The sequence below is a fragment of the Paenibacillus sp. J2TS4 genome, from assembly GCF_018403245.1.
In the GTDB taxonomy this organism is placed as follows: domain Bacteria; phylum Bacillota; class Bacilli; order Paenibacillales; family NBRC-103111; genus Paenibacillus_L.
Genome location: NZ_BOSH01000006.1, coordinates 1 through 230686, shown reverse-complemented (window position 1 = coordinate 230686; position 230686 = coordinate 1). Strand labels below are relative to the sequence as shown.

205 protein-coding genes, 1 tRNA gene and 1 pseudogene (1 of these 207 cut by a window edge) are annotated in these 230686 nt (G+C 48.6%); 81 read left to right on the top strand and 126 right to left on the bottom strand.

Translation table 11 applies throughout. From position 1 onward, the window contains the following. A protein-coding gene (locus KJS69_RS15125; protein ID WP_213584612.1) for a UxaA family hydrolase crosses the window boundary here: on the bottom strand, window positions 1-68 show its 5' end (the start). The gene continues 265 nt to the left of window position 1, outside the view; the window shows 68 of its 333 coding nt (coding positions 1-68); its start codon is at window positions 66-68; its stop codon lies off the left edge, out of view. A gap of 270 nt (window positions 69-338) precedes the next feature. Between KJS69_RS15125 and KJS69_RS15120 the strand changes: the two genes are divergently transcribed. Continuing rightward, on the top strand, window positions 339-1352 hold the full coding sequence (locus KJS69_RS15120; RefSeq protein WP_213584611.1) for a LacI family DNA-binding transcriptional regulator: 1014 nt from the start codon (window positions 339-341) through the stop codon (window positions 1350-1352). Between the two features lie 139 nt (window positions 1353-1491). Here the strand turns inward: KJS69_RS15120 and KJS69_RS15115 are convergent, their stop codons facing one another. The 6 genes from KJS69_RS15115 to xylA all read right to left on the bottom strand — a co-directional run bounded on the left by KJS69_RS15115 (window position 1492) and on the right by xylA (window position 9827). Next, the gene (locus KJS69_RS15115) at window positions 1492-2547 is read right to left on the bottom strand and encodes a CotH kinase family protein (protein WP_213584610.1); all 1056 of its coding nucleotides are present in this window, start codon (window positions 2545-2547) and stop codon (window positions 1492-1494) included. 1183 nt (window positions 2548-3730) lie between these two features. Beyond that, complete coding sequence (locus KJS69_RS15110; RefSeq protein ID WP_213584609.1) at window positions 3731-4837, bottom strand: Gfo/Idh/MocA family protein; 1107 nt, start codon at window positions 4835-4837, stop codon at window positions 3731-3733. Window positions 4838-4871: 34 nt separating this feature from the next. Further along, complete coding sequence (locus tag KJS69_RS15105) at window positions 4872-5516, bottom strand: ThuA domain-containing protein (RefSeq protein ID WP_213584608.1); 645 nt, start codon at window positions 5514-5516, stop codon at window positions 4872-4874. 17 nt (window positions 5517-5533) lie between these two features. Then, on the bottom strand, window positions 5534-6694 hold the full coding sequence (locus tag KJS69_RS15100) for a Gfo/Idh/MocA family protein (protein ID WP_213584755.1): 1161 nt from the start codon (window positions 6692-6694) through the stop codon (window positions 5534-5536). 256 nt (window positions 6695-6950) lie between these two features. After that, window positions 6951-8453 (bottom strand): xylulokinase, encoded by a 1503-nt coding sequence (gene xylB / locus KJS69_RS15095; protein WP_213584607.1) that lies wholly within the window; start codon window positions 8451-8453, stop codon window positions 6951-6953. Window positions 8454-8513: 60 nt separating this feature from the next. Continuing rightward, on the bottom strand, window positions 8514-9827 hold the full coding sequence (xylA, locus tag KJS69_RS15090; RefSeq protein WP_213584606.1) for a xylose isomerase: 1314 nt from the start codon (window positions 9825-9827) through the stop codon (window positions 8514-8516). 218 nt (window positions 9828-10045) lie between these two features. Between xylA and KJS69_RS15085 the strand changes: the two genes are divergently transcribed. The 3 genes from KJS69_RS15085 (at window position 10046) to KJS69_RS15075 (ending at window position 12630) form a co-directional block, all read left to right on the top strand. Beyond that, window positions 10046-11242, top strand: a complete 1197-nt coding sequence (locus KJS69_RS15085; protein WP_213584605.1) for an ROK family transcriptional regulator — start codon at window positions 10046-10048, stop codon at window positions 11240-11242. A gap of 57 nt (window positions 11243-11299) precedes the next feature. Beyond that, entirely contained in the window at window positions 11300-11617 is a 318-nt protein-coding gene (locus KJS69_RS15080) for a cupin domain-containing protein (protein ID WP_213584604.1), read from the top strand. A gap of 560 nt (window positions 11618-12177) precedes the next feature. Continuing rightward, window positions 12178-12630 (top strand): peroxiredoxin, encoded by a 453-nt coding sequence (locus tag KJS69_RS15075; RefSeq protein WP_213584603.1) that lies wholly within the window; start codon window positions 12178-12180, stop codon window positions 12628-12630. 72 nt (window positions 12631-12702) lie between these two features. On the opposite strand, the gene pfkA is transcribed toward KJS69_RS15075, so the two are convergent. The 4 genes from pfkA to KJS69_RS15055 all read right to left on the bottom strand — a co-directional run bounded on the left by pfkA (window position 12703) and on the right by KJS69_RS15055 (window position 15935). After that, complete coding sequence (gene pfkA / locus KJS69_RS15070; protein WP_213584602.1) at window positions 12703-13668, bottom strand: 6-phosphofructokinase; 966 nt, start codon at window positions 13666-13668, stop codon at window positions 12703-12705. A gap of 177 nt (window positions 13669-13845) precedes the next feature. Beyond that, on the bottom strand, window positions 13846-14871 hold the full coding sequence (locus tag KJS69_RS15065; RefSeq protein WP_213584754.1) for a tetraprenyl-beta-curcumene synthase family protein: 1026 nt from the start codon (window positions 14869-14871) through the stop codon (window positions 13846-13848). A 37-nt stretch (window positions 14872-14908) separates the two neighbouring features. Further along, window positions 14909-15514 (bottom strand): hypothetical protein, encoded by a 606-nt coding sequence (locus KJS69_RS15060; RefSeq protein WP_213584601.1) that lies wholly within the window; start codon window positions 15512-15514, stop codon window positions 14909-14911. Window positions 15515-15617: 103 nt separating this feature from the next. Then, window positions 15618-15935 carry a hypothetical protein gene (locus KJS69_RS15055; RefSeq protein WP_213584600.1) on the bottom strand — a complete coding sequence of 106 codons (318 nt, stop codon included), beginning with the start codon at window positions 15933-15935 and terminating at the stop codon, window positions 15618-15620. A 218-nt stretch (window positions 15936-16153) separates the two neighbouring features. Here KJS69_RS15055 and KJS69_RS15050 point away from each other — a divergent pair, with 218 nt between their 5' ends. Then, window positions 16154-17503 (top strand): multi antimicrobial extrusion protein MatE, encoded by a 1350-nt coding sequence (locus tag KJS69_RS15050; protein ID WP_213584599.1) that lies wholly within the window; start codon window positions 16154-16156, stop codon window positions 17501-17503. 187 nt (window positions 17504-17690) lie between these two features. After that, a complete protein-coding gene (locus KJS69_RS15045; RefSeq protein ID WP_213584598.1) occupies window positions 17691-18518 on the top strand; it encodes an alpha/beta hydrolase in 828 nt (275 codons plus the stop codon). A 631-nt stretch (window positions 18519-19149) separates the two neighbouring features. Here the strand turns inward: KJS69_RS15045 and KJS69_RS15040 are convergent. Beyond that, window positions 19150-19347, bottom strand: a complete 198-nt coding sequence (locus tag KJS69_RS15040) for a cold shock domain-containing protein (RefSeq protein ID WP_144931937.1) — start codon at window positions 19345-19347, stop codon at window positions 19150-19152. 320 nt (window positions 19348-19667) lie between these two features. On the opposite strand from KJS69_RS15040, the gene KJS69_RS15035 reads away from it, so the two are divergent. After that, on the top strand, window positions 19668-19886 hold the full coding sequence (locus tag KJS69_RS15035; protein ID WP_213584753.1) for a hypothetical protein: 219 nt from the start codon (window positions 19668-19670) through the stop codon (window positions 19884-19886). A 521-nt stretch (window positions 19887-20407) separates the two neighbouring features. Beyond that, entirely contained in the window at window positions 20408-21091 is a 684-nt protein-coding gene (locus KJS69_RS15030; protein WP_213584597.1) for a TerC family protein, read from the top strand. 274 nt (window positions 21092-21365) lie between these two features. Here the strand turns inward: KJS69_RS15030 and KJS69_RS15025 are convergent, their stop codons facing one another. Beyond that, window positions 21366-23039 (bottom strand): thiamine pyrophosphate-binding protein, encoded by a 1674-nt coding sequence (locus KJS69_RS15025; protein WP_213584596.1) that lies wholly within the window; start codon window positions 23037-23039, stop codon window positions 21366-21368. A 530-nt stretch (window positions 23040-23569) separates the two neighbouring features. Between KJS69_RS15025 and pepF the strand changes: the two genes are divergently transcribed. The 4 genes from pepF (at window position 23570) to KJS69_RS15005 (ending at window position 30663) form a co-directional block, all read left to right on the top strand. Further along, window positions 23570-25360, top strand: a complete 1791-nt coding sequence (gene pepF, locus KJS69_RS15020; protein WP_213584595.1) for an oligoendopeptidase F — start codon at window positions 23570-23572, stop codon at window positions 25358-25360. A 372-nt stretch (window positions 25361-25732) separates the two neighbouring features. After that, entirely contained in the window at window positions 25733-26458 is a 726-nt protein-coding gene (locus tag KJS69_RS15015) for an ABC transporter ATP-binding protein (protein ID WP_213584594.1), read from the top strand. Then, window positions 26451-28127 (top strand): putative ABC transporter permease subunit, encoded by a 1677-nt coding sequence (locus tag KJS69_RS15010; RefSeq protein WP_213584593.1) that lies wholly within the window; start codon window positions 26451-26453, stop codon window positions 28125-28127. The genes KJS69_RS15015 and KJS69_RS15010 overlap by 8 nt, the downstream gene beginning before the upstream one ends. Window positions 28128-28323: 196 nt before the next feature. Further along, on the top strand, window positions 28324-30663 hold the full coding sequence (locus KJS69_RS15005) for a beta-propeller domain-containing protein (protein ID WP_213584592.1): 2340 nt from the start codon (window positions 28324-28326) through the stop codon (window positions 30661-30663). A gap of 106 nt (window positions 30664-30769) precedes the next feature. Here KJS69_RS15005 and KJS69_RS15000 read toward each other — a convergent pair whose 3' ends face one another. The 3 genes from KJS69_RS15000 to KJS69_RS14990 all read right to left on the bottom strand — a co-directional run bounded on the left by KJS69_RS15000 (window position 30770) and on the right by KJS69_RS14990 (window position 36376). Further along, the gene (locus KJS69_RS15000) at window positions 30770-33835 is read right to left on the bottom strand and encodes a CBM96 family carbohydrate-binding protein (protein WP_213584591.1); all 3066 of its coding nucleotides are present in this window, start codon (window positions 33833-33835) and stop codon (window positions 30770-30772) included. A 559-nt stretch (window positions 33836-34394) separates the two neighbouring features. After that, entirely contained in the window at window positions 34395-35030 is a 636-nt protein-coding gene (locus tag KJS69_RS14995; RefSeq protein ID WP_213584590.1) for a fumarylacetoacetate hydrolase family protein, read from the bottom strand. Beyond that, a complete protein-coding gene (locus tag KJS69_RS14990; RefSeq protein WP_213584589.1) occupies window positions 35030-36376 on the bottom strand; it encodes a CapA family protein in 1347 nt (448 codons plus the stop codon). Before KJS69_RS14990 ends, KJS69_RS14995 begins: the two co-directional genes overlap by 1 nt. Window positions 36377-36617: 241 nt before the next feature. Here KJS69_RS14990 and KJS69_RS14985 point away from each other — a divergent pair, with 241 nt between their 5' ends. From KJS69_RS14985 to KJS69_RS14940, 10 genes are all read left to right on the top strand, one after another. After that, window positions 36618-38750, top strand: coding sequence for a BglG family transcription antiterminator (locus tag KJS69_RS14985; RefSeq protein ID WP_213584588.1), 2133 nt, complete (start codon window positions 36618-36620; stop codon window positions 38748-38750). A gap of 23 nt (window positions 38751-38773) precedes the next feature. Further along, window positions 38774-39217: a PTS sugar transporter subunit IIA gene (locus KJS69_RS14980; protein WP_213584587.1), complete on the top strand. Its 444-nt coding sequence runs from the start codon at window positions 38774-38776 to the stop codon at window positions 39215-39217. 72 nt (window positions 39218-39289) lie between these two features. Next, window positions 39290-39556 (top strand): PTS sugar transporter subunit IIB, encoded by a 267-nt coding sequence (locus KJS69_RS14975; protein WP_213584586.1) that lies wholly within the window; start codon window positions 39290-39292, stop codon window positions 39554-39556. A 25-nt stretch (window positions 39557-39581) separates the two neighbouring features. Beyond that, window positions 39582-40877 carry a PTS ascorbate transporter subunit IIC gene (locus KJS69_RS14970; RefSeq protein ID WP_213584585.1) on the top strand — a complete coding sequence of 432 codons (1296 nt, stop codon included), beginning with the start codon at window positions 39582-39584 and terminating at the stop codon, window positions 40875-40877. A gap of 106 nt (window positions 40878-40983) precedes the next feature. Further along, window positions 40984-41976, top strand: coding sequence for a phosphotriesterase family protein (locus tag KJS69_RS14965; RefSeq protein WP_213584584.1), 993 nt, complete (start codon window positions 40984-40986; stop codon window positions 41974-41976). Window positions 41977-41989: 13 nt separating this feature from the next. Continuing rightward, complete coding sequence (locus KJS69_RS14960; protein ID WP_213584583.1) at window positions 41990-42736, top strand: creatininase family protein; 747 nt, start codon at window positions 41990-41992, stop codon at window positions 42734-42736. Window positions 42737-42741: 5 nt separating this feature from the next. Beyond that, window positions 42742-43476: an SIS domain-containing protein gene (locus tag KJS69_RS14955; RefSeq protein WP_213584582.1), complete on the top strand. Its 735-nt coding sequence runs from the start codon at window positions 42742-42744 to the stop codon at window positions 43474-43476. A gap of 63 nt (window positions 43477-43539) precedes the next feature. Then, the gene (locus KJS69_RS14950; RefSeq protein ID WP_213584581.1) at window positions 43540-43809 is read left to right on the top strand and encodes an HPr family phosphocarrier protein; all 270 of its coding nucleotides are present in this window, start codon (window positions 43540-43542) and stop codon (window positions 43807-43809) included. After that, window positions 43809-45551 (top strand): phosphoenolpyruvate--protein phosphotransferase, encoded by a 1743-nt coding sequence (gene ptsP / locus KJS69_RS14945; RefSeq protein WP_213584580.1) that lies wholly within the window; start codon window positions 43809-43811, stop codon window positions 45549-45551. The genes KJS69_RS14950 and ptsP overlap by 1 nt, the downstream gene beginning before the upstream one ends. A gap of 322 nt (window positions 45552-45873) precedes the next feature. Beyond that, window positions 45874-47748: a leucine-rich repeat domain-containing protein gene (locus KJS69_RS14940; RefSeq protein WP_213584579.1), complete on the top strand. Its 1875-nt coding sequence runs from the start codon at window positions 45874-45876 to the stop codon at window positions 47746-47748. Window positions 47749-48086: 338 nt separating this feature from the next. Here KJS69_RS14940 and KJS69_RS14935 read toward each other — a convergent pair whose 3' ends face one another. From KJS69_RS14935 to KJS69_RS14910, 6 genes and pseudogenes are all read right to left on the bottom strand, one after another. Beyond that, window positions 48087-48758: an ABC transporter permease gene (locus tag KJS69_RS14935; RefSeq protein WP_213584578.1), complete on the bottom strand. Its 672-nt coding sequence runs from the start codon at window positions 48756-48758 to the stop codon at window positions 48087-48089. Window positions 48759-48770: 12 nt separating this feature from the next. Next, on the bottom strand, window positions 48771-49628 hold the full coding sequence (locus tag KJS69_RS14930) for a DUF4097 family beta strand repeat-containing protein (RefSeq protein ID WP_213584577.1): 858 nt from the start codon (window positions 49626-49628) through the stop codon (window positions 48771-48773). 11 nt (window positions 49629-49639) lie between these two features. Next, the gene (locus KJS69_RS14925) at window positions 49640-50317 is read right to left on the bottom strand and encodes an ABC transporter permease (RefSeq protein WP_213584576.1); all 678 of its coding nucleotides are present in this window, start codon (window positions 50315-50317) and stop codon (window positions 49640-49642) included. Between the two features lie 56 nt (window positions 50318-50373). Continuing rightward, window positions 50374-51039 (bottom strand): annotated as a pseudogene (locus KJS69_RS14920) (ABC transporter ATP-binding protein); the annotation flags it as partial. A 34-nt stretch (window positions 51040-51073) separates the two neighbouring features. Next, window positions 51074-51262 carry a hypothetical protein gene (locus tag KJS69_RS14915; RefSeq protein ID WP_213584574.1) on the bottom strand — a complete coding sequence of 63 codons (189 nt, stop codon included), beginning with the start codon at window positions 51260-51262 and terminating at the stop codon, window positions 51074-51076. Between the two features lie 155 nt (window positions 51263-51417). Further along, window positions 51418-53229, bottom strand: a complete 1812-nt coding sequence (locus tag KJS69_RS14910; protein ID WP_213584573.1) for a helix-turn-helix transcriptional regulator — start codon at window positions 53227-53229, stop codon at window positions 51418-51420. Window positions 53230-53773: 544 nt separating this feature from the next. Between KJS69_RS14910 and KJS69_RS14905 the strand changes: the two genes are divergently transcribed. Genes KJS69_RS14905 through KJS69_RS14895 form a run of 3 tightly spaced genes read left to right on the top strand, consistent with a single transcriptional unit; the run spans window position 53774 to window position 56355 of the window. Next, entirely contained in the window at window positions 53774-54550 is a 777-nt protein-coding gene (locus KJS69_RS14905; protein ID WP_213584572.1) for an ABC transporter permease, read from the top strand. Next, window positions 54547-55338: an ABC transporter permease gene (locus tag KJS69_RS14900; protein WP_213584571.1), complete on the top strand. Its 792-nt coding sequence runs from the start codon at window positions 54547-54549 to the stop codon at window positions 55336-55338. The genes KJS69_RS14905 and KJS69_RS14900 overlap by 4 nt, the downstream gene beginning before the upstream one ends. Window positions 55339-55383: 45 nt before the next feature. Then, window positions 55384-56355 carry an ABC transporter ATP-binding protein gene (locus KJS69_RS14895; protein ID WP_213584570.1) on the top strand — a complete coding sequence of 324 codons (972 nt, stop codon included), beginning with the start codon at window positions 55384-55386 and terminating at the stop codon, window positions 56353-56355. A gap of 83 nt (window positions 56356-56438) precedes the next feature. Here KJS69_RS14895 and KJS69_RS14890 read toward each other — a convergent pair whose 3' ends face one another. After that, window positions 56439-57488 (bottom strand): spore coat protein, encoded by a 1050-nt coding sequence (locus KJS69_RS14890; RefSeq protein WP_213584569.1) that lies wholly within the window; start codon window positions 57486-57488, stop codon window positions 56439-56441. A 155-nt stretch (window positions 57489-57643) separates the two neighbouring features. Between KJS69_RS14890 and KJS69_RS14885 the strand changes: the two genes are divergently transcribed. Beyond that, a complete protein-coding gene (locus tag KJS69_RS14885) occupies window positions 57644-58858 on the top strand; it encodes an MFS transporter (RefSeq protein WP_213584568.1) in 1215 nt (404 codons plus the stop codon). Window positions 58859-59401: 543 nt separating this feature from the next. Here the strand turns inward: KJS69_RS14885 and KJS69_RS14880 are convergent. Continuing rightward, complete coding sequence (locus tag KJS69_RS14880) at window positions 59402-60037, bottom strand: O-methyltransferase (RefSeq protein WP_213584567.1); 636 nt, start codon at window positions 60035-60037, stop codon at window positions 59402-59404. Between the two features lie 128 nt (window positions 60038-60165). Between KJS69_RS14880 and KJS69_RS14875 the strand changes: the two genes are divergently transcribed. From KJS69_RS14875 to KJS69_RS14840, 8 genes are all read left to right on the top strand, one after another. Continuing rightward, window positions 60166-61305 (top strand): THUMP domain-containing class I SAM-dependent RNA methyltransferase, encoded by a 1140-nt coding sequence (locus KJS69_RS14875; protein WP_374706645.1) that lies wholly within the window; start codon window positions 60166-60168, stop codon window positions 61303-61305. Window positions 61306-61515: 210 nt separating this feature from the next. Continuing rightward, complete coding sequence (locus KJS69_RS14870) at window positions 61516-63654, top strand: DNA topoisomerase 3 (RefSeq protein ID WP_213584566.1); 2139 nt, start codon at window positions 61516-61518, stop codon at window positions 63652-63654. Between the two features lie 160 nt (window positions 63655-63814). Beyond that, window positions 63815-64489, top strand: a complete 675-nt coding sequence (locus KJS69_RS14865) for a response regulator transcription factor (RefSeq protein ID WP_213584565.1) — start codon at window positions 63815-63817, stop codon at window positions 64487-64489. Then, window positions 64486-65850 (top strand): HAMP domain-containing sensor histidine kinase, encoded by a 1365-nt coding sequence (locus KJS69_RS14860; protein WP_249730536.1) that lies wholly within the window; start codon window positions 64486-64488, stop codon window positions 65848-65850. Before KJS69_RS14865 ends, KJS69_RS14860 begins: the two co-directional genes overlap by 4 nt. Window positions 65851-65920: 70 nt before the next feature. Continuing rightward, the gene (locus KJS69_RS14855) at window positions 65921-66835 is read left to right on the top strand and encodes an ABC transporter ATP-binding protein (protein WP_213584564.1); all 915 of its coding nucleotides are present in this window, start codon (window positions 65921-65923) and stop codon (window positions 66833-66835) included. After that, entirely contained in the window at window positions 66832-67545 is a 714-nt protein-coding gene (locus KJS69_RS14850; protein WP_213584563.1) for an ABC transporter permease, read from the top strand. Before KJS69_RS14855 ends, KJS69_RS14850 begins: the two co-directional genes overlap by 4 nt. Window position 67546: 1 nt before the next feature. Next, window positions 67547-68281, top strand: coding sequence for an ABC transporter permease (locus tag KJS69_RS14845; protein WP_213584562.1), 735 nt, complete (start codon window positions 67547-67549; stop codon window positions 68279-68281). Between the two features lie 653 nt (window positions 68282-68934). Beyond that, complete coding sequence (locus tag KJS69_RS14840; protein WP_213584561.1) at window positions 68935-70152, top strand: DUF418 domain-containing protein; 1218 nt, start codon at window positions 68935-68937, stop codon at window positions 70150-70152. On the opposite strand, the gene KJS69_RS14835 is transcribed toward KJS69_RS14840, so the two are convergent. The 5 genes from KJS69_RS14835 to KJS69_RS14815 form a co-directional block, all read right to left on the bottom strand. Then, the gene (locus KJS69_RS14835) at window positions 70142-71581 is read right to left on the bottom strand and encodes a sensor histidine kinase (RefSeq protein WP_249730535.1); all 1440 of its coding nucleotides are present in this window, start codon (window positions 71579-71581) and stop codon (window positions 70142-70144) included. The two genes, KJS69_RS14840 and KJS69_RS14835, sit on opposite strands and share 11 nt — an antisense overlap. Continuing rightward, entirely contained in the window at window positions 71578-72267 is a 690-nt protein-coding gene (locus KJS69_RS14830) for a response regulator transcription factor (RefSeq protein WP_213584560.1), read from the bottom strand. The genes KJS69_RS14835 and KJS69_RS14830 overlap by 4 nt, the downstream gene beginning before the upstream one ends. A 64-nt stretch (window positions 72268-72331) precedes the next feature. Next, window positions 72332-73150, bottom strand: coding sequence for a DUF2935 domain-containing protein (locus tag KJS69_RS14825; protein WP_213584559.1), 819 nt, complete (start codon window positions 73148-73150; stop codon window positions 72332-72334). Window positions 73151-73434: 284 nt separating this feature from the next. Continuing rightward, window positions 73435-73956 carry a signal peptidase I gene (gene lepB / locus KJS69_RS14820; protein WP_213584558.1) on the bottom strand — a complete coding sequence of 174 codons (522 nt, stop codon included), beginning with the start codon at window positions 73954-73956 and terminating at the stop codon, window positions 73435-73437. Between the two features lie 101 nt (window positions 73957-74057). After that, window positions 74058-74360, bottom strand: a complete 303-nt coding sequence (locus KJS69_RS14815) for a HesB/IscA family protein (protein WP_213584557.1) — start codon at window positions 74358-74360, stop codon at window positions 74058-74060. A gap of 168 nt (window positions 74361-74528) precedes the next feature. Between KJS69_RS14815 and ytvI (KJS69_RS14810) the strand changes: the two genes are divergently transcribed. Next, window positions 74529-75617 carry a sporulation integral membrane protein YtvI gene (gene ytvI / locus KJS69_RS14810; RefSeq protein WP_213584556.1) on the top strand — a complete coding sequence of 363 codons (1089 nt, stop codon included), beginning with the start codon at window positions 74529-74531 and terminating at the stop codon, window positions 75615-75617. A gap of 96 nt (window positions 75618-75713) precedes the next feature. Here the strand turns inward: ytvI (KJS69_RS14810) and KJS69_RS14805 are convergent, their stop codons facing one another. Further along, window positions 75714-75959: a C2 domain-containing protein gene (locus KJS69_RS14805; protein ID WP_213584555.1), complete on the bottom strand. Its 246-nt coding sequence runs from the start codon at window positions 75957-75959 to the stop codon at window positions 75714-75716. A 240-nt stretch (window positions 75960-76199) separates the two neighbouring features. On the opposite strand from KJS69_RS14805, the gene KJS69_RS14800 reads away from it, so the two are divergent. From KJS69_RS14800 to KJS69_RS14790, 3 genes are all read left to right on the top strand, one after another. Next, complete coding sequence (locus KJS69_RS14800; RefSeq protein WP_213584554.1) at window positions 76200-76697, top strand: MarR family winged helix-turn-helix transcriptional regulator; 498 nt, start codon at window positions 76200-76202, stop codon at window positions 76695-76697. A 61-nt stretch (window positions 76698-76758) separates the two neighbouring features. Further along, on the top strand, window positions 76759-77181 hold the full coding sequence (locus KJS69_RS14795; protein WP_213584553.1) for a DUF3054 domain-containing protein: 423 nt from the start codon (window positions 76759-76761) through the stop codon (window positions 77179-77181). Window positions 77182-77297: 116 nt separating this feature from the next. Next, the gene (locus tag KJS69_RS14790; protein ID WP_213584552.1) at window positions 77298-77636 is read left to right on the top strand and encodes a L,D-transpeptidase; all 339 of its coding nucleotides are present in this window, start codon (window positions 77298-77300) and stop codon (window positions 77634-77636) included. Window positions 77637-77650: 14 nt separating this feature from the next. Here KJS69_RS14790 and KJS69_RS14785 read toward each other — a convergent pair whose 3' ends face one another. The 8 genes from KJS69_RS14785 to selD form a co-directional block, all read right to left on the bottom strand. Beyond that, entirely contained in the window at window positions 77651-78853 is a 1203-nt protein-coding gene (locus KJS69_RS14785) for a M14 family metallopeptidase (protein ID WP_213584551.1), read from the bottom strand. Window positions 78854-78935: 82 nt separating this feature from the next. Further along, a complete protein-coding gene (gene racE / locus KJS69_RS14780) occupies window positions 78936-79751 on the bottom strand; it encodes a glutamate racemase (protein WP_213584550.1) in 816 nt (271 codons plus the stop codon). Window positions 79752-79897: 146 nt separating this feature from the next. After that, on the bottom strand, window positions 79898-80923 hold the full coding sequence (locus KJS69_RS14775; protein ID WP_249730534.1) for a delta-lactam-biosynthetic de-N-acetylase: 1026 nt from the start codon (window positions 80921-80923) through the stop codon (window positions 79898-79900). Window positions 80924-80955: 32 nt separating this feature from the next. After that, on the bottom strand, window positions 80956-81390 hold the full coding sequence (locus KJS69_RS14770; RefSeq protein ID WP_213584549.1) for a disulfide oxidoreductase: 435 nt from the start codon (window positions 81388-81390) through the stop codon (window positions 80956-80958). Between the two features lie 228 nt (window positions 81391-81618). Further along, window positions 81619-81975 carry a YtxH domain-containing protein gene (locus KJS69_RS14765; protein ID WP_213584548.1) on the bottom strand — a complete coding sequence of 119 codons (357 nt, stop codon included), beginning with the start codon at window positions 81973-81975 and terminating at the stop codon, window positions 81619-81621. 15 nt (window positions 81976-81990) lie between these two features. Then, window positions 81991-82434, bottom strand: coding sequence for a DUF948 domain-containing protein (locus KJS69_RS14760; protein ID WP_213584547.1), 444 nt, complete (start codon window positions 82432-82434; stop codon window positions 81991-81993). A 167-nt stretch (window positions 82435-82601) separates the two neighbouring features. Continuing rightward, on the bottom strand, window positions 82602-83669 hold the full coding sequence (mnmH, locus tag KJS69_RS14755) for a tRNA 2-selenouridine(34) synthase MnmH (protein WP_213584546.1): 1068 nt from the start codon (window positions 83667-83669) through the stop codon (window positions 82602-82604). A 34-nt stretch (window positions 83670-83703) separates the two neighbouring features. Then, window positions 83704-84753, bottom strand: a complete 1050-nt coding sequence (selD, locus tag KJS69_RS14750) for a selenide, water dikinase SelD (RefSeq protein ID WP_213584545.1) — start codon at window positions 84751-84753, stop codon at window positions 83704-83706. 258 nt (window positions 84754-85011) lie between these two features. On the opposite strand from selD, the gene KJS69_RS14745 reads away from it, so the two are divergent. Together KJS69_RS14745 and KJS69_RS14740 are read left to right on the top strand one after the other, a co-directional pair. After that, window positions 85012-85680: a bifunctional 4-hydroxy-2-oxoglutarate aldolase/2-dehydro-3-deoxy-phosphogluconate aldolase gene (locus tag KJS69_RS14745; RefSeq protein WP_213584544.1), complete on the top strand. Its 669-nt coding sequence runs from the start codon at window positions 85012-85014 to the stop codon at window positions 85678-85680. Continuing rightward, window positions 85680-86459, top strand: coding sequence for an MBL fold metallo-hydrolase (locus tag KJS69_RS14740; RefSeq protein WP_213584748.1), 780 nt, complete (start codon window positions 85680-85682; stop codon window positions 86457-86459). Before KJS69_RS14745 ends, KJS69_RS14740 begins: the two co-directional genes overlap by 1 nt. Window positions 86460-86584: 125 nt before the next feature. On the opposite strand, the gene KJS69_RS14735 is transcribed toward KJS69_RS14740, so the two are convergent. The 4 genes from KJS69_RS14735 to KJS69_RS14720 form a co-directional block, all read right to left on the bottom strand. Next, window positions 86585-87241: a helix-turn-helix transcriptional regulator gene (locus tag KJS69_RS14735; RefSeq protein ID WP_213584543.1), complete on the bottom strand. Its 657-nt coding sequence runs from the start codon at window positions 87239-87241 to the stop codon at window positions 86585-86587. A gap of 107 nt (window positions 87242-87348) precedes the next feature. Then, the gene (locus tag KJS69_RS14730; RefSeq protein ID WP_213584542.1) at window positions 87349-87774 is read right to left on the bottom strand and encodes a DUF86 domain-containing protein; all 426 of its coding nucleotides are present in this window, start codon (window positions 87772-87774) and stop codon (window positions 87349-87351) included. Window positions 87775-88245: 471 nt separating this feature from the next. After that, entirely contained in the window at window positions 88246-88920 is a 675-nt protein-coding gene (locus tag KJS69_RS14725; protein WP_374706641.1) for a tetratricopeptide repeat protein, read from the bottom strand. A 120-nt stretch (window positions 88921-89040) separates the two neighbouring features. Then, window positions 89041-90327: an enolase C-terminal domain-like protein gene (locus tag KJS69_RS14720; RefSeq protein WP_213584540.1), complete on the bottom strand. Its 1287-nt coding sequence runs from the start codon at window positions 90325-90327 to the stop codon at window positions 89041-89043. Window positions 90328-90584: 257 nt separating this feature from the next. On the opposite strand from KJS69_RS14720, the gene KJS69_RS14715 reads away from it, so the two are divergent. After that, window positions 90585-90872 (top strand): hypothetical protein, encoded by a 288-nt coding sequence (locus tag KJS69_RS14715; protein WP_213584539.1) that lies wholly within the window; start codon window positions 90585-90587, stop codon window positions 90870-90872. Between the two features lie 728 nt (window positions 90873-91600). Further along, window positions 91601-92446, top strand: coding sequence for a transposase (locus KJS69_RS14710; protein ID WP_213584538.1), 846 nt, complete (start codon window positions 91601-91603; stop codon window positions 92444-92446). Window positions 92447-92812: 366 nt separating this feature from the next. On the opposite strand, the gene KJS69_RS14705 is transcribed toward KJS69_RS14710, so the two are convergent. Beyond that, the gene (locus tag KJS69_RS14705) at window positions 92813-93871 is read right to left on the bottom strand and encodes a Gfo/Idh/MocA family protein (protein ID WP_213584537.1); all 1059 of its coding nucleotides are present in this window, start codon (window positions 93869-93871) and stop codon (window positions 92813-92815) included. A 164-nt stretch (window positions 93872-94035) separates the two neighbouring features. Beyond that, entirely contained in the window at window positions 94036-94875 is an 840-nt protein-coding gene (gene hisJ, locus KJS69_RS14700) for a histidinol-phosphatase HisJ (protein WP_213584536.1), read from the bottom strand. Window positions 94876-95133: 258 nt separating this feature from the next. Here hisJ and KJS69_RS14695 point away from each other — a divergent pair, with 258 nt between their 5' ends. Beyond that, complete coding sequence (locus KJS69_RS14695; protein WP_213584535.1) at window positions 95134-95406, top strand: hypothetical protein; 273 nt, start codon at window positions 95134-95136, stop codon at window positions 95404-95406. 27 nt (window positions 95407-95433) lie between these two features. Here KJS69_RS14695 and KJS69_RS14690 read toward each other — a convergent pair whose 3' ends face one another. The 5 genes from KJS69_RS14690 to KJS69_RS14670 all read right to left on the bottom strand — a co-directional run bounded on the left by KJS69_RS14690 (window position 95434) and on the right by KJS69_RS14670 (window position 97214). Then, entirely contained in the window at window positions 95434-95904 is a 471-nt protein-coding gene (locus tag KJS69_RS14690; RefSeq protein WP_213584534.1) for a spore germination protein GerPE, read from the bottom strand. Window positions 95905-95908: 4 nt separating this feature from the next. Continuing rightward, the gene (locus tag KJS69_RS14685) at window positions 95909-96082 is read right to left on the bottom strand and encodes a spore gernimation protein GerPD (protein ID WP_374706644.1); all 174 of its coding nucleotides are present in this window, start codon (window positions 96080-96082) and stop codon (window positions 95909-95911) included. Window positions 96083-96084: 2 nt separating this feature from the next. Then, entirely contained in the window at window positions 96085-96681 is a 597-nt protein-coding gene (gene gerPC / locus KJS69_RS14680) for a spore germination protein GerPC (protein WP_213584532.1), read from the bottom strand. 105 nt (window positions 96682-96786) lie between these two features. Beyond that, window positions 96787-96990 carry a spore germination protein GerPB gene (locus tag KJS69_RS14675; RefSeq protein ID WP_213584531.1) on the bottom strand — a complete coding sequence of 68 codons (204 nt, stop codon included), beginning with the start codon at window positions 96988-96990 and terminating at the stop codon, window positions 96787-96789. Continuing rightward, a complete protein-coding gene (locus KJS69_RS14670; protein WP_213584530.1) occupies window positions 96990-97214 on the bottom strand; it encodes a spore germination protein in 225 nt (74 codons plus the stop codon). The genes KJS69_RS14675 and KJS69_RS14670 overlap by 1 nt, the downstream gene beginning before the upstream one ends. A 206-nt stretch (window positions 97215-97420) precedes the next feature. On the opposite strand from KJS69_RS14670, the gene KJS69_RS14665 reads away from it, so the two are divergent. Together KJS69_RS14665 and KJS69_RS14660 are read left to right on the top strand one after the other, a co-directional pair. Continuing rightward, complete coding sequence (locus KJS69_RS14665) at window positions 97421-97867, top strand: Hsp20/alpha crystallin family protein (protein WP_213584529.1); 447 nt, start codon at window positions 97421-97423, stop codon at window positions 97865-97867. A 122-nt stretch (window positions 97868-97989) separates the two neighbouring features. After that, entirely contained in the window at window positions 97990-98166 is a 177-nt protein-coding gene (locus KJS69_RS14660) for a hypothetical protein (RefSeq protein ID WP_213584528.1), read from the top strand. Window positions 98167-98184: 18 nt separating this feature from the next. Here KJS69_RS14660 and KJS69_RS14655 read toward each other — a convergent pair whose 3' ends face one another. The 6 genes from KJS69_RS14655 to KJS69_RS14630 all read right to left on the bottom strand — a co-directional run bounded on the left by KJS69_RS14655 (window position 98185) and on the right by KJS69_RS14630 (window position 104505). Then, complete coding sequence (locus KJS69_RS14655; RefSeq protein WP_213584527.1) at window positions 98185-98406, bottom strand: DUF2905 domain-containing protein; 222 nt, start codon at window positions 98404-98406, stop codon at window positions 98185-98187. A 136-nt stretch (window positions 98407-98542) separates the two neighbouring features. Further along, on the bottom strand, window positions 98543-99556 hold the full coding sequence (locus KJS69_RS14650) for a Gfo/Idh/MocA family protein (protein ID WP_213584526.1): 1014 nt from the start codon (window positions 99554-99556) through the stop codon (window positions 98543-98545). Between the two features lie 88 nt (window positions 99557-99644). After that, complete coding sequence (locus tag KJS69_RS14645; RefSeq protein WP_213584525.1) at window positions 99645-102080, bottom strand: heavy metal translocating P-type ATPase; 2436 nt, start codon at window positions 102078-102080, stop codon at window positions 99645-99647. Window positions 102081-102291: 211 nt separating this feature from the next. Then, window positions 102292-102492, bottom strand: a complete 201-nt coding sequence (locus tag KJS69_RS14640) for a copper ion binding protein (RefSeq protein WP_213584524.1) — start codon at window positions 102490-102492, stop codon at window positions 102292-102294. Between the two features lie 34 nt (window positions 102493-102526). Then, entirely contained in the window at window positions 102527-102853 is a 327-nt protein-coding gene (locus tag KJS69_RS14635; RefSeq protein ID WP_213584523.1) for a metal-sensitive transcriptional regulator, read from the bottom strand. 125 nt (window positions 102854-102978) lie between these two features. Then, window positions 102979-104505 carry a glycine betaine uptake BCCT transporter gene (locus tag KJS69_RS14630; RefSeq protein ID WP_213584522.1) on the bottom strand — a complete coding sequence of 509 codons (1527 nt, stop codon included), beginning with the start codon at window positions 104503-104505 and terminating at the stop codon, window positions 102979-102981. A gap of 272 nt (window positions 104506-104777) precedes the next feature. Here KJS69_RS14630 and KJS69_RS14625 point away from each other — a divergent pair. The 4 genes from KJS69_RS14625 (at window position 104778) to KJS69_RS14610 (ending at window position 108840) form a co-directional block, all read left to right on the top strand. Next, a tRNA-Ala gene (locus KJS69_RS14625) sits at window positions 104778-104850 on the top strand. Between the two features lie 523 nt (window positions 104851-105373). Then, the gene (locus KJS69_RS14620) at window positions 105374-106078 is read left to right on the top strand and encodes an ABC transporter ATP-binding protein (RefSeq protein WP_213584521.1); all 705 of its coding nucleotides are present in this window, start codon (window positions 105374-105376) and stop codon (window positions 106076-106078) included. A gap of 2 nt (window positions 106079-106080) precedes the next feature. Next, complete coding sequence (locus KJS69_RS14615; protein ID WP_213584520.1) at window positions 106081-108402, top strand: ABC transporter permease; 2322 nt, start codon at window positions 106081-106083, stop codon at window positions 108400-108402. A 69-nt stretch (window positions 108403-108471) separates the two neighbouring features. Beyond that, the gene (locus KJS69_RS14610) at window positions 108472-108840 is read left to right on the top strand and encodes a DUF4180 domain-containing protein (protein WP_213584519.1); all 369 of its coding nucleotides are present in this window, start codon (window positions 108472-108474) and stop codon (window positions 108838-108840) included. 402 nt (window positions 108841-109242) lie between these two features. On the opposite strand, the gene KJS69_RS14605 is transcribed toward KJS69_RS14610, so the two are convergent. From KJS69_RS14605 to KJS69_RS14560, 10 genes are all read right to left on the bottom strand, one after another. After that, complete coding sequence (locus KJS69_RS14605; protein WP_213584518.1) at window positions 109243-109671, bottom strand: exosporium protein C; 429 nt, start codon at window positions 109669-109671, stop codon at window positions 109243-109245. A gap of 269 nt (window positions 109672-109940) precedes the next feature. After that, entirely contained in the window at window positions 109941-110621 is a 681-nt protein-coding gene (locus KJS69_RS14600) for a DUF4956 domain-containing protein (RefSeq protein WP_213584517.1), read from the bottom strand. Window positions 110622-110648: 27 nt separating this feature from the next. Then, window positions 110649-111380, bottom strand: coding sequence for a polyphosphate polymerase domain-containing protein (locus KJS69_RS14595; RefSeq protein WP_249730533.1), 732 nt, complete (start codon window positions 111378-111380; stop codon window positions 110649-110651). Window positions 111381-111408: 28 nt separating this feature from the next. Continuing rightward, window positions 111409-112998 (bottom strand): CotH kinase family protein, encoded by a 1590-nt coding sequence (locus KJS69_RS14590; RefSeq protein ID WP_213584516.1) that lies wholly within the window; start codon window positions 112996-112998, stop codon window positions 111409-111411. Continuing rightward, on the bottom strand, window positions 112991-114793 hold the full coding sequence (locus KJS69_RS14585) for a CotH kinase family protein (RefSeq protein ID WP_249730532.1): 1803 nt from the start codon (window positions 114791-114793) through the stop codon (window positions 112991-112993). The genes KJS69_RS14590 and KJS69_RS14585 overlap by 8 nt, the downstream gene beginning before the upstream one ends. Continuing rightward, window positions 114780-116195 carry an exopolysaccharide Pel transporter PelG gene (gene pelG, locus KJS69_RS14580; RefSeq protein ID WP_213584515.1) on the bottom strand — a complete coding sequence of 472 codons (1416 nt, stop codon included), beginning with the start codon at window positions 116193-116195 and terminating at the stop codon, window positions 114780-114782. The genes KJS69_RS14585 and pelG overlap by 14 nt, the downstream gene beginning before the upstream one ends. 5 nt (window positions 116196-116200) lie before the next feature. Continuing rightward, entirely contained in the window at window positions 116201-117610 is a 1410-nt protein-coding gene (gene pelF, locus KJS69_RS14575; protein ID WP_213584514.1) for a GT4 family glycosyltransferase PelF, read from the bottom strand. Beyond that, complete coding sequence (locus KJS69_RS14570) at window positions 117607-119442, bottom strand: DUF2194 domain-containing protein (protein WP_213584513.1); 1836 nt, start codon at window positions 119440-119442, stop codon at window positions 117607-117609. The genes pelF and KJS69_RS14570 overlap by 4 nt, the downstream gene beginning before the upstream one ends. A gap of 12 nt (window positions 119443-119454) precedes the next feature. Continuing rightward, entirely contained in the window at window positions 119455-120354 is a 900-nt protein-coding gene (locus KJS69_RS14565) for a hypothetical protein (RefSeq protein WP_213584512.1), read from the bottom strand. Next, window positions 120347-122518, bottom strand: coding sequence for an NAD-dependent epimerase/dehydratase family protein (locus KJS69_RS14560; RefSeq protein WP_213584511.1), 2172 nt, complete (start codon window positions 122516-122518; stop codon window positions 120347-120349). The genes KJS69_RS14565 and KJS69_RS14560 overlap by 8 nt, the downstream gene beginning before the upstream one ends. A 207-nt stretch (window positions 122519-122725) precedes the next feature. On the opposite strand from KJS69_RS14560, the gene KJS69_RS14555 reads away from it, so the two are divergent. After that, window positions 122726-123760: a hypothetical protein gene (locus tag KJS69_RS14555; protein WP_213584510.1), complete on the top strand. Its 1035-nt coding sequence runs from the start codon at window positions 122726-122728 to the stop codon at window positions 123758-123760. Between the two features lie 57 nt (window positions 123761-123817). On the opposite strand, the gene KJS69_RS14550 is transcribed toward KJS69_RS14555, so the two are convergent. Beyond that, window positions 123818-124954 (bottom strand): response regulator, encoded by a 1137-nt coding sequence (locus tag KJS69_RS14550; RefSeq protein WP_213584509.1) that lies wholly within the window; start codon window positions 124952-124954, stop codon window positions 123818-123820. Between the two features lie 796 nt (window positions 124955-125750). Between KJS69_RS14550 and KJS69_RS30120 the strand changes: the two genes are divergently transcribed. Further along, window positions 125751-126728, top strand: coding sequence for a DUF1697 domain-containing protein (locus tag KJS69_RS30120; RefSeq protein WP_213584508.1), 978 nt, complete (start codon window positions 125751-125753; stop codon window positions 126726-126728). Window positions 126729-127016: 288 nt separating this feature from the next. On the opposite strand, the gene KJS69_RS14540 is transcribed toward KJS69_RS30120, so the two are convergent. Both KJS69_RS14540 and KJS69_RS14535 read right to left on the bottom strand, forming a co-directional pair. Next, a complete protein-coding gene (locus tag KJS69_RS14540; protein WP_213584507.1) occupies window positions 127017-128213 on the bottom strand; it encodes an oxalate decarboxylase family bicupin in 1197 nt (398 codons plus the stop codon). A 145-nt stretch (window positions 128214-128358) separates the two neighbouring features. Next, window positions 128359-129957, bottom strand: a complete 1599-nt coding sequence (locus KJS69_RS14535) for a catalase (RefSeq protein WP_213584506.1) — start codon at window positions 129955-129957, stop codon at window positions 128359-128361. Between the two features lie 458 nt (window positions 129958-130415). Between KJS69_RS14535 and KJS69_RS14530 the strand changes: the two genes are divergently transcribed. The 5 genes from KJS69_RS14530 (at window position 130416) to pstB (KJS69_RS14510) (ending at window position 136351) form a co-directional block, all read left to right on the top strand. Continuing rightward, entirely contained in the window at window positions 130416-132407 is a 1992-nt protein-coding gene (locus KJS69_RS14530; RefSeq protein ID WP_213584505.1) for a methyl-accepting chemotaxis protein, read from the top strand. 197 nt (window positions 132408-132604) lie between these two features. Continuing rightward, entirely contained in the window at window positions 132605-133594 is a 990-nt protein-coding gene (locus KJS69_RS14525; RefSeq protein WP_213584504.1) for a phosphate ABC transporter substrate-binding protein, read from the top strand. A gap of 144 nt (window positions 133595-133738) precedes the next feature. After that, window positions 133739-134659 (top strand): phosphate ABC transporter permease subunit PstC, encoded by a 921-nt coding sequence (gene pstC / locus KJS69_RS14520; protein ID WP_213584503.1) that lies wholly within the window; start codon window positions 133739-133741, stop codon window positions 134657-134659. Then, a complete protein-coding gene (gene pstA / locus KJS69_RS14515; protein ID WP_213584502.1) occupies window positions 134649-135536 on the top strand; it encodes a phosphate ABC transporter permease PstA in 888 nt (295 codons plus the stop codon). The genes pstC and pstA overlap by 11 nt, the downstream gene beginning before the upstream one ends. 11 nt (window positions 135537-135547) lie before the next feature. Next, complete coding sequence (pstB, locus tag KJS69_RS14510) at window positions 135548-136351, top strand: phosphate ABC transporter ATP-binding protein PstB (protein ID WP_213584501.1); 804 nt, start codon at window positions 135548-135550, stop codon at window positions 136349-136351. 282 nt (window positions 136352-136633) lie between these two features. Here the strand turns inward: pstB (KJS69_RS14510) and nrdR are convergent, their stop codons facing one another. After that, a complete protein-coding gene (nrdR, locus tag KJS69_RS14505; protein WP_213584500.1) occupies window positions 136634-137113 on the bottom strand; it encodes a transcriptional regulator NrdR in 480 nt (159 codons plus the stop codon). A gap of 119 nt (window positions 137114-137232) precedes the next feature. Here nrdR and KJS69_RS14500 point away from each other — a divergent pair, with 119 nt between their 5' ends. Beyond that, window positions 137233-137457 (top strand): alpha/beta-type small acid-soluble spore protein, encoded by a 225-nt coding sequence (locus tag KJS69_RS14500; protein WP_213584499.1) that lies wholly within the window; start codon window positions 137233-137235, stop codon window positions 137455-137457. Between the two features lie 90 nt (window positions 137458-137547). Here the strand turns inward: KJS69_RS14500 and KJS69_RS14495 are convergent, their stop codons facing one another. The 5 genes from KJS69_RS14495 to polA all read right to left on the bottom strand — a co-directional run bounded on the left by KJS69_RS14495 (window position 137548) and on the right by polA (window position 143506). Continuing rightward, window positions 137548-138120, bottom strand: a complete 573-nt coding sequence (locus KJS69_RS14495) for a lytic transglycosylase domain-containing protein (RefSeq protein ID WP_213584498.1) — start codon at window positions 138118-138120, stop codon at window positions 137548-137550. Continuing rightward, window positions 138120-138713 carry a dephospho-CoA kinase gene (gene coaE / locus KJS69_RS14490; RefSeq protein WP_213584497.1) on the bottom strand — a complete coding sequence of 198 codons (594 nt, stop codon included), beginning with the start codon at window positions 138711-138713 and terminating at the stop codon, window positions 138120-138122. Before coaE ends, KJS69_RS14495 begins: the two co-directional genes overlap by 1 nt. A gap of 49 nt (window positions 138714-138762) precedes the next feature. Then, a complete protein-coding gene (gene ytaF / locus KJS69_RS14485; RefSeq protein ID WP_213584496.1) occupies window positions 138763-139449 on the bottom strand; it encodes a sporulation membrane protein YtaF in 687 nt (228 codons plus the stop codon). Window positions 139450-139801: 352 nt separating this feature from the next. Continuing rightward, on the bottom strand, window positions 139802-140671 hold the full coding sequence (gene mutM / locus KJS69_RS14480; RefSeq protein ID WP_213584495.1) for a DNA-formamidopyrimidine glycosylase: 870 nt from the start codon (window positions 140669-140671) through the stop codon (window positions 139802-139804). A 189-nt stretch (window positions 140672-140860) separates the two neighbouring features. After that, window positions 140861-143506, bottom strand: coding sequence for a DNA polymerase I (gene polA / locus KJS69_RS14475; protein WP_213584494.1), 2646 nt, complete (start codon window positions 143504-143506; stop codon window positions 140861-140863). A gap of 139 nt (window positions 143507-143645) precedes the next feature. On the opposite strand from polA, the gene KJS69_RS14470 reads away from it, so the two are divergent. Beyond that, on the top strand, window positions 143646-144392 hold the full coding sequence (locus KJS69_RS14470; RefSeq protein WP_213584493.1) for an HAD family hydrolase: 747 nt from the start codon (window positions 143646-143648) through the stop codon (window positions 144390-144392). 21 nt (window positions 144393-144413) lie between these two features. Here the strand turns inward: KJS69_RS14470 and phoU are convergent, their stop codons facing one another. Continuing rightward, window positions 144414-145073: a phosphate signaling complex protein PhoU gene (gene phoU / locus KJS69_RS14465; RefSeq protein WP_213584492.1), complete on the bottom strand. Its 660-nt coding sequence runs from the start codon at window positions 145071-145073 to the stop codon at window positions 144414-144416. Between the two features lie 30 nt (window positions 145074-145103). Then, window positions 145104-145865, bottom strand: coding sequence for a phosphate ABC transporter ATP-binding protein PstB (pstB, locus tag KJS69_RS14460; protein ID WP_213584491.1), 762 nt, complete (start codon window positions 145863-145865; stop codon window positions 145104-145106). 424 nt (window positions 145866-146289) lie between these two features. Here pstB (KJS69_RS14460) and KJS69_RS14455 point away from each other — a divergent pair, with 424 nt between their 5' ends. The 4 genes from KJS69_RS14455 to cydS all read left to right on the top strand — a co-directional run bounded on the left by KJS69_RS14455 (window position 146290) and on the right by cydS (window position 150515). Then, window positions 146290-147675 (top strand): LysM peptidoglycan-binding domain-containing protein, encoded by a 1386-nt coding sequence (locus KJS69_RS14455; RefSeq protein ID WP_213584490.1) that lies wholly within the window; start codon window positions 146290-146292, stop codon window positions 147673-147675. A gap of 361 nt (window positions 147676-148036) precedes the next feature. Beyond that, window positions 148037-149383: a cytochrome ubiquinol oxidase subunit I gene (locus KJS69_RS14450; RefSeq protein ID WP_213584489.1), complete on the top strand. Its 1347-nt coding sequence runs from the start codon at window positions 148037-148039 to the stop codon at window positions 149381-149383. After that, window positions 149380-150405: a cytochrome d ubiquinol oxidase subunit II gene (locus tag KJS69_RS14445; protein WP_213584488.1), complete on the top strand. Its 1026-nt coding sequence runs from the start codon at window positions 149380-149382 to the stop codon at window positions 150403-150405. The genes KJS69_RS14450 and KJS69_RS14445 overlap by 4 nt, the downstream gene beginning before the upstream one ends. A 5-nt stretch (window positions 150406-150410) precedes the next feature. Then, window positions 150411-150515: a cytochrome bd oxidase small subunit CydS family protein gene (gene cydS / locus KJS69_RS30280; RefSeq protein WP_374706640.1), complete on the top strand. Its 105-nt coding sequence runs from the start codon at window positions 150411-150413 to the stop codon at window positions 150513-150515. A gap of 53 nt (window positions 150516-150568) precedes the next feature. On the opposite strand, the gene KJS69_RS14440 is transcribed toward cydS, so the two are convergent. Both KJS69_RS14440 and KJS69_RS14435 read right to left on the bottom strand, forming a co-directional pair. Further along, entirely contained in the window at window positions 150569-151414 is an 846-nt protein-coding gene (locus tag KJS69_RS14440) for a sugar phosphate isomerase/epimerase family protein (protein ID WP_213584487.1), read from the bottom strand. Between the two features lie 99 nt (window positions 151415-151513). Then, the gene (locus KJS69_RS14435; protein ID WP_213584486.1) at window positions 151514-152590 is read right to left on the bottom strand and encodes a Gfo/Idh/MocA family protein; all 1077 of its coding nucleotides are present in this window, start codon (window positions 152588-152590) and stop codon (window positions 151514-151516) included. 114 nt (window positions 152591-152704) lie between these two features. On the opposite strand from KJS69_RS14435, the gene KJS69_RS14430 reads away from it, so the two are divergent. After that, window positions 152705-153568 carry an AraC family transcriptional regulator gene (locus KJS69_RS14430; RefSeq protein WP_213584485.1) on the top strand — a complete coding sequence of 288 codons (864 nt, stop codon included), beginning with the start codon at window positions 152705-152707 and terminating at the stop codon, window positions 153566-153568. Between the two features lie 130 nt (window positions 153569-153698). On the opposite strand, the gene KJS69_RS14425 is transcribed toward KJS69_RS14430, so the two are convergent. The 11 genes from KJS69_RS14425 to KJS69_RS14375 form a co-directional block, all read right to left on the bottom strand. Continuing rightward, entirely contained in the window at window positions 153699-154781 is a 1083-nt protein-coding gene (locus KJS69_RS14425; protein ID WP_213584484.1) for a Gfo/Idh/MocA family protein, read from the bottom strand. A 459-nt stretch (window positions 154782-155240) separates the two neighbouring features. Then, window positions 155241-156212, bottom strand: a complete 972-nt coding sequence (locus KJS69_RS14420) for a Gfo/Idh/MocA family protein (RefSeq protein ID WP_213584483.1) — start codon at window positions 156210-156212, stop codon at window positions 155241-155243. Window positions 156213-156496: 284 nt separating this feature from the next. Next, entirely contained in the window at window positions 156497-157216 is a 720-nt protein-coding gene (locus KJS69_RS14415) for a response regulator transcription factor (protein WP_213584482.1), read from the bottom strand. A gap of 80 nt (window positions 157217-157296) precedes the next feature. After that, complete coding sequence (gene pnpS, locus KJS69_RS14410; RefSeq protein ID WP_213584481.1) at window positions 157297-159105, bottom strand: two-component system histidine kinase PnpS; 1809 nt, start codon at window positions 159103-159105, stop codon at window positions 157297-157299. Between the two features lie 27 nt (window positions 159106-159132). Further along, a complete protein-coding gene (locus tag KJS69_RS14405) occupies window positions 159133-159282 on the bottom strand; it encodes a hypothetical protein (protein WP_213584480.1) in 150 nt (49 codons plus the stop codon). Between the two features lie 171 nt (window positions 159283-159453). Beyond that, window positions 159454-160995, bottom strand: a complete 1542-nt coding sequence (locus tag KJS69_RS14400; RefSeq protein WP_213584479.1) for a fumarate hydratase — start codon at window positions 160993-160995, stop codon at window positions 159454-159456. Between the two features lie 723 nt (window positions 160996-161718). Beyond that, complete coding sequence (locus KJS69_RS14395; protein ID WP_213584478.1) at window positions 161719-162684, bottom strand: ABC transporter ATP-binding protein; 966 nt, start codon at window positions 162682-162684, stop codon at window positions 161719-161721. After that, a complete protein-coding gene (locus KJS69_RS14390; RefSeq protein WP_213584477.1) occupies window positions 162677-163663 on the bottom strand; it encodes an ABC transporter ATP-binding protein in 987 nt (328 codons plus the stop codon). The genes KJS69_RS14395 and KJS69_RS14390 overlap by 8 nt, the downstream gene beginning before the upstream one ends. Before the next feature lie 13 nt (window positions 163664-163676). Then, on the bottom strand, window positions 163677-164606 hold the full coding sequence (gene opp4C, locus KJS69_RS14385; RefSeq protein WP_213584476.1) for an oligopeptide ABC transporter permease: 930 nt from the start codon (window positions 164604-164606) through the stop codon (window positions 163677-163679). Between the two features lie 16 nt (window positions 164607-164622). After that, window positions 164623-165576, bottom strand: a complete 954-nt coding sequence (locus KJS69_RS14380; RefSeq protein ID WP_213584475.1) for an ABC transporter permease — start codon at window positions 165574-165576, stop codon at window positions 164623-164625. 78 nt (window positions 165577-165654) lie between these two features. Further along, a complete protein-coding gene (locus KJS69_RS14375) occupies window positions 165655-167394 on the bottom strand; it encodes an ABC transporter substrate-binding protein (protein ID WP_213584474.1) in 1740 nt (579 codons plus the stop codon). A 908-nt stretch (window positions 167395-168302) separates the two neighbouring features. Here KJS69_RS14375 and KJS69_RS14370 point away from each other — a divergent pair. Further along, on the top strand, window positions 168303-169403 hold the full coding sequence (locus KJS69_RS14370; RefSeq protein ID WP_249730531.1) for a polysaccharide deacetylase family protein: 1101 nt from the start codon (window positions 168303-168305) through the stop codon (window positions 169401-169403). 36 nt (window positions 169404-169439) lie between these two features. Further along, window positions 169440-170027: a 5'-deoxynucleotidase gene (yfbR, locus tag KJS69_RS14365; RefSeq protein ID WP_213584472.1), complete on the top strand. Its 588-nt coding sequence runs from the start codon at window positions 169440-169442 to the stop codon at window positions 170025-170027. A 29-nt stretch (window positions 170028-170056) separates the two neighbouring features. Here yfbR and KJS69_RS14360 read toward each other — a convergent pair whose 3' ends face one another. From KJS69_RS14360 to KJS69_RS14310, 11 genes are all read right to left on the bottom strand, one after another. Further along, entirely contained in the window at window positions 170057-170470 is a 414-nt protein-coding gene (locus KJS69_RS14360; protein WP_213584471.1) for a hypothetical protein, read from the bottom strand. Between the two features lie 192 nt (window positions 170471-170662). After that, window positions 170663-171607, bottom strand: a complete 945-nt coding sequence (mdh, locus tag KJS69_RS14355; protein ID WP_213584470.1) for a malate dehydrogenase — start codon at window positions 171605-171607, stop codon at window positions 170663-170665. A 167-nt stretch (window positions 171608-171774) separates the two neighbouring features. Further along, on the bottom strand, window positions 171775-173073 hold the full coding sequence (icd, locus tag KJS69_RS14350; protein WP_213584469.1) for an NADP-dependent isocitrate dehydrogenase: 1299 nt from the start codon (window positions 173071-173073) through the stop codon (window positions 171775-171777). Window positions 173074-173317: 244 nt separating this feature from the next. Beyond that, window positions 173318-174433 (bottom strand): citrate synthase, encoded by a 1116-nt coding sequence (citZ, locus tag KJS69_RS14345; protein WP_213584468.1) that lies wholly within the window; start codon window positions 174431-174433, stop codon window positions 173318-173320. A 240-nt stretch (window positions 174434-174673) separates the two neighbouring features. Next, entirely contained in the window at window positions 174674-175069 is a 396-nt protein-coding gene (locus KJS69_RS14340) for an FxsA family protein (protein WP_213584467.1), read from the bottom strand. A 14-nt stretch (window positions 175070-175083) separates the two neighbouring features. Next, window positions 175084-175551: an acyl-CoA thioesterase gene (locus tag KJS69_RS14335; protein ID WP_213584466.1), complete on the bottom strand. Its 468-nt coding sequence runs from the start codon at window positions 175549-175551 to the stop codon at window positions 175084-175086. Window positions 175552-175719: 168 nt separating this feature from the next. Then, a complete protein-coding gene (gene pyk, locus KJS69_RS14330; RefSeq protein WP_213584465.1) occupies window positions 175720-177474 on the bottom strand; it encodes a pyruvate kinase in 1755 nt (584 codons plus the stop codon). A gap of 114 nt (window positions 177475-177588) precedes the next feature. Then, complete coding sequence (locus KJS69_RS14325) at window positions 177589-178554, bottom strand: acetyl-CoA carboxylase carboxyltransferase subunit alpha (protein WP_213584464.1); 966 nt, start codon at window positions 178552-178554, stop codon at window positions 177589-177591. After that, window positions 178544-179413 (bottom strand): acetyl-CoA carboxylase, carboxyltransferase subunit beta, encoded by an 870-nt coding sequence (gene accD / locus KJS69_RS14320; protein ID WP_213584463.1) that lies wholly within the window; start codon window positions 179411-179413, stop codon window positions 178544-178546. The genes KJS69_RS14325 and accD overlap by 11 nt, the downstream gene beginning before the upstream one ends. A 36-nt stretch (window positions 179414-179449) precedes the next feature. Then, window positions 179450-179638 carry a glutamate decarboxylase gene (locus tag KJS69_RS14315; RefSeq protein ID WP_213584462.1) on the bottom strand — a complete coding sequence of 63 codons (189 nt, stop codon included), beginning with the start codon at window positions 179636-179638 and terminating at the stop codon, window positions 179450-179452. A 420-nt stretch (window positions 179639-180058) separates the two neighbouring features. Next, a complete protein-coding gene (locus KJS69_RS14310) occupies window positions 180059-183907 on the bottom strand; it encodes a DNA polymerase III subunit alpha (protein WP_213584461.1) in 3849 nt (1282 codons plus the stop codon). A 526-nt stretch (window positions 183908-184433) separates the two neighbouring features. Here KJS69_RS14310 and KJS69_RS14305 point away from each other — a divergent pair. The 3 genes from KJS69_RS14305 to KJS69_RS14295 are packed head-to-tail and all read left to right on the top strand — an operon-like array spanning window position 184434 to window position 185598. Continuing rightward, entirely contained in the window at window positions 184434-184766 is a 333-nt protein-coding gene (locus KJS69_RS14305; RefSeq protein ID WP_213584460.1) for a YtrH family sporulation protein, read from the top strand. Next, complete coding sequence (locus KJS69_RS14300; protein ID WP_213584459.1) at window positions 184763-185248, top strand: sporulation membrane protein YtrI; 486 nt, start codon at window positions 184763-184765, stop codon at window positions 185246-185248. Before KJS69_RS14305 ends, KJS69_RS14300 begins: the two co-directional genes overlap by 4 nt. A 59-nt stretch (window positions 185249-185307) precedes the next feature. Further along, window positions 185308-185598: a YtpI family protein gene (locus KJS69_RS14295; protein WP_249730530.1), complete on the top strand. Its 291-nt coding sequence runs from the start codon at window positions 185308-185310 to the stop codon at window positions 185596-185598. 4 nt (window positions 185599-185602) lie between these two features. Here KJS69_RS14295 and KJS69_RS14290 read toward each other — a convergent pair whose 3' ends face one another. The 4 genes from KJS69_RS14290 to KJS69_RS14275 form a co-directional block, all read right to left on the bottom strand. Beyond that, window positions 185603-186943, bottom strand: a complete 1341-nt coding sequence (locus tag KJS69_RS14290) for a DRTGG domain-containing protein (protein WP_249730529.1) — start codon at window positions 186941-186943, stop codon at window positions 185603-185605. A 176-nt stretch (window positions 186944-187119) separates the two neighbouring features. Next, the gene (locus tag KJS69_RS14285; RefSeq protein WP_213584457.1) at window positions 187120-187398 is read right to left on the bottom strand and encodes a hypothetical protein; all 279 of its coding nucleotides are present in this window, start codon (window positions 187396-187398) and stop codon (window positions 187120-187122) included. A 63-nt stretch (window positions 187399-187461) separates the two neighbouring features. Continuing rightward, window positions 187462-187797: a YlbF/YmcA family competence regulator gene (locus tag KJS69_RS14280; protein WP_213584456.1), complete on the bottom strand. Its 336-nt coding sequence runs from the start codon at window positions 187795-187797 to the stop codon at window positions 187462-187464. Window positions 187798-188073: 276 nt separating this feature from the next. Next, complete coding sequence (locus KJS69_RS14275) at window positions 188074-189240, bottom strand: DUF445 family protein (protein WP_213584455.1); 1167 nt, start codon at window positions 189238-189240, stop codon at window positions 188074-188076. A 116-nt stretch (window positions 189241-189356) separates the two neighbouring features. On the opposite strand from KJS69_RS14275, the gene KJS69_RS14270 reads away from it, so the two are divergent. The 5 genes from KJS69_RS14270 to KJS69_RS14250 are packed head-to-tail and all read left to right on the top strand — an operon-like array spanning window position 189357 to window position 195725. Further along, window positions 189357-190721: a YheC/YheD family endospore coat-associated protein gene (locus KJS69_RS14270; RefSeq protein ID WP_213584454.1), complete on the top strand. Its 1365-nt coding sequence runs from the start codon at window positions 189357-189359 to the stop codon at window positions 190719-190721. A gap of 12 nt (window positions 190722-190733) precedes the next feature. Next, window positions 190734-191924: a YheC/YheD family endospore coat-associated protein gene (locus tag KJS69_RS14265; RefSeq protein ID WP_213584453.1), complete on the top strand. Its 1191-nt coding sequence runs from the start codon at window positions 190734-190736 to the stop codon at window positions 191922-191924. Between the two features lie 60 nt (window positions 191925-191984). After that, on the top strand, window positions 191985-193355 hold the full coding sequence (locus tag KJS69_RS14260) for a YheC/YheD family endospore coat-associated protein (RefSeq protein ID WP_213584452.1): 1371 nt from the start codon (window positions 191985-191987) through the stop codon (window positions 193353-193355). Further along, the gene (locus KJS69_RS14255; protein ID WP_213584451.1) at window positions 193356-194492 is read left to right on the top strand and encodes a YheC/YheD family endospore coat-associated protein; all 1137 of its coding nucleotides are present in this window, start codon (window positions 193356-193358) and stop codon (window positions 194490-194492) included. 6 nt (window positions 194493-194498) lie between these two features. Further along, window positions 194499-195725 carry a YheC/YheD family endospore coat-associated protein gene (locus KJS69_RS14250; RefSeq protein ID WP_213584450.1) on the top strand — a complete coding sequence of 409 codons (1227 nt, stop codon included), beginning with the start codon at window positions 194499-194501 and terminating at the stop codon, window positions 195723-195725. A gap of 63 nt (window positions 195726-195788) precedes the next feature. Here KJS69_RS14250 and KJS69_RS14245 read toward each other — a convergent pair whose 3' ends face one another. Further along, a complete protein-coding gene (locus tag KJS69_RS14245) occupies window positions 195789-196454 on the bottom strand; it encodes an HAD family hydrolase (RefSeq protein WP_213584744.1) in 666 nt (221 codons plus the stop codon). Window positions 196455-196577: 123 nt separating this feature from the next. After that, window positions 196578-197864, bottom strand: a complete 1287-nt coding sequence (gene murC / locus KJS69_RS14240; protein ID WP_213584449.1) for a UDP-N-acetylmuramate--L-alanine ligase — start codon at window positions 197862-197864, stop codon at window positions 196578-196580. Between the two features lie 377 nt (window positions 197865-198241). On the opposite strand from murC, the gene KJS69_RS14235 reads away from it, so the two are divergent. The 3 genes from KJS69_RS14235 to KJS69_RS14225 are packed head-to-tail and all read left to right on the top strand — an operon-like array spanning window position 198242 to window position 199346. After that, entirely contained in the window at window positions 198242-198445 is a 204-nt protein-coding gene (locus tag KJS69_RS14235; RefSeq protein ID WP_213584448.1) for a spore coat associated protein CotJA, read from the top strand. 19 nt (window positions 198446-198464) lie between these two features. Next, complete coding sequence (locus KJS69_RS14230; protein ID WP_213584447.1) at window positions 198465-198728, top strand: spore coat protein CotJB; 264 nt, start codon at window positions 198465-198467, stop codon at window positions 198726-198728. A gap of 48 nt (window positions 198729-198776) precedes the next feature. Next, complete coding sequence (locus KJS69_RS14225) at window positions 198777-199346, top strand: manganese catalase family protein (RefSeq protein ID WP_213584446.1); 570 nt, start codon at window positions 198777-198779, stop codon at window positions 199344-199346. 143 nt (window positions 199347-199489) lie between these two features. Here the strand turns inward: KJS69_RS14225 and ytvI (KJS69_RS14220) are convergent, their stop codons facing one another. The 7 genes from ytvI (KJS69_RS14220) to KJS69_RS14190 all read right to left on the bottom strand — a co-directional run bounded on the left by ytvI (KJS69_RS14220) (window position 199490) and on the right by KJS69_RS14190 (window position 208905). After that, entirely contained in the window at window positions 199490-200524 is a 1035-nt protein-coding gene (gene ytvI, locus KJS69_RS14220; protein ID WP_213584445.1) for a sporulation integral membrane protein YtvI, read from the bottom strand. A gap of 23 nt (window positions 200525-200547) precedes the next feature. Further along, the gene (locus KJS69_RS14215; RefSeq protein WP_213584444.1) at window positions 200548-201879 is read right to left on the bottom strand and encodes a hemolysin family protein; all 1332 of its coding nucleotides are present in this window, start codon (window positions 201877-201879) and stop codon (window positions 200548-200550) included. 205 nt (window positions 201880-202084) lie between these two features. After that, window positions 202085-203188 (bottom strand): radical SAM/CxCxxxxC motif protein YfkAB, encoded by a 1104-nt coding sequence (gene yfkAB / locus KJS69_RS14210; RefSeq protein WP_213584443.1) that lies wholly within the window; start codon window positions 203186-203188, stop codon window positions 202085-202087. A gap of 116 nt (window positions 203189-203304) precedes the next feature. Beyond that, on the bottom strand, window positions 203305-205572 hold the full coding sequence (locus tag KJS69_RS14205) for an MMPL family transporter (protein ID WP_249730528.1): 2268 nt from the start codon (window positions 205570-205572) through the stop codon (window positions 203305-203307). Window positions 205573-205743: 171 nt separating this feature from the next. Beyond that, the gene (locus KJS69_RS14200; protein ID WP_213584442.1) at window positions 205744-206562 is read right to left on the bottom strand and encodes an undecaprenyl-diphosphate phosphatase; all 819 of its coding nucleotides are present in this window, start codon (window positions 206560-206562) and stop codon (window positions 205744-205746) included. 79 nt (window positions 206563-206641) lie between these two features. Beyond that, on the bottom strand, window positions 206642-208087 hold the full coding sequence (locus KJS69_RS14195) for a bifunctional metallophosphatase/5'-nucleotidase (RefSeq protein ID WP_249730527.1): 1446 nt from the start codon (window positions 208085-208087) through the stop codon (window positions 206642-206644). A 308-nt stretch (window positions 208088-208395) separates the two neighbouring features. Then, on the bottom strand, window positions 208396-208905 hold the full coding sequence (locus tag KJS69_RS14190) for an LptM family lipoprotein (RefSeq protein WP_213584441.1): 510 nt from the start codon (window positions 208903-208905) through the stop codon (window positions 208396-208398). A 591-nt stretch (window positions 208906-209496) separates the two neighbouring features. Between KJS69_RS14190 and KJS69_RS30275 the strand changes: the two genes are divergently transcribed. Together KJS69_RS30275 and KJS69_RS14185 are read left to right on the top strand one after the other, a co-directional pair. After that, window positions 209497-209646, top strand: a complete 150-nt coding sequence (locus tag KJS69_RS30275; protein ID WP_374706639.1) for a DUF6199 family natural product biosynthesis protein — start codon at window positions 209497-209499, stop codon at window positions 209644-209646. A 292-nt stretch (window positions 209647-209938) separates the two neighbouring features. Continuing rightward, window positions 209939-210097 (top strand): hypothetical protein, encoded by a 159-nt coding sequence (locus KJS69_RS14185; RefSeq protein WP_213584440.1) that lies wholly within the window; start codon window positions 209939-209941, stop codon window positions 210095-210097. A gap of 306 nt (window positions 210098-210403) precedes the next feature. On the opposite strand, the gene sufB is transcribed toward KJS69_RS14185, so the two are convergent. The 5 genes from sufB to sufC all read right to left on the bottom strand — a co-directional run bounded on the left by sufB (window position 210404) and on the right by sufC (window position 215686). Next, window positions 210404-211801, bottom strand: a complete 1398-nt coding sequence (sufB, locus tag KJS69_RS14180) for a Fe-S cluster assembly protein SufB (RefSeq protein WP_213584439.1) — start codon at window positions 211799-211801, stop codon at window positions 210404-210406. A gap of 34 nt (window positions 211802-211835) precedes the next feature. Then, entirely contained in the window at window positions 211836-212261 is a 426-nt protein-coding gene (sufU, locus tag KJS69_RS14175) for a Fe-S cluster assembly sulfur transfer protein SufU (protein WP_213584438.1), read from the bottom strand. Next, a complete protein-coding gene (locus KJS69_RS14170; RefSeq protein ID WP_213584437.1) occupies window positions 212248-213474 on the bottom strand; it encodes a cysteine desulfurase in 1227 nt (408 codons plus the stop codon). The genes sufU and KJS69_RS14170 overlap by 14 nt, the downstream gene beginning before the upstream one ends. After that, the gene (gene sufD, locus KJS69_RS14165) at window positions 213474-214769 is read right to left on the bottom strand and encodes a Fe-S cluster assembly protein SufD (RefSeq protein ID WP_213584436.1); all 1296 of its coding nucleotides are present in this window, start codon (window positions 214767-214769) and stop codon (window positions 213474-213476) included. The genes KJS69_RS14170 and sufD overlap by 1 nt, the downstream gene beginning before the upstream one ends. 128 nt (window positions 214770-214897) lie before the next feature. Next, entirely contained in the window at window positions 214898-215686 is a 789-nt protein-coding gene (gene sufC, locus KJS69_RS14160; RefSeq protein ID WP_213584435.1) for a Fe-S cluster assembly ATPase SufC, read from the bottom strand. A 495-nt stretch (window positions 215687-216181) separates the two neighbouring features. On the opposite strand from sufC, the gene mtnK reads away from it, so the two are divergent. Together mtnK and mtnA are read left to right on the top strand one after the other, a co-directional pair. Continuing rightward, complete coding sequence (gene mtnK, locus KJS69_RS14155) at window positions 216182-217384, top strand: S-methyl-5-thioribose kinase (protein ID WP_213584434.1); 1203 nt, start codon at window positions 216182-216184, stop codon at window positions 217382-217384. A 93-nt stretch (window positions 217385-217477) separates the two neighbouring features. Then, window positions 217478-218587 (top strand): S-methyl-5-thioribose-1-phosphate isomerase, encoded by a 1110-nt coding sequence (mtnA, locus tag KJS69_RS14150; protein WP_213584433.1) that lies wholly within the window; start codon window positions 217478-217480, stop codon window positions 218585-218587. A 762-nt stretch (window positions 218588-219349) separates the two neighbouring features. Here the strand turns inward: mtnA and KJS69_RS14145 are convergent. Beyond that, window positions 219350-219982, bottom strand: a complete 633-nt coding sequence (locus KJS69_RS14145) for an SGNH/GDSL hydrolase family protein (RefSeq protein WP_213584432.1) — start codon at window positions 219980-219982, stop codon at window positions 219350-219352. 298 nt (window positions 219983-220280) lie between these two features. Between KJS69_RS14145 and KJS69_RS14140 the strand changes: the two genes are divergently transcribed. Further along, complete coding sequence (locus KJS69_RS14140; RefSeq protein ID WP_213584431.1) at window positions 220281-220454, top strand: hypothetical protein; 174 nt, start codon at window positions 220281-220283, stop codon at window positions 220452-220454. A gap of 87 nt (window positions 220455-220541) precedes the next feature. On the opposite strand, the gene KJS69_RS14135 is transcribed toward KJS69_RS14140, so the two are convergent. The 7 genes from KJS69_RS14135 to KJS69_RS14105 form a co-directional block, all read right to left on the bottom strand. Then, window positions 220542-221663, bottom strand: coding sequence for a glycoside hydrolase family 88 protein (locus KJS69_RS14135; RefSeq protein WP_213584430.1), 1122 nt, complete (start codon window positions 221661-221663; stop codon window positions 220542-220544). A 56-nt stretch (window positions 221664-221719) separates the two neighbouring features. Continuing rightward, complete coding sequence (locus KJS69_RS14130; protein WP_213584429.1) at window positions 221720-222598, bottom strand: carbohydrate ABC transporter permease; 879 nt, start codon at window positions 222596-222598, stop codon at window positions 221720-221722. A 12-nt stretch (window positions 222599-222610) separates the two neighbouring features. Then, on the bottom strand, window positions 222611-223570 hold the full coding sequence (locus KJS69_RS14125; protein WP_213584428.1) for an ABC transporter permease: 960 nt from the start codon (window positions 223568-223570) through the stop codon (window positions 222611-222613). 111 nt (window positions 223571-223681) lie between these two features. After that, window positions 223682-225292 carry an extracellular solute-binding protein gene (locus KJS69_RS14120; RefSeq protein WP_213584427.1) on the bottom strand — a complete coding sequence of 537 codons (1611 nt, stop codon included), beginning with the start codon at window positions 225290-225292 and terminating at the stop codon, window positions 223682-223684. 180 nt (window positions 225293-225472) lie between these two features. Further along, entirely contained in the window at window positions 225473-227806 is a 2334-nt protein-coding gene (locus KJS69_RS14115; RefSeq protein ID WP_213584426.1) for a helix-turn-helix domain-containing protein, read from the bottom strand. Between the two features lie 360 nt (window positions 227807-228166). Next, window positions 228167-229333 (bottom strand): N-acetylglucosamine-6-phosphate deacetylase, encoded by a 1167-nt coding sequence (locus KJS69_RS14110; protein ID WP_213584425.1) that lies wholly within the window; start codon window positions 229331-229333, stop codon window positions 228167-228169. Continuing rightward, window positions 229330-230109, bottom strand: coding sequence for a glucosamine-6-phosphate deaminase (locus tag KJS69_RS14105; protein WP_213584424.1), 780 nt, complete (start codon window positions 230107-230109; stop codon window positions 229330-229332). Before KJS69_RS14105 ends, KJS69_RS14110 begins: the two co-directional genes overlap by 4 nt. Window positions 230110-230686 lie beyond the last annotated feature (577 nt).

Below are 230686 nucleotides of genomic sequence, written 5' to 3'. Positions count from 1 at the left end.
GCGGTAGCCACATGATCCTTGGCATCCATCATCAGTGCCTCTGCCCCGGCTTGAATAGGAGCTGCCATTACATTCACCATCCCCAAATTATAAATGTTATCGATAACTCTAACATAACAACTCCTTCTCTGGCTGTCAATTGTTTTTATTTTGCCCGTCATTTGTTTTTTTAAGAACAAAAGCCTCCCGAATTTACGCTTTATCGCAAAAGACGGAAGCCTTCTTCAAAAGGAAGCTAGGTCCACCATGAATAGGAGATTTTCAGCACAATAATGACCTGCGGCTCCCCAATGTGGTAAACTATTATTAAAAATTTTATATAACGAAGGACGATATGTGTGGTAACCATTTATGATATTGCCAAAAAGGCGAACGTGTCCGCCATGACGGTATCGAGAGTTATCAATAACTCTGGCCGTATTAGCGAGAAGACGCGAATAAAAGTGAAAAAAATAATGGAGGAAATGAATTACGTCCCGAATTCGATGGCCCGAAGCCTCGTCCTGCAGGAAACGAAAATTTTATCTCTTCTGATCACCGATATTACGAATCCTTTCTTTACGACACTCGCCCGCGGAGCAGAGGATGCAGCGATGCGGCGGGGATATAAGCTGCTTTTTGGCAACAGTGACGAAAATTTGCAGAAGGAAAAGGAATATGTCGACATGATGTTGACCGCGAGGGTGGACGGAGTTCTATTCGCTCCGACCGGCGATGCTTCGCTAGAGCATCTCTCCATTCTTCGTACCCATAACATTCCTTTGGTTTTGCTCGACCGGGAAGTGCCCGGCTTCGAAACCGATATGGTGCTTGGAGACAGCAGAGCAGGAGCGAGACAGCTCGTCGAGCATTTGATCTCACTCGGACACAAGCGGATCGCTCTACTGAACGGGCCTCTGCATGTCTCCACCGCCCGCCATAGACTGGCAGGCTACAAGGAAGCCCTCAAGCTGAACGATCTGGCCTATGATGATCGCCTCGTAGTGGAACTAGACTATAAGCCGGCTGCGGAGAACCTGGCCATGGACTCTCTTCTTCAGCAAACCGATCCCCCTACAGCGATCTTCGCAGCGAACAATTTTCTTGCGATCGGAGCCATACGTTCCTTGCGAGCCAAAGGAATTTCTGTGCCGAAGCAAATTTCGGTCGTCTGCTTCGATGATTTTGGCGAAAGCCTGAGTCTTGACCCATTCCTGACCGTGGCTTCCCAACCGGCCTACCAGTTCGGAGCTCTCGGCATTCAACTGCTCATCGAACGAATTCAGGATAAGTCCGAGGGAGACTACCGCAAAATCGTGCTGCCCCCAGAGCTCATTATCCGCTCTTCCGCACAGGCTCTGAACATCATGTAACCCGCCGTCAGAAGAATGGCTTCTCTATCGGAGAAGCCTGATTGGGCATGCCGGGAAACTCTGTTATTCCCGGTGGTTATATCATTAGCGGATGGTCGCGGCTTCGATTCAGGAGCTGATTGTTCACACTATCGTCCCGCTATAATTTTCTCATTTCCTGTAGAACGACCTTTCTCCTTTGTTCAATATACTTAAGGATAAACCGGCGTTCGGAACGGAACTGGGCGGCGGAATATTTTCGAGTTCGGTCCGTCTCCACATTCTTGCTGATGCCGCCATGCAGCCGACGGATGAGCGGGGACAGCTTCCTCGTCGTAAACACATTTTTTAATATCAGACGAAGAATAGCTTTATACTTTTGACGAAACGGCTCTATCGCCAGCAGTTTTTTAGTTAATGTGTTTTTTCCGGTAACCGGAACGGGTCGGCTGCCAAAATATTTGCCATAGCTGTCCCGTCCCCATGTCCCTTCGTAATCCCAGGGGATGATTCTGTAGCGGCGGTGTTTTTTATGCCAATATAGAGCGTAGTTTTGATTAAACCCGTCGTAATTTCCTGTAAGCACTGCTCCGGCCAGCCATCTTAAATAATTATCAATATCGAGATGAGTGGCTAAATAGCTCTGTAAACGGTCCGGACCTAAAGCGTTAACATTAGAAATGAACGATTCCAATCGCCTTCGTTCGGTCTCGCTGCCGATCATTAAACGGTATCCGTCAAAGAGCGAAGGCTTCTTTCGCTTCGTTTCGGGACTGATAAGCCCGAAATTGGCATCGTCGTTAGTAGCGTAAACTAGGGATTGGATCGGGATACGCCTTTTTCTAAAAAATAACCGGTCCACCGCCTCAATTTCCAGGTAGACTCCTCGTGGTTCATGGTTCACTTCGAGGAGCGAAAATTTGGTTTGTGGGCTCGGCACGCCGATTCGTTCAAAGAAACGAAAAGAAAGAGCGTTGCGAATCATGGAGGGATCATCGTACTCGGCATTACAATGAACCGTTCGTCCCTGAATTGTCATTTCGTATGATTTTTTCGGATAGCTGCGTGTATGTCCACCTCGAACCCGTATTTTGGCGGGTATCCACTGGCCCTTCTTTTTATAGAGGGCGTTCACAAATTGATCGCTCCATACGTCTTTATGAAGCAGTTTCCACTGGCCCTGCGTTATTTTCAGCTGCCTTCTCGGTATAGTCATGAATAGCTTCACCTTCTTCCGAATACATGCCATTAACATTCCTACATGCGCCCACCAAATCCCGATACATAAGTGGCACTATAAAAAATTGTCCTTCCGTTCCGAAGGAAAGTGCCTGAAATATAGCCGAACGCCGTAGAAGATGAATATAAAATAACCCCGCAAAGTGACGTCTAGCCTTCGAAGCGTATTCCTATTACTTTACGGGGAGCCCCGGAATTTATAAATAAATGTTAAAAAAGCCTATCCTTTCAGATAGGCCTTTCATTACATTATTCGGCTGAGGAGTTCAATGACACGGCCTTTGCCCAGCAGAGATGGCTGCAGCGCCTGTCGGCATTATCATCCGCTAGCAGATTTCGCCTTCATCGGCAATTCCTGCAGAGTCCTAGCGTTTGCCACGAGTGCCGCGGGTACAGTGAGTGCCACGGGTGCCGCGAGTGCCGCGAGTGCCACGGGTGCCGCGAGTGCCGCGGGTACAGTGAGTGCCACGGGTGCCGCGAGTGCCGCGGGTACAGTGAGTGCCACGGGTGCCGCGAGTGCCGCGGGTACAGTGAGTGCCACGGGTGCCGCGAGTGCCGCAAGTGCCACGGGTGCCGCGAGTGCCGCGGGTACAGTGAGTGCCACGGGTGCCGCGAGTGCCGCGGGTACAGTGAGTGCCACGGGTGCCGCGAGTGCCGCAAGTGCCACGAGTGCCGCAAGTGCCGCGGGTGCCGCGAGTGCCGCAAGTGCCGCGAGATTTTTTACTGATTTCTACCAGAGACTCTTCCATGTTCGAGATTATATTTTCCATGCGAAATAACCTCCTTTCTCTTAATGCTATAATCTATGAGGGAGAAGATAGTTTTGATTGGGGAAAATGATTAACTCTCAAAAAATAGTAAAATATCATATCGTGACGCCTCACCGTACATACGGGCCCTCTTAGGCGCCACGTTGCTGCAGAACGTAGGTCACAACCGAAAGCAGAATAGCCAAAAAACAGCAGCCGATTCAGAAACCATTCCGAATCAACCGCCGTTCTCTGGCAGGCGATACTCTATTAAATGCACTATTTATTAATGGATAGAATCGCTCTGAATTCTTCCTTGTCGGCTCTTTCCAGCAGTTCATATAAAAGCGACTCCACGCTGGTCGGCTCGATTTCGGCGCAAGTCTTGACAGATCCCGCAGCTAAATCAGCTCACTCGTCCAATGTGTCGGCTCGTAATCCGAGAGGCAGCGGAGCCGGCTGCTCACAAGTGCTCTTCATTTCATAGTGCCTCCCCTCTTTAGCCGCATCGTGAATACCGTGCATCGCTTCCAGCACATGATAAGCTAATTCGCCGTTGGCCCGGTGCGTCCTTCCGCTGCGCAGAGCGTAGGCCATATCCAACACACCTAGGCCTCGGCTATTGTCCGTATAGCCATGCGTGAGAGGAACCTCGCTCCATTCCTTCGCTTCCTTCCCGCGGATCCTGACAGGGCCGGCATACGTATTCGGATTGGGAACGCTCAGTGTACCTTCACTGCCGTAAATTTCAATCCTGGGAAGGGCTGATCCTCCAACGATATCAAAGCTTGTAATCATCGTCGCAGTGGCCCCGGAAGCAAAGTCGAGGATGCCCGTCACATGGGTCGGGGTCTGTACTTGAATAACCTGGCCAAATTTTGGCTCGCTTGTTATCGTTCTTTCGGCGAAGGTGATATTCGCCGACCCGGTTACGCGCCTAATCGGCCCGAGAAGATGAACGAGGGCGGTTAAATAATACGGGCCCATATCGAACATCGGACCGCCGCCGGGCAAGTAATAAAATTCCGGGTCCGGGTGCCACGATTCATGGCCACCGCTCATCATAAAGGCGGAGGCGGCCACCGGACGGCCGATCCAACCGTCGTCGATCAGCTTGCGGCTGGTTTGAATACCGCCTCCGAGGAAAGTGTCCGGAGCGCAGCCGACCAGGAGATTTTTTTGCTTGGCTTTATCCAGGATTCTCCGCGCGTCTCCCCTTGTAACGGCTAGCGGTTTTTCAACATACACATGCTTGCCTGCTTCCAGTGCCGCCAGGCAAATCTCCGCGTGAGCCTGGGGCACCGTCAAATTAATAACGATTTGAATGTCCGGATCGCCCAATAGCTGCTTTACCGTGCAGGCAACCGGAATCTGGAATTCCTTCGCCTTGGCTTGCGCTCTTGCCAAATCGAGATCCGCACAGGCCTTTACCTCCAGTAAGTCGTATGTCTGGAGATTGGTAAAATAAATTCCGCTTATTTTGCCACAACCAATAATGCCCACTTTAACTTTGCTCATCTCTGCCGCTCCTCTCTCAAAAGAATTGTCCCCATCAGAACGGGCTCCCAACTGATGATCTCGCTGCCCAAATCATTCCTTGCCGCATCATCCGGAGAACCGGAGGCATCGCAACAATATCGGCCTGATGACCGAGGGAGCAGTAGAATACACTGCCTTCGCCGTAGGTTTTGGTCCAGGCGACCGGCATTTCTACGTCACCGAATCGGGTCGTAGCCAGCACATGAATGGCCGGATCAATATGCATATAATACTGCTCGGAGCAAACCTGAAAATCTTCGATTCCTGCCATAATCGGATGCTTCGATTCCTTTATAAAGACGTCATAGTGAACTCCATCTCCTCCAGGATGGGCCACCCATTGACCGCCGACCATATATTGGTACTGGGTTTCATTGCGAAAGGAATCGCCCATTCCTCCGTGACAGCCGGCAATTCCAGTGCCGCTCTTGACCGCTTCAAGCAGAGGCTTGAGCTGCTCCTTCGAGATTTGCCCCATCGTCCATACCGGAACGATGAGATCCTGGCAAGCAAGCTTCTCCGCATCCAAGAAGCTGTCAAGCGTATCGGATACTTCCACCTGGAAGCTTTCCTCCCTCAATTGCTGCGCCAGCAGCTCAGCAACTTCCGCCGGCTGATGGCCTTCCCAGCCTCCTTGAACGATCAATGCCTGTTTCATTCTATCGCCTCCCTTGTTTAAACTTCCTCGATCCGGAACCAGCGCCGATCCGCAATCGATCGTTCTACAGCCTCCAGCACCTCCTGGCACCGCACCCCATCCTCAAAATTAGGCACAGGCTGGCGATCCTCGCGAATCGCATCCAGCAGTTCCACCACTTCATGAATGAAGGTATGCTCAAAGCCAATCGTATGACCCGGGGGCCACCAGGCCCCCATATAAGCATGGGCCGGATCCGTCGCCAGCACCCTGCGGAAACCTTGAACATCATCAGCATCGTCCGTAAAGTAGACCTGAAGCTCGTTCATCCGTTCAAAGTCAAACTTGACGCTTCCCAGACTGCCGTTAATTTCAAACGCATTCGTGCAGCGATGCCCCGGTGCCATGCGGGTCGCCTCGAAGCTTCCCAACGCGCCGTCAGCAAATCGGGCGAGAAAGAGGGTCGCGTCATCTACATCGACCTTTCCTTTGGGCGCATCCTTACTGCCCCGAGCACTTAGGCCCTCCATCGAATCTGGCAGCGGACGTTCCGTAATAAAAGTTTCACTCATGCCGATAACTTCCGCCAGTTCGCCTACCAAGTAACGGGCGAGATCGATCAGATGCGCTCCCAGGTCGCCATGCGTACCGGACCCGGCTACTTCCTTCTGCAGCCTCCAGACGAGCGGAAACTGGGGATCGACAATCCAGTCCTGCAAAAACCAGGCGCGAAAATGATAGATTCGTCCGAGACGGCCCTCGCTCACGAGCTTCTTCGCCAACTGAACGGCTGGAGCAAAACGGTAGTTGAAGCCGATCATATGCTTGACTCCCGCACGGTTAGCCTCCGCCAGCATGGCTCTGGCTTCCTCCAGCGTCACAGAAAGCGGCTTCTCGCAAAAAAGGTGTTTCCCCGCCCTCGCGGCAGCAATGGCAATATCTTTATGTACATTACTCGGCGCATTGATGTCGACTAAATCGATGTCGTCCCGGTCGATTAAGCTTCGCCAGTCCGTTTCGTAGCTTTCCCAGCCGAACTGGTCGGCGGCCTGCTTCACAGCGTGCAAATCCCGACCGCAAATAGCTTTCATAACCGGCACCGCCGTCTGCGGGAAGAACATAGGGAGATCCCGGTAAGCGTGGCTGTGTGCCTTGCCCATAAATTTATAGCCTATCATTCCTACGCGAACATGGTTCATCTCTTCCAACTCCCTTAAATTGATAGGATGGGCGGCAGCTCCGCCCCTGCTTCCATTCAACAAGTCGGTATAAGGACATGGCATCTGATTGGCGTCCCTCCTGCGGGACTACAAGAACGACAAGGCTGACAATGATGACAAAGAGGATTACACGATATGCAAGGAGAACTCAAGGCTTGTATTTGTATGAAAAGGGACTGCCCCGTGCCGTCGATGCAATACGCACCGGACAGGTGTCATTCTCCTTGTTAGAAGCTTAGGAGCCGCTTCTGAATGGGAGAAGCTCTTCACTTAGCTGTCGGGTCGCCCCGTATACTTTGCGGTAGATGCTATACAACTTCGCATATCTTTCCCTGGCCTCTGCGGAGGGAACGAAGCTCCTCGTGCGGCGGATGAATCGGGCGGCGCACTCTTCCAGCGATGCGTACCAGCCGCAGCCATAGGCGGCCAGCATAGCCGCCCCCATGCCCGGCCCTTGCTCGTTGTCCAGCTTGACGACCTCAGCGGCGAAAATATCGGCCTGCAGTTGGAGCCAGACGTCGCTTTTCGCGCCGCCCCCGATCGACACGATCGTATCGACACGTCTGCCCGCCGCCCGCAGCAGCTCGACCGATTCATGGAGAGAGAAGGTGATTCCTTCCAGAACGGCCCGCACCAAATCCGCTTTCGTATGGGAGCCGTCCATTCCGATGAAGCTGCCCCGTATGGCCGAATCCGCATGAGGCGTCCGCTCCCCGGACAAATACGGGGTAAATAACAGCCCGTTAGCGCCGGGAGGAACGTGGGAAGCTTGCTCCATCAACTCCTCAAAGCTGTCATTTGAGGCAAAATTTCTTTTAAACCAGCTTAAGCTGTAACCGGCCGCCAGCGTAACGCCCATCGCATAATAGGCATTCTCCTGTGCATGATTAAAAAAATGCAGCTTTCCATGGAAGTCGGCATGCGAACTCGGCTCGTAGCCTAAAATGACGCCGGAAGTGCCAATACTGCATAATATTTCTCCAGGCGCCAATATTCCAGCGCCAAGCGCTCCGCAAGCATTGTCCGCGCCTCCGGCGAACACTTGGGTCGCGGGAAGCAAGCCGGTCGATGCAGCGATCTCCGGCAGCAGATTTCCGATATACGCGTGCGATTCGACCAGCGGAGGGCAGAAGCCTTCCGGAAGGTCAAACATCCGGCAGATCGTCTCACTCCAGCGCCTGCCGCCAACATCGAGCAGCAGCGTCCCCGCCGCATCGGAATAATCGATGTGGAGCTGCCCGGTTAACCGGTATCGCAAGTAGTCTTTGGGTAGCACAAACCGGGAGGAGCGGCGGAACGATTCCGGCTCGTTCTCGCGCACCCACAGCACCTTCGGCAGGGTGAAGCCTTCCAACGCCGGATTTCTGGCAATCGCCAGCAATGTGTTGCCCAGCTTTGCCTCGATTTCCCTGCACTCGGCTGTCGTTCTCGTATCGTTCCACAGAATAGCCGGACGGACCGGCCTATTCTCGTCGTCTAACAACACGAGGCCATGCATTTGTCCGGAGAAGCTGATTCCGGCGATCTCTGCAGGAGCGATCTCCGCCTGCTGCACCAAAGCTTGCAAACCTAGGACGGTTTGCCGCACCCATTCCTCCGGGTCCTGCTCATTATACCCGGATTGGGGCTGCAGCAGCGGATATTCGCGCGACACTTCGCCGCGCACCTTTCCTTCCCGGCTTACCAGTATACATTTGACCGAGCTCGTCCCCAAGTCTATGCCGATAACATAGTTCATCCTTATCGCACTCCCGAAAAAGCAAGATTTTTCACAGCTCCGCTCTCCATTTATACGGACTTATACGGAAAAAATGATTTCATTAATAGCAGCCTTTAACGCTTCCTGTCTGCCGGACTCGTTCCGTATAGGACGATTCTCCAGCGCATACTGCTCGAGGGTGTGAAGAGTCGCCTGACCCGATACGATTTGCTGTCCAATCCCCTCTGTAAAGCTCCGGTATCTCCGCTCGATAAACTCATCCAGCAATCTTTCCTCAATCAACTTGGCCGCCGCTTTGAGCCCTCTGGCAAAGCTATCCATTCCGGCAATATGCGCGTAAAATAAATCCTCCGGCTCGAATGATCCCCTTCTTACCTTCGCGTCAAAGTTAATTCCGCCCCGGCCCAGCCCGCCATTCTTCAATAGCTCCACCATCGTCAGCGTCGTCGAATACAGATCGGTCGGAAACTCGTCGGTATCCCAGCCAAGCAGTAAATCTCCCTGGTTCGCATCCAGGGAACCAAGCATCCCGTACATACGGGCGACACGAATTTCGTGCTCGAATGTGTGCCCCGCCAGAGTAGCATGATTGGCTTCCAAATTCAGCTTGAAATGCCCTGCCAATCCATACTGCTGCAAGAAAGCGATGGTCGTGGCTGCATCGAAATCATACTGATGCTTGGTCGGCTCCTTCGGCTTCGGTTCGATTAGAAATTGAGCGTCGAATCCGATTTCCTGGGCGTAATCAACCGCCATTCGGTACAGATTGGCCAGATTGTCCATTTCCAGCTGCATATTCGTATTCAGCAGCGTTTCATAGCCCTCCCGGCCGCCCCAGAATACATAGTTCTCGGCCCCGAGCTCCTTCCCGATCTCCAGGCTTTTCTTCAATTGGGCCCCCGCATAAGCATAAACATCGGCATTACAGGCCGTTCCTGCTCCGTGAACAAATCTCGGATGATGGAACATGTTAGCAGTGTTCCACAGCAGCTTGACCCCGCTTGCTTTCATCGATTGCTTAATCATGTCTACTATCGTATCCAGATTTCGGTTCGTTTCCTGAAGCGTCTCTCCTTCGGGAGCAATATCCCGATCATGGAAGCAAAAATAACGGACTCCGAGCTTGTCCAGGAACTCGAACAATGCCTCCACCCTCGCTTTGGCCAGATCCATTCCTGAGTAACGCTCCCACGGCCTCATCGCCGTCCCCTCTCCGAACGGATCAGCACCAGTACCCGTCAAGGTATGCCAATAAGCAACCGAGAAGCGAAGATGCTCCTCCATCGTTTGGCCGGCAATGATCGCCTTAGGGTCATAATGCTTGTAGGCTAGAGGGTTGGCTGAACTGCGGCCTTCATGCTTAATGCTGCCGATATGGCTGAACCAGTCCATACAAAAAACCTCCTTGTAAGCGTATGCTTTTCCAATCATAACAATGAACAACAATAGTCCTCTAACATTTCACATTGGGCTGTCTAAAGTCATCTTATCAGGTTTTCGAAAGTTTGTACATCCATTATACTAAGTTTACTTATATATTTCATTTGTGCTTTTTCTCTTTCATTGATAAATTGGTTTTAGTAGACTGGGTCATTCATTTGGAGGAATTTATGAAACGAACAGGGGATCAGCATTTAGTTAAGGAAATCAATAGGAGCATTGTACTGGAGACCATTCGCCGTCATTCTCCGTTATCCCGGGCGCAAACCTCAGCGTTGACCGGGCTTCATAAAGGTACGGTATCCAGCTTGGTCAACGAGTTGATCGAGAGCGGGCTCGTCGTCGAAATCGGTCCCGGTCCTTCCAGCGGCGGGCGCAAGCCGGTTCTAATATTATTCAATAAAACGGCAGGCTATGCAGTGGGGGTGGATCTGGGAGTCAACTACATTCTGACGGTGTTGACCGATCTGGAAGGAAATATCGTAGAGGAGCAAAGCGTTCGGATCGCCGATCGTTCCAAGGACGCCGTGCTGACACTGCTTAAACAATCCATTCACGACATGATTCATCAAGCCCCTCCCAGTCCATACGGTGTCATCGGAATCGGGATTGGCTTTCCGGGAATAGTCGATGATAAAGGAAGCGTGCGAATGGCACCCAATTTGCAATGGAGCGAAACCGACCTGTATTCGCTGCTTACGGAGGAGTTCGAACGTCCAGTCACGATTGATAACGAAGCCAATGCGGGAGCTATGGGAGAAAAGCGGTTCGGGGCCGGCCGTACATTTTCGGATGTCGTCTATGTAAGTATTGGAATCGGAATCGGGATCGGCATTGTGATCAACGGGGAATTGTACAGAGGCTCTTCGGGATTCTCCGGAGAGATGGGTCACATGACTGTGGAGGCCAACGGCAGACCGTGCAGATGCGGCAACCAAGGATGCTGGGAGCTCTATGCCTCGGAGAATGCTCTGCTTGAGCAGGCGAAAGCTTTAGCCTTGTCCGGACTATCCGGGAAGGATTGCGATCAGGCCCTCGATCTAGACTCGCTTGTGCAAGCCGCCGGGCAGCAGAATCCGGAAGTGATTCGACTGTTCGGACAGATTGGTGAATCCATCGGGATAGGATTATCCAACATTGTAAATACGTTCAACCCCGAACTGGTCATTATCGGCAACCGGATGACCATTGCCCAGCCATGGATCAAGCCGTCGATGCTGGATACTTTTAACGAACGAGTACTGCCCGTTCACCGTCATCGGACAGCGATCGAATTTTCATGCCTCGGCACTCATTCAGCTGTATTGGGTGCATCGCATTTTGCCGTCTCGGATTTTTTTGCCCGGTTGAATGTCAAGGTGAACTAATCGGCGTTTTTTGGAAAGGGAGCATAGAAGATTACTATAAAGAAGGAGGAGACATCTATGTCTAATATAGGGATTTGGGAAGCGGCAGAACCAGGTGTCCGAAGAAAAATATTAAATGCGCAAAAGGGCCTGATGATGATGGAGGTTCATTTCGAAGCTGGAGCGGAAGGCTATGAACACAGTCACCCTCATGAACAAATGTCCTACTGCTTGCAAGGCTCCTTCGAATTCCGCATTGATGGTCGGAAGCATATCGTGTCGGCCGGAGAAACGATTTATATCCCGGGCAACGCCCGCCATGGCGTGACGGCTTTGGAGCCTTCAGCTTTGCTGGACGCCTTCACTCCGATTAGAGAAGATTTGATAAAAATTTAGGTGCAAATATGCACCCCCATTCTACCGTTTTAGCCATTTTTGCGATTAAGATGTAAAAATGCGCTCTATTTTCTACGTTTTGAGCAAATTGGACGATTTCGTCAAATTAAAGGGTACTTTTGCACTTGAATCTCTATTTCCGGGAAAAAGGTTGATTTAAGAGGCACATTTGCACTCCAATTTCTATGTAGCAGCTGCTGCTGGATTAGAAACACTATCTCCCATGGGACAACGCTGGATCTAGGGACACTATCGCCCAAATAAGGCTGCCCAGTTTCGTTAGAACGATTGGGCACTCCCCGGCACGATTTCCCTGCGATTATATATCGAATCCCAGGTGGGATGTCGAGCAAAGTGATGCGCCCAGCATGGGCGCTATCTAAATGTATCGCTAATGTATCCATCACTACCGACAGTCTACAGTGTGTCGCTAATGTATTGCTATCTACAATGAATCGACTCCCTCGCTTTGTTCGCCAGCCACCCCACCTTCGCGACTTTCATTCGGACCCTCTCATCGTTTACAATAGATTGGAACTATACACAAGGAGGGACCGGTCATGCTTTCCGTTGGACAATCCGCTCCCATTTTTATCGCAGAAAGCACCCAAGGGATTATCGCGCTTAATGAATACGTAGGCAAGCGGCCTGTCGTCCTCATCTTTTATCCCGTGGATGAAACTCCTGGCTGCACAGCACAGCTGTGCGCCGTCCGCGATGCCAAGGAAGACTACGCCCAATATGACGCCTTTGTGGCCGGGATCAATCCGGCTTCTCTGGCCAAGCATAGCAAGTTTGCCGATCATCATAACTTTGATTTTCCGTTGGTTCATGATGAGGGCGGTAAAATCAATGAAATGTACGGCGTCGGTAAAATGCTCCTCGGTCTGCTGCCGCAAAAACGAACCGTTTATGTCATTGGCCTGGACGGCAAAATCGCCTACGCGAAACGGGGATTGCCTCCCACCGAGGAGATCCTGCAGGCTATCTCGTCCTCACAGCGGGTGGAATAAGGGAGCCTCGGGCCAAAGGGTCTGCTGCGAGAAGAAGAGGCGCTGCTCATGCGGCGCCTCTTCTTCTTCCTTCTATTGAGATAAACGTAGAGCCAGATTATACAGCTCCATATCAAAATCTTTCTTTGTGTTGACGACCACGTTAATGTCGGTGGCGACAAGGTCGCCGCGGATCACTCCGCAAGCTTTGCCGGAATCCCCGGCCAGCAAGCGGTGAACGGCAAAATCCCCCAGCCTTCCCGCCAGAATCCGATCGTTATGGGTCGGGGTGCCCCCCCTTTGGATATGGCCAAGCACGGTCACGCGAACTTCAATGTCGTTCAGCTTCCCGATGGTCTGCGCAATATCCTCTCCCTTGCCGACGCCTTCCGCCGTCAGAATAATGCTATGCCGCTTTCCATTATCGAAGTTGTCCCGCATCCGTTCGGCCACTTCCTTCAAATCAAACGGCACCTCGGGTACGAGAATTGTCTCCGCTCCGCTGGCCAGTCCGGCATACAGTGCGATGTCCCCGCAACGGCGTCCCATCACTTCAACGACCGAGGACCTTTCATGTGAGGTCATCGTATCCCTCAGCTTGTTAATAGCGTCTACTACAATGCTGACCGCGGTATCAAAGCCAATCGTAAAGTCGGTAAAAGCAATATCATTATCGATCGTCCCCGGCAGCCCCATCGTCCGAATTCCTAATTGGGATAACTTGTTAGCCCCTTGATACGAGCCGTCGCCGCCAATAACGACCAGGCTGTCGATCCCTCTTTTGCGCAGGTTCTCCGCAGCGATCCGTTGACCTTCTTCCGTCTGGAACTCTTTGCAGCGGGCGGTTTGCAGAATAGTTCCTCCGCGTTGAATAATATCCCCCACACTGCGCAAATCCATCTGACGGATATCGTCCGTAATCAATCCCTGAAATCCTCTCTGAACAGCATAGACATCCAGGTTATGAAAAAGTGCGCTTCTAACTACCGAACGAACGGCAGCATTCATTCCTTGGGAATCGCCGCCGCTCGTCAGTACTGCAATTGATTTAACTGTCATCAGTTCTTTCCCCCTAAGTAGCAAGTAAGCTAAACCCATTATAAAAAAAAATGGCCCCATAATGGAATACTTTCTGTAAAAAGAATGGATTCCGTTATTATCCATCGTTCGGAGAGCCACCCCGAAACCACAAGAATTCAAGACTGGGGCTGCTAATTGTATTGCAGCAGCCGCCAATTACGAATTAGCGCGAATCCATATGCTGTTAGCCCAGAAGAACAATCGGGTCATCGGGCTGTTCTTCATCAGCTGGCGGGAAATCCGTTTCACTTCATTCTGCTTGCTCACCTTCGGATCGGATAAATACAAGGCGATCAGCCCTTCAATAATCATCCGGTGAAACGCCGGGGCTTCGAGTACTGCTACCCGGTCGCGGGCACGGAGCACAATCTCGGCAATCCGGTCGACCGATTGATCCATTGTCTCGTAATAGCTGCAGAAATTAAGATCCCCGCCGACCCGGTCTTCTTCCTGATCTATTAAATAATCAAGCAAAATGTGGAGACTACAGACGTACGGGAAATAAGCCTTGCGAATATCCGCTACCCGTTCCTTCGTCAGCTGTGTATCCTTCGCGGCAAGAAACAGCATGAATACCCCCAGGGTAGAGCCGGTGGCGGCGGCAAATTCATTCCATCGCAGCTGACTATAGTTCCCTGCATGCTGATCCCACCATCGGAGAAGCTCGGCCTCTCGCAGATCATGGCGAATATGTTTATACACCTGCAGGTCACAATACAGAGAAACCAACTCTCTGATTTCCTTCTCAACCAGCTTATAGGAAGGCAGCTTGCGGATATTCGCTTGACAGGTCTGTACCAGACTCTGCAGATATCCTCCGTCTTCCTTTTCCTGTCGGAATTCGTAATAATCATGAAGCGGGGCTTCGGGATCGACAGCATCCAGCATCGATTGATGAAGCCGGCGAAAATCCTGGGGATCCAGCGACGTGCTCCGATCGCATAAATTGTCCAGATAGTCGCTGATCGTTTGGAATGCGACAATCAGCGGAATAAGAATATGGCGGGAAGGCAAGTTAGCCGCAGCGTAGACAGCTCCCCCCTGGCAATGGAACTGCTTGGTGGTCATGCTGTCGATCGCTTGCTGCCTCAGCTCGTCATCCGGAATCTGATCAGCTACTTCCCTCCATTGCTTCAATTCGTTCTTTACTCCAGGCAGAACATAGCGGTAGACCCGGTGCATCAGACGCAGAGGATTACGTGGAAACAGTCGGGCGGCATCACGATGAATACTCAATGAGCGAACCCCCACAATATTGTTGGTAGCTGTATTCGAGCAGAAGGACAATCTCCAGCCGCTGGATGGTCTGCATTAGCCGAATGACCGGTTGATCGTTGGAACCGCTTGTCGACTCTACCAGATCGGTAAAACGATAAGGGTCCCATTCTCCATGACTGGCGAGAGCAGACAGCCCGGAAAAATGCGAAGATGAGGCAAAGCCCCCTTCCCGACCGGAGAAGATACCTTTAACCCGATCGTGAATCTGGCTGTGAACCGGATGAACGCCAGTTCGACGAAACCAGTATTTCGCGTTCCCGTAATCTCCCTCCATTCGATGCATGATACCGTGCCAGAAACTGCCCGTTTCGTTATCGATTTGTTGTGACAATTCGTGGGATTCATACAAATCCTCATTCCATAAATACAGCCCGGATTTAACCGCAAGACCGTATGGAAGTTTAGCGGAATCCACCGATCCTAGTTGTTCCGGGTTTACCGAAGCAATTCTGGCGTTCAATTCCTGCTGCCACGTACCTTTCGGGTGAAGGGACGGCTCGTGCTTCCACAATGCCTGAACTATTTCAGGCACAAACCTGTCTATCATAGGTACCTCCTATTGCTTCATCCGTCATTTCATTTCGAATTCGATCCTGTTTTAAAACGGCCTGAGCTCTTACTCTTATTACGAACTCCTATCGGAGTTCCTGTTAATGATGCTCTCTCGCGGATATTTCCTGATTGACCCGATACCACAGATGCAGATCATTGATCCTGCTCGCCAGTTCGGCGATTTCCGAGTTCAGCCTGCAGGAAACAGTGAAATTGTCCTCTATATTCAACCTCTCCTGCTTCTCTATTATCCTCATCTCGATCTCTTTGATCCGATCGGGAATTCTTCCCCGGATTTGTTCCCATTGAAAAAGGATTTCGGACCGATCCTCCTCCGAGTAACTCGCCCATTCCTGAGGCAAGTCCGGTACATGGATACCCAAACGCACGTCATATATAAATTCCGGTCTCCACAAACCCCTATCCCCTTTTTAACGGTAATATCATTTAATTAAATGTATCATTTCTGGCGCCTAACCGCCAGTCTTTACGCCGGGTTGAGGGGAGATATCTTGAATCCGGCTCTATTTTTATCTCTCAATTTCCTGAGCATGTGATATACTAGAATTAATTTTGACGAATTATTGAACATCCTAACAACAACTTGTGTTCCTTCCAAAGGAGTATCATCATCATGAATATCCAAGTCGATCCGCGAACTTCAGCCGGTTCAACCAGCCAGGTCCGGCTGTCCAAGCTGTTCGCTTTTTTTATTCCGCTTGGAGTGTCGGCCAGTTTAGTGACGATTTCCCATGTCATTATCAATAGTACACTGGCCAGAGCAGCCCAGCCGGAAGCAGTCATCGCCAGCTATGCAATCGCTTTAAGCCTGCTGGGCATTACCGAGAAACCGGCGGCCCTCTTGCGTCAAACTTGCTCGGCGCTTGTGCGTGACCGTGTCTCCTTTCGCGCTATGAGTGCGATTGCCCTGTATGTTTTTGCTTGCGTCTTTGTGCTGGGACTTATCATCTCTTATACCGGCATTGGCCGCTATGTGTTCCTTTACTTTTTCGGAGTATCCGAAAGCGGACTCGAGGATACGATTAGCGCCTATCGTATTATGATGTTCGTAAGTATTTTCTCAGGCATCCGCTGCCTGTATCACGGCATAATTATTTTCAATAAGCGAACTACGTGGCTGACCATCGGCATGATTATTCGACTGATCGGAATGTATGCCCTGGCCCAATATTTCATTATGACTAATCAGGTGAACAGTGGTTCTGTAGGAGCGCTTATCTTCCTGCTTGGAATGATAATTGAAGCCGCCATCAGTGTCTGGGAAGGGCGGAAATTACTCAAAAGAGTCATTCCGGAGAAGCTCGAAGACCATCCGATCACGAATAAAGGTCAAATATTTCAATTTTACCGTCCGCTGCTCTACTATTCTCTGCTTGCCGTAGTCGTTGGTCCGGCTATTAATGCCATGCTCGGCAAAACGACCAACATGGAACTGGCCATCGCTTCCTATGCGATTGCTTTCAGTGTCGCCCAATTGGCACAAAGTTTTTTTTCTTACATTCATCAAATCGTTCTCAATTTCTATCGAACGGACCGTCGTCAGGTCATTCGTTTTACGTTGATGCTTTCCTTCATCCCTTCTTTATTAGTGGGCATGCTGGCCTATACTCCGATCGGTCCCTGGTTCATGGAGTCTCAGATGGGGATCAGCGAAGAGCTTATGCAAGCCAGCTTGGGGGCACTGCGTGTCTTCATGATCATGAATCTGATCTTTCCCTGGCTGGATTTCTTCAACGGGATCGTAATGCTGCGAGGGCAGACCAAAATTATGGTCTGGTCGCAAGGCTCTAACGTGGCCATTACTATTATCACCCTGATCGTCTGTATTCTTGCCGCACCAGGATGGAATGGAACCATCGGGGCCTTAGCTCAATCCCTTGGCTTTATGGCGGAGCTTATCGTCGTTTTGTTCATACTAAAAATGCTGTCCAAAGAGCCGGAGCGCCCTTTGGCTCGAGGATAACCAGGGTATGGATGGATGAAGATTGAAAGGAAAGAAGAATCGCAGAACAATAGAATGACGGAATTATTGATAAATGATAATTAATGATAATGTGATATTAATATTAATTAGTGACGGTGATTAATGCTAAAGGATGGATAATCTGATAGGATAGTTCCGTACATATTTCTAAAGGAGTGAACTGGCCTTGCTGCCTGCACCTGTTACTTTTCATTCAAGCGCTTTAAATCGGAGACTGACCTTCTACATCTTCCTGCCGCCGGGTTATGACCAGTCGGACAAACGGTATCCGGTCATTTATCTTCTCCACGGCCGATACGATAGCGAAATCTCTTGGCCCTACCGAGGCCATGCTTATTCCACAGCTGAACGGATGATGAGATCCGGGGATTTGACCGAGTCCATCCTTGTTATGCCTAGTGATGGGGGCTACTCCACAGGAACGTACTACTTGGACTGGCATGATGGAAGCGGCCGATTCGGACAATATTTCGTCGATGACCTCATTCCATATATCGACAGTCAATACCGGACCTTGCCCCGTCGCGAAGCTCGAGTGATTGGCGGCCTTTCTATGGGGGGCTTTGGCTCCCTGCTGCTTGCGCTGCGCAATCCTCATTTGTTCGGGGCCGCGGGAAGCATGTCCGGAGCGCTTGGCATGTTTCCGGAATCGGCTAATCTTCATCTGGCGCCGGACTGGAAGCCGGAAGAGCTTGTCCGCATTGTAGGACCGTTGGACGACGATTATGCCCGGCATCACAATTTAGCGTTCCTGGCATCCAAAGTGCTGCGGGAAGGCCCGCATCCCGAAATTTATTTCGATTGCGGCACCGAGGACTTTTTATACAAGTCTAACCTCTGGTTTAAGGAACAGCTGGAATCGCTGAATTATCCATTCACTTATCAGGAATTCAACGGAAGTCATACTTGGGAATATTGGAGCGAGCATCTGGAGGATGTCTTAAAGTTTATGAATAGCTATTTAAGCCGCACGAGCAGTCTTCACCTCGAGTAACGACTGCTAAAAACGGTGGGACATGGACGGTACGAATGATCCCTAATTATGTCTATGTCCCACCCAATCTCCTCTCGTATTCATTTGCACATACTTATATCCTATCAGCGATCTTCTACCTCATTGTACTTCCCCCACTTCTCCCGTCCCCTTTTAACCGCTATCCCCTTCACTCAGGAACACGAAAAAGAGAGGAACCGCAAAAGAACCTCCTGCCGCTAATTTAGGCTGATCTTCCAGATAGTCATTATAAGCCCTTAGAGAGCTTGTATTGGAACATCGTGCTTAGTCTTTATCTCCGCATGTGCTATGTGCTTGCCTTTTAAACGGATTTAATGTATTCTTGTGATCTTTTTTGCAGTAATCCTTTCTAGAATAATGCTCCTGTATATACTTGGGCTAGATCGAGTTAACCCATGTCTAAAACAACACCTTCTGAGCCAATGGGATAACGCTCAAAAGGACACACTAAATGAAATGTACCTTCAGCCGCGTGATTGGGCATTTCGTATATGCATGCACTGTAGCCCATTAATCTTTGCCTCCGTACACGCGAAAAAGCAGCCCTTCTGAACAGAAGAGCTGCTTTCATACTCGCTAGCACATTATTTATAAGTGGTGTTCCCTAATCTTATAATTTAATGACGTTAGCTGCTTGAGGACCACGGTTGCCTTCCGTAATGTCAAATTCAACCTCTTGGCCTTCGTCCAAAGTTTTAAAACCTTCGCCTTGGATTGCAGAGAAGTGTACGAAAACGTCGTCGCCGTTCTCTACTTGAATAAAACCATAACCTTTTTCTGCGTTAAACCATTTCACTGTACCTTTCAAGTAAACAACCTCCTAAAATGTCGCCATTTATGGCGAATGTACCTTATTATAGCACTTGGCAAATTCAATTTCAAGTCACCTTTTCCCCAGTTTCAATAAATTATTTTCCTTACAGCTCACAATCTCCCGGACAAGTCGGGATCCCGACATCCCCTTGTCAGCGCTGAAACCAAGAGACACAATCCACAAAATAAGTTACAATACAGGAAGGCTGAATATTGTATCCCATGGCAGGGAAAATTTATCCCATCCAAAGCGAAATTTGATATTACATAAAAAGTGAGGAATTAACTTTGAAAAACAATCGGATCAAGAAACATATGATTTACAAAAGAGACAATTGGAATATGATGTCGGTTGAAGTCAATGGCAAACAGTTGATTGTTCGTGAAATTTCGGATCAATGGGGGGAAGATTGTCGTACTTTTTTGAGCCGTCCGGAGATGATGCACTGGGTAGAGGATCGTTTTTCTGCAGATCGCTTTGAGGGGAGCCCCGAAGAACGCGAAGCTATTCTGGACGCTTTTAGAGAAGTTTAAATAAATTTAGATGTCCATCAAGGATGAGCGACCGCGAGGAGAAACTTATAAATTCTATATGTGGTAAAATAGGCTTGACAAAATTTACCCTCTCATGCCATACTTATTGAAGTAATATATATCGTCCCAAAGGGGAGTAGCTAGTAATCAATAAAGTCGTCAATTCGGGATTCGTCCCCGGCTTTATTGGCAACATTACGTTGTTAGCAAGACCTTTGCCGATAAGGTAGAGGTCTTTTCTGTTTTTCCAAGACCTTTACCGAATCCGGTGAAGGTCTTTTTTTATCCTATATGCTGTTCTCTTGTCCCTTTCCGGGACACCCTAATCAGGGAACGTCTAAGTTTCCGGAGCTTGGCGTTCCTGATGCTCTACTATTTGATCTTTTTCTGCACCCCTCAAAGGGTCAGGAATGCAAGCCGAAGGAGGAGTCTAGAAAATCCACCCACCCAGAAATTAACGGAGCTGAAAGTGATGGTTACCGTTCGTTATGTGGTTATACTTTCTTAAAGGAGTGATACCTATGGATTTCCTATCCATCACGTTCCTCATCGCACTAATCAACATTATTATTATTGATCTGGTACTGGCCGGAGACAATGCGATCGTCATCGGCTTGGCCGCGCGTAACGTTCCCAAAGAAATGCAAAAAAAAGTAATCATTATTGGAACGCTCGGCGCCGTCATTATTCGCGCCTCCGCTACTCTGGCCGTGACCTGGCTTTTGAAGTTTCCGGGACTGTTGCTGGTTGGTGGTATTCTGCTTATCTGGATCGCCTACAAGCTTTTGGTCGATAACAAGGATCATGAATTAAAGGCAAAAACCAGCATTTGGGGAGCCATCTCCACTATTCTGATCGCAGATACGGTGATGGGATTGGATAACGTGCTCGCTATCGCTGGCGCAGCACATGGAAATTATTTACTTGTTATTATTGGACTGTTGATTAGTGTCCCTATCATGATTTGGGGCAGCACCCTATTCCTGAGACTGATGACCCGCTTCCCGTGGATTATCTACATCGGCTCTGGAGTGCTCGCATTCACTGCAGCGAAAATGATTACCGACGAGCCTTTCGTCCACAACTTGCTGTTTGTTTCCCCCATTGCCAAATGGGCTTTCGTTGTCATCGTCATCGTCGTTGTGCTTATGTTGGGGCTGCGTAAAAACCGGACTCAAAACTCGCCCAGCCCAGCCGGACATTAACGATAACGGCTTATTCCTCTAAGACGAAGCTTGACCGCTATCCCTGACAGATAGTGGCCAAGCTTTATTTTTGTGTAAAATGCTTTATTTCTTCTATCTTATTCCATCCCCCTCATAAAGTTCCTCCCAATTTATAAATCATGCGATTATTGACCAAAAGTCCCGTAGTAACGGTTCCTGCCATTAGGAACCAGCAGTAACGGGCCAGCCAGTAAAGAGCCAGCATAACAAGCCTGTAAGGCTATTGGTATTTATCCTAAGTGGGGCCCTAAACTTACATGGACGTATGGGGAACCATCATGTCATCGCACACCACTTCGATCAGCGAAGGGTGCTTGCGGGCCATTGCCTCCTTTAGCGCTGCCCTTAAGCCGTTTCTGTCTTCTACCCGGCAGCCATATCCTCCGCATGCCGCAGCTATTCCGGCAAAGTCCGGATTGCGGATAGCGCTGCCCATTAGGCTCAGCCCTTCCACCTGCATTCGATTCCGTTCCATCGCATAAGCCCCATTGTTCATAACGATCAGCACAATTGGAAGGGCTAATTCTGCCGCGGTTTGGAATTCCATCAGCGTCTGAACAGAACCTCCATCTCCGGCAATAGCCACTACCTGGCGTTCCGGATGGCAGAGCTGTGCGGCAATAGCGGCAGGCAGAGCGAAGCCCAGCGTTCTCCAACGTCCGGAGATCAGCACCCGCTGTTGTTCTCTGGCTTGATAGATCCTGTTAAACCACAGCGTATGATCTCCGGTATCGACCGTTAGAATGGCATCGGTGCTAACCTGCCCGGACAGAATGGACATGACCGCCTGAGGAGGAAGCGGGCTTCCCTCCAGGGCGGCCTCCTGCTCCATGCGCTGCTTCCAGGCTTCCCGCAGCTTGGCAGTCCGCTCCCGCCATTCTGTCCGGTCGGGCTGCCGGCCGAGCCTCTCCGCCAGCTCGCTTACCCCGGACGCGAGATCGGCGACGATGCCTTGCGCGAGCGGATGGCCCGCTCCGATCTGCGCGGGAGCGATATCGATTTGCAGGATGGGCGCTTGTGCCGGGACATAGTCCTCCGGCCACCAAGTTGCCCCCAGCATCAGCACTCTATCGCTTTCCGCCAGAAGCACGCTGGAGGGCTCGCTCCCCGCTTGGCCCAATCCGCCCAAGTACAGCGGATGGTCGTTCGGTACAAGCGGACGCGCGGGTAGCGTCGTGATGATGGGAGCGTCCAGCTTTTCAGCGAGCCGAACCACCTCGTGCGCCGCTTTATCCGCTCCCCGGCCGACATAGACGACTGGGCGCAATGCCGCATCCAGCTTCTCCGCCGCTTCCTCCCACAGCTCGCAAGGAGTCCGAACTTGCTGATGAAGGTGGGCGGAATAGGGAACGATGTTTCCTTTGACCTTCTTCGGAAACATGTCCTTCGGGATCGCAAGATGCGCTACTTTGCCATGCAGGGCCGCTTGAACGAGCAACCTTTGCAGCAATGGCGGCAGCGCGTCCGGGTGACAGAGCAGCTCGCTCTGCTCTGTAATCGCCTGAATCAGCAGCTGCTGGTTGATTTCTTGTTTGGCTCCCGTCCCGAGCTCGTCCGTGGCCACCTGGCCGGTTAGAGCGAGTACTCCTGCACGATCCGCAGCAGCATCCGCCAGGCCGTTCAGCAAGTTGGCGATTCCCGGACCGCTTGTGGCAAGACAGACTCCCAGTCTCCCTGTTAGCTTCGCTTCGGCCGAAGCCATCAGGGCCGCCGCTCCTTCATGACGACAAGCAATATATTGGATATCCTCTTGTGCCGACAACTCATCCAATAAATAAAAGGTGGAATCGCCAATAACTCCATAAATCCGGCGAACCCCCCACTCTTTCAATTGCTTGACGATAAACTGGGAGACCGTCATCGTTCTCAGTTCAGGTTGTCCGGCCAAGACAGGCTTGCTTAGCTTCTCTTCTATAACTGCATTCATGAAATTCTCTCCTTATCTAGCAATGATACGTTAGTTTGAGCTTTTGGAGCGCCTCTCATTCCGGTTTTACCTGCGAGCAGGATTTTCCCTCTTCTTTGCAGAACATAATAAAATGCACACTACACTGTTATGAGGTGAAATGAATTGCTCGACTCCAAGACCGTCCTCACCTTTGTTATTGTTTCGTTCTGTTTAGCGGGAGTTCTCATTTTGAAGAGAGATTCCATCCCCGACAGAATAAGAAAATTTCTCGCCTTGACCACTCTGGTTCTAATCTGCTTTTCTTTCTTTCTGATCGTGTACATGTTTTTTACTGCAGGCTCTCAGTAGAAACAGTAACCACGATTTGAAAAATGTTTTATAATAATGAAGGTGCCGGTTCATACTAGAGGAAAAATAATAGGAGGAGTTCAAAGATGCGGACGATTCCTGTTGCCATATCCTTCTGTATGCTTTTTGTAACCATCGGTTTCCCGATGGCCTCGGCACGAGAAGCCGCAACACCATCTCATTCATTAAGGAGGGCTCCTATGAATCAAGTAGCTAAGCGTTCGGAGGTAGCACAGGAGAATACTTGGAAACTGGAAGACCTGTTCCCAGATCAGAAAGCTTGGGATAAAGAATACGATGAAGTTAAGCAGTTGATTAAAGACGTCGCTCCATTTCGGGGCAATCTGAACGATCCGTCTGCAATGAAGCGGTGTTTTGAGCTCGAAGACCAAATTTCCCTACATATCGAAAGACTTTATGTGTATTCCAATATGAAGCACCATGAAGATATGGCAGAACCGGCTTATCAGGCACTTGCGGAGAAAGCAAGAAAGCTGAGCGTAGAAGTGAATGAAGCTCTATCTTTTATAACCCCGGAAATATTATCGTTGTCTGAGGCAGAGATTAATGCTCTCATTCGTCACCCGGAGCTCAGCTTCTACAAACGGACGCTCGAAGAGATGCTCCGTCAAAAAGCACACATCCTGTCCCAATCTGAAGAAGCCCTCTTGGCCCAGGTCGGCAGCATTTCCAGATCATCCGAAACGATCTTCGGCATGTTGAACAATGCGGACATGAAATTTCCGAAGATTGCAAATGAAGACGGTGAAGAGATCGAGCTGACTCACGGAAGATATATCCAGTTTATGGAAAGTAAAGATCGCACGGTCCGAAAGAATGCCTTTGATGCGATGTACTCCACCTATCGGAAAAACAAAAACACGTTCGGAGCCACTTTAAGCTCCAACATCGGCAAGAACGTTTTCTACTCGAAAGTGAGGAAGTACCCTTCCGTTCTGGAAGCGGCTTTGTTCGGGGATAACATCCCGAAGGAAGTCTATACGAATTTGATCGATACGGTGCACGACTCCCTGCCGCTTCTTCACCGTTATATGAAGCTGCGCAAAGATCTGCTGAAGGTGGACGAATTGCACATGTATGATTTGTTCGCTCCGCTTGTAGAAGAGTTTAAGTGGGAAATTCCGTATGAGGAAGCTCAACAAATGGTGCTCGACAGTCTGAAGCCGCTTGGAGACAATTACTTGACCGTTCTGAAGCAAGGATTCGCCGATCGCTGGATCGATATTTACGAGAATGAAGGCAAGCGAAGCGGAGCCTACAGCTGGGGAGCCTACGGCACTCATCCCTATGTGCTGTTAAACCATAAAGATAACTTGAACAGCATGTTCACACTCACTCATGAAATGGGCCATGCGATGCATTCCTACCTATCGGACGAAAATCAGAAGTACCGCTATGCCCAGTACCCGATTTTCTTGGCGGAAGTGGCCTCCACCTTGAACGAAGCTTTGCTGATGGATTATTTATTGAAAAAGACGACCGATCCTAAAGCTAAGATGTTCCTGCTCACCTATTACGCCGATCAATTCCGGACCACCCTGTTCCGGCAAACCATGTTTGCCGAGTTCGAAATGATCATCCACGAGAAAACAGAGCAGGGAGAATCACTTACTCATCAGGACTTCAGTCAAATCTACTATGATTTGAACAAGAAATACCACGGAACCGGAATGGTCGTGGATCAGGATATAGAGATGGAATGGGCGCGTATCCCTCATTTCTACAGCAGCTTCTATGTATACAAATATTCAACCGGATTCTCTGCGGCGACCAGCTTCGCCAAGCAAATATTGGAGGAGGGGCAACCGGCGCTCGAACGCTACCTCGGATTCCTTCAAAGCGGCAGCAGCGACTATCCGATTAACATTCTGCAGCGGGCCGGTGTGGATATGTCCTCGCCGGAGCCGATCAAGCAAGCTATGAGCGTCTTTCAAGACGTCATCGAACAGATGGAACAGCTGGCCAAGTAAGCGGCCATGGGATTGAAACCTCCCCATGCCCGCCTCAACGCGTGCCGGTAGGCGCCTTCAGAAGCGTCCGGAGCTATTTCCGGGCGCTTTTTCAACTATAGATTCGCATTTCGCATATAAGACCATCTTATTCCGCCTTGCACAGCAAACCATCCTCACCTATTCCCAAATGTTTCCTAACACTTATTTCATTCCTATGAAACTAACCAACTGAGTTAATCGTATTATGAATAGAGAATGGGGGTAACCGTGACCGAAGCTTTAAGTGAACCCTGTTATGGTACGGTCTCTATATCGTAATTATGTGAGCAGCCGACGGGGTACCCTACCCGTTATAAGCCCCTTATTATAATTCACCGGAGGGAAATGCGGATGATTGAATTAGCCAATGTTACCAAAATTTACAACGGAGTCCACAAAGCGGTCGATAATCTGACATTAACGATCCCGCAAGGAGAAATCTTCGGATTCCTCGGTCCTAACGGCGCGGGCAAAACGACAACGATTAAAATGATTACCGGCATTATCAGTCCCGATCAGGGCACCATCCATATTAATGGAGTAGATGCCGCCAAGCATTCCTTAGAAGCCAAGAAACAGTTCGGCTACGTTCCGGATAGTCCCGACCTGTTCTTAAGACTGAAAGGCCTTGAATATTTGAACTTCATGGCCGATATGTACGATGTGCCCAAAGAAGTACGCAAGCCGCGGATCGATGAATTGGCCCGCCGCTTCAATCTGGAATCCGTTCTATCCGATCCGATTCAAAGCTACTCTCACGGGATGAGACAAAAAATCGTCATCATGGGCGTATTGATTCACAATCCGTCCGTCTGGATTCTCGATGAGCCCTTAACTGGACTGGACCCCAAATCCTCCTATACCTTGAAGGAAATGATGAGGGAGCATACCAATGCAGGCAAAACCGTCTTCTTCTCGACTCATGTGCTGGAGGTTGCGGAGAAATTATGCGATCGGGTGGCCATCATCGACAAGGGAGTGATCCGCTTCTGTGGAACCTTCAAGGAAATGCAGGATCATTTCAAATCTAACGATTCATTGGAGAAAATTTTCCTGGAGATGACCGGACATGAATAAAACGTTATCGCTGACAAAAATTCTTCTCAAAAACGGAAGCGGAACCTGGGGAAGTAAAAATAGCAGCAAAAAAAGAAGAATTCCTATCGGAGTCCTCGTTCCGATTTTGATCGCCATCGGTCTGATTCCGGTTTTTTCAATCTTTTACTTCTTCATTTCATCCGTTTACGACGGACTCGCTCCTATCGGACAAGAAGGGCTCATTCTTGCATTGGGGCTGACGACCGTCAGTCTGGTCGTGTTCTTTTTCGGGATTTTCTATGTCATTAACGTGTTCTTCTTTGCCCAAGACTTGGAGCATTTGCTCCCACTGCCCGTGAAGCCATCACAAATATTGACGGCCAAATTTTCGGTAGCACTCGTTTACGAATATTTAACAGAATTGTTTATTTTGATGCCCATCCTGATTACCTACGGGATTAAGAGCGGAGCAGGAATATTATATTATGTCTATTCAGCCGTCATTTTCCTGACACTGCCTGTCTTACCTCTGCTTCTGGCTTCGTTTATAAGCATGCTGATCATGCGATTTACGAATGTTTCCAAGCATAGAGATCGTTATCGTATGATCGGGGGAGCCGCTGCCATTTTCCTGGGCATCGGGTTTAACTTCTTCTTTCAGCGGTTTGCCAAAAATAAGCTCGATCCCGAGCAGCTGCAGCAGATTGTTGCGGAGGGCAACAATTCCATTATCCAGACGATCACAACGCTCTTCCCTAACGCCAAGCTGGGGGCTTTTGCCCTAATTAACGAAGCGTCCTTAATCGGGTTCGGCTATCTGCTATTCTTTCTGGCTATTTCGGCTATCGCCTATTGGCTATTCATGCTTCTCGGCAACTGGATCTATTTCAAATCTGTGATGGGGATGTCCGAATCGTCCTCCAGGAGACAAAAAGTAAGTGACGAGAAATTCGACAAAATGACTCAGCAAAGCTCGGTTCTTAAAGCCTACACGGTCAAGGAGCTGAAGGTTCTGTTTCGCACCCCGGCCTACTTCACCAACTGCGTCATTATCTCTTTCCTGTGGCCACTGCTGCTCGTCATCCCTCTCGTCGCTCAATCCGGCAGTCTGGAAGGGATTAAACAACTTAGCCCGTATTTGTTCAATGAGAATACAGCAGGCTTGGTGCTTGTTTGCGCCTTCGGCTTCTTTCTCTTCACCGCCGGAATCAATCCGACAGCGGCTACAGCCATTTCACGAGAAGGCCAGGGAGTGTTCATAAATAAATATTTGCCGGTTCCGTTTTCCAAAATCGTTATGGCCAAAGTGCTTTCCGGATTTGTGCTAAATTTCGTATCTGTTTTGCTCGCCGTCATGATAGCTTATTTCTTGCTTGCACTTCCGCTCTATTATGCTATTCTGCTTCTGGCCCTAGGTGTCCCAGCCGTTCTGTTCGGGGCCTTCATCGGAATTATAATCGACATTCACTTTCCGAAGCTTAACTGGGATAACGAGCAAAAAGCGGTCAAGCAGAATATGAATTCCCTGTTCAGTACATTGCTCTGCTTCTTAACGGCCGCATTAATCGTAGTTGCTGTATTCTTCTTTAACCCGTCGATGCCCGTCGTTTTCTTCGGACTGCTGCTCGGCTTTGGATTGATCAACTTTTTGTTATACCGATTAGTTAAAGCGAAAAGCACAAATTGGTTTAATAAAATCGAGGTATGAAGAAAAATTCGATGACTTATATTGCTTAAGCAAAAGACGCCCCTTATCCCATATGGAAAGGGGCGTTTCATGTATAGACCTATTTCTGTCCACTCATTTTCATATGGGTAGTTTTTTATTTTAAATTCTGTTGCAACATTTTACCAGTTGAGCCCGTCTAGGGGGATAAACGGGATTTATGGGAGGTCAATGGATTATGCAAAAATCATGGTGGATGCCGGCTTTACTTATCGTTATGATGGTCAGTCTGGTTTCTTCTTCATTCCAAACTTCCACTGCAATGGGCAGCGAATATCCGGTCGTGATGAACGGAGAAACGGTTGTTTTTGAAACCGCTCCCTATCAGGTGGGAAGCACGATGATGGTCCCCTTGCGGGAATGGGCCGAAGCGCTTGGGGCTTCCGTGCAATGGGATTCTTCGGCCCATACGGCGACTGCGGCTCTTGAAGGGCAGGAATGGAAAGTAACCCTTCACAGCTCGACCACATACCGCAACGGTGCCCCAATGGAGCTGGAGCAGCCGGCGACGTTGCAAGACGGAAGAATGATGGTGCCTCTACGGGCAATGAGTGAAGCACTAGGCTATATAGTGAAGTGGGATTCTGCACAAAAACAGGTTCTCGTGGATAGCGAGAATCATTTTCTTCCACAGGTCGGCTCCTATGAAAAGCTTAAATCTTTGCTTGCCTCTACAGTAGAAATGAACATGTCCGGAGGAACCCTCCAGTTGGCCGAAAGCGCCGTTGCTATGGATTCAATTTCGAAAGCAAAGGAAGCATCGAGCGCTGATTTCTCTGCAACCAACATTCAGGTGCAGGGCGTTGATGAAGGAGATCTTGTCAAAACAGACGGAAACTATATTTATCAGGTGAACGGGGGCCGAATCATCATCGCTGCCGCAACCCCTGCCGACGACCTGCATATCGTTGCAACCCTGGATGTCCAGGACGTTGTTCAGCCAACTGAAATTTATGTGGACGACAGCTTCTTGATTGTCGTCGGCTCTGCTCCTTACAGGATTCAGCCTCAGCCGCTGAATGAGGGAAAAGTCCAGATTCAGGACCTTGCTATGCCGAGACTCTCCTCGCATACGACTAAAGCGGTCATCTACAGCTTGGAGAACCGGGAGAAACCAACTTTCGTTCGCGAAGTTGAACTCGAAGGAGGTTACGTTGCCTCTCGGAAGATCGGAGAAAGCTTCTATTTAGTTACTAACCAATATATCGATGTTTATGCAATCATGAATGAACGCAAACCGATTCCGGCTCCTTTCTATCGTGATACCGCCCAATCCGAAGAACCCATCCAGATCGGATACGAGCAGATTAAATATTTTCCGGACTTCTCCGGGTCCAGTTACTTGCACGTAGCCGGATTCCGCCTGAATGAGGAGAAGGAGCCGGTGAACGTCTCGACTTATTTGGGAGCGGGCGAGCAAGTTTATGCTTCCCGAGAGCATCTGTATGTGACGCTGACTCAATATGAGGAAGAGAAGCCGTCCGACGCTCCTGACACTAAGAAAAAGGCCATTTCCAGTCTTCCCGTCCGCCCTTTAAAATCAACCAGCCAAGTATATAAATTCAGGCTGGATGAGGGCAAAGTGCGATATGCCGCCGATGGAACCGTCCCCGGAACGCCCATCAATCAATTTGCCATGGATGAACACAACGGAGTCTTCCGGATCGCAACCACGACAGGAGACATGTGGCGGACGGATGAGTACACGTCCAAAAACAACCTGTATGTGCTGGATGAGACGATGAGCATTACCGGGCAAATAGAAGGGATTGCTCCGGGAGAACGAATTTATTCCGTTCGTTTTATGGGGGATAAGGGATACATGGTTACCTTCAAAACGGTCGATCCGCTGTTTGCCCTGGATCTGTCCGATCCGACCTCGCCCCAAGTGCTTGGAGCTCTTAAAATTCCGGGCTACAGCGACTATTTGCACCCTTATGATGAAAATCATTTGATCGGCTTCGGTAAAGAAGCTGTCGAGGTCACTCAGAAAGATAGCTCCGGCCGAGCGATTGGCCAGCCGCAAGCGTACTATCAAGGAATGAAAGTGGCTCTGTTCGACGTAAGCGATATGACTCAACCGATAGAATTATTCAGCGAAACGATCGGAGATCGCGGCACCGAATCCGAGCTGCTGTACAACCACCGGGCACTGCTGTTCTCCAAGGAGAAAAATCTGCTCGCCTTTCCGGTAACCGTGGCTGAAATAAGCGAAGCAAACCGAAAGAAGATGGACCCGTTTTCGCATGGCGATTTTACTTTCCAGGGAGCTTATGTCTACTCGCTCGACCCGGATAACGGCTTTCAGCTGCGGGGCAAGGTCACCCACCTGACCGAAGAAGACCGGGCCAAGGCAGGGCAGTCCTGGTACGACAGCCGCAAGAACGTTCAGCGCATCCTATATATAGGGGATACTCTGTATACACTGTCCCCTTCGGAAATCCGAGCGAGCGACCTGAATACGCTCGAACCGATTCAGAACGTTGCAATTCCCGAAGAGTCTGGCTCGGGATACTGAGCATAACCAAGCCAAAGCTGCCGGTTCATTGGATCCTTTCTTCCTAAGCGAGAGAGGATCCATAACCGGCAGCTCTGTGGTTGGTCAGTCTATGTCCTTATTTCTATCATCCAAGATGAATATAGGGAGAATGATGAGAATGCTCCTTGCTGTTGATTCGGGCCCATGAACCAGAGGCGGTTTCCTCGACCAGCAGGAAAGAAATTTCACTCACTGGACCGAGTGCCGAAATACAACCGGTCACATCCAGCTCATACCAACCGCTAGAGCTCACTGGAACCGATCCGCAGCTGATCGCATTTCCTGCGAACGGAACGGAATTCCACGTTATTGTATTCTCGTTCCATTCCTCGCCCGAGAAAACATAGATAGAAAGTGGCACGGAAGGCGTCTTAACTTTGTCCACATACCAGTGGAGCATGGCTGTGACGAAGGAAGCCGCTTCTTCCGGGAGAACGGCTTTCATATAGCCGATTCGCTCATGCTTCCGCTTCTCACTTGGCGGATGTTCGCCCACCTCGATCCATTTGGCCTGCCCGAAATTTTTAGCGGACTGTGGACCGCTCCTGACGTAGGCATCCTCCGTAATGGGAACGAGGTTCCCAACGGGGGCCTGCCGCTTCATCTCTATAGAGTATACTCGCGCCGTGCCGTCCTCAGCCGTCACCCGAACCGTAATTTCGCTCTTCCCCTCGGGCACGGAAATGACTTGGGACGCTCCCCCGCTTTGCACTGGCTCGCCATTCACGGTCACTTGGGCCCTTTCATCCATGGTCAGCGGGGTCACCGTCACCTCGTATACGTTCTCGGTTACACTGACCGAATAAGCCTTGAGATCCGGATGAAAGATGGGCTCAAGCGTCTCCTCACCGATGAACAGCCCGTCTAAATAGGCATTCGTTGAATATAACTCCGCCGTATGCGGCTGATCATAGGCTTTGGCCCAGTAATAGCCCGGGGCCATCACCCTTCTGGGCTCGAAGCCAGTCTGCTGACCGACAGGAATGGATTCAGAGAGGGCGCTTCCTTCCCCGCTCGGTCCAGTGGAAAAATCGACATACCTTCCGCCGGCATAAGTAAAGCGTCCGTGGACAGAAGCGGCTAACCCTTCTCCTGTCTCATAATCAGCCATGCGCAGCGAAACCCGGACATTCGTTCCGGTATGTTCAACCGACATTCCGGCAACCACCATCGGCCGAAGCGAAGTGCTTCCGGTCGTCGCCTCTATTTCGGGGGAAGACGGTCCGACATTGCCCTGCAAATCTACGGCAGCGACCTTGTAGTAATAGGTCGTGTCGGGCAGCAGCCCTTCATCGGTGTAGCGAAGTGAACGGGACGTCCCGGCCAAATTAGCGGGACCGGCCACAAATCCACTTTCCGTGCTGCGATAAATGTTATAGTGGCCGACCTCCAAGTTATCGTAGGCCATACCATAACGCAGGTCGATCCGCTCATAATTAAATACAGAAGCTGTGGGCGGACCGGACAAGGCGGTAGGCGCTTCGTCATCGGCCGGAGGCTCCCAGTAGACCCTTTCCCGGCTCCAATCGGAAGGCAGTCCGCGAACGGAATCATAATGATGCATGGCCATGCCGGCAAAAGGCGGGCTGTCAGCATAAGCCGCGTACACTTTGGCCAGCTCTCGCTCCATATAATCTCTGCCTTCTTCTCGGAAGGTGATCGTCTCCGGATCGCCTCCGTTGGCTATGTCCAATGTTTCTACAGCGATGACGACCGAATTCGGTTTGCCGATGGACTCGGCGTATGCTATTTCACTCGCCGCTTGCTCGATAATCCCGACCGAGCCGTCTGCGGTATCGCGATAATTCATAATCGCAATATAATCGCTTATGTCTTGAATATGCTCGGATAACCATTTAGTAGATCCGTTCCAAGTAATGTCGCGAGCGTGCTCGGATGAGTCGTACCATCTCGGAATCGCCGGACCGAACGAAAGATTGACGCCGGCCGTATCCCTGCGCTCGATCATTTTGGCCAGAACGTCCAAATATTGAACCTGAACCGACGGATAATCGGATTTGAACAGGGGCATGATGTACGGTTCAATATCGACATTTACACCGTCGAATCTTTCAGAGGCTTCGGAGGTTAATTGATAGTTTATTATTTTTTCCATCAGACGCACCGCGCGGTCGTGGTAACCCTCCAGAGCCCCCATATATGGCGGCGCAGTGCCTCCAGCGATACACGCATGGACCTGGTATCCGTTCTCATGAGCCCATCTCATAAATTCCCTAACCTTCGCCGGATCATCCTCGAGAATATCGATTCCGCCGTAACCGTCTACCGCCAAATACAGAGTCGTCACAGGGTCCGAACCGAACGTTTCCGTATCCTTGGCCATGGAATCAAGCACCAGACGGGAGCCCGGATTTAATAGAAGATTATAGGCCGCCGGCTCCCATATCCAGATCGCCCGATCCTGGTTAGTTACCGTCACCTCCTCGCGGCCGCCATTCCCCGATTGGACGTAGGTGGTCATGCTCCGGCCCGTATTTCCCAGCGAATCCTTCGCTCTCGCCTCGATACTTAGCATCCGATCTCCCAGCCCGGAAGCGTCCCAAAGATACTTATATTCCGTCTCATGGCCAGCCGCCCGCCTCCACTCGCCTCCGTTAATTCTTATCTCCACGCTCTTGATCGGATTGCGGCCTTCCGCGGCGATCTTAATCGGCACCTTCCCACTCACCACTCCCCCATCCTCGGGACTAACGATTTTTACCTGTGGAATATTCGCTGATGCATTGTCGACCTTCAATGTCATGAAATCCGACCAGACGCCGTATCTGGAAGCTGCATCTGACGCCTTGACAGCGATGCTGAACTCCCCGTCCATGGAGGTCGTATCCAGAACATAGGACCAGGAGCCGGAATCATCTCCATCCGGGTCATCCATTAGTACATCCGCCACCAGGCTTCCGTTAACTAGAACCTGTACGTCATAGGCATCATGATACGTTCCGAACAAAGTAACCCGGCCTGCCGGGATCTGTTCTCCATCTTGATGAGAATCAATGGATACAGCCGCTTCGGCCGATGCGTGTGATGGCAGCAGAGCCGTTCCCAGCATGATGCCTATACATAATAGAACGAGCAAGCCCAACCTTCCATCAGCACGCCATGCCATTCTCCGTTGCCATAGTAATATCATCCTCATTCCCCTTTCCTAATTGAGCATACAGAATAGTCTGTATCTGTCAGTCCCAACATCCCCATCCCAGCAGCCGAGCCTCAACGCGCGACGGGAAAAACGCACATTAGATCGAGGACGGACCGCTTAGTATAGACATCTCCTGCACGCCGTTTTTGCTACACCAAACCGCAGCATCCGTTATTTCACACGACCTGTTTGCCCTCCATCCCGCAATGTTCTGTTTACTGTCTTTGCCTGCACTTTGGAACATTGGCAAGCGTTTTCATAATTTGGCTGCTTCATCCCTCCTTCGCTCCTTTCTATTTAATAGAATAAAGAAGAAAAAGATGAGGCGAAATCTTCTATTTTTTCAATTCTATACAAAATTACTGGTAGTCAAAGAAATTGATAAAATCGATAGCAAGGAATAGCCTCTGTTTTACGCTTAACACCACTCGTGGTTTCCCTGGTTATCCTGAACAAAAAACCGCCCTCGAAAGGACGGCTTGATGCAGGTGCAAACTATTTAAAGAATTTACTCTATGCCAATCACTTCGTCGCTTCGTATCCGAATCCATCAGGACGTGGGGATAGAAATCCGAATGTCGCCCGCCGGCTCTTCTCCCCATAGAAGCTGCAGCCGATCTCCATCTGCAACCGCTCCGACTCCGGCGGGAGTTCCGGTAAAGATCAGATCGCCGGGCCCGATTCCATAGTGCGCCGCACAGAAATCGATAATACTTTGCAGATCGAATATCATATCACCGGGCTGTCCGACTTGAACCGTTTCCCCGTTTTTCAACAGGCGGAACGTCTCCTGTGCGATCTGCCCGGCTCCAGCGAACGGACGGAATGGTCCGAGCGGCGCCGATTGCAGAAACCCTTTGGCCGGAAGCCAGGGCTGCCCCTTCTGCTTGATGACCGATTGCACATCCCGCAATGTGAAATCAATCCCGAGCGCCATTCGGTCGATCAGGTCATCTGCATGGATGCCCGGCTCATACTGACGCCCGATATGAATAACCAGCTCCGCCTCGTAATGAATTTCGCCACGGCCGCCTGGCAGCACGATGGTCCTCCCGTCCATAGCTACGAGAGAATGGGTGGGCTTCATGAACAGCATCGGCTTATCGGGAACGGCATTCCCTAATTCGGCGGCGTGCTGGCGATAGTTTCTTCCTACGCAGTACACATTTTTAATAGACTGGAACATTAGTTGTCTCTTCCTTTCGTCCGGCTTTCCGAATTTATTAATGGACTGGACTCGCCTACCTGCGGAGACTCCGCTGCCTTTATCCGAATGTGTCCGTCCGGCTGAACAATGGCCTCTCTTGAAATAGAGGTCAACCGTTCAAACAGCCGCTTGCCGGCATCCTCCTCCATAACAACCGGCTTCGCCCATTGCGTAAAAATCGGCACCGCCTTCAAATCGCACCCTTCCGTCGTACAGGTAGCCTCGAGAATGACGGTTTCCAACGTCTTGGCTTCATCATTAGTCGTAAAAATAAAGTTGCCCAAACTATAGGCGATCCATTTACCTTTATACTGCTCAAAGCCTTGCAGCACATGCGGATGTCCCCCAATAATCAGGTCCGCTCCGGCATCGATATAGCGATAGGCCAAATCGATTTGCTCTGAATTGGGATGATCATGCCGTTCTTTCCCCCAATGGGCGATAACGACGACCAGATCCGCCTGCTCCTTCGCTTGGGCCACCTCTTTGACAGGACGGGTATAATCATAGGTATCCGCCAGTCCCGGCGTTTGAAGACCCGCTTTCCATGAAGTATCTGGAACAACCTTAGTGAATCCTAAAAAGGCGATCTTGAGCCCATTCTTCTCCACAATAACCGGCTGGAAGGCTTCATCCGCATTCCTTCCGGCTCCAACCCTCATAATTTGTTGATCGTCCAGATAATCAAGCGTATCCAGCAACCCTTCCACTCCATGATCCATCGTATGATTGTTAGCCAGATTGACCAGATCAAAGCCGGCTTCCTTGAATGCGGGCAGCACCTTCGGCGACGACCGATAGACATAAGTTTTGTCCTTCTCCGGAGTTCCTCTGTCGGTAATCGGCGTTTCCAGATTGGCAATCGTTAGATCCGACCGCTGCAGAACAGTCTTCACATCCTGATAAGGATAATCGTAACCATGAGCGGCAAGCAAATTGTTAACGGTGCTTCCCAGCAGCACATCTCCGACAAAGGATAAAGTTACCCGCTTCTCTGCTTCATCATCGGGCTCGGCAGCCGATGGAGGAGTGGATTCGTTCCGGTCTCCGGGAGACGGTTCAGGAGCCGGGGACTCCTTGGGAGAGGGTGCCTGGGACGGATCCGGTTCTGAAGCAGGCTCGGGGGAAGAGGACGGCGACACCTGGATCACTTCTCCCCCTCCATCCGGTCCGGTGGCCGATTCGGACGATTGACGTTCCATCCATATGTAAATTCCAATAATAGTTACGATCATCAGGAAAAAAGTAATGACTATTGCCCTCATCATGGCTTGATACATTTTTTTACGCTGCTGCATTCTTCTCGCAGTCCTTGAATGATTCATTATATCTCCTCTACCTACTTTCATTAAACCTGCCCTTATATTATAGCAGAAAAATCCATTGATAAGGATGAAATAACCCCTCTACGATTACTTTGCGGCCTGCCCCTCTACAGGGTCGTCGCCGCTTTCCGCATCATCCGTATAATTTTGCAAAAACATGGGGACAATGATTGCGCTGTTTCAACCAAGTGGCCTTAAGTATAATGAGAAGCAAGAAGAATAATACGCTTTCGGACAGGGGGTGGCCATTATTCTGGATGAACGAAGTACTTCCATTCTCGCCTATTTGCAGGAAACGGACAATTACGTCCCGATCCAGGAGCTGATGGACAACTTTCACATCTCCAAACGGACGGTTTACTACGATATGGACAAAATTAATCACTGGCTGTCCAGCCATCATCTCGCTCCTGTCGAATACGTTCGTGGAGCCGGTTTCCTGCTGCCCACCGAATCCCGTGCAAAGCTCCCTGTCTTGGCGCAATCCGTTCAACCTTCGCAATATTACCTGTCCCGTAACGAGCGGAAAGCGTTGCTCGGAATTCATCTGATCAATCGAACAGAGCCGATGTTTCTTCAAGATATGGAAAGATTGCTTGACGTTAGCCGTGGAACCGCCCATGCCGAATTGACAGGGCTGCGGGAAGAATTAGCCCGTTATGGCTTATCGGTTAAATTCAATCGCAAGCAAGGATATACCATCCAAGGCAACGAGAAAGACCAGCGGACGGCGTTGTTCCATTACTTGTCCGATCTGCTTGCCCATATCAGTTGGAAAGATTTCGTCCCCCAGATTCAAGGCCTGATCAATGCCAACCTGTATCGCGCCCAGTTTCCGGCTTTTCGCCAGGAGCCTCTATCCTCTATCTATGACATTATCACATCCGGAGAAAGAACGATTGGGATGGAACTGACCGATGAGACAATTTTTCATCTGGCCGCCCGTCTAATCATGTGCTCTAACCGGCTTATTCAAGGCAAACAGGTGGAGATGGATGAAGACGAAATGGCCGCTTTGAGCCAAACTCTTCAATATAAAGCCGCCACCCAAATTTCGCAGGAGCTTGGACGTCTGTATGAAGTCACTTTCCCGGAAGCGGAGGTTTGCTATATTACGGTGCTCCTGCTGACGGCCAAGGTTAACAAGCTGGAGCAAAAATCGAATGATGAAGAGACCCGCCGGATTCGCCAGGCGACCAGCGAAATGGTCGATACCTTTGAGCAGCTTGGCTGCGTCTATTTTCTACAGCGGGAGGAACTGGAGAACCAGTTATTCCTGCATGTGAAATCAGCGTTTTACCGAATCAAGTACGGTCTCCAAATCGAGAATCCTCTGGCGAGCACCATTATCGATAAATACCGGGAAGTGTTCGAGCTCACCCGTCAGTCGGTCGAGCCGTTGGAGAAGCTGTTAGGCCAGCCCATTGACGACCAGGAAATAGCCTATCTGTCGATGCACTTCGGCGGATGGCTGCGCAGAGAACAGGTGGAGCCGGCGCGGCGCAAATCGGCAGTGATCGTATGTGTCAACGGAGTCTCGGTCTCCCGGATGCTGCAGATCCAGCTAAAGCGGTTATTCCCGGCCATCGATTTCGTCGAGGTACTTTCGTTAAGGGAATACGAGAAGTATACGGGATGGGTCGATTTTATATTTTCAACCGTTCCGTTAACAGGAAGCAAAGTTCCGGTTTTTATCGTAAGCGGAATTTTGACAGACCAGGAAAAATCCCAATTGCTTCATCAGATCGATCCGCTGCTAGGCGGCAGGAGAAGGAGAGAAGGAACCGGTCCTTCCGCACAATCCATTGTCGAGCTGGTCAAAAAACATACGCCTGTGGCGAATGAAGCTGCCCTGCTGGAAGATATCCAGCGATATTTGACAGCAATGCGATACCAGCCGCTGCAGGATAGCAAGCCGACATTGCAGCAACTGCTCCCTTCTTCGCGGATTGTCATCCGGGAAGAGCAAACCGACTGGCGTACCGCGATCTCCCTGGCCGCCGCCCCGCTGCTGGAGGAGGGCACCATCGTCCATGGATATATTCGGGCGATGATCGACAAAGTAATGGAATACGGACCTTACATTGTCATTGCCCCCGGCTTGGCGATCGCCCACGCCAAACCCGAAGACGGCGTCGTCCGCACCTCGATGTCCCTCCTCTCTATCCGGGAAGGAGCGGCTTTCGGCGACGATCCCAAACACATTGTCCGCCTCTTGTTCGTCATTGCCAGTCAAGACGGAGAATCTCATCTGAAAGCTCTTACCCAATTGACGGACATGCTGAGAGAGGAGGCGAACCGGACCCGGCTGGAGCAAACGAATGACAAGGACGAAATCATTCAGATGATTCGTCAATATTCTACTACTTCATAGGACAGACTAAGGAGGATTTTACCATGCGTTTTATGGATTCTGGCCTCATTTCACTGGATGCTGCTGCAACAAGTGCCGAGGAAGCGATTCGAGCGGCAGGACAACTGCTCGTGGACAGTGGAGCCGCAGAAAGCAGCTATATTGAAGCCATGCTGGCATCTTATCGGGATAAAGGACCGTATTTCGTCCTCGCCCCCCATATCGCTCTGCCTCATGCCAAAGCGGAAGACGGGGTTAACGAAGCTTCGGTTTCCTTCGTCAGACTGCAGCAGCCTGTAGCATTCGGCCATGCCAGCAACGACCCGGTGGAGCTCGTCTTCGCGCTCGGTTCCTCATCCAGCAGCGATCATATTATGCTCTTGCGCAAATTAACGACTTTGCTTAATAACCCGGCCAATGTAGAAGCTTTAAAACAAGCTCAAACTCCTCAAGATGTGGAGGCAGTCATCGCTAACGCAGAACAATGAGCCGTAGAGAAATCAACCCCTTATATACTTAAGCAACAACCAAAAACTTAATTTTTTCAGGAGGGAATTGCAATGGAAAAAGTTTTATGTGTATGCGGATTAGGGCAAGGAACGAGTCTCATTCTAAGAATGAACGTGGAGAATGTATTAAAAGAAATGGGGGTGCAAGCAGACGTAGAGCACACGGACGTGTCCAGCGCTGCGAGCATGCCGGCTGATTACATTGTCACCAGCAATGAATTGGCTCAAAGCCTGCAGGGACATCCGGGCAAAATAGTAATCGTCAACAATTATTTTGACTTGAATGAAATTAAGGAAAGCTTAAAAGAATCTATGTAACCCATCCGATTAGGAGGAATGTTCAATGGAAGCCATTTTTTGGATAGCCACTAATATTTTTGGAACCCCCGCCATCCTGCTCGGCTTTATCGTCTTGGTCGGCCTGCTTCTCCAGAAGAAATCGACCAGCCAGGTCATCAGTGGAACCTTTAAGGCGGTTATCGGTTTTCTAATCATTGGTGCCGGTTCAGGTGTCATTGTCAATGCCTTGAATGTATTCGAACCGATGTGGAAGGAAGTGTTCGGGCTGGAGGCCGAATCGCTTGGCCAATTCCTCGGTCAGGAATCATTTAACGCCAAGTTCGGCAGCGCCGTAACTTTGGCCATGCTTGTTGGATTCCTTATCAACGTACTGCTGGCCCGCTTTACGAAATTTAAATATATTTATTTAACCGGTCACATGATGTTCTGGACGGCAACTATTTTTGCAGGAATCGTTGTCCATACATCCGGCGATGTTTCCCAATGGAAGCTTGTCCTCTTCCTTGCTATCATCCTTGGCTTGTATTGGACGTTTCAACCCGCCATCACTCAACCGTTCATGCGGAAAGTTACCGGAAATGACAACATTGCGCTCGGACATACTTCGGCTTCCGTCGCTTTGCTCGGGGCTCTGTTCGGTAAATGGTTCGGCAATAAAAACAACGATTCCGAAAAAATCAAAGTGCCCAAAGGACTGGAATTTCTCCGTGATTCCAACGTCATTACCGCTCTCAGCATGGGCATCCTGTTTCTGGTGGGAGCCTTTGTCATCGTGATGAAGCAGACTCCCGGAGCAGAGGAGCTCGTCGCTCAGGCCGGGGAACAGAACTTTATTATGTATTCCATCATCCAATCCCTCACCTTCGCCGGGGGCATCGCCATTGTGCTTATGGGAGTGCGGATGTTCATCGGGGAGCTCGTTCCGGCTTTTAACGGGATCGCCACCAAAATCGTTCCTGGAGCGAAACCCGCATTGGACGCACCGGTTACATTTCCCTATGCCCCCAATGCGGTTATTCTCGGGTTTATCGGAGCTTTTGCCGGAGCCTTGATCTGGTTGGTCGTGCTGGGAAGCACCGTTGCTTATATTTTCGTCCCGACGATGATCGTTCTGTTCTTCCACGGTGCTACGGCAGGAGTATTCGGGAATGCGACAGGCGGAGTTCGCGGCGCGCTCCTGGGTGGTTTTCTGACAGCAACCGTTGTCGCCTGGGGACAATTCATTATGGTTCGCTACCTTATTTCGTCAACGGTTCCGGATACCGCGATGTGGGCGGCAGACTCCGATATGTTTATTATCGGACCGATCATTCGTTTTCTGGCCCAGCTGCTGTTCTAGATTTCAGCCCATGCGGGCTTCACGACTCTCCGCAATCAACGTTTAATCGACGGGTAAATATTTACAAGACCGTACTATTCACCAATGGGTTAGGAGGCACACCAACATGAGCTTTATCCGAACGCTTGATGCAGACATTCCACCAGAACAGCTTGGCTTTACTTATTCCCACGAGCATATCGTCTGCCGCCCGGCTTATTGGGCGGAACGAGGCGAGGATGACTTGCTGCTGGACGATCCGGAGAAATCAAAGCTGGACGTTCTGGATTTCAAAAATAACGGCGGACAGACCATCGTAGATGCCACGGCCATCGATTATGGCCGTGATGTCCCGGCAGTACACCAAATAATGCAGGAAACCGGCGTCCGGATTATCGGCACTGCCGGTTTCAATAAAAGCTTCCTCTGGGACGCCAGAGTGAAGGACGAGCTTAAGCCGATCATCGGCGATTATAATACTTACTATGAATGGATTGAGGCGAAAAGCATTAACGAGCTGACGGATTTCGTCATCCGCGAGGTGGAGGAAGGTCTGGAAGGAACACCTTTCAAGGCCGGACAGGTTAAATTCGGCACCGGCTACAACCGTATTACTCCTCTGGAAGAAAAGACACTGCGCGCTGTCGCCCGTGCTCACCACGAAACGAAGGCCCCCGTACATTCTCATACCGAGGTCGGGACGATGGGGCTCGAGCAAATTGAGCTGCTGCGCAGCGAAAAGATCGATCTAAGCTTTCTCAGTCTGGGGCATATGGATCGCAATCCAGACCCGTATTACCATGAGCAGATCGCCAGCACGGGCGCTTATCTATCCTTTGACGGGATCGGCAAAATCAAATACGCGCCGGAAAGCACACGGATTCATCTTATTCTGGAGCTCGTTCGCAAAGGCTACGAGGATCAAATTCTAGTCAGCGGAGACACGGCCCGTAAAACGTATTACAAGCATTATGATCACGGCCTCGGGCTGGAATATATTATCGCTAAATGGGTCCCGCGCTTTATCGACGAAGCTAATCGCTCCGGCTTTGACGGCCATAAGCTGGTGGAGAAATTTTTTGTCACCAATCCGGCCAAATGCTTTGCTTTCAAGCTGTAAAGGAGGCGGGAAAATGATATTTCAAGACGAGAATGCATTCGACGTCGCTGCCAAAATCAAGCAGAAGTCATGCGCAATCCTGCCGATCGGAGCGGTGGAGGCGCACGGCCCCCATCTCCCCCTCGGGACGGATAATTTGCTGGCCGAGCGGCTGGCCCGCCGCCTCGCGGAACGGACGGACAGCTTTGTTCTGCCGACTCTTCCTTACGGGCAGGTATGGAGCCTGCAAAACTTCCCCGGCAGCATTAACGTCTCTAACGAGGCCTTGATTCAAATGCTGTATGATATTGGGGAAAGCCTGGCCCGCCAGGGCTTCTCCCTCTTCGTAATGCTGAACGGGCATCTTGGCAATGCGGTGGCGCTGAAGGAGACGGCCCGCTTGCTATACCGGGATTATCCCGAATTGAAGGTGTATTACTTCTTCTATCCGGGCTCCAAGGAAGCGATCGAGAAGGTGCGGGAAACTCCGTCCTCGCATGCTTCCTATTTCCATGCCTGCGAGCTGGAAACCTCCTATATGCTGTATTTAGCGGAGGAATATGTCGATATGACGAAGGCCATTTCGGACATTCCCAGCATCGATCTAGAGGCCGACTGCACTCCAACCCCTTGGGAAGAGTTTACATCAACAGCCGTACTCGGGGATGCTACGCTCGCAACGAAAGACAAAGGAGAGCAGATCATTGAGGCCACTTTGCATGCTATGACGTCTATGATTGAACAAGCCAAACAAAGGTTAATAGCCAGGAAGGAGCAGTGATCCCCATGCTTCATACTTATTTCAAACATATCCATGAAATGCTGAATACTGTTGAAAGCCGGGAAGCGGAGTCCATCGATCTGGCCGCCGGGAAGACGGCGGAAGCCATCATGCAAGGCGGAATCATCCATCTGTTCGGCTGCGGACATTCGCACATATTGACAGAGGAAGTGTTCTACCGGGCCGGAGGTCTCGTTCCGATCCGTCCTATCTTCGTAGAGAAGCTGATGCTTCACGAAGGAGCCGTTCAATCGTCGGAGCTGGAACGGCAGAACGGGTTGGCCGAGAGCTTCATGAACGATCAGGACATTCGCCCCGGCGAGGTCATGTTCGTCCTATCCACGTCGGGACGCAACCCGGTTCCCGTTGACGTCGCCCGCATCGCCAAAGACAAAGGCGCGTATACGATAGGCATCACTTCGCTGGAATATTCGCAAAGCCAGCCGTCCCGTCATACGAGCGGCAATCATTTATACAATTCTGTCGATCTGGCTATTAACAATTATGCGGTTAAAGGCGATGCGGTGCTGACCCATCCGGGCCTGCCGATTCCTTTTACCCCGACCTCGACCGTTATTGGAGCGGCTATTCTGAATGGAATTCTCGCACAGGCCATTGTCAAGATGATAGAACGGGGCTTCGAGCCTCCCGTATTTTTGAGCGGGAATATCGATGGCGCAGATGCTCACAACAACGGCTTGATCGAACGTTACCGGGAAAGAATCCCCCTTCTTTCCTGATCTGCATCCGGATTCACCGACTTTCTAAACAGATACGTTTTCACCGATAGGAGGACGATAATAATGATGGCCAGACAATTGACCATACAGAACGAACAGGGGTTTCATGTCCGCCCTGCTCAAATTTTCGTGGACAAGGCTTCGGAGTTCGAAGCGACGATCAAAATTAAAAATGCCAACGGTGACGAAGCCGACGCCAAAAGCATGCTGGAGCTGATGACCTTGGGCCTGGCCAAAGGCGCCGAGATTACGATCGAGGCCGATGGACCGGACCAACAGGAAGCGATAGACCGCCTGGCGGAGCTGATCGAAAGCAAGTTCGGTGAAGACTGATGGCGGAACAATCGATTCGAGGAATCGGCGTCTCGGAAGGGATCCGCATAGCTAAAGCTTTTGTGCTGCGGGAGCAGTCGCCGCGGACGCCTGTTCGCGAAACCGTCACTGCCGAGGAAATGGAAGCGGAGCTGGCCCGGCTGAGGCAGGCCAAAGAACGCAGCGAGACGGAGCTGAACGAGCTGGCGGAGCAAGCGAAGCGGACGCTGGGCGAGAAGCAGGCCGGCATCCTCGTCGGCCAAGCGCGGATGCTGTCCGACCCCGCCTTCTACCCGCCTATTGAGAAGCGTGTCCAGGAGGAGCTGCACAGCGCCGAGCATGCCGTCCAAACGATGACGGAGCATTTTGCCGGGCGGTTCGAGAAGCTGGACAACGAATATATGCGGGAACGCGCGGCGGACATTCGCGATCTCGGCAAGCGGCTGCTCATGCACCTGCAGGGTGAGGAGCAGAGAAGTCTGGCGAGCTTGCGCGAGGAAGTGATCGTCGTCGCCGACGATCTGGCGCCGTCGGATACGGTGCAGCTCGACAAACGATATGTGCAAGCGCTGGTTACCCGAATGGGCGGGAAAACTTCTCACACGTCCATTCTGTCGCGTTCGCTTGGCATAGCCGCCGTTGTCGGAGCAGGCGATGCGGTCGACGCTATCGTCGACGGCGAGCTGCTGATCGTCGACGGCAGCGAAGGCCTCTGCATCCGGCAGCCGCAGCCAGAGACGATCGAGGCGTACCAGATCCGCCAGCGCCGTCAACAGAGCGAGCTGGACGAGCTGGAGCGGTTCCGCTCCCGTCCGGCGGAGACGAAGGACGGGGTCCGCGTAGAGATGGCGGCGAACATCGGCACCGTTCAGGAGGCTGCTGCCGCTGCCGAGCTGAAGGCCGAGGGCGTCGGCTTGTACCGGACCGAGTTCCTGTACATGAACTCGGGACAGATGCCGGACGAGGAGACGCAATTCGCGGCCTATCGCGCGGTGGCGGAGCAGATGAACGGCCAGCCGGTCGTCATCCGGACGCTGGACATCGGCGGAGACAAGGAGCTTCCTTATCTGGCTCTGCCGAAGGAAGCGAATCCTTTTCTCGGCTACCGCGCGATCCGCATCGGCCTTGACCGCCAAGAGCTGCTGCGCACCCAGCTGAGGGCGATATTGCGCGCCAGCCATTATGGCGATGTCAAAATCATGTTTCCGATGATTTCCAGCCTGGAGGAATGGCGGCAGGCCAAAGCAATATGCAATGAAGCGCGCAGCGAGCTGATACAGGAAGGAAAGCCTGTCTCCGACTCCGTCGAGCTCGGGATCATGGTCGAGATCCCTTCTGCCGCTCTGCTGGCCGGCTCGTTCGCCAAAGAGGTCGACTTCTTCAGCATCGGGACGAACGATCTCGTCCAGTATACGCTGGCGGTAGACCGGATGAACGAGAAGGTGGCCTACCTGTACGACTACTTCCACCCTGCTGTCTTGCAGCTGATTAAGCGGGTCATAGACGCCGCTCATCGCGAGGGCAAATGGGCAGGAATGTGCGGCGGTATGGCTGGTGACCCGCTGGCCGCCCCGCTGCTCGTCGGGCTCGGTCTCGACGAATGGAGCATGGATGCCGGCTCCATCGTCAAGGTTAAGGAGGCGCTCTCTCGGCTCGACAGTCACGATTGCCGCGCTTTGACCGATCGCTTGTTACAGCTCGGTACAACCGCAGAAGTACGCCGGGAGCTGCTCCACTATATGGACAACCTGCGAGATGCTTAGCTTCCGGCTAAACGGCAAGCCCGGCTTATTTACCCCGTCATGGCAATCCATCTAAAGTGAACCTTGGCAACGGTTGAAAAAAACCTCTGCCTCCAGTTTTCTGTCCGACTACAGAAGATTGGGGGCTTTTTTTAATACTTGAAACGAATTACTCCTACTTAACGTAAAAATAGTTGTGGAGCGCAACTATTGCGGGATAAAGTTGATTTATATTCAGGCAACTAATAAAATAAGCCTGTTTGTCCTCTGGATAAGAAGCTCGGTTTGGTGATGGAATTTGCTTTAGTTGAATTTGGTTGAAAGATATTAGGTGGGGTGGCCGGTGGAATTTATTAAATTGAATTGTCCGAATTGTCAAGGGAAAATTGAATACAAAGAAGGGAAAACATTCAAATGTCCTTATTGTGAAACCGAATTATTGTTGAAGGAGAATAATGTCTATTTTGTTGATCAAACGATTAATAATTATTATGGGACGGCTCCTGCCAATACAACTGCACGTCCGAATACAAATTTAAGGCCGCTTCTAATTTTGCCGCTTGTTCTTATTTGTTCATTCCTTGGATATTTTATATTAAGCAGCAATCAATCAGAAGTCGGAAGCAGTGTAAAATTGACCGTTCGAACCATGCCAGAAAGCGAAGTCCTCCTGTTCTTTTTAAAAGATATTTTTAATAAAGGCGAAGCGATGCCTACAGAAAAAGAAATCGCAAGTATCCGTTATTTGTCTGCTCACCGAGATAATAATGAATGGCATTTGGCTTACAGCTTTGATGATCCATTCACGAATGGGCAAGCTGAAATTTCCAACTATGTGATTATGGATAAGCTATTAAATACACAAAGAATCGAACAAAAAGACTTTGAGGCATTTAGCGGACTGACTGTGTTGAATCTGATGGGTGAATACGAAATTTCAAGAAGTCAGGATGTTAGTTTTCGACATATGCAAGGTTTAAAAAGTTATACGGGCGGCTTTAACGAATCCTTTGGATCGATTGCCCGTTATTTTAGCGATAATGCGAAAATTACAGACCTTTCCGTACAAATTCGAAGTAATGAAGAAATGGCTTTGTTATTAGAGTTTCCGAATCTGCAATCCCTTGAAATTTCGTATATCAATGATTCGGTTACGGATTTTCATCTACTGAGTCAACTGCCATTAAAATCATTGTCTTTAATACTTGTCAATGATTTCAAGTGGTTGTCTTCATTAACTGGTTTGGAGTCATTAGCAATTGACAATAGTGAAGCGACAGATTTCAGTGCGTTTTATGCATTGAGTCAATTACAAGAGTTGAAGCTTACGTCGGTAAGAAATTTAAAAACGCTTGATTTTATACAAAGCATGCCGAACTTGCAATCGCTTGATCTTGAATACATTGACATTGCAAATATAGAACGCCTTAGAAATAAGTCATCATTGACGAAGCTGCGTTTATCTTCTCTCTATAAATTGGAATCTATTGATGTCGTGAACAGTTTGACTTCGCTGACTGACTTGTCAATAACGGGTTACAGCGGCACTGCATCACCAATCACAGCGCCAAATTTAAAGCAAGCGGAATTGCCAGACTCCTTCTTGCCAAAGTTAGAGGCGCCCGCTTTAAAATCTTTAACGGTTTACATACGCGGATCGGTTAATGATTTGGATGGGGCAGAATTAGTGAAATACCCGCAGCTGGAACAACTAACAGTGATGGAGTCTGGAAACTTTATAGGGATTAGTTTTTTAAATCGTCTGCCAAATCTGCAAACATTAAATTTGAATGAGACGGCTTTTTACGATGAAACGACGGAATTATTCAATTTGCGGCATGTAAAAACGATAAATTGTTATGAATGCCGGTTCCAATTCAATGATCAGAATCCTTTTGCCAATAACGTGCTGGAGCATTTAACTTTGGATCAACCCTCTTTTCGAATAGGTAATGGTGACTGGTTGCATGAAATCGATAGGGTGACGCCTTACTTTGCTAATTTGCCGGCCTTACGTTCATTTACACTGCAGGACAGTTCACTTCAATCGTTAGATTTCATGAAGCATTGGCAACAAATTGAGGTGCTCCATTTGGAAAATAATGCTATTTTTAATGTGGAGCCTCTAGTAAGCCTGCCAAATTTAAAGAAGTTATTCATTTTGGGGAATCAAGTGCAAAACAAGTCTATTCTTGATGGGGGAATCTTGATTTATTAAGGTGGCGAGCCTATCCAAAACAAAACGCTTGAGGCTTGCTGATTCATCAAAACGGCTTGGATGTACACATAATAGTTACTAGGTTAGAAAGTCCGAGCTGCAAGTGTTGGAAATCGACGGCATGGAGGTCGGCAGCCTGTATCACAAACTAAAGTCCACAGGCCGCGGAAAAGCTTCGGAGACGACTTCCACTGGAACTGAGCTTTGCCCAGCTTGCGGCAAGAGAGTTAAAGTGACGGATAAAGAATGTCCTTCCTGCGGCTTGACCTTGTCCGATGAAGACTAGCTTTGACTCGTTTGACCCTGATCATGCCGGCAACTCGGCTTCACTCTGCTTTTTACAGATCGCTTTTATGGAAATGAATCCACGCATAGACAAAGACAGGAGCAGTCAACAGAAACCAGATCATATTCGATACAAAGAAGCTTGTATTAGGAAGAATCGGCAGGTCGGTTATTCCGGTGCCCGTCATCGCAATTCCAATAATAATAGGAATAGTATAGCTTCGGGACCAAAGAGCGGCGGCAAACGAAATACTGGTGAAAATTAGAGCGCCTGTCGCTTTTATTAGGATCAGATAGAGGCAATGCTTCACTCCCGCCGGATCATTGAACCCGGAACCTCCGGTCAGAACCCCGGAGGCGGACAGGCTTGCCGCTATCCAAACGGCCATGACGGTTAATGCGTAGAGTAACGAAGTCATATATTTGGACAATAAAATCCCAGAGCGGCTTATAGGGCGAATAAAAAGCAGCTTTGCCGTTCCCCACGAAAATTCTCCACTGACGATTTGCGAGGTCATTACGATCAGGATTAAATAGAACACCTGCGTGGAATGTCCAAGCAAGCTTCCCGCCGCATCCCAGTAATTTCTAGAAATCATGCCCAGACCATAAAACATACAACCTATTACCCAAACCGCACAGAAAACGATGCCCAGCAAGAAGCGACTGTTTTTTCTACCATACAGCTTCATGTTTTCGTTCTGAATCAGACGATATAAATTCATGCTTGCTTCTCCCTACAGCTTATTTGCTACAATTTTCCCCGTATCGCTCTTTATCCGCAGCCGGGGAGTATCCGGCCGGGCGTCTCCGTAATATCCCTGGATGGAACGAATGCCCCATGTTCTCCAATCCTCATGCGTCCCTTCGTATCGACCGATGCCTAGATCCGTTGTCACATAACCATTGGATATTAGACTTATGTTCAATGATTCCGGGAGCATGCCAACTCCAACCTGAATGCTGCCCCTAGTCGTTTGGACTATATTGTTCCCGTCCATTTCGTCCCACTGCCCTATCACAATATCTCCAGCGTTGCTGCGGATATCCGCAGCCGATGCATGAAGCGAATCTATCGTTATCGGTCCAAGCTCCGTATGTACGAATAATTCATGGCCCTGAAAGCCCGAAAGCCACACTTTCCCCAGAGCATTCTTGATCTGCAGACGGTCGGCTTCCATGGGAGAATGAAGAATAATTTTACCAAAGACATTATCCATGGTGATCTCCGAAAAACGATTGTCAGGCAAATAGACATGAAGCGCCAGCGTATTCCTGGGGCCCAGGGCTGAAATACCGGGATTCTTCTCCACCGCTTCCACAACCAATCGATTGCCTTCCGTTGACAGTTGAAGCTCCGGTTCACTGAGCTTGGTCGTTCTTCCGCGAAGATGTGCATAAATTTGATCATCGTCACTGGAGTGAAGATGAAGGGTGAGGAATGTACTCTTCAAGCTAATCTTATCAAGACTCTGGGCGGATGCCGTATGCCGGACGTCCATCGTTTTAACCCAAATGCTGTTTATGGCCAAGATTCCGCCTATCGCCAGCAGACCTCCGAGCAATCCGAGCCAGACAAGCCATTTTCGGATCATATTAACGCTCCTTACAGGATTTCTTGTTTAGTGAACTGCGAACAACCTGCCGCCATTACCCAGACGGTCATCCCCGTCCCCATCAGCAAAGAGGCTGAAGGATGAAGCCCAGCAATGAACGGAAGGAACAAATTCGTCACATAAATAAAAATAAGTGAGAGAAACAAAGAAATGATCGTACTTTTGGATAGGACGAACAGCCAAATGGCAACCGCAATGTACAATGGAAAGGAAAGCAGCTTACACCCCAATGGAAGGAACACGTTCAGAACAGTCTCCCCCGCCGTCATTCCCTGAAAGCCTGGCATACAGAAAGCCACCATCAGTCCCGCAACAAATGCGGCCGCCATCCCTAACCATGCATACAGCAGTGCGGCGATAAATTTAGAGAGCCATATTTTCGAACGGGAAACAGGCTGCAGCAGCAGCAGGCGGATCGTCCCCCACTGATACTCATTGGCAAACAACTGCGCAGCAATTATTATGACAAAGATTAAAGTGACCTGATACCCGATAAGCGTTGTTTTGGCTACGATTTCCCAGAAGCTGGAGACGGCTCGGTTTTCAATGATATTCTCCATAATGACCATAAGAGCCGAGAGAATACCGCCTGCCGCCAGCATTCCCCAGACCGGTTTTCGTTGATAGAGCTTCATATTTTCATTTTTGACCAGTTGAATTATAATCATATGGTATTCTCACCCGTTAGTTCCATAAATCGATCCTCTAACGATTGGGAAGAAGGGATGGCTTTCACATCCACAACTTCGACGAGCCGGCCATGTTGAATAATTGCTACCCGATCGCACATTAATTCCACCTCAGACAATAAATGAGAAGAAACAAATACAGCTATGTTCTGTTCTTCAGCCAGCTTGCGAATATAGGTGCGGAGGTCGCGAATTCCGGCGGGATCCAGGCCGTTCGCAGGTTCGTCCAAAATAATGAGAGAAGGAGAATGGAGAAGAGCCTGAGCCAGACCTAGACGCTGACGCATGCCCAGGGAATAGAATTCTACTTTGTCATCTATCCGTTTCTCCAAACCGACCACCCGGATCACTTCCCTGATTCGTTCCTCGGTAACTCCTCTGTGCATTCTGGCATAATGCAGAAGATTCTGATAGCCGGTAAGAAACTTGTACATATCCGGATTCTCCACCATCGCTCCAATGTGCTCCATCGCTTCAATATAGGATTTATGCAGGGAGTGCCCATGAATAAGTATCTCCCCTTCTGTCAAGGAGGATAATCCGACCATCATCCGAATCGTCGTCGTCTTCCCGGCGCCATTCGGTCCCAGGAAACCAAACACTTCCCCCGCGTAAATAGTTAACGAAAGATCATCGACGAGCACTTTCCCGTTGATTGCTTTTGTTACGTTTTTTAGCTGCAGAACCGCTTCCTTGTTCATAGCCCCTCCCGCTTCCTGAACCTCAACTGTTTACTTATTTTTTCCTCAGCATGAAGAAGCCCGTCCCAAAAATAACCCCCATAACGAAGCCGCCTATTATTGTATATAAAAACTGGGGTTTGGCACTGGTCAGAAATAATAACCCGTTAGCCAATACCGTAGCGAATCCAAGGATAGCCAGCCATTTAAAAATTTGAGTAAACACAGCAGCACTATTATTCATTGCTTTCCCTCCCTGTCAAGCTTGCTGAATTAGTTCCAACCGCATCCACTATGCTAGCGAAAAACGTGTCACAATGACCAGTGACGAAGTGTCACAACCTGTTATGACAGTGAAAAAAACATCATCCGAATGATCAGATGATGTTAAGATACAGGCTATGGAACCAGCTTTTCATGCAGTGCTTTTGCGACCGCCTCGTCGCGGTTGCCGACTTGTAATTTGGAATAAATGAAGGAGATATAATTTCTGACCGTTCCTTCGGACAGATGCAATTGAAGCGCGATAGCTTTATAGCGCAGCCCTTTGGTCATGCAGAGCAGAATCTCCTGTTCCCTCTCCGTCAAGCCGTATGGATTAGGAGCGGCCGGATCTCCTTCCTTCAACGGCTCGGCTTCCTCGGGCTTAGTGAATAATCGGTTGGCAATATCCTGCGAGATCATCGTTCCTCCGCTGTTTACAAGGCGGATCGTAGCCTTTAATTCTTTAGGATGGACCGACTTTAATAAATAGCCCTCCGCCCCGATGCGCAAAGCTTCAGCGGCATACCCTACCTCACCGAATGTAGTGATCATAATAATTCTCACCTCCGGCGATTGCTCTTTAATGGCTTTAGTCGCAGCGATGCCATCGGTTTCCGGCATATGCACATCCATTAGGACAATATCGAAGGCCTCTTGCCCGCATTTGTCAATCGCTTGACGCCCGCTCTCCGCCACATCCACTTCGAAATCTTGTTCTTCGCCCAACAGGAGGCTTAAACTATCGCGAATCAAGGACTGGTCATCCACGACCAATATTTTAATTATCCGATCGGTCGGGTCCGTTTCAACAGGCAGTCTGCAGATGACCAATGTCCCTTCGTTCGCCTTGGAATAAATCTGTAATTTTCCTTGCAGCGCGGCGAGACGCTCCCTTGTATTGGATAGCCCGAACCCGTATTGCAGCTCATCGTCCCCTTTGCCGTTATCCTGAATTTGCAGCGTCAACTGCCCGGGTTCGTATTGGAGATGAATTTGAACAGAGGTAGCATTACCGTGTCTGATGGCATTAGTTAATGATTCCTGCAAGCTGCGATACAGCGTTAATTTGGCTTGCTTCATGACCGGATAAGGCTCGCCGATCGTACGAAAGGCTACTTTTACACCGGTATTTTCCTTAAATTCCTCTGCCATGGTGAATAAAGAATGCTCCAGCGGCTCATTTTCCTCCAATGGGTCCATTTCATGCACATGAGTTCGTATATCCTCAAGTCCTTGTCTTGATAATTGAAGCAACTTATTCAGCCTGGTTTGGCCTTCCTCCTGGGGAATGTATTGACGTATCGCCTCCATCCCCAGAATCATCGAAGTAAACGTATGCCCGATAGTGTCATGAAGCTCCCGCGCCATCCGGTTCCTCTCTTCCAGCAGCGTAATCCGCTGAACCTGATTGGAGTACTGCTCCAGAATCTGATACTGCTCATGAATGATTCCCAGCTTCTCCTTGATCGTTTGCAAGGAGTAAATGAGCTTCTGAATGGTAAAGCCCAGAATATAAATCAGGGCGTAATTGACTCCCCGGCTCATAATATCCTGCAGAGAGCTCCCTGTGACCCAGGATTCTAATATAGGTACTGCGACAACGGCCAGTGCTCCGGTCCACAAATACGATTTATCACGGCTGTAGAAAGCGATCACAAACGCTGCGGCAAAAAACCACGTCATCTGGTGAAAATTATACGTCAAGTACAAAGAAAGCAAGCCGCATAGAACAAACTCTGCCGCTAAATACCAACGATAATGAATCCGCAGCAGAAGAAGCGGGATAGTATAACAAATAAACGTGCATCCCAGCACACTCCATAATGAAATGAATTGCAGTTCCGCTCGGTAGAATGATAAATATAATACAACGAATAGAAACCAAAGGGTGCGAAAGGTAAGGATTAACCAATCAGGACGCAGCCAGCGGCTATTAAGTCCAGGCATAAGCAAACCACTCCATTTCATAGGTACGGACCTTAGCAGTTCGGTTATACCGATCCCTGCTGCCTCGATTGCAAGTTTAGACTCTAATTCTGCCCTAGTCAAATAGGCAATATTGAAGAACACCGATTAAAAATAGGGATTGTCAAAACATCCCTTTCTTTGATATAATGGTGCCCGTTCTAACTTTTTATATCTACGCATAAACTAACCGCGCATCGCTGGAGGGCATGCTCCGCCCCGAGGATGCAAGACACCTCAAGAAGAGACTCTATCATCATGCTATCGCAACAAATATCCGCTTCATTATCAAGACTTTACCTTTTTCCACCCTTCATAATTAATTGGATGTTGTGCATTCCTTTCTTGCGTTCCGCTAAGTGGCGGACTTTATGGACTTGCGCTCATTTTTGGTGCGCGTTTCTTTTTGCTTTTCTTACAAAACCTATCCACAGACACATCCCGAAGCCATACATTCAGAGCCGTTCTTGATCCAGAGTCCCTGCCCGGACAAGCAAGAAAGCAAATCAATGAACAGGAGGTCCATATGCTGTTTCATGTACTGGCTCGCAAAGCCTATGCCCGCAATCTGCAATATCGGGGTTCTCATGCGTTGAATACGTTTGCCAGCGCTATTTTTGGCTTTATTTATGTTTCGATCTGGATCGGGATAGGAGAGAACCAGACCCTGGGAGAATACGGGGTTTCCGGCATGATCAGTTACGTCGCCTTCAATCAAACGATTCTGTCTCTCACTGTTTTTGTCACCAATGGATTGGGGTTGGAAGCCAGTGTAAGAAGCGGCCAAATCTCCATCGATATGATGAGACCGGTTCATCTCTTCTATATGATGATGTCGCGGGAATGGGGACAAATCGGCTATCTTTTTGTCTACAAAGCCTTCCCGATCTATTTGGTTTATACGGTACTGCTTTCTATGCAGCTGCCCGACCGGATCATCACGTGGCTGATGACCGCCATGGCCATTATATTCGCCGCTTACATATCGATTTGTATCCAGTATTTAATAGGGGTATGTGCCCTATGGACGACGGAATCCCGCTGGTTCTCCTGGGTTAATCATGCTCTCTCGACTTTATTGTCGGGCTTCCTGATTCCGATCGAGTGGCTTCCCGGCTGGCTGCAAGCCATCAGCCGCTACTCCTTCTATCCCTATCTTCAGTATTATCCAACCCGCATTTATTTGGAGTATGACAGCGGTTCCGTTCTGCTCGGATCGGTCCTCTGGTGCGGGACATTAACCGCGCTTTGTTTCGGAGCGACCGCCATCGTCCGGCGCAAATTGGAGGTGCAGGGAGGATGAGCATGCTCAAGCTATACGGGATTCTTATCCGGGCCAGCATTCGCAGCCGGATGCAGTACAAGTTTAACTTTATTTTCTCCTCGGTTATGGCCGCTTTTATCAACATCGTAGAATTTCTGCTGATTGCGATCCTGCTGAGCAAGTTCGGCCATATTAAAGGCTGGAGCTTATATGAGGTCGGATATTTGTATTCGGTTCTCATCCTGTCCCGCTCCATCTATCGGAGTCTGGCGAGCGATGTGCATCATATTGAGCGCTATCTTGTTAACGGAGAGCTCGACCAGTTGCTGATCCGTCCCATTCCCATTCTGCTGGCGTTAATGACGCAGAACTTTACGATTCTGCTTGGGGAATTTCTGCAAGGCTCTATTATCCTGATTATTTGTATCCAAGGATTGATGGCTTCCGGTCAAATGACCCTTACGGCCATTCCCCTGACTATTGTTATCATCGTGAGCGGGGCGGTCGTCTTATTTACCATCGGCCTGGTATCGGCTACTTCCGGCTTCTGGATTACCCGGGTCCGCGACTTGCAGAACATCACAGAAGATGCTACGCATACAGCTGCCCGTTACCCTCTCCTGCTCTATCCAAAATGGCTGCAGCTCCTCCTTGTGTCGATTCTGCCGGTCGGTCTGGTCAACTATGTCCCCGCCTTGTATATTCTGAGGGGACAATTCGGGCCATGGCTGTTGATTCTGACGACCTCACTCGCGGCCTTGTTTCTATGGCTCGGCCTCCGCTTGTGGCGAGTAGGGCTATCCAAATACCAGAGCACCGGCAGCTAGAAACTTGAGAACTGAAGAAGAAATCAACACGGAAGGGGCATGACCATGATTGAGGTAGAGAGGATCAGTAAAAGCTTCAAAATTCCTGTCGTTAAGGAAGGCCGCTTTCAAGGCATCCGCAGTCTGTTATCCCGGGAGTCCATCGAAAAATTCGCCGTGAAGGACATCAGCTTCCAGGTGGACAGAGGAGATTTCATCGGATATATCGGCCCGAACGGAGCAGGCAAATCAACAACGATCAAAATGCTGACCGGCATCCTTCATCCTTCTTCTGGAGAAGTGAGGATTTTCGGGCTGAGCCCGCAAAAGCACCGCAGAGAAGTCGTCCGCCATTTGGGAGTTGTTTTCGGACAGCGGACGCAGCTATGGTGGGACCTTCCGGTAAAAGACTCTTTCGAAATCCTGGCGGCCATGTATAAAATCGATCACCGGCTTAAAGAATCCCGACTTGCCCCGTTAAGGGAAATCCTCGGGCTGGATGAGTTTATCGCCACCCCCGTCCGCAAGCTGTCCCTGGGGCAAAGAATGCGGGCCGATCTGGCGGCTTCCATGCTCCATGACCCGGATATCCTATTTCTGGATGAACCGACCATCGGACTCGATGTCATTGCCAAACGCAATATACGGCAATTTCTGGCGAAAATTAATCGGGAACTGAACAAGACCATTCTGCTCACCACTCATGATATGGACGATATTGAACAGCTCTGCCAGCGAGTGATCGTGATCAATCACGGAACGATCGCCTATAATGGGAGTATTCAGGAGCTCCGCGAGCGAATCGGGCTTCCTACTATCATTAAAGTAAGCTATCGCCGTTCTTATAAACAGAACGACCCCGATGCTGACTTGCCCTTTACTATCGTCGAGCGGGAAGGATCATCCCTTACGGTGCAATGTAATCGGCAGGAAACGACCGCCATGGACGTCCTCCGGATTCTGAATCATTGGGGAGAAGTCGACGATGTTCATATGGAAGAGCCGGATTTTGAAGAAGTCATCCATAGGGTTTATTAATTATACTTGTGGTCAAAAAATAGGCTCCCTCACTTCGCATCGAGCGAAGAGGGAGCCTATGATTCTTAATTTCATCTTAAAAGCTAACTTTGGTTTCCTGCGGAATCCTCCGTTTCGGAGAGGCTTGCCGATGATATAGAGCTCATGGCAGAACCGTTGTGCTGCGCTGCCGAAGACGCCCCGCCCCCGGCTGCGGAAGCTCCAACTGCAGACGAAGAAGAGGATGGAGCCGTCCCCGAAGACGAACCGGAGATCGCAGACGATCCCGAAGTCATGGCTCCTGAAGTCATGGAAGCTCCTGCCCCTGACGCCGCTCTTGAGGTCATCGAAGAATACCCCTGTTCCGATATCGAACCGGTTGACCTCGCAGCAGATCCCCCAGCAGTCATGGACTGGAAGCCCATTCCACTGCTATTTTGCCCATAACGGCTCATCCCTGAACCGGGGGTTGAATGGTTGGTCTGGTTTGACTGGAACGACGATGAATACATGCTGGAATTAGCCGACATGCCCGGCTGATTATAGGGATTGTACGAGCTGTATTCGCTCGAAAGTGTGGCACCCGCCGGTTGGCCTGGATACCCGCCCATTTCCATCGGCTTGTAGCTGTGCAGGAAAGTTTTGGCAGTATGATCATGGATGGTCGGTACCTGATATTGTCCCTGCTCATTCATGAACAGGAAAACTTCATAAGCCTGATTCGAGCAAGTCACCGCCCCATCTACAAGCATCTGACGCAGATTGGGGTCCGCGCATTCCAAGGATGCCGCCATTTGTGACTTGGCCGACTGTTTATGAAAAGACAGCATGGCTAACAGAATTTGACTATCGTTCAGACGCCCCTGCATTTGCGGAATTTGCGGCATGGGCTGATGCAGCCCGTATTTGACTTGCTGTGGAGACGACGGCGGCATTCCGTAGACCTGCGGTCCGCCCGATGCCGCGGAATAATCGTGGGTATACGCGACCAGCTGATCGTAATGGCGAATCGCCGTGTTCAGATGAGTCTGAAGCATTTGCCGAAGCCGTTGATCCTGACATTGTTCTGCATATAGGGAGAAATGATTGATCAGATTTACCTTTTCATTCAGCATCTCATGGGCTTCCATTGTTTCATGTGCGCCAAATGGCATGATGAGCACTCCTTTTCAAGGGATATTTGTCCAGAGCTTACTATTCCCTCAATATTCCTCGCTCATTCCCCGAGACTTGACGTTTCATATGATTTACTCTTTTCTGGTATAATTATAATTCAGTGAAAGCATGGACAGAAAAGAGGCGGCTTCTGTTGGAAAGATGGCGGATTAACCTACTTGTCCTTTGGTTCGGACAATTTTTTGTTATGGCGGGAATGACGATGATCATTCCTTTTTTGCCTCTTTATCTCCAAGAATTGGGAATGTCGGATCCGGGACAGCTTTCTTTTTGGGCGGGGATCATATTTGCCGGGAACTTCGTGACCTCCTTCTTTTTCCAGCCGATCTGGGGAGGATTGGCGGACCGTTACGGGCGAAAAATGATGCTGCTCCGCTCCGGTTTCGGAATGGCTATTGTTATGACTTTGATGGGATTTGCCCAGAGCGCTTGGCACTTGCTGCTGTTAAGATTGCTGAACGGAACGATTTCTGGATTTGTCCCTGCTGCAATAGCTCTTGTATCAGCAAACACTCCGAAAGATAGAATTGGTTTTGCTATGGGAATGGTGCAATCCGGCGGTATGGCGGGAACGATTCTAGGGCCTTTGCTCGGAGGATTGATGGCGTCATCGATGGGGTATCGTCCTATTTTTTATATTACGGGAGCTTTATTATTCTTTGCCTCCCTGCTGGCCGCCCTTCTTCTGAAAGAAGATTTCAACAAAGCGGAAGCCAGGATTCAGCCCAAAATTTCCATATTGACAGGACTCAAACAATTAGGAAAAATCCCTCAGCTTCCCGCTCTCTTCTGCGTCACCTTCCTCATCCAGTTCGCACTGCTCGGCCCGATGCCGCAAATGCCGCTGTATGTCCAGGAATTGTACGGTCGGACAGAAATGCTGGCCTTTCTGGCCGGTATGGTCGGTTCGGTCAACGGCTTCTCCAATATGATCTCTTCTCCTATTCTCGGTCGTTGGGGAGATCGGCTAGGCTCGGAGAAAATATTGAGCATTTGCCTCATCGGCTCTGCGATTGCCTGTATTCCACAGGCATTGGTAACGAATGTATGGCAGCTATTAGTTTCACGGTTTTTTCTAGGAATTTTTATGGGCGGATTACTTCCCTCTGTTAATGCCCTTATCCGTCAATATACTCCCGACGGCATGGAAAGCCGTGCTTACAGCTTTAATACGAGCACATTAAGTCTAGGCAATCTGATCGGGCCGATTACCGGCGGTGTTCTAACCGCCACTATCACCATCCGCGGGGTTTTTATCATCTCTGCCGTTCTGCTCCTGCTGAACGTTCTCTGGGTACGAAAGACTTTGATTGGAAAAGAGAAAACCGCCGAGAGCGACTCTGGCTAATAAGCTAAGCCCCCTTCGAGCGAGGAAATCCTCGTCACAAGGGGGCCTTTTTCTCCGCCCTGATGTTTCCAACGGCTGTACAAAAACCAGTTAGCTTATCCAAATTCCCCGAGCTAAAACAGGTAAAATTTGACGATTTAATGACAATTCCTATTTTTTCAAAAAAATTTTAAATGTTTTTGTGAAATTATGAAACGAAATCGATTTTAAATCTGTCTATGTAAGTAAGAGAATTTATAAAGGGATAGGAAGGGGTAACCACATAATGAAGATAAACGTAAAAAGAATCTTCATGGCCTTTCTTTGCGCCGAATTATTATTGTTCTATATCAGCTTGATTCAACCGGCGCCGGTCCCGGACCATGGAACGCTGCTTGAGATAAAGCCTTATAAACTACAGCCGGTTGTGCAACCTTAGCTCTATTTTGGAGAAGTGGCGCTGGAAGTTCCCCGCACTCTGCCAGCGCCACCTTCAATTCAAGGAAGACTGGAGCAATAAGCTTATAAGGATATCTGATCCTTTACTGATAACCAGGGTCTCTGCTATTTTACCCTGGCTATCGCCATGCCGTCATAAGCTGGGAGGAGAACTCCTTCGAGTCGTTCATCGGATGTCATCTGTTCATTAAATTGTCTGATCATTCGGACGGAGTTCCCCTTTTGCTCCGGATTAATCGTTTTTCCCCGCATGAACGCATTATCACCGACGATGATCGCCCCCGGACTGGCCAGCTTTATCGCCCACTCCAGATAAGCCGGATAATTCCCTTTATCCGCGTCAATAAAGAAGAAATCGAAGATGCGTCCCTCCGCTGCCAGCTGCTCCAGGGAAACGAGCGCTTCTCCGATCCGGTACTCTACTTTATTTCCCAGTCCGGCTTCCGTCAGATGATGCTTGGCCAATTCGGCATACTCCGGTTTAAGCTCCAGCGAGGTCAGCTTTCCTTCCTCACTGAGCCCTCGGGCCAGGCAGATCCCGCTGTATCCGCCCAACGCACCGATTTCAAGAATACGGTGTGCCCCCGTCATTCGAACCAGCAATGTAAGCAGTTTGCCGTACCCGGGAGCAATAGAAATTTCGGGCATATCGTGCTGGCGGATTCCCTCCATGACCCTTTGCAAATCCGCATCTTCGGCTAGCAAAGATTCCGCATACCGCTCTTCATTCGATTGACTCATTCGTCCTTCCTCCTTTTCCTTTAACCGCATTTGTCTCCATGGCTAGATTAGCCTATACTTAAATATTGTATGGTTTTTTTCTAACAAGAACAATACATTAGAAATGCATCGTAAATGAGGTGGACGAGATCGAATTGATCGCAACCTGTCCAATGGGCTTGGAATCCATTGTCGCCCGGGAACTGAAAGAGCTTGGATATGAAGATATGATGGTTGAGAATGGAAGGATCAGGTTCCGGGGAGATGAACTGGCCATATGCCGGGCCAATTTGTGGCTGCGTACGGCCGATCGGATCTTGATCAACATGGGAGAATTCAAGGCAACGACATTTGATGAGCTGTTTGAGGGGACGAAGGCGTTGGACTTGCCTGACTGGATTCCAGCCAACGGCGAATTTCCGGTTGAAGGCCGCTCGCACAAATCACAGCTTTCGAGCGTTCCCGCCTGCCAAGGAATCGTTAAAAAAGCGGTTGTCGAAAAAATGAAGCAGCGCCACCGCAAGGAGTGGTTCGAAGAAACGGGGCCTCGATTTGTCATAGAGGTGTCTTTATTGAACGATGTAGCCACTTTGACAATAGATACGACCGGCCCCAGTCTTCATAAGCGGGGGTATCGGAAGCTGGTCACCGAAGCGCCGCTCAAGGAGACGCTGGCCGCAGCGATGATTCTGTTAAGCCGATGGAAACCGGAGCGGCCGCTGTACGATCCTTTCTGCGGCTCCGGCACCATCCCGGTTGAGGCAGCCCTGCTCGGATGGAATATTGCGCCGGGAATCCGACGCTCATTTCCATCCGAGCACTGGCCGAGTCTGCCGGATAATGTGTGGCAGCAAGCGCGGGATGAAGCATACGATTTGGTCCGCGATGATGTACCGCTGCAAATTAGCGGATCGGATATCGATCCCGCCGCTATTGAAGTGGCCAAAGCTTCGGCCAAAAGCGCAGGGCTGGGCAAAGAAATTCGCTTTGAGGTTGTTCCTGTAGCTAAAATCCGCCCCTCAGGAGACTACGGGTGTTTCATCACCAACCCTCCTTACGGTGAAAGATTAGGAGACCGCTCCGCTGCAGAAAAAACGCTCCGTCAGCTAGGCTCCATCTTTGATACGCTGGAAAGCTGGTCGGCGTTTGTCCTCAGTCCGACCAAGCAGTTGGAGCATTATTGGAGCAAAGCACCAACTAAACGCCGCAAGCTGTTTAACGGCCGGATTGAATGTACGCTGTTTCAATACTTCGGCCCGCTCCCCCCTCGTAAACCGAAAGAACAGTGAAGGGATTCATTACGGAGAGGATAAGGCTAATAAAAGGGTGGCTTGACCCCACACTAAAGTAGACGGCGTGAGCGTGTAAGTACCGCTCACGCCGCTCGTCCTTTTATGAAGCCGCCTTGTCCCCGGTTGATCGCTTTTGATACAATGGGCTAACAGAGCGAAGTTGATTATGCCGAAATACGAAACAAGCGTTCAAGGAGATTATTAAATATGAAAACGTTAGTACTCGCGGAAAAGCCAAGCGTGGCCAAAGAAATAGCCCGCGTGCTCGGTGCCCGCCAGAAGCATAAATCCCATTACGAAGGCCCTCAATATGTCGTTACCTGGGCTTTGGGCCACCTTATTACGTTAGCCGAGCCGGAGGATTACGACTCCAAATTTGCTACCTGGAAGCTGGAAGATCTCCCTATTATTCCTTCCAAAATGAAATTGAAGATCATTAAAGAAACGTCTCATCAATATAAAGCAATCGAGCGGCTCAGCAAGAGAAATGATTTGAAAGAACTGGTCATCGCCACCGATGCAGGGAGAGAAGGAGAACTGGTTGCCCGCTGGATTATGGAAATGATCCGCTGGAAAAAGCCGTTCAAACGGCTGTGGATTTCCTCCCAAACCGACCGGGCGATCAAGGACGGCTTCGCCCAACTGAAGCCGGGCTCGAATTACAATCGCCTGTATCAATCGGCGGTTTGTAGATCCGAGGCGGACTGGCTGATCGGCCTCAACATTACCCGGGCGCTCACCAGCAAGTACAATGCCCAATTGGCGGCTGGACGAGTTCAGACGCCCACCCTCGCGACCATCATTCAGCGCGAGAACGAAATCCGTAAATTCCAGCCCGTTGAATATTGGACGGTCCAGGCCGATTTTGGCAGCTTTCAGGGCCAGTGGAGAAAGCCGGGTTCAGGGGAGCCGCGAATTTTTGACCGGGCTCAGGCCGAAGCGATTCGCGACAAGGTCAAAGGCCGCAACGGAAAGATTGCACATATCAAAAAATCGGAAAAAACGATTCCGCAGCCGCTGGCCTATGATTTGACAGAGCTGCAGCGGGACGCCAACAAGCGTTACGGGTTTTCCGCGAAGCAGACATCCAGCGTTCTGCAGCGTCTATACGAGCAGCATAAATTGGTCACTTACCCACGAACCGATTCAAGATACTTGACTCAGGACATGGTGCCCACCTTAAAAGGCCGAGTCCAAAGCGTAGCCGTTGGTCCTTATGCTCCAATGGCACGCCTTTTGCTGCAGAAGCCTCTTCCTGTAACGAAAAGGATTGTAGATGACAGTAAAGTAAGCGACCATCATGCGATTATCCCGACCGAAGAGCCGGTGCTGCTGAATAACCTGTCCAACGAAGAACGCAAGCTCTATGATCTGATCGTCCGCCGGTTTCTGGCGCTCTTCTACCCCGCCTGCCGCTATGACCAGACGACAGTGCAAATTGAAGTCGAGGGAGAGACGTTCTGGGCGACTGGAAAGCAAATGAGAGAGGTCGGCTGGAAGGAAGTCTACGGAGCGAACGACTTCAACGAGGAGGATGCGGATAACGATTCCTCAACCGACGAACCGTCTACCCAACTGCTTCCGTCCTTGAAGCCGCAAGGCACGGTAACTGTCAAGCATTGCCGGGAAACAAGCCGTTTGACCAAACCGCCGGCCCGATACACAGAAGCCGGTTTGCTTACGCAAATGGAGAAGCACAACCTGGGAACGCCAGCTACCCGCGCGGACATCATTGAGAAGCTGCTGAATACGGATACGATCGAACGCCAGGGCAGCAGTCTCGTCCCGACAGGAAAAGGCTGGCAGTTAATCGAGCTGGCTTCCGAACAATTACGTTCGCCCGAGCTGACGGCTCAATGGGAAATAGAGCTGGAGCGAATCGCCAAAGGCCAAGGACAGATGGAACGCTTCCTTGAAAACATACGCAAACAGACAACGCAAATGGTAAGCGAAGTGAAAAGAAGTACGGTCGAATATAAGCCGCATAATTTGACCCATAAGAAATGTCCGGAATGCGGGCATAATATGGAGGAAAGAAAGACGAAGCGCGGCAAAATGCTGGTCTGCCCGCAAAGAGAATGCGGCTACAGACGGGCAGCGGAACCGCAGCTTATCAACAAGCGCTGTCCGCAATGCCATAAGAAGATGGAAATTCACGATGGGAAATCGGGCAAATACGTCCAATGCCGTCGTTGTAACATCGTAGAAGCGTTAAGTGACAGCGGAGGCAAGGCCGCGAAGCGGATGGATCGCAAGCTGATAGAAAAATACAGTGACAACGAATCGTTATCGAACAGTCTTGGGGATGCATTAAAAGCAGCCCTCCAAAAAAAGTCGGAGAAATAGCCTTGCCTAACCGGCATGTTTGAATCCCCCGCTTATGTCCTAAGAAGACGAAAGCGGGTTTTTTTGTTATTCCGATACTCCTCCCTCTTCTCCCCTCTGCTCCTTCCATTCAAACATGATATAATTTCATCAGATTTAACGTGAAAGGATTGGACACAGGATGCGAAAAAACCTTTTATATATTGAAGACGATCCGGAAATTGGTCAATGGGTGAGCGATAATTTAACAGAGCGAGGCTACCGTGTAACTTGGCTGACTTCCGGCGACCGCGCGGGTGAGCACATGTCAGACAGTGATCTCGTGCTGCTGGATGTGATGCTTCCCGGCCTGGATGGCTTTTCTGTCGGGCAGCGGCTGAAGAAGGATTATCCGCAAACGCCTATTCTGATGATTTCGGCGCGGACCTCGATCGAGGACAAGCTGCAGGGGCTTGTATTTGCAGACGATTATGTGACGAAGCCGTTCCACCCGGATGAGCTGGCGGCAAGGATCGAAGTATTGCTTCGGCGATTTGGCCCAACGATCGGCTCGTGCCTGACACTTGGCCACCTCCATGTGTATCCCGAGGAAAACCGGTTAGTCGATCAACGAACCGAAAATGAAATTATTTTAACCGGGAAGCAATTTCAAATCTTCATGTATTTATTGCGCCATGCTAATCAAATTATGACCAAGGAACAAATTTTTGAAGCGGTCTGGGGAGAGCCCTACATGGAAGGGGATAAAACATTAATGGTGCATATTCGCTATCTGCGCGAAAAAATTGAAGAGGACCCGGGGAATCCGAAAATCATTGAGACGATTCGCGGGATCGGCTACAGGGTGAGATCGTGAAATTCCGCCATTCTCTCTTAGTCCGATATTTGCTAATCGTCCTGATCGCTCTGTTCACTTGGCCGCTTCTCCTGCCGATGGCGACTCTCCTCTATTTCTCCCCCCAATATTTCACAGAACCGGCTGCGAACCGCAATATTTATGCCAACGGGCAAAGGATCGAAGAAATGTGGCATAACGAAGCAACCAAGCTTAGCGAAAAGACGGAGGATACGATTAGTCAACAACTGCAAGCTCTTAAACAGCAGTATCCGCTGGCTTCGATGTTTTGGGTCAATGCCGCGGGCGAGACGAAACTGACGCTTCCTAAGTCAGATACCATTCCGGAACGATGGACGCCATCGGAGACCGTTCAATTTATGAAGCAAAACAGAGGAATAGAGGCTGATCCGTTTACAGTAGTCGCATTGATTGGCCAGGACCCGAACCAGGGCTTTATGGTCATCCAGATTCCTCGTTCACTGATGAGGTCAGAGCTTCTGCACACGTTAGACAGCCGTTTTCTCATAGCGATTATTGTTAGTATATTAGCTTTCTTCCTGTTTGCATCCTGGTTGTTCTTCTACAGAATCCGCAAACGGCTGGTTAGGCTTCAGGAGGCTATGACCGTAACCGATGAAACCGGCATTCCCCATCGCATCGAGGTGCTTAAAAAAGACGAAATCAGCCAGCTGGAGCAGTCATTCAATCATATGATTGATCAGTTAACCAGCAGCAGGAAGCGGGAGCAAGAGGAAGAAGCCCTGCGCAAGCAGCTTATTGCCAACTTGTCTCATGATATCCGCACCCCTCTAACTACTATTCGCGGACATGCTTATTCTCTGCATAAGGAGTCCTTAACGGAACCCGGCAAGCAGTCGCTGACCCTGATCGAGACGAAGGTGGAGTATTTGGCACAATTGATTGAAAATCTTATGTCCTATACGCTGCTGTCCGCAGGAAAATATCCGCTGGAAATGAAGGAAACCGATGTTATCCGACTAACTCGAACCTCCATCGCCATGTGGTATCCGGTATTTGAGAAAGACAACATCGAGGTCAATGTCCATCTGCCCGAAAAAGCAATGAAATGGAGAATAGACCCGCAATGGTTCGTGCGGATATTGGATAATTTATTTCAGAATGTTATCCGTCACGCGGGAACGGGACGCTATGTCTGTGTGCGCACAGTAGAAAGAAACGGGAAAATGGCTATCGCGATTGAGGATAAAGGTCCTGGGATCAAAGCTCATACCGATGACAAGGGGGCGGGAATCGGCCTCACTATCGTCTCACTAATGATCAAAGAGATGGACTTGAATTGGGAAATCATTAGTTCATCGAAGGGCACGGCCGTCTATTTGTTCCCGAAAACATTTTAAACTAAATTTAAACAACAGCCATGCTTTGTTTTAACCTTCGGCAGCTACAATGAATGCTGAGGTGAGCAAAGTGAGTGAATTTGTTATCCAAACGTACAACCTGTCTAAACAATATCGATTGCACAAAGCTGTAGACCAGGTCAGCCTGCAAATAAAAAAGGGAGACATTTACGGCTTTCTGGGACCGAACGGAGCGGGCAAAACAACCACCATCCGCATGCTGCTTGGATTAATCAAGCCTTCCCAAGGATCTATTCGTATTTTTGGCAAAGACTTGCGCAAAGAAAAATTGGCCATTCTCCGCAAAGTCGGATCCTTGGTCGAGTATCCTTCGTATTACGGGCATTTGACGGCTTACGAGAATCTGGAAGCGATCCGCCGCATCCTTGATGCCCCGAAGTCACGGATCGATGAAGTCCTTGCCATCGTCCGTCTGGATAAAGAAGCGAAGCGAGCGGTCAAGGGCTTCTCGCTTGGTATGAAGCAGCGGCTCGGGATAGCGGCAGCTTTGCTGGGTAACCCGGAACTGCTTATTCTGGACGAGCCGACGAACGGGCTGGACCCGGCGGGAATTCTTGAAATCCGCGAATTAATTAAAAATATGCCCAAGCAGCATGGAATTACCGTGTTGGTTTCCAGCCATCTGCTTAGCGAAGTGGAGCAAATGGCCAACCGGGTCGGCATTATTCGCAACGGATCGATGATGTTCGAAGATACGATCGATAGCCTTCGTAAACGGACCAAAAGCAAAATCCGCATCGCCGTTTCAAATCCCGATCTGGCGCTGAGAGTTGTCGCCTCCACCGGGTGTTACGCCGAATTACATGGGACATCGCTGCTCCTCGATGAACTACCGGAAGACAAAGTAGCCGGGGTCGTAGAAATGCTCGTCCACGCCCGTCATTCGATTTATCGGGTAGAAGAACAAAAAAAATCTCTCGAAGATATTTTCCTGGAAATCGTCGGAGAGGGGAGCAGTTTATGATGACGCGTCTTCTGGCGGCCGATTTTCTCAAAATCCGCCGAAAAGCGATCTGGTTTCTGATCTTCCTCGGTCCCTTCGGGGTAATCGCTCTACAAGCGGCAAACTTCGGCCTGCGATATGATTATTTAACTAAAATATATGCTTCTGACCTATGGGGAGGGTTACTCAGCAATATTCATTTCTTGATTCCGATTACGATATTTCTCGGAATGACCATTTTGGCCTCGATGATCGCCAATATAGAGCACCAGTTGAGTTCATGGAAGCAGCTGCTGGCGCTGCCGCTTTCCCGGATTTCCGTCTTTAGCGCGAAATTCACGCTGTGTGCCGTTCTGTTGTTAGTTTCCTGTACTGCGCTCGGAATAGGAACTCTAGGGCTCGGGATCGCCCTGAAATTCGGAACGGATATTCCTTTCCTGGAAATTATCAAGCTTAGCTTCTATCCGTGTATCGCTGCGCTTCCGGTTTTAGCACTGCAGCTATGGTTATCGGTCATTATGAAAAATCAGGCCTTACCGCTGACTATCGGAATTGTCGGAGCGATCCTCTCTCCATGGGCCCTTAAATTTCCGGATTGGTTTATATGGAAGCTGCCTACGCTGGTCAATGAAGCGAACATCCCGGAATATTCCGTTGCGGCGGGCTTGGCCTTCGGGCTGGTTATCTTTCTTCTTGGCTTATTCCATTTTACAAGACGGGATGTGAACTGACATGGGACCCTTTAGGAAATTACTGAGCTCGGAATGGTTGAAAATGCGGAAGTCCAACATATGGCTGCTCATTTTTATCAGCCCCGCTTTATCGGCCATCACCGGAATTCTATTGCCGCTTGACACTCCGGAGCTTGCCTGGCTAAATCTGCTCATGATGACAGCCAGTCTGCACGCTATCCTATTTTTGCCTTTGTTGACCGGCGTTTTTGCCGCCTTCGTATGCCGTTACGAGCACGCATCCGGTGGATGGAAGCAGCTGCTGGCCTTGCCTGTTTCCCGGAATTCTCTTTACATGGCGAAATTTTTCGTAGTGATGGCGCTGCTGGCGATTACCCAACTGCTATATTTACTCGTTCTGCTGGCCGTCGGTTATGGGCGCGGGATAGAGGCTGCGGTTCCATGGGATTTCATTGGACCGAGCATCTTTGGCGGATGGATGGCAACTCTGCCCCTGGCCGCTTTGCAAATGTTCGTTTCAGTCGCATGGTCGAGCTTCGCAGCTCCTCTGGCAATCAATGTCATCTTCACGATTCCCAATATGCTTATCGTGAATTCGTCGACTTACGGCCCGTACTACCCTTGGGCCCAGCCGGTCCTGTCGATGTTGTCCGCCTCACCGGACAAGTACGTTGCGTTTAATGTTTCGTTAGAAACGCTGCTTTATGTTATAGCTGGCGGCTTCCTGCTCTTTTTCGTGACAGGAATAACCTATTTCCGCCGTAAAGAGATATAATCAATGATCGAAACCAAAGCAAGCCGGATATGACTTAGCCGGAACCATAAGCCCCATAAGCTTCATAATTGGCTTTCCGCCTAAAAAGAACCTCTCACCGCCTCATCATGCGGATTGGGAGGTTCTTTGCTTATACCTGACCAAGAATATTTCAATCCCCTTGCACTGCACTTGCATCCCTTTAGGCATCCTCCATCTCGTCCTCTATCTACATTCTCTAGCTCGTCCACTATCTTCATCCTCTATCATCATACCTATCTACTTCCCTTTTCTCCACCCTCTACCATTATCCCCATTTCCGTCCCTTTTCTTGTCGTCAACCATCCATCATTCCTATCTACTTCCCTTTCTCCACTCTCTACCGTCTTCTCCATTTCCGCCCCTTTTTCCATCCTCTGCCATCAGCCCTTGCATTCAAACTTTATCCACTATGTTCAGACTTTCTGAGCGAAGGGGATAACAGTCAAAAGCAGTTGGAAGAGAAGACCGTGAGCAGCCGCTCTAGGAAATTTCGGCTCGCAAATCGCAGAGATGGTCGTAACTAACGAGTGAACCACGCCTTTATAAATTCTTTAGAAATAACCATTACAATGAAATTTGCAAATGGGGCCGGCAAACCTGTATGCAAATGAAATTACGAAAGGAAGATTTCTATGAAACCCATTGTAGCTGATGAACGAATTCAGCTGCTGGATATCGCCAGAGGCTTGGCCATTCTCGGTATCCTGTTCGTTAACATAACGTTCTACAGCAGTTCCCTGCAAGCTATCCAATACCAAATCGAGCTATGGCCCGATTTCTGGAACCAGGCAGTCAAAAAGTTTCTGGACATTGTAATCACCGGAAAATTCATCGCCATCTTCGCCTTCTTGTTCGGGTACGGGATGATTCTGTTTAAAGACCGGGCCGGGCAAAAGGGAAGAAGGTTCGGCGCGTTATATTCGCGAAGGTTGCTCGCACTGCTTATCTTCGGACTTCTGCATGGATGGTTTATCTGGTTCGGGGACATTCTCGTTCACTATGCTCTGCTAGGTTTCGTACTGCTAATCTTTCATAAATGCAAGCCGAAAACCTTGCTGATCTGGGCGATCCTTCTGATAATGCTTATCCCGGTACTAATGTTGATCAGCTCAGGGGAGTCAGCGGCTACTCCCAAAATAAGCCCGGAATTTCAACAGCTCATTCAGCAATTTATAGAGCGGGATCAAGCGATTTACGGCAGCGGTTCTTTTGCCGCCATTCAGCAGCAGCGAATATTGGACTGGTATGCGTCGGTTATGAATCAGCTCATTTTTTATCCGCAGATCCTTGGACTGTTTCTGATGGGGGCTTACTTTGCCAAACGAAAGCTGTTTCATGATTTGTCGGCGAACCGGCCTGTGCTTACCAAGATTTGCCTCTGGACTGGAGGAATCGGACTAACCTCGATATTGCTGCCCATCCTCCTGGAGCTAACGGCAAGAACCAGTGCTGCCGGGTGGATCGATAAACTGAATGTGTTCCACTATTTGCTGGGCTCTCCATCGATCGGTCTGTTCTATATAACCCTATTAGCGCTTCTTGTGCGGAAAAAAGCATGGGAACAGGCGCTGGAGCCACTGGCGAATGTCGGTCGAATGGCCTTCACCAATTATATTATGCAGTCGGTTCTGTGTACGTTGATCTTCTATAGCTACGGCCTTGGGTGGTATGGCCAGGTAGGGCCGTTGACCGGATCGCTTATAGCCCTAATCGTATTCGGGTTACAGCTCCTATTCAGCGCTCTATGGCTTCGGCGTTTTAAGATGGGCCCATTGGAATGGATATGGAGAACCGTTACTTATTTATCCGTTTCTCCTAACCGGAAAAAGAAGCTCACCTCTACTCTCTAATCGTCATTTGCACATAAGCGCCGCCTTCCGGCCGATTCCCAACAGTGACCGTACCGCCATGTTTCTTCGTTAATGCTTGCACGATGTACAGTCCGAGTCCCGCATGACCTTTATGGACGGAGCGGGAAGGGTCCCCCTGATAAAATTTATCGAACATATGGAGTAAATCGAATTCAGAGAAGCCGGGACCGGAATCATTCACCGTCAGCTTGGTTATTCCTGGACCGATGTCCAGTTCCCACTTGATTTGTGCGGCGTCCGGAGTAAAGCGGAGACTGTTGCTAATAACGTTATCCATCATTTGCTCGAGGCGCTGCACATCTGCTTTAAACCAACCGTTATGACCATCTGCGACGCGAATAATCGATTCGAAAGAAATTCGCTTGGCCGCGCAAATCATCCGGTACTCCTCCGTTTTCTCCTGGACAAAAGCGATCAGGTCCACCGGGCGAATCGATAAAGTAAAATCAGGACGATCAATTTCCGAGATTGAGCTCATGTCGTCCAGCAAACGAACGGCCCGATCCGTATTTTTACGAATCGTATGCAAATATTTGTCCAGCCGTTCAGCCTGCCTCGCTCTACCTTCCAAAAGATTGTCGACGTGCCCCCGAACTATCGTCAGCGGTGTCCGGAGATCGTGCGCAATAGCCGCTACCATATCTCGGCGCTCCTGCTCCATCTGCCATTGTGTGGTCAGAGATTGTTGGAGCGCCCCCCTCATTTCCTCAAAGGCGCCAGCCAATTGTGTTAACTCCTTGGAGCCCCCCGCCTCAGTGAAAGTAAAATCAAGATCGTTGTTTTGAATTCGCCCAGCACCGTTAATCAGTTCGGTGATTCGGGGCTCCAGCCGCTTCCCTACCTTACGGGCAAGGATAATGGTAAATAATAGAATGAAAATAAAGGGGGCCGCCATATTTCCCAGCACAAACAGCAATACCAAACCGCCTTGCTTTGGATTGCTGTTTATTAATCCAAGGGTATACCGGATTACGAATACCCCGGCTAACTCATGCTGACTGCCTAGAATAGGATAATATTTGATGATCCGCCCATTGATATGCTCGGTAGTATTCAGCTTGCGAAGGATATCGCCCGGTTCGTTAAAGAACCGCTCTCCGTTCCAGCCGTATCCCCCCCCTTGTCCCGAAGCATCCATCACTTGATAATCGAAGCCTTCCAGCGGAATAACCTGTTCCAGCTCTTCCTGAAAGTCCGGAGAAAACAGCTTGTCCTTATTTTGCTCGGCAAATTGAATGATCTCTGGAATTTTCTGTTCATAATAGTTAGATGGATGCAGAAAACTGTTGGCCTTGATAAGGAAGTAGAGGCTAATCCCCCATGTGCCGGCCGTACATCCTATGCTTAACAACAGCGTAACGGCCAAGGCTATCATAAATTGGCTGCGAAAAGTCAGCTTCCTCATCATGGGCCGCTCTCCCATCGATAGCCTATTCCCCATACGGTGGCGATGTACGTCTTGTCTGGATCGATGTTGGCCAGCTTCGCTCTTATTTTTTTAATATGCTCCGTGACAGTTGATGAATCTCCTTCCGCATTAAAGCCCCATACCTTGTCATAGATTTGGTCGCGGGTAAACACTTGGTTGGGATGAATTAGCAATAATTGAACAATTTCAAACTCGCGAATAGTAAGCGGGACTTGACGGCCTCGGATATACAAGCGATAGCTTCCTGCATCCAGAGAAAGCTCGCCATAATGTATGATCGGACGAATTTTTCCCGCACCGTTCCTTTGTTCTCGGCGCAAATGAGCACGAATCCGTGCCATCATCTCTTCGATACTGAATGGCTTGACCAGATAGTCATCCCCGCCGATCATTAGACCTTTAATCCGGTCTTCTTCACTTTGGCGGGCGCTGAGGAACAGTATCGGACAGGAGACCAGTCCGCGGATAGCACAGCATATTTCCCATCCGTCCATTCCGGGCATCATCACATCGAGAATAATCAAATCCGGCTTCGCTCCAAGCCATTCGAAAGCCTGGCCGCTATTATAAGCCGCTAAAACTTCATACCCTTCATCTACTAATGCGTCTCTTATAAAATCGACAATTTCGGGTTCATCGTCGACAATGAGTATTTTTTCCTTCATAAGCTTCCTTTCCAGCCGGATCGGGAGATACCGGTTTCCCAAAAGTATCCTTTAAGGGCCCCCTTTATTCCACTCTCGGCTTTGTCGGATCACAATCAGGGGTATGGGTCTCCGAAACTTGCGACAGCTTGATTAAATAGTAGCATTCTTCCCGCGCCATATGATCGGCCATAAGCGGCTGCAGTGTACCGAGCAGTTCGGCATTCAGATCCATTTCCTCCAGCTCCTGCAAAAATTCTCGGAACAACGTCATTTCCAACTCGACTTCTTTATTGAACCGGCTCAACGCCGGAAACCGCCGCAGATTGGTCCGTAGATAGCCGGCCATTTCTACCGCTTTATCGTAAAAATCGGAGAAATGGTGAGCGAATGCGCCGCTCTTGGCAATCAGTCTTTTTTCCACCATATCCAAGGATCTTTTAATGGATTCAGCATGACCTACCGCATCCAGAAGCCATAGCTGGTGCAAATGTACCGCGTGAAATTCGGGGATTTTCCCATAAGTCAGAATGGACTGCATGATTCGTAAATACTCCTCTACCTCATTCACCATATGATTGACAAATGTGGGAGGCAAATGAAATTTAATATTGTGCATCAGCAATCTTTCCAATAAATGCAGCTTATAAGAGCGGATCTCGCGCGCCCGCCAATAAGCTGTCTGATTCAGGCGGAGAACCCCGTTAACATCCAGATTAGATCGTGCTTGGTTAAGCAAGTCATCGAATGTCCGGATAAAATATTGTGCCGCCCCCCGCTCTTTACTTTCCTCTGCCGTCAGGGAATCGTATATGAATCGGGCGTGATCCCCGAGCACCTGTAACCAAAAGCGGTGCTCAAACAGCACTTCGGCCGAACGCTCTCCGGCAATTATATTTTCCATCGTTCCTATCCGCCTCCTTCATTTCTGCAGAGAAATCCGCTTCCAATGAAAACTATGATGGAATACGCAAAATTATGACGAGGCGAATCGAGACAAATCGAAACGAAACCTATTAATCCGGCCTAGGCCATCCATGGAAATATTGGCCACTATACTATAGCGGAAACCAACTCTTCCTAATAATCGTAAAATGCTAGTAGAAAAAAATAACTCCACTACTACGCAGTGGAGTTTACGAATGCGAGGCTGCTGAAAGCTCGGGTTACGGAATGGAGAATGCAAGGTTAGCGAATGGATGTTATTTGATTGAATGGAAAAATCCGATACACGGCCCGGCCTATAATTTTCTTACTATCGACAAATGGATTAGACCATAAATGAGAATCCAGGCTTTCATTCCGATTATCTCCGAGAAATAAATAGTGATCCTCCGGAACCGTAATCGGCCCGAATCCATATTTCATCGATTCCTTGACATAACTCTCCTCCACCTTCACCCCATTGCGGTATAATTGACCGTCGGTTATTTCGATCTCATCTCCGGGCAAACCAATAAGACGTTTAATCAGCTTCTTATCGAGGTTGGCTTCAGCCGGGGGATGAAAGACGACAATATCCCCGAACTGTAATTGATCGGGCTTCACCGTTTTATCAATAATTAGTATATCGTGTACTTGGAGAGTAGGAAGCATAGATTCCGAAGGGATATAGGCGGCTTGCCCCACATTGGTTCTGACGAAGAACAGGGCTCCCAACAATAATAGAAAAGGGGCCCAAGATTTAGCCAGTCTGAAAATCCGGTTCATGGAAGCTCTCCTCCTGATTTCAGCTTTTTTCCAAAGCTATTTTTCTCTAACTATAGAGCAAAATAGTATGCGTTGTAAAGTTAGGAGGGGGCTGCCACACGCTAGTGGTCCCCGTGATTGCCTTTGGCCGGGTTCGTAATAACGAATCCTTCTTGCGGAAAATATAAATAATCAATCTTGACGCCGTCCAGCATCGGCTCGCTTCGGTCCAGCAGCACCTCGATTTCCTTATCCGTCACGACAACCTCGTCATTCTCCCCCGGCTTGTCCAAATCCAGCCCGTAATGGGCGTGGTCACCATGCTGATGAGTAACGACCACCCTCAGCTTTAGTTCCTTGTTTTCTTCTTTACTCAACTCGTTCTTAATAATTTTCGCCGCGTTGCGGGTAATTTTACATTTCATTGTATTCCTTCCTCCCGTCCTGTCTATAACTAATAATAGGTTCAATAGCTTATAAGCTATTGTATCATTTCTTTCCCATGTGGTAAGCATCGGTTTTTTCGGATATCATTACAATAAGGCATCCGGTTATGGCTTTCATTCCATTTAAATGAGGTGAGTGGGTCTATTATGCAATCATTTTACAGAAAATATTACAAAACGATCTTTGATATCGCCTTGATCGGAATTACGATCTATTTGTTTATGCTCCTGTTCAGCTATTTGTACCGAATAGCGACTCCAATTTTCTTTGCGCTGGCCATATTCGCGATTATTGAACCTTTAGCCAAGTTTCTTCACCGTAAAGGCGTTAAAAAATCAATAGCATCTACTATCTCCACCCTGGTGTTCATTCTAGTCATACTAGGAATCCTAACAGGTTTAGGAGCCATCTTCACCAGCCAGATATATAATCTGGTAGAAAAAATTCCCGTGTATCAACGAATTCTTCAGGAGCAGATTATGAACAACGCCGATTTTTGGCAGGACAAGCTGAATGCTATCTCTCCAGAATGGATAGAAAGGGCCAAAGATTTCTCCTCTACCATTATTGAAAGAGGTGCAAAACTTGCAACAGGCTTTTTGAACGCTTTGTTTAACGGGCTTACCTCCTTCTCCACCTTTTTAATCAACTTTCTGATTGGTGTCATTCTCGCTTATTTTCTCAGCATAGAGAGTGAGAATTGGAGAAGAATCGCTACAACCCATACACCTAAAACATTTAAAACGGCCTTTTTATTTATTAAAGAGAACGTTATAAAAGGAATTGTCGGCTATATAAAGGCCCAGTTAAAAATGATTTCGGTTACGTTTCTCGTCATCTTTGCCGCTTTGTTAGCACTTGGGGTTAAGAATGCCTTCTCGATCTCTTTGTTGATGGCCGTATTCGATCTGCTGCCGCTGCTTGGAGTGTCCACTATTTTTATCCCGTGGATTATTTATTTATTTATTGTCGGTCAAACTTCATTAGCGATCTGGCTGACCGTGCTGTTTGCAGCCGTCATCATTGTCAGACAATTGCTGGAGCCCAAAATAACCGGAGATACGTTGGGCGTCTCTGCCTTTACGATGCTCTCCTTTATGATCATTTCCTTATCCTTGTTTGGCGTTGCCGGGCTGATCCTGTCTCCGATTCTTATCATTACGCTGAAAGCATTGTATGAGCAAGGATACTTAAAGAGCTGGATCAGGCTTCCTGAGGAAGAATACGGGCAATAGGAAGCTCACTATAAGGGATTGCCCGATGCCTACACTGCCGAGTCTACGTCCTGTTAAAAGGAAGGGGCTGTTCCTGAATAGCTCGCGGATTGCAGCTCAATCCTTCTTTTGTGGCTCCAAATACTTTTTGCCGATCCGATCGGCAAACCAATTGGCCGCCAGCATCGTCACTGCGATATCATCGATGGGCATAAACGGAAGCACGTCTGGCAGCACCCAGTATAATAGCACTGGAACGAGGAACAGCAATTTTTCCCGCAGAGGAACCCGAGTGGAGCCGAGCAGGCGAAACACTTTTCTAAAGACATGGGACCAATGTTTAAGAGATAGAAGCTTTCGCATGTTCCTTCCCTCCGGATTCGGATTTCCTCATATTAACGGCTTACTTCTTATTGTACCTAATCGATTCAGGTTTAGACATGATTATCCAAAAATCATGCCCGCTTGACATCATATGCCAAATTTTTTATAGTTTAAGCGCGGCGCCCAGCGTTCTGCGCTGCTTGCTTAACGAACGGATCGATCTGTTCAGCTATAAACTATTAGTAAAATTCGCCAGTCGTAGGATTAAGGAGTGGAGCAATGATTGATCGGAACAACGACAAGGACAGCCTGGGCAGTAACGGGTTATTACCGCAGCTGGAGAGCTTGGCCGGGGAATTCGTCTACCTGATAAGACATGAGCTGAGGCAGATCAAAGGGGAGGTCCAGCTGGCAGATGGGCAGATTTTTTTGCTGATGATCCTGTCCAGGCTGCCCTTCTGCAAAGCTTCCGATATTGCCTGTCACATCGGAATTACGTCAGGTGCCGTTACCGGAATGACTGACAAATTGGTTAACATGGGATTGATTACTAGGGAGCGTTCCGAGGAAGATCGTCGGGTGGTGCTGTTCTCCATTACAGATAAGGGCAGGGAAACCGTTCATAAAATAGTAGAAATAAGAGGGGCCTGGTTACGCAACTTTCTATGTCAGCTATCGATTGAAGAGATGGAAAAGGCCGTCGAAGTATTCGCCAAGCTTAAAGCACTGATCGAACTTCGCCGAAGCGGAAATGATCCTGCCGAACCCTCTCCATAACGAAGAATGGTTAGGTTGTCTATCGCCGTAATCCAGTTGCTCCGGGAGGAGAAGCAAGCTTATGAATAATATGATCAAAAGATCCAGGACGGCCGCTTTCTCGCTTCTGGCGGGAGATTGGGTCGTTCTTCTGCTGTTCACCGTACTTGGCGGGATAGAGCACCAGATGGGCTTGTCCGTATGGGACGCCGTTATCGTCGCCCTGCCTTACCTTATCATCTGGCCGATCATCGCTTTTCTTTCGGGTGCCTACCGGGACCAAACTTATTCCAGCTACACCAAAACCACTGCAATGATAGCTATTGCCTGGGTCATAACTCATCCGTTGGCCTTAGGGTTAAGATGGTTTCTGTACAACAAACCGGCTTTCACCACCTTTGCCCCGGTCGCTCTGGTCTTTGTTTATTTGTTTCTCGTTATTTGGCGTTTAATTTTTGTATGGATTTACAAGCGCAGCACTAACGAGACGGACAAGCAGGCCTAGTCACGATAAATTGGTGTCACCGGGCCAATGGCTCAAGCTATTCACCCGGCCGCATAGTCAATCATAGACTGTGATCAAACCAAGCTGCGCTTGATTACGGGCAAGGAGGGACTCGCGTGCCGACATACCGCATTATCGTCGATTTGTCCGACCGGAGGCTGTATTTGTTAGACAACGGCCAAGTCGTCCGGGAATTTCCGGTCGGTATTGGCAAGATGGTCTCCGCTACTCCGGTCGGTCACTATACCATCATCAACAAGCAAGCCAACCCCGGAGGACCATACGGGGCTTTTTGGATGGGACTGTCCAAGCCTCACTATGGCATTCATGGAACGAATCAACCGTCCTCCATCGGGCATGAAGTATCCAAAGGCTGCATCCGGATGTATAACGAGGATGTATTGCAATTATCCCGCCTGGTTGGCATCGGAACAGAGGTGACGATCCGACCCTGATCGACTGTGTTGTATTACACTACAAGGCCTTCGAGCAATATGCCTATCACTTCATTGTAGATTTGCGGAAATTGGCTGACAGGCAGCGGATTGATCCCCTGACCGGCTTCCACTGTAAAGCCCGGGCGGCGGAACTCCAGGATGAACCAATCTTTGTAGCCCGCGTCGCTGCCTGTTAATTTGACCGGCCGGTAGCCGCTAAGCCGGGCAAACCGTTCTGCGATTTCCTCGGATTCCGGCGGTTCCAGGTCGCGATAGTTCCAATAGATTTCTCTGCCCTGAGTGTGGAAGGCAATAACGAGCCTGAAATCATTGTTTCTTGTAAATTGCGCCATGGCGATAGCCTCCGGCTCCGTTAAGGGTGCCGTCCCCGGGTAGTCTCTCGGGCCGGGCCCCGGAACCTCCCTTCGTTCTTTTTCCACTTCCCAGAAGGCAGGGAACTGGTCATTCAGATCCACCCCGCGAATGTTGGCCTTCCATCCGGTAAAATCGTAAGATCCATTGTTCCATTGGAGCAGCTCCCGATAATAAGGGTGCTGAGGCGACACTCCTTCCTGGACAAGCTCCACTCCGTCCGGGTTAACCATAGGGACAATCCATAACGATGCCTGTTCGAACAACTCCTCAGCATTCCTGCCTCTTATACTCCCGCCGGCCGCATACGCCGAGCTGTATTCTTCCATAAATTTCATTAGTAATGGAGTCGTAATCCATTCGTTAGCATGGAACGATCCGTTATAATGAACCTTCTTCCTTCCTCCTCCGATCTTGACCGCAGGAATTGGTTTTCCCATCACACTATAGCCAATGACTACGACCTCCAAAAAAGGATATCTCTGCTGAAGCAGCTCCAAATCCTCCATCATTTCCGCATAGCCATAAGGCGCGTCGGTTTGCACGATGGACATCCCTCTGCTTGGAGGCAGAACAATGGTTTGACCAACTCGCAATTGCCGCGGATCAATACCAGGGTTTGCGGCGATTAAATCGTTAAAATCGATATTAAATCGCCGCGCTATGTAATAGAACGTGTCTCCGGACTGAATGACATATTTATGGGTTGCCCGGTCCGGTATATTCAGAACTTGTCCGGGGACCAAATAATTCGGTTCGGAGATTTGCGGATTAGCGGCTAGCAGCGCTGGTACCGATAGCGCATACCTGCGACCGATGCGATACAGCGTATCTCCTTGTTGCACTACATATGAAAAGGGCATGAGCCAACCTCCTGGAAGATCGTCTATGCCCTAAACATATGATGATTTAACGTTCCGCATGCCTGCAAATGCCCACGCCACTCTATGTCATAAATAAATGGGTGATTTGCCAAACGATCGGAGTGACATGAATCTGTTCACGCAACCAGTTTTGAGTAATGATTCGGAATAGCTTAGGATCGCCGCTGCAAAAAAACTGGTGAATCGGATGATCGATCGTTCGAGCCAATTGACCGCTATGAGACAGAATAGTGCTGATTTCCCTTGCCGTTTCATCTGCTGAACTGATCAGCGACACGGATGGCCCCATCACCTCTCCAATGCTCTCGGCCAGAAAAGGATAGTGGGTGCAGCCTAAGATCAAGCAATCCATCGGATGCGTCTGGAGCGGCTCAAGCGCCAAAGCGATTTCGGATCTTACTTCTTCCCCGGAGAACAATCCTTGCTCTACCATCGTTACGAAGGTCGGGCAAGCCAGGCTCAGCACTTTGGTTTGTGGTGAAATTTCTTTAAGCGCCTGAGCATAGGCTCCGCTCTGGATCGTGCCTTCCGTTCCGATAACGCCAACTACTCCGTTGCGGGTAGTTTTAATAGCGGTCCGTGCCCCAGGTTGAATGACCCCGACAACGGGAATGGATACGGATGCCTGGATTTCCTGCAAGGCCACGGCCGTAGCCGTATTACAGGCAATGACGATCATCTTAGGATTGTATTGCAACAAATAATTTACAATTTGTCGGGTAAACAGCAATACTTCTTCGGCAGAGCGGGGACCGTAAGGTGTTCTGGCCGTATCCCCAAAGTATATGATTTTCTCCCTGGGAAGCTGCCTCATCACTTCCTTGACGACGGTTAATCCGCCCACTCCGGAGTCTAATATAGCTATAGCCTGCTGCACATTCATACGCTTCCTTTGCTGTAAATTAACTTGCTGCTTTCCTATATAAAGTATGTCGATGCCACCTCAAGCGTCCATCCAACTGAATCAAAAGACACTGAGGAAAAAAACTTCCTGAAGTACCGGCGGCTTCTATGTAAACCCGTTTATTCATTAAAATCGGACAGTAATCCGAATTCATAGCCTTCTTCCTTGATCGATTTAATAATTCGATCCAACGCCTCGATGTTCTCTTCTGAGCCTTGATGCATCAATATAATATTTCCATCGTGCAGATTGTTCATAATATCGTTGTACGGATCCTCCGCCCCGTTCTCTCTTGGCTCCCAGTCCCGCATGGCGGTAGACCAAAAAACGGACGAATAATTCATTTCAGAAACTAAATCTAGCAAATGCATACTGTACTTCCCATAGGGAAAGCGAAAAAACCTTGGAATCTCTTCTCCCGTAATTTCTTTATACATAGCTTCGTATTCTTCAATTTCCTGCTTAACCTGCTCGTCGGTTAAAGTCGTAAAATCTTTATGGGTCATCGTATGATTAGCGACAAGATGGCCGTCATCTACTAGCCTGCGCAAAAAATCAGGATGCTTCTTAACATTATATCCTGCTAAAAAATAATTTGCTTTGACATCGTTATCCTTTAACGTTTGCAGCATCGCATCCACATCACCAAGCGGTCCGCCGGTATCAAATGTTAAATATACCTTCTTTCCGGTGCCTACATAGATAACTCTATGCTCGGGCTTATACTGCTTCGTCTCGGAAGGGAATCTTGGCACCTCGCCCTTCTCCTTCTTCATATAGTACCAGGATACTGCTTCACGGCTTGGATCCGTCGGAGACGGAGAAGGAGCCGGTTTATCCGTCTGCTTCGCTTCAGACGAAGGCGAAGCAGACGGCGAGGTCTCCGGAGTCGATGCAGGAGTGGCCGTAATGTCAGGAACGACAGAAGAGCTTGGGCTAGGATTTTGCTCAGGAGCGGGACTAGCCGAAGGCCCCGGGGTCGCTGAAGCAGACGGCTGCAGACTCGGAGAAGGCGACGGGCTCGTCGCGGCAGGATCATCCTCCGGCAAAGCGGCTGGGGAACCCCCGGAGCAACCCGCTAACAGCGCTGCGGCAGTCATAAGAACGGTTAAAGAAGTACTAAGTTTAGTTTTGATTGTAATCACCTCGGGTTATCCTTGCAGCTATTCTTCCTCATTTATTCTCCAGATTGGAGAGCTTTACGGATCAACAGCTGGAGCACGGTAATCATGACAAAAGCAATGAGGGCCAAGAACGGAATCGTTATGAAGCCAAACCAATCCAACGCGTCGGTATTGCATGGAACCAGCCCGCATGAATCTGTAGACTTTTGAAGAAAAGGGGCCTTCTGAACCATGTAGTGATAAATGGAAAACAGGCCTCCCCCTATAGCAAGAGGAAGAGCGTAACTATATACTCTCTGATCTTTTTTTATCGATGCGACGGCGAACAGAATAACGAGTGGATACATAAATATTCTTTGAATCCAGCATAGCTTGCAAGGTTCATATCGGAGAACCTCGGATAGATACAAGCTTCCCATAGTGGCCACTAAAGCGACCGCAAAGCTTAAATGCATCCCGTTGTTAAGAAGGAACTTCCTCCAGTTCATGTTGCTTCCTCCCACTTGAATATCTTGACAATTGCTGCTCTACTAGCCATCGGATAATGACGAATAATCCAAGCTTACCAGATTCGCCGTTCCTTCACAATCACTATGGAACTATCTAGCAAAAGCATCGGTACAAGTCTAAAACCTGGTCCCGGTTCATAATATCGCAGCATTAAAAAAAGGACCCGGGGGGGGTCCTTTTTAGTATAATATAAAGGCGTCTTAGAATTATTTCTCCGTATCTTTCGTCTCGGACTCTAGCTCTTGCTGCTGTTCCACTGCTGCTGATTTCGCCTCTTCCAGCGTAGCTACAGCAACTTCCTTGCCAGCGTCCTTCCAGGCTTTAACTTCCTCTACTACCGTACCGGCTACATCCTTGGCTTTGCCTATCCATTCGCTAGTCTGACTGCTGACGTTGTTAGCGATTTGCTTGGTTTTGTCACCCAATTGCTGAGCTTGATCCGCCAAATCGCTCCGCAGTTCGCGTCCGGACTTCGGTGCGAATAATAAAGCCGTCACCGCCCCGATCACTCCGCCCACCAAGGCGCCAATTACAAAATCTCTTCCGTTCATTTTGTCAGACATGATCAACACTCCTTATCATTTAGATGATTTGGTCTTGAGTTCTCTGGATTTCTTCCACGATGACCAGAGCTGGGCACCCGCCACCGTCCATTTGATTAAGTCGGAAATCCGACTGCTCTGAACAGCTTGCTGAGCAGTATGCGCGGAAGTAGAAACGGTCGACGACACTTGGCGGACCGTGTTGGTAATCTGCCGGAAGGCTTCCCCCGTCTGCCCGATCGACTGACAGAGAGGGTCCAATGTTTTCAATTTTCCTTCAATATCGTTAGTTACTACTTCCGTTGCTCTAAGTAGCTTCACGGTCTCTTGGCTCACTTCGGAGAGTTCTTTTTGAATCTGCTGCAGCGTTTCGTCGGTTCGTTGCAACGAAGCTTTCGCTGCCAGCAGGGTCCGAACCAAATAGTAGACAAGAACGATGAAGCCTGCAGCAATGACCGCTACGCTAATCTCCCAAATCAATGAATCTCCTCCTTTGCCCTCCGCCATTAGGTCAAATGCCCATATACTAATATTATTATAAGGTACTTAAGACGTTTTGACACAGGAAAACGGGAAAAACTTTGAAAACTTTCATCTTTTTTGCCAAATTTGTATATTTTGAATGAAAAGTAAACGATAGAGCCTGTTCAAACCTTTTCTTCCGTTCCCATTTGGACCTTCTGACGGGCATTCGATAAAATCTCCGCAATCTTGTCTGCTGCCTCCCCGACAGAAGATGCTTGAATCCTTGTACATGACCCGCTATATTGATGCCCCGCAAAGTCATAACGCGGATCATAATAATATTCCAGCAGCAGAGAGACAGCTTCCGCATACCGTTCCTCTTGAAGACAGCTTTCGATTTGCTGCGCGGCCGGGGTATGAATCCGATTCTTAATGCGCTGGAACGCCTCCTGGCATAATTCTTTATGCTCTTCCGGCTCATAGTCATTAATGATGTTGCGGATACGCACCTCCAGCGGAAGCTCGATCATGTAATGATCCCCTCGCGCCTTGCCTTCCATAAGAAAGTCAGGCAGAACCGCCTTGCCAATTCTTTTGCTTTCGGCTTCCATGAGCACATAAGGAGCGTCTTTATATTTCAGCAGTTCCTGGATCAGCATGGATTCGAACGTTTTCTGATTGTTCGGCTTCCTGCCGATATGCCCGAAGATGGAGCCTCGATGCCCGGCCATCTTTTCCAGATCCAGTACTGGGAACCCTTGATCGGCCAGTTTCTGCAAAATTGCCGTCTTTCCCGTGCCGGTATATCCATGAAGAACGATACATTTGGACGTCAATTGGAACGAATCGAGCTTAGATACAACCCATTTTCGATAAGCCCGATACCCCCCCGCCAACCGTATCGCCCGGATGCCCATTAACGATAGCACGGTCGCTGTCGTTTTGCTACGCATCCCTCCCCGCCAGCAAAATACCGCCTTCGGGCGCTTCCCCAGCGCTTCGAATTGTTTAATGAACACGGGAAGCTTCTGCGATACGATCTCCAGGCCTTTATCCTTAGCGGCCTGGATGCTTACCTGCTTGTAGATCGTACCGACCTCCCTGCGCTCCTCATCCGTAAATAGGGGAATATTAATGCTTCCCGGAATGGTAGAATCCGCGAATTCACTTGGAGAGCGAACATCGATCAAATCCCATTCACGGGTATGAAGCCGGTTCAGCAGCTGTTCTATCTCTGTATCTTGAAACATCGTTGCTCACCTCTTCTAGTATGCTTGCATAGCTCTACTGAACCGTAATCCTCCCCGGATGGTCACTCGTCACTTCACCGATCCAAGCCGCCTCCACTCCGGCCTCTATCAGATCGTGAAGAAGCGCTTCCGCTTCGTTTGCCGGCACGGCGATCAACAAGCCTCCAGAAGTTACAGCGTCACATAGAATCCATTGCCCAATCTGGTCGATGGATTCGTCAAACGTCACTTTTCCTTCCAAATGGGCGTAATTATTTTTCGTTCCCCCAGGCACTTGACCGGCTTCCCCAAGCTCGCGGACCCTGGGCAGGACCGGGACTCGTTTATGATCGATGACTATGCCTACCCCGCTTCCTTTGGCCATCTCATAAGCATGGCCCAGCAACCCGAAGCCGGTCACATCGGTGCAGGCGTTCACCCCATACGCCTCCATCTTTTCGGCGGCCGTCTTGTTAAGTGTAGTCATCACTTGAGTAACGCGGGCTACCTCTTCTTCGCCCAACATCCCTTTCTTGATCGAAGTAGTCAATATTCCGACGCCAATCGGTTTGGTCAGAATAAGCCGATCCCCGGCCTTCGCCCCCGCATTGGTCCTTACCTTATCCGGATGAATAAAGCCGGTGACGGCCAGGCCAAATTTGGGCTCATTGTCGTCGATGGAATGGCCTCCTACCAGCGTGACTCCTGCTTCCTTCATCTTGTCTCCTGCCCCGCGCAAAATATCGGTCAGCACCTGCTTGTCCAGCTTATGGACGGGAAAAGCAACAATATTTAAAGCGGTCAGCGGCTTGCCGCCCATGGCGTAAATGTCACTTATCGCATTGGCCGCGGCCACCTGCCCGAACGAGTACGGATCGTCCACTATCGGCGTAAAAAAATCAACCGTTTGAACAAGTGCAAGATCGTCTGTCAGCTTGTACACTCCCGCATCGTCGCTTGTATCCAGCCCGACCAGCAAGTTCGGGTTGGGTTCGGCCTGAGGCAGCCCGCGCAGGACTTGTGCCAGATCAGCCGGCCCGATTTTGCAGCCGCACCCTCCTTTAGTTGATAATGAGGTTAGCTTGATCCGTTCCTCATGATTCATAGAACTCTCATCCTTTCCTTCGCTTATTATTCATTGTATCCGAGAATCCCGTCCGATAAAAAAGGCTTATGTACGGCATTTCAAAAATGCCCTCGAACGCTTCCTTTTTCTAACCTGAGCGTATCACAAAAGTGGCGGTTATGAAAAGTGAACACGTCTTACTTTGTCATACCTTCACTTATGTTATTGCATTTGAACAACCCGGTGAGCTAAAGGTATAATGCAAAAAAGGATACATCACAAGGGAGGGATGCCGAAATGAAACGAGATCAAGGTTTACAGCAAGTCAAGCAGACTCGTCTGATCGCTATTGCCAGAGGGGTTAAACCCGAGCAGATGGTAGATGCTGCGGAAGCGCTGCTTCAAGGCGGTGTGACCGTGCTGGAGGTCACTTTAAATACCCCCGATGCACTGCTTATGATTCAAGATTTACAGCAGCAATTAGGCGATAAAATGTACATCGGTGCCGGAACGGTACTGGATCCCGACGATGCGCAAGCAGCGATGAGAGCAGGCGCGTCTTTCCTCGTCACTCCGAATACGGACGAGGATGTCATTCGTTACGCCGCCAGGGAGGGCGTCCCTATTTTTCCAGGGGCAATGACCCCGACGGAGATCGTACGAGCCTGGAAGGCCGGCGCGACAGCTATCAAAATATTTCCCAGCTCCGGCCTCGGCTTGCCTTATATACAAGAGCTGATGGGACCGCTCAACCAGATTCCGATGATCGCCGTCGGAGGAATTAATGAGAACAACGTCGGTGAATATTTGAACGCAGGTTGTTATGCGGTTGGGGTGGGAGGCTCTCTGATCCACCTGAAAGAAATTGACAACGGCAACTACACTTGGCTAACCGAGAAGGCAAGCCGATTAACCCGACAAATTCAGGCCGCAGTCAACGTAGTAAATGGAGAGCGCTCAGAATGATCGATAGGCTAACATTTTTGGGAACCGGCGACTCCATGGGGGTCCCGAGAGTATATTGTGACTGTTCTGTCTGCGCCGAAGCGAGAAGCGGAGAGCTGAACAGACGGACCCGTTCCTCGGTCCTGCTGGAAAGCGGAGGGAAACAGCTCATTATCGACTGTGGACCCACCTGGGGACAGCAGATGGAGCGGCTGCGTATGAGAGATCTCGATCACCTGCTTATTACTCACGCTCATTACGATCACATCGGCGGTTTGCCCGAGTATGCCGATCTTTGTCGCTGGCTGCGCAAACAAGGAAATGTCTACGCACCTGCCGAAGTACTCCAATCGCTGCGAAGCTTTTTTCCTTGGCTGGAGAATCATCTCGTTTATCATGAAGTGGATGAAGGGCATACGTTCGGGGAATGGAAAATTCACCCCTGGCGAGTTTGTCACGGGAAGAATGGATTTTCCTACGCCTATAGATTCTCCAAGGCAGGTTATGATTGGGTGTATTGTCCCGATTCCATTCGGTTGAATGAAGAGGAAAAAAAACCTTTGTATCATCTGAACCTGCTTATACTGGGAACGAATTTCTATCAAGAGAAGGCTAATCCAATGACACGGTCGGTCTACGATATTGTAGAGGCACTTGAGCTGGTAGAGGAAGTACAGCCGGAGAAGGTATATTTCACCCACCTGTCTCATGGGATTGATCTGGCAGCCGTTGCTGATTACCGCTTACCAAAGCAGTGCAAACTCGCTTACGAAGGGCTCCAACTGCTTCTTTCTCCATAATCACCTTTGTTTTACATATGTTGCTTGCTTGCATCTGTCTGAAATAACGCTTTAAAGCCCGGCCTTTTCAAAGGTCGGGCTTTCGTTCAGACTATTTATGCTGCCAGGTCAGAATAATTCTTCCTCTAGCTCGTTCCAGAGGCAATTTTGACCGCTTTGTTATCAATTAGATAAGTGCACTTGCGCCCGCCTTTGGTCATACATTCTGTGCGTTCTACGGAAGCACCCAACAATTCCTTAAACAAAGCAAGCTCGCATTGGCAAGCCTCATTATATTGTCTGGCCACCTGGGAAATCGGACAGTTGAACTCCTTAAATACGAATCCGCCCTCTTCTCCACTTTCCCATTCCACCATATAGCCGTTCGCGTTCTGGATATCCGCCAAAAGAGCCACTCTTTCCGTTAGGGACTTACCTTCCATCTGCACCCGATACTTATCCAGTAGCTTCTCCTTGCGAAGCTGAAATAAGCGACCGATCTTCTCCTCGCCGTCTTCCACTCCGAGTTCATGTAGCAGATCTAAAGTCAATTGATGATAATTCTTCGGAAATAAATCATCAGCCGATTCGGTCAGCGAATACAGATGTGTAGGCCGTCCCATCGCCTGACGAGAGAGTCGGGTCTCCACCAAGCCGTCCCGCTCTAATGTATTTAAATGGCGACGAACGGCCATTTCCGTAATTCCTAGCTGCTTGGCCATTTCACTGACACTTAATGGCCCGTTCGTCTTCATCATCGTCAATAGCATTCTGCGAGTGGATGATTCCTGTTCTTTACTCATCCTGATCACCACCTGTAACGCCATTGTATCTCATTATGAGCGGATAGTAAATTAAACAGACCATAATGTTGAATAACTAGAGGATCTTTGGATATCCCAAGCTATTCTTATTCTCCAAGCTCTTTACGTACAAATTCTCTAACACAACTAGTAAATTCCTTAAGAAGAGCCGGCAATTGACGGATTAACGGATGCAGCCCTTCGCGGTCTAATTCTGTATAGTCCTGCACCAGCGGCTTACGGAGCTTGACCAATTCGATCAAGGGCTCCCCAATCTCACGGGGAAAAACATTCTCCCCCAGTAAAATTTCAACAATATCTTCATAGCTGCTCGCATCTCTCATCAAAAAACCATCGATCAAGAGACTTCCGATATCCGTAACAGTTTCGATGGACAAATGAAGAATACGCTCCTGGGCAAGTCCCCTTAGCAACGAACCGTCCCATTGCTGTGCCATTTGTTCACTTGCTCCCATCAGAACGGGCAAAAAATTAAGACATTTTTCAAGCTGTTCCCGATTAAGATAATACATAAACCTGCCTACTTTCCTTTTTTCTTTTTTGTCCAAAGTAGCATGGCAACGAAGGTGAAGACGACGACAACAAGAAGCACAATCGCCTGCATCGGATATTCCATGGACATAGGGTTCATCTCCTGTAAAATTGTGAATAGGCCACGACAGCTGCTGCCAGCTTTGAAGCAAACCGTTCCTTGTTGTGAACGGATGCGATGATCGAAAGGAATCATCAAATAGATCATAGCATTCTAAATGTTTTTCAAGTAAAGAAGGATGTTCCATTAACTCTTTTAGTGTATCCCTGCGAATTGCGACCGTCAAGGCAGCTTGGCCCCGCCCAGTTGCTGTACTTCATAAGGACAAGTAAAAACTGCCACAGTATAAGCGGCAGTATTTAGAAGTTTGTTAATTTAGTCAGATCTGTGAACTTAATACGCCAGACTATTCGAAAGCTCCCACAATAATTTGTATCTCCATAAATAAACACTAACCGCCCTTCAGTTTGGCAAGCAGTGCCCAGCGTCTTTCCAAACGTTTCTTATATTTGGGAAGTCCCCGATAAATATCTAATGTTTCGACATAGGCTTTGCGGGCTTCCTGCTGGCGTCCGAGCCTTTCATATAGCTGCCCCAACCGATAGTAAGCTTCACAGGATGAAGAGTGTACCTCCCGAAATTGCTCCAAATAAGCTAGCGCTTTGTCCGGAGATGTATCAGCGAACGCTTCCCCCAGCCTTAAATAGGGCTCTCCATAACGAACTCTGGGATTCAACTCAAGGCTGCGGAGCATATGTCGCTCTCCTTCCTCCAGTTCTCCGAGATTTAGTTGGCACATACCTATCCCGAATTGAACATCCGCAGACTCTTCCATAATGGGTTCAATTTCTTGCAAGTAAGATAAGGCTTCTCTATATTTTTTCTTGCCGATAAGCAGGTGGGCTGCCTCCAGTTTACCGCTCGTTTGATGCGGTTGAAGTCTCAATTCCTGCTGCAGCTGCCTTAACCTGCGGTTTTGTCGAAACGGCTTAGTAATGCTTGGTGCCAATCCGAGAAATTTACGATCCAACAAGTAGAGAACTACTAATAAGATAATGACCGCCAGGAATGGATTCCCTATCAGCCACCAAAGCAGTGCAAACACGAATATGTTTCTCAATACCACCCCTCCTAACCTTCTCCGACCATCGAATTATAGACAGTGTCTGTATAACTCTTCTATTTTATCAAAAACTTCTCACTACACCTATAAATTTTATTTACTCCCTCTCTCCATCGAACCATGTTATTTTTGCTCGACTAATTTCTCATACCCTTCGCTTTGAGCAAAGATGCCGCCGTTCAATGAATAAAAGGAATCGTTCAAGCGGAATATGCCTTTATCTGCAACTGTCCAATCGGCATGGCCGTATGGATGTAGCTCGCGCATTTTCTCCCATCTTTGGTAGTTCTGATGACCATTGGATTCAAGCAGGCCTACCTTCAAGCCCGGGACAGGCTCGAGTCTTGCAGCTACATTTTTATTCCAATCTACCATCCACGGGCTTGCCGTCAAATCAGCACAAAAACAAGGAATTTTGCTCTCATGAGCAATTTTAGCCGTTTTCAGACTGACACTCAACGTTTTAGCAACCGGCTTCAAGGCAATAGCGCCGTATCCGAGTCCTATTCTTGCCTCCGCGTCTTTTTCGTTATGAACACTTTCATCGGCAGCAATTCTCACTGGAAGATCGGATACATCCGTTTCATCACTTTCAGGGAATGGTTCCTCCAGAAGCAAAATCTGGTTCAATGCACCGATCCGGTCCGCATGGTCTAATAAAGAAAGAAGTCGATCTTTACTGTCATAACGTCCATTTGCATCCAAATAATAAGCTATTCTGCCGTTTTCCGTATTCTCGGTTGTTCGATCACGAGCCAATCGATGAACCGCTTCCAGTCTTTTTATATCCCATTCCAGCATTTGACTCCGATCCCCGTTTTGACCAGGATCAGCACCCAGCTTAATTTTTAATACAAAGTAACCTTCATCCAGCAAGGCCGTAATGTCCTCATCCGACATTCCATATGGAATTAAAGGAGTGCTTGCCAGAGCTGCATGCTTATAAGAAAGAACTGAACGAAAATCTTCCGGAACAAGCTCATCAAAAGAGGGTGTACCTTTCTGACGGGCATATAGCTGCCAAGCGGCAAAGTCAACAGGAACTAAAGAATTTAAAGCGAAGGTTAGCCGCAAATCGGGATAGGTTAGTTCCTTGCCATAATCATAAACAGGTTGAAGAACTTCATCCAGCAGTTCAAAAGGTTCCGCATATTCACCCGAAGCGGCCTGCAATCCTCTGTAAGTCATTTCAGCCATCGTCTCATTTCCCTTGTCCCCTCCAAAGCGGTCAAACACATCTGCATCTGACCAAAGCACGCTTTGTACACCCAGCCCTATTCCGGTCCCTCTTTCTTCATCCTTAAGCAGTACGATAGACTGCCACAATTCATCTATATAGCCGCCTTTAAAACCAAATGGAGCTATTAACTTCTCTCTAACTACTGCATGTTTAAACTGAGAAATGTTCACTTTTAAATCCACCTTTCACCAGATGATTGCGCTTTTATTATAGACGCTTGCCAAGCGCCAATCCATAATAAAGCTCGGTATGTAAGTAAATGCAGGATGTAAGAAAATTCAGTATGTAAGAAAATTCAGTATGTATTTAGTATACCAACATGCTCACAATTTTGGCACAAAGTTGTTAGAAAGGAGATTTGCTTGCTCCATAAAGGGGAGTTACAATAAGATTGTCGGTTCTAGGATTTAGAAAGGGGTCTGACCGTATGAATAAACAAAAAGCCCTTCAATGGGGAACAAAGCGACAGATAGGAAGAGCAAAGTTTTTGATTAATTACTGTATTCTAGGGATTGGTCTTTCCTCTGCAATAGGTCTTACCTTGCTCGAGTTTATTGTGATGCATGATATTTTCTGGCAGTTTGCGGTCATTCGCCTTCTTTTCTTTCCTGTGCTGAGCTTTCTATTCGGTATTGCCTACTGGGATTCGAAAGAACGTAAATACGCGGAATTTATTAATTCCACAACAACAACAACTGAGTCTCCACAAAGATAAAATAACTTAAATCTAACAAGAGTTGGCTAGGAGCAATCAAAACTAATTCAAGTAATTCAAATCAACTTAAAATAACTTAACTTAACTCAAACTAATTCAAACAGTGCAACCAAAAATAACGAAAATAATCAAAAGTCTCTGACCACAAAAGTCCGAGGCTTTTTTCATTCCTCATTAAGGGTTATGCCTTTAAAAATGCGTTAGGTCTCCCCCTTACTCTAACATCTTCGCCCCTTTTGAGACTTATCCCCTTGACTCAGAAGCTCACTTTTATAATTACGCCTGCACTCATCGTTAGTAATAGTCCTTGAGTAATAACTAACTTAAATTGTTATAGTGTAACGATCTCTACATCAATGGTCTCTACTCGTTATAGTTAAGTATCTCATCTTACAGGCGGTTTTACTCGCTATAGTATTACCTCTACACATTAAGTAAATTTCTTTACTTGTTATAGAGTACCTCCACTTACAGCATGATCTTTACTCGTTATAGTAGTACCTCCACTGACAGAGTGTTCTTTACTTATATAGTAGTACCTCTACTTACAGCATGATCTTTACTTGTATAGCATTGCATCTTTTTATTAAGTAAGTCTCTTTATTAAATATAGCTATCGATTCCATGATTTTTTTATTGTGTTGACTAAAAAATATTCTTTTAAGACTTGAAATACGAACGTATGTTCTATATACTTGATATAAGTATAATTCAAGGGGGAGTGTTGTATGATTAAATTAAAAGTGGATGAACAAGCTATCATAAGTCATTTCAACACCGAAGAAGCCTGCGAGCAGTTTTTATTTCTAATTAAATGGCCTGAAGGCTTTTTATGCCCTCGATGCGGACATAATCATTCTTACACCATTAAAACACGCAGAATCCCCCTCTACCAATGCCGTAATTGCCGATATCAAACATCTGTAATCACTGGAACAATTATGGAAGGAAGTCGGACTTCTTTACGCAAATGGCTGCACTCCATTTATCTTGTATCACGGATGGAAAGAGGAATTAATGCCGTTCAGTTGAGCACATTAATCCAAGTTACTTATAAAACCGCCTGGTCCATATTGAGAAAAATTCGTCAGGCCATAACTCAAGCAGATGACCGGCAGCCTCTATCTGGTCTCATAAGAGGAGGGTTTGCCGTGTATCGCCCTCCATATTGCTCGATATTGGACCTGCCGCCACAACATAGTCCGTTGTTCGCCGTTGCTTCTCTCGATTCGGATGATGCCGTTGTTCAACTTAAGTTGAAAATAATTCCTTCCCGGCATATGAACACTGCCTCTGCCCTTCCATCTGGGCATAGACATTTCATCGAGCAGCATGTCAGCACCGAAGCCGATGTTATCAACATTGAGACTAAACCATTTCGTTTTCCCCGCATTGCGCTGCTGCGAAAGTACTTTAGAGAAGCCAGGTCATGGATCAATAAAACATTTAATGGGATAGGGCCTAAATATTTGCAAAATTATTTGGACGAATATTGCTTGCGCCTGAATACAAAATTTCAAAATAGGCACCTGCTCCACTACCTTACTCGTATTTGCCTAGGAGCACCGATTTAATGAATCATACCCACCCGGACTTACAGAAACAATAAGATCATTCCTGATTATTATATCCTCTTCGAATTTTACTGGTATTTTGGTCATTTTTCGTGATCACTTCATTTCGTTACTTCTCTTGATCTCTTCTCTTTGTCCCCCCGCCTAATCACTCTTCTTGGTCATTTTCTTGGTCTGTCTTCTTGGCCGTTTCTCTTGATTACTTCTTTCGTCTTCTTGTTCATCTTTTTCTGAGCCGAGGGGATAATAGTCGAAAGCTCCGGAACTCAGCATACAGCCATAATTCAGCCAACTTGCACTAAAAAGAACATCCACCGGTATAAACCGATGGATGGGAACTTCATTATTTTGGAAGGTATCAACAAATTAGTACCGGATTTCTTTACCTTGCTCACTGGACTCGTAAATTCCGCATAGAATCTTCATCATTTCGACTCCGTCTTCTACCGGGCTCAATGTTTCTTTACGACCATTACAAGCATCGATAAAATGATTGATTTCATTTTGGAAGCCTCCAGTAAATTCGAACGTTGGATGATCGATTTGAGGCGTAACATTTAAGATAGTATCGTATTTCTCGGTAACGATGGTCAGTTCAGGCTCGACTTCCGCCCCACCTTTTGTCCCATAAAGCTTAACTGTCAGTTCGTCTTTCTTGGCATGAAGCGTAAAGCTGACGTCGACCATTAAGGAGGCCCCGTTTTCAAAGCGGATCAACGCATTGGCTGCATCCTCTACAGTATTCTTATTAGCGTCATAGTCCGCTGCTCTATAGAAGGCAAGATTTTTAACGTTGCTCCGATTTCCAAGCTTGTTATAAGCATTACCAGTAATCGATTGGACTTTAGGTCTGCCCATCAAATACCAAGCCAGATCAATGACATGAACTCCGATATCGATTAGAGGACCGCCACCGGAACGTTCCTTGTCGGAGAACCAGCCTCCCGGATTACCCAGTCTGCGCAAGCACGAGGCTTTAGCGTAATAAATTTCTCCAAGATCGCCCTTGTCGATAAATTCCTTGAGTACTTTAGTATTGCCGCCATAACGTCTAACAAAACCGACTTGCAACACTTTGCCGCTGCGTTTGACTGTTTCCTCAACTTGCAGGGCTTCCTCGACTGTTTTGCAAAGCGGCTTTTCGACAAGTACATGCTTACCGGCCTCTAATGCTGCAATGCTGATCGGAGCGTGTGTATTATTCCATGTGCAAACGCTGACCGCATCGATTTCAGGCAGAGCCAGAAGCTCATTATAATCTGTAAATATTTTAGATGCACCATATTTCTCCGCTTTTTCTTTCGCTCTTTCCTCATTCAAATCACATATAGCGTAAATTTCGACTTCCGGATTTTTGTGATAAGCGTCAAGATGAACACCCGAAATAGATCCCGCGCCGATGACGCCGATTTTCATTTTTTTCATTAGTAATCCTCTCCCTAATTTTTTACTAATCTCTAATTTATCCGAAACGTTGGAGATGTTCAACTAAATTGGCTAATTTACAAAATAAAGTTGAAATTCAACAATTAATTTATGTAGCAACTTACTCTCAATCCATGGCTGAAACGTTCCCGTTGCTATTTGTCCTAGTTAGCCGGGGAACCATTAATGGCGTCTTCATAATAAGACCAGCCTTCCCCTACATGCTCCGGCCGATGAGCATCAGAGCCAAAAACAATAGGAATGCCCATTTCAAGACAACGGTTAATAAACCAAACAGGAACATAAGGTTTGCCACAAGTCGGAACACGCAATCCGGCCGTGTTAACATCTATCCCTACCTTGGCCTCAGCCAGCTTCGGCAGCAGCGCCATAAGCCTCTTCTCCTGCTGATCTGGGTCAATCGGCGGGAGAGATTTGCTAAACTTTTCAATCAAATTGACATGACCCAGCCTTCGACTTCCTGGAAGCTTCACGGCTAACGAAATAGCTTGCTCAATCTGGTTGTAATATTCATCCACTACCTTTTCCATCGAGCCGTAGTACCCAAGCAACCCCTCTTCAAAATCTTGCGGAGTGTAATCCAGGCACCTCATTCCTTTGTTACCGGGCAAAAAGTGCAGTGAGATAACCCAATCTTCCACTTCCCGATGGCATTGCTCTACTAGCTCCAGAGTATACTCCGGTTTGCCGGGCAAATAATCGATTTCCAAGCCCGTCCAAACTTCCAAGCGCCCTTCATACTTACGCTTGTGCTCGGCAACATAGGTAAAGTAAGCTGGAAGTTCCGTTGCATCCATGGCCATTTCGCTCTGCAGCTCTGCATTTTCCATCCAATTTGTTGGCAATGGAGAGTGCTCGCTGACGGTATACCGGGTAAATCCCAATTCAACTGCCCTATCTAAATACCGCCCCAGTTCTGCGGAGGTGCCATGAGGACAAAAGGCCGTATGAGTATGGCCGTCCCATTTTGGAATATGAATCATTAAATCTGGCTCCTTTGTATACTTTGTGCTGCTTGTTCTCTTGCATTATAACCGATTCATAGCAGCTTGGACAAAAAAATAATCGCATAAAAAGATGAATCGCTTCTATCGCTTAGCTCGCGTCACCTGAACATTGAATGAAAAAGGATCGCTCTAATGAGAAAAGAGCGGCCTCAATCCCGTTATAGGCTAAATATCTATTCCCTTACGGGCTTTTACAGCATACGATACACTACACCAGGGAAGGAGAGTATGAATGTGAGTGAGATGAAAACTAGAGACAACCAGAAAAAAGCGGATAAGCCATTGTCCAAAAAAGACGTATTGGAGCTGAAAAAATCGCTTCTATCGGTCCGCAAAGATCTGGAAAAGAAACGAAACGAATTGAAAGGCCGCGTCAGCTATATGCGTAAGCTATCCGACAGCCAGGAAATTCCGGAATGGGTGCAGGACGTTCAAAAGCTGTATACACAAAAGGATTATTCTTATTGGAAGCTGATCCGAACCTTGAACAAACACAAGATGCTTTAGGGAAAAAATGATCTCTAAAAAATAATTTTACACTTTATCTCTAATGATAGGTTCGGATTCGGCAGGTGCACCCCCAGTATGGACTTTCAAAGCTTCCGCTGCAGAAGAACCTATCAAAATACTCTTTCCTTCCAGAATAAATTGACGAATATGCTTGACCCTGCTTTCCGCATCAATGCCCTGATTGGAACCGATTTGCACGATACCCGATACAGATACTCCCTGAATATCTATAGCCCCGACTTTAATAAATGGAGATTCGTTAATGAAACGGACATTCACCGGTTCCCTTCTAGGCGGACTCGGAATCGGATCCCGAAATATTGGGTAGTCCAGATCCTCCCCTTCTCGCCCATAATAAAAGGTACGATTACGTTGGACAGCAAATATCAGCGATTCAGGGGTGAGCCTTAGGGAATCCCCAATTTGTACAATAGAGCTAAACTCGATATCTTTGGCTCTTAACAAACCTACCACAGAAATTCGCAGTCTGGACATGCTTCTACCTTTCGGCAGCCAAAGAAACGAAGGGCCCGACAATAAGTGATTCTGGAGGAGTATCGAAGGCGGAGGCCAAGTTAATCGTTTCGGTATCACCTACCAGCAAGACAGAAGAAGACGTCACTCCGATCACCCGGATTAACCCTACTTTAATTTCCTTGTTCACTACCGTCATTTTCACTCTGTTTCACTATCCTTTCCGGTCTGTTTATTGAAATATTGTTCAATCGCGATACGAATGTCCCGTTTGACCCTTTCCAATATATCTTTTTCTACAGCGCCTTCATCAGCGGCTTCGGAGCGGAGCTTCTTCATATAGACGATAATTCTCGGACCGACTTGATTACGGATATCCTCTACAATCGCATGGCGAAATTCCTCGGAAAGCTCTATCCCGTAATTCGATTCAAACCAACGAATCTCCCTCGGAATTTCCTGATCGATATAACGGTCAAGCTGCTCTTTAAGCCGGGGAAAAAAGAGGTCGCCCTGCTCCTCACTGACCTCTCCTTTTTGAGGTATCACCAGATCCTCAATTTCTTTCCCATTCGGATTCAAACCTATATTCAATGTCCCCTCCAGCTTTTCCACCTTCAATTGGTCAAAATGATATTCGATTTTTTCCACGTTGGTCCTCTTGTAATTTTTAAGCTCCCGTATATCTTCTCTCATTTCTAGAAGGACCTGTTCCATGCGGTCCATCTTTTCTTGCTGCCGGACCATAAATACGTACATATCCTGAATCCATTTAATCAACCGAGGATCGATATACATACCGCACACCTCCCGTAGTATAGTGTATGCGGAGGTAAGAACAGGCCATGACTGAAACTCCCAGAGCTCTATTCAGTGCTCGGGGGAACGTTAGGAGATCCTTCATTAGGATGGCCCGGGTAATGGAACAAAAGAAACGGAGGAAATGGCTTCGAACTCAGGGACCGGACCCTTAAATCCCCCAGTATTGTATAAATTCGATAGAGATTTAATCATGCCCGCGCTGCCAATTTGCAAAACCGACGAATTGGTCACCGCTTCAATACGAAGCGTATGAATAGTTATCGTTTGATGAACAGTTAAGTTCATTACGGGCCCACCTTCTCCGCAGTGGAATCAACCACATCACGATCATTCGTATTCGTAGCGTTAATGCCGTTATTCGTTAATGGCAGATCACCAGTTATGAACGATCCCGAACCGGCGAATGTTTTTGACGTACTGGTAGGTGACAGAAAGACTGCATCACCGAATTGGACTATCCCGCCCGAGCCGACGGTTAAAATTTTGACATTTCCGACGATGGAAGGCACGGATGAACCTCCTTTTCGGCTTAATCAGAACTATTTCATCAAGAGGGCGTGCACTTATAAACCTATTGTATGTAGTTAAATACCCAGATGTTCATTGGCAGCCTCCTCCAAATAGCAATACAATCCACACTTCAAAAAAGTGTCCAATGCTGCTTATAAAACATATACTGTTTGAGCGAAAGACCTAATTAGAAAGGAAAAGAAAAATGAGTGATAAAAGCAGCGATTCATTCGATTGGAAAACATTGGAGAAGCTATTGGGAGGACCGCTTCCATTTATGGCGGAAGCGGTGAAGCAACGAACGCAGGGAGAGCCTTCCTGGGTCGAAAATTACGTTAAACAAATTTTACAGGGAACATCAAGACGGAATACTAAAAGCGAGATTGAGCATGAAATCATCGAAAGCTCCAACGATCTCACCGTGAAGCTAAAGCTTCCTGATAAAGTTAACCCCCGCTCATTAAAGCTGCTTGTCAATCATAATTCGATAAAGTTAAACGGGTTATTCGAGGGAAAGAGTCATATTATCCGGCTTCCCAAACCTGTCATTGGCGAGTCAGCCAAAGCGGTATTTAAAAAAGGGGTGTTGATAGTGCGAATCCCTAAAGAATACGGTGGTGATTTCTTCAACGAGATCCGAATTCGTGTTTAATGGAAAATTGAGGGGAATTTAACATTTCCGCTAGTGTATAACTCAATAATATTGCGGAAAGGCTAGAAGCATAGATTGTGACGATTAAGAGGATTAGAACTATGTTCAAGGAGGCCGGTTAAATGGTAGATAAGGAGCCCGAATACATTCTAACGGATTTCGATAGTCACGGCGAGCTTCTACAAGACCTTGTGGAACTTGAAACGAAGATCCGCAGCCGGATGGGGGAGCACGTTCATCTCATTGCTTACACAAGGCACGAGGAAGTAAGTGGCTGCAGAGCCGGATTGTCCGACTAGTGACGGGCAATCCGGTTTTTATTTCTGGAAAAAGCGAATCAAATAGAAGACTAAAGAACCGACCACACTCAAGATAAGGCAGGTGACGATCGGAAAGTAGAATTTGACATTTTCCTTCTCTACCACAATATCCCCGGGCAGCCTGCCTAAATTCAGGAAACGCCCTCCGATCTGCCAAATTAATCCTAGCGCAATAAGAACTACTCCGCCAATAATCATCATCTTCGCTATCGGATTCATCAGATGGATTGCCCCCCTTCTTATTATTGTCTGTTCTTCTTATTATACATTAAAAACCCCTGAGTCATCCTGCCGCACAAAAGATACGGCAAGGGCTATGACCAGGGGATTATCAATGGTTCATAATCAATATCTATTAAGCCAATTCGCGGATAGCAATCGCTCTGCTTTCGCTCACAGAACGGTTGGAGGCCTCCATAAGCTTGGTCAAATCAGCAGCTAACTGAATATTTTCAACAGCTTCCGTTCCATTATTGATATGGTCTATCCATTGCTCGAAGGCTGTTTTGTCATCCTGTGGAACTGGAACGTTAACTTTCCACTCGTCGACATATTCCTGCCCCATGGCTGTACTGCGTATAATCATTTTCTCATCGTGGGTCGAATAAAGAAGACTGCCCTCTGTGCCGTGAACCTCCAAGGCAAAAGGAGAAAATCGGTTAACGAACCCGGCTTCGACGATACCGATGGCTCCATGGTTGTATTGAAGCACGCTGACCGCATTATCTTCCACTTCCCGTCCCGTGATGTGTCCATAGGTCGCGCTTACGGTGTCGGGCATGCCCAGCAGCAGACGGACTAAATACATCGGATGACAGCCCAAGTCGATCATTGCACCGCCACCGCACTGCTCTTTATTGAAAAAATGGGCGGGCAGCCAGCCCGTGGGTGACTGGTCCGTTGGAATAGCCCCATTATGAGATAAGCGAGAACGGACGAGCGTTACTTGACCGAGACGATGGTTCTCGACCACTTCGCGCACTGCTAACGTATAGCCGAAATAAAGTCTCGGTAAGGAAACCATCAGCTTGACTCCGTTAGCCTCAACTGCATCCAGAATGGCCCGGACCTCTTTCCAGGTCGGTGCGATTACTTTCTCGGTAAATATATGTTTGCCTGCTTCCGCAGCGGCAATAAGGACCTCTTCGTGCATCGTTGTGGGCGTGTCGATAATAACAGCATCCACTTCTGCAAGCATATCTTTGTAGCTCTCGAAAAACTTGATTCCTTTTACTTCAGCAACTGCGTGGCCCCGCTTCGGGTCCTCGTCCCAGACCGCAGCTAATTCTGTTAGCGGATGAGCCTCCACCTGCCTGGCATAATCTCCGGCATGAACATGCCAATAACTGGCCATTCCGATTTTAAGCATCCTCACTTCACCCCTGTTATCGTGATATCTACATAGTAGCATATCAGAAGGGATGGATATACTAAATCCTGCCATATAATAATCTAGTTTAGTCCAGCTTCACCCTCTGAAGTCTCAGCGCATTGAGCACGACGGAAACCGAGCTCAAGGCCATTGCAGCCCCAGCCACCCAGGGAGCCAAATAACCTGCCGCCGCGATCGGAATGCCAAAAGAATTATACGCAAGTGCCCAGAACAAATTTTGCTTAATATTGTTCATCGTTTTGCGGCTCATGTATATGGCATCCGGAATGCTTCTCAGATCGCCTCTCATCAGCGTGACATCTGCAGCTTCCATCGCCACATCCGTCCCGGTGCCAATGGCCATTCCGATATCCGCCGTCGCGAGAGCCGGAGCATCGTTGATGCCATCCCCGACCATGGCGACTTTGTGCCCTTCGCTCTGCAGCTTCTTCACCTGCTCGGCTTTGCCTTCGGGAAGCACTTCCGCCAGGACTCGATCGATTCCGACTTGCTTGGCAATCGCCTCAGCCGTCCGCTCATTGTCTCCTGTCATCATGATGACAGCAAGTCCCATTTCATGCAGACGGGCCACGGCTTCCCGCGAAGTCTCCTTGATCGTATCGGCGACCGCAACCATTCCCGCGAAGCGTCCTTCCGCCGCTGCCAGCATAACCGTTTTGCCGATTTGCTCCATTCTTTCTTTATCGTCGACAGCTTCCCGCGGAATGTGGATTTGGTGCCGATCCATCAGCTTTGTGGTCCCGACGAGAAGCTCCTGGCCCTCCACCGCAGCGCGAATGCCGTAACCGGGAATGGCTTCGAATTGCTCGGCTTGCGGCACTTCAATGCCTCGTTCGACAATTCCGGCAACAATCGCTTCGGCCAGCGGATGCTCCGACGGCTTCTCTGCCGCAGCGAGCCATCTCAGAAAGCCGGCCTCCTCCACTCCCGGAGCTGGGAGCACATCCGTCAATTCCGGTTTGCCCTTGGTGACGGTTCCGGTTTTATCCAGCACAACGGCGGTGATCCGATGAACGGATTCCAAATGCTCTCCGCCTTTGAACAAAATTCCGGCTTCCGCCGCCCGACCGGAACCGGCCATAATGGAGGTGGGCGTAGCCAAGCCAAGAGCACAAGGACAGGCAATGACGAGGACGGTGATCGCTTTTTCCAGTGCTCCTGCAAATTGCCCCGGTTCTATCATAAAAAACCATAGGATAAAAGTAACCACCGCAATCGCCACAACGACCGGAACGAAAATTCCGGATATCCGGTCAGCGACTCTTTGAATCGGTGCCTTGGAGCCTTGCGCTTCTTCGACGACTTTAATGATTTGCGCCAATGCCGTTTCCTTGCCGACTTGAGTCGCCCGAAAGCGCAGGGAACCGTTTTTATTGATTGTGGCTCCAATGACCCGATCTCCCTTTCCTTTTTCTACCGGTATACTCTCTCCGGTCAGCATCGATTCATCGACTGCCGATTGTCCTTCGACAACTTCCCCGTCTACTGGAATTTTTTCTCCCGGCTTGACCAAGACCAAATCGCCCGCAACAACCTGTTCAACCGGAATATCCAGCTCCTGACCTTCCCGGAGGACCCGGGCGGTTTTGGCCTGCAGCCCCATCAGCTTTTTGATCGCTTCCGAGGTCCGGCCTTTAGCCAGCGCTTCAAAAACTTTACCGAGAATAATTAATGTGATCAGCACCGCACTGGTTTCATAATACAGAGCTACCGTATGATGCATACTCCCGCTCCACCGAAGGGTTAAATACAGGCTGTAAAAATACGCCGCCGATGTCCCGAGAGCGACCAGAACATCCATATTGGCACTCTTATTCCGCAGTGCTTTGTAAGCTCCGACATAAAACTGCCTTCCTATTATAAATTGAACGGGAGTCGCCAATGCAAATTGAAACCACGGATTCATGAAAATTTCCGGCATCCAAATAAAAGAAGTAAAACTAAAGTGGCTGACCATCGACCACAGAAGCGGCAAAGATAAAATAGCCGATATAATCAGCTTGGTCACTTGGGTCTTAATTTCTTTCTTCCGATGATCCGTTGATCCTGATTCTTCTCCTTTAGGCACGCCCTTATAGCCAAGCTGCTCGATCTTCTTCGTTAAATCTGCAAGCTGGAGTTCGGCTTCGGAATAATCTACATGAGCCGTTTCCAAAGCAAAATTAACGGTCGCTCGGGTCACCCCCGGCATTTTGTTCAGTCCTTTTTCAATCCGGTTCGCACAAGCGGCACAGGTCATTCCCGTGATTTGCAGCTCGACCGATTGCTTGACCGTGTCATAACCGAGTTGCTGGATTTTTTTCTCCAACTGGGTGGAATCGACTTGATCGGGGTTATAAGCTACGGTAGCTTTCTCCAAAGCAAAATTAACCGAAGCAGACTCGACCCCGTCCATTCTGCCCAGTCCTTTTTCAATCCGGTTGGCGCAAGCGGCACAGGTCATTCCCGTGATTTGATAAGTGCTATTTTTGATTTCTTTGATATTCTCTTTAGCTTCCAATGTTCACACCTCGCTCGATGACTATACCCCCATAGGGTATAAAAAACAGGTAAGAAAAGCTCCTTTCGGAGCTTAAATGACTATATGGTATAGTAACCTCATTGGGCAAATTTTAACCACAATTGTTTGAGTACAACTAACCCAAGTGGTGAGCATTTTCCTAAAAGGTCGCAAATACGCCATACTTCGTTGCCGTTAACAGATTCCGTTCTTAGACTACATCGTAGCCCTGATCCTCAATAGCGTTCTTGATTGTATCTTCCGATATTTTCGATTCGTCAAATTCGATAGAAACCGTCTTAGCGGCCAAATCGACCTTGCCGGCTGCGCCAAGCTTCTCGAGCGCACCTTCTACCGAGTTAACACAATGTCCGCAGGACATCCCTTCTACTTTAAGAACAATGGATTTCATCAATAAGTTCCCCTTCCTTATTTTAATTTTGTATTTATTTCATAAGCTTATTCATTGTTTTCATCAGCTCGTCGATAACATCATGATCCCCTTCTTCGATTCTTTCCACGACACAGCTTCTCATATGACCTTCCAAAAGCATCTTGCCTACGCTGTTCAATGCCGACTGAATGGCGGCTATTTGGTTAAGCACATCGTCGCAATAGGTATCTCTCTCGATCATCCCCTTAACCCCGCGAATCTGCCCTTCAATTCGGTTCAGCCGGGTGATGAGATTGGTCTTGATTTTATCGGAATGATGGCTCTTTCTTTCCGCCCCTGCAGCACAGTGGGCTTCGTCCATCTCCGTCAGGTGATCCATGATCAACACCTCCTCGATGTTTTCATATTACCATACCCCCGCAGGGTATATCAAGTGCAAATTTTTATCTTTTTGATTTTAGACAACTAACCGGTCCAGCAGGCGGGTATGGATCGATGTTGAACCTACGGATCCCGAAGAAGCAAAGCTTCCAGCTTTTTGAGGCGTTCCCGTTCTTTTTTGCGGATTTGCTTGTAGTCCTCATGCAGCGCTTTTTGGATAGAGATGCACATAAAAACCATAATCAAAGCAAAAGGAAGAGCGGCCACAATCGAAGCCGTCTGAAGACCATTCAACCCCCCGCTGAACAGCAGTACGACGGCTATGGAGGATTGCAGCACTCCCCATATCAGCTTAACCTTGGCAGAAGGATTCAATGTCCCGTTGCTCGACAGCATACCGAGAACGAAAGTGGCGGAATCGGCCGATGTCACAAAGAACGTAATAATAAGGATAGTCGCCAAACCGGCTATAATCATTCCCAAAGGTAATTGTTCCAACATAAGGAACAAGGCACTCGTCACATCCTGCTGGACGGCTTCTGCCAGATGAAGGCCATCGAAGATCTCCATCTTAAGGCCGGTAGCCCCAAATACAGAAAACCAGATAAATCCAAATGCACTGGGAATGATCAACACCCCCAGAATAAACTCTCGAATCGTTCTGCCTTTGGAGACTCTGGCGATGAACAGTCCGACAAAGGGAGCCCAGGCAATCCACCACGACCAGTAAAACAAGGTCCATGTGCCAATCCATGTACTTCCGGTGAAGGGAGACAGTCTTAAGCTCATCTGAACAACATTTTGCAAATAGCCTCCAAGCGTGGAGGTGAACGTATCAAATATGAACGAAGTCGGACCGGTCAAAAGAACAAACAGCATTAATCCAACAGCTATCATCAAATTAATGTTGCTGATCGTTTTGATCCCCTTATCCAATCCGGTAGTAGCGGAAATTAAATATAAGACGGTAACGACGGCAATAATGATCACGTGAGTCCATACCTGATTAGGAATATGGAACAGATGGTTCAAACCGCCTCCAATTTGCAGAGTTCCAAGTCCAAGAGAGGTAGCCACTCCAAACACTGTAGCCAATATAGCGAGAACATCAATCCCTTTTCCAATGGGGCCGTTCACCTTGTCACCCAGTATTGGAATAAAGGTAGCACTGATTAGCCCCCGGTAGCCTTTACGAAATTTGAAATAAGCCAGCGCTAACGAAATGACAGAATAAATCGCCCACGGATGAAGCCCCCAATGGAAAAAAGAATATCGCATGGCTAATCGGGCAGCTTGAGCCGTACCGCCTTCTGCCCCTTCCGGAGGGACTAAATAGTGAGAAAGAGGCTCTGCTACTCCCCAAAAAACAAGACCGATCCCCATCCCCGCGCTAAACAGCATAGCAAACCAGCTAATATTGGAATATTCCGGCTCATCCTCGTCATCCCCCAACCGAATCGCCCCGTATTTGCTGAAGGCGATATACAAGCTAAAGATGAGAAAACTTAGCGTAACCAACAAGTAGAACCAGCCGAAGGTGCTTATCGTAAACTCAAACGTGGCATTGGCCATGGCCGAAAGCTGCTCCGGCTTCAACACTCCCCACAACACGAACAGACCAATAACGATTAAGGAAATGTAAAAAACCATCCCGGTCCCCTCCTTTCAAAAGTTTTCTATATATTCGATCATTCCCCATTTAGCCAAGGTTATGAGAGTGGAACGGCTTACGAACTATTTATAAATTATCCCAAATCTTAGAGGTTATGGAACCACATTGAAGTTTAATGCCTAACGGGGTGACTATAAACCGGGTGTATTCGCTGATGCTGTATCAAACCTTTAATTGTTAGAATATTAGAACTTTATAGACGGGACTTGCAATTATTCAGCCGCCCGGATATAATGATAAAGGTAACTGAGGGGCCTTAGCTCAGCTGGGAGAGCGCATCGCTGGCAGCGATGAGGTCAGGGGTTCGATCCCCCTAGGCTCCATACGACAAAGAACCGATCCTGATGGATCGGTTCTTTGTTTTTGGAGCTCGGGCCGAACCCCGGAGTTCGTCCGCGCGGACGAAGCGATAGCGAAGGAGCACGGCGTCTGAATCTTCCGCTTAAAGTCCTCGTCGAGTATGCTTCGTCAGCCGTTCAATCGAGATTCGGACATCCCCCTAGGCTCCATACGACAAAGAACCGATCCTGATGGATCGGTTCTTTGTTTTTGGAGCTCGGGCCGAACCCCGGGGTTCGTCCGCGCGGACGAAGCGATAGCGAAGGAGCACGGCGTTCTGCCAACCGCCTCCGAGACCTGGCTCGCGCATCCAAGCGAACAGCACTCCCTTCCGGCAATGGATATGGAGTGCTGTTTTTATTGAGCCCGACTTTAGTCTAGCTCAAGAATAGTCTGAAGGTGGATATTTCCATTCTCTTATATTGATATAATCAGCTCAATTGTATAATGCGGGACTGGGAGATTCAGGGTGGTCAAATTAGAGAATGTATTGAAGGAGATAGGTAAATGAAGAAGTTAATCGAATTTAAAAATGTAACAAAGGAATACAAAATAGGAGAAGTCCCCATCACGGCCCTTGATGGTGTTGATTTTTCCATATCAGAGGGAGAATTCGTCGTTATTTTGGGTGCAAGTGGTGCCGGTAAGAGTACGATTTTGAATATACTTGGCGGTATGGATACGGCGACCTCAGGTCAAGTGTTTGTTGGCGATCAAGAAATAACAAGGTTCAACGAAAAAAAATTAACACAATATCGCGGTGAGAAAGTTGGCTTTGTGTTTCAATTCTATAACTTAATTCCGAATTTAAACGCGCTAGAGAATGTTGAATTTGCCACCGAAGTATGTGATGACCATCTGGACGCTAAAGATATCTTATATAAAGTTGGATTAAAGAATCGTATCAAAAACTTCCCTTCCCAGCTCTCCGGAGGAGAACAACAAAGAGTTGCTATAGCTAGAGCGGTTGCAAAAAATCCTTTACTCTTACTCTGTGATGAACCAACCGGAGCCTTGGATTATGTTACAGGTAAGTCCGTCTTAAAGCTACTTCAAGATTTGAACAAGGAAACGAAGAAGTGCGTCGTTGTGGTCACACATAATTCCGCCATTGCTCCGATGGCCGATAAAATTATTAAGGTTAAAAGCGGAAGGATCGAGAGCATCACGATGAATGATGAAAAACAAAGTATTGAAGGGATTGAGTGGTGATAATGAAATTATTTTTAAAATTAGTAAGGGATATCAAGCAATCTCTAGGGCAATTTATTGCCTTAGTTTTGGTTGTTGCAGTAGGAGCTTTTTTCTATGGGGGGCTGATCACTTATAGCGATACTCTTAGTGCTTATACGAAGGATTATTTTAAAGAACATAATTTAAGCGACCTCAATGTATATTACAGTCAAATTTCCAAAGATAATGTGGTCGGTTTGAGCGAAATTGGAGGTATCAATAAAATAGAAGGACGTTATACCTTTGATGCCACGCAAGTCTTTGAAGGATATAAAGCTTCGTTAAAAATTCATTCGATCCCCGTAAACAATGTAATAAATACGCCTGCTTTGATCGAGGGGAGTATCCCGTCCAAAAAGAATGAGATCTTATTAGATTCCCGGTATGCAAAGGAACATCTTTATCATGTCGGTGATCAAATCAGGATAAGTACGAACGGCAGGAATGTTACGTTTACAATAAGCGGCTTGGGTGAAAATGTCGAATATGTAAAAAAGAACGAAATACAAGACCATACAACCTACGGATTCGCTTATATTGCCGAGGAGTCGATACCTGAGATCATAGACGGCTTTTACTATAATGAAATCATGATTGATGCGCAAGAAGGTTTCGATATGGACAAATTGGGCAAATCCATTGAAGCACGCTCCAAACATCTTACTTATATAGAGCAAATTAGTAAAGCACGGGCTTTCAGTTATTCAAAAATAAAGGAAACGATACATAATAATAATTTGATGAGTAAGGTTATACCTTTCGTTCTCTTCTTGATCGAAGCTATAATCCTATTTCTTACCATGTCGAGGATTATTGATTCTCAAAGAAATCAAGTAGGTATTATGAAGGCTTTGGGTGTAAAAAACAGAAACATCATGCTTCATTACATGGGATACCCTGTGCTGGTAGGGATAATAGGCTCAATCGTGGGTTGTGCCATTGCCGCTTTTGTATTTGTTCCCTTCGTATCTGCGTCAAGCGCAAGGGCCTACTCTCTGCCTGACATTCAATTTTCACTTTCTCTTTATTCTATTCTTCCTCCCATCATTTTCTCTAGTGCTTTCGGACTCCTATCGTGTTACTTTAGTGGCAGAACCATATTAAAAGAACGTGCGGCTCAGGCTATGCGTCCTAAACCACCAAAGAAGATGAAAAAGCTGCTTATAGAAAGAATGGGTATTTGGAGTCATATTTCCTACAGTTACAAACTCATTTTGAGAAATATATTTTTAAATAAACAAAAAGCTTTAGCGAGTTCAATTGGTGTTGTTGTAAGCACGGTTTTATTGATCACGGCTTTTGGCACTCAAACGGCCTTGCTAAAGGTAGCCAGCCAAATTGAAGATGTGTATTCCTATGATTTAAGAATAGATTATACGATGGGAACATCCTCTGATACTCTAAAACTACCCTCCGGTATTAAAAATAGTTATCTTTTATCCACCTTTCCAGTTGAATTCATAAAAGATGATGAACAAGATAATGCCACTTTAATTGTTACTGAAAAAGAAAACAATCTCATTCATTTCTTTGACGAAAACGATAATAAAATATATTTGGATAATAATGGTGTGCTGGTGCCCAAATCTTACGCCGACAAATATCATATTCTAGAAGGGGATATAATCAAAATAAAGTTCACAGCACCAGAGCTTAACAATAAATCTGTAGATATGAAGGTTCTAAAAATATCCACACAGTATTCGAATCCGTCGTTTTATAGCACGCCAACCTATTTAAAAAGCTTTGGCATAGACTACAACCCAACCTCGCTTCTAGTTGAATCAAAGAGCTCCGATGATCTTATCAATGTTCGTAACTTCTTTGAACAAGATCATCATGTAGATACAATTGCAGATAAGGACGATCTAAAAAAATCAGCTGAATATATTTTGAAACAAAACAGTTTTGTATTTATCATGTTTATCATTTGTGCCGTCATACTTTCCTTTGGCGCCATATATACGATATCTTCCATAAACATTTATGAAAGGAATCGTGAGCTTGCAACACTTAAGGTTTTAGGTTATCCAAAAAATAAAATAAACCGACTTATATTTTTTGAAAACATCCTACTAACCACATTTGCGGTCATTGCAGCTTTACCGATAAGCGGCTATGTTTATACAGTTATTGTAAAGGCACTCTCTAGTACCCATCAACAAATTCCAGATCAATTAAATATTTTTGTAATTTTGGTATCTGTTATTCTTGCATTCTTTCTTACCGTTTTATCTAACGTACTACTTAGGAGAAAAGTAACCAAAATCAATATGATTGAATCATTAAAAAGTATAGAATAAGATTACCATACATCTGTGAGGATTATGTGAGAAGGTTTACCGATGGATAATGAGTATAGGAGGTTGTTTATGAATATAACAAAGGTAGAAACAAACGGTAAAGATATTGCCGTCGTAAGCGGAAGCGAGGTCGTCATAGGGGACGTTCAGTCGGCATTGGATTTTATAGCAACCGTACAATACGAAGTTGGTTGCCATCACATCGTTATAAACAAATCCCTGCTAAGCGAAAGCTTTTTCGATTTGAAAACCCGCCTTGCAGGCGAAATCCTTCAGAAATTCATCAACTATGATGTGAAGGTTGCAATTATTGGAGACTTTTCTGCCTATTCAAGTCGAAGTTTGCAAGATTTCATCTATGAATGTAATAACGGACACGATTTCTTTTTCTTGCCCACCGAACAACAAGCGATTGAAAGGTTAAGCCTGTTGAAATAAAAAAACGGGAGGAAAATAGGTGTCAGACGTACAACTTCATGCAGAATATCCGATGGTGAAAATTCCTTCAGGTGAAATTGTATTAAGGGACGATTGAATAAAGGCGGCATGGACGGTCCAGGTGAATTCTTTTTTGCTGGCACCGGTTTCCGTTACGAAATCGTTATATTTTTCGATATTACACAAGACCTGTGGGCCTAATGATTAACAAAGAAAGGAAATGAAAAACTGCCGCTACGCGCGGCAATTCTTCATTTTACAGATAATTCATTTCATTACTGATGCGCTTCAGCTTAGCTGTTCCCAATGCTTGTAAGGGCGTAAAATAAGGAATATTTCCGTACCTTCGACCACGAATGACTGTAAAGAAAAGTATCTTATTCTGGTGCGGAGAATTCCAAATTAGGTTCTCGTTTTAACGGCTAGCCCACTAAAAGAAACCGGACCAACAACATCAACTCTAGTATTTCTTGTTCGGTTTTCTGCGGTTACTGTGTAAACATGATTACCTGATCTTACATTTCTATCGATCGCCTGAAAGGTGACAGCATAGTTTTGTTCAGAACCAGCTGATTCAATACCTTGTTGTGTATTAAAAATCTCTATTCCGTCACGGAAGATTCTAAACAGGATTTGAGCGATACCGGTAACCCCCCGGACACCTACAGTTGCTACTAATTCAACCCGATTAGGTTGAGCATTCAAAACAGGTATTCTTATTCGAATTGTTGCTAGGCGAGACCTTCCTGGCGAACGTCTGATAGTAAATGACCTTGCTAGGTTGAATCTGCGTCGGGGCTCAACGGCAGCTTTATCGAGAATACGTACCAAATAATCATCTCCTCTTGTTTGATGTTCTCATAATATGTTGGACAAAAGGAAAGTGATTGGACGAATTAAACTGTCGATTTAAGCAGACTGAGGCTGTATCTATCATTTAATAAACAGTCAGGTCTGCTCGCCCGAATTTTCTAAACCTTCTCTATATAGCTAATCTCCTTTTCATTTCCCAAACGATTCTTCCAGGGGACAGTTCATCCTTTTATTTACTTATATTGCTGGCAGCAGCGCAAGTTTTCTTTCCTGGAAGGCTTCGTTGCTTAAGGCGCGTAATCGCCATTGTAGCTGACAAGCATAACATCTTGAACTCCTGCGATATTAGAGAGCTCGTTGACGAATGCCGTATTGTCATCCCGCAGCCGGGTTTCGACCGTCATTTCTGTCAAATGCTTATTGACAGTCTTCGACTTCAATACATAGTGCTGCTTGCGAAGGCGTACCAACACATCATCCTGGGCCTTTTCCTCATATTTGATTATTAACAAATAGGGGGAGTCCTTTATTTTCCGGCGGGAAAGCCAGAAGATCACGATCCCTACCGCCAACGATCCTATAATGGAGATCGGATAGATTTGTGCGCCGTTCGCAATACCGACGGAAATCGCCCAAAACATATAAACGATATCCATCGGGTCCTTCACAGCCGTCCGAAAGCGAACAATGCTCAGCGCTCCGACCATCCCTAAGGACAGCACAATATTGGTGCTGATTGTCATAATAATTAACGTTGTAATCATGGTCATCAAGACGAACGTCACATTGTAGCTGTGGCTGTAAACTACGCCTCGAAAACATTTTCTGTATATCCAATAAATAAACATACCGATTAAAAAAGACGTAAGCAAGCCCCAAAAGATATCCACCCAGGACACTTTATTAAACGCTTCTAATTGCAGTACGCTTTTTTTAAAAAAATCCGAAAAATTCATATGCTGATCCATTGATTTACATACCCTTTCCGATCCGAATTAATAAGAATATACTTTCCGGCTTTCCTTGCATATGGCGTATTTGGATATGGTCGAACGCTGCTGCGCTGACATCTGAAGCAAATGAAAGATATGCCCCGGCATAATCTCGTTATACTTTACTTCCAAAATGGTTCTGGGTCCTTCAATCATGCTTCGCGTCACTAACTGCGGATCAAAAATATCAAAAGACTGAACTCCTGCGGACAACTGTTTATCAAAAGTAATTCTGACGTCGGAGACGCTGTAGATGTACGCTTCCCGTATGTAATCGACGACAACGGCCGGCTTCATAAAGCCATGCAGAAGCTCGAAATAAAACTCTCTTTTCAGAGCGGACTCCGAAGCCTGCAGGAAGTCCGTTTCCCCTTTCAATATATTTTCAACTTCTGCCCGCGTCATCGAAGTCGATTCCTTCGACACATATTGATTCCATTTATTTTTCCGTTCGAGCTTGATCACGGCGTCGCTTTTGTTGTAAATCCGGATGCGATATTTCTTTCTATTTAAAATGCCGTCATTTTTTTCATGCAAAGCCGATTCGTAGACATTGTCGAAATAAAGACTGCGGATATGGTAGCCGTTCTCATCTACGGAGTTCTTGTCCAGCTTCAGCATGGACTTGATACGCTCCCGCAAACCCGCATATTCATGGTTATGAATGTAAAACTTTAATTCATGTCTTAGTTTTTTCCTGTCCTGCATCGTTTTCCTCGCCCTTTCGTCCCCCATCTAATACGGTTCCTGCTAATTGTTACAGCTATTGCAGCTTCTTCTCCACATCAGCGAATCCGAATGTTTCCCATTCCGCAGAGGTCATGTCGAATACCCGGCGAAGCTCCTCCAGGATATACCCGGTACGCTGCTCAGCGAATAACTCCAGCTCCGTTACGGCAGCTTCCCAGCGATCCACGGAATCTGTCCATCGTTCGGCGTGGCGCGGCATTTCGGGGGCCAGCTCCTTCCCCGCTTCCCTAATCACAGACTGGACACGTTCCACCGAGAACGTATCCTCCAGCCGGAATGCAAACCGGCGTAAAAAACGTTCGCGCAATGAAGGCTCTTGCATCAGGACTTGAAACAAACGGATCGATGGGTACTTACTCATTTTGTTGGACATAATCCGCTCAGCCGCCGGATAATCAGCCTGGAGAAAGCTCAGGTCCGCATCATAAAAAATCCAGCGCCACTTTCCTTCTTGCCCCTGCGGCCGCCAATACCTGATGTTATGATCCGGCCAGTCCTCATTGGCAATGAACAGCTCGGCAATCATATAGTCGAACAAATTGTCCACATCGATTTTCCGCTCTAAAGAAGAGTAGTCCCGCGACTGGCCAAGCCGCAATTGTTCAACCTGCTCCATGAGCGTATCAAATGCTTCCCTCGACCCTTCCTTGACCGTGCCGGACGATTCCAGCAAATCAAGCTTGTCCGCCTTCACGTTATGCCGCCGCTCCAGAAACTTGTCGGATATTTTGTCACGCAGATTGGCCATTCCATAATATTCTCCGTTAACATAGACGACAACAGGCCGGTAATACTGTACGTCGATTTCCGTCTCCTTGAGCAACAGCCCGACTAAACCGTCCAGCATATGAGTACGCGCAAAGTCCTGTCCCCCGTTGCGCAATACAAGCTTGTCGTAGCGGTCGTCGGCCGCATCTGGAAAGAACGGATATTCGAACCGTTTCGGGCCGTATTTCTTCTTCGCATACAAGGCTATCGATTTCTGCGGCATCTCCCGGGATTCGCCGCCCACCACGCGAATCCCCGCTCCCGCTTCGTAACGGAGCGTTCCGTCTGGCTCGTACCATTGGAAATAGCCGGCAATGCGCTTATCGTCCCGATCACCGCCTTTTGCTCCGTTGCTCAAACGCAATATTCCCGTTTGCGGGGACCACAGCTCTTCGGGCTCGGCCGTTACGGATACAATCGGAAGCTGATGCTTCTCGCCAGCCCAATAAGCAGACGTATGGACCGGCCCCATGGCCCCATCGCGGTGAATGACTCTTGCCCGAATGACCACCGTATCCTCTATCTTAATGGGCCCCTCATACAGCAGGGAGGATTCATCCGGCTCGGAGCCGTCTTCCGTATACCTTATTTCTCCATCTTCACTGCTTAGTTCCAGAGCAAGAGGCTCCACAAAGTAACCCGGAGCTGAGGAGAATTTAAGCTCCCCTTCTTCTGTCATCTTCTGCCCCCCCTCCTCGATCTTCTTCTCCGATGTTCCGGGGGGAGAAGGATCGGCAATCCGTCGATTTTGCCCTTCCTGCCAGGCCCATAGCAAAGCTGCTATAACCATGCTCAATAGCAAGCAAGCTGCCGCCATCCGTCTGACATTAATCATTATCGATATCCTTCGGGTGCAGAACCTGGGGATTCTCGGCAGTGCCAGTAATATGAAATTCACGAATACCGTAATATATACGATGTTCCAGTACGTCGAAAGCAACTTGCTGATTTCCCTTGCTGTCCGAAATCAGCACCCGCCAATAATATTTGCCCGGCGGCAGACTTTGGACCTGCTGCGAAAGAACGGTCAGTCCGTCCCGGTCCTCGATCATATCCGTGAAATCGGGCGTTTGGCTAATTTGAAAATGATAGGTCAAATCATCGCTTTGCAAATCATAAGAATTAGTCCACTCAAAAAGCCATTGTCCATCCTTCCATTCCACATCCGCCAAAAAGACCGGCATCGGATTTTCCAATGCTTCCAGAAAGAGCCTTGCATTCTCCTCAGGCAATCCGATCAGACGGTCCCATTCCTTGGCATACTGCATGGGAGTCCCCGGTAAAAATCCGATATCCGGTTCGCTCAGTGTAACGGCCGGGGCCACTTGACGATATTGGTCCAGCAAGGCCTTCGTTTTCTCCGGCGTAATATAGGCCTTCAACTCTTCCATTTTATCGATCAATTGCTGCACATTATCCGGATTTTTGAAGAACCGGTTTTGCAGCTTGCTTCCCCAATAGTTCGATATGCCATTCTCCCACGGTCCGTTGGCCACATCCTCCCCTCTCTGCTTCGTATAACCCCATGCCCCGTCGTAATCCCAGGGCAGAAAAAACCATTTTTCCGAATTGAGTGGAGAGTATAAGTAGAAGTTCTGTGAATTGGTATCCATGTTGTCAAATAAAATATTTACAGCCATCCAGGTAAGAAAATTGTCCCGGTCAAAATGGCGGTCGAAGACTTCGTTGATACTTTGTTTCTCATCGTTGACATCATCCAGCATCCGCAGCAGCTTGGAGTGGTCCTTATTTCCCTTGATTTTGAGAATGCGCTCGAACGCCAATTCATCATAGGTTGGATCGTCAATCAGCTTCAGCTCTTCCGGATAGCGGAAAAACTCAAAATAATTCGCTTTGTACAGATGGGCGTTCGGGTCCAGTCCGTGCTTGCGCAAAAACGATTTGTTCGGCTGTTCGATTTGCGTATAGAGACCGTAATCCACGAACCCGGCTCCGCCAGCATTCGTCGTCAAATCTTTGACATGCAGTCTGACGAACTGCGTCCGCAAGCTGGCCATGTCGGGAATTTCCTTGAAATAGTCGAAGCTCAATTTATTGCGTATCCGGGTGATGTCATACGGATGCTTGAGCAGGTTGATCGTTTTCTGTTCTCTCCACAGCCCGCTGCCTTCGGACAGCTTGATTTTGTACGCCTTTTGCGGCGATTTACGCGTAGAGCTTCCCCTGATCGTCACAGACGCATTGGGAAGGGTGTCCTCGTAGCCGAACATGCCGCTCTTCGGTTGCTTTTCATCCCCCTCCTGAAAAATAGCGTCCAAAACAATAGCCGGTTCAGCCGGTTCCTTTAAAGTTATTTTATTGAGCTCGGCCCAGGTCAGCGATGGATCCCTCTGAGTATTGGAATCTGCAATCGTCAAATATAAATCGACAATGGTATCGCCGCGGTCTTCCTCGTATACCGACCGGTTTTCAACTAATCTGGGACGATAGTCAACCGCTAAATCCGCCAGGTTCTCAACGCTAACCACCTCTCCATCCTGTTTGTCGGCCTCCTGATTCTTCGTCTCCGGCATCGTAATGTCCGAAGTACAGCCACCCAGCAGCGCGACGATCCCAAGACATACGACCATACGATTCCATATCCTGCGCCTGGCATTAGATTGTTTCACTAGCAGCTTTCCCCCTTTTATGAACGACCAGCGGTTGAGTGCTGAATGTGTAATACAACAGATTTTTTAATATATAAGATAGTCTGGCAAGTGCAAGAAGCAGTGACATAAACGAAGCGCTGAACACCGCAAAACTGGGGTCTGCCTGCAATAAAGCCGCAACCACCGACAGGGCTGTCACGAGGACGAAGAAAATCGCCGCAAGCGCCAGAACGCCTTTTCTATCATCGAAGTACAGAAGGATCAAGGCCAGGATGTTATAGATGATAAAAGCATAAAAAGCAAGCACCAATACATTGTAGGTCTCGATCTGTGTCGCCATGAAGCCGACCATGGGCAGCAGCCGTACACCGAGAGCAATGGCTATAAGGGAGCATACCAATTGCATCCCCATAATCTGCACCAGCTCTTGCGTAAGCATCCGGCCGATTTCCTTGTGTGCCGCTTCTATATCCATAATCGAGCCCTTACCTAACACAGAATCGTAAAACTCACGGCATTTTGGATAGAAAGATGTTTCTAACGAGACCACGAACATCACTAAGGTAGGCGTGATGGTCAGGAACGCATAAAATACGGCGGCGTCGTATTCCGGAGTCATCAGAAACGCCTCTTGCACCCAGCGGCCGCTCGATAGCCAATATATAAATTGATGAGAGTATAAACCGAGAGAGCCTAACAATCCCGCAGCGATCAAGGCCGGATATTGACGGGCTCTGATCAACCAGGCGAAATCGGAGGTTTCCGCCGGCAGGCGGAACGATTCCTTCACCACCCCGAGCAGCCACAGCAAAGTAATGAACCAGCCCGCAGCCAGGCAGAGCGTCACATCCGCGGCTGTCGGGGTTTCCGTTAGCCAAAGCCTCAGCCAGACCGCGACTAAAGCGATAACCATCCCTGTTAAAAAGGCATAAAATACCGCTTTAAACCGTTTGATAGCAGAAACGTAAACCGTCAAATGCCAAATGACGATCAATTCCATAAAAATAATATAAAGAGGCAGCTTGTACGATACCGGTAGTGGAGATAGCAACAAAAAGATTCCCCCGATAAGAGCGGCCACGGGCAGCAATATTTTGAGTCCGCCAAAAACGGAAGGAAGAATTTCCTCATAGCGCTGTTCGTAGATCATGTCCGAAACAGTCCGCGTCATAAGCATGCCGATGACGGAATGGAGGATGTACGAAAACACAAAGGCATAGACCAACCCGGAAAAAAACAATTCCCGTTCGCTATACTCTGCGCCTCTCTCGATCATCATCCACTGAATGACAACAACGGCCAGCATACAGGAACATAAGGGGCCTACCGTAATGACCGACGAGAAGACATAAGCCTTCAGCCGGTTGATTAGACCTTCTTTCTCAAACAACTTTCGCAATTCAAATCCAACGCCTGCCATATTCATTACCTCTCATAAGATAGATACAACGACTTATACGTATCGATAAAGGCTTTTTTCGTATAGTGGGCGCGCACTCGCCGTTTCCCGCTGTCTCCCATACGCAGCCGCAATTCGGGATCCCGGCAGAGCGTTACAATCGCTTGAGCGATCCGCTCGCTGTTCATGACCGGCACCACGATACCCGCCTCACCGTAATCGTCGTCAGTTCCATAAAGCAATTCTTTACAGCTGCCCACGTCCGTTACGACAAAAGGCTTGCCGGCGGCCATTCCTTCAAGTACAGCCAATGGCTGCCCTTCGCTAATGCTTGTCAGCGCCAGAACGTCCATCCTGCCCATATACTCGTGAAGGGCAACGTTGCCCGTAAACATGTTTTCCATGCCCAGATCATGAGCCAGTTGGACACATTCCTCGTAATACCCTTCATTTTCATCAAAAGAACCCATAATATAAAATGTCGCTTGCGGAACCTCGCGTTTCACCAGGGCAAAGCTCTGAATCATCGTCTTGATGTCTTTAATCGGGACCACGCGAACGAATCCGCCGATATGGATGCGATCATCTCCTTCTTCCTTTCCGGGGAGATTCACAAAATCCGCTGTTTCGATTCCGTTCGGCACGATATCGATTTTATCCGGATCGCAGCCCAGTTCAATTTCGATTTCCTTGTTCCGGTTAAATAATGTAATGACGCGATCGGCGTAATTGTAGGCGCATCCCGCCAGCTTATAGAAATAATCGATCCACAAATCTTTAAAATAGCCTTTGACCCAATCGGCTTTAATAATTTCTTCCTCGCGTTCCCGGGAATAGATGCCGTGCTCGGTCAGCAGAAAAGGCTTTCCGTACACATGCTTGGCCAGACTCCCGATGACGCCTGCATATCCCGTAGCTACGCTATGGTACAGATCTGCTTGCGGCACGGGCTCCCGCAGCAGCAGGAACAGGGGCACCACCATGGAACGCGCCGTCCAGAACATCTCCGTAAACGGTACGTGCAAATATTTCTCCTTGCACAATTGATGAATGATGTCAAAGAAATCCCTGCTCATAAGGAAGTTAGCCACCGACTCCATTTTTGCATCCCGCAAAGTCTCGAATACCAGAGGCCATTCCTGCATATCGTCCCGAATGAAGAGGCTCTTCAAGGCACGAATTTGCGATGGGTCCAGCTCGTAGCTGCCGCCTGAACGCCCTTCTTCCTGCAAATAAGAGTCCAGGAACACTTCCTTGACCTCCGTAACATGAGGGGGCAGTTCATATTTAAATTTTCCCTGCTGAGACTGCTCGGCACCGATCGCATAGATGATAAATTCATGCTCTGGCATCGATCGAATCAATGTATTCAGCCAACTGGATACCCCTCCGGTGACATAAGGGTATGACCCTTCGGCAATAATCGCTATTTTCATAATTGTCCCTTCAGTTCTATTTCGAAATTAGCATCCTGGACGTGGACCAAATAAACTTGATCATCAATCCGTTTCACACTGCAGTGCTTCAACAACCCGATTTTTTTATCCGTGCGCAGTATAAAATACAGGTCTCCGCTATAGTGGTTCACGTATCCGCGCAGCTTCCCTTTTACACTCTTGTCCACATACACTTCCGCCGTAACGGACTTCCTGACTTCCTCCGCCGCTTCCGCCGCGGTCATACTGCGCAAGAAACCGAATCGTTCCTCCTGGAATTCCAGAAAACGATCGATCCGTTCATACAACTGATCCCACTTATACGGAGCACTGCGTTCGCGATCCAGAATGTCGTCCGGGTGGATGAAGTGTGAAAACATGCCGATGGAAGAAGCGCCGCTCATGCTCACCCAATACATGTAATGATCAAGCAAATATCCGGATGTCAGCCTCGGCAGCTCGACAAGGCCGTCCTCCGCCACTTCAAATTCTTGAACATATGCAAAACCCTTCGCATCCTCGGTATAGAGCGATGAAATGTTCGTTAAATCGGGCAAGGCCATCTTCAGCGCCTCCCTTCCTTCCGGACCGAGAACATTGGAAGGAGGCACGTACGTTTGAACTTTAATTGAAGGAAACACGCTCCCGATAAATTGTAGAGCCGCTTCCAGCGATCCCGCCATATCCTCGACGGATGTCCATTTCTTATACCCGAAGAAACCGGCGGTTCTCTCGCTAGTGACCAGGGATTGGTGATTATACCCGTGCAGCCCGATTTCGCCCCCGCCCTTAACGATCTCTCTTCCTAATGTCGCCAAGTTACTCCGATCCGCTTGCTCCGGTGTCATAAAAGGCGATTGCACATCATCCTCATAAGTTTCAATCAGCACTCCCGTGTATTTAAATTCATGCCTCTGAGCAAGCCTCACCATGTCCGGCCACCACACTTCTTTAAAAAACCTGGGCTGGCTTCGTTTATATATCTGGTACAGTTCTTCATTGATGCCGTTGGGAAAGGGAGCCGGAAAGTCGTCAATATAGAGAAGCTTCGCATTAAATACCGAATAAAGCATATCCGGAATAACAAGCCCGGTCATGCCTGTGATCAATCCTCTGCTTGTCTTCTCGTCCAGCATGGTTCCATTAAAAACGACAAATTTGCCTAGGCCATAGGAAGTTTCCCATAGAAGCGGATCTCCCGAAGCCGAAGTGATATGAACCTTAGCCTGTTCATTCAAATCCATACGCAGGGAAGAATTCGTGATAAACTCGTCGTCCACCTCATAGCCTTTCATACCGATCAATATATTGGTATTTAATCGGACACCTTGTACCGTAATGTATTCTCCTACGTCATTAGCGCCCAATTTGCGATAAATACTTAACAGCAAGCTGCTGGTTTCCGGTGTGACTGCCAGCACCAAATGACCGCCCTCTTCCACATAGGAGGTCAGCCAGGTTGGATCCGCCAATCGGTCAAGCTTGGCCATCGCAATCATGACCGCTCGATAGGAGTCCGGACTTCCATGCAGCGCAACGGCTTCCACAACCTCAACCCTCTGCTTCATATCCTGCAGCGTACGAGCAATATTATCTTTAAGACGAACACTGTAGGGGTCCTCGCCATCGTATACCACCAGAATCCGATCGAGCTGCAGCGAATCAACCTCTTGCGCCGTAATTGCATCTTTAAATTCAAGCGTATCAGGTGTCTTGGCTTGCAATCTTCCTGCCCACGTAAGCAGCTCATCCTGACGGGAGATTTGCAGGACTACCCCCAGGATGAAAACCAGAGCCAAAATAAAATATATATTTTTCTTTTGCAGTCCCATGTCAACCTCGCCTCATTCACTGTTTTGCAGCCAAAATCGGATCACACCCAGCGTCTCGGGAGTCGCGCGGATCGGAGCGTTACGAAATGCCTGTAACGTATCCAGCAGCCGGTCCTTCTGATTCAGTTCATACCGCAGCTTCATTTCGGATAAATAGGGTTCCTCTCTATCCGGATAAGCTTCATAGAACTGGCTGATCCAATATTCCGCCTGCTCTCCCCTATTCATAAGAAGCTCGACTTGAATCTTGTCGATATAGTGGGAAACATTCCCCTCTCCCTCACGGAGCAAGCGGTCCAGCACTTCTGCATGCCGCAGCCGATACTGTGCCTGCATATGCCTGTCCAGAAAACCGAGCTCCAAGCTGCGTTTCAATATATCCACATAGGCAAGGAGTAATTCCGGATCATCCGGCGAATGCTCGTAGCGGACGGCTAGCTTCTGCATCATGAGCGTTAACTTGCTCTTCAGTTCTGTAACTGCGGATACGGCGTAATGGGAGGTTTCGGTATCTTCATTGCTGATAGCCGCTTCCAGCAAGCCCGGCATGGCTTCCATTTCCGTCTTCAGCACATCGAGCAGCATGCGCCGCCTTGTCATCACATCGCTGATATATAATGCTTCCTCCAACGGAACCAGATTCACTTCCTTGTCCACATCTACCTGTTGGGGAATTCTCTGGCCTTCGTCCCCCCGATAGACAAGATGGGCGAAGCGTTCCTTATCCGACAATTGCTGATCACTCCGTGATCTAAAGGGGGGCAGCGATGCCCATAAAGCAATGAGCAGACCGGCGAAAGGAATACATACGATCAGAATAAGATCGGTCCACCAGGGACGGCGCTGCCAAATTCGGACCAGCAGATAGACCAGGCTTAACGCGGCATATAGGATATAAAACAGTTCAAGCATAAGAACCTTCCTCGCTCATCAAGGAGGCATTCACCCCAAACGATCGCAATCTCTGTACAACAAGGGTGGCTTCCTCACTCGTTGAATTAGATAACAACACTTGAATAGTCCGATTTCGTCCCAGACCAATATAATCGGACTCACGCAGCGACTGGGCTATATATTTAACGGTATCCTTCCAAGTCGAGCTGTTGTAAGCCACTTCAAGCATGGCATAGTGTACATTGTAAATTTCCCGCAGCTTTCTTTTTTGCTCCAGAATTTCTTGCATAGCTTCTGTGTTCAGAAGCTCCGAATCTTCTATATAGCGCTCGCTGCGAACCGCCCCGGTAAATTGGAAGGCTCGGGCCAAAGAGTTGGAGATCAATTCCGCCGCCACTTTAAAAAGATGCTCATGATACAGCGTGAATCGTTCAAACTTAACCTCATGTACCGACAGTACGGCGACCGTTTCCCCTTCATGGACAATAGGAGCCGCCATCATCGGCATCTGCCCGTTCAACTCCCGGTTGATAAAGAGGCGTTGTTCCGTTACGACAGTCCGCCATTGGGGAGCTTTCTCGATATGAAGCGATTTGGGCAGCAGGAAATCATCTCGATTGGAGCGAACCATCAACCGTAAATAGCCGTTCGGCCGATAGGAATAAATCGATACAGAACGGTTCTCCAGCAACTGCTCGATTACACCGACGGCGGCACCGACAACTTCCTCCGGCTCCAGGCTTTCGAGATTGCGGATAATGGCGTGCAAGCGGCCTATACTGTCTTTGCTACCCACAATTTGCTGCTGCAGCTGTTCCTTGACCTCCAGAGTATCTTCATAAACCTTCCTCAATAAATCATATTTCTCTTTAGACGCCGCCATTTTGTCGTCAGACGAGGCAATGGTCGTTTTGCGCTTGTCCGTGGTATAGCCAATGACTAGTCCCAGGAACAAATAGATTGCCATATGAAAGAATACTTCCGTGTCGTAAATTAACGATAGAAGCTCGCGTCCCTCCGCTATTTGTCCGTACAAATAATACCCGATCGCCAAGCAGACGGAGAGCATGGACTGGCGAATCCCGTGCATGACCGCAATGAGGACAATATAAAAAAGCATGAAGTCCATCGACAAATGGCGAAAAATAATAGAAGAGCCCAACAGCCATACAGCGACAAATAATAAAAGATTTTCTGCGTAAGGCAGAATCATCTTCCATGCGGCGGACAGCGCAAACTTCTTGCGGGCTTGTTCCTTCCCCGCTTTCGGGCGCTGATCGAACCATGCCCGCGTTCTCTGTAAGCCTTCCTCCACCGAATATAACGGAACCCAGTCGAGTGCCCGCTTCAACCTTGTATTGTCGAGCGACGAACGATAGATATCCCCTTCGCGCGCGTCCACATATCGCACACTTAGAGACTTGTCCTCTGTCGACAACTGGCGGACCAAATCATTCAGGCTGGTTTCCGTTCGGGTGGATAAATTGTAGACTCCGGTAATATCGCTATTCGCCGAACGATAGATGGCATCGGCCACATCCTCTACGTAGATAAAGTCCCTCGTCTGACCGCCATCTCCGTAAATGACCAATTCTTGTCCGCCAACGATTCGGTTTAGAAAGATAGAGATCACTCCACCTTCTCCGGTATCGGACTGACGCGGTCCGTACACATTAGAGAACCGGAAGCAGAGTGTATCAAGGCCATACATCTCCTGCCAACGGGCACAGTACTGTTCCCCGAACCACTTGTGAGTTCCATAAGGCGAGATCGGAGAGCAGGGCGTATCTTCCGATAATGGCAGACTCTCCTCCTGCATGCCATACACTGCGGCAGACGAAGCGAACATAAACTTTTTCACTCCGAACTGAGCCGACAGTTGAAGCATGTTGGCTATGCCCAGCATATTCGTTTGTGCGTCCTCATAAGGGAGCTTCAATGATCTCTGAACATCCACTTGTGCTGCCAAATGAACGACGACATCAAATTTTCCGCTGCGAAAAACTTCCTCACATTGCGGATCTTCCACACTTAAAGTGTACAGTTGATGTTTAAATGGGACGTGATAGGTTTGCCCTGTTGATAAATTGTCGATAATGCTGACCTGATGCCCTTCTTTATGAAAACGTTCGGCGACAAAAGACCCAATGAAACCACAGCCGCCAGTAATAAGAACCTTCATGATACCCTCCACAACATAATTAAGAATCTGCAGTAAAGCACACTGCGGAAATAATTGAAAGATGTCGAGCGCTGCAACAGGTGTTTATTTTATACGGGGGTTCTAAACATTTACTGAACAATAGGGAAGAATTGACAAAATTGAAGAATCGGTGGTAGCCTTTGTTGTATAGTGAAATTATTACTTTCCAAAGAACGGGGGAGCTGCGTGAAAAAAATGAATTTATTTGGCTGCTTCATAATCTTCTTGCTTCTCATTCCCGGCTCCATTGCCCGTGCCGATCAAACCAAAAGTGCTGCCAAATCCAGCCAGTACCGGTTGCTGATTTATTATGGGATTCCCCAGGGAGTCAACGAATTGTGGGAGGATAAGAAAGCCGCCAAAGTGTTTGCTCAGTATGATTATGTCGTTTTTGGCGCTGGTCTTGAGGAGCCCAAGCACAAATATTCGGGCTCCACTCAACAAATTATTACCGCAACCAAAGAATGGAATCCGGACACCCTTTTTTTTGGATACATAGATTTAGGAGTTACGACCAAATATAACTTCCCTCTGGGGCAAATTGAGGCCAAAAGTATATTGTGGCAGCAGTTAGGGGCCGATGGCATCTTCCTTGACGATGCGGGGAACGATTTCGGAGTAGATCGCAAACGGCTAAATACGGCCGTGGAGATGGTTCATTCACTTGGCATGTCAGCTTTCGTGAATGCCTGGGATCCGGACGACGTATTTGCAAGCCAGCAGGATGACAGATACAATCCGGAAGGACTGGAAACCGCTCTGGGACCGAATGATTATTTTTTGATCGAGAGCTTTCTTAAGCCTACTAATATTAACGATCCGAATGCCGAAAGCGCCTATGGCAGAGGATTCCATAAGCGAATGGACAAGTTGCATAGTTACCGTAAAGAATACGGAACCCGACTGCTGTCCGTCAGCAAGATTGATTTTCACTCGCTCTCCAAGAACGAACTTCGCAAATTTTTTCGAATGAACGAAGCGGCAGCGGGGGTTTTCTCTTTGAACGGCTACGGAATCGCAGCCTGGGATTACAGTGCGGGGACAACTAACAGAAACATCGTTCAATCCCTCCCTTATTTTGAAAACTATATGGATTATTATGACGCGGATGAAGATTATAATGTCCTTATTGAAGGAATGGATTACAAGCGAGCCGGATTTCGTCTGCATTCCGAGCAAGGAAAGCATTTCTATCATATTCCCGAGCTGTACGGCAGTTAATCCATACAACAAGAAAACCGTCCCTTCCACCGGACGGTTTCTCTTATTTGAGCGAGACTAGATTCTGCTTCTCCATTGCTCATACCAGTCGATCACATTCGCGCTCGGCTCCACACCCAGCTCTTCCTTCATATTCTCGACAAGAAGCTGGTACTGATTCCTCACTCCTCCGTAATCACCTATTTTTGCATAAATTCGCATAAGTCCAAAATATCCTTCTTCTGTGTAAGGAAATTTCCCCTGAATTTTTTGATATAATGGCACCGCCTCTGAGTATTGCTCCATCTGTATAAAATATTCAGCTACTTGCTTGGCATGCTCCAGCCAGATCAACCGGATGCGCTCCTGCTCCCCTTCCGACCATAGATAGAGGTGCTCGGCCAAGTAGTCGCCGCGATATAGAGCGAGCAGTTTCCGATGCTGCCCAATGGTTTCGGCGGTCACTGCGGAAGCCGTATGTACCCCCTTCTCCCATTCCTCCACGTCCAGCTTCATATCCGCCAGATCTATCCGGTATCCTTCTTCCATATATTTGACTTGAATGCACAGCCCCTTTTGTTTAATCACCCGTCTAATCTGATAGATGGTCGTGTGCAGAAGCGAGGAGGCTTTCTCCATATCATAATCCGGCCATAATAAATCCATGATGGTCTCCTTGCGCACGGTTTGGCCGCGATTATGGATCAGATAAGCGAATAGCTCCTGAGCCTTCGTCGTCCTCCATTGAAAGGTTTGCGGCATTTGATTTTCATCCAGATAATGAAGATAGAACAGACTGCACAGCATCCTCTGCTGCTTGCTGCCGTTATCCGGCTGCTCCTTTGGATCCGCAATAAAGAGCCGCTGCAGTGTTTTAAAGATTCGATCGCGCTGCACTGGTTTGAGTAAATAATCGAGGGCATTCAGCTCGAACGCCTCCACAGCAAAATCATTATAAGCCGTAATAAATACGATGTGAAGCTGGGGCTGAATTTCTAACAAACGCTCGGCCAATTCCATGCCGCCGATTTCCGGCATTTCGATATCCTGGAAGACCAGGTCTACTTTTTCCCGTCTTGCGAAATCAAGCGCCATCTGCGGATCCTGGAAGGAGCCTATCAATTCGATCGCAAACCCGCTTTCTATCTGTTCTTCCAACAGATTTTCTACTCTACGTAAAGCCAAGGGCTCATCATCGACAATGATCGTTTTCATACTCTACCCTCCTTTGGGAATCCGAACGATAACTCCGTTTCGAGCTCTGAAGTGATGTACTGCTCTGTCCATAATCCTAATTATATTTAAAACGCTGATAAATATATTTTTGATGCGGTTATACATATGTTTACTTGCAAGTTTAATACTATTTTTACATGTTCCTATCCTTAAAGACAAGAAGGAGAAGCTAATAATTTATTATTCCTCCTTCAATTCTTACATTATTAAGGAGATTGGAAATATCCTTTGACCAAAATGAATAGGAGTTGCAAATATTCTAATCAATAAAAGGTTCAACCTAATAATCAGTGCTTGATTTTCTTTCGCCGCCAAGCAGACTGGATTTTATACAGCTAAATAAGCCAGATCAGACGATTATTGGCAATCTAACTGGAAATCATACAGCTAATTCGATCCCAATCTATCCAATTCCTCTTTAACCCCATTTTTAACGGTAGGTTTTACATTTAGTCCGGAGATCTAGCGAGCTTTAGCGAGAATTAACTGCATCAATTACATTTAATCGGACAAGGACCATCTGGAGGGCCAATCTATCAAGTGAAATTCTAATAAGATAAATCTGTCAAGGATGGCCTGTCAAAGTCAAGGAATGATTATGGTTTTGAGCCCAATAAAAAGAAAGGAATCCTTTGGTTTATGTCGAAATCTTTTTTAACATGACAAAATTGTAAATACTGTAGAGAGGCCGTTCCATCTATTGAAGTCTACTTGGATGGCCTCCTTTGCCCTGAGATTATAGATTCGAATATAAGCTAAAGAAAGCGGTGAACAGATGACCATACATATTGCTCTGCTGCGAGGAATCAATGTCGGCGGTAAAAACAAGATCAAGATGGCAGATCTAAGGAAGACTTTGGAAAGTCTCGGTTTGGCTCGGGTTCAAACGTATATTCAAAGCGGCAACATTTTGTTCGAGTCGGATGAAGAAGAAGCCACACTGCGGCAACGGATTGAGCAAGAGATTGAAAAAGTGTTCGGTCTATCGATCGCGGTCATAATCAGAACATCCGCAGAATTAAACAATATAGTTGAGAGCCGTCCCTTCTCAGACAAGCAAATTGCCGAGGCCGAAGCCTCTTCAGAGGGAGAGAGCCTATACGTCTCGATGCTTCTCGAGGAGCCACATATGGAACGGATCGAGCAGCTTAGGGCATACGACTTCAAAGAGGATCAATTCCATGTAGCGGGCAGGGACATATATTTGTTATTTCACCAAAGCATCCGCCATTCGAAGCTCGCGGCCCAAGTAGACAAGCTGGGCGTGCCAACTACTACGCGCAACTGGAAAACGATCAGCAAGCTTGTTGCATTGTCAGATGAAATGGCGGACCGCAAGAAATCACCAAAACTGTCCGGTCATGAACAAGTAGTCGAATATATGAACAACCTGGAGCATCCCCTAAAGCAGGAAATAGCGGAGGTTCGAAAAATCATTTTAAGTGCTAATGAGCACATCAGTGAGCACATCAAATGGAACGCCCCGAGCTTCTGTTATCAGAATGAGGATCGAGTGACCTTTAATCTGCACGGCAAAGATAGTTTCCGTCTTGTTTTTCATTGCGGAAGCAAAGTAAAGAAGATTACGAAGGAGCCCTTATTTAAGGATACAACAGGGCTGCTGGAATGGGTTGCAGGCGACAGAGCTATAGTCACATTTACGGATATGAATGATGTGCATGCAAAGAAAGAAAAGCTTATTGAGGTTATGAATAGGTGGCTGGAAGCGACCCGTTCCGACCTTGCAGATTAACCGGTGCAAGCTCTCTTCTTGGCTTAATGGATGGAACTCTCTGGACTCAGGGATACATAGAGGGGGACGAAATCCGGATAGGAATACGCAAAAACCTCCCAAAATATAGATGCGATCATTTCAGGAGGTTATGGAGTCCATCTTAATCCACTATCGATTGTTATTATCGAGATATCCCCATCCATTCCCTATGACCTGCCCTCGGTTGGGAGTCGCCAAAGTGCATCAAAGATAAGTTGGATAATATTGATTCGCAAGGTTATAGAGTGTTGTTGGAGTTGCTGTTATTTACGATTTAGGAGAATAGGAATAGCCGGGATATTGGACGACAGGCCATTTATCCTTCCGCAAAGCATTAAGCAAATCAGGCCCCACACGAAGATTATCCCGGACCAGTTCTCGAGGAGTAAGTGCCATCCACTGATTTAAGGAGATGTCGACAAACCGGTCGCTCTTGAACATTTCCAGAAACCACAGTGATTCTGTTCCCGTATTCTGAATATAATGGCCATTGGCAAAAGGCACATAACCGACGTCTCCGGCTCGGTAATCAAAGGTTCTTGCTGTTCCGCTGCCGGCGAACACCGTCATTCTTCCTTGCCCCGCAAGGTAATACTGCCATTCATCATTATTGGGATGCCAATGGAGCTCCCTCATCGCTCCAGGATGGATCTCGACTAACGCCGCGGCAATCGTTTTGGAAATTGGAAAGTTGGAGGAATCCACGATCCGCACGCTTCCTCCGGGCGTTACTATCGGTTTTTGGGCTAATAAGCGATGCTTGAAACTCAGAGGAACCGTGCCGTATGGGGATTGAACCTGCTGACTTTCCAGAGCGCCTGGAACATTAGCTGGAAAAATATAGACTTGATCTGAAGGAATGTTAGCAAAAGCGCTTTCTGCAACACCGAAGTTGGCTGACAGCACATCTTTGGGGGTATGGGCAAACCAATCAGAAATAGATAAAGTATTCAACTCAGAAAAGTGTCCATCATCAAAAACAAGTAAAAATTCGCATCCTGTCGCCAGGCCTTGAATGGAGTGCGGCAATCCTGCAGGAAAATACCACAGATCCCCCGGTCCGACATCCGCGATAAAGTTACGGCCATCCTGATCCACAGCCGTTATTCTCGCGTTTCCCCAAATCATATAGGCCCATTCCGCTTGTTGATGCCAGTGCAATTCCCGCACTCCGCCTGGAGTCAGACTCATATTAACACCCGCAAGCGTAGTGGCAACCGGTAATTCCCGCACCGTAATTTCTCTGGACCAGCCGCCGTAATTAAGCTGCATATGAGTATCGGAGAAAGACATCTTGAGGTTAGGCAGCAGGCCGGAATCGGTAGCCGGCGGGACCAGCATATTCGGGTTCTCCATATCCCTCCATATGTCTCGAGGACCCCAATCAGGCCCTCCGGCCCCATCCCTTCTGATCGGTTGTGGCACAATGAACGACTTGCGTTGATTTGGATGTTGATCTCTCATGGAAACCTCCAGTTGATGATATACGCTTATCTTTCAAGTTTACCAATATAATTATGAAACAAGGCTTGGATATTATGAAGAGATCTGAACCAGCAGCCCTATTTAAAAGCCCGCCTTCAATGAAGGCGGGCTCGGTTAATAATGTTTAATAGGGTTCGGCCTCATGCCCCTTTTCCACCGCTTGTTCAGGCGCTTTATCCCCTTCGCGGTTGCCAAGCGGCTTTTGGCTGGAACCGCCTTGCGGTGCCTTGGCCAAGCCATCTCTTAGCCGACGTCCGTATTCATCATCTGCTTCTTCAGCCAGAGCGATCATTTTATCCTGGATGCGTTTATCGCAGCGGGAAAGATCCGATACCAGATTGGAGATCAGATCGGCTTTCTCCCATTCCTCGAACCTGCGGTACGTTTCGCCCGCCTGCTTGGTATTGCTCTGCCGGTCGATGGACTCACGCACCAGGTTTCCCTTCACCAACGGTGTATACTCCTTGCCGGCTTGCTCCGACTCCTGCAACCCGCCTAGAATCGAGGGCTCATAGTTAATATGAGGATTCTGGCCAGGGGCGCGATCCACTTTATATTGCATTTGGCCGCCGCTTTGATTCGTGGCCACCCTCTTCTTTGGCGAATTGATAGGCAGCTGCAAATAATTCGCCCCTACGCGGTGACGCTGCGTATCAGAATAGGAGAATGTCCGGCCTTGAAGCATTTTGTCATCGGAGAAATCCAGTCCATCCACAAGAACGCCTGTACCGAAGGCGGCTTGCTCTACTTCTGTGAAATAGTCCTGCGGATTTCGATTTAATACCATTTTACCGACAGGCAGCCAAGGAAACTGATCCTCCGGCCACAGCTTGGTGTCATCCAGAGGGTCAAAATCCAGCTCGGGATGCTCATCATCGCTCATAATTTGCACAAACAATTCCCATTCCGGATAGTCCCCGCGTTCAATCGCTTGGTATAAATCCTGGGTCGCGTGATTAAAATTGGTCGCCTGAATTTCACTGGCTTCTTCTTGGGTCAAGTTTTTAATGCCCTGCTTGGGCTCCCAATGATATTTGACGAGAACCGCTTCGCCCTCCTGGTTTACCCATTTATATGTATTAACCCCGGAGCCCTGCATCATGCGGTAGTTAGCCGGTATACCCCAAGGGGAATACACAAAAGTAACCATATGGAACGATTCGGGTGAGCTGGCGCAAAAGTCAAAAAATCTCTCTGCATCCTGAATGTTTGTAATAGGATCCGGTTTGAACGCATGAATCATGTCCGGAAACTTCATCGCATCACGGATAAAGAAAATTTTCAGATTATTTCCGACCAAATCCCAGTTTCCATCCTCTGTATAAAATTTGACGGCAAATCCCCGAGGATCGCGAAGCGTTTCCGGGGAATGCCCCCCATGGATAACAGACGAAAACCGGACAAAGACCGGAGTTTGCTTGCCCTTTTCCTGGAACAGCTTGGCTCGCGTATACTTGGATACCGGTTCTTCACCGACGGTTCCATAGGCTTCGAAGTAACCGTGTGCCCCCGCACCACGAGCATGAACCACCCGCTCCGGAATTCGCTCTCGATCAAAGTGGCTGATTTTTTCGATGAAATCATAATTTTCCAACGTGGCCGGACCCCGATTGCTTACGGTTCTTATATTTTGATTGTTAGTAATGGGATGGCCTTGCCGGTTAGTCAAGGTAAAGTCATTTTCCTTGTTCTGTTCGCCGCCATGCGATGGATCTTTGCTCATGATTAGCCCTCCTAAACCTCTGTGGACCGATGGTCCTATGATTGGATAGTCCTTTTTCCCAAACGATTTGCTGTCTTATATTTTGCTACATTTTTAATAAAAAATTCTTATATTCCCAATTTATTCTCGTTCGCTTCGAATTATGAGAAAAACCATTATCGGAGTCCTTCCACGATGAGCAACCGCTTTTAATAGAGCCTTTTCGCCAAATAGGATGAATTGGAATTTCGGAAGCAGAAACTTATAAATTCTATATATGATTAACAGAATTTTCATATCTATTCCTACTAAAGACCTTTTATATAGGTCTTTTAGTCTATATAATGATTAAAAGCCTCCTGGTTATGCCTGGATGCAGATGTCGTCGAACGGGTCCTGCTTGGATTGTGCCTTGTCGATGCTTCCATGGAGGAAAGAATTACACCGTTCATTTTTACATACACCCCTGGGAGGTATTCATGAAAAATCTAAAATTACAAAAGCAAATTCTTATTCCTTTCCTTAGCTTGATCTTGCTGGCATCCATTATTCTCTCGTCCGCCAGCTACCTGTTCAGTGTCAATATGACAGTAAGTACTCTGAACAAAAACATCGGAAATTCGATCGAAGAGACTAATCGGATGTTTGAACGATTTTTTAGAAAAGTGGAAAAGCAATTAACCGCCATTTCCGAGAATGGAATGATCAGCGAATATTCCCCTACCCCGGAGAACGAAGCCTCTTTGCTGTCGTTGTTCCAGATGTATCATACAGCTAATAATGATATAACGAACATTTATCTCGGTACGGAGGAGGGCAGAATTACATTGTATCCAGAAGACCAGACGCTGCCGTCCGACTATGATCCGCGTACGCGTCCCTGGTATGAAGAAGCTATTCTTAATAAAGACCAAACCGTTTGGACAGAGCCGTACCTGAACGCAACGGACGGATCGCTTGTGGTAAGCGCGGCTAAGGCCGTCGATAAGGGCGGCGACACATTAGGAGTCCTGGCTATAGATGTTTCGCTTAACGAACTGATCGAGCTAATTGAAAATATTCAAATCGGCCAAGAGGGATATGCTGTCTTGTTCGACGACAAGGGAACCTTCCTCTATCACCCGGACAGCGAATTGAGCGGCGCTGACGTAACGCAGGAAGAATACTACATAAAGATGTCTGAAGCCGGAGAAAAGGGAGTCATTTCTTATAATTTCTACGGAAACGAGAAAATGTTCAGCTTCACGACAAATCCGACCACAGGCTGGCGGTTGGCGGGAACGGTGTATGTGAATGAATTTAAACAAGAAGCCGCACAATTGATCAAGCCGTTAGCTATAATGACTATTATCGTATTGCTGGCAGCGGTCATTATCTCTTACTACTTCACCAGAAGAATCACTAAACCGATCCACAGCCTGATGGCCTCTATGAAAGAAGTGGAGCAGGGCCGCTTGAATATCCGGGTGGATCTCGAGCGCAAGGACGAAATCGGACAACTGGCCAGCGTGTTTAATAGTATGGTCACCAAAATACGCAGTTTGATCGGCAGCATCGATCAGATTTCGGATAAAGTGAAGGAAGCGTCGCAGACACTTGTCGCCAATACGGAAGAAAACCAGGCGGCCAGCAGTGAAATTACGCGGGCAGTAAACCAAATCGCGGAAGGAGCTGGTCAGCAGGCAGAACTAGTCGAGCAGACGTCCGAAGCCATCTATAATTTAGCCGATCGCATGACAGACATCGAGACTCAGAGCCGCTCCATGGAAGCAGAGTCGCAAACTATGCTTGCTATTTCTCAGGAAGGAATGGATCGGATTACGCAGCTAAAGAAGCAGGCCATCCTTACGAATCACTCCATGGGGCAAATTGTTGAGGCCATTGCGTTATTAAATGAGCGAACCGGGAAAATAAGCGAGATTGTTAATACCGTGTCGGACATTGCTGCACAAACCAATCTGTTGGCACTCAACGCCTCCATTGAGGCGGCGCGCGCTGGAGATGCCGGCCGCGGATTCACCATCGTCGCCGATGAGGTCAAAAAGCTGGCGAACCAGTCCCAGGACGCGCTTGGCTTAATTGGCAGCATCATTAATGAAATTAGCGGCGAAACCGAAAATACTTTGTCAATCATCCAAGAGTCCAACCAAATAATCCAACAGCAGGACGTTGCGGTATCCGATACCGATTCAGCCTTCCGTACGATTATGAGCACAGTGGAATCTAACACGGAACAGATCCGAAGCATAGCCGAGCATATCAAGGAAACGGCGCGGCAAAAAGAAAGTATCATCCAGGCGATGGAAATCGCCAATTCCGTTACCGAAGAAACAGCAGCCGGAACGGAAGAAGTTTCTGCGACGGTTGAACAGCAAAGCGATTCGATCAGCCAGCTCACTCAACTGGCTGAAGAGCTGGACCAGCTCGCCTGGAAATTGTCTGAGGAATTAAAGCATTTCCGTATAACCTAATTGAAAGCGGAATAGCGATAGCTTGCCCGTGAGAAAACCGCCCTTCCTCTTTCTAGAGACATAGGGCGGTTTCTTTAATTTTTGAAAACAACCGATTTCTTACATTAGCTTTACACTTGATTAACACGCGCTTAACATAACCGTTTTATGATAGACATGTGCAATAAAATTACTATTAAACGGAGTGGGGGAAAACAATGCAACGTAAAAACTTAAGCTTTATCCTTTTGGCTATCGCTTTGTCCAGCTTGTTAATTTTGGCAGCATGCGGCAGTAACAACAGTGGTTCGAACAATGGCAGCGGAGGCTCGACTCCTGCTGCGTCAGAAACAAACAAACCTAATGATAAGGAACCAAAGAATGATTCAAAAAAGGATAAAGAAATTTCAGGCTCTATCGTTGCCCTCGGTTCATCGGCTATGCAGCCGCTAGTGGAAGAAGCAGCAGCTCAATTTATGGAGAAGAACAGTAAAGCGCAAGTTCAGGTACAAGGTGGCGGCAGCGGAACCGGATTGAGCCAAGTAGCCTCCGGCGGTGCGGACATCGGCAACTCCGATATTTTTGCCGAGGAGAAAAGCGATGTCGATGCTTCCCAACTCGTTGATCATAAAATAGCCGTGGTAGGTATGGGGGCTGTAGCAAACCCCAACGTTGGCGTAGACAACTTAACCAAACAGCAATTGATTGATATTTTTACAGGCAAGATTAAGAATTGGAAAGACGTAGGCGGCGCTGATCAAGAAATCGTATTAGTCAATCGCCCGCAAAGCTCCGGTACCCGAGCAACCTTCTTCACCTTCGCATTGGATAAAAATGAAGAGAGCGAAGGCATTACCGAGGATTCTTCCGGTACCGTTAAAAAAATCGTCGGAGAAACTCCTGGAGCCATAGGATATCTGGCCTTCTCCTATTTCGATGAAACGGTAAAACCTATCTCCATCGACGGCGTGGCTCCGACTTCCGAGAACGTCTATAACAACAGCTTCCCGGTATGGGCATATATGCACATGTATACAAAGGGTGAGCCAGAAGGAGTTGCGAAAGCATTCCTGGACTACATTCTCTCTCCTGAAATACAAGATTCTCAAATTGAAGGTAAAGATTCTTTAATTGAAGAGCTAGGCTATATCCCGGTTTCGAAAATGAAGGTCGACCGTTCCGCAGATGGAGCTATAAGTAATAAATAATCGGCTTACCATTGATTTGTTAGCGGGAAGTAAAAAGCAGAACGCAGAAGGCTGGAAGATGCGGTACCCGGGTGGCTACGGTACTGCATCTTTCGTCCATTTTGCGGCGCGCCAAATTGTAGGACCGTTGGGGGGGAAATGTAAATGGCGCATGCCAGAAAAACCGAAAAATTCAAAAAGCATCATATCGAAGAATTTCGCGGACGGATGTTCATCTATTTTTGCACCTTTTTCTTGATAATTACTTTATTGGCCATTATTTATTTTATTGCCTCCAAAGGACTGGCTACATTTTTTCAGAACCGGGTTAACCTTTTCGATTTTTTATTCGGCACGACGTGGGCCCCCGGACGAGCGGATGACGCTGGCGGGCCTCAATTCGGCGCATTCCCTTTCATATTCGGGTCGTTCGCGGTCACCATTATGGCCGCTTTGGTCAGTGCGCCCCTCGGCATAGGTGCTGCGATTTTTATGTCTGAAATCGGACCTTCATGGGGGAGAAGAATTTTGCAACCGGTGATCGAGCTGCTGGTTGGCATTCCTTCTGTTGTCTATGGATTTGTTGGTTTGACTCTCATTGTCCCCTTTCTTCGTTCCAGCTTCGATGGACTTGGATTTGGGCTGCTCGCTGGAATGATTGTGCTGTCCATCATGATCCTGCCTACGATTACAAGCGTTGCCTACGACGCAATGAAGTCGCTGCCCATCAATATTAAAGAAGCCTCCTTCGGCCTGGGGGCTACCCGTTGGCAGACCATCCGACGCGTGCTGGTTCCCGCTGCGCTGCCTGAGCTTCTTACCGGTGTCGTCCTAGGCATGGCCAGAGCTTTCGGAGAAGCATTGGCCGTACAGATGGTCATCGGTAACGCCCAGCGACTTCCTAACTCGTTGAACGATCCGACCAGTACGATTACGAGTCTGCTGACATTGGAGATGGGAAATACGGTGACAGGGACTGTTTATAATAACGCGTTGTGGTCGATGGCGCTGATCCTGCTTCTGATGTCGTTTTGCTTCATTTTCCTGATTAGATTGATAGGTAGGAGGGCAAAACATGAACGCTAAAACCTATGACCGCATTGCCACCATCGTCTTCTATCTCATCGCTATCCTTATTATCGGAATATTGGTAGGCTTAATCAGCTTCATTCTAATTAGAGGCTTGGGACACATCAGCTTTGATTTCCTTACGTCCCATCCCCAGCGAATCCGCGCGGGCGGAGGCATCGGACCGCAAATTTTCAACTCCTTCTATTTGCTGGTATTGACGATGCTCATTACGGTTCCGCTTGGCATCGGCGGAGGAATTTATATGTCTGAATATGCCAAGCGCGGCTGGGTGACGAATATGATTCGCACAACGGTGGAGGTGCTATCTTCCTTGCCTTCTATTGTCGTTGGTTTGTTCGGACTTCTGATGCTCGTCAACTTCTTCGGCTTCGGATTCTCGATTATTTCCGGTGCTATCGCATTAACGGTCTTCAATTTGCCGCTTATGGTTCGGATTACGGAACAGGGGCTCCAATCCGTTTCGGTACAGCAGCGGGAAGCCGGGCTAGCGTTAGGGTTGTCCAAGTGGAAAACCATCACCTCGATCGTTATTCCCGAAGCCTTGCCCAGCATGATCACCGGGATGGTGCTTGCCGCGGGCCGCGTATTTGGAGAAGCGGCGGCACTGCTGTTTACCGCGGGGATGAGTACTCCCCCGCTTGATTTCACGAACTGGAACCCGCTTGCGATGAATTCTCCGCTGAATCCGTTTCGTCCTGCGGAGACCCTTGCTGTGCACATTTGGAAAATCAACAGCGAAGGACTCGCCCCGGATGCGAAGCAAATTGCGGCGGGCACGTCAGCAGTATTGGTCATTGTCGTGCTATTGTTTAATCTTATCGCCAGATGGTTCGGAAAGTGGATTCACCGCATCATGACGGCTGGTAAATAGGAGGGCTTAGAATGATCAGAATACAAGAGGACGTACTGTCGGAGAGCCGCTCGATTCCTCGGGAAATAGCGTTGGAAACCAAAAATCTGCAGGTCTATTATGGAGATTTTCATGCCATCAAAAACTTGTCACTGGGCTTCCCCAAATATGAGGTTACCGCATTGATCGGACCTTCCGGCTGCGGCAAATCTACGTACCTGCGGACATTGAATCGGATGAACGATCTGGTACAGGGAGCCCGATACGAAGGAGAAATCTGGTTCGAGAATATGAATCTGAATGATCCCGGGATCGATGTGGTAGATATTCGTAAGCGCATCGGTATGGTATGGCAGCGGCCAAATCCTTTTCAAAAATCGATCTTTGAAAATATCGCTCTAGGCCCGAGATACCACGGAGTTCGCAGCAAGGCTATGCTGGAAGAGATTGTGGAAGAAAGCTTGAGGAAGGCAGCGCTTTGGGATGAGGTGAAGGATAGACTGCATACCTCCGCCCTTTCCTTGTCCGGTGGACAACAGCAGCGCCTATGTATAGCCCGGTCCATTGCTCTGAAGCCGGAAATTCTGCTGCTGGATGAACCCGCATCCGCCTTGGATCCGATCTCGACCATCAAAATCGAAGAGCTGATTTCCATACTAAAGAAGGACTATACCATCATCATGGTGACACATAATATGCAGCAGGCCGCAAGAATTTCATCGCATACCGCATTTTTTCTAATGGGTGAATTGGTTGAATTTGATCAGACTTCCAAGCTATTTATGAATCCGGAACAACAGAAGACAATGGATTACATTACAGGAAGATTTGGATAGAAACCTAACCTTCTAACAAACTCTGCAAGTTCGGTGAGGGTTAGCCGGAATTCCGGGGGAGCAATCCCCCTTTGCCTGTTAGCTTGTCCCTTTCCTAATATTACAATACCAACATTTGCTTGGAAAATGAGAAAAACTCCTGTCGGAGTCCTTCGAAGATGATCGACCGCGTTTAAAGGTTGTTTTTATCGCCGGCATTTGGAATGGGATTCAGGAAGCGCAAACTTATAAATTCTATATGCGGTAAAAAACGCGACGCGTAATTACCGTGTCTGCGTTAAGTTAGGAAGGATCTCCCGGATCAAGCTGGTGCTTAGTCAAAATTTGGTTCAGTTCCTTCATAAACATATTGATATCTTTGAACTGGCGGTAAACCGATGCAAAACGAACATAAGCTACCTCATCGACAGGATAGAGCTGGTTCATCAGGATTTCTCCAATTTTCCGGCTCTCCACTTCATTCTGGGCCGTGTTGCGAATCTGCTTCTCTACTTCTGAAACCATCTTTTCCAATGTTTCCATCGAGACCGGTCTTTTCTCGCAGGCGCGGATCAAGCCCCGCAATATTTTTTCCCGATTGAATTCCTCCCGGCTTCCATCCTTCTTGATGACTACAAGAGGAGTTTCCTCGACCATTTCAAACGTTGTAAAACGGCGGAAGCATTTCTCGCACTCCCTCCGGCGGCGGATCGATTTGTTCTCATTGGCCGCGCGTGAATCTAATACTTTAGTGCCCGAATGATCACAAAACGGACATTTCACCTTCCATTCCTCCTTCTTCCCTTTCTCCCATTTGACAATCTTCTTACCAGACGTTCCCTGTTATGATCTCATGTAAACCGCACATAATAGAATTACCAACCGACAAGGAGGTGAACAACATGGCAGCAGGACAATCTCGGGGCAGCAACCAACTGGTTGTTCCTCAAGCTAACGCCGCATTGGATCAATTAAAATACGAAGTAGCTCAGGAACTGGGTATCGCCATTCCTCAAGACGGTTACATGGGTAACATGGCTACTCGTGATGCAGGTGCAATCGGAGGTAATATCACCCGTCGTCTGGTACAAATCGCTGAACAACAACTGTCTGGCGGTAATAGATAAGGAATCTTACTTTTGTACCGATGCATCGGCAAGCTCCTTCCGGAGCTTGTCCGGTGCTTTCTAATATTTTGACACCTTAATGCTTTAATCTTACCTTTCTTTAGCGTATATTTCCATATACTTCTTATAATAATAATCGACGGAGCTGACATAATTCCTGGTTTCCCGGAATGGAATTCGATCGACATTCTGCAGCGTTCCGTCCCAGATGCCGCTTTGCTTCCATTTCATTACATTGCCCTGACCCGCATTATAGGCGGCCAGCACCTCGAATCGGTTATTATCAAAATAATTAAACAAGAAGTTAAGATAGCTTGTTCCTGCCTGAATATTAATCACCGGATTTCTAAGATCCTTGACGTCGTAAACCTTGGAGCCTTCTTTCTCAAATATCCAATCAGCGGTTTCCGGCATCAGCTGCATCAGCCCGACAGCGCCTTTCTTGGACTCGGCTTCCGGCTTGTAATTGCTCTCTACGCGAATAATCGCCGCTACCAGGAATGGGTCCAATCCATACTGCTCCGCATATTTGGTAATTTCCTCTTGATAATGAATCGGGTGAACCATTTTTCCCATCCAATTGCTGTTATAGAATAAAATCACCATTACAACAATAAAGGGCAAAAGTAACCATAGCCGACGTTTCTTCCGGGATCGTTTCATCAGAGCCCCTTTCCTTCTAAAAAGTGGTCGATTTGGCGTTCGGTATCCGAAAGACTTCCTTCATTATCTATGACAATGTCAGCCCGTTCCTTTTTCTCTTCTATAGCCATCTGAGCATCCAGTCTACGCTGCGCCTGTTCAGCGGTTAGTCCGTCCCGAGCCATCAAACGGGTCAATTGTGTAGCTCTGGAAACGTATACGACCATTACTTGCTCGAACATCGCCTGCAACCCCGACTCAAAGAGAAGGGGAACATCGACGACCACCAGACGATGTGGATCTGCCGCTTCTGCCTCCAGCATTCTTTGTTTCATCAGGGCCCGGATTTGTGGGTGAAGCAACCCTTCCAAATCTTTGCGCGCGGCAGGATCGGCAAACACAATCTCTCCCAGCTTCTTTCGGTTCAAGGAACCGTCGGGGTTAAGAACAGCTTGTCCAAAATGCGCAGCAACCTGCGCCAACAACGGTGTTCCGGGAAGGACGACCTCTCGGGCGATTTGGTCCGCATCGATCAACAGCGCTCCGCGTTCGACGAGAACGGTAGCCACGGTTGATTTGCCGCTGGCAATCCCTCCAGTCAAGCCTATATTCATACGGCTGCACTCCTAATTCATAGCTTTGTTGTATATGATCTGTCGTTACTTATAACAATTTAATAATTCCTATGATTATTAAAAAGCATCCGGGCAATATCGACATCTTTCTCATCCAGGTCAATCCGGCAAATCGAAGGCCGATATTAAGTCCGGCAGCAAGGAAAGCACCGCTCGAGACGGCAATAACAGTGGAGGTCACGTAAGGATTATATCCAAGCAAGGCCGCTCCGATACCCGCTCCAAAGGCATCCAAGGATAAAGCTAAACCAAGCAGGGCCGCTTCAGAGGGCGATATGATGCCAGAGCGGTCAATATCGGCGACGGAGGGGGTTTTTAATATTTGGATAACCAGCCCCATCCGTTTAAGCTCAATGCGGACCAGTGCCTCATTCCCTTCTTGATCCTGAGCAGCGGAAGCTTCACTTGTTGCCAGTTTGGCGGAATCGGGGCGTTCTTTAGCTTCATCCTTCTTCGGAAAAATTTGATACAGGGACCAGATTCCGATTCCTATCAGAATGAAAGCTCCAAGGGCATTGGCCATGGACGGTGAGAATAAGCGGGACAGCCAGTCTCCGATCTGCATCGAAAGAAGAATAGTAATCCCTGAGCATAAAGCAATAATAACAATCGATAGAACCGGGATTTTGATTTGTCGCAAACCATAGGTAGCCCCTACTCCGAAGCCGTCCAAACTGACAGCCAGCGCCAATATCAATAAAGACATTGTCAACATCCCAATCCCTCCAGCTAAAGAATGCCTCTGCCTGCCGCTGCTTCTTATATAAGAGCTCCGGAAGGCGAGTCAATCCCATCATATGGGGGAAGGCACTGTCGCGTGCATAATCGGGATACGGCGCTGACCGATCATTGCCGATGAGGCGATTAACCGCTATTGATCCTTCATTCTGTTCTGCTATCTATATATGTGGCACTAAAGAAAGGGATCATTCCGTTCCGAAGGAAGATAACTCGCCCTGGAAGCATCTTTCTTTCTCCACTCCATGATGATCTATTAAAACTTAGTTAGAGATAAGGACGCCTTCTTCATGTTAATCTCCCTCTCGCGATTCCTGCTAAAAACAGCTTTACTGATTGCTTGCCTTGGCCTTGCCGGCTCTTCGACGCTTCTTAGGCGGCTGACAGTTCGGGCAATAGTGAGTGCCCCGGCCGCCCAGTACGGTCTTGACAATAGCATGTCCACACTCATTGCAGCCCTGCTCCTTGCGGCCGTACACATTCAGCTGCTGCTGAAAAAGACCCATCTCCCCTTGACCGTTAACATACGATTTAATCGATGAGCCGCCCGCGTCAACCGCTTCTTGCAGCGTTCGAATAATCGCTTCATGAAGCCGAAGCCACTCTGGACGGGTTAGGGAATCCGCCGTCCGTTCCGGATGAATGCCTGCCCTAAACAGAGCCTCATCCGCATAAATATTACCAATTCCCGCAATCCGCTCCTGGTTAAGGAGCAAAGGTTTGATTTTAGTCGATCGATGGGCCATCTCCTTGCGGAGAGCCTCGAGGGTAAACTCTGGGGCCAGCGGCTCTAATCCAAGCTTATGCAGAGGGGGCAGAATAAATTCATCTCCGGGAGAGAACAAATGCATAGTTCCGAATTGGCGTACATCCTTGTAGCGAAGCTCGGTTCCATCATCAAAATGGAAGACAACATGGGTATGCTTCTCTACAGGATCCTCTGAAGCATATAAGCCATAACGTCCCTCCATCCGCAGATGAGACACCAGCACAAGTCCATCCAGCAGGAATCGGAGAAATTTCCCCCTGCGCTCAATCGCAATAATCGATCTTCCCCTCAGGATCGCGCAGAATTCCTCCGGATCGGATGGACGCTGGATAATGCGCCCCAGGTGGACGCTAACATCACTTATATGTTTACCTTTAACCAATTGATTTAACGTTCGAACTACCGTTTCAACCTCAGGAAGCTCCGGCATTATCCTTCACCTCTTGCCGTCATATATTGACGCATTAAAAGATGGTACCCCATTCAAAATGGCCAAACTATGTTGTCACCGCCGTTATGTGGTAGATCAATCTTTAAAATGCTGATTTTACAAATATGACAATAATTCTAGTTAACATGACTAGCATACAGGAACCCCGTTCCGAATGCCAATCGGACTTCACTTCGCTTCGTACCAATTATCTCCTATACTGACATCAGCTCTAAGCGGAACATCCAGCTTGAGTGCTTGCTCCATAGTTTCAGGTACAAGGCGTTCCATCATTTCCAGTTCAGCCTCCGGCACCTCGAATACCAATTCGTCATGAACCTGAAGGAGCATCCGGCTCTCCAGCTTCTCTTCCTTTATCCTCTCAGCCAGTTGAACCATGGCCAGCTTGATAATGTCTGCTGCCGTTCCCTGGATCGGTGTATTCATAGCCGTCCGCTCGGCAAATGATCGGAGATTATAATTGGATGCATTAATTTCCGGTAAATAACGGCGGCGTTGCAGCAGCGTCGTTACATACCCGTCCTTGCGAGCCTTCTGCACGATTTCTTCCATATATCCTCGAACTCCCTGAAAGACAGAGAAGTACTGCTCTATAAATTTGGCCGCCTCGGCGCGGGTGATATCCAGATTCTGCGATAAACCATAGTCGCTGATTCCATAAACAATTCCGAAGTTGACCGCCTTGGCTGAACGGCGCATATTGGAATCGACGTCCGACTCTGCCACCCCGAACACATCCATCGCCGTTTTGGTATGGATGTCCATATTGTGATGGAAAGCTTCCATCAGCTTCTCATCTTGAGAAATATGGGCAAGGACACGCAGCTCGATCTGCGAATAATCCGCTGCGAGAATCTTCCACCCGGGTTCGGAAGGCACGAACACTTTACGAATTTTACGTCCTTCCTCCAAGCGGATCGGAATGTTCTGCAGGTTGGGGTATTGGCTGCTGAGCCTGCCGGTTGCCGCGATCGTTTGTTTATAGTAAGTGTGAATTTTACCCGTTTGCTCGTTCACTTCTTTGAGCAGGCCTTCAATATAAGTCGATTGAAGCTTGGCTAGCTGGCGATAGGTCAGCAGATGCTGAACGATTTCATGGCGGGAAGCGAGCTTCTCCAGCACTTCCGCATCGGTGGAATACCCGGTCTTTGTTTTTTTGATGACAGGCAGTTGGAGCTTGTCGAACAAAACCTCGCCCAGCTGTTTAGGAGAATTAATGTTAAATTCTCCCCCGGCCAAGTCATAAATAGTCGCAACTAAATCTTGAATGCGCTCGTTCAGTTCGCCTCCAAGCGTCCTGAGCTCTTCCGAATGAACGAGAATTCCCTGCTTCTCCATCCCTCCCAGAACAGAAGATAACGGCATCTCCAATCCATGAAACAGATCCGTCATCTCGCCTTTCTCGAGCTCCTGCTCGAGTATTGGCGTCAGCTTCGCAATTCCTTCCGCTTTACGGCCCATATGATCCTTTAACGTCTGGATATCCGGCAGCTTGAATTTGGCCCCTTTGCCGTAGACGATTTCATCTTCCTTCAATCCCCGAATCGAAAATTTGGAAGCGATGGCGGCAAGCGAATGACTGGCTTCAGTCGGGTCCAGCAAGTAAGAGGCAAGCTGCACGTCGAAGGAGCAGCCTTTAAGCTCTATCCCTTGCCAGGACAGGGCTACGTCTGCCCGATGAACATCATAGGAGGCCACCTGCTTGGCGGGATCGGCCAGCCATTCGCGGATCGCCGTCCCTTCCTTCGACTGGAGAACCTCCAGCGGAGCATAGTAAGAAGCTTCTCCGTCGTAGAAGGATATCCCGACTACATCGGAATGGTGAGGATTATCCCCGATCACTTCAACATAGATGGCCGTCACCTTCTGAAGCTTGCCGGTCCACTCTGCCGCCGAATGCTCGTCCAGCAAAATGCAATCAAGCTCCGCAGCAGCCTCTTCCTCCACGTCGGATGAAGCGAAATCCATCTTATCGAGCAAAGACTTGAATTCAAGCTTCTGAAACATGGCCGCCAAGGCTTGCCCTTCGCTTCCGTTGAATACCATTTCATCCAGCGTCAGCTCCATCGGCACCTCGCGATATATGGTAGCCAGCTCCTTGCTCATACGGGCATCTTCGGAGTGAGCCTGTACCTTTTCTTTCATCTTCCCCTTCAGCTCATCGGAATGCTCCAGCACTTGCTCTACGCTTCCATATTGATGAAGCAGCTTAAGCGCCGTCTTCTCTCCTACTCCCGGGATGCCCGGGATATTATCCGAGGAATCGCCCATCAGCCCTTTCAAATCGATAATTTGCAAAGGCTGAAGACCGTACTTTTCCTCAATCGCGCCGGGATCGTACAGCTCGACCTCGCTGATTCCTTTGCGGGTCAGGGCAATCGTCACCTGGGACGAAGCCAACTGCAGCATGTCCTTGTCCCCGGTTACTACGAGCACCTCGATCCCCTGGTCGTCCGCCAGACGAGTCAGCGTTCCGATAATATCGTCCGCTTCGTAGCCTTCCAGTTCAAACTGGGAAATGCCAAAAGCCTGCAGCAAATCCTTGAGCAGGGGAAATTGCTCGGACAGCTCCGGCGGTGTCTTCGCCCTCCCGCCTTTATATTCTTTATAATCTTTATGCCGAAACGTGATTTTACCGGCGTCAAACGCGACCATAAAATGCGTCGGCTTCTGTTCTTCTATCAGCTTGAGCAGCATCGTCGTAAAGCCGTAAACGGCATTGGTGTGCAGTCCACTGGAGTTGCTTAACAAGGGCAAAGCATAAAAAGCTCGGTTGGCAATACTGTTGCCGTCGATCAAAATTAATTTACTCATGCACACACCCCATTTTTCATTCTAGTTTAATCATAGCATACGACAGACAGGGCACGAAAGCAGCAGGATAAATTAGTTAGAACGCGCATACAGATTAATTAATTAAAGCTATTTATTTTGAACCATGAGGTGACGGATTTTGAAACGTTTATTTACTCCGGAGAAGAAAAAAGTACTTTTTTTCGACATGAACCAAACGTTGCTGGACCCTGCGGCAACGTTTAACGAAAGCTTTATCGAGGTCATCCGAGAGTATACAGATCGTTGGAGCCTGCAGGATAACGGGATGGCGGAGCAAATTCTAGCCAACTATTACAGCGAATACAGCTCAAAAGCCAGATCCAAAAAAAGAACCTCCCAATCCCGGCTCGAAATAAAGCAGCAATGTTTGGCGGGCGCATTGAAACCGCTCCCTCTCCCCCAACATCCATCCTTCATTAAATCATTGCTTCAGCAAATCGAAGAAAAAGGGCAGCGATCGCCCAAGCCCTATCCCGGTGTATCCGCGACGCTGGAATCGTTATCGGCCCATTATCGGCTGGCCATTATAAGCAATGGCAGGCAGGAAAAACATGAACGGAATCTGGTCTCCATGCGGCTCGACCGGTTTATCCCATTGAACCATCTATTTACTTCGGCTCACAGAGACAAGCGTAAGCCTCATTCTGCTATTTTTTTGCATGCGCTGCAGGAGATGAATGTAACTCCTAAACAAGCGGTTATGGTCGGGAACTCCTGGAACAACGATGTTCTCGGAGCGGTTCGAGTCGGCATGGATGCTATCTGGCTGCACAGGGGACATACGGAAAAAAGCTCCCTCAAAAAGATAGGGAGCCGTAAAGTGGCTGTCATACGCAAGCTGGAACAGCTGCAGGAGTTATTGTAGCACCGGGGCGATGACGAGGATCTACAGATTAAGATCCTTACGCTTGCCCGTAACTAAATAAATGACGCCTTCTCCGATGTTTGTAGCATGATCTGCCACCCGCTCCAAATAATTAGCGACCATCATCAGATGAATCAACTGTCGATTGGAGGCCGAATCCTTGCCTAACCATTCGGTTATTTCCTGCAGCATCGCGCTATAGATATTGTCGACTACATCATCTTGTTCAGCTAGTGCCGCTGCACGCTGAATGTCCCTTTCCGTAAAAGCGAGCAAGCTTTCCTTCACCATCTCCATAGCCGCCTCAGCCATGCGCGGTATATCAATGAGCGGCTTGACCAGCTTCTCTCCAGAGAGCCGAATCGTTACCTTGGCGATGTCCACCGCATGGTCGGCGATGCGTTCCAAATCGATGGCGATTTTCAGAGTCATGCCAATGATTCTCAAGTCGGTAGCCAGAGGCTGCTGCAAGGCGATAAGGCGCAGGCACCGTTCTTCAATCCTCATCATCATCTCGTCAATCATATCATCGCGGCTGACGGTTTCTTTGGCGCTTTGTTCGTCCAGATGAGTCAAGGAATGCACCGCCTGTTGCATTTGCCGTTCTACTTCCGTCCCCATCTTCATTAAATATCGCTGCAATTCCTCCAAAGATTGCCGGTAATTCAGTCGAGTATCCACTTTTTCTCCCTCCTATTTTCCTGCCTGTTCTTATCCGAAACGGCCGGTGATGTAATCCTCGGTCCGTTGATCACCCGGCGCCGTGAATATTTTGTCTGTCTTATCGGTCTCCACTAAATAGCCGTTCAAAAAGAACGAGGTAAAGTCGGAAATGCGGGCAGCTTGCTGCATGTTATGGGTCACAATAATGATCGTATAACGCTCCTTCAAATTTTGCGTCAATTCCTCTACCTTTAACGTGGAGATTGGATCGAGCGCAGAGGTCGGTTCATCCATCAACAGCACATCCGGCTCTACCGCAAGCAGGCGAGCGATGCATAGACGCTGCTGTTGCCCTCCGGACAAGCCTAAAGCGGATTTGTTAAGCCGGTCCTTCACTTCGTCCCATAAGGCGGCCTGTCTCAGACTGCGTTCCACAATTTCCTGAAGGGCCGCTTTTTTCTTCGTGCCGTGGATTCTCGGTCCGTAAGCCACATTGTCAAATATGCTCATTGGAAAAGGATTCGGCCGCTGGAAAACCATGCCCACTCTTTTGCGCAATGAAACGACATCGGTATCCGACGTATAAATATTGTGACCATCGACCTTAACCTCGCCGTTTATTTTGACTCCCTCGATTAAATCATTCATCCGGTTCAGTGTTCGCAGAAAAGTCGATTTACCGCAGCCAGAAGGGCCGATCAGCGCACAGATCGAGTTTTCTGGAATATTCATTTCGATATCATACAGAGCCTGATGAGTACCGTAATGCAAATTTAATCGCTCCACCCTTATTTTCTCTACGTTATTCACCGGTTATTTTCCCCCCTGACAGCCTTTCTTGTCCTGTGTTTCAACTGGCCATGATTCCTTTTGCTTCAAATACGATACAGGCAAAAGCATCGTCTGCAAAGCACTTCCGAGATAACGACAATGCTGTCGGCATAAAATTATTACTCCATGAAGTGGATAAAGAAAGACTCATTTTATTCAAGTAACTTGATTATACGGAACGTATGTTATTAGAAATTCATGCCTTTGTTAACGCATTGTAAAATGTGGGCGATGAATGCTTGGGTCATCCTGTAATTGTCCAACTTGATCAAAATGCCCCTATCCAGCCCTAGGCTAAAATTGGACCAAGCCCAAATCGATAGGCATTTGAACCAGACCATGGGCTGAATCATATGATGGTCAATATGTAAAGAAATTAAGAAATGATATGGGAGGATCGATTATGAGTTCATCACTGGAGTTACCGGCAGCAGGTTTTGAGCAGCGACAATTTTTTCCGTTTTTCAGCCCTTTTTTCTTTCCACGCCGCTTTTTTCCGTTCTTCTTCCTTACTCCATTCTTTTTTCCGTTCTTTAGGGAAGATGATGAAAGAAATGAATTCTTTTATACTCATCATACATGTAGCGATGGGGATACCTTGGACCGATTGGCGGAAACGTATAACGTTCCTGCTTCCATTATCTCAGCCATGAATCCGCACATTCAGAGTGCGAAAGGCTTGAGTGCTGGTCAAAGGGTTGGAATTCCAAAGCTGCATAACATGCACACACAAACTTTATACAAGGAACAGGAGGCTCCTCACACAGCCATGCAAAAAATGCCCACACACGTTATGTCTTATCAGGCCCAGCCAAATCTTGGCCCAGCACAAACAAGCGGCAAAGCCCAACCAATGAGCGTTCCAGGTATTCATGGATTGGCTTATCATCCATACGGGATGCCCTTCGGCGCACATACCGCTTTCCATCCCCATGCCATGCCTTATGGGGCCATGGGAGAAGCCAATCTGCCCAACATAACGCCGCAAGCGACTAGTAAGGCGACTAGTAAGGCGGCTAGTCTGCCGAACATCATGCCATACGCAGCCAATCAGCCTAATATCATGCCGCATGCTACGATGGCAGCAGCTAACGAACCGAACATCATGCCGCATGCTACTATGGCCGCTCATGAGCCTTACATCATGCCGTACTCTACTATGGCGGCTCATGAGCCTAATGTGATGCCTTATGCCACGATGGCCGCTCATGAGCCCAACATCATGCCGTACTCTACTATGGCGGCTCATGAGCCTAATGTGATGCCTTATGCTACGATGGCGGCTCATGAACCCAACGTGATGCCTTATGCTACGATGGCGGCCAACGAGCCGAACGTCATGCCGTACTCTACCATGGCAGCTCATGAGCCGAACGTCATGCCGTACTCTACTATGGCAGCTCATGAGCCGAACGTCATGCCGTACTCTACCATGGCAGCTCATGAACCTAACATGATGCCTTATGCTACGATGGCGGCTCATGAGCCCAACATCATGCCGTACTCTACTATGGCGGCGAACCAACCTAACATCATGCCGTACGCGGCCCACCATCCGAACATGATGCCGTTTGCCGCTATGGCGGCTAATGAACCTAACATGATGCCACACGGAACGATGCCGGAGACATTCAGCCAGCCTAATGTGATGCCCTTCGGGACTAAGGCCGAATCGTTCGCTCAGCCTAATGTGATGCCTTTCGGAACTAAGGCTGAAGCAGCCGAAAAATCCTCTCCTTACAGGTCGACTTCACCAACTCTGTTCAGCACTGAAAAGCATCGTTCCTAGCTTGCATGAATGGCTATCTCTTAGCTCATCATACAAGCGAAGGAGCCGGGGAATTATCCTCGGCTTCTTTTTTTATATGAAAAGAATGGTAAGCAAACATCGGCATTTCCTGAACTTCATCAGATTGTAAACAAGTTGACATTAACTCCTCACAAATTATGTGAAAAAGATCACACTTTTCTGATTAATATAGAGTTAAGAGGATTAATTTTCTGTTTAACGAAAGGAAGCGAGAAGATGAGCAGCTACAAAAAACAGGAGAAAAAGCTAATTATTCTTTGTGTCGTTACAGCTTTTATTATGCTGCTGGCTTTAGTACGCAGACTGATTTGACCCTAACGGTCGAAAGGAGATGGGACCCTTGTTTGCTAACGATCCTGCTCTGTATAGTAGAATTTTGACGGGCTTGACGCTCGGCTTTCATATTATTTTTGCCACGGTTGGCGTTGGAGTGCCGCTTATGATCGCCTTGGCCGAGTGGACAGGCATCCGCCGCAAGGACCCGCACTACATTTTGCTGGCCAGACGCTGGGCCCGCGGCTTTGTCATCACCGTCGCCATTGGTGTTGTCACCGGGACTGCGATTGGCTTGCAATTAAGCCTGCTCTGGCCGAGCTTTATGCAAGTAGCGGGCCAAGCTATTTCCCTGCCGCTTTTTATGGAGACCTTCGCCTTCTTTTTTGAAGCCATTTTCCTCGGAATCTATTTGTATACATGGGATCGGTTTAAAGGCCGCTTTACCCATTTTTTACTCGTCATCCCTGTCGTCATCGGTGCGTCCGCTTCTGCTTTCTTCATTACTACCGTCAACTCGTTCATGAATACACCGCAAGGCTTTACGCTAGAGGGGAATAAAATTGTCGACATCCAGCCGTTGGCGGCCATGTTCAATCCAGCCACGCCGACGAAGGTGTCTCACGTTCTCTCTTCAGCCTACATGACCAGCGCCTTCATTCTCGCTGCTATTGCCGCCTTTTCCCTGCTTAAGAAAAGGGACCATATCTATTATAAAAAAGCATTGAATTTAACAATGACTGCTGCCTTGATTTTTTCTATATCGACCGCTCTTATCGGTGATTTCTCCGGTAAATTTCTTGCCAAGTATCAGCCGGAAAAGCTGGCCGCCGCCGAATGGCATTTTGAAACGGTGGAAAAAGCCCCGCTCGTGCTGGGAGGAATTCTGACAGAAGACAACCAAGTTAAATATGCGATTGAAATCCCTTATGCGCTCAGTATACTCGCTCATGGCAAACCCAATTCCGAAGTGATTGGGCTGAACGACTTTCCTGCTGACGAGATACCGCCGCTCTATATTCACTATTTATTCGATGGAATGGCCATTATCGGCATGACCTTAGCTCTCATATCTGTAATATATATCATCCTGCAATACAAAAAATCGTGGAATCCGTATCGCCGTTCCATGCTGCGGCTCATTGTGGCCAGCGGACCGCTCGCGATGCTGGCGATCGAATTCGGCTGGATTTTTGCGGAGGTGGGCCGACAACCCTGGATATTGCGGGGGTATATGAAGACGGTGGAAGGAGCGACTACCTCCGAGCACGTAGGCTCCATGCTTATTTTGTTCAGCCTGCTCTATATCGTTCTGGCCGTAACCTGCATTAAAGTGCTGAGCAAGCTGTTCCGCAACCATCCGGCGGAAAAAGAACTGGAGGAACTCGCAGCGGAAGGAGGGAATCCTCTATGAGCTATGAAGTGCTGGGAATCACAGTCCTCTGGATCTTCTTATACGGATATCTGATTGTAGCGTCCATCGATTTCGGAGCTGGCTTCTTCAGCTATTCCAGTATGATTACAGGCAAAAGGCACGTGATCCAAGGAGTCATTGAACGCTATTTGTCCCCGGTGTGGGAAGTGACTAACGTTTTTCTGGTCTTTTTCTTCGTCGGCATTATCGGGTTCTTCCCGGATACCGCCTATTATTTTGGGACCGCCTTGCTGCTTCCGGGGAGCATCGCCATTATTTTGCTGGCCATCAGAGGTTCTTATTATGCTTTTGGGACTTACGGGGCCAAGAACAGCCGGGTTTATGCTTTTCTCTATGGAGCTACCGGCTTGCTCATCCCGGCCGCTCTGTCTACGGTACTGACCATTTCGGAAGGCGGCTATATTACGGTGGTCGACGGGAAGGTCACCTTTTTGTATGAGCAGTTCTTCCTCAGTCCCTATTCATGGGCTGTCGTTATGTTGGCCATTGTCAGCGTGCTTTACATTTCGGCTGCTTTCCTGACTTATTACGCGTCCAAGGCGAAGGACGCGGCCGCTCTCGAAATTTTGCGCAAATACGCGATCGCCTGGAGCATGCCGACTATTATTGCGAGCCTGTTCGTATTCTTCTTTATCAATCATCACAATCCGATCCATTTTGAGAAAATGGTCGAGCTGTCCTGGATGTTCGTCCTGTCCTTCCTCTGCTTCCTGGTCGCTTTCTATAATCTGTGGAAGGGACGCCGTTACGGAACCGCCTTTATCTTCGTCATGCTGCAGTACGCCTTTGCTTTCTTCGGGTATGGAGCGGCGCATTTGCCTTACTTGCTATACCCGTATGTGACGATTTACGACGGCTTTACGAACGATACGATGGCCCTTGCGCTAATCATTGCCTTCGTCGCGGGACTGCTTCTGCTCATTCCGTCTTTGTTCCTGATCATGCGACTGTTCCTGTTTGACAGCAAATATGTGCAAGGCAAACCATCGAGGAAAGGGTGATAGAGATGGATCTTGACTTTTTTCTAATGATGATCGCGCCCCCGCTAGTGATCGTTCTGTCTATTGCGGCTTTGTTCATCTGGGGGCCATTCCTGAATCCCAAGAAATAGTGATGGAAAAAGCAGCGGGGCAGAGATTCTGACCCGCTGCTTCATACTTGCCATTACCGATGCGATAATCCGGCCGCGGCAAGCACCTTGTCGATCCCCGCTTTAGAACGCGTGAGAAGTTCCTGCACGGTCTGCTTCGGAGGTTCCTTCGTCAGTACCTCCTGGGTCACTGCTCCCTGATACCCCGCTTGCTCCAACGCCTGCAAAAATGCCGGCAAATCAATCACGCCTTCTCCCGGATACACACGATCGTTATCCAGCACCTTCTCCACAGGCCCAGGCGGTGCGTCGTTAATATGCACGTGAACGATTTGCTCTGGCCGCAGCCTAGTTATGTCCTCTTTCTGCAAGCCGGTCGTATACCAGTGGTAAGAGTCCAGCAGCAAGCCGACATTCGGCTCTCCGATCGCATCTATGACATCAAGCACGGCCTCCTGCGTCCATAGGAACGGGTGAGTCCACTGTGTTCTTAGATGATGCGGACCGACATACTCGAGCCCCAGGCGAATGCCGTAGGCACCGAGCATTTGCGCACATAGCCGGAGACGCTTGATCGCCTGCGCCATGAAGGGGGCCGGAAGGGCATCGGTCGCAGGCAGGATGTACGTGCAGCAGCTTGTACAGCCAATGGCCGCAGCCGCCTTGGCCACCTCCAGCAGCCTGGTCAGCCCGTCGCGAAACGCTTCATCCGTTGTTCGCCAATCCACGGGCAAGCCACAAGAAGACCAGGCCATATTATGTTTGGCCAGCCAAGCATTCGCTCCTTCCGCACCCAACCGCGCCACAAATTCTGCAGGATCTCCATCTATCGCACGAAACCCATATTCTGCGGCGGCTTCAATAAACTGTTCATCGCTCCCGGCGTCTCCGATTCCTGCCCGAGTTAGTCCATAGATCACCTCAGATTACCTCCCGTCGCTTAAAGATGTTGTTCATAAAAAGTCCCCTTTTGATCACGAAGGATAGCAAGCAAAAGATTGACTTTTTGAACATTCAATCTATAGGTCCCAATTCAGTTTGACTTCACTGCCGGTTCGTGACGATTCATAAATCGCATCCAGCACCAAATTGTTCGTATACCCGCTGAGTGCAGAGGTAATGGGCTCCTTCCCTTCCCGAATACATTCCAGGAAGTGACGGCTTAACCGCCCGCGCGCGCCTTCATCTTCATCAAGCGTCTGGAGATCCATTTCCGTTGCACGATTGAATTTCTCTGTTAACAGCTTGCCAGAGCTTCCCCTATAGCTCGCTCCCCCATCGGTGCCCATAAGGTGGAGGAAAGGAGTGCTGTCGGTATCCATATGCACGGCCCAGCTTACCTCCAACGTCAGCGAGCTGCCGTCCTCCATCTTGATTATTGCCGTAGCCAAATCCTCCACATCGTAGATGCCTTCCCAATTAGGCTTGCCCCAAGTGCCGATTCCTTTCTTCCTCGGTCCGAATTCCGCATAGGTAGAGCCGTAAACCGAAACCGGCTTCGGATTGCCCATCAAATACAACGCGAGATCCAGCATGTGCACACCGATATCGATCAACGGCCCGCCGCCGGATTGATCCATTCTGGTGAACCATGTCCCCCAGCCGGGAATGCCTTTGCGCCGATATAAGCCCGTCTTCGCCGTGTAGATACGCCCCAGCTCCCCACGGTCAACCTGTTCCTTGATTTGCATCGGAATCGATTCCCAACGCATCTGATGCGCCACCATCAGCTTACGATCGGTCTGACGGCTGGCCAGAAGAATTTGCCGGGCCGTCTCGGCATTCATGCCCATCGGTTTCTCCAGCAGCACATGCTTGTGAGCGGAAAGCGCTTGAACCGCGAGCGGTGCGTGAAACTGATTCGGCACGCCAATCAGTACAGCGTCTACATCCGGGCTTTGAATAAGCTCCTCGGCCGTACTGGTTATATTAGCTATCCCATACTCCTTGGCTCGAGACGCCGCTAATGGTTGAGAAACGTCCGTTATTGCTGTTATTTCACATAGATCACCCAATTGAGAAAATTGCTGCAAATGCACATTTCCGATGTTCCCGGCGCCTATCATTCCAAGTCTGATTTTGTCCGATGCAGACATAGTCATTCCCCCTAAATTATCATCATGCTTTCCTTTAGATATGATAAAATAAAATAAAACCGATTGCATACCAACCGTTTCGGAAGATGTCTCATTTTTTCGGAGGAACCCGCTTTGACTCATTTTCCAAAGTACTTAAAAACGTACCCCAATATGCATACGGCCTTTCCGCTGCATCTAAGCCTCAATCAATTGCCGCATGGGTATCCCGCACATCGCCATGATTTTCTGGAATTTTCCTATGTCGTGGAAGGATTCGGTGAAGAAATAATCAACGGGGTCTGTCATCCAATGGCGCCCGGCACCTTCACTTTCATTCTTCCTTACCAGGTGCATGAGATTGTTACCCAGCCGGGCTCTACCCTTAAGCTATATAACTGCAGTTTCAGTCTCGACCTCCTGATGGACTCCGGCATTAACGGGACCCTTGGCGGTTTGGTGAATGACTGGGACCGGCAGTCTCCTTTTACCCAATTTCAGGAACAGAATAGGGAGTATATGAAGAAGCTGCTCGAAGAGATGTACCAGGAGTATGCCGAAGGGCACCGCTGGCGGGAAACGATGCTGAAAGCGCAGCTGTGGGAAATACTGATTCGTTTCGATCGATATCGCCAGGAAACTCGCGGGGATTCTCAGCTGCCTGTCTCATCGACAGGAGTCAAGAGCTCGGTTTGGCCCATCATTCATTATATCCATAACCATTACCAGGAGGAGCTCATGCTGTCCAACCTCGCTGAAGCCTTCTCCATGAGCATGTCGCGAATCAGCGAGCTTATTAAACAAGCGACCGGACAAACCTTCGTTCATTTTCTCCATGATTTACGAATAAGGCATGCCAGCGGGCTGCTCGCGTCCACCGATCTGAGTGTCATCGAAATTGCTCATGAGGTCGGCTATGGCTCCTATAAAACTTTCTACCGTATGTTCCGGGAGAAGAAAGGCGTCATTCCAACGGAATACCGTAAAATAAAGAGATAAGCGCTGTTTAAGAGAAGAGAGACACTATCCTCTAACAAGATAGTGTCTCCGTTTGTTGCGGACAGATCGAGCTTCCGCCAACGACTCTATAGCATTTAAAGGTAAAAATTATGGGTTGTCTTCACTACGATCAGCTAAATGATATCGCTTCTCCCGTCCGCGATGATTCGTAAATCGCTTCGAGAATTTCCGATACAACCAGAGCTTGCTCCGGAGTCACCACCGGTTCGGTATCGTTCAGAATACAATCGATCCAGGCTCGAGCCTCACGCACTGCATCATTCTCCTCGTTCGCATCATAGAACGCTACTCCTTTGCCTCCCAGCTGGATTTGGGTCGTGTATAATTTGCCCTTCTTCTCGCCGTTAATGCGCAGGCCGTCCTGCATATCGGCTCCGCCCTCGGTGCCGCAAAGCGTACATCTCGCCTCGCCATCCTGAAGAGTATTCAGCGCCCAGCTCGATTCGAGTACGATGGTCGCCCCATTTTTCATAGTGATCATTCCAAAGGCGGAATCCTCCACGGTAAATTTCTTCGGATCCCACGGTCCCCAGGCATTGGCCGCATTCTCCCGCTGGGAGAGCTTATGATAAGAAGTTCCCAGCACAACCTTGGGCTCGTAATTGTTCATCATCCAGAGCGTCAGATCCAGCGCATGCGTACCGATATCGATTAGCGGCCCGCCTCCCTGTTTTTCCTCGTCGAGAAACACTCCCCAGGTCGGGACCGCCCGCCGGCGAAGGGCATGAGCTTTGGCATAATAAATCTCGCCGAGCTCGCCATTTGCACACATTTCGTGCAAATACAAGGAATCCGAGCGGAAACGGTTGTTGTAGCCAATGGTCAGCTTCTTCCCGGTACGCTTCGCCGCATCCAGCATTCGACGGGCGTCAGCAGCGGTTTTGGCCATCGGCTTCTCACACATCACATGCTTGCCGGCTTCCAGGGATGCGATCGTTATTTCCGCATGAGAATCATTGGGGGTACAAACATGGACCACGTCAATGGAGCCATCCTGAAGAAGCTCGGTGTAATCTTCATACACCTTGGAGCCTTCTGCTCCGTATTCCCTGGCGGCTTTGTGGGCTCGTTCCGGAACGATGTCGCAAAAAGCGGTCATTTCCGCCGTATCCAATTGAGACAAAGCTTTCATGTGCTTCCCGTTTGCAATTCCTCCGCAGCCGATAATGGCGACTTTAATCTTCTTTGACATTTTCCTATCTCCTCTCGATATGATTTATACTTATATAAGTGGCACTAAAGAAAGCGATCATTCCGTTCCGAAGGAAAGTGCCTCCGAAGCTTCAAACATCATACTCCTTCCCCAAAAAGTGAGGATATGCTTCGTAGTGAAATCCGTCCGCACCGTAACACGGTCGGCGTCTAAACCCTCCTCTAAGCGCGGTCGATCCCCCTGACTTTGCTTCGAAAAAGGTTTATACATTACTTTTCGGGGACCCCGAAACAACCGATAACTCCTTCCCCCAAAAGTGAAGATAGGCTTCGAAGCGATTCCAGGTACTTTTCGGGGACCCCAACCAAACCTAGCTCCTTATTTACTGGATGGGCCTTCGGATGGTAGGAATACAAAGCCAAAACTCGCCCTGGAAGCATCTTTCTTTCTCCACTTCATGAGCTTTGAAATCTTTAGTGCCGAGTATATAGCTTACAATTACAGATAGATTCGGGTCCGCTCGCGATCAGCCCGGAATAACGCATCGATAATGGCCATTTGCTGGATCGCATCCTCCACGGAGAAAGGCGCCGGACGCCCCTGCAGGATGGCATCCGCAAATCCTTCCACCTGAGAGACATAGGGCTGAACCCGATCGTTGACCCATTGTTGAGTCTGCCCGTTATAAGCTGCAGACAGAGTCACACTTTCCGGCTTGGTATCGGTAGTCAGCGACAGTCTTCCTCTAGTGCCATAGAGCTCGAAGCCCGAGCCGTTGGCCATATCAAAGGCGGCGCTGCAGTGGGCCACTCTTCCATCGGAATAATACAGCGTCCCGATAAATCGGGCATCCACGCCCGTCGAAGACATCGTCATCCGACATTCGACCGCTTCCGGCTCCGAGCCCATCAGAAACCGGCTCCACGCTACAGGATAACAGCCGATGTCATACAGCGCTCCGCCGCCCCACTTCTGGACCCAGCGTGTGCTGTCGGCACTGGCCATGAAGGAGAAGTGGCTGCACATAATGGCCAGATCGCCGATGGCTCCCTCATCGATAATGGCCTTTATCCTATGGTAGCCTTCCTGATAACGCCAGGAATGCGCTTCCATGACTTGCACACCATTTGCTTTGGCGGCTTCTGCCACCTCGATAGCTTCCTGCCGGTTAAGCGTAAACGGTTTTTCGAGCAAGACATGCTTGCCGGCATTCAGGGCCTTAATCGCCCATTCCTTATGTAAATGATTCAGAAGTGAAATATAGACAGCATCGATATCCGGATCGTCCACCAGCTCCTGATAATGGTCATAGCGGCGCTCCAGCCCGTATGTCTCAGCTGCCTCTCGCCCAGTGTCGGCGCTTCGCCCGGCTATTCCAATCCATTCGCTGTTCTCGGCCCTATGGATCGCGAGCCCCGCCTTCGAAATGATTCTGCCGGTTCCCAATACTCCCCATCGCAATTTACGCATCGTTCACAGTCCTCCTCCTCGGTTGAAATTGCAGAGCCCATTTCAGGGCCCTGTTGACAACTGACCTACCGGTTCTCCCCGACCAGAGCCCGAAACAGAGGTTGAGCCAGCCAAAGCTGCTTATGCGGCCATGGCTGTCCCTGTCTAATCTCTCCTACCGTTACTTACTTCAGATCGTTGCTTCAGATCAGATTCGGATAGACGTTGGTAATCCCCATATGTGTATGCTTCCCTGTACTCTGCTGGCTGTGGCCGCTATGGCATCCCGCCTTCATCTGTATGGGTCATTTGACTTTTCCCGTCTTGGCGACCAATTTATAGCCTACTCCCCGAATCGACTCGATCTGTACCGATTGTTGGTTCATTTCCAGCTTTTTACGCAACGAGCTGACATGGACATCGACCGTTCTTTGGCCGCCGATGTAATCAAAGCCCCATACTACATTCATCAAATCATCCCGGGTAATAACGACTCCCGGCCTTTGCACCAAATAGAGCAGCACTTCAAATTCTTTCGGACGAAGGGTGATTGGGTCCCCGTGCAGTACCACCTCGTACTTCTCCGGATAGATGGAGAGTTCGCCGATGCTTATCACCTTCTCGGCGCTTCCTCCCTGCTCGTTAGCTTGGGTGTCGTGTCCCGTTCGGCGGAGCACAGCCGATACTCTGGCCAAGAGCTCGGCTACTCCAAACGGCTTCGTAATATAATCGTCCGCTCCATACTTGAGTCCTTGCACGACTTCCTCTTCCGCGTTGCGGGCAGTCAATATAATGACCGGAGTCTGGATTCCATGCTGACGCAGCTTGGATAAAATTTCGAAGCCATTCATACCCGGAAGCATAATATCAAGTACGATTAAATCGTGTAGACCGTTTAATGCGATTCTGAGTCCTTCACTGCCATGGTCGACTAATTGAACCTCATAGCCTTCCTGTGACAGATTATAGGACAGCAGTCTCGCTAATGTGGGTTCATCTTCTATAATCAATATTTTGTGAGTCATTGTAAGAACCCGTCCCCCATTCGTTATCGTCCTAGCTATTTCCATTATAGCTTGAAACGTATCTTTTTGTTAAGATGCCGTCAGGAATCCTGAAGAACCGGAAGCTCAATGATGAAAGTCGTGCCGATTCCGGACTCACTGTCCACCGTAATCGTTCCCTTGTGCAGCTCGACCAAATGTTTGACAATAGAAAGCCCCAGACCAGTCCCCCCGGAACTTCTGGATCGGGCTTTATCTACCCGATAGAACCGTTCAAAGATGCGCGGCAAATCCTTCTTCGGAATGCCCATGCCGGTATCCGATATGGTGATCCTCACCTTATCATAGCTGCCTGACTTCTCATCCATGTCTGCCGGCCTTACATCTATTCTAACCCTTCCGCCCTCCGGAGTATAATTAATTCCATTGGACAGCAGATTGTTCATGATCTGTCTTAAGCGATCTTCATCTGCCTCGAGGAATAAATTGGGGGTCACTGACGCTTCGAGCCGGATTCCTTTCTTCTCGGCTTCCGCCTGGATAACGTGAGTCGTCTGCTCCACAAACAGCTCCATATCCACTGGCGAGAACTGCAGCGGTATCCTTCTGGATTCGATCTTGGACAGCTCCAGAATATCGCCGATCAATCGGTTCAAACGCTCGCTTTCATCATAAATAATTTGCAGGAACGACCGCGCCGTATCCACATCATTCATAGCTCCCGACAAAAGAGTCTCGGCAAAGCCTTTAACCGCAGCTACCGGTGTCTTTAATTCATGCGAGACATTGGCTACAAATTCGCTCCGGACTCTTTCCAACCTGCGTACAGCGGTCATGTTATGGAGGACAATCAGAATTCCGGACCATTCTTCATCACTGCGAGCCATCGGACTGACGTTTGCCTCAAGAATCCGCTCTTCCGGAAAATATACGATCATTTCATCATGAATGGGATCGTGTGATTCAAGACATTCCCGAATCATCTGCTTTAATTCAAAAGGCAGCTTGGCCTCCGTATATAAGGTTCCCAGCAATTCTTCCGCCAAGAAGCCCAAAATTTCTTCAACGGCCCGATTGGTGAGGACAATTTTGCCGCTTAAATCGGCCATCATCACACCGCTGGGCATGTTGTCCAGCACGCTTTTCAAGCGGCTTTCGTTCTCCTGAATCCGGTTGACCTGCATTTGCAGACTGTCCGCCATCGTATTGATCGCCCCGCCCAGCTGTCCGATTTCATCATTGCGAGCAATGGGCACGCGAGACTGTGAATTGCGATGCGTAATTTGCTGCGCCACGCGAGTGATTTTAACCAATGGACGAGTCATGGCATGCGCTACCCGGTAGGAAATCACCCCGGCTATAAGGAACAGGATCGCCAATCCCCCGCCCAAGAACATCCAGAGCTTGCGCAAGGCGGATTCGACAACCCCCAGATCTCGGGACATACGTATATATCCAGACGGCTGCTTGGAAGGATCTCCGTCAGCAGCAATGGCCACATACAGCATTTTTCGATCCAGGGTTTCGCTGTAACGGATGGAGTAGCCCGAGCCGTGCTCTTTGGCTTCCCTGACCTCTTCCCGGTCCAGATGATTATCCATCGTCCGCGGATCGTGATCCGAGTCGCCCAGCACTCGGCCGTCCGCTCCCATAACTGTAATCCGGGCGTTGGCGGATTCCTTCAGATAACGAATCCGTTCATCATAGAGCGCAATCAATTCTTCATCCGTCCCGGATTGGCGCCAATCATAGGTCGATAAAATCAGCAGCAGCTCCCGCTCCATGTTTTCCTTCTGGGCTTGAATATAGGTGTTCTCCTGCAGCTTGGCGGCCAACAATCCCGCTGCTGTCACCGACAAACCGATCATAACTATAAAAATGACCGTCAACCGAGTTCTGAATTTAGTCATCTTTTCTCCCGCCTCCGCTTTTGCCCCCTATGCCTTCCAACCAAAGCTTACTTTATCGTAACCTTGCCTTTCGGGAAAATCCACCGTACGATGCAAAACAAATTGTTGAGAATTTGTAAAGAAGCAGCAAGCAAAGCGGACAAGATCAGCCATTTCCATAAAAGAACGCCTCTTCATGCGCCTTCTCCTGTAATTTTCCCCAACGTAGGGAAGGCTAACAAAGAAAAGCTGCGGGATTATGCCGCAGCTTCGTCTACTTGTTAACCATGCAATTCGCTCCATGGTTTCTTTATAATCAAGTCGTTATGTGACCTTTCGAAAATGGTCAACCAGCGCAAACTCATTAGATTACTTGAATACCGGCTCCTTGAATTGGGACAGCTTCTCCAGAGAATCCTTCTCTACATCGGCATGAAGGCTGTTCCCATGGGAATCCATTGTAACAATGGCGGCAAAGCCTTCCGTCTGCAAATGCCACATCGCTTCCGGAACGCCAAATTCGAGAAAGTCTACTCCCTCGACTTTCTTCAAGCATTGGGCATAGTATTGGGCCGCTCCACCGATGGCATTCAAATAGACTGCCCCGTGCTCCTGCAGAGCTTGAAGTGTTTTGGCTCCCATTCCGCCCTTGCCTATAACCGCGCGGATGCCGAATTTCTTCAAAATATCGCCTTGATAAGGCTCCTCGCGGATGCTCGTCGTCGGTCCGGCCGCTTTGACGTGCCATTCGCCCTGCTCGTCCTTCTGCATGACCGGGCCGCAATGATAGATGACCGAGCCGTTCAAATCTACCGGCGAGTCATGATCCATCAAATATTTGTGCAGGGCGTCGCGTCCGGTGTGCATCAGACCGTTGATGACAACGACATCTCCTACCCGCAGCTCGCGAATTTGCTCTTCCGTAATCGGAGTTTGCAGAACGACCTCGCGGCGCTCTTCGCCTTGGCTGTCGGCAGCCGTCTCCGCCTGTCCCATTGTAACATCCACTTTCTCCCCGGCGGAGTATTGCCATTCCTTGATTTCTCCGGTGGACGCGTCCAGAATGACGCCTTGCCGGCGATAAGCCCAGCAATTGTAAGCTACGGATACAAAGAAGCTGGCTGGCAGACGATTCATCACTCCGACCTTGCAGCCAAGCAGCGTGACCTGGCCGCCGAATCCCATCGTACCGATGCCCAGCTTGTTAGCGTTCTCCAGCACGTACTCTTCCAATTGCCGCAGTTCTTCAACCGGATTCACATCGTCCACGCGGCGGAACAACTGCTGCTTCGCCAGCTCGTAACCGGTTGTCCGGTCACCGCCAATTCCGACACCGATGAAGCCTGCGCTGCAGCCCTGCCCCTGAGCTTGGTATACGGCGTGCATAATGCATTTGCGAATTCCGTCGAGATCACGTCCGGCTTTGCCAACTCCCTCGAGCTCTGCAGGAAGGCTGTATTGAATATTTTTATTCTCGCAGCCGCCGCCCTTCAGGATCAGTTTCACTTCGATCTCGTCTCTTTCCCATTGCTCGAAATGAATAACGGGCGTCCCGGGTCCCAGGTTATCCCCGCTGTTCGCTCCTGTCAGCGAATCCACGGAGTTCGGACGCAGCTTGCTGTCCTGGGTCGCCTGCTTCACAGCTGCATAAATTTGCTGCTTCATGATCATTTGGTTCGCTCCGACCGGGACATGGATAACAAAGGTAGGCATGCCCGTATCCTGGCAAATTGGAGAAACATTGCATTCTGCCATTTCGATATTATTCGCAATCGTCGATAAAGATAGAGCCGCCCGTGTCCCCTGATCCTCCATCTCACGAGCCTTGCGGATCGCCTGCCGGACATCCCCCGGCAAATTGGTGGACGTCTCTACGATTAACCGATATACGCTTTCTTGAAAATGCCGCATGTGATTAAGACTCCTCTCCTCTTTTGCATGAAACCTCGAGTATTACACACGTATCCAATTATATCACATAACGACGGCGGCACATGAATTTTTAGAATGATTCTATTTTAAATATTAGTCTCGCAGGAGAGGAATCTTATGTTGAGCGCTGATCCGCTCCTGCCCACCAAAACACCCACCAAAACACTCCCCAAAAAATAATAGGGATTGCATCTAACTGGATTTTATACAGGTAAATTGAAGCGAATGGAGCGAATTGACGGTACTAGATGGAAAAAACGCATTTAAAATGGAGGTTTTTTGCCGATACCCCTCTTTTTTAACAAAATAGATGGATGTTTTCCATTTAATCTTCGATTTCAACCATAACGGAGCAAACTAGCTGCATAAATTCCATCTAGACCCCCATGCCGCTAACGCGGCACCAGCAGGGGAGTTGTCAGTATTTCTCCCGCTCCGCACCGCGCACGGCTCCCAGCGCACGATGTTTGGCGTCGCATGACGGTGGTCATCCACATGCCATCTTTGATCTATACTCAGTGGGTAATCACTTTGATCCAGTGTCAACTCCAGCAATGAATAGCCAAAATAGCCCAATTTTGATGGGAGGCGGCAATAAAGGCTGTGTGACGATTTCAAGCTGGTCATGCCGGGTTATAAATTCTATAATGACAAAAAAAGTTCAGCCTAAGCCTCTGCCTAAGCTGAACCTCTAAATTTCTGTTAAACCAAATGACAAGCAACATAACGATCATGGCCGACATGGCGAAACTCCGGAACCTCCTGCTTGCACTGATCTATCGCAAAGGGACATCGGGTATGAAACTTGCAGCCGGAAGGCGGGTTAGCGGGATTCGGGATGTCCCCCTTGAGAACGATTCTTTCGCGCTTCAGCTTAGGAATAGGGATAGGGACTGCCGACAACAAGGCTTTCGTGTAAGGATGAAGCGGCTCGCGGAACAAGTCATCTCTCGGAGCGGTTTCCATCATGGAGCCCAGATACATAACGCCAATGCGGTTACAGAGATGCTCTACAACGCTTAAATCATGCGAAATGAATAAATAGGTCAGTCCTCTCGTTTCCCGCAGCTTCTGAAACAGATTGATGATTTGGGCTTGAATGGAGACATCAAGGGCGGAAACCGGCTCATCTGCAATAATTAAATCGGGATTCAGCGCCAGCGCGCGGGCTATTCCGATCCGTTGACGCTGACCTCCAGAAAATTCGTGCGGAAACCGGTTAATATGGTAGGAGGACAGTCCACAGGATTCCAACACCTCCATGACAATATCCCGAATTTCTTCCTTCGTGGCCAAGCCATGGTCCAGCAGCGCTTCCCCTATCGCATCGCCCACCCGTACTCGGGGATTAAGAGAGCTATACGGGTCTTGAAAGATTAGCTGCATTTGCGGTCTGAGCTTTCGCATTTCTGCATTCGTCAGCCCGTGCAAATCAATTCCTTTGAACCGGACTTCCCCGTCTGTTTTGTCATGAAGCCGCAGGATGGTGCGTCCGACCGTGCTTTTGCCGCTGCCCGACTCTCCGACCAAGCCGAACGTCTCTCCAGGTTGGATGCTTATGCTTATATCATCCACCGCCTTGACATGACCGATGGTCCGGTTGAACAAACCGGCAGTGATCGGAAAATACTTTTTCAAATTCTTCACTTCAAGCATTGCCTCAGTCATGTGCTGCGCCCTCCTCCTCGTACAGCCAACAAGCGACTTGATGATTCGTCTCTACCTTTTTAAGTAAAGGCGGCTGCGTCTGGCAGATCGCCATACAGCTTTCACAGCGATCATGAAAGTAGCAGGACTCTGTCAGCTGAAGCGGATTTGGCACTTGTCCCGGAATGGAATAAAGCTGCTCCGTTCTTTGACCCAGAACGGGCTTCGATTTCAACAACCCACGGGTATACGGATGTTTTGGACGCTCGAATAACTCGACCACTTCGCCTTCTTCGACAATTTTGCCGGAGTACATCACGACGACATAGTCCGCCATTTCGGCAACGACACCCAGATCATGAGTAATCAGAATAATCGACATGTTCGATTTTTCCTTAATTTCCCGAAGGGTTTCCAGCACTTGCGCCTGAATCGTAACATCCAGCGCTGTCGTAGGCTCATCCGCAATCAACAGCTTAGGCTCACAGGAAATGGCGATGGCAATCATAATTCTCTGAAGCATCCCCCCGGACAGTTCATGGGGGTAGGATTCCGCGATTTGTTCCGCTCGGGGAATACCGACCAGTTCAATTAATTCTATCGCGCGTTTGTAAGCTTCCTTCTTGCTTAGCTTTTTATGAATCATGAGAGGCTCTATAATCTGCTTACCAATGGTGATGACCGGGTTAAGCGAAGACATCGGCTCTTGAAAAATCATCGAAATATCATTGCCGCGAATACGGCGCAATTCCTCTCTGCTGATTTGCAGAATATCCCGGCCGCCAAATTGAATGTCACCCTGGACCACTCGGCCGCTTGGACCTTCAAGAAGCCCCATGATCGACATCGCCGTTATGCTTTTACCACAGCCGGACTCACCGACAATACAGACCGTCTCCCCTGCACGAACGCGAAAGCTCACATCATCCACGGCCTTGACCGCGCCTGCAGAGGTATAAAAATAGGTGCTCAAGTTATTGATCTCGATTATATTGTTCATGATTCCGTTTCACCTACTTCTGCTGTTTTGGATCGAGAACATCGCGGAGTCCGTCGCCAAAAATATTAATCGCGATAACCGTCGTAAAAATGGCCAAGCCTGGCGGGATCCATAGCCATGGACGCTTCTCGAAGTCGATCACATTATTAGCGGCATCGATCATGTTCCCCCAGGTTGGAGTCGGGGGCATCACGCCCAGGCCGAAGAAGCTCAGGGCCGATTCGGCGAGAATCGATCCGCCCGTACTTAGAGTCGCAATGACAATAAGCAGAGGGAAGACGTTGGGCAGCAGATGGTGGAACAGCTTGCGCTTGTCTCGGAGACCAAGAACCGTGGCTGCCTGCATATACTCCCGTTCACGCAAGCTGAGCATTTGACTGCGAACCATACGGGCCACCCCCGGCCATCCTATAACACTGAGCATGATCATGACCAGATACAGCCGGTAATCCGTCGGGATCTTCCAATCGGACATCAGGGCGCCCATAATAAACAGAAGGGGCAAACTGGGTATTGTGAGCAGCAAATCCGCAAGTCTCATAATGATTTGATCCACGACTCCGCGATAATAGCCCGAAATAATCCCCAGGACCGTACCTAATGTAAGAGACAGCGCCATCGAAGCCAGACCTACGGTAAGCGAAATTCTGCCGGCTTGAAGCAACCGGGTTAGAACATCCCGGCCGAGCAGATCCGTCCCTAACCAATGCTTGAGGCTGGGCGCGTTATGCATTATGGCCGGATTGACCTTATTATCGGCATAAGGGGAAAACAGCGGCCCTATAAAACAAGCCAGGAACATAAAGACGATAAAGACAAACCCCGACATGGCCAGCTTGTTCTTGCGCAATTGACGGACAGATTGGCGCCAGAGCGATTCCGACGCTTCCTGATGCCGGGACGATTGCCGTGCTTTACTTACTTCAACCGTTGAATTAGACATCTTCTATCCCCCCTCATTAAAGTTTGACACGCGGGTCGGCTGTATGGTAGAGGATGTCCGAGATCAGCGTTCCGATGATAGTCAGAATGGCAATGAACAAAGTAAAGCCCATCAACAACGGATAATCCCTGACCGAAAAGGAAGACAAATATAGCTGGCCGATTCCCGGCCAATTGAAAATTTTCTCAATAATGATCGATCCTCCGAACAGGGACGGCAGTTCGAATCCGACCAGCGTAATCGCCGGCAGCATCGCATTCTTCAAGGCGTGGCGATACAGGACGGTTCTTTCCTTCAATCCTTTGGCCCGCGCTGTTCGGATGTAATCCTGTTTGATCACGTCCAGCATATTGCTGCGGAAATAGCGGGTAAGCGATCCTACACCGAGCAGAACCATAACCGCTACAGGAAGAGTCATATGATGCAGAACCTCTTTGACATACTCCCAGCCTTCCGCCCTGCTTCCCGTAGATATCATTCCTCCGGGAGGAAGAATCTTCAGGTCAACGGCGAATACTTTGATCAGGAACAAACCGATAAAGAAGGATGGGATGGACATCGCCGCGAAGATTCCGATCATGACCAGCGTATCGAACAACGAATATTGTTTGTATGCGGTAATCACTCCAACCACCACCGCGAAAAACCAGGTAAAGAAGGTGGCTACGACCGCCAGCAGAAAGGAATTCCATATGTAGTCATTAAATAAATCAAGAACCGGCCTCTGTTGGGCAAGAGAATAGCCGAAATCCCCTTTGAAAATATTGGCCATCCAATTAACATACCGCTCCAGAACAGGCTTGTTGAACCCATAGATTTCCCTCAGCTCGGCCTTGCGCTCCTCGCTTAAATTCATATTGTTGTCTACATAATCTCCCGGGGTCAATGAATACAGAAGGAAAATAAGCAGCGAAGCGCCGAGCATAATAAGGACCATATACATGCTTCTTCTGAGTAAAAAGGTTTTCATGTTCTGCTCCTTAATATGTCAACTCCGACCTGTCGACGAAGGATCAAGCCGGAGATGACATCAGTTATCATTTCAAGGTTACTTCAGCTCCCAATTCGGCAGGCTGTATGCTATTCCTGCCAACGGGTTCAGAACAAAGCCGTCGATACGCCCGTTATAGGCTGTGATAGATTTCGAATAGCTGGTGAACATAACCGGCAGCTCGTCATTCAAGATTTTGAACATCTCATGATATATTTTCTTGCGCTCTTCCACATCCGTGGTTGCCAATCCTTGCGTGTACAACTCATCTAGCTTCGGATTGCTGTAGCCTTTGGTCTCCCCTTTAACAAAATCGCTCACCCCTTGCGAAGGATCGCTGATGATCGTTGTCGAGAAGGAGGCCATGTCAAAATCCCCGCTCTTGACCTTGGCATACATCGTGTTGAAATCCGGGAACTGCTCTGCATCCAACTGAACCCCGATCTCCTGATAGTTCTCCTTGGCAATGGCGATGAATATATCGGTGTTCTGATTTTTGGAGCCGAGATAGTGAATTTTCAGCTTCTGTCCGTCTTTCTCGCGGATTCCGTCCGCACCGACCTTCCAGCCGGCTTCTTCCAACAGTTCCTTAGCCTTCTCTGGATCATAAGGATAAGGGTTGATTCCTTCTTCCGTGTAGGACCATAGTATCGGTGAGGAAGGAATATTGGCAATCTTCCCGGCCCCTTGTCTGGAATCTACATAGATCAATTCCCGGTTCAGACCGTAGGTCAAAGCCTGACGGACACGCTTGTCCTTCAAGTGATCTTTCTCCAGGTTAAATTGATTGAAGCCGTAGTTGCTGGCTGTGCTCGGAACCAGATTAACGTAGCCAAGCTTTTTCAATTTCTCGAGATTGTCCTCAGTAGCCGAGAAACTACCGTAATCCGTTTCGCCTGTCTCGATGAATTGCCAGGTCTCTCCTTCGGTCGTTTTATAAATAAAGTGCTCGGTCTTCGGCTTTCCTAAATAGTAATGCTCATTGGCCAAAAATCTGACTTCCTGCCCCGGAAGGAACTTCTCCAATTTGTAGGGACCGTTAGTAATCGGGTTGGCGTGCAAATTTTTGATATAATCCAAATTTCCGAATTTATAATCTTTGCCATAGTACGCTTTGGATAAAATGGGACCACCCAGAACCGTCAGCGCGGTCGCGTTCTTTTCTTCCAATGCTACCGAGATGGTCTGCTCATCGATGACCTGGATTCCTTCAATGGAATCGGCTTTGCCTTCCTTGTAAGCCAGGCCGCCCTTGATTCGGGCTTCGACGACGTCATTGAGCCCGTCATAAGCCGGATCATGCAGCAAGGTCCACGTAAATTCCACATCTGCCGTAGTCATCGGAGAACCGTCACTATATTTCAAATCTTTGCGAAGATGGTAGGTGTAGGTAAGCCCATCCTCCGATATTTCCCAGCTTTCGGCCAACCCGGGAATCGGCAATCCCTTCTCATCGATTCGGACAAGCGGAGTATATAGCACCGAGTTAACGTTGCCGTCATAGCCAACCTGAGTGAAGTACGGGGTGAAAGCCCCGCTGGGGTTGACTAATCCGACGATAATCGTATCCGTACGACTCTGCGCTCTTTGCGGAAGCTTGGACATGTCCGCGGCCTTAAGAGGCTCCGTCAGAGCCGAATCTGTCGGTGCAGGGCTGGATGATGCATCCGGAGAGTTCGTCGGTGATCCCGATGGCGCATTGGAAGGCGCCGGGTCGGCCTTGTCCGAAGAGCACGCAGACAATATAAGGGAAGCAGATAAGAAAACGGTAGATAGTATGTACGATAATTTTTTCATAATGACCACCTTTAAATAATTATTATAGTCTCTCACGCTCAAAGCGAATGACGGCGCTTGCCCGGAAAGACATTGCAGGTATTCCTGAGTCTGCAGATTCTCAATGCTTATTTCCCACTTGGGTCTAGGATTCTAATGGGTAATCGACACCGTTGAGCTAAGCAGGACAACCGAATGGCTTCTATCCTCAGATTTCCGTCACCAAAAAAACTATGCTGTGCACACCCCCTCGCTTCTTCGTAACAAACATATTGCTCCGTAACAACCTGCGATTTATCAACACGAAACGGCAGGATTCGACTTCATTTAAGCTCACTCCTTCCTCCCATCGTTGCCACTCGTCCGTTTACTTAGAGCTCAAGATGGTTTAAATGCCGTTTAATCACTGACAGGAATTATTCGATGTTATTTTAAATTAATGCTTAAATACCAAGTTGTCAAGTAGGTTTAGTTTGTATTTGGTCATGAATCCATGACACCAACCTAATGGCTACTATCCGATAAGATGTTAGTGATCGGCTTTACCATGGTAATAACCTTGCGGTGGGAACGTTTACCGAAAGTGTTGTAACCGCCTTCAGGTTTGATGACTTCAACATAAATCGGAGTTAAACTAAGTGTGACATCTTACAAAGCGAGGAATAGTGAGACCGGTTGGTTTACAGCTGATCTCCAGTATTATTTCGTTCAATAGTAGAAATACCTGTCCTCCATAATTTAAGAATAATTGAAAAATAATACAATTTTTATAATTATATCTATTATAGATACCCCTTTGCTTGTTGTAAACAGAAAAAATGGAACATCTTGGGGATTAAATCTCATTTCCGTTTTGTTCGCGTCAATATAGTATGTTGAGAAGTAAATTGATATACTGATAAGGTATCTGCCAAGTAAGGAGAATGGAAATGATTAAATTTGTATTACGCAGTTTCTTTCTTGTCCTAATCGGTCTGACTGTGCTAGTCTCTTCTCTTGCGGCTTATCAGCCGAATAAGCTGTACCGGGATCAAGTTGCTGTTATTATGTACCATCATGTCGATGATACGATTCAAAGCTCCGGAACGGTCACAACCGCCCTCTTTGAAGAGCAATTAACTTACCTGCAAAGTAAAGGATACCGATTCATAACCTTGGACGAATTCAAGCATTATATGAACGGAGGACCGGTTCCGGATAATGCGGTGCTGGTTACGTTCGACGACGGATATGAAAGCTTCTATTCCAATGCTTATCCTGTCCTCCAAAAGCTGAATATTCCCGCTGTCAACTTTGCTATTACAAAAGATACATTAAATCCGCAGGCCAGCTACATACCCGCCATGTCCCAACAACAAATTGCGGAGCTGACTTCCGCTTCCCCCGGATACATTGAGATCCAATGCCATACCCACGCTCTGCATGATAAAGTCAATGGGGAGGCTCTGCTGACTACGAGACTGGAATTGAGTAATGGGAGCAGGGAAAATGAGGGGGATTACCGACAACGGATAATGGACGATATGCGAACCTGTCAATCCGTGCTCAGAGATGTCAATCCATCTCCCATCGATTCTTTAGCTTATCCGTTTGGAATATATGACAAGACAGCAGCGGAGACGATTAATGCGGCAGGAATCCAATATGCCTTTACTATAGCCCCGGGGATGACCACTCGCACAACGGATACACTATCGATTCCAAGAGTCAATGCTGGAGCCCCTTATATCAGTCCGGCCAAGCTGCACAAATCGATTCAACGCCAGATCCAAGCGGTCCATCATGCCTATGATCGTGTGCCGCTCAGAGAAGCGATCGAACAATTGGGCGGGGAAATTGTTACTGCCCCGAAAGATAAGGGAATCCTCATCCGTTACGAAGGCAAGGAGTGGGAGCTTAACGAAGGAAGCCGCAAAGTTCTTCATGACGAACAGGTCTTGTCTATAGACCAGCCTGTTCAGATAGTCGGCGGAAAGGCCTATATAAGATGGACGGACCTGGAAGAGCTGCTGCATAAGGAGCGGCAATAATGGAATGACTGGTCTGGACTGGGGAAGGAGACAGGAATGGACTCTCATTTTTTCGCTTATATGTACCGATTAAGATATATCAAACGATGGAGCCTGATGCGCAACGTCGTCAATGAGAACGTAGCCGAGCACTCTTTCCATGTCGCCATGCTCACACATGTTCTTTGCACTATAGGCAATGAAATATACGGACGCAGCCTTCCGGTAGACCAGGCCGTATCGATGGCGTTATTCCACGATGCAACGGAAGTGTTCACCGGAGATATCCCGACCCCCGTCAAGCATCAGAATGACGACATCTTATCGAGCTTTCGCGCCATAGAACGGCATGCATCGAGGAAGCTTCTGGGGATGATGCCCCAGCCGCTGCGCCGGGCCTACGAGCCGCTTATCGAGGGTGGACAGAAGGTGGAGCCGGAGCTAAGGAAAATCATCAAAGCAGCCGATCTGCTGGATGGCTATATCAAATGTGTCGCTGAGCTGTCGACTGGAAATCGGGAGTTCGCCATCGCCAAAAGACAGATTGAACAATCGATCGAAGAGCTGAATTTACCCGAAGTGAAATATTTTTTGGAGCACTTGGCCCCAAGCTTTGAAAAAACGCTGGATGAGCTGTCCGAATAGGACCAGGCTCTCCAGCGTTTTTCTTTTCCTTAGAATGGGTAACTCATCAGAATAACCATGACAAGGAAGCTCAGGGCAATCAGCCAGGAAAATGTTTGCACCTCTCCCATCCCTGCCTCAGCGGCAGCCTTGCCGGAACTGAGGGCCTCCCGTACCGTCTTCAGCTTCTTGCCCAGCATGCCCGTCAAACCACCGATAACGACAACCAGAAGAATAACGACGATTATCCAGGCGGTGGAGTTATTGAATTTCGAGATCATATATCCACCGGTCAAGAACTGGACGATCAGCAAAATCTGACCTACCCGGTTAGCCGTATAAAAGTTGCCAATCGTCTGAGCCAGACCCTCTCCTCCTTTTTTCATGAGAAGGAAAGGAAAGAGCAGATAGAACCCCATCCCAATGGAGCCTAACAGGTGCAGAAATAAAATAATACTGACCATGAGAGCCCTCCTATGATTGATTATGTACCTTACCAGTATACTAGATGCCTGTTCGGCTTACAATATTACGCGCCCAAAGAGTTAAATGCCCCCACTAATTGTAACGCGAAGCCCCGAAACTTATAGATTCCATAATGCTGAAAAAAGCTGCCTCGGCAAATAAGCTTGCGGGAGGCAGCCTGGTTATGCTAATTAGTTTCCTTCTACTACTTTGATAACGTTGCGTACCGAATCGGCAGATTTATCGAGCGCTGCTTTTTCGTCTGCTGTCAATTCAAGCTCGAACACTTTCTCAATTCCGTCTCCGCCGAGAATAGTCGGTACACCCATGAACAGCTTGTCATAGCCGTACTCTCCTTCGAGAAGAGCGATGGCGGGCACAATGCGCTTCTTGTCCTTAACAATCGCTTCCGTCATTTGGACGAGCGATGCGGCTGGAGCATAGTAGGCGCTGCCGTTGCCCAGCAAGTTGACGATTTCTCCTCCACCGGTACGAGTCCGTTGAACGATAGCTTCGATTCTATCCGCAGGAATGAGTTTTTCAATCGGAATTCCACCCACGTTAGAATAGCGAACGAGCGGAACCATATCGTCGCCGTGTCCGCCAAGCACGAATCCGCGAACGTCCTCTACCGAGACGTTAAGCTCCTGTGCAATGAACGTACAGTAGCGAGCCGTATCCAGTACACCCGATTGACCGATTACTCGATTCTTCGGAAATCCAAGCGTTTGGTAAGCGACATAAGTCATCGCATCCACCGGATTGCTGAGAATGATAACGATCGAATCCGGGCTGAATTTCTTCACGTTCTCACATACGCTTTTCATAATTCCAGCATTCGTGTTAACGAGATCATCACGGCTCATGCCAGGCTTGCGGGCGATCCCGGCTGTAATGATCACGATATCGGAATTCGCGGTATCCTCGTAATTGGAGGAGCCGATAATATTGCTGTCAAACCCTTGAACCGGGCTCGCTTCGAGCATGTCCAGCGCCTTACCTTTGGTTGGATTCTCGAGTTGGGGGATGTCCAGCAGAACAACATCACCCAGTTCCTTCTGGGCCAGCATCAATGCGGTAGTAGCTCCTGTGAAACCCGCGCCGATGACGGACAGCTTTTTGCGACGAATAGCCATGAATAACAGATCCTTTCCTCATAAATTGATGGTTCAGGCAGTTTGTTCCCATTGGCTCGTATAGTCTGATGATCCTATGGATTGAGAATACCTATAGAAACTATTGGTTCAACTTCGGAGGAAAGCCCGTTTCAAAGAAACGGGCTCCCGGTTATTGCTGGCTCACCTTACCCGAGATGTTTGATAATTTCATCTGCAAACTCGGAGCATTTCACTTCAGTCGCACCTTCCATGAGACGAGCGAAGTCATAGGTGACCGTTTTATTGTTAATAGCGGTCTCCATTCCTTTATAGATCAGATCGGCCGCTTCCTGCCAGCCCAGATGCTCCAGCATCATGACACCGGACAGAATAACAGATCCCGGATTGACGACATCTTTGTCCGCATATTTAGGAGCGGTACCATGAGTCGCTTCGAAGATAGCATGTCCAGTTACATAGTTGATGTTGGCACCCGGAGCAATTCCGATACCACCTACTTGCGCAGCGAGGGCGTCAGACAGGTAGTCACCGTTCAGGTTAAGTGTAGCAATGACATCAAAATCAGTTGGGCGAGTCAACACTTGCTGCAGTGCAATATCGGCAATAGCATCTTTTACGATGATTTTACCCGCATCTTCAGCCGCCTTTTGTGCTGCATTGGCCGCATCGGTACCTTTTTCTTCTTTGATCCGATCATACTCGGCCCAAGTGAATACTTTATCACCGAATTCCTTCTCGGCCATTTCATAGCCCCAATTTTTAAATGCGCCTTCTGTAAATTTCATGATGTTGCCTTTATGAACAAGCGTAACACTTTTACGACCATGCTGAATAGCATACTCGATGGCCGCGCGGATCAGGCGGCTGGAGCCTTCCTTCGAAACGGGCTTGATGCCGATACCGGACGTTTCGGGGAAACGGATTTTGTTAACACCCATTTCCTTTTGCAGAAATTCAATAACCTTCTTCACTTCCGCCGTACCTTCTTGGTACTCGATTCCCGCGTAGATATCCTCCGTATTTTCTCTGAAAATGACCATATCTACCAAATCCGGACGTTTAACCGGAGAAGGAACACCTTCAAAATAACGTACTGGACGAAGACAAACGTACAGATCCAGCTCTTGGCGAAGCGCCACGTTCAAGGAACGGATACCTCCGCCAATTGGAGTAGTCAAAGGCCCTTTAATCGCTACAATGTATTCACGAATAGCAGTCAGCGTATCGTTAGGAAGCCAGCTGTTGAACTGGTTGAACGCTTTTTCCCCCGCAAATACTTCATACCATGCAATTTTTTTCTCGCCCTTATATGCTTTCTCCAGAGCTGCGTCCAGCACCCGCTTAGATGCCCGCCAGATATCGCGGCCTGTGCCATCCCCTTCAATAAAAGGAATGATTGGGTGGTTAGGAACTTGCAGTACGCTATCTTTAATTGTAATTTTCTCGCCTTCAGTAGGCTGGGAATAAGTTTCGAATTGAGCCATGTCTTAATTCCTCCTCTTTAAAGTATTAGTACGGTAAACCGGCAGAACACGAACACACACAACGAAAGATGAACAGGGAGCGGCTCTTGACGATTCGCACAGCCCGTCTAAGTATGAAAAGCTTATATTGAAGCCGAAAACCCAAACGATTCAGGCTTTTCATGCCAATCATAAAGTGTTCATTATAATGCTTGAATGAACATAAGCTCTCTGATGTGGTTAAGCAAGACAGCCTGGGGCCGCTTTATTTACGCTGTTCGATAGGTACATAAGGCTGGTTCACAGGCCCTGTATATTCTGCGCGCGGACGAATCAGACGATTGTTCTCGTACTGCTCCAGAATATGAGCTGTCCATCCCGATGTACGGCTGATCGCAAAAATCGGTGTAAACAAATCTCTCGGGATTCCGAGTGAAGTATAGACCGAGGCGGAATAAAAATCGACATTCGGCTTCAATCCCTTCAGACCGGTTACCAGTTCCTCCATTTTGATCGACATGTCATACCAACTCATATTGTTAGTAATCCTGCCAAGTTCCTTGGACATCTTCATTAAATGCTTGGCGCGGGGATCCCCGTTCTTGTAAACGCGATGTCCGAATCCCATTAATTTCTCTTTATTATCCAGCTTACGATTAACGTAGCTTTCTACATTCTCCAGGGTGCCTACTTCTTCAAGCATAGCCATAACCGCTTCGTTAGCTCCGCCGTGCAAAGGTCCCTTCAAAGCACCGATAGCGGAAGTAACTCCGGAATAAATATCCGATAGAGTAGCTACCGTTACGCGGGCAGCGAATGTCGATGCATTCAATTCATGATCTGCGTGAAGAACGAGAGCTTTATCCAGTGCTTCGACCGCAATCGGATCAGGCTGTTTGCCAGTCAGCATATACAGGAAATTCTCTGCAATGGAGGCTCCGGATTTCGGGGCAATCGGCTCCTGGCCTTCCCGGATTCGAGCGAATGCGGCAATCAGGGTTGGAAGTTGCGCCTGCAAGCGAATCGCCTTGCGTAGGTTGGCCTCCCGGCTCATGTCGTTGGCCTCATCATCATATAAAGCAAGACTCGACACAGCGGACCGTAGAGCAGCCATAGAGTTAGTATGGTTCGGGTACAGCTTGATTTGCTCGATTATCTCCTGGGGAACATTGCTGTTCTCACCCAATTCTTTATGTAGCTGGTCCAATTCCGCCTGATTCGGGAGTTTCCCATACCACAGCAAGTAGACAACCTCTTCAAAGGTAGCATGCTCCGCTAAATCATCGATATTGATTCCGCGGTAAGTCAGCACACCATCAATAATTGAGCTTATTGAGGAAGTAGTCGCGACGATTCCTTCCAGGCCTTTTGTCGCCGTCATCCCTATCTCTCTCCTTTGTGCAAAATTTGCAATAAATATTTTATTTCACAAGTATTACTTATCTAACTACATTTTATCATAAAGGATTTTGTCGAAGAAGTGAACAGTGGGTCTATAAAAGTTCATTATCGGTACAATAAACAAAATTTAAGAGTGATAAATTATCTTTATCTAACCCAAGTCTACCTATACATTATGGCAGCATACCTTTATTGTTCCAAATTTCCGTCATTTTTTTCTTTATCTGCGAGTAAAAAATAAAAACCGGCCCTTCTGGATTTGACGTTCTATCCAAAGATACAGCCACCGTTTAACTACTGGCCGGGTAAATGGGAGCAGCAGGACTAGTCCCACAATATCTGTTATAAATCCCGGAGCCAGTAAAAATACACCCCCAGCAAAAACAATAATCCCATCGAGCAGCGAAGCGGTTGGACTATACCCAAGCGCCATTTGTTGCTGGGCGTATTCCCATACCTTCCTCCCTTCACTTTTGGCCAAATAAGCCCCGATTAAACCGGTAAGTACGATCAGAAGGAACGTCTGCCAACCGCCAATCCAGCTGCCAACCGCGATAATCCCCCATATTTCCAGAGCTGGAACGGTAATAAGTAAAAGAATCAGCCACTTGAACATACGCATCCTCCCTGCTACCGGTAATCTTGAAGACGCTCATACAACACTGGGAATTGCTTGGATAGCCTAACCGGCTTCCAATCTCGGTTAACCCACATATGCTTGGTCTCCCCGCTGACAAGGAATTCACCTTCGGGTTGATCTACCAGACCGTCTAACTCCCAAGCCGCTCCCTCGGCCTCTTCCTCCACTCTGCGAATTTGTGATTCAAACTGAACAGAAACAGGAGTCAAATCGGCCATTCGTGTATAGACAGCGACGATATCGTCATAACGTGCAGGTTGTTTGAACTTCATAGACGCTTCAATCAGCGGAAGCAGCAGTTGTTTAGCCTCAAGCTGCCGGTAAGTAACACCGGTTTGTCTTATCATTTCCGTTCTGCCGATTTCAAACCAAGTTAAATAACTCGCATGATAGACAACTCCCATCTGATCCGTCTCCTCATAACGGACGCGAATCGGGTGAACGTGCCATCGATTCATTATCAAGCGAACCTCCCAACCGCACAAAATGTGAAATCTGAGTATCGGAACAATTTCGAGGGTGATCGGCCTTATTCCAGCGGATCAGGCCGCCTCCCCCTCTAGCATACCATGTTTGGAGACACGGCAAAAACACGCCCGCTCCCAGGGCGTGTCTTCAGTCCTGTCTTATATAACATTGGCTTTGCCAGAATAGATGAAGCCCATCTCGGCATAGATGGTCGCTTCCATCCCTTCACTCAACACGTCAAACGCATTCTCGACGCCGACGATGACCGGGATGCCCAAGCTCAGACAAACGACCGCCGCATGGGAAGTAATTCCGCCCGTTTCCGTAATAACCGCAGCAGCCTTCTCGATAGCCGGTATATATTCCTTGTCCGTAGATACAGCGACGAGAATAGATCCTTCTGTCATTTTGGCATTCGCTTCCTCCGGGCTTCGGGCCGTGACGACTCGCCCCGTAGAGCATTGCGTTCCGATTCCCTGTCCTTTGGCGATTAACTGGCCAACATGATGAACCTTGATCAAATTCGTCGTTCCGGATTGACCGACCGGCAATCCGGCTGTAATGATAACCAAGTCTCCGAGGCGGAATAATCCTTCCTTCCGGCCTCCCTCGATGCCAAATTCAATCATCTCATCGGTTGATTGGGCTTTCTTCCCGAGTACGGGAGTGACGCCCCAGACCAAAGCTAATTTACGCATCGTGTGCTCCGATGGGGTATAGGCGACGATGGGTGATTTAGGGCGATATTTGGCAACCATTCTCGCCGTATATCCACTTTCGGTCGGAGTGATGATCGCCTTGGCTTGCAAATCCAGCGCGGAATTCGCTACCGCCTGGCTGATGGCTTCTGTCACAGTAGTCTGCTGGGCCTCGCGCAGCTTGGCCAGCACCTCGCGATGATTCAACGCCGATTCAGCCTTCTCCGCAATGCGCGCCATCGTTTGTACCGATTCCACCGGATAACGGCCAGCCGCGGTTTCTCCGGATAACATAACAGCATCCGATCCATCCAGAATCGCATTAGCTACGTCATTGGCCTCCGCGCGGGTCGGACGGGGATTGCGCTGCATCGAATCCAGCATTTGGGTAGCGGTGATAACCGGCTTTCCGGCCAGATTGCACTTTCTGATCATCATCTTTTGAACAAGCGGAACCTCTTCCGCAGGAATTTCTACCCCGAGATCTCCACGTGCCACCATCAGGCCGTCGGATACCTCCAGAATTTCATCCAGATTATCGACGCCTTCCTGATTCTCGATCTTAGAAATAATTTGAATATGACTCGCATTGTGTCTTTCCAGAAGCTCGCGAATTTCCATGACGTCGCTGGCCTTGCGCACGAAGGAAGCGGCGATGAAGTCAATATCCTGCTCAATTCCGAACACAATATCGTTAGCGTCCTTCTCGGTAATTCCTGGCAAAGAAGTTCTGACCCCGGGCACGTTAACGCCCTTCTTGCTCTTGATCGATCCGCCGTTGACGATGACGCACTTGATATCATTGCCGCGAATATCAACGACCTCGAGACCGATCAGACCGTCATCAATTAAAATAGTCGAGCCGATTTCAACATCCGAAGGAAGTTCGCTGTATGTAACAGAGATGCGATGCTTGTCCCCCAACACTTCTTCCGTCGTCAAAACAATATGCTCATTCTGAATGAGCTCAATCGGTTCTTCGGCAAGCTTGCCGATTCGGATTTCCGGCCCTTTCGTATCCAGCAGCAGCGCTACGTTCTTGTTCAGCTCCTTGGCTACTTGACGGATGTTGCGGATCCGGGCTCCATGCTCCTCAAAATCCCCATGGGAAAAATTGAGCCGCGCCACATTCATCCCCGCTTCCATCAGTTTGCCCAGCATTTCGGGAGCTTCGCTGGCCGGTCCAATCGTACATACAATTTTCGCTTTACGCATAATTCAGTTCCTCCTGTAAGTTCAACAATCCTTGCGGATACGGAAAGTCCGCAAGGCTAACCATCCATTGCTGCAAATCTTCCTGCATTACTGCAAGGCTCCATAAACCATCCGTCAGTTCGGTTGATAAAAGGCCACTTCACCGATCGAACGGAATTTGCGATAACGGTCTTCGCGGAGCTCTGTCTCGGACATGGAGACAAGCTCCTCCAGATGCTTCCAGATCATATCCCGAAGATATTGGGATTGCTCCTCCACATTCCGATGGGCTCCCCCCTTAGGCTCGGGAACAATTTCATCGATTACGCCCAGCTTAAGTATATCCTGTGCGGTAATTTTCATAGTTTCCGCAGCCTGCAGCGATTTGGAGCTGTCTTTAAACAGAATGGAAGCGGCTGCTTCAGGAGAAATGACCGAATAGATCGCATGCTCCAGCATAAGCACCCGGTTTCCCACGCCTAATGCCAACGCTCCTCCGCTGCCACCCTCTCCTATGACCACACAAATAATAGGCACCCTGAAAGATGCCATTTCTCTCAAATTCCGGGCAATGGCTTCGGCTTGTCCACGTTCTTCCGCTGCTCCGCCGGGATAAGCCCCGGTCGTATCGATAAAGGTTATAATCGGCCGACGGAATTTATCTGCCTGCTGCATAAGGCGAAGCGCCTTGCGAAAGCCTTCGGGATGAGGCATGCCGAAATTGCGGGCAATATTATCTTTAGTGTCCTTGCCTCTCTGATGGCCGACCACCGTAACCGGAACGCCGTTCAGCCTAGCCAGGCCGCCGACAATCGCCAAGTCATCGCGAAACAACCGGTCTCCATGCAGCTCCAAAAAATCAGTGAAAATATACTGGATATAATCCAGCGTCGTCGGCCTTACCGGAAACCGGGCAATTTGCATCTTTTGCTGTACGGAGATATCTGTATAAATTTCTTCCTCCAGCCGGGCATATCGATCCTCGAGCCGGAGAATTTCTTCGGTAAAATCGATATTCTTGTCGCTGCCAAACTTGCGCAGCTCTTCAATTTTGGCACGCAATTCCGCCAGAGGATGCTCAAACGGCAAATCACCGGCCATCGGAAGACACCTCCTTCACCGTGTGCATATCCAAAATTTGAGTCAATACCGTCCTCATTTCTTTCCGATGAACCACTTTGTCCAACTGACCGCGCTGAAGATTGAACTCGGCCGTCTGGAAATTGTCCGGAAGCTTCTGCCGAATAGTCTGCTCGATGACCCTTCTTCCGGCAAAACCGATGATAGCCCCCGGTTCGGCGAGCACATAATCGCCGAGCATGGCAAAGCTGGCGCTTACTCCGCCCAAGGTCGGGTCTGTAAATATGGAGATATAGAGTCCGCCCGCTTCATGAAACTTGCTTAGTGCCGCGCTTGTTTTGGCCATCTGCATAAGAGCCAGAATGCTTTCCTGCATACGAGCTCCTCCCGAAGTTGAAAAAATGATCAACGGGTACTGTTTCTGCATAGCCACTTCAATCGCACGGGTAATTTTCTCACCGACCACACTGCCGAGCGTTCCACTGAAGAATTCAAAACTCATCACACAAACAACAACGGGAAAGCCCCCGATCGTTCCTTCACCGGTAATGACCGCATCCTTGCTTCCGGTCTTGTCGATCATTGCCGCCACTTTTTCCGGGTACCCCGGGAATTCAAGCGGATCCGCAGATACCATATCCCTGTCGAATTCGAATAAACGACCTTCATCCAAGGTCATTTGTATCCGTTCGAAGCCATTTAATATAAAATGATACCCGCAAGAGGAACATACCTTCTGACTTTTTTCCAATTCCATGCTGAATTGAATGGCTCCGCACTTGGGACACTTGTTAGCGATCCCTTCGGGTATTTCCTTTTTCGCCTTTTCAGAAGGAATTGTGGCGTACTTTTTTTTCTTGTAAAAAAAATCCTTTAGCACGTTTACACCTCACCAGGCGTTAATTTCAGCAGGATATTACCGATGCAGAATGGAATTAAGAACTTCCTGAACTTCTTCCAGCTCTCCTTCGGGAACCAATATCTCATATTGATTTTTCGTTAAGCTGATCGCCCGAACTTGAACAAGGAACCCTTCTTCCGTCAGCTTTTCCTTAAGACGATCCGCTATTTTGGCCGTCGGAGCGATATAAATGACTGTCCACATGGCGGATAACCTCCCTAACCCCTGCTTCATAAGCCTACACAATGGATTAATGATACCATAACCCGTCTTTTTATAGCAACAAAGACAAGTCGACCTAATAGGGCAAGAGAGCTAGTAGACAGGTGGATCATGGCATTAAAACAATCTTAAAGAGGGAAATGATTGTGACCTTGTTCCTAAGTATATTTTCCTCCATATCTATGCTGAACAAGCCCATTTTATCCCGTTTAATCTATCCCGGCACGTCATTCTATCTTATTTTAGAGTTTGTTAAAAAGTCCCCTTCCGACTTATTCCCAATCTTGATTTTCTTTTGAATGAACAAAAGGATAAGGGAGGTTGAGTGGCACTGAACTTCCCCCCGCATGAGAACTTTTTCACCAGACTTTATTAAATGTTTGTTAAGAATGGGAGAACAGCTCATTTCACACGAACCGTACCGTCTCCGAGCAGCTTTTCGATTTGTTGAAAAAGAACGGGCGAAGGTTTGACGAGGTAGCGCTCGCTCAGCATCACCGTCTTCTGTTCGCGTTCGTAGAACAGAACAACCGGCAGCGGACCCGGCTGCCCTTGCAGCAGGCGCTGCAGCGCTTCAAGCGTGCGCGGCGCTTCGTGCAGCGGGTCTATCTTAATATAGACCCGCTGCGACGCCGGCTGGCCGCGCGAAGCGGGCTGGCCGCCGCCCGTCCGCGCTGCCGCGGCGCGGGGCCCTTGCGGCCCGCCGGCTGCTGACGCGGGCGCGGAGCGCGGCGCAGCTGACGCGCCGCTGTGCGTGCCCGCGGCCGCGCTGGCCTGCGGAGCTGCGCCGTAGGCGGCGTCGGCATGCGCGGCGCTGCCACGAGCCGCTGCGCCAGGACTTGCCGCGCCACCGCGCGCTGCGGCGGCCGATGCCGGTGCGCCGGCGAGACTGCGGCCGGCGCCCGCCCGCGCGCGCCGCTGCTGGAGCGGCCACCGCCTGAGCTCGTTCCAGGCGGCTTCCTCCTCCAGCGCATACAGCTGCTCGGCAAGCAGCTTCACCGCATCATCCTGATGCTGGATTTTCGCTTTGACGAGCAGAAGCTTGCCTTTGTCGACCAAGCTTCCGTATTTTTTCCACGCCTCCGGAAAAATAACGACCTCCACCCGGTCGATCCGGTCCTCCAGCTCCATAAAAGCCATCTGCTGGCCTTTCTTCGTCACAATCGTTCTCATCGAGACGACCATTCCGGCTACAAGCGCCTGGTTGTTATCCGGCAGTTCAGCGAGCGAATGCACCGCATCACTTTCCGACTCGCGAAGCCCTTCCTCATAAGCATCCAAAGGATGCCCCGAGAGATAGAAACCGAGCAATTCCCTCTCCAGCTCGAGCTGCTCCATTCGGGTATACGGCCGAACCTCGGGGTACTCAATGACCCAGTTCGCCTCCTCGGTAAAGCCGAACAAATGGAGCTGCAAATCCTCGCTTTCCTTCTTCCATTTCACGGCAGCCTCCACCGTCTCATCGAGAATAGTGAGCAGTTGAGCCCGATGTCCGGGCAAGGATCCGAACGCCCCTGCTTGCACGAGCGATTCAATCACTCGTTTATTACAGACGCGAAGGTCGACCCGGCGGCAAAAATCGAGCAAATCGCCAAACGGCCGCTCTTCCCTCGCCTGAAGGATCGCTTCAATCGCATGCGTGCCGACATTTTTGATCGCGGCCAGCCCGAAACGGATGCTTCCAAGCGTTCCTTCCCTGGCAGGTGACACCGACTCCAGATTTTCTTCTGCTTTGTCAACAGCTCCGGATTCTATGGAAGTTCCCTCCGCCAGTGCCGGGGACGAAACCTCTCCCTCCACAGGGGTAAAATAATAGCCGCTCTCGTTCACATCCGGCGCCAAGACGACGATGCCCATCCGCCGGCACTCGTCAACGTACTCGGCCACCTTGCGGTGGCTGCCCATAACCGCTGTCAGCATGGAAGCCATAAACTGAACCGGGTAATGAGCTTTTAAATAGGCGGTCTGGTAAGCCAGGACACCGTATGCCGTCGCGTGAGCCCGTGGAAAGCCGTAGTCGGCAAAACGGACGATCATGTCGTATACGCGATTCGCCTCTTCCTCCGTTCGTCCCTGCCGCACGCTTCCGGCTACAAAGAATGCCCGCTGTTCGTCGAGCACCTCCCGCTTCTTCTTGCTGACCGCCCTGCGCAGCAAATCCGCCTGACCAAGAGTGAAGCCGGCCATCGTAGCCGCGATTTGCATGATCTGTTCCTGGTACACAATAATGCCATAGGTGTCTTCCAATATCGAAACCAGCGATTCGTGAGGGTACTCTATCTCGGTTAGTCCATGCTTGGCCTGAATAAATTTCGGAATAAAATCCATCGGACCCGGACGATAGAGCGCATTAACCGAAATAATGTCCTCGAATTCAGAAGGCTTCAGTTCCTTCAGCACCCGACGCATCCCCGCTGATTCCAATTGGAAAACACCGGTTGTATCCCCGCGCCCTAATAGCCGGTAAGTGTCCGGATCGTCATACAACGATTGTGAAAAATCAATGGCCTCTCCACATTGCTCCAGTACAAATTTCAACGTGCGTTCGATAATCGAGAGCGTCCGCAGCCCAAGAAAATCCATCTTCAGCAAGCCCACGGATTCCAGATGCTCCATCGAATACTGGGTCAGAGGAATACCGTCCGCCCCTTCCTGCAGCGGGACGTAATCGGTAAGAGGCTCCCGCGAAATGACAACCCCGGCCGCATGGGTCGAGGCATGACGGGGCATTCCTTCCACCTTGCGGGCCATTTGGATCAATTCCTCCGTCTTGGGATTCCGGCTGCACAACGCCTGCAAATCAGGATTGACCTCCAGCGCCCTCTCCAACGAAATACCGAGGAAATTTGGAATCATCTTCGCCGCGCGATCCACTTCATGGTAGGGCATATTCAGCACCCGGCCAACGTCGCGTACCGCCCCTCTTGCCGCCATAGTGCCAAAGGTAACAATTTGGGCAACATGCTCCGCCCCGTACTTGCTGGAGACGTATTCGATGACCTCGTCTCTCCGCACATCACTGAAATCGATATCGATATCGGGCATCGATACCCTCTCCGGGTTCAGAAATCGTTCGAACAACAGTCGATAACGAATAGGATCGACATCGGTAATAGACAACACATAGGCGACCAGACTGCCTGCAGACGACCCTCTACCCGGTCCCGTCGCTATTCCCCGTTCATGGGCAAATCGGATAAAATCCCAAACAATCAAAAAGTAATCGGAAAAACCCATCCGATCAATGACGTCAAGCTCATAGTTCAATCGCTCTTCCAGCTTCCGCCGATACTCGGCATCCTCCCATTCCTCACGGCCTCCGTATCTCCGCTTCAGCCCTTGCTGACATAATTCGGCAAGATATTGTCCAGCCGACATGGAGTCGGGAATCGGCTCGAAGCTTGGCAGAATGGTACGGCCTAATTGCAGCTCCAACTGACATTTATCCGCAATGACCGCAGTATTCGCCAGAGCTTCCGGAACATGGGCAAACAAACGGGCCATTTCCTCCCCGCTTTTCAGGTAAAGCTGCGTCGTCTCCATCTTGAACCGTTCCGGGTCGTCAATCGTCTTCCCCGTCCCGATACAAATAAGGATATCCTGCACCGCTTGATCCTCCGGACGCACGTAATGGACATCGTTGGTCACAACGAGCGGAATGCCGGTCTCCCGGCTTAACCGGATCATCTCCTGGGCGACCTTCTTTTGCTCCATTAGACCGTGATCCTGAATCTCCAAATAATAGTCTTCGCCGAATACTCCATAGTAGCGCAGGGCTGCTTCCTTCGCTTCCTCATATTTATCATGCAGCAGCAGCTGGGATATCTCCCCGCCCAGGCAGGAGCTCAGACAAATCAACCCGTCCGAATAGCGGGCCAGATGATCGTGATCGATACGCGGCTTGTAATGAAACCCTTCCAGATGGCCGATTGAACAAAGCTTCATCAAATTCCGGTATCCCTTCTCGTTCTTGGCCAACAGAATCAGATGATAAATCGGCTGATCCTGACGGGAGCCTCTTTCATGCAAGGAACCGCTCGTAAAATAAGCCTCGCAGCCAATGATCGGGCGGATCCCCCTTCTGACACACTCCTTATAAAATGCGATGGCCCCATACATGACACCGTGATCCGTAAGGGCCAGAGAAGACATGCCAAGCCGGGCCGCCTGATCGACCAATTCTTCGATTCTGGCCGCTCCGTCCAGCAAACTGTATTCACTATGGACATGAAGATGCACGAAGCCGTTCATTTCCGTTCTCCCTCTCTTTTCCTATTCCCTCTATTTTATCACATTTAGCCACAAGAGACGAACCCACATTCGCATCTTTTCAAATCCCTTGTTCCACTCTCTTATAAAACTCGACTACATGGACTTTTTTTATGGCTCACCATATACCTCCCGTACAAAAAAAGTATTAGGCAGCAACACATCCCGCTCTGATAAATTGATAACTCATTAGACAACTCCCGGTCTGGGACAGAGCCTTTCAATTGAGGATTTTGTCTCAACCTGAGCGAAGGGGATAAAGGTCAAAAGAGAAGGCAAGCAAATGCAAGTAAGCGCGAATCTGGGGCGAACGGCGGCTCTGAGTTGACTTAACAAACGGGTAAGGAACCACCCGATTGGAAAAACACAAATCCATGAAGAGCTATGAACGAATCAGGAAATAAAAATCTTTCTTAAAAAACACCTTTTTTTCAGGCCTGTCTTCTATGCAGGACCAGTTAATCATACAAATAAGACTAACAGGACAAACGTTAAAGGATGGGATTCCATGACAACTTTTTTAACTAAGCTGACCATGGATTTTTTCATTGCCTTCGGCATCGTGCTTGGAGGAAGCATGCTTGGAGGGATAGCCGCCGTCTTCATCCTCCAGCCGCCGGCCGTATACATGCTCAAAATAGCCGGAAACATTAAAATTTGGGCGATGGTCGCCGCCGTTGGAGGAACGATCGACCCGCTAAGGGTCATCGAATTCAACTTTACCGAAGGTTATCTTTCCCCTGCGATTAAGCAAATTCTTTACTTCATCGTTGCTTTTATCGGGGCCCAGATGGCCTATCAGCTAATCCAGTGGATTTGCGAAGGCGCGGGTTCGTCATGAGGGTTCCGAATTTCGATCGGTATCTCCACTGGCTGGCCCGCCTCGGCCTATTTCTGGCCGGCATGATTATTGGAAGCGCCCTGTTTATGGGAATTTATCAACAAAATTTCTCCCTGCTTGCCAACCGGAACGCCGATTTGGAACAGGAGATTCGAGTGCTCCAAAGCGAAATTGAGACCTATAGCAAAAATAAAAAGCAGGCAGCGTACATTGGGGGAGTTTTCGTACATCTGGAGGAAGGTCACGAATTGGACGATCTGAGCAAGGTCGAGCTGGAACGGAGGGTGCATCGCGATTTAAAAATTGTCAGTGGAAAACTCGTTGCCGATTTTAAAAAAGACCCGAAGCTGTACATGAAGCTGATAGAAAAGCCGTATCCCGGAGTCTATGATAAAGACTATCAGGTAGAAGTGAAGACGCTTATGCTCGTCCAATCCGAATTGCGAGTCTGGTTCGAGGCCAAGCCGCTGAGCCGAAATTGATTTTTATCGGAAAAATCAGTACAGTTAAGGAAACAAACTTTAGAAGGATGGTTTCGACTATGAGCTGGTATCATTACATCCTGTTTGTCCTTGTCCTTGCTTCTCTTGCGGCCTCAGCATTTTACAGCATCCGCTACCGGACGCGCAAAGATCCGCAGACCAAAGGATTCGAAGCGGCCAAGATGAACATTTCCATGGGCGTCATGCTAATCTCGATCGCCTTTGCTCAATTTATCCTGTTCGACCCGAGTTTTTTGCGCGGCGCGGTTGGCGCTGTTTTTTTGCTGTTGGGGCTGTTTAACGCCTTCGCTGGCTTTAAAAACTATTCAAGCTATAAGAAGACCCTATAACCCGCTATGCTTGATCAAACATTTGGGCAGTTACCATCGCTTTGGCGATCAAGAGTCCTTCATGGTAAATTTCCACATCGATTTTCCCATACTTGCGGCTGACTTCAATGACATTCGGACGAATTTCGACCTCCGTTTCCATCTGAACCGGCCGCAGGTAATAGGTCGATATGTTGTCTATGACCAGGTCTCCTTTGCGGCAATTCTGCACTGCCCGGTAAGCGGCCTGGGTCATCAGCGTCGTTAACACACCCGCGGAAGCTGCTCCCAGATGATTCGTCATCTGCGGAGTAACCATCCCTTTGAACCGGGTGCTGCCGTCCTCCGTCTGAACTTCCTCAAATCCGCTCCAGATCAAATCTTCGAACGTCTCTCCAATTTGCGGCTGCCTTTGAATATACTGCATGACCTTGAGCACATCTTTGCGGCTGATCACCCCCACCATTTTACGGTTGGCGTCGATCACCGGCAGCAGCTCGATTCCTTCCCACACCATAAGATGAGCCGCGGAGGCAATCGTCGCCTGGAGATGAATCGTGATCGGATTGCGGGTCATCAGTCGATCGATCGTTTGCTCCGGCCCGGAATCGACCAATTGTTTGGAGGTCACCATCCCGACGACACGATTCCATTCATCCACAACGGGGAAACGGTTATGCCCGCTCTCCTCCATCAACTGGCGCAGCTCCTTCACTTTGTGGCTGCTTTTCAAGGCGTAAACTACGCTTTCCGGAGAAATGATATCTTGAACAAGCATAATTTTTTTCTTAATGAGCCGGTCGTAAATAGCCCGGTTGATCATAGAAGCCACTGTAAACGTGTCGTAGCTGCTCGAAATGATCGGCAGCCCGAGTTCGTCAGCCAACCGTACGATGGCCGCGCTCGCCTCGAACCCTCCGGTAATCAGCACCGCCGCCCCGGTTTCCAGCGCGAATTGCTGCGCTTTCTGACGATTGCCGACAATCAGCAGATTGCCTGCCTCGACATACCGCTTCATAGCCTCTTCTTGCATCGCTCCGATGACGAACTTGTTCAGTGTCTTGTTAAGTCCATCCGCTCCGCCAAGCACTTCGCCATCCACAATATTGACAACCTCCGCATAGGTCAGCTTATCAATATTATGCCGCCGTTTCTTCTCAATGCGAACCGATCCAATCCGGTCCTTCGTGCTGACAATCCCTTGACTCTCCGCCTCTTTAATCGCCCGATAAGCCGTTCCTTCACTGACGCCCATCTCCTTGGCGATTTTACGAACGGATATTTTGCTGCCTACTTTTAACTCGGTAATATATCTGAGAATAGTTTCATGCTTCGTCAACGTTTCGTCCTGCGTAAGTGATTCCACCTGTTACACCTCATTAATGGATTACTGTACTATACTGTAATACTTCAATTATAGTACGAAACGAAGGGAAAGTTCAACGCAGCGGAAGCTCGGCTTATCAATGCAGTAAAAACAGCCGCCGGATGATAAGCATCCCGCGGCTGAACCAATCTAACCGGTCTCTCCTTTTACAGCAACTATTTGCGCATTTGCAGCAGCTTTCCTTTCCCTTGAAGCCTTTGCTGCAGCTTCCACCGCTTCATTTGTTTGATGGCGGTCAGCTCTTTACGGGTCTCCTCGTCCACTCGCAATATATCGTGAAGCTGGGCGCCGATAATAAGCAATGCGAATCCGATCCAGACAATGCTGAACACGGTAGGAAGCGTCCAGCCGCCGCCGATTTCCAGTTGAGGAACGGCATACATCAACATGCCGAGAGCCAAGCTCAAATAGATCACATTCTTAAACCCCTTCATCCGGGAAGCCCTCCTCTCCAAGCCTTTACGCTATACTTTATGCGCAAGGGGAGGGGACTATGACTACTTGTACAAATCCTGCAGCGATTCACCCAAAATTTTTTGCACGTCTTCAAAAACAACCGTCAGCCGCTTCTCAGCCTCCATCAGCCGGCGAATGTTCAAGTTGAGAGAAATGACCTCATAAAGCTTCTCCGCCTTCTCCATTTCTTCCTTGGGTGGCGTCTCGCCGGACATCATCCGGCTTTGAAGCTCCAGCTGATGCTTGCGAAAATCGTCGAGCATCCGCTTGGAATCCGGGTCGGCGTTAATCACCTCGGCCGCCTGCTTCGCTTGTTGGAATTCGCTGCTTTCCTGGATCGCACGAGCCAATTCATGTGCTTTATCATGCACGTTCATTCGTATCATCTCCTTATTCCTTAGTCTATGAGTTTAAGCTATATATGTTGAACTAAAGAATAGCTGTCATTCCGTTCCGAAGGAAAGTGCCTCCGAAGCTTCAAACATCTTGTTTTGTATTCCTTCTATATGGATGGGCCTTCGGATGGTAGGAATACAAAGCCAAAACTCGCCCTGGAAGCATCTTTCTTTCTCCACTTCATGACCTATTCAATCGTTAGTTCAACTAAGCTAGTTCATCGTACCATATATTTGTGCAGGACATGACCCGCCCCGTCAACGAAGCCAGAGCATGAGAACGGACTGGAACAGGCCGATAAAACCGCCCAGCAGCACCCCCAGCCATGTAATGGCGCGGAATTCTTTGCCGGATACACTTAATATAATGTTCTCCAGCTGCTCTACCGGAAATTTCTCCACTTCTTCCTCGACCAGCGCCGGGAGATTAAGCGCGCTGACTAATCGTTCCATATTTTGCGCCAGCATTCCCAGCACTCTCGAGGTCAGGCTGTGTACTTGTCCCAGCACCCATTCCTTCCTGGGGCCAAGCAGATCGCGGAGCTGCCAGCCTCCTCCCCGTTCTATCCAATCTTCCCATGGCAAGAGTGAAGCTGACTGAAGCCCGGCCCACTCCCGGGCATCCCGATCGCTGATATAGCCAATCATCTGGCCTACTGTCAGCTTCTCCAGCTGCTCAAGCTTCCGCAGCAGCATTTCTTTAAGAACGTTGCGAAACTGGGGCGAATCCAATTGATTATACAATGCGGAGCGCACCTTGCCCGCTACTTTATCCTCATCCATAAAGATTCCTGCCAGTGTTCCCAGGAAGCCGCCTGCTTGTTCCATAAATTGAACGGTCAGCTTGCGCAGCATCTTTTCTCCGTTAGGCGACTGCAGCTCATTCTTGATTTGCTCAATGATCTGCTCCGCGACCCGTTCTACCAGGCTTTCCCGGCGGTTCTCCAGCCATCCGGATGCCAGCCCCCCCAGAGTCAGATCAGACCACTCGTATCGATCCCACAAAGTGAGGACCGTCTGAGAGGTTTTATTCCGCAGCCACTCGGCCAGCAGCTTTTTGCCCTCCTCCACCTGAGCGGGAGTCCAGATTTTAACCGCGAGCTGCTCGATCGTCTCCTCGCTTTCCGCCCATTTATTCACCCACGCTCGAAGCTTGTCCTCAACTCTTTCAACGAAAATCGGTTTTGTGAGCAGCGAGGCAAGTCCTTCCGTCGTCACGAGATGCTCGGCGACCACTTTGCCGAGCGACTGGCCGATTTCGGCCTTTCTCTTTGGAATCAGCCCAGGGGTAAAAGGCAGCCGGCGACCGCGTATGCGAATGGGCTGTCTCGGGTGGAACAGCATCTTGATGGCCAAGTGATTGGTAACTCCGCCGACAAACCCTGCGACGGTTACCGCGATCAATACGGTCAATATCTCCTTCATGGCAGGCTCCTTTCCAGTAAGATAGGCATTTTCCAATCACCAAGAAAAATATGTCCTCATATGATGAATTAGTTTAATATACCAAAGATGCAGACAGCGGTGGAGGGAACTTACCCATGACGAGTAAAAAAATAACTATATACACCCACAACAGCAGCCGTCTGGACAGCCAGACGGTCGTCCTCAAGGAAGCCCTCGTCAACCAGTTAAACATTCCAACTCACCATAACGTTACCCTTCAGTTCGGTTCCTTGAAGCGAGAAGTAAAAGTCGTTCCCGCCGCCAGGCCGACCTCTCTAAGGATGAGCGAGGCACTCGCCGAATCGCTGGGATTAGCGCACGGAATCACACTTTGCCTCAACTACCAGCCTAGTACACAGACGATGCGCATCGGTCCTTTGATCGGAGTGATGGTCAGCCGTGTTTCCACCCTCGTCCCGGACCGCCCCTTTGGGTCAAGTACCGCGTTCTGCCAAGAGCTGTCATTGGCTTGCAAAAAGCTGGGGGGAATGGTCTATTTCTTCTCCCCCGAGGATCTGCCTATCCAATCGGATAAGCTGAATGGGTGGGTATATCGGGAAAAATGGAGCAAAGCTTCGTTTCCAGTCCCGGATTGCGTATACAATCGTCTGACAACCCGCAAGCTTGAAAACAGTTCAAAGGTTCAGCAATTGATTAGAGAAATTAAAACGCGCTATCACTCCTCCGTTTTCAACGAGAAATATCTGGACAAAACCGAAGTGTTTCGCGCGCTAAGACAAGTGCCCGCCCTGCGGGTCTACTTGCCGGAATCTTACTCCTTCCGCAACTTCGACATGCTCCAATCCATGTGCCATAAATACAGCATAGTGTTCCTCAAGCCGGTTACGGGAAGTCTCGGTAAAGGAATTATCCGAATTTCCCGAAGCGCAACCGGCTATCATTGTCATTTTAACCAATCGGTGGGGATGCGTAAACTGACCTTCCCAACTCTTAAAAAGCTGTATTCCGCGATTTCCGCAAGATTGAAGAGAAATCGGCATCAAATCCAGCAGGGGCTGCGCCTGATCGATTGTGCAGGACGACCCATCGACTTTCGTGCTCTCGTGCAAAAAAACAAAAAAGGAAGCTGGTCCGTCACTTCTATCGTGGGAAGGATTGCCGGAAGCAATAACTTCGTTTCCAACCTGGCCCGAGGCGGAAGCTTGACTTCCGTCAAAGAGGCGCTCGCGCGCTCCAACTTGGCTTCGAACAGCCGCGCCGCCGCAGCACTTAAACTGCATAAAGCGGCACTCGCCATCGCCGTAGGCCTGGATGACCAAATTCCCGAGCACTTCGGGGAACTCGGAGTTGACCTGGCTATCGATATTCAGGGCCGCGCATGGCTGCTGGAGGTCAATTCCAAACCGTCCAAAGAGGACAATACGGCCCTTCGCCAATCCAGAATCAGACCTTCGGTGAAGCGGACGATTGAATATTCACAATATTTAGCAAAATTTTGAAAGGTGGCCCCCATGACCTTAACCGATCCCTATCAGGTTGGCATTCTCGTCAGTGATTCGGAGGGAAATCCTCCATTTGCCGATTCGGCATTTTATTCGCTTCTTACCCAGGAGGGTAACCGGCTTGGGCTCGGTGTGTACGTATTTACCCCCTCCACTTCTTCATTGAACGAAGAGAATGAGGTCGTGGGCTACCGGTACTCCGCCGCCAATCACCGCTGGAGCCAAGAACGGCTTCCTCTGCCCGATCTTATATACGACCGGGCTTTTTACCGGAATGCCCGCGATCTGGTCCAGCATCGTTTGGTATTGACGGAATTGCGCCACAAGAAGAGCTTTATCGTTCTTGGCAACGGCCTAACGGGAAAATGGAGCGTTTATCAAGCTATTCTCCGGGCTCCCGACTTGAAGAAATATGTACCAAGAACGATTCGGCTGCAGAACGCCTCCGGGCTCGTGCCTTGGTTTAAGCACAACGATTCCGCCTTTCTCAAGCTGGATGCGGGAACCCAGGGTAAGGGAGCCGTCCGTATTCTTAAGCTGAAAAACGGAATTTATGAAATAGCAGGAAGGGATTTCCATAACGTCCCGTTTGAGAAAAAAATCGACAGCCTTACCGCTCTGGTCTCCTGGTTTCACCAGTTCGCCAACCGGCGGTATCTGCTGCAGCCCAACCTTAAGCTGCACTCCCGTTCCGGGGACGTCTATGACATCCGATCTCTCGTACAAAAGAACGGAGAAGGCCGCTGGACTTTAACGGGAATGGCCGTTCGCCAGGGTCAATCGGGAAGCGTGACTTCCAATTTACACGGCGGGGGCACCGCCCAAGCGGCGGAACCGTTTCTCCAGTCAGAATTCGGAACAAAGCAAGGTGAAGAGCTATCTGTAATGCTGCGCCGTATTTCCATCCGGATAGCCGAGCAGCTCGAAGGCCACTTCGGCCGACTCGCCGAGCTTGGCATCGATTTCGGAGTAGACCGGGACGGCCGGGTCTGGTTGATCGAAGTGAACTCTAAGCCCGGGAGAACGATCTTCCAGCTTTTATGTGACGATCGTGCACGGCGGAAATCACTCGTTTATCCAATGGCCTACGCTTCCTACCTGCTTAAGCGGTCGAGAGACACGGTATGGAGGATAAACGGGCAAAGAACGTCTTTCCCGACCCAAGGACTCACTGTAACTAACATGTCTTTGTCCTATTAACTGGTTAGCTTACGCTTTCGATGAAGGTTTTACTCCGTAAAACCCTTAGGAGGGTACCCAATGAGTTTGACTACATGCAATATCTTAATCTCTCAGCAATCGGAAAGAGCGGTAACAGTCACACGATCCCTGAGCAAAATCCTTCAATTAAACAATTCCCGTACCATTACTCTTAAATTTGGCAACCGATCTTCCACACAGCCGATTCGGGTGATCAATCGCAAAGGGAGCTTCGTCGTCATCCCGCAATCTGTCGCTTCCACGATTAGGCTGCCGTCCGGGGGCAAATGTATGGTCAAAAGCAGCACGGGAAAAGATCTTCGCTTCGGTCCGCTCATCGGTATTATGACCTACGCCACTAACAATCCTGTGCTTCCTTTTGGATCGAGAACCGGCTTTATCAAAGAGTTTTTAAAAGCGGCAGGGGAACGGCCGGCTTTTTATTTCGTCTTTTCTCCCCGCAACGTGAACTGGGATGAAGAAGTTATTACGGGTTATTTCCCGGCATCCGGCGGCCGATGGGTACGGAAAACCGTTCCTCTGCCCGATGTTGTATATAATCGTCTTCCAAGCCGCAGCGCGGAAAAAAGCTTATCGATGGAAGATTTTAAAGAAAAGTTCGTACGAAGAAGAATTCCTTTGTTCAACTGGAGCTTCTTTGATAAATCCGATGTGTATCGGCTGTTGTCCGGAGATGAAGCGAACAAATACGTGCCTGAATCCTACAATCGCCCATCGCCTGATACGATCCGCGACATGCTGGAGAAGCACCGGTTTGTTTACCTGAAGCCGACTGCGGGAAGCCTTGGTATAGGAATTTACAGGTTAACCTACAACCCGGAAAGGGGCTACTTTGCCCGCTTCCGCAAAAACGACGGCAATGTGCTGATTCGTTTCTCTCGGTTTGAAGGATTAATGAGAATGCTCCGGGCGCATAATGTCCGGCTCCAATATTATGTCGTACAACAAGGAATCCGCCTTATCGAGATCGACAGCTGCCCGATCGACTTCCGCTTCCATATGACGAAGGACGGCAATAATGAATGGGTGGCCGCTGGCATCGGGGCGAAGAAAGCCGGCAAAGGAAGTGTAACCACCCACGTTCGTACCGGTGGGCAGCTGATGACTCCTGAGCAGGTGCTCAGTAAGGTGTTCGGCTCGAGAGGAGATAGAATACTCCAACGCGCCAAAGAAGTAGCCATAACCCTTGCGAGATCCATTGAAAATAATTATTCCAGACCGCTGGGAGAGCTAGGTTTTGATTTAGGCATAGACAAGAACGAGAATATCTGGATGTTTGAAGCGAATGCCAAGCCGGGACGCTCTATCTTTAAGCATCCATCTTTAAAGGCTCAAGGAAAAGCCTCTCTAGTCAACATTATCGAGCATTGTATGTATTTAAGCAGGTTTCAGTTGAGGAGGGAGGGATAGGTGGATTTATATGTGCAGGAATTGCATTCCTCGACGCAGCCCAGTATAGCAATCTTAACGATGCCGGATGAGAAAAGACCTTTTCGCGGAAATCACTACAACTTTATTGATCTGATTCGCTGCGGCAAAGAGCTGGGGGCCTTCGTCTATGTCATTACCGTTAACGACGTCAAGCTTTGGGAACGGAAAATCAAAAGCTATGTCTATAACCCGACGACCAAAACGTGGAGCGAAATAATGCTTCCTTTGCCCGATGTGATTTACAATCGAATCCCGACCCGGAAAGACGAGCTGCATCCGGAAGTTCAGCAAACGGTCCAATCCCTGCTCCGGCATTCTCATATCCGCCTTTTCAACCCTTTCTTTTTTAACAAATGGACGCTCTTCGAATGGCTAAACAAAACCAAGCAGACCAAAAGATTTATTCCCGCCACCCAACGGTTGACGAGCCAGAACGATGTGGAGCTGTTCCTGAAGCATTATTCGACCGTATATTTAAAACCAGTGCGGGGCAAAGCAGGTAAAGGGATTATGAAAATCGAAGCAGGAAGCTCTAAAACAAAAGCCTCCTACCGGCTGATTATCCAAAACTTCCGCAAAAGCCATATTTCCGTCCATACCCAAATATCCAAATTATGGGGAGTGCTGAAGGAACAGATTGGTTCGGAGGATTATATTATCCAACAGGGCATCAAGCTGTCCAGCTACCAAAATCGTCCGTTCGATCTGCGGGTACTGGTCCAAAAAAATGGCAAGGGCAGTTGGAGTCTGTCTGGAATCGGAGCGAGAGTAGCCGGGAAGTTGAGCATTACTACGCACGTTCCACGAGGAGGCTCCATTGACGAACCGGACAAATTATTGAGCGCCACCTTCGGTAAGGAAACGGCGCGCTCCATCCTTTTGAAGGTGAAGAAGGCGGCCTATTCCATTGCCCGCCGCATCGAGAAGGCCTCCGGACATACTCTCGGGGAAATGTCGATGGATCTCGGAATAGACACATCCGGACAAATCTGGTTCTTCGAAGCCAATTCGCGGCCCATGAAGTTCGACGAGCCGGATATCCGCAAAAAATCGTTGGAACGCATTATTCAATACAGCCTTTATTTAAGCAAGACCAAGAAAATAGTAAGCGGGTGAGCTCGCATGACACAATCGACGCTCGGTGTTTTGACTCTGTATATTGGGAAGAATCAGATTGATGAAATGCATGTCTATAGAAAATTAAGCGTCTTGGGAGAAAGGATGGGACTGTCCGTCATGGTCTTTACCCCGGAAGACGTGGCATCTGGCAAAAAACTGATTCATGCCCATATTTATGATGCCGAAAGGCGCAGATGGCTTCGGAGATGGATGCCGTTTCCGAAGCTCATTTATGATCGGTGCCGCTTCCAGCGAACCTACCGATTTCAACAGCTGAAGCAGTTCCGGGCCAAATACGGACATTTGAAGTTTTTAAACCGGCCTATGAATCACAAATGGGGCAACCACCAAATATTGTCCAGCAACGCCAGCATCGCCCGCCATCTCCCGGAAACGGTCCGTTATCAGCAGAAGGAGGATTTATTCCGCTTTCTTCACAAATATCCTATCGTTTATTTGAAACCGGAGGACGGTACCGGAGGACGGGGGATCGTCAGCATTCGAAGAACCGGAGGCAGCAAATATTTGCTGCGCGGGCGAAACCGTCAGCGAAAAATTATCGCGCCGCTGCTGCTCAGTGCCGAACAGATTCCCGTCAAGCTGAGCGACTGGAATTTGAAGAAGAGCTATTTGATTCAGCAAGGCATCGACATTACGCTCCCGGACGGCCGCGTCCATGATTTCCGCCTGTTGATCCAGAAGAATGGGCAGGGAAGATGGGAGGTTACCGGCTGTGCCGGAAGAATCGGCCCTCGCAAGAGCGTCACTTCCAATTTGCACGGGGGAGGCTCCGCAGCCTCTATGGAGGCGCTGCTGAGAAGAAGATTCGACGCGGATCAAATAAGCCGTATCCGCCAAGAGATGGAATCGCTGAGCCACGAAGTCGTCATCCATCTGGAAAAGCAATTCAATCAGCTTTGCGAAATGGCGCTGGATCTGGCAGTCGATCGCGAAGGGAAGGTCTGGCTGCTCGAGGTCAACCCGAAGCCATCACGGGAGGTGTTCCACCGGATCGGGGAACGGGAGACGTATTTGAAGGCGATAAAAAGACCGCTGGAATATGCTTTATGGCTAAGCCGGGATAAGGGGCAGGAGTTGGAATCCTCTATGTGGCCGGAGGAAGATGCCGAGCTGAAGGTCGAGCACTCCATGGGGCGGGAGCGGGAAAAAGAGCCCAGGGCCGAACTTTCTGCCTGGACAGAACAAGCTAACGAACCATTGCAGAGCTAAACTAAAAAAACACCGTCCGAGAGTTTGGCAAGGACGGTGTTTCTGCTATGTATGACGCTCTGCTTAGAGCAAATAATCCGGCAGCTGCCGGATGTCGCTAATGACGGCGTCAGCTCCCTCCAGCTCGCTCGCCTGACCAAACTCGGCGTAACGGCAGCCCATTACCCGCAGACCGTTGCCGCGGCCAGCCTCCACATCGGAGGACCGGTCGCCTACCATCCAGCCGCCGCTTACTCCTTCTGTTAGCATCAATAGCCGGACTAGCTCGACCTTGGATGGCGTGTTGAATTCTCCGGCGCTGTACAAGCCTTCGAAATAATGGTCTATTCCTTTGGCTTTAGCGACGGACTTGACATAATGCTCCATTCCATTGCTGGCGATAAAAAGTCTTGCTCCTTTCTCTCGCAACCGTTCCAGCACCTCAGCTACTCCCGGATACAATAAGCCTTCGCCTTGATCGAGCAGTTCCTTCTGGTAACGCAGCAGCAGATCATTCGCTCTATGGTGAAGCTCCACGGATTCTCCGGGCAAGATCCTCTCCCATATGTCGGAAAGAACCATTCCCAGTCCTCCCAGCAGCCTTTCCACGGGAGGAGTGTCCTGCGAATAATCCCCTTCTCTTCTCATATGGTCAAAAGCGGCGTAGTATGCCGGAATCATTAACGTTTCAGCTTGGAATAGCGTGCCGTCCAAATCAAAAATGGCGGCCTCTGGACGTTCTGGTTTCATCGTCAAAATTATGACTCCCTTCCTTGTGTTCCTGAGTATTTATATTTATAAGAAAATAAATAATTTCACTCCCCTAGCCATCAAGCATAAGGGGTTTCAATTTGACATAAGGGATATTATACATCATCTAAAAATAGTTTGATATTTCTGGATGTCCCCCGCCCCCATAAAAACCAGCACCGAATCTGTATACGTCAATAAGTCGGTTACCGTCGCTTCCGAGATGAGCTGCGCATTAGGAATTCTGTCAAGCAAATGCTCTATGGAGACGGACCCCTGCTCTTCGCGGGCCGAACCGAATATTTGGCATAAATAAACATCATCCGCCCCTCTTAAGGATAGAGCGAAATCATCGAGCAATTTCTCCAGCCGGCTGTAAGTATGCGGCTGGAATACCCCCACAATCCTTCTGAGCGGATATTTGCTTTTTACCGCCTCCAGCGTCGCTCTTATTTCGGACGGATGATGAGCATAATCGTCAATGACAATGTTGCTGTTCCATTCTTTCTCCGAAAATCTCCGTTTGACTCCGGGAAATGTCGCCAAATGGCCTTTAATCTCTCCCAGATTCAATTCCAATGCAAGGCCCGCCCCGATAACCGCTAAAGCATTGAGGACGTTATGCCGTCCATAGGCTGGTATGAAGAAGCGATCCAGCTTTGCCCCGCGCCAATACACATCAAAAGCTACTCCGTGACCCTCTGCGACAAGAGCGCTGGCTCGCAGCTCGTTACATGGTTCGAACCCATAGTACAGAAGCTCTTTATCGACTTTAAGCGAGCGCACATTCTCGTCGTCGCCGCATACAACCAGCTTGTTTCCTACTAAGGCGGCCATTTCCTCGAATGCCCGCTGGACATCCGCCAGATCGGCGTAATAGTCCGGATGATCGAAATCGATGTTGGTAATGACTGCTATTTCAGGCCGATACGCAAGAAAATGCCTTTTGTACTCGCAGCTTTCGAATATAAATAAACGGGAGTCTTGCGCTCCTATGCCTGTGCCGTCTCCAATAAGACTGCAGGCCGGCTCAACCGCACCAAGAGCATGGGCCATCATTCCCGTAGTCGTAGTCTTTCCATGAGAACCGGTAACTGCGATACTGGTATAGTTCTTCATCCAATTTCCAAGAAATTGATGATACCGTTGTACGTTAATTTCCAGCTGTTCGCAGCGGACCAAAGCCGGGTGCGTGTCAGCAAACGCATTAGATGCAATGACAGTCATATCGCGTGTTAACGGCGCTTGACCAAAAGAATAGGTTGGAATCTTTCTAGCTTCCAACGGAATTTGGGTAAAGAGAGGAGCTTCGATATCTTCACCTTGAACGTGATGCCCCAGATCGTCTAAAATCTGTGCGACCGCACTCATCCCGCTGCCCTTAATTCCGATTAAGTGATAATTCCCCATACAATAAACCTCCCTATTCTCTGCTTCATTTGGATGATTGGTATGTAATTCCCGTTTGTACCTGCATATTACTTAATCTACATTATACTGTATTCAATCGTCTCTTCAATGGCCTCATCGAACGTTCCTACCCTCGTGTGTCTTTTCAATGATCCGCATTAGTCCTCCTTCCAAACATATAGCAACTCGCATTTAGATTAAATTCCGAGGAAACTGCTGCAATTCTCCCGGAAATTTGGGGCGCATATAGCGGGGATTCTCTGATTTTTGCCTTGCAATACAAAATAGGGGCTGGAGCCCAATCCAAATGTGGGCGATTGTCATATCGTAGTAAGGAGAGCCCAAAATATTACACAGCAAGGAGGAACCATGCGACCATGTTCACCCAGGTTAAAACTTATTATCCGTTTATCGGGCCGCACGATCCTTGTCCGCCGATAAGAGTAAAGACATACGAGACGCCGCCTCAATTATACATTCCGTATCAACCCCCTAATTTACCCCAGCACAGTCTGCCGGATGCATTGAGGCTGGGCACTTTATGGCCGGCTCTTTACAGCCCGTATGGAAGCAAACGCTAGAAAGGAGAAGGAACGGCAAATGCACAAGACATTGGATGAAACCTACTATCGGAAACTTAGGGAGCTGCAGGAGGTCGATTTTGCGCTCGTCGAGCTGACGCTGTATTTAGACACCCATCCGGGAGATCGTCAAGCCATTCAGCAATATAATCAACTGGCGATGCAAAGGCAGAAGCTGGCTGGCCAATTCGAGCAGGAATACGGTCCGCTTATGCACTTTGGTCACAGCTTTACCCGCTATCCCTGGCAATGGGCAGAAGCTCCATGGCCTTGGCAGGTATGAAAAAGTAGAGAAAGCGGGAGAACGTAAAGAAAATGGGAGGAGCTCTATATGTGGATTTATGAGAAAAAGCTGCAGTATCCGGTTCGCGTCAGTAAATGCGATCCCCGGATGGCTAAATATTTGATCGAACAGTACGGGGGGGCCGATGGAGAGTTGGCCGCAGCCTTGCGGTATCTCAACCAAAGATATACAATTCCGGATAAAGTCATCGGATTATTGACAGATATTGGAACGGAGGAATTTGCCCATCTCGAAATGATTGCGACGATGGTCTATAAGCTGACGAAGGATGCGACCGTCGAGCAGCTGAAGGCAGCCGGATTGGGTGAGCATTACGCCAATCATGACAGAGCATTATTCTATAGCAATGCCGCAGGTGTCCCGTGGACGGCTACCTATATTCAAGCCAAAGGCGACCCGATTGCGGATTTGTACGAGGACATTGCGGCCGAGGAAAAAGCCAGAGCCACTTACCAATGGCTTATTGATATGACTGACGACGTTGATTTACAGGACAGCCTGAAATTTCTGCGGGAAAGAGAAATCGTTCATTCCCTTCGCTTCCGGGAAGCGGTCGAGATATTAAAGACTGAACAACAGACGAAAAGAATATTCTAAAAAACACCGGCAGTGGCCGCAAGTGCGTCAAACAACGATGCATGCAGCGTAATCACAAGTAAAAGGCGTATAACAGCGCCATTTTTTCATCAACAAGAGCTCGCGGAACGGTCAGTATATTGCCCATATAAATTTCACCGGGTTTATTCCAGCTTAATTTTGATTTGTAGCAGTCCTACCTGACGCATCGCCTTATAGATAATGACGACAGCCGGGCCGAGGAACAAGCCGACCACTCCGACTAATTTAAAGCCAACGAAGAGACTGATCAAGGCCGAAAGAGCTCCGATTCCTACCGCATTGCCCAGTACCTTCGGCTCCATAATCCGGCGGACGACCGTAATAACGAGAAACAGAATAAGCAGGCCGACAGCCAAAAAATAATCGCCGACAAGCAAGCTGTAGAGCGACCATGGAACCAGCACCGAGCCCGTCCCCAGAATAGGCAAAATATCGACGACAACGATCAGAAATGAAATGGCGAGGGCATATTCCACTCGCATGATCAGCAAGCCGGTTAGCACGATCACGTAGGTAATTAAACTAAGAATAAGCTGAGCGATGAAAAATCCGAAGATCGCCTTGCGTAAATTTTCCAGGACGGAGGCCATTTTCTGACGCGAGCTTTCTTCAAACAGGGCAAGGAAGGATTGTCGTATCGAAGGCAGTTGCAGTGAAATTAAATAAAGGGATATGAGGAAAACAAGGAAAGAAACGAACAAAGTCGGTATGCTTTTGGCGACAGCAAACAAGTAACCTGACAACTCGGAAAGAATAGACGACAGTGAGGAAAGAAGGGAGCCCAACGCAGTTTCAATCTGTTCGGTTAATCCGGGTGATAACGTATCCAGCATGGCATAAATATGATTCATGGCATCCTTGAGCAGCAAATTCGCGTCGTCCATAATCCGCGGAGCTTTTTTAGAGAACTGGATCGTCTCGACGTATACCTTGGCCCCCAGTCCATAAGAGATTCCGAACAGGAGCAGCAGGAAGAGCGAGCAAATGACAGAGGAAGCCAGCAAACGGTTGACCCCTTTTATTTTAACGGCAAGCTGAATAAGGGGTTCAAGGAAAATAGCGATGAGGATGGCGAGCAAAAACGGAGCCCCCACCGTAAATAGCAGATAGAGCAACAGAATACCGACAATGGCCAGCATAATCGATTTAACGGACATGACCTACACTCCTCACGGTAGAATCAGCTATTGGGCCGCGGGGATTGCCCCGGCAGATAAATATTCACCCTAGTAATACGCAGCCGGTCAAGCTCCGCGACTTCGAATAGGCGCCCGGAAGCTTCAACGGATTTTCCTTTAGCCGGCATCCCTTCCAATTCTTTAAACAGCCAGCCCCCAATCGAGTCCACCTCCTCATCGTCAATGGAAACATGCAGCAGCTCGTTAATCTCTTCTAGCAGTAATCGCCCCGAAACCGAAATGTATTGGTCCCTGACCTCGATATCCGGACGCTCGTTCTCATCAAATTCGTCCTGAATTTCTCCAACGATCTCCTCTAATATATCTTCCGTCGTCAGCAGTCCGGCCGTTCCTCCGTATTCGTCTATGACAATGGCCAACTGGGATCTGCGCTTCTGCATCCTTCTCAGAACATCGCTGATTTCCATTGCCTCCGGCACAGCGAGGATGGGCCGCAGGAAAGTAGTCAGGTCATGCTCCTCGTCCGGACTTGCTGTTAGCAAATCAGTAATATGGACGAAACCAATGATCTCATCCTTGTCCCCTACAGCTACCGGATAGCGGGTATGCTTAGATTGATAGACGAAATTCATATTCTCTTCATAAGACAGGTCTGTGAACAAGCAGCCCATATCCGTCCGGGGCACCATCACTTCACGGGCCAGCCGGTCGGAAAATTCAAATATGTTATCAAAAAGCTTCATTTCATCTTTGTTGATATGTCCGCTCTTGGCGCTCTGATTCATCAGTATTCGGATTTCTTCCTCTGTATGCGCCTCTTGCTCCGTAGCCGGTTCAATGCCTATCCATCTTAACAGCAAGTTAGCGGTCCCGTTCAATAACCAAATAACCGGAAAGAATAGTTTATAGAATATAATTAACGGGCCAGCGAGCCAAAGTGAGGTGGATTCTGATTTTTGAATAGCGAGCGATTTGGGAGCGAGTTCTCCCAACACGATATGTAAAAAAGTAATGATGACAAAGGCGAGTATAAAAGAAAGGGTGTGGCTGAACAGTGCGTTGTTCCAACCGAAGACAGCAAGCAAAGGGTCGACGACCAGTCTCGAAATCGCCGGCTCCCCGACCCAACCCAAGCCAAGGGAAGCCAGCGTAATCCCCAGCTGGGTGGCCGACAAATAAGCATCCAGCTTGTCCGTTACCTTGAGGGCATATTTGGCTTTGGCCAATTGATTGTTAGCCAGCTCCTGCAGCCGGGTAGCCCGGACTTTAACAAATGCGAATTCAGCAGCGACAAAAAAACCGTTCAAAAAGACGAGAAATAATACGAGGGCGATATTCCAAAAGAGGGTCCCTAATTCAAATTGAGCGTCCAATGGTATAATTCTCCTTTGCTATCCGAGATTAACACCTCTTGCGTATTGTCCCAACTTTTGCCCGGAATCATACCGGAATTACAGGCAGAAGGAACAGAGGGTTATTCATTGGATACCCGGCCATCCTCTGAATGAATCGGCAGAAGATGGTCGGGCCAGATGAAGGAGATGAGGTAGAATGATTGCGAAGAAGAGCGTGGTGAGATTATATAACGGCCTTGCGTTGTTTAAAGTCGACTTCTGGATAGTATGCATCGGCCACCAATAGATTGGGCCCGCAGCACCGGGCTTGTGGACAATGGCAGTTAACCATCAGATTCAGAGGATGGCTCAGCCATCTGGCAAACACATCATCCAGTTTGTCCGAATGAACATTGCCCAAGGAGGATAGATCGGAAAAATCAGTTACGTACACATCCCCGGTAAACAGGTTGACATTCAACCGATTGCGTCCGTCGGGATCATTGCGTACCGTCACATTGGGCTCGATCCTCAGCCTTTGGATCAAATCCCGATCCCGGGGATCGCTGCTGCAGCTATAGAAAGGCAGCGTTCCGAACAGCATCCATACGTCCGGATCCCGGCCGTCCAACAAATCGGATATGGACTGACGCAGCAAATCCAGCGGGAGCTTGGGCAAGTGAGCAGCAAAGGAGCTGGGATACATCGGATGAACCTCATGACGCCGACAGCCCATCTCCACGATGAGCTTATGAATATCGGACAACCGGTCGTGAGTCCGATAATTAATCATCGATTCAGCGGAAACGAACAAGCCTGCTTGACTTAGCGCCCGGGTATTATCGATCATTCTCTCATACATTTTTACGGCGGTGCTTCTTCTGACCTCATGGGTAGCATTGGCAAAACCGATTTGGTGAAAATCATCAGCGCTTAAATAGTTGAAGGAAATATGAAGCACATCCAAATAAGGAGCCATTAGCTCGTATCGAGACAAATCCAAGGTGACGTTGGAATTGATCTGGGTACGCACTCCTCTGTCCTGTGCGTATTTCAGGATTGGCACAATATAATTCCGGACCGTCTCCTCATTATAGGAAGGCTCCCCTCCGGTTAGACTGATCGTCTGCAAATGCTTCACTTCATCCAGTTTCTTCAGAATGAAGGAAAGCGGGAGCTTGGCATCTTCTTTCATCACAAGCTCATCGCCGACAGCGCAATGCTCACAGCGCATATTACACAGATTAGTGACTGTCAACTCTACACTTGTCAGGACATGCTCACCATGCTCCTGCAAGGAAAAAATCGGATCCCACGGATCGAGCTGGGGATTCATAGCTGCTTTCATATCAATTCACACCTGACTTTATTGTTGGTAGACCATTAAGCAAGGGGTTATCTCTAGCTAGATAAGTGGAACTAAAAGTAACCCCGATCTTTATTGTAACTTAACGTCTCCTAAAGTTAAACTCTTCTTAACTCCCGTGGCTTCCTCCGCATCCAGCGAGGGGCCCACCAATTCGCTTTTCCCAGCAGCTTCATCAAGGCGGGAACGACGATGACCCGGATCAGGGTCGCATCGAGCAGGACGGCCAAAGACAAGCCGAGACCGAGAGCTTTAATAATTTGAATGTCGGTAAAAATAAAGGAGCCGACGACAACGATCAGGATAAATGCGGCCGAAGTGATCAGGCTTCCTGTTTTTTTCAGGCCTTCCGCCGTACTGGCTTCGTTATTTCCGGTATTCTCGTATTCTTCGGCAATGCGGGAGAGCAAAAAGACTTCGTAATCCATTGATATTCCAAAGACTACACAAAAAATGATAATCGGAAGGGTTGCATCCACATAGCCCGTTGAAGTAATGTGAAGCACGTCCGCCATAATGCCTTTCTGAAATACAGCGACAACAATTCCGATGCTCGCCCCCAAACTGAGCACGTTCATCAAAACCGCTTTGAGCGGGAGCAACACAGAACGGAAAGCGGCCAGCAGAACAAAATAAGTCGCGACCATAACAAATCCTACCACGACGGGGATACGGTCGTTAATCCGACCGAGCATATCTAGCCGGTAAGCCGGTCCGCCTGTCACCAGAGCCTGCATTCCTCCGGTATCCAGCTGCCGGATTTGTTCTACCAGCCGCTCGGTTTCCTTGCCTTCCGGATCCTGATTCGGAATGACAATCATCAAGGAGGAATGATCTTTGGCGAGCTTCGCTTCCTGCAGCTTCTCACGCGCTTCTTCCCGCCCCAACATCGCCGTCACTTGTTCCAGCGGAACGCCGTCCAGGGCCGTCAGCATGCTCTTGATCTCTTGAGCTCCATCCAATTCTGCGAGTTTGTCAGCATAGGCGGAGAGCTCGCGTATAGAAGTTTCCGTCCATACCTCTTCTTCCGTTTCCAAGTAGATTTGGATCGGATTCATTTCCCGCGCATCGTAAGCTTGGGTCAGCAGGTCATCTCCATGTCTCGACTCATAGCTCGGAGGAAGCATGCCTGCACTCGGCAGACCCAGCTTCATATCGCCAATCGGGAGCATAAACGTAACCAAGATTCCGCTCATAAGGACAACCAATAGAACTGGACGCTTCATTACCCAATAAGCTATCCGGCCCCAGAGATGAGAGGCGGGCCGTTTTTTCCAACGAGCGGGAATGACATTAAATCGATTAATGCTCTGTCCAAAAATCGCCATCAAGGAGAGCAGCAGAGTATTGGCAATGATGACGGACAGAGACACGACCAGCACTCCTCCCAAACAAAGGGTGCGGAAGATGTTCAGTTCAATGAACAGCATGCCGAGAAGTCCGATTAATACGGCCACTCCGGAGAAAAAAATCGATCTTCCCGCCGTTTGACAGGTCATCGCCACCGCTTCGCGAACATCCCGTTTCCGGTCCAGCTCTTCCCGGAAACGGCTGACCATGAACAAGGCGTAATCAATCCCTACTGCCAAGCCGAGCATGGTCACCATGTTAGGCAAAAAGTTCGACAGCGAATAATTCTGAGCGATGAAATACGTGATTCCGAGCGTTGTCGTTACGCTGGCCACGCCAACAACGAGCGGCAGCAAAGCACCCAGCACCGTACCGAAGATAAGCAGCAGCACGAGCAAAGCGATGGGCAGACCGATTATTTCAGCTTTGACAATGTCCTTCTTGGTCGCCACCTGCATATCATGCAGAATCGGGGCTCCTCCGGTAATATCGACCTTCATCCCTTGCGGGGCGGCGATTCCAGCCTTAATTTCCTTATATTTATCCAATGCCTCATCCGTAGACAAGCGAAGGGATACGTTGACGGATTGAATATGCTCTTGACCTGCTATACGGGCAGACGGATTAATCGCGATATCCGTTACATAAGGGAGCTGTTGGACGGGGGCAAGAGAATCCAATATAGTCGTTACCGCCTCCGGGCTCGTTAAATCAAGCGAATCACTGGAGTACACAAGAACGTAATTTGTTATCGGAATGTCGAGCTTCTCCTCCAATGCCAGCATCCCCGCATCCGATTCACTGCCTTTAGGCGTAAAACCGTTGTCTTTAAACAAGTCAGGAGCTTGTACTGCAAAAAAAGCCATGGATAGCAGTATAACGATCCATAGTCCGGTTACCCAGTGACGGAAACGATACATCGCGTCTCCCCACAACCAAAATATCCCTTTACTCGCTTTTTCCCGCATCCATCCATCCCCCGTTACGACTTCGATATCCATGGTCATTCTTGTCATGAAGCCACGTTTTCGGCTCCGCGCATGCACTATTATTATGGCCGATCCTATAACAACATCTTCCCATTTTTTGTCCCGGTAAGCAAACGGCAAGTCCAACAAATAATCAAAAAAAGCCCTTTACAGAGCTTTTCATGACCCCTCCCAACATTCCCGTTTGAATGCTTGAAATTAATAACTGAAACCGCCAATGGCCATATAAAGAATAACAATGGCGGCCAGTACGAACCGATAATAGGAAAAATACGTGAGCTTAAGCCTGGACACTAATTTAATGAATGTCGCAACGGCTAGAAGAGCAACCACAAAGGAAACCAAAAAGCCAACGATAAAGGGCAGCAAGTCTTCTGTTGAGAACAAACTATAATTTTTAAGCAGGTCGTACCCGGTAGCTGCGGTCATAATCGGAATCGCCATTAAAAAAGTATAATCCGCTGCTGCTCCCCGGCTCGTGCCGGCCAGCATTCCCGCAGCAATGGTAGCCCCGGAGCGTGAAAATCCGGGCCACAAGGACAAGCATTGGGCCACACCAATATACAACGACTGCTTGTATGTAATGCCATCCATCGTCTCGGCCGCTACAGGGGGGCTTTGTTTTTCGGCTATAATCATAAAAATCCCTCCCATGATCAGACCAATGACGACAGTCTCCGGCATGAACAAAAGCTTGATGTATTTGTGAGCTAAAAAGCCGAATCCCATAGCGGGCACGATCCCGATCAGAATATGCAGCAAATTCAGCCTGGGGCCCGGCTGCAGCCGTTCGGAGCGGTCTTGAATGCCGAATAGACGAAGCACCCTTTTCCAATAAAGAACAACGACGGACAGAATCGCTCCAAGCTGAATCGCAATTTCGAACGTATCCGCTTTATCCCCTCTAAAATCGATCAGATGACCTACCAGAATCATGTGGCCGGTAGAAGATACCGGCAAAAACTCGGTCAGTCCCTCGACTATTCCGACAATGATCGCTTTCCATAATTCCAGCATAGCACGCTTCTCCTCCTGTCCTCATCCCATTACTTTATTTGTATGACGAGCCTTCCATTACTACACCTAATCCATTTCTTCAATGGGCTGCTCCTATTTCTCTCCATCTCGGAACAGAGAAGCGGTCATAATCAATCCCATAGCTTAACTGGGCTTCCAGTATTTCACGAATAAACTCCGGCAAAAAATATTGGGTCTCCGTTCCCTTGCTCAGGGACAAATACCCTACTCCAAAGGTGAACATATCTAGTGAGCCGACACGATACTGTTTTCCTGGCTCCAACGGTACACCGTTAATGTGAATTTCTTTAATTTTATGGTACGCCGGGGCTGCTGCATCATAAGCTACGTCGATTCCGTCCAGGCACAGAGTTCCTAGAACCTTGCCGCGAAAGCCAAATCCGCGGATCTCCTTGTCCATAAATTCATCCAGGAGCGATTGCTCCAGGGCGAGCGCCAGATGGTCCCCCCGCAACCAGAATTTACATGGATTGATCGGAGATGGACAAATATGGAGCAACTGCAGCTTGGTAACCGGACCTTCCTCCAGGCCACCTAGCAATTGACCCGCATTGACTACTCCTACCTCTGCATCCACCCAACGACGGACTCCGGAAGCAAGCAAGTTTCCCAAAGATGATTCCTGTCTCCAGGCTACCGTTAAAGGACGACTCAGACTGGTAATCGTCGAGCTTAAGTAAGCCGTGCCCTTCTCTTTGAATTGATCGATAATCTGGACAATATCTTCCGCGTCCTCATACGATTCGACTGCAACACATCTCCCCTCTATTTGTTGGAGCTGTTTACGAGACGTGTCGTAGGTTAGCACCATCTCCCCGACATACTGGCCAAACTTGCCCGTCGCTCCGATATAAGTTTCTCCTACACGGAGAGGCTGCTCCAGCAAGTGGTGTGTATGAGCCCCGAGAATGAGGTCGATGCCAGGAATTTGTTCGGCCATCCGTTGATCATTAGCCAAGCCCAGATGAGATAGCACGACGATACTGTCGACTTCTTGCTTAAGTCGCCCTACCCATGCCTCAATCGTTGGCAAGGGATCACTTAGCTTCCAATCCAACAGCTGATAAAAGTCGGGGTAGTAGGCAGTCACTCCGATAAAGGCGATTTTCATTCCGAACCATTCCTTGATTTGGAACGGCTTGAGCCAGTAAGGAAGCTGTCCTGACGGGATTATCCCCATATTGCTCGCCAATATATCAAAATTCGCATGGGTGTAAGCTTCTTCCAGCTGCCGCATAGTTAAGGTCAGCCCTTCGTTATTGCCGGGAACAGCCAAATCATAGCCCGTGGCCTTCATTACTTCCACATTAGCCCGCCCGCCGGTGCCGTCCGTTTCCAGCCGCATCCGGTCCATATGATCGCCTACATCTACAGTAATGACAGCGTCAGACGGATAGCTTTGTCTAAGCTTGCGAATGACTGTAGCTATCTTGGGCATTTGTTCAAAATGGCTGTGAATATCGTTAGTGTGCAAAATAATGAGCTTGTGCATATCGCCTGGCAAGTTACGTCCCCCTCTCGGGCTGAAAATTTCACCCATCCTGTTTATTATAATAGAAATCGAAACACAAATTACACCATAAATTTTCCTTAAGATGTTCCTCCTATGACTATTCTTTTACAATCCCTTAATGATATGTGGGGATTGCATAGAAACTCCATGTCGGGATTATCCCCCCGATAAGATAAACGCCATAGTGAAAGTATCGATTTTGAGCCAGAGAAAACTAAAGGAATGCTTGCATCAAGCATTCCTTAGTTATTGATTATGATTCTCCTGATTGTAAGCTAACGAAACCTTCTCGATTTAAATTATTCGAAAATATTCTCGTCAAACCATATTTCCACGAATTCTAGCTGATTATTTTCCTTCAGAAGGTTGGCTTTGACAATCTCTCCGTCCTCTTTCAGGTGAGGGACTTCCCATAAGATGTCCAATTGATGAATACCCTCTATTCTTGCAGCCTTTGTTCCTATTTCATTATTGTATTTCTTAATCATATCCTTCGTCGTTTCAGCAATGCTTTTTGCGGTATAGGTGAGATAGATCGAGACAGAGTAAGCCTCTGAATCGACAGAATCAGCGACTCTATTCACTTCAATGGTTTCGATGGAAAAACCGAGTTTATTCTTGACGATATCTGTCACTTGCGCTTTGATCTTCTCATCTTCGGTTAGGTCAGGGGAAGGTAAAGGCTTCGGAGTTTGCGTTTCTCCTTGCGCTGATGTTACTTTGTCCAATAATTTGGCCCCGCTTCGGCCGCAGCCTGTTAAGGCTAGAGCTGCAATCAATACAAGCGTCATTAATTTAATAGGTTTCATACTGGACCTCCGGGTGTCTTAAATAGTCGAACGATTAGTATATCAAACAAAGAAGTTGCTTCCAATCAGTATATTTGTTTATTTATTATCTAGGTAAATGGAACTAGCGAACTACTTAAATGCGGAGCTCTGTTTGACATGGTGCCATTTACGCCAACTAGCTGCCGAAATCATTGGCAGCCTGTTCGTCATGGTGGTTACGTTCTTTTTTGCCCGACTAAATGGATTATATACAGGTACTTCTTGGTTTTACTCGCAGAAAAGCTGGACTAGATGGAATAACTGCAGTAAGAAATGAGAAATTGAGATAGATGGGCTATTTTTGTCCGATCTAACTGTATGATTTGCAATTAGATTGCAATAATCGGCTGATTTGGCCTATTTAGATGTATGAAATCCAATTAGTTTGGCGCTTTCCCAATCACTAAGTAATTTCATAATTGATTCTACAATATTCCTGAAGTCCAAGAGCTTGGGAATATTTCTATTTCTACTAATAAGAGGATTAATTTATATACAACTCGAAACATATATCTTACCAATCCGTAATTGATTACACAATCTTCAGTAATCGGGGGAGGCTTGATTTCAATGATTTTCGTTAGCATTTTTCTTATATTTGTAGGATCATTAATGCTTTTCAAGACTAAACTTTTCTGGAGAATTACTGCAAAGTGGGCATCTAGGGATGCTACAGAGCCATCAGAGCTCTACCTATGGAATACACGCTTTGGGGGATAATGTGTAGTATTATAGGCATTACTGGTATCTTTATCTATATACTACTTTAAAAATCGAATAAAAAAAGAACACTCTCTGAGAGTGGTGTGCGACAGATATGCTCTAGGCTGAAATATCAAGCGGTACAAGTTGACTGATGAGCCCACGAACTGTTCTGCTAAACGCAGAAACAGTGTAAGCACAAATAATTTTTCGGAGGGGGTCAGCAGTTCCCTCCCGATATTAACATCATTTCGAAAAAGGTCGTTAAGATCCAGAGGTTATTAAATGCAATCAGGGAGGAAGAAACGACATGAGCGCTCTAAAGCAGCTAACGCATCTCGACTATGCCGTATATGGCAACGTCATCGTTCCTATGTTGATGTTTGATGTGGAAGTTATGTTCCGCATTTATGAAGACAGCGATGAGGGGAAATGTCGCATCATTAGCCGCGTTAGAAGGAGAAAATAATACCGCCTAAGAATGACAAGTATCAACCTTGGCCATTAGGTTGTGTTGTTCTGTCTTTTGGCTCGCGCACAGGCTTACGCTTGGAGAGGCCCTCGCACTTACCTGGGATGATATTGTTCTAAAGAATAACCGAGCGACTCGGCCATGCCAGCATCAAGACAACGGGACAAATTACCTGACGTGACGGATAAAATAGAAAAGGACGCACTATCCCTCTATGAGCAGTACGTCCGATAAAATGGGTCAAAATAGGATCAAAGCTTATATTTAAACCCGGAAAACCTTGCTGCAACCGTTTGTAGGGTATTACCCGATGCTGCCTTCCATCTCGAATTTAATCAATCGATTCATCTCTACCGCATATTCCATTGGAAGCTCCTTCGTGAACGGCTCGATGAAGCCCATAACGATCATCTGGGTAGCTTCCTCCTCCGACAGCCCGCGGCTCATCAAATAGAAGAGCTGGTCCTCGGATACCTTAGACACTCTTGCTTCGTGTTCAAGAGTAACATTATCGTTCTTGATTTCGTTGTACGGAATCGTATCGGATGTCGACTCTTTATCCATAATCAGAGTATCGCACTCAATGTTGGCTTTAGACCCCTGCGAGTTGCGTCCAAAGGAAGTCAGGCCGCGGTAAGATACTTTTCCTCCATGCTTACTAATCGACTTGGAGACGATAGTCGAAGTCGTCTCCGGGGCCAAATGAAGCATCTTGGCTCCGGCATCCTGATGTTGCCCGCGTCCAGCTACAGCGATGGAGAGAACAGAGCCTTTGGCTCCCCGGCCTTTCAAGATAACAGCCGGATATTTCATGGTCAGCTTGGAACCGATATTCCCATCTACCCACTCCATATTCGCATTCTCTTCGGCTACCGCACGCTTCGTGACCAGATTGTAAATGTTAGGAGCCCAGTTCTGGATCGTCGTATAGCGAACACGGGAGTCTTTCAGACAAAGAATTTCAACTACCGCGCTATGCAAAGAGTTCGTGCTGTATATCGGTGCGGTACAGCCTTCAACGTAATGAACAAAGCTGCCTTCATCGGCAATGATAAGCGTTCTTTCAAATTGTCCCATATTCTCGGAGTTGATCCGGAAGTAGGCCTGCAGCGGAATTTCACACTTAACGCCTTTAGGCACATAGATGAAGCTGCCTCCGGACCAAACCGCGCTGTTCAAGGCGGCGAACTTATTGTCCGATGGAGGAACGACTGTACCGAAATATTTACGGAACAATTCGGGATGTTCCCTTAATGCGGAGTCGGTATCCATGAAGATAACCCCTTGATCTTCCAGATCCTTCTGCATATTATGGTAAACAACCTCGGACTCGTATTGAGCGGAAACCCCGGCCAAAAACTTCTGCTCCGCTTCAGGAATCCCGAGCTTATCAAACGTTTCTTTAATTTCCGCAGGAACTTCTTCCCACGTCTTCCCTTGTTTTTCGGAAGGCTTGACGTAGTATTGGATATCGTCAAAATCCAGATCATCCAGATTTCCGCCCCATCTTGGTGTCTTCATCTTGAAAAATTGCTCCAAAGATTTAAGACGGAACTCAAGCATCCATTCCGGTTCATTCTTCATGCGGGAGATCTCGGTAACGATTTCCTTCGTCAGCCCTTTACCGGATTGGAAAACAGCCTTATGCTCGTCGCGGAAACCATACTTGTATTCTTCCAATTCAGGCATCTTTTTTGCCATCTTTGATTCCCTCCCATAAATAATATAGTTACTTTTAGTCGTCCTTCGCCTTATCTATTCCTTTGCGCATAGCGTTCCAAGCCAAGGTTGCGCATTTGATCCGGGCCGGAAATTTGTTAACTCCGGACAAAGCTTCGATGTCTTCATATTCAAATTCGACATCCTCCCCCTTCATCAGGCCGGAGAAGCTTTCCGCCATGGCGAGGGCTTGCTCGAATGTTTTTCCTTTGATCGCATCGGTCATCATAGACGCCGAGGATAAGCTGATTGAACATCCTTCCCCTTGAAAACGAGCATCCTGGACGATTCCGTTCTCCATCTTCAATTGAAGAGCGATCCGATCGCCGCAGGTGGGATTATTCAGTTCAATTGTCATACCGCCGTCTTCAAAGCTTCCGCGATTCCGCGGGTTTTTGTAGTGATCCATAATGACTCTGCGGTATAAATCATCCAATTGCATGACCAAAGTACTCCTTTGTTTGTAGTAAAGCTTGAATTAACCGATCAATATCTTCTTCTGAATTATATACATAGAAACTCGCTCTGGCCGTAGAAGAAACGTCAAGCCAACGCATTAACGGCTGGCAGCAGTGATGACCGGCGCGAATCGCTACTCCATTAGCATCTAGCACAGTAGCAACATCATGAGGGTGAATATCGCCCAGGTTAAACGTAATTAATCCGGCACGATTCACGGAAGGCCCATATATCTGCAAATCCGGGATCGCTGACATGCGGTCCAAAGCGAGAGCGGCCAGTTCCTTCTCATGCTTCTCGATATTATCCATACCGATCTCGTTGAGAAAGTCGATGGCGGCACTCAGCCCAACAGCGCCGGCGATGATCGGAGTTCCGCCTTCAAACTTCCAGGGGAGCTCCTTCCAGGTCGATTCGTACAGATCCACATGATCGATCATTTCTCCGCCGAACTCGATCGGTTCCATCTGCTCCAGCAATTCCTTCTTTCCATACAATGCCCCGATTCCGGTAGGTCCACACATTTTGTGGCCGGACAATGTATAGAAATCACAATCCAAATGCTGGACGTCCACCTTCATATGAGGAGTGCTTTGGGCTCCATCTACCATGATGACGGCCCCATGACGATGAGCGATCTCCACTATGGCCTGGATTGGATTAATAACCCCCAGAACGTTGGATACATACGTAACAGATACAATCCGGGTTCTGTCTGTAATGGTCTTCTCCACATCCTCCAGACGAATAGTTCCGTCCGGCTGGAGCGGAATATATTTCAGCGTGGCGCCGGTTGCCTTGGCTACCTGCTGCCACGGAATGAGATTGCTGTGATGCTCCATAGGCGTAAGAACAATTTCATCGCCCTCCCCGCAAACCGCACGAGCATAACTGCTTGCAACCAGATTAATGGCGGTCGTCGTACCGCGGGTGAAGATGATTTCTTCGCTGGAACGGGCATTAATGAACTGCCTCAGCTTCTCGCGCGCCCCTTCATAAGCGTCCGTAGCCCTTGAACCAAGCGTATGCACGCCGCGATGAACATTAGCGTTGTCCATTTTGTAATAGCGGTTCATCGCCTCAATGACCGAAATAGGCTTCTGTGCGGTGGCCGCGCTATCCAAGTAAACTAATCGATGACCGTTTACTTCTTGATTAAGGATGGGGAACAGCTCACGAACCTGTAGGAGCGCCATTAGAGCAGCTTCCTTTCGACAACTTGACGAAGCCGTTGCTCCAGCTTCTCAAGCGGGATTTCGGACACAATCGGGGCCAGAAATCCGTAAATAATGAGCCGCTCCGCATCTTCCTTGCTGATTCCTCTGGTCATCAGATAGTGAATGTGATCCGGGTTCACCTGGCCCACGCTGGCCGCATGTCCAGCCGTAACCTCATCCTCATCGATCAGCAGGATCGGATTGGCATCGCCACGCGCTTCAGGGCTGAGCATCAAAACTCTCTCCGTTTGCTCGCCATGAGCTCCGGTAGCGCCTTTCTCGATTTTGGTAATCCCGTTAATGATCGCAGTCGATTGGTCACGCATGACCGCACGGGTACCCATTTCACTGTGCGTATTTTTGCCAATATGAACCGCCCGGGTCGTCAGGTTTAACGATTGGTCATTGACTCCTACACAAATCACTTTGGCGTCGGAATTAGCTCCGGCACCTTCAAGTACCGAGGTGGTGTCGGAGACGCTATTGCCGCTATTCATCTCTCCAACCACCCATTCAATGGAGCCATCCTTCTCGACAACTGCCCGGCGATAGGCGATATCGATCATATGATCGCCCATTTGATGCACCGTGGAAAAATGAACCTTGGCTCCTTGCTTGACAAATACTTCGACAACCGCGTTAGCGGATTGCTCTCCTTCTCCAGCAGCGGAAACCAGGCTATCCGTATAAATAACCGAACTGTTATCCTCCGCAATAATAAGAATATGGGGAGAATAAGCGGCGTTCGTGCCGTCTGTCATAAGGAGAGCCTGAAGAGGAACATCCACAACGACATTTTTAGGCACGTACAGAAAGACTCCGCCATTCCACGATGCCGCATGAAGAGCCGCAAATTTGTGCTCATCCATTTGGATTGCTTTCATAAAATAAGGTTGGATCAAATCACCGTGCTGCTGTAAAGCTGTATTCAAATCGGTGAAGATAACCCCTTGATTCGCTAATTCTTCGGGAAGCCTGCTAAAGGTTTCGCCAGCGCTGTTGTTGAAAACAAGCGGATCATTCTGATTTTCCAGCAAAGTCTTGACCGTTTCCGGAAGCTCTTGAATCGGGGTGGACTGTGCCACGCTGCGGGAGTTAATGGCGTCCAGCTTCCACCGGTCAATTTTAGTTTTTTCCAATACAGGGTATTCCAATTGTCCTGCTAATTCCAGCGCCTGCAAACGAAGGTTCGTCATCCATTCCGGTTCGTTGTTGCCTTTGGAATGATCGATTACGGAATTGCGGTCGATTGGAAGAATGGTCTGCGTACTCATCTATATTCCTCCTACCAGCTTGCCGAAAGCAAGCATTCTTCTTTGCATAATCCAATCTTGTGAACATGTGTTTGTTGCTGCCGAGAGAATGTATAGATTCAACTTGTGGGCCCGGGACTCTTCGCTAATTAAGCTTCTTGTCCGACCGTTTCGTCGACAATACCCAGCTCTTCCTTAACCCAATCATATCCTTCGCTCTCGAGACGCTCCGCAAGCTCCGGTCCTCCGGACTTAACGATTCTCCCCTGCATCATAACATGAACAAAGTCTGGCTTAATGTAAGACAACAGACGTTGGTAGTGAGTAATGATCAAAAATCCGCGTTCTTCACTGCGCATCGAGTTAACCCCGTCTGCTACAATTCTAAGCGCATCGATGTCCAGACCCGAGTCCACTTCGTCCAAAATAACGAGCCGCGGATCAAGCAGCATCATTTGCAAAATTTCGTTTCGTTTCTTCTCCCCGCCAGAAAAACCTTCGTTCAAATAACGATGAGCAAATTCCGGATTCATCTCCAGCTCTTTCATCTTGCTCTCCATTTGGCGGATAAATTTAATTAAAGAAATCTCGTTGCCTTCTTCGCGGCGGGCGTTAATGGCGCTGCGCAAAAAGTCGGAATTCGTCACTCCGGAAATTTCACTTGGATATTGCATAGCCAAAAATAAACCGGCTCTGGCTCTCTCATCCACTTCCATCTCCAATACATCTTCCCCGTCCAGAGTGACCTTGCCGTCCGTTACTTCGTATTTGGGATGCCCCATCAGAGCGGAGGCCAGCGTACTTTTTCCCGTACCATTCGGGCCCATTACGGCATGAACTTCTCCACCCTTAATTTCCAGATTAACTCCCTTTAAAATTTCTTTTCCTTCGACGGTTGCCTTCAAGCCGTCTATTTTAAAGTTGACTGCGTTTGCCATGCTTACCATTACCTCCACAGTTAAAGTGATTTTTTGATGATAATTATTCTAAATGATAATCAGTGATTCTCAATCTATATTATCATTATAGCTTACTTCCTCAAATCAATAAAGTGTACGGCGTATATTTTTCAACAACGTTCAACAACACCACTCCCTCAGCATCCAGCCGGCGTTTCAATGAGAAGACTGCTGATGCCCAGGCAAGCTTTCCAAGCTATTCTTCCTCCATTATAGGATCATAAGTCAAAATAATGCAAATTTATGAATACAATTGGGGCCAATGATCATCAGGCCGCTACTCCGGCAAGGAAATTGGATAGGCCGAAAGCCCAAAAAATAGCTTGGCATTCTAATTCAATGTATTCCTACCTGTTCCCTTAAAATTAAAGATTCCCCTATTGAACAAATCTGTCATATACTATAGAAAAAAGAATTTGAGTGCCCGTTGATCGGCATTCGAATTGATCTTAATTAATCGGAGGAGGAGTCTCGATGTCCTATCATCCCCTATCGCTTGAAGAAGCTGTCCAATATGCTGCGGATCTGCCGGATTTATTTGCCCCGGATGCACAATTATCCGTTCGTGAAATCGGTGATGGCAACTTGAATCTCGTGTTCCATATTACCGACAGAAATAACAACAAGAGTATTATTATGAAGCAAGCCCTTCCGTATGCCAAGGTGGTGGGAGAATCATGGCCGCTCACCCTGGACCGCGCGAGGATCGAAAGCGAGGCACTCCAACTGCAGGCTTCGTTATGCCCGGGGCTTGTCCCTAAAGTGTACGCCTATGATTCCGGGCTTGCCCTTACAGTTATGGAGGACTTGAGCGACCATGTCATTATGCGTCAAGGATTAATAGAAGGAAATCGTTACCCGCTATTCGCCGAGCACGTTGGAAAATTTATGGCGCATACCCTGTTCTACACGTCCGACCTCGGGATGAATCAGCAAGCGAAGAAACTGCAGGTCAAACAATTCATCAACCCGGAATTGTGCAAGATTACGGAGGATTTGATCTTCGATGATCCGTACACGGATTCGGAGAACAATAACTTTAATCCGCTAATTCGTGAAGAAGTCGAGCGGCTGTGGCAGGATGAGGAGCTTCATTATGAAGTGGCCTTGCTCAGAGAAGCTTTCCTGACTCATGCCGAGGCCCTCTTGCACGGGGATCTGCATACGGGAAGTATTTTTATCACACCGGAATCGACAAAAATGATTGATCCGGAATTTGCCTACTATGGTCCTATGGGCTTCGACATTGGAGCTGTTGTGGCTAATTTGCTGTTGAATTATGCGGGTCAGGAGGGCTGGATGAAGGAGGCCGACAAGCGAGCCGAATACCGCCGTTATCTGCTTAATACAGTACGTGAAGTGTGGGAGCATTTCTCCCAAACTTTTCAACAGCTGTGGGAGAAGGACGCCGTGGACCGAATGGCCCGCGTTCCCGGTTACCGGGAGTATTATTTGCAGAAGGTGCTGCGGGATACGATCGGCTTTGCCGGGTGCAAAATGATCCGCCGGATCGTCGGACTGGCTCATGTTGCCGATATAGATACGATCGAGGATGCGAAAGCTCGCACCCAAGCGGAGATTATGGCGATTGAAATAGGCAGATCCTTGATTAAGCTGCATCGCCAAGCCGAATCTATCGATGAAGTTATTGCCATTGCGGAACAAGCGGCTCAATAATTGCTATAATACATTTTATCGTCATGTAAACTTCATAGAAGCACGGTGAAAATGAATCTACTGTAATAACAGATTGGAAAAGAGGTTTCGCATATGAATACAACTAGTCAATCAGCCGCGGATCGAGAGAAGCGGGAGCTGGCTTCGCTTCGCTGGACCGGGGATTATCTCGAGATGCTGGACCAAAGACTGCTTCCTGAACAAATAATATTTCTTGCTCTGCAGGAAGCGGAGGAAGTATGGGAAGCCATCTTCTCCATGAAAGTAAGGGGAGCGCCAGCTATCGGCATAGCGGCCGCCTACGGGGTGTATCTCGGGATTCGCCATTACGAGCCTGTCGGAAGCTCCGAGCGTGAACGTCGATTAGACCTGGAACGCAAGGTCAATGAAGTGGCAGACCGGCTGGCTACCTCCCGTCCGACAGCAGTCAATCTGTTCTGGGCGCTGGATCGAATCCGCCGCCTCGCCTCCGGGTGGGGAACGGCAGACGTATTGGATTCAAGCATTGACGATCTGAAGAAGGCGGTTCTGCGAGAAGCGGTGCGGATTCAGGAGGAAGACGAGACCACCTGCCGCTTGATCGGAGAGCATGCCCTGTCCTTGTTCCAGGACGGGATGGGTGTCCTGACCCACTGCAATGCGGGAGGATTGGCCACCGCGAGATATGGGACGGCCTTGGCTCCCTTCTATTTGGCGAAAGCGCAGGGCTGGAAGCTGAAAGTATTCGCCGACGAAACTCGTCCGGTTCTGCAGGGAGCCCGTCTGACCGCCTTTGAGCTGCAGCAGGCAGGCATTGATGTCACCTTAATCTGTGACAACATGGCGGGCATGGTGATGGCCAAAGGGTGGATTCAGGCAGTCATTGTCGGAACCGACCGGATTGCGGCCAATGGCGATGTGGCTAACAAAATCGGCACCTACAGTGTCGCCGTTCTCGCCAAGGCGCACGGAATTCCGTTCTACGTTGCCAGTCCATTATCCACGATCGACATGAACACTCCGACGGGAGAGCAAATTCCGATTGAGGAGCGGCATGAGAGCGAGATTACCGAGGGCTTCGGCAAAAGAACGGCCCCGCAGGGCGTTAAAGTATTCAATCCGGCCTTTGACGTAACGCCTAACGAGTACGTAACGGCGATCATTACGGAGAAAGGGATTGTTCGTCCATCCTACAAAGAAAATTTACCGAAGCTTTTTCAATAGATTAATGCTCTGATCTTGCCTTGTTTCATTATAAAAATATTGCAAAAAAAACTGAAGGCCAGACGAAAGATAGGATGGTGAAACGGTAACGGTCATGAACGACCATTATCCGCCAAATGAGACAGTTTCATTATTCTTACGGAAATTTATGACCATTATTCGAGAGAAACTCCTCATTTCGCATCATTTTCTCCGCCAATGGTCCTTTATGTCCATTAAGTTATCGAAAAGCCCCTTTTGGGGCGGTAAGGGTCACGGATGTCCGTCACAATGAATCGACCTCTCTCCAAAGGGGATCATACAAGCTCGATTTCGTATTTTTCCTGTAAAATAGCGCCGCTGAAAAAGTCGGGAATGAAGAGACAACAGATCTCCCGTTCCCGACTTTTTTATTTTAGAGGCTTGAGCTAGGTGGTACGGTTCAGGATCCGGTATGGCCTTCCGGAAGTCGAAGAGGATCCAGAACAAGAAAATAAGTACGGGCACGTCGATGCTCAGCAACTTGAAAGGAGATTGTCCGGTATAATATTCCAGTAAGCCAACTGTCTATGGAAATGGTTAAAGGCGGATGTGGAGAATAATGTCCTTGGGAGACGAGGTATTTCCGTCTCGCTCAGTCTCGTCCAATCCTCCCCCGTCTCGCCATATCTCGCATCAACTATTAATTTACAGCGTTTTGTTTAAAGCACTACTCCATTGACATTGGTTTACAAAACAATAGCTATTCCTTAGTTCAACATATATTGTAGCAGAGGAACTGAGTTAGACGTTCCGAACTCCCGCTGCTTGCAGCCAAGCTCTCGCAATAAGCGCATGCCCGGCCGGTGAGGGGTGGACCCCGTCCGGCGCCCAGGATGCGGCATCCGCTCGGGTAGCTGCCTGAGCAAACACACCATCCAGCGGAACAAGCACCGCATTGAATTCTCTGGCCAAATCGCGCACGATATGAATCTTCGGATCGAGATCCTCACGCCATGTCTTTCTGTCCTCCGGTACCGGAAGGACAAACGGTTCGATCAGCATCAGCTTCGCATCCAGCTTGCTTTTGGTCTGAACAAGCAAATCCCGTAACCCGGCCTCGAAATCTCCGGCGGAGGTAGGATCATTACGATCAAATTTTCTCCACGTATTGTTAATTCCTATGTAAATGGATACCAGGGTAGGCTGCAAATCGAGGCAATCCTCCTGCCAGCGGTTTTGTAAATCCTTAACCCGGTTGCCGCTTATTCCCCGGTTATAGAAAGTTACTCCCATCTCGGGAAACAAGGAGTTAAACCATCCGGCAGCCATCAAGGCGTAGCCTTTGCCAAGATCATTGGAATTTTCCCGATTGCGTGACGCGTCTGTAATGCTGTCGCCTTGAAACAACACAACCTCATTATTTGAAATGAGCACTCTTCATTTCCCCTTTATTGGTAGAATAAGTCATCTCTATTTTCTATTATGCCATATGGATTTGGGGAAAGAAATGGTTAAATTACGATGGATTAATGGCCGGTAACGATAGTTAAAGTTTATCGGATTCAAGTACTGCCAGCCATTAGAACGTTTGCCAGTTGCTTTCACATTACGGTTCCTCTTTACTAGTCCTGCATAAAGCGTTAGGCCGGTCAGCTTGCATCCGTTTGTTTATAATTTGGTCTATTGGAACATATTATAAGTACATAAATTGAACAATAAGGTGGAATTCATTATGGCACTACAGGTCAAAACATTCGAGGATAAAGAAGAGTTAAACAATTTCCTGAGAACTCTTCCGGAAGACACCGTGCACAGCATCAATTACAACGTCGTTGGCGAGGAATTGCATTCAGAAAATTTTATGGTCGTCTACAAAATTAACTATAAAGAAAGCATGCACAGTTAAGTCCGTCAATGAAGCCAAAAAATCCGAGAGCAGCCTTACAAGCCGCTTTCGGATTTTCCACAGCTGCCATTTTTTCCTCGGCTGCCATTACTCGTACCAATATCCTTTGAACCCTTTTTCCAATCTCATCAGGGCTTCCAGATAGTAATAGTCTCCCCAAATCATAAAATCATCCGGCCCCCGGTTGCCCCGAACGTGATAAGAGCCGTGCAGGAGAAGACCTTCCGCCTCAGGCAGATTCATCGTGGAATAGTTCTCTACCAACGATTTCATCCACCGCCTCGCGGCTTCCTCGAAATAAGCTTTATCCGGATCGTTCTCGTCCAAATGCTCAATCAGCTCCAGCAAGCCTGCAGCCGCGATAGCCGATGCCGAGCTGTCCCGGGACGTACCCGGCTCTATAGGAGCATCAAAATCCCAATACGCGACCTGATCCTCCGGTAAATGCTTGTCGAAATAAACAGCGAGTCTCTTCGATGTTTCGAGAAAGAGAGGATTTTTAGTATAGCGATAGGATAGAGCAAAGCCGTAGATTCCCCACGCCTGACCCCGTGTCCAGGTCGATCCGTCATGGAAGCCTTGATGAGTGCCTCCGCGAATCGGAGTTCCGTCTTCCTGATTAAAGTAGAACGTATGGTAGGAAGAATCGTCTCCGCGCACCAAATAACGTCTGCTTTTTTCTGCATGTATGCGAGCCGTGTCCAAATATTTGCGGTCCCCGGTCTGCTCGTGCGCCCAATACAGCAAAGGCAAGTTCATCAGGCAGTCAATGATGATTCTGCCGCCATTCTCCGGGTCCCCCTCGGGACCCCAAGCTTGAATGTACTGTCCGTTAGGCCGCCATCTGCGCATTAAATGATCAGCAGCACGAAGTGTCAATTGGCGGGCTTCCTCGTCTTTCTCAATAATCCATTGCGCTTTCGAAGATAGCGAATATAAAAATCCGATATCATGGTGATTCAGCGCGACATCATTCGCCAGCCGCTCGCTGAAATTGCGCACCTGGGCCTCTGCCGCCTTTTTAAAAAATTCATCCCCTGTATATTGATACGAAAGCCAGATCATTCCGGTGTAGAAGCCTTCGATCCAGTCGTTGTTGTCGCCCCAGTCGTAGCGATTGTTTTCTGTAATATGGGGAAAAAGATCAGGATGGCTTTCGATATTTTTTCTCGTTTTTTGAATAGCATCCTCAATGGCTTGCTTCCACATACCTGTATCACACCTTCTACAATATATATTTTCCTTTCTCATTCTACCAAATTGTCTTATTCCTTAATAGCCCCGATCATAACTCCTTTGACAAAATACTTCTGCAGGAACGGATACAGAAGCAGGATCGGAATCGTAGCAACAATAATGGTCGCATACTTGATCGTCTCGCCAATCGGCATTTTATCGACAGCGCCGACATTGGTCATCATACTGTCCGTACTGTTCGTAATCAGAATCTCTCTTAGGACAAGCTGGAGCGGAAATAATTCGCGGTCCCTCAAATAGATCATGGCGCTAAACCAGGAATTCCAATGCCCTACTCCATAGAACAAAATCATGACGGCCACAACCGGCATGGAAAGCGGCAGGACGATTCGGAAAAGCACCGTAAAATCATTGGCTCCGTCCAACTTGGCCGATTCCTCCAGGCTGATGGGAATTCCCTGGAATGAGGTTCTCATGATGATCAGATTGAATGCGCTGACCGCACCGGGAATTATGAGCGCCCATAAAGTATCCAGCATGCCCAGATTAGTAACAAGCAAGTAAGTGGGAATCAGCCCTCCCGAGAAAAACATCGTAAAAACGATGAAAAACATTATCGGATTTTTCCACATCACATTTTGCCGGGAGAGTCCGTAAGCCCCCAGTGCCGTCATAAAAACGTTAATAGCCGTTCCGACGACAACGATAAACAGAGTGTTCATGTAACCGGTTTTGATCATAGGATTGTCAAAAACCAGCTTATAGGCTTCCAGATTGAACCCATGGGGAAACCAGATCAACCCCCGCTGCTGTACTGCCCATGCCGGGTCGCTTAACGAAGCTATCAGCACGTACAAGAACGGATACAAGGTAGCGAGGCACAGCATGATCATAAATAACGAGTTGAAGAAATCAAAGATCCGTTCCGCTATCGTCGGTTTATTCATCAAGCATCCCTCCTACCACAATTTGGTTTCCGTCGTTCGCTTGCTGATCGTATTCGCAAGCACCAGTAATGTAAAGTTAATGATCGAGTTGAACAAGCCGATCGCTGCACTATAGCTGTAATTGGATTCCAGAAGCCCCTTGCGGTAAACGAAGGTGCCAATGACATCGGCCGTTTCATAAGTGGCGGAATTGTACAGCAGCAATATTTTTTCAGTTCCGACAGTCATCAGATTCCCCATTTGCAGAATAAGCAAAATAATAATGGTGGGCAGCATGCCGGGAATCGTGATATGAATCGTCTGTCTCCACCGATTGGCTCCATCGACCCTCGCGGCTTCGTACAGAGAAGGATCGATATTGGAGATGGCCGCCAGATAGATAATGGTCCCCCAGCCTACTCCCTGCCATATTCCCGAGCTGATGTAAATCGTCCGGAACCATTCAGGCTGCCGCAGATACGGAATCGCTTCCGCTCCAAACCAGGCCAGCAGGTTATTGATCAAACCGTCGCGCGCCAAGAAGTCAACCATCATCCCGGCAATAACGACAATCGAGATGAAATGCGGGATATAAGTAATCGTTTGTACCGCGCGTTTAAACAGCCGGTTGCGAACTTCGTTAAGCAGCAGGGCAAGAATAATCGGCGCCGGAAAAGCAAAAACCAGCTCGTAAACACTCAGCAATATTGTATTGCGAATCAATCTCCAAAAATAAAAGCTGTTAAAGAAATCTTGAAAATATTTAAAACCGACCCAGGGGCTTCCCCAAAATCCAAGTGTCGGAGAGTAATCCTTAAAGGCAATTTGCACTCCGTACATAGGGCCATAGTGAAAGACAGCATAGTAGACTACTACTGGAAGCAGCATCAAATAGACGTACTTGTTCATCTTGAAGTCGCGGACGACCCGATAAAGAAAACGCGTCTTATCCTTCACTGTTCCGGATGGTTTTCCTTTAACTACTTCCGCCATACGCAGCCTCCCTTTTTGCTGTAATCAGAACGTATTTGAAATATCCGGTCATCCGAGAAAGGGTTCGTGCCGGGACGCTCCCCGACACGAACATAAACAGCGGTACAATCACTATCTCTGATTGAAGCGTTCAAAGGCCGTCTGCTGAATCCGGATGGCTTCCTCGATACCCATCCCTTTAAGCGTATTTACAAAATCGTCAAAACGATCAAGAGGCTCCGCACCCATAATGAATTTATCAATCATCTCGGTCTTGTAGGTATTGATATCGTTCATGATAGACGAATACTTGGAGCTTTCGTCCGCCGTCCGTGTAATCGGAGGCAGCAGCTTGGAATGATCAGCGTCCATCCAGTTTTTGATGGCTTCCTTCTGGGCATCCATCGACAGATATTGTTCCTGATAGCGAACATCCTGAATAATCGGTCCGGACCAGCTAGCGACAAAATATTTGGACATCGCCTGGGTAACGGGCAATTTGTCCGGATTATTCATGATCAGATCCGTGTACTTCGGGTAACCGTTCTCCATGACGTAGCTTTCTCCCTCGACCCCGAAGTTAAACAGCATATGCCCTTCCTCCCCGTACCGGAAGTCCATCCATTTAACCAGCTCCTCCGGATTTTTGGCTGTCGCGGAAATGGCGGCTCCCACTCCAGTGAAAGGGAAATCCATTTGACCCAATGCTTTATCCCCTTCTTTAAGAACAGGATAGGTCGTGCCTACAAGTTTGAAGTCGGGATTGGATTCTATCATTAAGCTGGTATACCGGCCGAGACCGCTTCCATTATACGTCACTATGGAGCCCAATTGATCTCCGGTCATTTTGGCATCCTTCAGCTTGGAGTCTGTCGTTGCGTAATCCTTATCAATCAGCCCCTCTGTATACCACCGGTTCATCAGGGTTAAGAATTCCTTATACTCCGGTTGGATGGGTCCATACTTGACCTGCCCGTTATCCTGATAAAATTCGGTTGTAATCCCCCAGGCGCCGATAAAAGCATGACCGACATTAATATCTCCCATCGTTAGAAGGAACGGGATCTCATCCTTCTGACCATTGCCGTTAGGATCCTGATCCCGGAAGGCGGTCAGCGCTTTCTCCCAATCGTCTATTGTTGTGGGCACCGGTAAATTGACCTTGTCGAGCCAATCTTTACGGATGACCGGACCATGGAAGGTCAGCAGCTCCTCATGCCCGCGGATGAACGGAAATACATAAATGTTGCCGTCGTCCGTCGTAATCAATTTCTTCCACTCCGCATGCTCATTCAAGATTTTGGTCAGATTCGGAGCATGCTCTTCAATCAACTCATTCAACCGGATAATTCGCTTTTCCTTGATCGCATTGTCCGGCCCTTTGGCTACTGAAGCCCAATTATATTCAATGATGTCCGGCAGCTTGCCGGATGCGAGCATCAGGTTAAATTGATCGGCTTCTTGTCCTGACGGGGGATGCTGGAATTCCACCTTCGTCCCGGTAATTTTCTCCGTCTCTTTATAAGCGCCCATTTCATTGAAGCTTTTCAGGACGGAACCGGCATTCCCCATCCCTGCCCAATAAGAAAGCTTCTCCGGATATTGCACCTCCTTCGGCGCCCCGCCAGAATCTGACGGTTGAGCTGCCGGAGGTTTCTCCGTATTGCTGCATCCAGCGATTAACCCGGCTGCCAGAGTAACGGACATCAGAGCCGCAGCGGCTTTTTGTCTCTTGTTCTTCATTTGTCAGGCCTCCCTTTTCATTAGTTTGAAACGCTTACAATCGCTCTTGACTGGCGACATATTCAAACTATAGCGAAAGGCCTTTCCCCTGCATACCATACATATCGCGGCTAAACTATACTCCTTTAAGATCCGTCATAATCCGTTTTTAATAATGACTATCCGGATTAAAGCTTTTCTTCATTGTTCCAGCATCTCCCGATATTTTCCGGGAGTTACGCCTTCATATTTTTTGAAAAAACGAATAAAACCGACATCATTGGAATACCCGACCCTCTGAGCGATTTGTGATACGGTCAGCGTCCGGTCAGCGAGCAGCGCTTTCGATTCGCGAATCCGCACTGTTGCAATATAGTCCGAGACGTTTACCCCGCTGTATTTCTTAAAGAAGGAAGACAAATACTGCGGCGTCATCTGAAAATGCTCGGCCATCGCCGTCAAGCTGATGTTGGCGTCCAGGCTGTTCTGTTCTATGTAGCGGGAAATATTAGTATATAGACGCTCACTGCGATCGGTCTTCTCTTCCTTGGCATGAGCGCATATTTCTCGATAAAGCTCCTTGGTTTTGCCGAGCATCTCCTCCGCTGTAGAGCAGTCGGAGATCGCTTTGGCCGGATCAGACGATCCGGGGAACAGCTTTTTGTCATCGATATTCATTCCATTCAGCACTTTAAGCACCGTACTCAATAGATCAAAAAACAGGCATCTTCCCATCTCCGGGGTAATTCCATGGTTCAGGAAATTGACTTCATAGATTTGATCCAGCAGCTTCTCGGCATGGGCGTAATCCCCGCTTTTCGCATAATTCATCAATTGAACTTCCGCTTCCATCGGGTAGTGGTAGTAGTGCTGCTCCAAGTCCTCGATATCTTCATAATGAATCACTTCATTCGCACCGTAGATAATTCGGTAATCCAAGGCCATCAACGCTTCCCGGTAGCATCTTCCGATCTCTTCCATTCCTTGCTGAATGGAGCTGACGGCCACGGTGGTTTTGATGCGAAACCGTTCCTTGATGACCTGCTTCAATTCACGGGTAAATTCCTTGCGGCGCAGCTTGGCCTCCTCGTCGGCCTCGGGAATGCTGGCGAGCACCGCCAGCCGGTTACGGTCCATTTCTACAATGTAGCCCTCATCCTGCAATAAATCGCTGCACACATTGGTGAGGATAAAACGGACAAGCGCCCATTCCCGTTCGGTATCCCCTTTAATAAAGCACGAGCAGTCATCAATATCGAAAATAATGGTATAGAAAAAATTATGCTTGAAATGAATCCCCATAAATTCAAGAGAGCTGTCCTTGGCGGCTTCAATCTCCGCATGTCCTTTGATTAAGCGGGTCAAGAAGTTCGCTTGCAGCACAGGAGCATGCTCTTCCAATGTTCTTCGTAAATTTTTTTCTTCGTCGAGCGAGTGTACGATCGTCTTTTTGATAAAATCATACTCATTGGCGAAGTTGCCCTTATAAATCCCTTTTCCTTTGGCAATAGCCTGGATCAATTCCCGAATGGGACTGTAATTCCGGTAGGCCATGACGTAAGAAACGATCACTCCGGCAACCAGACAGACGACCAGCATGGTCAGCGCCCAGTTCTTTACTTCATTCACCCGCTCCATCACGATTCCTTTAGGAACGATAGACACGTATTTCCAGCCATTCTTTGCGCTGGTCGTATATGACAGCATCTTCTCTCCGATTTGCAGATTGTAGTCATCACTCTGTTGAGTCAGCCTGGTATAAATTTCTGGGTCGATTTCGTATTCATTGGAGTTCGTCATCAGAATTTGCTGATTCTCATCCATAATATAGATCGCCCCGTTATTGACCCATTCCACCTGCTTGAGCAGTTGATTAATTTCCTGTTCATTGATATAGATGACCAAGTATCCATCGGGGTCAGAATAGCTGTTCAGAGGGAGTGATTGAACATAAGTAATGTAATTAGCCTTCCTCGAATCGACAACATCGGTAATCGGCGTAACCGGAAAATAAGTTTTATTGCGATATCCGGATAAAAGTTCATCCATGACCCAATCGTAGTCCTTATCGTTATACGAACGGATTCTATTGAAATAAACATCGGGGCTAGTTTTCATAAGAGGCGTAAGGATCGTATCGGAACCTTTGAAATAAATCAAAAAATCTTCAATGAAGCTGCTTACATTTCTGAAGTTTTTCACTTCTTTCATAAACTCCAAGAACTTAACTTGATCGTTGACGGTATCGGCTCCAACGTTGCCCAGGAGCCAGAGCAGCTTCGGATTGAGAGCCAATTGCATAGTGATCGAATCGACTTCACGGAGCCGGTTATCCATGACCTGCTTCACTTGCTCCAGCATTCCCAGATTAGCCCGGTTGGCATTGTCCACCATCAGCTTCTCCACACTTTGGTATAAAGCGCTTCCAATAATAACCGGAATAAGAAGAATGATGATGTAAGAAGACAATAGCGTTATGAATACGCTTTGGCGACCGCTGCCTCTCCATACAATGGGTAATCCTTTTTTCGTCATCGCAATCCCCCTATTCCCCAAATTTTATGATCGGTAATTAATGAATCGTGGCGAACTAAGCTTGGACTTGAGATTAAAATTTGATGGTCCTCCTTATAACTGGATAGTTATTTAAATTATTATAATTATGGATAATTCCTCCTTTGTTGTACATGATCTATTTTAATGGTGGACTGTCTGTTTTTAATATTTTGCTTGAAAACAGGCTCTTTGCAGGAGACGAAGCACCTTGGCAAAGAAAAAAAGGGAGGCCATCAAAAGGCCACCCTGGTACTGCGATAGTCTAGCATCTTCCATATAGATCATAGTTTGCAGTCTTCCTTAGTCATTCTTGACTAATGCCGTTATATCCGACTGCTTCTAGTGCGAGTGAATCTGATTCCCGTTCTTGAATACGTTGTGGATGTCCAGCTTATCTCCCTGCCAAGTATAGAGCACAAGATCCGCCGGGGCCCCTTCCGCCAAGCCTTGCGCCGCTGGCATTCCCATGAATGCTGCCGGACGAGTGGATGCCATTTCCCACGCCTGATTGGCCGTACACAGCTTCGTACGAACCAGATGTTCTATGTTGAACGGCAGCATCTGCGCGGAGCCGGCCAATATATTCGGATTAGCCGCCGTATGCAGCCGTCCTTCCGGAGTCAGCACAACTTTGCCTCCGATATGAGTGTCATACTCTCCCGGAGCCATTCCGCTCAAAAATACAGCGTCACTAACGATAATCAACTGCTCCGCCTTCGCCTTGAGAAACACTTTGAGCACCGATTCGGGAAGATGGAATCCATCGGCGATGGCACAGGGACTCAGCTCATCGCTGGCCAACTGCTCCCAAATGTAATTGGGATGGCGCGGAAGCATCAATTGCGCCCCGTTGCCCAGATGCGTGGACATTCGCGCGCCCGCGGCCACGGCTGCCCGGATTTGCTCCGGTGTGGCGGACGTATGCCCGATGGAGACCGTTACCCCGCTGGCACTGCATTTGGCGATAAACTCCGGGGCATTATCCCATTCCGGAGAAAGCGTAATGATGCGGATTCGGCCATCTGCCGCCCGCTGCCATTTCAGGAACAGCTCCCAATCCGGAGCCATCACGAACTGCTTTCCATGAGCTCCTCTTGCGCCGTCCTCGGGAGAGATGAACGGACCTTCGATGTGAATGCCGGCGATGCATTGTCCAGTCAACGGATCCGAGGAGCAAGCGTCCGCTATAATGCCGACAAGCTGCTCGATATCTTCCGAACTGTTCGTAATGACCGTAGGATAATAGGAGGTTACTCCCAGCTCAGCGATTTGACGGGTCACCTTTTGTACCGCTTCTTTGGTCAACGGAAGCGTGTTAAAATCAACGCCATAGTAGCCGTTAATTTGCAGGTCGACCAAGCCGGGAGCTATCCAGGGCAGGTTGGCCTTTGCTTCTTGTGCAGATTCCTCCACCTGCTGAATCTTCTCTCCGCGAATCGTCACCCTGACGGGTTTCCCGGTTTCGTAATGCAGTCCTTCGAGAACGATCTGCCCTTCTCCACTCATGATTTCACCTCATAAGAATCCGTATCTACATATAATGTGCAGTCCGCATGGGTACGGAGAATAGAAGCGGGACATTCCGTTGCAATGGGACCGTTTAACGTGTGCATAACAGCGTCGCGCTTGGTCGGCCCCGGGACCATACAGAATAGATGACGGCCGGACATAATAGCCGGGATCGTAAGCGTGAGCGCATGAGTAGGCACATCGCCGAAGGCTGGGAAGCAGCCATCATTGACCTGCTGCTGACGGCAAGCATCGTCCAGCTCCACCGGCTTCATCAGCATCGGATCCTCAAAATCGGCTACTGGCGGATCGTTGAACGCAATATGCCCGTTCTCTCCGATTCCCAGACAAACTATATCGATAGGAGCCTCACTCAGCAATTCCACATACCGCTTGCATTCTCCCTCAATGGAATTCGAGCTATCGATCAGATGCACTTGTCCCGGTTTAACTACGTCAAAAAGACGATCCTGCAGAAATTGGCTGAATCTCTGAGGAGCATTACGCTCCAGACCAATGTACTCGTCCATATGAAAGGCAGTGATCCGCGACCAATCAATCTCTGAATCTTTCGTTAACGTTTCCAAAAATTCGTTCTGCGAGGGGGCAGCGGCAAAAATCATCCGGACCTTCTCCTGCTTGGCGAGAAGCTCTTTTATTTTGCCGGCAGCGGCCTGTCCTGCGCTATGCCCCATGTCCTGACGGTTTGCATAGACCTCGACCTTCAATTGGTCGCGGACCTCGGATAGAATCGGTTGAATCGTTGAGCTCATAACTGGTTTGTCCTCCCTTGAATTAGTCATTAAATCGGACTTATTTGTTACACTAAGCTGTCTAACCTATATAAGCAGCATTAAAGAAAGCTTTCCTTCCGTTCCGAAGGAACGGGCCTCCGAAGCTTCCAAAGCCTTCGAAGGCAGGAATACAAAGCTAATACTCACCTTGGTGTCTTCTTTCTTTCTCCACTCCATGAGCTATGAAATCTTTAATGCCAGCCATATAGTTGACTACCTCTATTATGGGCGATATTCGATAGGCTGACAATCCTTATTCCTCAAAAAGCAGAAGAGCGGGCCATTAACCGGTCCCGCCTTCCCGAATACGATAATGCTGATCCCCCTCCTCCTCGGAGTACTTTGAAGGGGGGGTCAGCGTAAAGTAGGCGAGGCGGGCAGCGCGGCAAGCAGGCACTGTGGCGCGGGAACCGACGTACGAGCGGCAATGCGGCGCAGGAGACGACGCAAGCAGGCACTGAGGCGCGGGAACCGAGGCTCGGGCGGCGAGGCACGGCGGGTACCGACGCTCGAACGACAACGCGAGGCGGGGGGCGACAATGAGCGGCGAAGCACG

Excerpts from the sequence above, each read along its gene's own strand:
- KJS69_RS14675 (WP_213584531.1), bottom strand. The coding sequence starts at position 96,990 with ATGAACTTAACTGTTCATCAAACGATAACTATTCATACGCTTCGTATT.
- pepF (WP_213584595.1), top strand. The coding sequence starts at position 23,570 with ATGAATCAAGTAGCTAAGCGTTCGGAGGTAGCACAGGAGAATACTTGG.
- KJS69_RS14895 (WP_213584570.1), top strand. The coding sequence starts at position 55,384 with ATGATTGAGGTAGAGAGGATCAGTAAAAGCTTCAAAATTCCTGTCGTT.
- KJS69_RS14305 (WP_213584460.1), top strand. The coding sequence starts at position 184,434 with ATGACAACTTTTTTAACTAAGCTGACCATGGATTTTTTCATTGCCTTC.
- KJS69_RS14915 (WP_213584574.1), bottom strand. The coding sequence starts at position 51,262 with ATGAATAATAGTGCTGCTGTGTTTACTCAAATTTTTAAATGGCTGGCT.
- KJS69_RS15115 (WP_213584610.1), bottom strand. The coding sequence starts at position 2,547 with ATGACTATACCGAGAAGGCAGCTGAAAATAACGCAGGGCCAGTGGAAA.
- KJS69_RS14685 (WP_374706644.1), bottom strand. The coding sequence starts at position 96,082 with ATGACGGTAGTGAACAAGGAAATTAAAGTAGGGTTAATCCGGGTGATC.
- icd (WP_213584469.1), bottom strand. The coding sequence starts at position 173,073 with ATGGCTCAATTCGAAACTTATTCCCAGCCTACTGAAGGCGAGAAAATT.
- KJS69_RS14765 (WP_213584548.1), bottom strand. The coding sequence starts at position 81,975 with ATGTCTGACAAAATGAACGGAAGAGATTTTGTAATTGGCGCCTTGGTG.
- KJS69_RS14595 (WP_249730533.1), bottom strand. The coding sequence starts at position 111,380 with ATGGGGGACGAAAGGGCGAGGAAAACGATGCAGGACAGGAAAAAACTA.
- KJS69_RS14660 (WP_213584528.1), top strand. The coding sequence starts at position 97,990 with ATGGTAGATAAGGAGCCCGAATACATTCTAACGGATTTCGATAGTCAC.
- KJS69_RS14850 (WP_213584563.1), top strand. The coding sequence starts at position 66,832 with ATGATGACGCGTCTTCTGGCGGCCGATTTTCTCAAAATCCGCCGAAAA.
- opp4C (WP_213584476.1), bottom strand. The coding sequence starts at position 164,606 with ATGTCTAATTCAACGGTTGAAGTAAGTAAAGCACGGCAATCGTCCCGG.
- KJS69_RS14295 (WP_249730530.1), top strand. The coding sequence starts at position 185,308 with ATGAGCTGGTATCATTACATCCTGTTTGTCCTTGTCCTTGCTTCTCTT.
- yfkAB (WP_213584443.1), bottom strand. The coding sequence starts at position 203,188 with ATGAAAGCAGCTATGAATCCCCAGCTCGATCCGTGGGATCCGATTTTT.
- ptsP (WP_213584580.1), top strand. The coding sequence starts at position 43,809 with ATGGCGGAACAATCGATTCGAGGAATCGGCGTCTCGGAAGGGATCCGC.
- sufU (WP_213584438.1), bottom strand. The coding sequence starts at position 212,261 with ATGCAATTGGATGATTTATACCGCAGAGTCATTATGGATCACTACAAA.
- KJS69_RS14530 (WP_213584505.1), top strand. The coding sequence starts at position 130,416 with ATGAAAAATCTAAAATTACAAAAGCAAATTCTTATTCCTTTCCTTAGC.
- KJS69_RS14425 (WP_213584484.1), bottom strand. The coding sequence starts at position 154,781 with ATGTCAAAGAAGATTAAAGTCGCCATTATCGGCTGCGGAGGAATTGCA.
- sufB (WP_213584439.1), bottom strand. The coding sequence starts at position 211,801 with ATGGCAAAAAAGATGCCTGAATTGGAAGAATACAAGTATGGTTTCCGC.
- KJS69_RS14130 (WP_213584429.1), bottom strand. The coding sequence starts at position 222,598 with ATGAATAAACCGACGATAGCGGAACGGATCTTTGATTTCTTCAACTCG.
- KJS69_RS14535 (WP_213584506.1), bottom strand. The coding sequence starts at position 129,957 with ATGAGCAAAGATCCATCGCATGGCGGCGAACAGAACAAGGAAAATGAC.
- KJS69_RS14125 (WP_213584428.1), bottom strand. The coding sequence starts at position 223,570 with ATGGCGGAAGTAGTTAAAGGAAAACCATCCGGAACAGTGAAGGATAAG.
- KJS69_RS14640 (WP_213584524.1), bottom strand. The coding sequence starts at position 102,492 with ATGAAATCCATTGTTCTTAAAGTAGAAGGGATGTCCTGCGGACATTGT.
- KJS69_RS14405 (WP_213584480.1), bottom strand. The coding sequence starts at position 159,282 with ATGAAGAGGCGTTCTTTTATGGAAATGGCTGATCTTGTCCGCTTTGCT.
- KJS69_RS14170 (WP_213584437.1), bottom strand. The coding sequence starts at position 213,474 with ATGGCGCTCCTACAGGTTCGTGAGCTGTTCCCCATCCTTAATCAAGAA.
- KJS69_RS14690 (WP_213584534.1), bottom strand. The coding sequence starts at position 95,904 with ATGTCCAGACTGCGAATTTCTGTGGTAGGTTTGTTAAGAGCCAAAGAT.
- pyk (WP_213584465.1), bottom strand. The coding sequence starts at position 177,474 with ATGCGTAAAGCGAAAATTGTATGTACGATTGGACCGGCCAGCGAAGCT.
- hisJ (WP_213584536.1), bottom strand. The coding sequence starts at position 94,875 with ATGATTCATATTCCAAAATGGGACGGCCATACTCATACGGCCTTTTGT.
- KJS69_RS14230 (WP_213584447.1), top strand. The coding sequence starts at position 198,465 with ATGCACAAGACATTGGATGAAACCTACTATCGGAAACTTAGGGAGCTG.
- KJS69_RS14830 (WP_213584560.1), bottom strand. The coding sequence starts at position 72,267 with ATGAAGGAAAAAATACTCATTGTCGACGATGAACCCGAAATTGTCGAT.
- KJS69_RS14395 (WP_213584478.1), bottom strand. The coding sequence starts at position 162,684 with ATGACTGAGGCAATGCTTGAAGTGAAGAATTTGAAAAAGTATTTTCCG.
- KJS69_RS14925 (WP_213584576.1), bottom strand. The coding sequence starts at position 50,317 with ATGATTATAATTCAACTGGTCAAAAATGAAAATATGAAGCTCTATCAA.
- ytvI (WP_213584556.1), top strand. The coding sequence starts at position 74,529 with ATGCAATCATTTTACAGAAAATATTACAAAACGATCTTTGATATCGCC.
- KJS69_RS14525 (WP_213584504.1), top strand. The coding sequence starts at position 132,605 with ATGCAACGTAAAAACTTAAGCTTTATCCTTTTGGCTATCGCTTTGTCC.
- KJS69_RS15085 (WP_213584605.1), top strand. The coding sequence starts at position 10,046 with ATGAAACGAACAGGGGATCAGCATTTAGTTAAGGAAATCAATAGGAGC.
- KJS69_RS15030 (WP_213584597.1), top strand. The coding sequence starts at position 20,408 with ATGGATTTCCTATCCATCACGTTCCTCATCGCACTAATCAACATTATT.
- KJS69_RS14360 (WP_213584471.1), bottom strand. The coding sequence starts at position 170,470 with ATGGTCAGTATTATTTTATTTCTGCACCTGTTAGGCTCCATTGGGATG.
- KJS69_RS14890 (WP_213584569.1), bottom strand. The coding sequence starts at position 57,488 with ATGCCATTTGGCGCACATGAAACAATGGAAGCCCATGAGATGCTGAAT.
- cydS (WP_374706640.1), top strand. The coding sequence starts at position 150,411 with ATGGATCTTGACTTTTTTCTAATGATGATCGCGCCCCCGCTAGTGATC.
- KJS69_RS14590 (WP_213584516.1), bottom strand. The coding sequence starts at position 112,998 with ATGATTAATGTCAGACGGATGGCGGCAGCTTGCTTGCTATTGAGCATG.
- KJS69_RS14205 (WP_249730528.1), bottom strand. The coding sequence starts at position 205,572 with ATGACAAGAATGACCATGGATATCGAAGTCGTAACGGGGGATGGATGG.
- KJS69_RS14400 (WP_213584479.1), bottom strand. The coding sequence starts at position 160,995 with ATGCGGCATTTTCAAGAAAGCGTATATCGGTTAATCGTAGAGACGTCC.
- KJS69_RS14805 (WP_213584555.1), bottom strand. The coding sequence starts at position 75,959 with ATGCGAAAGCTTCTATCTCTTAAACATTGGTCCCATGTCTTTAGAAAA.
- KJS69_RS15010 (WP_213584593.1), top strand. The coding sequence starts at position 26,451 with ATGAATAAAACGTTATCGCTGACAAAAATTCTTCTCAAAAACGGAAGC.
- sufD (WP_213584436.1), bottom strand. The coding sequence starts at position 214,769 with ATGAGTACGCAGACCATTCTTCCAATCGACCGCAATTCCGTAATCGAT.
- KJS69_RS14800 (WP_213584554.1), top strand. The coding sequence starts at position 76,200 with ATGATTGATCGGAACAACGACAAGGACAGCCTGGGCAGTAACGGGTTA.
- KJS69_RS14610 (WP_213584519.1), top strand. The coding sequence starts at position 108,472 with ATGAATATAACAAAGGTAGAAACAAACGGTAAAGATATTGCCGTCGTA.
- KJS69_RS14245 (WP_213584744.1), bottom strand. The coding sequence starts at position 196,454 with ATGAAACCAGAACGTCCAGAGGCCGCCATTTTTGATTTGGACGGCACG.
- KJS69_RS14225 (WP_213584446.1), top strand. The coding sequence starts at position 198,777 with ATGTGGATTTATGAGAAAAAGCTGCAGTATCCGGTTCGCGTCAGTAAA.
- KJS69_RS14990 (WP_213584589.1), bottom strand. The coding sequence starts at position 36,376 with ATGAATCATTCAAGGACTGCGAGAAGAATGCAGCAGCGTAAAAAAATG.
- KJS69_RS14500 (WP_213584499.1), top strand. The coding sequence starts at position 137,233 with ATGGCAGCAGGACAATCTCGGGGCAGCAACCAACTGGTTGTTCCTCAA.
- citZ (WP_213584468.1), bottom strand. The coding sequence starts at position 174,433 with ATGACGGCGACAAAAGGCCTGGAAGGAATCGTCGCGACTACTTCCTCA.
- KJS69_RS14930 (WP_213584577.1), bottom strand. The coding sequence starts at position 49,628 with ATGATCCGAAAATGGCTTGTCTGGCTCGGATTGCTCGGAGGTCTGCTG.
- pstA (WP_213584502.1), top strand. The coding sequence starts at position 134,649 with ATGAACGCTAAAACCTATGACCGCATTGCCACCATCGTCTTCTATCTC.
- KJS69_RS14905 (WP_213584572.1), top strand. The coding sequence starts at position 53,774 with ATGCTGTTTCATGTACTGGCTCGCAAAGCCTATGCCCGCAATCTGCAA.
- KJS69_RS14265 (WP_213584453.1), top strand. The coding sequence starts at position 190,734 with ATGACCTTAACCGATCCCTATCAGGTTGGCATTCTCGTCAGTGATTCG.
- KJS69_RS14735 (WP_213584543.1), bottom strand. The coding sequence starts at position 87,241 with ATGAGTAAAGAACAGGAATCATCCACTCGCAGAATGCTATTGACGATG.
- mnmH (WP_213584546.1), bottom strand. The coding sequence starts at position 83,669 with ATGTTTCAAGATACAGAGATAGAACAGCTGCTGAACCGGCTTCATACC.
- KJS69_RS14635 (WP_213584523.1), bottom strand. The coding sequence starts at position 102,853 with ATGGATCACCTGACGGAGATGGACGAAGCCCACTGTGCTGCAGGGGCG.
- KJS69_RS14710 (WP_213584538.1), top strand. The coding sequence starts at position 91,601 with ATGATTAAATTAAAAGTGGATGAACAAGCTATCATAAGTCATTTCAAC.
- KJS69_RS14705 (WP_213584537.1), bottom strand. The coding sequence starts at position 93,871 with ATGAAAAAAATGAAAATCGGCGTCATCGGCGCGGGATCTATTTCGGGT.
- KJS69_RS14730 (WP_213584542.1), bottom strand. The coding sequence starts at position 87,774 with ATGTATTATCTTAATCGGGAACAGCTTGAAAAATGTCTTAATTTTTTG.
- ytaF (WP_213584496.1), bottom strand. The coding sequence starts at position 139,449 with ATGTTGACAATGTCTTTATTGATATTGGCGCTGGCTGTCAGTTTGGAC.
- KJS69_RS15035 (WP_213584753.1), top strand. The coding sequence starts at position 19,668 with ATGATTTACAAAAGAGACAATTGGAATATGATGTCGGTTGAAGTCAAT.
- KJS69_RS14785 (WP_213584551.1), bottom strand. The coding sequence starts at position 78,853 with ATGCCCTTTTCATATGTAGTGCAACAAGGAGATACGCTGTATCGCATC.
- KJS69_RS14105 (WP_213584424.1), bottom strand. The coding sequence starts at position 230,109 with ATGAGCTCAACGATTCAACCGATTCTATCCGAGGTCCGCGACCAATTG.
- KJS69_RS15000 (WP_213584591.1), bottom strand. The coding sequence starts at position 33,835 with ATGATATTACTATGGCAACGGAGAATGGCATGGCGTGCTGATGGAAGG.
- KJS69_RS14570 (WP_213584513.1), bottom strand. The coding sequence starts at position 119,442 with ATGGGACTGCAAAAGAAAAATATATATTTTATTTTGGCTCTGGTTTTC.
- KJS69_RS14235 (WP_213584448.1), top strand. The coding sequence starts at position 198,242 with ATGTTCACCCAGGTTAAAACTTATTATCCGTTTATCGGGCCGCACGAT.
- KJS69_RS14270 (WP_213584454.1), top strand. The coding sequence starts at position 189,357 with ATGACGAGTAAAAAAATAACTATATACACCCACAACAGCAGCCGTCTG.
- KJS69_RS14200 (WP_213584442.1), bottom strand. The coding sequence starts at position 206,562 with ATGCTGGAATTATGGAAAGCGATCATTGTCGGAATAGTCGAGGGACTG.
- mtnA (WP_213584433.1), top strand. The coding sequence starts at position 217,478 with ATGAATACAACTAGTCAATCAGCCGCGGATCGAGAGAAGCGGGAGCTG.
- KJS69_RS14600 (WP_213584517.1), bottom strand. The coding sequence starts at position 110,621 with ATGGATCAGCATATGAATTTTTCGGATTTTTTTAAAAAAAGCGTACTG.
- ytvI (WP_213584445.1), bottom strand. The coding sequence starts at position 200,524 with ATGTCCGTTAAATCGATTATGCTGGCCATTGTCGGTATTCTGTTGCTC.
- KJS69_RS14310 (WP_213584461.1), bottom strand. The coding sequence starts at position 183,907 with ATGAACGGCTTCGTGCATCTTCATGTCCATAGTGAATACAGTTTGCTG.
- KJS69_RS14420 (WP_213584483.1), bottom strand. The coding sequence starts at position 156,212 with ATGCGTAAATTGCGATGGGGAGTATTGGGAACCGGCAGAATCATTTCG.
- yfbR (WP_213584472.1), top strand. The coding sequence starts at position 169,440 with ATGGACTCTCATTTTTTCGCTTATATGTACCGATTAAGATATATCAAA.
- KJS69_RS14615 (WP_213584520.1), top strand. The coding sequence starts at position 106,081 with ATGAAATTATTTTTAAAATTAGTAAGGGATATCAAGCAATCTCTAGGG.
- KJS69_RS14495 (WP_213584498.1), bottom strand. The coding sequence starts at position 138,120 with ATGAAACGATCCCGGAAGAAACGTCGGCTATGGTTACTTTTGCCCTTT.
- KJS69_RS14865 (WP_213584565.1), top strand. The coding sequence starts at position 63,815 with ATGCGAAAAAACCTTTTATATATTGAAGACGATCCGGAAATTGGTCAA.
- pfkA (WP_213584602.1), bottom strand. The coding sequence starts at position 13,668 with ATGACAGTTAAATCAATTGCAGTACTGACGAGCGGCGGCGATTCCCAA.
- gerPC (WP_213584532.1), bottom strand. The coding sequence starts at position 96,681 with ATGTATATCGATCCTCGGTTGATTAAATGGATTCAGGATATGTACGTA.
- KJS69_RS14140 (WP_213584431.1), top strand. The coding sequence starts at position 220,281 with ATGGCACTACAGGTCAAAACATTCGAGGATAAAGAAGAGTTAAACAAT.
- KJS69_RS14335 (WP_213584466.1), bottom strand. The coding sequence starts at position 175,551 with ATGAATCGATGGCACGTTCACCCGATTCGCGTCCGTTATGAGGAGACG.
- KJS69_RS14715 (WP_213584539.1), top strand. The coding sequence starts at position 90,585 with ATGAATAAACAAAAAGCCCTTCAATGGGGAACAAAGCGACAGATAGGA.
- KJS69_RS14380 (WP_213584475.1), bottom strand. The coding sequence starts at position 165,576 with ATGAAAACCTTTTTACTCAGAAGAAGCATGTATATGGTCCTTATTATG.
- KJS69_RS14955 (WP_213584582.1), top strand. The coding sequence starts at position 42,742 with ATGCTTCATACTTATTTCAAACATATCCATGAAATGCTGAATACTGTT.
- KJS69_RS14655 (WP_213584527.1), bottom strand. The coding sequence starts at position 98,406 with ATGAATCCGATAGCGAAGATGATGATTATTGGCGGAGTAGTTCTTATT.
- pnpS (WP_213584481.1), bottom strand. The coding sequence starts at position 159,105 with ATGACTAAATTCAGAACTCGGTTGACGGTCATTTTTATAGTTATGATC.
- KJS69_RS14340 (WP_213584467.1), bottom strand. The coding sequence starts at position 175,069 with ATGTTCAAGTGGCTGATTCTTTTACTTATTACCGTTCCAGCTCTGGAA.
- KJS69_RS14630 (WP_213584522.1), bottom strand. The coding sequence starts at position 104,505 with ATGGTTTTTTACATTTCCTTAATCGTTATTGGTCTGTTCGTGTTGTGG.
- KJS69_RS15025 (WP_213584596.1), bottom strand. The coding sequence starts at position 23,039 with ATGAATGCAGTTATAGAAGAGAAGCTAAGCAAGCCTGTCTTGGCCGGA.
- KJS69_RS14190 (WP_213584441.1), bottom strand. The coding sequence starts at position 208,905 with ATGAAACCTATTAAATTAATGACGCTTGTATTGATTGCAGCTCTAGCC.
- KJS69_RS14300 (WP_213584459.1), top strand. The coding sequence starts at position 184,763 with ATGAGGGTTCCGAATTTCGATCGGTATCTCCACTGGCTGGCCCGCCTC.
- KJS69_RS30120 (WP_213584508.1), top strand. The coding sequence starts at position 125,751 with ATGACCATACATATTGCTCTGCTGCGAGGAATCAATGTCGGCGGTAAA.
- KJS69_RS14565 (WP_213584512.1), bottom strand. The coding sequence starts at position 120,354 with ATGCTTGAACTGTTTTATATCCTATATGCCGCGTTAAGCCTGGTCTAT.
- KJS69_RS14665 (WP_213584529.1), top strand. The coding sequence starts at position 97,421 with ATGAGTGATAAAAGCAGCGATTCATTCGATTGGAAAACATTGGAGAAG.
- KJS69_RS14825 (WP_213584559.1), bottom strand. The coding sequence starts at position 73,150 with ATGGAAAATATAATTGCCGGAGAGCGTTCGGCCGAAGTGCTGTTTGAG.
- KJS69_RS14550 (WP_213584509.1), bottom strand. The coding sequence starts at position 124,954 with ATGAAAACGATCATTGTCGATGATGAGCCCTTGGCTTTACGTAGAGTA.
- xylB (WP_213584607.1), bottom strand. The coding sequence starts at position 8,453 with ATGAACTATGTTATCGGCATAGACTTGGGGACGAGCTCGGTCAAATGT.
- KJS69_RS14275 (WP_213584455.1), bottom strand. The coding sequence starts at position 189,240 with ATGAAGGAGATATTGACCGTATTGATCGCGGTAACCGTCGCAGGGTTT.
- KJS69_RS14370 (WP_249730531.1), top strand. The coding sequence starts at position 168,303 with ATGATTAAATTTGTATTACGCAGTTTCTTTCTTGTCCTAATCGGTCTG.
- KJS69_RS14960 (WP_213584583.1), top strand. The coding sequence starts at position 41,990 with ATGATATTTCAAGACGAGAATGCATTCGACGTCGCTGCCAAAATCAAG.
- KJS69_RS15080 (WP_213584604.1), top strand. The coding sequence starts at position 11,300 with ATGTCTAATATAGGGATTTGGGAAGCGGCAGAACCAGGTGTCCGAAGA.
- KJS69_RS14285 (WP_213584457.1), bottom strand. The coding sequence starts at position 187,398 with ATGAAGGGGTTTAAGAATGTGATCTATTTGAGCTTGGCTCTCGGCATG.
- sufC (WP_213584435.1), bottom strand. The coding sequence starts at position 215,686 with ATGGCAAACGCAGTCAACTTTAAAATAGACGGCTTGAAGGCAACCGTC.
- KJS69_RS14950 (WP_213584581.1), top strand. The coding sequence starts at position 43,540 with ATGATGGCCAGACAATTGACCATACAGAACGAACAGGGGTTTCATGTC.
- KJS69_RS15015 (WP_213584594.1), top strand. The coding sequence starts at position 25,733 with ATGATTGAATTAGCCAATGTTACCAAAATTTACAACGGAGTCCACAAA.
- KJS69_RS14965 (WP_213584584.1), top strand. The coding sequence starts at position 40,984 with ATGAGCTTTATCCGAACGCTTGATGCAGACATTCCACCAGAACAGCTT.
- selD (WP_213584545.1), bottom strand. The coding sequence starts at position 84,753 with ATGAATCATGAGGAACGGATCAAGCTAACCTCATTATCAACTAAAGGA.
- KJS69_RS14870 (WP_213584566.1), top strand. The coding sequence starts at position 61,516 with ATGAAAACGTTAGTACTCGCGGAAAAGCCAAGCGTGGCCAAAGAAATA.
- polA (WP_213584494.1), bottom strand. The coding sequence starts at position 143,506 with ATGAGTAAATTAATTTTGATCGACGGCAACAGTATTGCCAACCGAGCT.
- KJS69_RS14840 (WP_213584561.1), top strand. The coding sequence starts at position 68,935 with ATGAAACCCATTGTAGCTGATGAACGAATTCAGCTGCTGGATATCGCC.
- lepB (WP_213584558.1), bottom strand. The coding sequence starts at position 73,956 with ATGAACCGGATTTTCAGACTGGCTAAATCTTGGGCCCCTTTTCTATTA.
- KJS69_RS14315 (WP_213584462.1), bottom strand. The coding sequence starts at position 179,638 with ATGTGGACAGTCATTTATATCGCTCCGACGGCCAAAATAGCGGATCGT.
- KJS69_RS14835 (WP_249730535.1), bottom strand. The coding sequence starts at position 71,581 with ATGATGAGGAAGCTGACTTTTCGCAGCCAATTTATGATAGCCTTGGCC.
- mutM (WP_213584495.1), bottom strand. The coding sequence starts at position 140,671 with ATGCCGGAGCTTCCTGAGGTTGAAACGGTAGTTCGAACGTTAAATCAA.
- KJS69_RS15060 (WP_213584601.1), bottom strand. The coding sequence starts at position 15,514 with ATGATAGACAGGTTTGTGCCTGAAATAGTTCAGGCATTGTGGAAGCAC.
- KJS69_RS14880 (WP_213584567.1), bottom strand. The coding sequence starts at position 60,037 with ATGAGTCAATCGAATGAAGAGCGGTATGCGGAATCTTTGCTAGCCGAA.
- KJS69_RS14540 (WP_213584507.1), bottom strand. The coding sequence starts at position 128,213 with ATGAGAGATCAACATCCAAATCAACGCAAGTCGTTCATTGTGCCACAA.
- murC (WP_213584449.1), bottom strand. The coding sequence starts at position 197,864 with ATGGGGAATTATCACTTAATCGGAATTAAGGGCAGCGGGATGAGTGCG.
- KJS69_RS14745 (WP_213584544.1), top strand. The coding sequence starts at position 85,012 with ATGAAACGAGATCAAGGTTTACAGCAAGTCAAGCAGACTCGTCTGATC.
- KJS69_RS15110 (WP_213584609.1), bottom strand. The coding sequence starts at position 4,837 with ATGAGCAAAGTTAAAGTGGGCATTATTGGTTGTGGCAAAATAAGCGGA.
- KJS69_RS30275 (WP_374706639.1), top strand. The coding sequence starts at position 209,497 with ATGATTTTCGTTAGCATTTTTCTTATATTTGTAGGATCATTAATGCTT.
- pelG (WP_213584515.1), bottom strand. The coding sequence starts at position 116,195 with ATGGCAGGCGTTGGATTTGAATTGCGAAAGTTGTTTGAGAAAGAAGGT.
- KJS69_RS14980 (WP_213584587.1), top strand. The coding sequence starts at position 38,774 with ATGCGTTTTATGGATTCTGGCCTCATTTCACTGGATGCTGCTGCAACA.
- mdh (WP_213584470.1), bottom strand. The coding sequence starts at position 171,607 with ATGGCTATTCGTCGCAAAAAGCTGTCCGTCATCGGCGCGGGTTTCACA.
- KJS69_RS14325 (WP_213584464.1), bottom strand. The coding sequence starts at position 178,554 with ATGGCCGGTGATTTGCCGTTTGAGCATCCTCTGGCGGAATTGCGTGCC.
- KJS69_RS14845 (WP_213584562.1), top strand. The coding sequence starts at position 67,547 with ATGGGACCCTTTAGGAAATTACTGAGCTCGGAATGGTTGAAAATGCGG.
- KJS69_RS14280 (WP_213584456.1), bottom strand. The coding sequence starts at position 187,797 with ATGAACGTGCATGATAAAGCACATGAATTGGCTCGTGCGATCCAGGAA.
- KJS69_RS14135 (WP_213584430.1), bottom strand. The coding sequence starts at position 221,663 with ATGTGGAAGCAAGCCATTGAGGATGCTATTCAAAAAACGAGAAAAAAT.
- KJS69_RS14375 (WP_213584474.1), bottom strand. The coding sequence starts at position 167,394 with ATGAAAAAATTATCGTACATACTATCTACCGTTTTCTTATCTGCTTCC.
- KJS69_RS15050 (WP_213584599.1), top strand. The coding sequence starts at position 16,154 with ATGAATATCCAAGTCGATCCGCGAACTTCAGCCGGTTCAACCAGCCAG.
- pstC (WP_213584503.1), top strand. The coding sequence starts at position 133,739 with ATGGCGCATGCCAGAAAAACCGAAAAATTCAAAAAGCATCATATCGAA.
- KJS69_RS14120 (WP_213584427.1), bottom strand. The coding sequence starts at position 225,292 with ATGAAGAACAAGAGACAAAAAGCCGCTGCGGCTCTGATGTCCGTTACT.
- KJS69_RS14620 (WP_213584521.1), top strand. The coding sequence starts at position 105,374 with ATGAAGAAGTTAATCGAATTTAAAAATGTAACAAAGGAATACAAAATA.
- KJS69_RS14910 (WP_213584573.1), bottom strand. The coding sequence starts at position 53,229 with ATGCCTGGACTTAATAGCCGCTGGCTGCGTCCTGATTGGTTAATCCTT.
- coaE (WP_213584497.1), bottom strand. The coding sequence starts at position 138,713 with ATGAATATAGGCTTGACTGGAGGGATTGCCAGCGGCAAATCAACCGTG.
- KJS69_RS14795 (WP_213584553.1), top strand. The coding sequence starts at position 76,759 with ATGAATAATATGATCAAAAGATCCAGGACGGCCGCTTTCTCGCTTCTG.
- KJS69_RS15005 (WP_213584592.1), top strand. The coding sequence starts at position 28,324 with ATGCAAAAATCATGGTGGATGCCGGCTTTACTTATCGTTATGATGGTC.
- pelF (WP_213584514.1), bottom strand. The coding sequence starts at position 117,610 with ATGAAAATAGCGATTATTGCCGAAGGGTCATACCCTTATGTCACCGGA.
- KJS69_RS14900 (WP_213584571.1), top strand. The coding sequence starts at position 54,547 with ATGAGCATGCTCAAGCTATACGGGATTCTTATCCGGGCCAGCATTCGC.
- KJS69_RS14185 (WP_213584440.1), top strand. The coding sequence starts at position 209,939 with ATGAGCGCTCTAAAGCAGCTAACGCATCTCGACTATGCCGTATATGGC.
- KJS69_RS14445 (WP_213584488.1), top strand. The coding sequence starts at position 149,380 with ATGAGCTATGAAGTGCTGGGAATCACAGTCCTCTGGATCTTCTTATAC.
- KJS69_RS14995 (WP_213584590.1), bottom strand. The coding sequence starts at position 35,030 with ATGTTCCAGTCTATTAAAAATGTGTACTGCGTAGGAAGAAACTATCGC.
- KJS69_RS14260 (WP_213584452.1), top strand. The coding sequence starts at position 191,985 with ATGAGTTTGACTACATGCAATATCTTAATCTCTCAGCAATCGGAAAGA.
- pstB (WP_213584501.1), top strand. The coding sequence starts at position 135,548 with ATGATCAGAATACAAGAGGACGTACTGTCGGAGAGCCGCTCGATTCCT.
- KJS69_RS14935 (WP_213584578.1), bottom strand. The coding sequence starts at position 48,758 with ATGAATTTATATCGTCTGATTCAGAACGAAAACATGAAGCTGTATGGT.
- KJS69_RS14455 (WP_213584490.1), top strand. The coding sequence starts at position 146,290 with ATGAGTTCATCACTGGAGTTACCGGCAGCAGGTTTTGAGCAGCGACAA.
- KJS69_RS14415 (WP_213584482.1), bottom strand. The coding sequence starts at position 157,216 with ATGACTCACAAAATATTGATTATAGAAGATGAACCCACATTAGCGAGA.
- KJS69_RS15065 (WP_213584754.1), bottom strand. The coding sequence starts at position 14,871 with ATGCACCGGGTCTACCGCTATGTTCTGCCTGGAGTAAAGAACGAATTG.
- KJS69_RS14975 (WP_213584586.1), top strand. The coding sequence starts at position 39,290 with ATGGAAAAAGTTTTATGTGTATGCGGATTAGGGCAAGGAACGAGTCTC.
- KJS69_RS14770 (WP_213584549.1), bottom strand. The coding sequence starts at position 81,390 with ATGAACTGGAGGAAGTTCCTTCTTAACAACGGGATGCATTTAAGCTTT.
- KJS69_RS14650 (WP_213584526.1), bottom strand. The coding sequence starts at position 99,556 with ATGCTTAAAATCGGAATGGCCAGTTATTGGCATGTTCATGCCGGAGAT.
- xylA (WP_213584606.1), bottom strand. The coding sequence starts at position 9,827 with ATGGACTGGTTCAGCCATATCGGCAGCATTAAGCATGAAGGCCGCAGT.
- KJS69_RS14110 (WP_213584425.1), bottom strand. The coding sequence starts at position 229,333 with ATGAGTGGAGAAGGGCAGATCGTTCTCGAAGGACTGCATTACGAAACC.
- KJS69_RS15100 (WP_213584755.1), bottom strand. The coding sequence starts at position 6,694 with ATGAACCATGTTCGCGTAGGAATGATAGGCTATAAATTTATGGGCAAG.
- KJS69_RS14970 (WP_213584585.1), top strand. The coding sequence starts at position 39,582 with ATGGAAGCCATTTTTTGGATAGCCACTAATATTTTTGGAACCCCCGCC.
- KJS69_RS14560 (WP_213584511.1), bottom strand. The coding sequence starts at position 122,518 with ATGAAGGTTCTTATTACTGGCGGCTGTGGTTTCATTGGGTCTTTTGTC.
- mtnK (WP_213584434.1), top strand. The coding sequence starts at position 216,182 with ATGTCCTATCATCCCCTATCGCTTGAAGAAGCTGTCCAATATGCTGCG.
- KJS69_RS14115 (WP_213584426.1), bottom strand. The coding sequence starts at position 227,806 with ATGACGAAAAAAGGATTACCCATTGTATGGAGAGGCAGCGGTCGCCAA.
- KJS69_RS14390 (WP_213584477.1), bottom strand. The coding sequence starts at position 163,663 with ATGAACAATATAATCGAGATCAATAACTTGAGCACCTATTTTTATACC.
- KJS69_RS15075 (WP_213584603.1), top strand. The coding sequence starts at position 12,178 with ATGCTTTCCGTTGGACAATCCGCTCCCATTTTTATCGCAGAAAGCACC.
- KJS69_RS14435 (WP_213584486.1), bottom strand. The coding sequence starts at position 152,590 with ATGTCTGCATCGGACAAAATCAGACTTGGAATGATAGGCGCCGGGAAC.
- KJS69_RS14815 (WP_213584557.1), bottom strand. The coding sequence starts at position 74,360 with ATGAAATGTAAAATTACCCGCAACGCGGCGAAAATTATTAAGAACGAG.
- KJS69_RS14250 (WP_213584450.1), top strand. The coding sequence starts at position 194,499 with ATGACACAATCGACGCTCGGTGTTTTGACTCTGTATATTGGGAAGAAT.
- KJS69_RS15105 (WP_213584608.1), bottom strand. The coding sequence starts at position 5,516 with ATGAAACAGGCATTGATCGTTCAAGGAGGCTGGGAAGGCCATCAGCCG.